At 72.3% G+C, this 226,872-nt stretch carries 210 protein-coding genes and 1 pseudogene (1 of these 211 only partly in view); 80 read left to right on the top strand and 131 right to left on the bottom strand.

Annotated elements, in window-relative coordinates:
- Both HCN51_RS18240 and HCN51_RS18235 read left to right on the top strand, forming a co-directional pair.
- Window positions 1-320, top strand: the final stretch of a protein-coding gene (locus tag HCN51_RS18240; RefSeq protein WP_080037226.1) for a PAC2 family protein. Its footprint begins 535 nt before the window's first position; the window shows 320 of its 855 coding nt (coding positions 536-855); its start codon lies beyond the left edge, outside the window; it ends in the stop codon at window positions 318-320.
- Between the two features lie 172 nt (window positions 321-492).
- Window positions 493-1,062 (top strand): hypothetical protein, encoded by a 570-nt coding sequence (locus tag HCN51_RS18235; protein ID WP_168010760.1) that lies wholly within the window; start codon window positions 493-495, stop codon window positions 1,060-1,062.
- An 87-nt stretch (window positions 1,063-1,149) separates the two neighbouring features.
- Here the strand turns inward: HCN51_RS18235 and HCN51_RS18230 are convergent, their stop codons facing one another.
- Window positions 1,150-1,866 carry a CbiX/SirB N-terminal domain-containing protein gene (locus HCN51_RS18230; protein WP_168010759.1) on the bottom strand — a complete coding sequence of 239 codons (717 nt, stop codon included), beginning with the start codon at window positions 1,864-1,866 and terminating at the stop codon, window positions 1,150-1,152.
- A gap of 74 nt (window positions 1,867-1,940) precedes the next feature.
- On the opposite strand from HCN51_RS18230, the gene HCN51_RS18225 reads away from it, so the two are divergent.
- Window positions 1,941-2,078 carry a hypothetical protein gene (locus HCN51_RS18225; protein ID WP_168010758.1) on the top strand — a complete coding sequence of 46 codons (138 nt, stop codon included), beginning with the start codon at window positions 1,941-1,943 and terminating at the stop codon, window positions 2,076-2,078.
- 20 nt (window positions 2,079-2,098) lie between these two features.
- Here the strand turns inward: HCN51_RS18225 and HCN51_RS18220 are convergent, their stop codons facing one another.
- Entirely contained in the window at window positions 2,099-3,265 is a 1,167-nt protein-coding gene (locus HCN51_RS18220) for a uroporphyrinogen-III synthase (RefSeq protein WP_080037223.1), read from the bottom strand.
- A gap of 230 nt (window positions 3,266-3,495) precedes the next feature.
- On the opposite strand from HCN51_RS18220, the gene def reads away from it, so the two are divergent.
- Window positions 3,496-3,984 (top strand): peptide deformylase, encoded by a 489-nt coding sequence (gene def / locus HCN51_RS18215; protein ID WP_080046533.1) that lies wholly within the window; start codon window positions 3,496-3,498, stop codon window positions 3,982-3,984.
- A gap of 86 nt (window positions 3,985-4,070) precedes the next feature.
- Here def and HCN51_RS18210 read toward each other — a convergent pair whose 3' ends face one another.
- Window positions 4,071-5,024, bottom strand: coding sequence for a WD40 repeat domain-containing protein (locus HCN51_RS18210; protein ID WP_168010757.1), 954 nt, complete (start codon window positions 5,022-5,024; stop codon window positions 4,071-4,073).
- The gene (locus tag HCN51_RS18205; protein ID WP_168010756.1) at window positions 5,021-7,735 is read right to left on the bottom strand and encodes an nSTAND1 domain-containing NTPase; all 2,715 of its coding nucleotides are present in this window, start codon (window positions 7,733-7,735) and stop codon (window positions 5,021-5,023) included. The genes HCN51_RS18210 and HCN51_RS18205 overlap by 4 nt, the downstream gene beginning before the upstream one ends.
- Window positions 7,736-7,896: 161 nt before the next feature.
- Here HCN51_RS18205 and HCN51_RS61380 point away from each other — a divergent pair, with 161 nt between their 5' ends.
- On the top strand, window positions 7,897-8,604 hold the full coding sequence (locus HCN51_RS61380; protein ID WP_168010755.1) for a tetratricopeptide repeat protein: 708 nt from the start codon (window positions 7,897-7,899) through the stop codon (window positions 8,602-8,604).
- A gap of 13 nt (window positions 8,605-8,617) precedes the next feature.
- Here the strand turns inward: HCN51_RS61380 and HCN51_RS18195 are convergent, their stop codons facing one another.
- The 3 genes from HCN51_RS18195 to HCN51_RS18185 are packed head-to-tail and all read right to left on the bottom strand — an operon-like array spanning window position 8,618 to window position 10,416.
- Window positions 8,618-8,875, bottom strand: a complete 258-nt coding sequence (locus HCN51_RS18195; RefSeq protein ID WP_080046532.1) for a WhiB family transcriptional regulator — start codon at window positions 8,873-8,875, stop codon at window positions 8,618-8,620.
- Window positions 8,876-8,908: 33 nt separating this feature from the next.
- Complete coding sequence (locus HCN51_RS18190; protein WP_346433696.1) at window positions 8,909-9,829, bottom strand: glycosyltransferase; 921 nt, start codon at window positions 9,827-9,829, stop codon at window positions 8,909-8,911.
- On the bottom strand, window positions 9,826-10,416 hold the full coding sequence (locus HCN51_RS18185; RefSeq protein WP_230466020.1) for a D-glycero-alpha-D-manno-heptose-1,7-bisphosphate 7-phosphatase: 591 nt from the start codon (window positions 10,414-10,416) through the stop codon (window positions 9,826-9,828). Before HCN51_RS18185 ends, HCN51_RS18190 begins: the two co-directional genes overlap by 4 nt.
- A gap of 172 nt (window positions 10,417-10,588) precedes the next feature.
- Here HCN51_RS18185 and HCN51_RS18180 point away from each other — a divergent pair, with 172 nt between their 5' ends.
- From HCN51_RS18180 to HCN51_RS18140, 9 genes are all read left to right on the top strand, one after another.
- Window positions 10,589-12,220: a carbamoyltransferase family protein gene (locus HCN51_RS18180; RefSeq protein WP_168010754.1), complete on the top strand. Its 1,632-nt coding sequence runs from the start codon at window positions 10,589-10,591 to the stop codon at window positions 12,218-12,220.
- Window positions 12,217-13,167 (top strand): glycosyltransferase, encoded by a 951-nt coding sequence (locus HCN51_RS61375; protein ID WP_168010753.1) that lies wholly within the window; start codon window positions 12,217-12,219, stop codon window positions 13,165-13,167. The genes HCN51_RS18180 and HCN51_RS61375 overlap by 4 nt, the downstream gene beginning before the upstream one ends.
- Window positions 13,168-13,325: 158 nt before the next feature.
- A complete protein-coding gene (locus tag HCN51_RS18170; RefSeq protein ID WP_346433695.1) occupies window positions 13,326-14,363 on the top strand; it encodes a glycosyltransferase family 9 protein in 1,038 nt (345 codons plus the stop codon).
- Window positions 14,360-15,553 (top strand): glycosyltransferase, encoded by a 1,194-nt coding sequence (locus HCN51_RS18165; protein ID WP_168010752.1) that lies wholly within the window; start codon window positions 14,360-14,362, stop codon window positions 15,551-15,553. Before HCN51_RS18170 ends, HCN51_RS18165 begins: the two co-directional genes overlap by 4 nt.
- Before the next feature lie 2 nt (window positions 15,554-15,555).
- The gene (locus tag HCN51_RS18160; protein ID WP_168010751.1) at window positions 15,556-16,101 is read left to right on the top strand and encodes a D-sedoheptulose-7-phosphate isomerase; all 546 of its coding nucleotides are present in this window, start codon (window positions 15,556-15,558) and stop codon (window positions 16,099-16,101) included.
- The gene (locus HCN51_RS18155) at window positions 16,098-17,435 is read left to right on the top strand and encodes a PfkB family carbohydrate kinase (RefSeq protein WP_168010750.1); all 1,338 of its coding nucleotides are present in this window, start codon (window positions 16,098-16,100) and stop codon (window positions 17,433-17,435) included. The genes HCN51_RS18160 and HCN51_RS18155 overlap by 4 nt, the downstream gene beginning before the upstream one ends.
- Window positions 17,432-18,106: an SDR family NAD(P)-dependent oxidoreductase gene (locus HCN51_RS18150; protein ID WP_168010749.1), complete on the top strand. Its 675-nt coding sequence runs from the start codon at window positions 17,432-17,434 to the stop codon at window positions 18,104-18,106. Before HCN51_RS18155 ends, HCN51_RS18150 begins: the two co-directional genes overlap by 4 nt.
- Window positions 18,097-18,984, top strand: a complete 888-nt coding sequence (locus tag HCN51_RS18145) for a glycosyltransferase family 9 protein (protein ID WP_168010748.1) — start codon at window positions 18,097-18,099, stop codon at window positions 18,982-18,984. Before HCN51_RS18150 ends, HCN51_RS18145 begins: the two co-directional genes overlap by 10 nt.
- Complete coding sequence (locus HCN51_RS18140) at window positions 18,981-19,943, top strand: UDP-glucuronic acid decarboxylase family protein (protein ID WP_080037211.1); 963 nt, start codon at window positions 18,981-18,983, stop codon at window positions 19,941-19,943. Before HCN51_RS18145 ends, HCN51_RS18140 begins: the two co-directional genes overlap by 4 nt.
- A 49-nt stretch (window positions 19,944-19,992) precedes the next feature.
- Here HCN51_RS18140 and HCN51_RS18135 read toward each other — a convergent pair whose 3' ends face one another.
- From HCN51_RS18135 to HCN51_RS18110, 6 genes are all read right to left on the bottom strand, one after another.
- Entirely contained in the window at window positions 19,993-20,958 is a 966-nt protein-coding gene (locus HCN51_RS18135; RefSeq protein WP_168010747.1) for an NAD-dependent epimerase/dehydratase family protein, read from the bottom strand.
- Window positions 20,959-21,119: 161 nt separating this feature from the next.
- Window positions 21,120-22,346: a cysteine--1-D-myo-inosityl 2-amino-2-deoxy-alpha-D-glucopyranoside ligase gene (gene mshC, locus HCN51_RS18130; protein ID WP_168010746.1), complete on the bottom strand. Its 1,227-nt coding sequence runs from the start codon at window positions 22,344-22,346 to the stop codon at window positions 21,120-21,122.
- A 10-nt stretch (window positions 22,347-22,356) separates the two neighbouring features.
- Window positions 22,357-23,010 carry an NRDE family protein gene (locus HCN51_RS18125; protein ID WP_168010745.1) on the bottom strand — a complete coding sequence of 218 codons (654 nt, stop codon included), beginning with the start codon at window positions 23,008-23,010 and terminating at the stop codon, window positions 22,357-22,359.
- Between the two features lie 32 nt (window positions 23,011-23,042).
- Window positions 23,043-23,810: an SCO1664 family protein gene (locus tag HCN51_RS18120; RefSeq protein WP_168010744.1), complete on the bottom strand. Its 768-nt coding sequence runs from the start codon at window positions 23,808-23,810 to the stop codon at window positions 23,043-23,045.
- A complete protein-coding gene (locus HCN51_RS18115) occupies window positions 23,807-24,355 on the bottom strand; it encodes a DUF3090 domain-containing protein (protein WP_080037207.1) in 549 nt (182 codons plus the stop codon). Before HCN51_RS18115 ends, HCN51_RS18120 begins: the two co-directional genes overlap by 4 nt.
- Before the next feature lie 9 nt (window positions 24,356-24,364).
- Entirely contained in the window at window positions 24,365-25,051 is a 687-nt protein-coding gene (locus tag HCN51_RS18110) for an MSMEG_4193 family putative phosphomutase (protein WP_168010743.1), read from the bottom strand.
- A 64-nt stretch (window positions 25,052-25,115) separates the two neighbouring features.
- Between HCN51_RS18110 and HCN51_RS18105 the strand changes: the two genes are divergently transcribed.
- The 4 genes from HCN51_RS18105 (at window position 25,116) to HCN51_RS18090 (ending at window position 28,038) form a co-directional block, all read left to right on the top strand.
- Window positions 25,116-26,063 (top strand): aldo/keto reductase, encoded by a 948-nt coding sequence (locus HCN51_RS18105; protein WP_080037206.1) that lies wholly within the window; start codon window positions 25,116-25,118, stop codon window positions 26,061-26,063.
- 148 nt (window positions 26,064-26,211) lie between these two features.
- On the top strand, window positions 26,212-27,066 hold the full coding sequence (locus HCN51_RS18100; RefSeq protein ID WP_168010742.1) for a hypothetical protein: 855 nt from the start codon (window positions 26,212-26,214) through the stop codon (window positions 27,064-27,066).
- A 122-nt stretch (window positions 27,067-27,188) separates the two neighbouring features.
- Complete coding sequence (locus tag HCN51_RS18095) at window positions 27,189-27,638, top strand: hypothetical protein (RefSeq protein WP_168010741.1); 450 nt, start codon at window positions 27,189-27,191, stop codon at window positions 27,636-27,638.
- A 52-nt stretch (window positions 27,639-27,690) separates the two neighbouring features.
- Window positions 27,691-28,038 (top strand): STAS domain-containing protein, encoded by a 348-nt coding sequence (locus HCN51_RS18090; protein WP_168010740.1) that lies wholly within the window; start codon window positions 27,691-27,693, stop codon window positions 28,036-28,038.
- A 3-nt stretch (window positions 28,039-28,041) separates the two neighbouring features.
- Here HCN51_RS18090 and HCN51_RS18085 read toward each other — a convergent pair whose 3' ends face one another.
- From HCN51_RS18085 to HCN51_RS18075, 3 genes are all read right to left on the bottom strand, one after another.
- On the bottom strand, window positions 28,042-29,145 hold the full coding sequence (locus HCN51_RS18085; protein ID WP_168010739.1) for a cobalamin B12-binding domain-containing protein: 1,104 nt from the start codon (window positions 29,143-29,145) through the stop codon (window positions 28,042-28,044).
- A gap of 633 nt (window positions 29,146-29,778) precedes the next feature.
- A complete protein-coding gene (fabI, locus tag HCN51_RS18080; RefSeq protein ID WP_168010738.1) occupies window positions 29,779-30,543 on the bottom strand; it encodes an enoyl-ACP reductase FabI in 765 nt (254 codons plus the stop codon).
- 1 nt (window position 30,544) lies between these two features.
- Window positions 30,545-31,240, bottom strand: coding sequence for a beta-ketoacyl-ACP reductase (locus tag HCN51_RS18075; RefSeq protein ID WP_168010737.1), 696 nt, complete (start codon window positions 31,238-31,240; stop codon window positions 30,545-30,547).
- 77 nt (window positions 31,241-31,317) lie between these two features.
- On the opposite strand from HCN51_RS18075, the gene HCN51_RS18070 reads away from it, so the two are divergent.
- Both HCN51_RS18070 and HCN51_RS18065 read left to right on the top strand, forming a co-directional pair.
- Window positions 31,318-32,811 carry a TldD/PmbA family protein gene (locus HCN51_RS18070; protein WP_080037199.1) on the top strand — a complete coding sequence of 498 codons (1,494 nt, stop codon included), beginning with the start codon at window positions 31,318-31,320 and terminating at the stop codon, window positions 32,809-32,811.
- On the top strand, window positions 32,808-34,184 hold the full coding sequence (locus HCN51_RS18065) for a metallopeptidase TldD-related protein (RefSeq protein WP_346433694.1): 1,377 nt from the start codon (window positions 32,808-32,810) through the stop codon (window positions 34,182-34,184). The genes HCN51_RS18070 and HCN51_RS18065 overlap by 4 nt, the downstream gene beginning before the upstream one ends.
- Window positions 34,185-34,372: 188 nt before the next feature.
- On the opposite strand, the gene HCN51_RS18060 is transcribed toward HCN51_RS18065, so the two are convergent.
- A complete protein-coding gene (locus HCN51_RS18060) occupies window positions 34,373-34,903 on the bottom strand; it encodes an arsenate reductase/protein-tyrosine-phosphatase family protein (RefSeq protein WP_168010736.1) in 531 nt (176 codons plus the stop codon).
- Window positions 34,904-35,193: 290 nt separating this feature from the next.
- Complete coding sequence (locus HCN51_RS18055) at window positions 35,194-35,406, bottom strand: dodecin (RefSeq protein ID WP_080046529.1); 213 nt, start codon at window positions 35,404-35,406, stop codon at window positions 35,194-35,196.
- Between the two features lie 99 nt (window positions 35,407-35,505).
- Between HCN51_RS18055 and HCN51_RS18050 the strand changes: the two genes are divergently transcribed.
- The gene (locus HCN51_RS18050; protein ID WP_080037196.1) at window positions 35,506-35,820 is read left to right on the top strand and encodes a DUF3099 domain-containing protein; all 315 of its coding nucleotides are present in this window, start codon (window positions 35,506-35,508) and stop codon (window positions 35,818-35,820) included.
- A 303-nt stretch (window positions 35,821-36,123) separates the two neighbouring features.
- Here HCN51_RS18050 and HCN51_RS18045 read toward each other — a convergent pair whose 3' ends face one another.
- The 3 genes from HCN51_RS18045 to HCN51_RS18035 form a co-directional block, all read right to left on the bottom strand.
- The gene (locus HCN51_RS18045; protein WP_080046528.1) at window positions 36,124-36,381 is read right to left on the bottom strand and encodes a DUF6457 domain-containing protein; all 258 of its coding nucleotides are present in this window, start codon (window positions 36,379-36,381) and stop codon (window positions 36,124-36,126) included.
- 443 nt (window positions 36,382-36,824) lie between these two features.
- Window positions 36,825-37,814: a GTP 3',8-cyclase MoaA gene (gene moaA / locus HCN51_RS18040; RefSeq protein WP_168010735.1), complete on the bottom strand. Its 990-nt coding sequence runs from the start codon at window positions 37,812-37,814 to the stop codon at window positions 36,825-36,827.
- Between the two features lie 130 nt (window positions 37,815-37,944).
- Window positions 37,945-38,310: a winged helix-turn-helix transcriptional regulator gene (locus tag HCN51_RS18035; protein WP_206067140.1), complete on the bottom strand. Its 366-nt coding sequence runs from the start codon at window positions 38,308-38,310 to the stop codon at window positions 37,945-37,947.
- A gap of 183 nt (window positions 38,311-38,493) precedes the next feature.
- On the opposite strand from HCN51_RS18035, the gene HCN51_RS18030 reads away from it, so the two are divergent.
- A complete protein-coding gene (locus HCN51_RS18030) occupies window positions 38,494-39,141 on the top strand; it encodes an NAD(P)-dependent oxidoreductase (protein WP_346433693.1) in 648 nt (215 codons plus the stop codon).
- Between the two features lie 65 nt (window positions 39,142-39,206).
- Here HCN51_RS18030 and HCN51_RS18025 read toward each other — a convergent pair whose 3' ends face one another.
- From HCN51_RS18025 to HCN51_RS18015, 3 genes are all read right to left on the bottom strand, one after another.
- On the bottom strand, window positions 39,207-39,695 hold the full coding sequence (locus HCN51_RS18025; RefSeq protein ID WP_168010734.1) for a hypothetical protein: 489 nt from the start codon (window positions 39,693-39,695) through the stop codon (window positions 39,207-39,209).
- A 139-nt stretch (window positions 39,696-39,834) separates the two neighbouring features.
- The gene (locus HCN51_RS18020) at window positions 39,835-41,325 is read right to left on the bottom strand and encodes a hypothetical protein (RefSeq protein WP_168010733.1); all 1,491 of its coding nucleotides are present in this window, start codon (window positions 41,323-41,325) and stop codon (window positions 39,835-39,837) included.
- A 70-nt stretch (window positions 41,326-41,395) separates the two neighbouring features.
- Window positions 41,396-43,234, bottom strand: a complete 1,839-nt coding sequence (locus HCN51_RS18015) for an AMP-dependent synthetase/ligase (protein ID WP_168010732.1) — start codon at window positions 43,232-43,234, stop codon at window positions 41,396-41,398.
- Window positions 43,235-43,372: 138 nt separating this feature from the next.
- Here HCN51_RS18015 and HCN51_RS18010 point away from each other — a divergent pair, with 138 nt between their 5' ends.
- Entirely contained in the window at window positions 43,373-44,848 is a 1,476-nt protein-coding gene (locus tag HCN51_RS18010) for a peptide MFS transporter (protein ID WP_346433692.1), read from the top strand.
- A gap of 11 nt (window positions 44,849-44,859) precedes the next feature.
- Complete coding sequence (locus HCN51_RS62285) at window positions 44,860-45,468, top strand: trimeric intracellular cation channel family protein (RefSeq protein WP_080037189.1); 609 nt, start codon at window positions 44,860-44,862, stop codon at window positions 45,466-45,468.
- Window positions 45,469-45,600: 132 nt separating this feature from the next.
- Here HCN51_RS62285 and yczR read toward each other — a convergent pair whose 3' ends face one another.
- A complete protein-coding gene (yczR, locus tag HCN51_RS18000) occupies window positions 45,601-47,022 on the bottom strand; it encodes a MocR-like transcription factor YczR (RefSeq protein WP_240972956.1) in 1,422 nt (473 codons plus the stop codon).
- A gap of 71 nt (window positions 47,023-47,093) precedes the next feature.
- Here yczR and yczE point away from each other — a divergent pair, with 71 nt between their 5' ends.
- The 4 genes from yczE (at window position 47,094) to HCN51_RS17980 (ending at window position 51,923) form a co-directional block, all read left to right on the top strand.
- Window positions 47,094-47,696, top strand: coding sequence for a membrane protein YczE (gene yczE / locus HCN51_RS17995; protein WP_168010730.1), 603 nt, complete (start codon window positions 47,094-47,096; stop codon window positions 47,694-47,696).
- Between the two features lie 79 nt (window positions 47,697-47,775).
- Complete coding sequence (locus tag HCN51_RS17990; protein WP_168010729.1) at window positions 47,776-49,530, top strand: glycoside hydrolase family 15 protein; 1,755 nt, start codon at window positions 47,776-47,778, stop codon at window positions 49,528-49,530.
- Window positions 49,531-49,647: 117 nt separating this feature from the next.
- A complete protein-coding gene (locus tag HCN51_RS17985) occupies window positions 49,648-51,360 on the top strand; it encodes a histidinol-phosphatase (protein WP_168010728.1) in 1,713 nt (570 codons plus the stop codon).
- Window positions 51,357-51,923: a hypothetical protein gene (locus HCN51_RS17980; protein ID WP_168010727.1), complete on the top strand. Its 567-nt coding sequence runs from the start codon at window positions 51,357-51,359 to the stop codon at window positions 51,921-51,923. The genes HCN51_RS17985 and HCN51_RS17980 overlap by 4 nt, the downstream gene beginning before the upstream one ends.
- 17 nt (window positions 51,924-51,940) lie before the next feature.
- Here HCN51_RS17980 and HCN51_RS17975 read toward each other — a convergent pair whose 3' ends face one another.
- The 5 genes from HCN51_RS17975 to HCN51_RS17955 form a co-directional block, all read right to left on the bottom strand.
- Window positions 51,941-52,984 (bottom strand): lytic transglycosylase domain-containing protein, encoded by a 1,044-nt coding sequence (locus HCN51_RS17975; protein WP_168010726.1) that lies wholly within the window; start codon window positions 52,982-52,984, stop codon window positions 51,941-51,943.
- A 37-nt stretch (window positions 52,985-53,021) separates the two neighbouring features.
- Window positions 53,022-54,878, bottom strand: coding sequence for a laminin G domain-containing metallophosphoesterase family protein (locus HCN51_RS17970; RefSeq protein ID WP_168010725.1), 1,857 nt, complete (start codon window positions 54,876-54,878; stop codon window positions 53,022-53,024).
- 102 nt (window positions 54,879-54,980) lie between these two features.
- The gene (locus HCN51_RS17965) at window positions 54,981-56,234 is read right to left on the bottom strand and encodes a cation:proton antiporter domain-containing protein (protein ID WP_168010724.1); all 1,254 of its coding nucleotides are present in this window, start codon (window positions 56,232-56,234) and stop codon (window positions 54,981-54,983) included.
- 116 nt (window positions 56,235-56,350) lie between these two features.
- Window positions 56,351-57,646 (bottom strand): ROK family transcriptional regulator, encoded by a 1,296-nt coding sequence (locus HCN51_RS17960; RefSeq protein WP_168010723.1) that lies wholly within the window; start codon window positions 57,644-57,646, stop codon window positions 56,351-56,353.
- A 138-nt stretch (window positions 57,647-57,784) separates the two neighbouring features.
- Window positions 57,785-59,413: a carboxylesterase/lipase family protein gene (locus tag HCN51_RS17955; protein ID WP_168010722.1), complete on the bottom strand. Its 1,629-nt coding sequence runs from the start codon at window positions 59,411-59,413 to the stop codon at window positions 57,785-57,787.
- A gap of 151 nt (window positions 59,414-59,564) precedes the next feature.
- On the opposite strand from HCN51_RS17955, the gene HCN51_RS17950 reads away from it, so the two are divergent.
- The 8 genes from HCN51_RS17950 to HCN51_RS17915 all read left to right on the top strand — a co-directional run bounded on the left by HCN51_RS17950 (window position 59,565) and on the right by HCN51_RS17915 (window position 70,428).
- Window positions 59,565-61,478: an aldehyde ferredoxin oxidoreductase C-terminal domain-containing protein gene (locus HCN51_RS17950; RefSeq protein WP_168010721.1), complete on the top strand. Its 1,914-nt coding sequence runs from the start codon at window positions 59,565-59,567 to the stop codon at window positions 61,476-61,478.
- 72 nt (window positions 61,479-61,550) lie between these two features.
- On the top strand, window positions 61,551-62,090 hold the full coding sequence (locus HCN51_RS17945; RefSeq protein ID WP_168010720.1) for a dihydrofolate reductase family protein: 540 nt from the start codon (window positions 61,551-61,553) through the stop codon (window positions 62,088-62,090).
- 283 nt (window positions 62,091-62,373) lie between these two features.
- Complete coding sequence (locus tag HCN51_RS17940; RefSeq protein WP_168010719.1) at window positions 62,374-63,333, top strand: arabinan endo-1,5-alpha-L-arabinosidase; 960 nt, start codon at window positions 62,374-62,376, stop codon at window positions 63,331-63,333.
- 124 nt (window positions 63,334-63,457) lie between these two features.
- On the top strand, window positions 63,458-63,598 hold the full coding sequence (locus tag HCN51_RS17935; protein WP_168010718.1) for a hypothetical protein: 141 nt from the start codon (window positions 63,458-63,460) through the stop codon (window positions 63,596-63,598).
- A gap of 108 nt (window positions 63,599-63,706) precedes the next feature.
- Window positions 63,707-64,750 (top strand): LacI family DNA-binding transcriptional regulator, encoded by a 1,044-nt coding sequence (locus HCN51_RS17930; RefSeq protein WP_168010717.1) that lies wholly within the window; start codon window positions 63,707-63,709, stop codon window positions 64,748-64,750.
- 8 nt (window positions 64,751-64,758) lie between these two features.
- Window positions 64,759-66,756 carry a beta-galactosidase gene (locus HCN51_RS17925; protein ID WP_240972955.1) on the top strand — a complete coding sequence of 666 codons (1,998 nt, stop codon included), beginning with the start codon at window positions 64,759-64,761 and terminating at the stop codon, window positions 66,754-66,756.
- Window positions 66,753-69,032 carry an alpha-xylosidase gene (yicI, locus tag HCN51_RS17920; RefSeq protein ID WP_168010715.1) on the top strand — a complete coding sequence of 760 codons (2,280 nt, stop codon included), beginning with the start codon at window positions 66,753-66,755 and terminating at the stop codon, window positions 69,030-69,032. Before HCN51_RS17925 ends, yicI begins: the two co-directional genes overlap by 4 nt.
- A 1-nt stretch (window position 69,033) precedes the next feature.
- Entirely contained in the window at window positions 69,034-70,428 is a 1,395-nt protein-coding gene (locus tag HCN51_RS17915) for a GH1 family beta-glucosidase (protein WP_168010714.1), read from the top strand.
- Between the two features lie 7 nt (window positions 70,429-70,435).
- Here HCN51_RS17915 and HCN51_RS17910 read toward each other — a convergent pair whose 3' ends face one another.
- The 6 genes from HCN51_RS17910 to HCN51_RS17885 form a co-directional block, all read right to left on the bottom strand.
- Entirely contained in the window at window positions 70,436-71,269 is an 834-nt protein-coding gene (locus HCN51_RS17910) for an SAM-dependent methyltransferase (protein ID WP_168010713.1), read from the bottom strand.
- Window positions 71,270-71,368: 99 nt separating this feature from the next.
- Window positions 71,369-72,004 (bottom strand): nitroreductase family protein, encoded by a 636-nt coding sequence (locus HCN51_RS17905; protein WP_168010712.1) that lies wholly within the window; start codon window positions 72,002-72,004, stop codon window positions 71,369-71,371.
- Window positions 72,005-72,020: 16 nt separating this feature from the next.
- Entirely contained in the window at window positions 72,021-73,193 is a 1,173-nt protein-coding gene (locus HCN51_RS17900) for a globin domain-containing protein (protein WP_168010711.1), read from the bottom strand.
- 70 nt (window positions 73,194-73,263) lie between these two features.
- Entirely contained in the window at window positions 73,264-73,728 is a 465-nt protein-coding gene (locus HCN51_RS17895; protein WP_168010710.1) for an RrF2 family transcriptional regulator, read from the bottom strand.
- A gap of 168 nt (window positions 73,729-73,896) precedes the next feature.
- Entirely contained in the window at window positions 73,897-75,003 is a 1,107-nt protein-coding gene (locus HCN51_RS17890; protein ID WP_168010709.1) for a glycoside hydrolase family 53 protein, read from the bottom strand.
- Between the two features lie 9 nt (window positions 75,004-75,012).
- Window positions 75,013-76,998 carry a beta-galactosidase gene (locus HCN51_RS17885; protein WP_168010708.1) on the bottom strand — a complete coding sequence of 662 codons (1,986 nt, stop codon included), beginning with the start codon at window positions 76,996-76,998 and terminating at the stop codon, window positions 75,013-75,015.
- A gap of 181 nt (window positions 76,999-77,179) precedes the next feature.
- Between HCN51_RS17885 and HCN51_RS17880 the strand changes: the two genes are divergently transcribed.
- The 5 genes from HCN51_RS17880 to HCN51_RS17860 all read left to right on the top strand — a co-directional run bounded on the left by HCN51_RS17880 (window position 77,180) and on the right by HCN51_RS17860 (window position 82,964).
- Window positions 77,180-78,502, top strand: coding sequence for an ABC transporter substrate-binding protein (locus HCN51_RS17880; RefSeq protein ID WP_168010707.1), 1,323 nt, complete (start codon window positions 77,180-77,182; stop codon window positions 78,500-78,502).
- On the top strand, window positions 78,499-79,383 hold the full coding sequence (locus HCN51_RS17875; RefSeq protein ID WP_080037160.1) for a carbohydrate ABC transporter permease: 885 nt from the start codon (window positions 78,499-78,501) through the stop codon (window positions 79,381-79,383). Before HCN51_RS17880 ends, HCN51_RS17875 begins: the two co-directional genes overlap by 4 nt.
- Entirely contained in the window at window positions 79,383-80,264 is an 882-nt protein-coding gene (locus HCN51_RS17870) for a carbohydrate ABC transporter permease (protein ID WP_080037159.1), read from the top strand. Before HCN51_RS17875 ends, HCN51_RS17870 begins: the two co-directional genes overlap by 1 nt.
- Window positions 80,261-81,256 (top strand): LacI family DNA-binding transcriptional regulator, encoded by a 996-nt coding sequence (locus HCN51_RS17865; protein ID WP_168010706.1) that lies wholly within the window; start codon window positions 80,261-80,263, stop codon window positions 81,254-81,256. Before HCN51_RS17870 ends, HCN51_RS17865 begins: the two co-directional genes overlap by 4 nt.
- 151 nt (window positions 81,257-81,407) lie before the next feature.
- Window positions 81,408-82,964 carry a DUF4082 domain-containing protein gene (locus HCN51_RS17860; protein ID WP_168010705.1) on the top strand — a complete coding sequence of 519 codons (1,557 nt, stop codon included), beginning with the start codon at window positions 81,408-81,410 and terminating at the stop codon, window positions 82,962-82,964.
- A gap of 10 nt (window positions 82,965-82,974) precedes the next feature.
- Here the strand turns inward: HCN51_RS17860 and HCN51_RS17855 are convergent, their stop codons facing one another.
- From HCN51_RS17855 to HCN51_RS17825, 7 genes are all read right to left on the bottom strand, one after another.
- Window positions 82,975-83,358: a YchJ family protein gene (locus tag HCN51_RS17855; RefSeq protein ID WP_168010704.1), complete on the bottom strand. Its 384-nt coding sequence runs from the start codon at window positions 83,356-83,358 to the stop codon at window positions 82,975-82,977.
- A gap of 67 nt (window positions 83,359-83,425) precedes the next feature.
- Window positions 83,426-84,280: an NAD-dependent protein deacetylase gene (locus HCN51_RS17850; protein ID WP_168010703.1), complete on the bottom strand. Its 855-nt coding sequence runs from the start codon at window positions 84,278-84,280 to the stop codon at window positions 83,426-83,428.
- 35 nt (window positions 84,281-84,315) lie between these two features.
- Window positions 84,316-85,041 carry an ATP-binding cassette domain-containing protein gene (locus HCN51_RS17845; protein ID WP_168010614.1) on the bottom strand — a complete coding sequence of 242 codons (726 nt, stop codon included), beginning with the start codon at window positions 85,039-85,041 and terminating at the stop codon, window positions 84,316-84,318.
- Window positions 85,020-85,961: an ABC transporter transmembrane domain-containing protein gene (locus tag HCN51_RS17840; RefSeq protein ID WP_206067138.1), complete on the bottom strand. Its 942-nt coding sequence runs from the start codon at window positions 85,959-85,961 to the stop codon at window positions 85,020-85,022. Before HCN51_RS17840 ends, HCN51_RS17845 begins: the two co-directional genes overlap by 22 nt.
- 142 nt (window positions 85,962-86,103) lie before the next feature.
- The gene (locus HCN51_RS17835) at window positions 86,104-88,083 is read right to left on the bottom strand and encodes a hypothetical protein (RefSeq protein WP_168010702.1); all 1,980 of its coding nucleotides are present in this window, start codon (window positions 88,081-88,083) and stop codon (window positions 86,104-86,106) included.
- Window positions 88,080-89,291 (bottom strand): hypothetical protein, encoded by a 1,212-nt coding sequence (locus HCN51_RS17830; protein ID WP_168010701.1) that lies wholly within the window; start codon window positions 89,289-89,291, stop codon window positions 88,080-88,082. The genes HCN51_RS17835 and HCN51_RS17830 overlap by 4 nt, the downstream gene beginning before the upstream one ends.
- Window positions 89,291-92,386: a lantibiotic dehydratase family protein gene (locus tag HCN51_RS17825; protein WP_168010700.1), complete on the bottom strand. Its 3,096-nt coding sequence runs from the start codon at window positions 92,384-92,386 to the stop codon at window positions 89,291-89,293. The genes HCN51_RS17830 and HCN51_RS17825 overlap by 1 nt, the downstream gene beginning before the upstream one ends.
- Before the next feature lie 449 nt (window positions 92,387-92,835).
- On the opposite strand from HCN51_RS17825, the gene HCN51_RS17820 reads away from it, so the two are divergent.
- Both HCN51_RS17820 and HCN51_RS17815 read left to right on the top strand, forming a co-directional pair.
- Window positions 92,836-93,972: a PP2C family protein-serine/threonine phosphatase gene (locus tag HCN51_RS17820; protein WP_346433690.1), complete on the top strand. Its 1,137-nt coding sequence runs from the start codon at window positions 92,836-92,838 to the stop codon at window positions 93,970-93,972.
- Window positions 93,973-94,065: 93 nt separating this feature from the next.
- On the top strand, window positions 94,066-95,220 hold the full coding sequence (locus HCN51_RS17815) for a pyridoxal phosphate-dependent aminotransferase (protein ID WP_206067137.1): 1,155 nt from the start codon (window positions 94,066-94,068) through the stop codon (window positions 95,218-95,220).
- 10 nt (window positions 95,221-95,230) lie between these two features.
- Here HCN51_RS17815 and HCN51_RS17810 read toward each other — a convergent pair whose 3' ends face one another.
- From HCN51_RS17810 to HCN51_RS17800, 3 genes are all read right to left on the bottom strand, one after another.
- Window positions 95,231-96,271, bottom strand: coding sequence for a glycerophosphodiester phosphodiesterase family protein (locus HCN51_RS17810; protein ID WP_168010699.1), 1,041 nt, complete (start codon window positions 96,269-96,271; stop codon window positions 95,231-95,233).
- Between the two features lie 148 nt (window positions 96,272-96,419).
- On the bottom strand, window positions 96,420-96,743 hold the full coding sequence (locus tag HCN51_RS17805) for a hypothetical protein (protein ID WP_168010698.1): 324 nt from the start codon (window positions 96,741-96,743) through the stop codon (window positions 96,420-96,422).
- Entirely contained in the window at window positions 96,733-97,536 is an 804-nt protein-coding gene (locus HCN51_RS17800; protein WP_168010697.1) for a hypothetical protein, read from the bottom strand. Before HCN51_RS17800 ends, HCN51_RS17805 begins: the two co-directional genes overlap by 11 nt.
- 155 nt (window positions 97,537-97,691) lie before the next feature.
- Here HCN51_RS17800 and HCN51_RS17795 point away from each other — a divergent pair, with 155 nt between their 5' ends.
- On the top strand, window positions 97,692-99,995 hold the full coding sequence (locus HCN51_RS17795; protein ID WP_168010696.1) for an ATP-binding cassette domain-containing protein: 2,304 nt from the start codon (window positions 97,692-97,694) through the stop codon (window positions 99,993-99,995).
- A gap of 441 nt (window positions 99,996-100,436) precedes the next feature.
- On the opposite strand, the gene HCN51_RS17790 is transcribed toward HCN51_RS17795, so the two are convergent.
- The 3 genes from HCN51_RS17790 to HCN51_RS17780 are packed head-to-tail and all read right to left on the bottom strand — an operon-like array spanning window position 100,437 to window position 102,972.
- Window positions 100,437-101,306, bottom strand: a complete 870-nt coding sequence (locus HCN51_RS17790) for a hypothetical protein (protein WP_168010695.1) — start codon at window positions 101,304-101,306, stop codon at window positions 100,437-100,439.
- Between the two features lie 33 nt (window positions 101,307-101,339).
- On the bottom strand, window positions 101,340-102,248 hold the full coding sequence (locus tag HCN51_RS17785) for a S66 peptidase family protein (RefSeq protein WP_168010694.1): 909 nt from the start codon (window positions 102,246-102,248) through the stop codon (window positions 101,340-101,342).
- Window positions 102,235-102,972, bottom strand: coding sequence for an SIR2 family NAD-dependent protein deacylase (locus tag HCN51_RS17780; RefSeq protein WP_346433689.1), 738 nt, complete (start codon window positions 102,970-102,972; stop codon window positions 102,235-102,237). Before HCN51_RS17780 ends, HCN51_RS17785 begins: the two co-directional genes overlap by 14 nt.
- 30 nt (window positions 102,973-103,002) lie before the next feature.
- Between HCN51_RS17780 and HCN51_RS17775 the strand changes: the two genes are divergently transcribed.
- Entirely contained in the window at window positions 103,003-103,887 is an 885-nt protein-coding gene (locus HCN51_RS17775; protein WP_168010692.1) for a sulfotransferase family protein, read from the top strand.
- Between the two features lie 41 nt (window positions 103,888-103,928).
- Here the strand turns inward: HCN51_RS17775 and HCN51_RS17770 are convergent, their stop codons facing one another.
- The 13 genes from HCN51_RS17770 to HCN51_RS17710 all read right to left on the bottom strand — a co-directional run bounded on the left by HCN51_RS17770 (window position 103,929) and on the right by HCN51_RS17710 (window position 119,417).
- Window positions 103,929-105,806: an ABC transporter ATP-binding protein gene (locus tag HCN51_RS17770; protein WP_168010691.1), complete on the bottom strand. Its 1,878-nt coding sequence runs from the start codon at window positions 105,804-105,806 to the stop codon at window positions 103,929-103,931.
- Between the two features lie 343 nt (window positions 105,807-106,149).
- Window positions 106,150-106,965 (bottom strand): enoyl-CoA hydratase/isomerase family protein, encoded by an 816-nt coding sequence (locus HCN51_RS17765; RefSeq protein WP_168010690.1) that lies wholly within the window; start codon window positions 106,963-106,965, stop codon window positions 106,150-106,152.
- Window positions 106,966-107,088: 123 nt separating this feature from the next.
- Entirely contained in the window at window positions 107,089-107,304 is a 216-nt protein-coding gene (locus tag HCN51_RS17760; protein WP_020547488.1) for a helix-turn-helix domain-containing protein, read from the bottom strand.
- Window positions 107,305-107,417: 113 nt separating this feature from the next.
- Complete coding sequence (locus HCN51_RS17755) at window positions 107,418-109,016, bottom strand: ABC-F family ATP-binding cassette domain-containing protein (protein ID WP_168010689.1); 1,599 nt, start codon at window positions 109,014-109,016, stop codon at window positions 107,418-107,420.
- Between the two features lie 112 nt (window positions 109,017-109,128).
- Entirely contained in the window at window positions 109,129-111,705 is a 2,577-nt protein-coding gene (locus tag HCN51_RS17750) for an exo-rhamnogalacturonan lyase family protein (protein WP_168010688.1), read from the bottom strand.
- Window positions 111,702-112,322: a GDSL-type esterase/lipase family protein gene (locus HCN51_RS17745; protein WP_168010687.1), complete on the bottom strand. Its 621-nt coding sequence runs from the start codon at window positions 112,320-112,322 to the stop codon at window positions 111,702-111,704. The genes HCN51_RS17750 and HCN51_RS17745 overlap by 4 nt, the downstream gene beginning before the upstream one ends.
- Entirely contained in the window at window positions 112,319-113,233 is a 915-nt protein-coding gene (locus HCN51_RS17740; RefSeq protein WP_168010686.1) for a carbohydrate ABC transporter permease, read from the bottom strand. Before HCN51_RS17740 ends, HCN51_RS17745 begins: the two co-directional genes overlap by 4 nt.
- A gap of 11 nt (window positions 113,234-113,244) precedes the next feature.
- Window positions 113,245-114,222 carry an ABC transporter permease subunit gene (locus HCN51_RS17735; protein ID WP_168010685.1) on the bottom strand — a complete coding sequence of 326 codons (978 nt, stop codon included), beginning with the start codon at window positions 114,220-114,222 and terminating at the stop codon, window positions 113,245-113,247.
- A gap of 63 nt (window positions 114,223-114,285) precedes the next feature.
- Complete coding sequence (locus tag HCN51_RS17730) at window positions 114,286-115,719, bottom strand: extracellular solute-binding protein (protein WP_206067136.1); 1,434 nt, start codon at window positions 115,717-115,719, stop codon at window positions 114,286-114,288.
- Window positions 115,720-115,838: 119 nt separating this feature from the next.
- Complete coding sequence (locus tag HCN51_RS17725) at window positions 115,839-116,468, bottom strand: YesL family protein (protein WP_168010683.1); 630 nt, start codon at window positions 116,466-116,468, stop codon at window positions 115,839-115,841.
- 123 nt (window positions 116,469-116,591) lie between these two features.
- Window positions 116,592-117,248, bottom strand: a complete 657-nt coding sequence (locus tag HCN51_RS17720; protein ID WP_206067135.1) for a DUF1961 family protein — start codon at window positions 117,246-117,248, stop codon at window positions 116,592-116,594.
- Window positions 117,249-117,664: 416 nt separating this feature from the next.
- The gene (locus HCN51_RS17715; RefSeq protein WP_080037130.1) at window positions 117,665-118,684 is read right to left on the bottom strand and encodes a LacI family DNA-binding transcriptional regulator; all 1,020 of its coding nucleotides are present in this window, start codon (window positions 118,682-118,684) and stop codon (window positions 117,665-117,667) included.
- 154 nt (window positions 118,685-118,838) lie between these two features.
- Window positions 118,839-119,417, bottom strand: coding sequence for a TetR family transcriptional regulator (locus HCN51_RS17710; RefSeq protein ID WP_168010681.1), 579 nt, complete (start codon window positions 119,415-119,417; stop codon window positions 118,839-118,841).
- Window positions 119,418-119,504: 87 nt separating this feature from the next.
- Here HCN51_RS17710 and HCN51_RS17705 point away from each other — a divergent pair, with 87 nt between their 5' ends.
- Complete coding sequence (locus tag HCN51_RS17705) at window positions 119,505-120,323, top strand: NAD(P)H-binding protein (RefSeq protein WP_168010680.1); 819 nt, start codon at window positions 119,505-119,507, stop codon at window positions 120,321-120,323.
- Window positions 120,324-120,392: 69 nt separating this feature from the next.
- Here the strand turns inward: HCN51_RS17705 and HCN51_RS17700 are convergent, their stop codons facing one another.
- Window positions 120,393-121,052, bottom strand: a complete 660-nt coding sequence (locus tag HCN51_RS17700; RefSeq protein WP_168010679.1) for an acVLRF1 family peptidyl-tRNA hydrolase — start codon at window positions 121,050-121,052, stop codon at window positions 120,393-120,395.
- 159 nt (window positions 121,053-121,211) lie between these two features.
- Between HCN51_RS17700 and HCN51_RS17695 the strand changes: the two genes are divergently transcribed.
- Window positions 121,212-122,237 carry an EAL domain-containing protein gene (locus HCN51_RS17695; protein ID WP_346433688.1) on the top strand — a complete coding sequence of 342 codons (1,026 nt, stop codon included), beginning with the start codon at window positions 121,212-121,214 and terminating at the stop codon, window positions 122,235-122,237.
- 40 nt (window positions 122,238-122,277) lie between these two features.
- Here the strand turns inward: HCN51_RS17695 and HCN51_RS17690 are convergent, their stop codons facing one another.
- Complete coding sequence (locus tag HCN51_RS17690) at window positions 122,278-123,240, bottom strand: WYL domain-containing protein (protein ID WP_168010678.1); 963 nt, start codon at window positions 123,238-123,240, stop codon at window positions 122,278-122,280.
- 112 nt (window positions 123,241-123,352) lie between these two features.
- Here HCN51_RS17690 and HCN51_RS17685 point away from each other — a divergent pair, with 112 nt between their 5' ends.
- From HCN51_RS17685 to HCN51_RS17670, 5 genes are all read left to right on the top strand, one after another.
- Window positions 123,353-124,012: an alpha/beta fold hydrolase gene (locus tag HCN51_RS17685; protein ID WP_168010677.1), complete on the top strand. Its 660-nt coding sequence runs from the start codon at window positions 123,353-123,355 to the stop codon at window positions 124,010-124,012.
- Window positions 124,013-124,257: 245 nt separating this feature from the next.
- Entirely contained in the window at window positions 124,258-124,530 is a 273-nt protein-coding gene (locus HCN51_RS17680) for a helix-turn-helix transcriptional regulator (RefSeq protein ID WP_168010676.1), read from the top strand.
- A gap of 4 nt (window positions 124,531-124,534) precedes the next feature.
- A complete protein-coding gene (locus HCN51_RS61365; protein WP_277350016.1) occupies window positions 124,535-124,660 on the top strand; it encodes a hypothetical protein in 126 nt (41 codons plus the stop codon).
- A 54-nt stretch (window positions 124,661-124,714) separates the two neighbouring features.
- Window positions 124,715-125,989 (top strand): aminotransferase class V-fold PLP-dependent enzyme, encoded by a 1,275-nt coding sequence (locus HCN51_RS17675; RefSeq protein ID WP_168010675.1) that lies wholly within the window; start codon window positions 124,715-124,717, stop codon window positions 125,987-125,989.
- Window positions 125,986-126,759, top strand: coding sequence for an endonuclease/exonuclease/phosphatase family protein (locus HCN51_RS17670; RefSeq protein WP_168010674.1), 774 nt, complete (start codon window positions 125,986-125,988; stop codon window positions 126,757-126,759). Before HCN51_RS17675 ends, HCN51_RS17670 begins: the two co-directional genes overlap by 4 nt.
- A 39-nt stretch (window positions 126,760-126,798) precedes the next feature.
- On the opposite strand, the gene HCN51_RS17665 is transcribed toward HCN51_RS17670, so the two are convergent.
- The 8 genes from HCN51_RS17665 to HCN51_RS17630 all read right to left on the bottom strand — a co-directional run bounded on the left by HCN51_RS17665 (window position 126,799) and on the right by HCN51_RS17630 (window position 133,080).
- Entirely contained in the window at window positions 126,799-127,404 is a 606-nt protein-coding gene (locus HCN51_RS17665) for a response regulator (protein WP_168010673.1), read from the bottom strand.
- Window positions 127,401-128,513: a sensor histidine kinase gene (locus HCN51_RS17660; RefSeq protein WP_168010672.1), complete on the bottom strand. Its 1,113-nt coding sequence runs from the start codon at window positions 128,511-128,513 to the stop codon at window positions 127,401-127,403. Before HCN51_RS17660 ends, HCN51_RS17665 begins: the two co-directional genes overlap by 4 nt.
- On the bottom strand, window positions 128,510-129,247 hold the full coding sequence (locus HCN51_RS17655) for an ABC transporter permease (RefSeq protein ID WP_168010671.1): 738 nt from the start codon (window positions 129,245-129,247) through the stop codon (window positions 128,510-128,512). Before HCN51_RS17655 ends, HCN51_RS17660 begins: the two co-directional genes overlap by 4 nt.
- Complete coding sequence (locus tag HCN51_RS17650; RefSeq protein WP_168010670.1) at window positions 129,247-130,131, bottom strand: ABC transporter ATP-binding protein; 885 nt, start codon at window positions 130,129-130,131, stop codon at window positions 129,247-129,249. The genes HCN51_RS17655 and HCN51_RS17650 overlap by 1 nt, the downstream gene beginning before the upstream one ends.
- A gap of 70 nt (window positions 130,132-130,201) precedes the next feature.
- Window positions 130,202-130,786, bottom strand: coding sequence for a carbonic anhydrase (locus tag HCN51_RS17645; protein WP_168010669.1), 585 nt, complete (start codon window positions 130,784-130,786; stop codon window positions 130,202-130,204).
- A 54-nt stretch (window positions 130,787-130,840) separates the two neighbouring features.
- A complete protein-coding gene (gene hisG, locus HCN51_RS17640) occupies window positions 130,841-131,686 on the bottom strand; it encodes an ATP phosphoribosyltransferase (RefSeq protein WP_168010668.1) in 846 nt (281 codons plus the stop codon).
- Between the two features lie 65 nt (window positions 131,687-131,751).
- Window positions 131,752-132,015 (bottom strand): phosphoribosyl-ATP diphosphatase, encoded by a 264-nt coding sequence (locus HCN51_RS17635; protein WP_080037115.1) that lies wholly within the window; start codon window positions 132,013-132,015, stop codon window positions 131,752-131,754.
- Window positions 132,016-132,114: 99 nt separating this feature from the next.
- A complete protein-coding gene (locus HCN51_RS17630; RefSeq protein ID WP_168010667.1) occupies window positions 132,115-133,080 on the bottom strand; it encodes an acetylxylan esterase in 966 nt (321 codons plus the stop codon).
- Window positions 133,081-133,328: 248 nt separating this feature from the next.
- On the opposite strand from HCN51_RS17630, the gene HCN51_RS17625 reads away from it, so the two are divergent.
- The 3 genes from HCN51_RS17625 to HCN51_RS17615 are packed head-to-tail and all read left to right on the top strand — an operon-like array spanning window position 133,329 to window position 136,391.
- Window positions 133,329-134,588 (top strand): extracellular solute-binding protein, encoded by a 1,260-nt coding sequence (locus tag HCN51_RS17625; protein ID WP_168010666.1) that lies wholly within the window; start codon window positions 133,329-133,331, stop codon window positions 134,586-134,588.
- A gap of 13 nt (window positions 134,589-134,601) precedes the next feature.
- Window positions 134,602-135,510: a carbohydrate ABC transporter permease gene (locus tag HCN51_RS17620; protein ID WP_168010665.1), complete on the top strand. Its 909-nt coding sequence runs from the start codon at window positions 134,602-134,604 to the stop codon at window positions 135,508-135,510.
- Window positions 135,510-136,391 carry a carbohydrate ABC transporter permease gene (locus HCN51_RS17615; RefSeq protein WP_168010664.1) on the top strand — a complete coding sequence of 294 codons (882 nt, stop codon included), beginning with the start codon at window positions 135,510-135,512 and terminating at the stop codon, window positions 136,389-136,391. The genes HCN51_RS17620 and HCN51_RS17615 overlap by 1 nt, the downstream gene beginning before the upstream one ends.
- A gap of 172 nt (window positions 136,392-136,563) precedes the next feature.
- Here HCN51_RS17615 and HCN51_RS17610 read toward each other — a convergent pair whose 3' ends face one another.
- From HCN51_RS17610 to HCN51_RS17565, 10 genes are all read right to left on the bottom strand, one after another.
- Window positions 136,564-138,501 (bottom strand): DEAD/DEAH box helicase, encoded by a 1,938-nt coding sequence (locus HCN51_RS17610; RefSeq protein WP_240972954.1) that lies wholly within the window; start codon window positions 138,499-138,501, stop codon window positions 136,564-136,566.
- 317 nt (window positions 138,502-138,818) lie between these two features.
- Complete coding sequence (locus HCN51_RS17605) at window positions 138,819-139,178, bottom strand: metal-sulfur cluster assembly factor (RefSeq protein ID WP_168010663.1); 360 nt, start codon at window positions 139,176-139,178, stop codon at window positions 138,819-138,821.
- On the bottom strand, window positions 139,175-139,615 hold the full coding sequence (gene sufU / locus HCN51_RS17600) for a Fe-S cluster assembly sulfur transfer protein SufU (protein WP_080037108.1): 441 nt from the start codon (window positions 139,613-139,615) through the stop codon (window positions 139,175-139,177). The genes HCN51_RS17605 and sufU overlap by 4 nt, the downstream gene beginning before the upstream one ends.
- 2 nt (window positions 139,616-139,617) lie before the next feature.
- Window positions 139,618-140,874, bottom strand: a complete 1,257-nt coding sequence (locus HCN51_RS17595) for a cysteine desulfurase (RefSeq protein WP_080037107.1) — start codon at window positions 140,872-140,874, stop codon at window positions 139,618-139,620.
- Window positions 140,871-141,617: a Fe-S cluster assembly ATPase SufC gene (gene sufC / locus HCN51_RS17590; protein ID WP_080037106.1), complete on the bottom strand. Its 747-nt coding sequence runs from the start codon at window positions 141,615-141,617 to the stop codon at window positions 140,871-140,873. The genes HCN51_RS17595 and sufC overlap by 4 nt, the downstream gene beginning before the upstream one ends.
- Before the next feature lie 5 nt (window positions 141,618-141,622).
- Window positions 141,623-141,949 (bottom strand): non-heme iron oxygenase ferredoxin subunit, encoded by a 327-nt coding sequence (locus HCN51_RS17585; RefSeq protein ID WP_080037105.1) that lies wholly within the window; start codon window positions 141,947-141,949, stop codon window positions 141,623-141,625.
- Entirely contained in the window at window positions 141,946-143,067 is a 1,122-nt protein-coding gene (sufD, locus tag HCN51_RS17580) for a Fe-S cluster assembly protein SufD (protein ID WP_080037104.1), read from the bottom strand. Before sufD ends, HCN51_RS17585 begins: the two co-directional genes overlap by 4 nt.
- Window positions 143,067-144,479: a Fe-S cluster assembly protein SufB gene (gene sufB / locus HCN51_RS17575; RefSeq protein ID WP_080037103.1), complete on the bottom strand. Its 1,413-nt coding sequence runs from the start codon at window positions 144,477-144,479 to the stop codon at window positions 143,067-143,069. The genes sufD and sufB overlap by 1 nt, the downstream gene beginning before the upstream one ends.
- Window positions 144,476-145,174, bottom strand: a complete 699-nt coding sequence (locus HCN51_RS17570; protein ID WP_080037102.1) for a helix-turn-helix transcriptional regulator — start codon at window positions 145,172-145,174, stop codon at window positions 144,476-144,478. The genes sufB and HCN51_RS17570 overlap by 4 nt, the downstream gene beginning before the upstream one ends.
- Before the next feature lie 92 nt (window positions 145,175-145,266).
- Window positions 145,267-146,505 carry a multidrug effflux MFS transporter gene (locus tag HCN51_RS17565; protein WP_168010662.1) on the bottom strand — a complete coding sequence of 413 codons (1,239 nt, stop codon included), beginning with the start codon at window positions 146,503-146,505 and terminating at the stop codon, window positions 145,267-145,269.
- A 189-nt stretch (window positions 146,506-146,694) separates the two neighbouring features.
- Here HCN51_RS17565 and HCN51_RS17560 point away from each other — a divergent pair, with 189 nt between their 5' ends.
- A complete protein-coding gene (locus tag HCN51_RS17560) occupies window positions 146,695-147,603 on the top strand; it encodes an ABC transporter ATP-binding protein (RefSeq protein WP_168010661.1) in 909 nt (302 codons plus the stop codon).
- A gap of 55 nt (window positions 147,604-147,658) precedes the next feature.
- Window positions 147,659-148,426 carry an ABC transporter permease gene (locus tag HCN51_RS17555; protein ID WP_168010660.1) on the top strand — a complete coding sequence of 256 codons (768 nt, stop codon included), beginning with the start codon at window positions 147,659-147,661 and terminating at the stop codon, window positions 148,424-148,426.
- 10 nt (window positions 148,427-148,436) lie between these two features.
- Here the strand turns inward: HCN51_RS17555 and HCN51_RS17550 are convergent, their stop codons facing one another.
- On the bottom strand, window positions 148,437-149,627 hold the full coding sequence (locus HCN51_RS17550; RefSeq protein WP_168010659.1) for an MFS transporter: 1,191 nt from the start codon (window positions 149,625-149,627) through the stop codon (window positions 148,437-148,439).
- 133 nt (window positions 149,628-149,760) lie between these two features.
- Here HCN51_RS17550 and HCN51_RS17545 point away from each other — a divergent pair, with 133 nt between their 5' ends.
- A complete protein-coding gene (locus tag HCN51_RS17545; RefSeq protein ID WP_168010658.1) occupies window positions 149,761-150,690 on the top strand; it encodes an EamA family transporter in 930 nt (309 codons plus the stop codon).
- A 373-nt stretch (window positions 150,691-151,063) separates the two neighbouring features.
- On the opposite strand, the gene HCN51_RS17540 is transcribed toward HCN51_RS17545, so the two are convergent.
- From HCN51_RS17540 to HCN51_RS17505, 8 genes are read right to left on the bottom strand one after another with little or no spacing between them, the layout of a single operon-like run.
- Window positions 151,064-151,732 carry a GntR family transcriptional regulator gene (locus HCN51_RS17540; RefSeq protein WP_168010657.1) on the bottom strand — a complete coding sequence of 223 codons (669 nt, stop codon included), beginning with the start codon at window positions 151,730-151,732 and terminating at the stop codon, window positions 151,064-151,066.
- A 26-nt stretch (window positions 151,733-151,758) separates the two neighbouring features.
- On the bottom strand, window positions 151,759-152,739 hold the full coding sequence (locus HCN51_RS17535; RefSeq protein WP_168010656.1) for an ornithine cyclodeaminase family protein: 981 nt from the start codon (window positions 152,737-152,739) through the stop codon (window positions 151,759-151,761).
- Window positions 152,736-153,701: a proline racemase family protein gene (locus tag HCN51_RS17530; RefSeq protein ID WP_168010655.1), complete on the bottom strand. Its 966-nt coding sequence runs from the start codon at window positions 153,699-153,701 to the stop codon at window positions 152,736-152,738. The genes HCN51_RS17535 and HCN51_RS17530 overlap by 4 nt, the downstream gene beginning before the upstream one ends.
- Window positions 153,701-154,702, bottom strand: coding sequence for a proline racemase family protein (locus tag HCN51_RS17525; RefSeq protein ID WP_168010654.1), 1,002 nt, complete (start codon window positions 154,700-154,702; stop codon window positions 153,701-153,703). The genes HCN51_RS17530 and HCN51_RS17525 overlap by 1 nt, the downstream gene beginning before the upstream one ends.
- Window positions 154,699-155,592, bottom strand: coding sequence for a dihydrodipicolinate synthase family protein (locus HCN51_RS17520; protein WP_168010653.1), 894 nt, complete (start codon window positions 155,590-155,592; stop codon window positions 154,699-154,701). The genes HCN51_RS17525 and HCN51_RS17520 overlap by 4 nt, the downstream gene beginning before the upstream one ends.
- 28 nt (window positions 155,593-155,620) lie before the next feature.
- The gene (locus HCN51_RS59460) at window positions 155,621-157,417 is read right to left on the bottom strand and encodes an FAD-dependent oxidoreductase (protein ID WP_168010652.1); all 1,797 of its coding nucleotides are present in this window, start codon (window positions 157,415-157,417) and stop codon (window positions 155,621-155,623) included.
- Window positions 157,414-157,656 (bottom strand): (2Fe-2S)-binding protein, encoded by a 243-nt coding sequence (locus tag HCN51_RS17510; protein WP_080037091.1) that lies wholly within the window; start codon window positions 157,654-157,656, stop codon window positions 157,414-157,416. Before HCN51_RS17510 ends, HCN51_RS59460 begins: the two co-directional genes overlap by 4 nt.
- A complete protein-coding gene (locus HCN51_RS17505; protein WP_346433700.1) occupies window positions 157,653-158,807 on the bottom strand; it encodes an NAD(P)/FAD-dependent oxidoreductase in 1,155 nt (384 codons plus the stop codon). The genes HCN51_RS17510 and HCN51_RS17505 overlap by 4 nt, the downstream gene beginning before the upstream one ends.
- Window positions 158,808-158,914: 107 nt before the next feature.
- Here HCN51_RS17505 and HCN51_RS17500 point away from each other — a divergent pair, with 107 nt between their 5' ends.
- Window positions 158,915-159,901, top strand: a complete 987-nt coding sequence (locus HCN51_RS17500) for a COX15/CtaA family protein (RefSeq protein ID WP_346433687.1) — start codon at window positions 158,915-158,917, stop codon at window positions 159,899-159,901.
- A 61-nt stretch (window positions 159,902-159,962) separates the two neighbouring features.
- Window positions 159,963-160,670 (top strand): SanA/YdcF family protein, encoded by a 708-nt coding sequence (locus HCN51_RS17495; RefSeq protein WP_240972952.1) that lies wholly within the window; start codon window positions 159,963-159,965, stop codon window positions 160,668-160,670.
- On the opposite strand, the gene HCN51_RS17490 is transcribed toward HCN51_RS17495, so the two are convergent.
- Complete coding sequence (locus tag HCN51_RS17490; protein WP_080037088.1) at window positions 160,646-161,836, bottom strand: PrsW family intramembrane metalloprotease; 1,191 nt, start codon at window positions 161,834-161,836, stop codon at window positions 160,646-160,648. The two genes, HCN51_RS17495 and HCN51_RS17490, sit on opposite strands and share 25 nt — an antisense overlap.
- 121 nt (window positions 161,837-161,957) lie before the next feature.
- Window positions 161,958-162,902 carry a heme o synthase gene (locus tag HCN51_RS17485; protein WP_168010650.1) on the bottom strand — a complete coding sequence of 315 codons (945 nt, stop codon included), beginning with the start codon at window positions 162,900-162,902 and terminating at the stop codon, window positions 161,958-161,960.
- 379 nt (window positions 162,903-163,281) lie between these two features.
- On the opposite strand from HCN51_RS17485, the gene tkt reads away from it, so the two are divergent.
- From tkt to pgl, 6 genes are read left to right on the top strand one after another with little or no spacing between them, the layout of a single operon-like run.
- Window positions 163,282-165,312, top strand: coding sequence for a transketolase (tkt, locus tag HCN51_RS17480; RefSeq protein ID WP_240972964.1), 2,031 nt, complete (start codon window positions 163,282-163,284; stop codon window positions 165,310-165,312).
- A gap of 7 nt (window positions 165,313-165,319) precedes the next feature.
- Entirely contained in the window at window positions 165,320-166,411 is a 1,092-nt protein-coding gene (tal, locus tag HCN51_RS17475) for a transaldolase (protein WP_168010648.1), read from the top strand.
- Complete coding sequence (locus HCN51_RS58105) at window positions 166,411-168,027, top strand: glucose-6-phosphate isomerase (RefSeq protein WP_206067155.1); 1,617 nt, start codon at window positions 166,411-166,413, stop codon at window positions 168,025-168,027. The genes tal and HCN51_RS58105 overlap by 1 nt, the downstream gene beginning before the upstream one ends.
- Window position 168,028: 1 nt before the next feature.
- Window positions 168,029-169,630: a glucose-6-phosphate dehydrogenase gene (gene zwf / locus HCN51_RS17470; RefSeq protein ID WP_080037083.1), complete on the top strand. Its 1,602-nt coding sequence runs from the start codon at window positions 168,029-168,031 to the stop codon at window positions 169,628-169,630.
- Complete coding sequence (locus tag HCN51_RS17465; protein ID WP_168010647.1) at window positions 169,630-170,544, top strand: glucose-6-phosphate dehydrogenase assembly protein OpcA; 915 nt, start codon at window positions 169,630-169,632, stop codon at window positions 170,542-170,544. Before zwf ends, HCN51_RS17465 begins: the two co-directional genes overlap by 1 nt.
- A 23-nt stretch (window positions 170,545-170,567) precedes the next feature.
- Entirely contained in the window at window positions 170,568-171,341 is a 774-nt protein-coding gene (gene pgl, locus HCN51_RS17460) for a 6-phosphogluconolactonase (protein WP_168010646.1), read from the top strand.
- Between the two features lie 5 nt (window positions 171,342-171,346).
- Here pgl and HCN51_RS17455 read toward each other — a convergent pair whose 3' ends face one another.
- The 4 genes from HCN51_RS17455 to add all read right to left on the bottom strand — a co-directional run bounded on the left by HCN51_RS17455 (window position 171,347) and on the right by add (window position 175,450).
- Window positions 171,347-171,904 carry a hypothetical protein gene (locus HCN51_RS17455; RefSeq protein WP_168010645.1) on the bottom strand — a complete coding sequence of 186 codons (558 nt, stop codon included), beginning with the start codon at window positions 171,902-171,904 and terminating at the stop codon, window positions 171,347-171,349.
- A gap of 22 nt (window positions 171,905-171,926) precedes the next feature.
- The gene (locus HCN51_RS17450) at window positions 171,927-173,933 is read right to left on the bottom strand and encodes a hypothetical protein (protein WP_168010644.1); all 2,007 of its coding nucleotides are present in this window, start codon (window positions 173,931-173,933) and stop codon (window positions 171,927-171,929) included.
- Between the two features lie 86 nt (window positions 173,934-174,019).
- Window positions 174,020-174,268, bottom strand: a complete 249-nt coding sequence (locus HCN51_RS17445) for a hypothetical protein (protein WP_168010643.1) — start codon at window positions 174,266-174,268, stop codon at window positions 174,020-174,022.
- A gap of 126 nt (window positions 174,269-174,394) precedes the next feature.
- Window positions 174,395-175,450, bottom strand: a complete 1,056-nt coding sequence (gene add / locus HCN51_RS17440) for an adenosine deaminase (protein WP_168010642.1) — start codon at window positions 175,448-175,450, stop codon at window positions 174,395-174,397.
- Window positions 175,451-175,572: 122 nt separating this feature from the next.
- Here add and HCN51_RS17435 point away from each other — a divergent pair, with 122 nt between their 5' ends.
- Window positions 175,573-176,319 (top strand): methyltransferase domain-containing protein, encoded by a 747-nt coding sequence (locus HCN51_RS17435; protein WP_168010641.1) that lies wholly within the window; start codon window positions 175,573-175,575, stop codon window positions 176,317-176,319.
- Window positions 176,320-176,361: 42 nt separating this feature from the next.
- On the opposite strand, the gene HCN51_RS17430 is transcribed toward HCN51_RS17435, so the two are convergent.
- From HCN51_RS17430 to HCN51_RS17420, 3 genes are read right to left on the bottom strand one after another with little or no spacing between them, the layout of a single operon-like run.
- On the bottom strand, window positions 176,362-177,231 hold the full coding sequence (locus tag HCN51_RS17430) for an oxidoreductase (RefSeq protein ID WP_206067132.1): 870 nt from the start codon (window positions 177,229-177,231) through the stop codon (window positions 176,362-176,364).
- Window positions 177,232-177,274: 43 nt separating this feature from the next.
- A complete protein-coding gene (locus HCN51_RS17425; RefSeq protein ID WP_168010639.1) occupies window positions 177,275-178,744 on the bottom strand; it encodes a glycosyltransferase in 1,470 nt (489 codons plus the stop codon).
- Window positions 178,744-181,026 (bottom strand): family 2 glycosyl transferase, encoded by a 2,283-nt coding sequence (locus HCN51_RS17420; protein ID WP_168010638.1) that lies wholly within the window; start codon window positions 181,024-181,026, stop codon window positions 178,744-178,746. Before HCN51_RS17420 ends, HCN51_RS17425 begins: the two co-directional genes overlap by 1 nt.
- Before the next feature lie 460 nt (window positions 181,027-181,486).
- Here HCN51_RS17420 and HCN51_RS17415 point away from each other — a divergent pair, with 460 nt between their 5' ends.
- The gene (locus HCN51_RS17415; RefSeq protein ID WP_168010637.1) at window positions 181,487-182,056 is read left to right on the top strand and encodes an RICIN domain-containing protein; all 570 of its coding nucleotides are present in this window, start codon (window positions 181,487-181,489) and stop codon (window positions 182,054-182,056) included.
- A gap of 65 nt (window positions 182,057-182,121) precedes the next feature.
- Window positions 182,122-183,336, top strand: a complete 1,215-nt coding sequence (locus tag HCN51_RS17410) for a glycosyltransferase (RefSeq protein WP_346433685.1) — start codon at window positions 182,122-182,124, stop codon at window positions 183,334-183,336.
- A 34-nt stretch (window positions 183,337-183,370) separates the two neighbouring features.
- Here HCN51_RS17410 and HCN51_RS17405 read toward each other — a convergent pair whose 3' ends face one another.
- Window positions 183,371-184,144, bottom strand: a complete 774-nt coding sequence (locus tag HCN51_RS17405; RefSeq protein WP_168010636.1) for a hypothetical protein — start codon at window positions 184,142-184,144, stop codon at window positions 183,371-183,373.
- Window positions 184,145-184,217: 73 nt separating this feature from the next.
- Here HCN51_RS17405 and HCN51_RS59455 point away from each other — a divergent pair.
- A pseudogene (locus HCN51_RS59455) lies at window positions 184,218-184,754 on the top strand (Clp protease N-terminal domain-containing protein); the annotation flags it as partial.
- A gap of 63 nt (window positions 184,755-184,817) precedes the next feature.
- Here HCN51_RS59455 and HCN51_RS17395 read toward each other — a convergent pair.
- Entirely contained in the window at window positions 184,818-185,843 is a 1,026-nt protein-coding gene (locus HCN51_RS17395; protein ID WP_080046517.1) for a GNAT family N-acetyltransferase, read from the bottom strand.
- A gap of 108 nt (window positions 185,844-185,951) precedes the next feature.
- On the opposite strand from HCN51_RS17395, the gene HCN51_RS17390 reads away from it, so the two are divergent.
- Both HCN51_RS17390 and HCN51_RS17385 read left to right on the top strand, forming a co-directional pair.
- The gene (locus HCN51_RS17390; protein ID WP_168010634.1) at window positions 185,952-187,328 is read left to right on the top strand and encodes an NAD(P)/FAD-dependent oxidoreductase; all 1,377 of its coding nucleotides are present in this window, start codon (window positions 185,952-185,954) and stop codon (window positions 187,326-187,328) included.
- 16 nt (window positions 187,329-187,344) lie between these two features.
- Window positions 187,345-188,952 (top strand): amidohydrolase, encoded by a 1,608-nt coding sequence (locus HCN51_RS17385; protein ID WP_168010633.1) that lies wholly within the window; start codon window positions 187,345-187,347, stop codon window positions 188,950-188,952.
- A 58-nt stretch (window positions 188,953-189,010) separates the two neighbouring features.
- Here HCN51_RS17385 and HCN51_RS17380 read toward each other — a convergent pair whose 3' ends face one another.
- The 5 genes from HCN51_RS17380 to gap form a co-directional block, all read right to left on the bottom strand.
- Window positions 189,011-189,355, bottom strand: coding sequence for an RNA polymerase-binding protein RbpA (locus HCN51_RS17380; RefSeq protein WP_080037068.1), 345 nt, complete (start codon window positions 189,353-189,355; stop codon window positions 189,011-189,013).
- A gap of 73 nt (window positions 189,356-189,428) precedes the next feature.
- The gene (gene secG / locus HCN51_RS17375) at window positions 189,429-189,659 is read right to left on the bottom strand and encodes a preprotein translocase subunit SecG (protein ID WP_080037067.1); all 231 of its coding nucleotides are present in this window, start codon (window positions 189,657-189,659) and stop codon (window positions 189,429-189,431) included.
- 99 nt (window positions 189,660-189,758) lie between these two features.
- Window positions 189,759-190,541, bottom strand: a complete 783-nt coding sequence (gene tpiA / locus HCN51_RS17370) for a triose-phosphate isomerase (protein WP_080037066.1) — start codon at window positions 190,539-190,541, stop codon at window positions 189,759-189,761.
- A gap of 2 nt (window positions 190,542-190,543) precedes the next feature.
- Complete coding sequence (locus HCN51_RS17365) at window positions 190,544-191,731, bottom strand: phosphoglycerate kinase (protein WP_277350014.1); 1,188 nt, start codon at window positions 191,729-191,731, stop codon at window positions 190,544-190,546.
- A gap of 26 nt (window positions 191,732-191,757) precedes the next feature.
- Window positions 191,758-192,762, bottom strand: a complete 1,005-nt coding sequence (gene gap / locus HCN51_RS17360; RefSeq protein ID WP_080037064.1) for a type I glyceraldehyde-3-phosphate dehydrogenase — start codon at window positions 192,760-192,762, stop codon at window positions 191,758-191,760.
- 184 nt (window positions 192,763-192,946) lie between these two features.
- Between gap and HCN51_RS17355 the strand changes: the two genes are divergently transcribed.
- Window positions 192,947-193,582, top strand: coding sequence for a hypothetical protein (locus HCN51_RS17355; protein ID WP_168010631.1), 636 nt, complete (start codon window positions 192,947-192,949; stop codon window positions 193,580-193,582).
- A gap of 411 nt (window positions 193,583-193,993) precedes the next feature.
- On the opposite strand, the gene whiA is transcribed toward HCN51_RS17355, so the two are convergent.
- From whiA to HCN51_RS17320, 7 genes are all read right to left on the bottom strand, one after another.
- Window positions 193,994-194,974, bottom strand: a complete 981-nt coding sequence (whiA, locus tag HCN51_RS17350; RefSeq protein ID WP_026214667.1) for a DNA-binding protein WhiA — start codon at window positions 194,972-194,974, stop codon at window positions 193,994-193,996.
- Window positions 194,975-195,045: 71 nt separating this feature from the next.
- On the bottom strand, window positions 195,046-195,909 hold the full coding sequence (locus HCN51_RS17345) for a gluconeogenesis factor YvcK family protein (RefSeq protein WP_230466449.1): 864 nt from the start codon (window positions 195,907-195,909) through the stop codon (window positions 195,046-195,048).
- 233 nt (window positions 195,910-196,142) lie between these two features.
- Window positions 196,143-197,009 (bottom strand): RNase adapter RapZ, encoded by an 867-nt coding sequence (rapZ, locus tag HCN51_RS17340; protein WP_080037062.1) that lies wholly within the window; start codon window positions 197,007-197,009, stop codon window positions 196,143-196,145.
- Window positions 197,010-197,064: 55 nt separating this feature from the next.
- On the bottom strand, window positions 197,065-199,011 hold the full coding sequence (gene uvrC, locus HCN51_RS17335) for an excinuclease ABC subunit UvrC (RefSeq protein WP_168010779.1): 1,947 nt from the start codon (window positions 199,009-199,011) through the stop codon (window positions 197,065-197,067).
- A gap of 99 nt (window positions 199,012-199,110) precedes the next feature.
- The gene (locus HCN51_RS17330; protein WP_080037060.1) at window positions 199,111-199,590 is read right to left on the bottom strand and encodes a Rieske (2Fe-2S) protein; all 480 of its coding nucleotides are present in this window, start codon (window positions 199,588-199,590) and stop codon (window positions 199,111-199,113) included.
- Window positions 199,591-199,720: 130 nt separating this feature from the next.
- Window positions 199,721-200,182, bottom strand: coding sequence for a Rieske (2Fe-2S) protein (locus HCN51_RS17325; RefSeq protein ID WP_080037059.1), 462 nt, complete (start codon window positions 200,180-200,182; stop codon window positions 199,721-199,723).
- 103 nt (window positions 200,183-200,285) lie between these two features.
- Entirely contained in the window at window positions 200,286-200,690 is a 405-nt protein-coding gene (locus tag HCN51_RS17320; protein ID WP_206067130.1) for a Rieske (2Fe-2S) protein, read from the bottom strand.
- A 157-nt stretch (window positions 200,691-200,847) separates the two neighbouring features.
- On the opposite strand from HCN51_RS17320, the gene HCN51_RS17315 reads away from it, so the two are divergent.
- Window positions 200,848-201,570 (top strand): DUF2306 domain-containing protein, encoded by a 723-nt coding sequence (locus HCN51_RS17315; RefSeq protein WP_168010630.1) that lies wholly within the window; start codon window positions 200,848-200,850, stop codon window positions 201,568-201,570.
- 114 nt (window positions 201,571-201,684) lie between these two features.
- On the opposite strand, the gene uvrA is transcribed toward HCN51_RS17315, so the two are convergent.
- The gene (uvrA, locus tag HCN51_RS17310; protein ID WP_080037056.1) at window positions 201,685-204,525 is read right to left on the bottom strand and encodes an excinuclease ABC subunit UvrA; all 2,841 of its coding nucleotides are present in this window, start codon (window positions 204,523-204,525) and stop codon (window positions 201,685-201,687) included.
- 217 nt (window positions 204,526-204,742) lie between these two features.
- Here uvrA and HCN51_RS17305 point away from each other — a divergent pair, with 217 nt between their 5' ends.
- Both HCN51_RS17305 and HCN51_RS17300 read left to right on the top strand, forming a co-directional pair.
- Entirely contained in the window at window positions 204,743-205,552 is an 810-nt protein-coding gene (locus HCN51_RS17305; protein WP_168010629.1) for a maleylpyruvate isomerase family mycothiol-dependent enzyme, read from the top strand.
- The gene (locus HCN51_RS17300) at window positions 205,549-206,208 is read left to right on the top strand and encodes an MBL fold metallo-hydrolase (RefSeq protein ID WP_168010628.1); all 660 of its coding nucleotides are present in this window, start codon (window positions 205,549-205,551) and stop codon (window positions 206,206-206,208) included. The genes HCN51_RS17305 and HCN51_RS17300 overlap by 4 nt, the downstream gene beginning before the upstream one ends.
- Window positions 206,209-206,764: 556 nt before the next feature.
- Here HCN51_RS17300 and HCN51_RS17295 read toward each other — a convergent pair.
- From HCN51_RS17295 to HCN51_RS17235, 13 genes are all read right to left on the bottom strand, one after another.
- Complete coding sequence (locus tag HCN51_RS17295; protein ID WP_168010627.1) at window positions 206,765-207,040, bottom strand: hypothetical protein; 276 nt, start codon at window positions 207,038-207,040, stop codon at window positions 206,765-206,767.
- Window positions 207,041-207,091: 51 nt separating this feature from the next.
- The gene (gene pssA / locus HCN51_RS17290; protein WP_080037052.1) at window positions 207,092-207,925 is read right to left on the bottom strand and encodes a CDP-diacylglycerol--serine O-phosphatidyltransferase; all 834 of its coding nucleotides are present in this window, start codon (window positions 207,923-207,925) and stop codon (window positions 207,092-207,094) included.
- A complete protein-coding gene (locus HCN51_RS17285; RefSeq protein ID WP_080037051.1) occupies window positions 207,912-208,523 on the bottom strand; it encodes a phosphatidylserine decarboxylase in 612 nt (203 codons plus the stop codon). Before HCN51_RS17285 ends, pssA begins: the two co-directional genes overlap by 14 nt.
- A gap of 139 nt (window positions 208,524-208,662) precedes the next feature.
- Entirely contained in the window at window positions 208,663-209,646 is a 984-nt protein-coding gene (locus HCN51_RS17280) for a TerC family protein (protein ID WP_080037050.1), read from the bottom strand.
- Between the two features lie 193 nt (window positions 209,647-209,839).
- Window positions 209,840-210,991, bottom strand: a complete 1,152-nt coding sequence (locus tag HCN51_RS17275) for a glycosyltransferase (protein ID WP_168010626.1) — start codon at window positions 210,989-210,991, stop codon at window positions 209,840-209,842.
- A 381-nt stretch (window positions 210,992-211,372) separates the two neighbouring features.
- The gene (gene murJ, locus HCN51_RS17270) at window positions 211,373-212,971 is read right to left on the bottom strand and encodes a lipid II flippase MurJ (protein WP_168010625.1); all 1,599 of its coding nucleotides are present in this window, start codon (window positions 212,969-212,971) and stop codon (window positions 211,373-211,375) included.
- A gap of 78 nt (window positions 212,972-213,049) precedes the next feature.
- Window positions 213,050-213,913 carry a hypothetical protein gene (locus HCN51_RS17265; protein ID WP_168010624.1) on the bottom strand — a complete coding sequence of 288 codons (864 nt, stop codon included), beginning with the start codon at window positions 213,911-213,913 and terminating at the stop codon, window positions 213,050-213,052.
- A gap of 1 nt (window position 213,914) precedes the next feature.
- The gene (locus HCN51_RS17260) at window positions 213,915-214,892 is read right to left on the bottom strand and encodes a copper transporter (RefSeq protein ID WP_168010623.1); all 978 of its coding nucleotides are present in this window, start codon (window positions 214,890-214,892) and stop codon (window positions 213,915-213,917) included.
- A complete protein-coding gene (steA, locus tag HCN51_RS17255) occupies window positions 214,889-216,085 on the bottom strand; it encodes a putative cytokinetic ring protein SteA (RefSeq protein WP_080037047.1) in 1,197 nt (398 codons plus the stop codon). Before steA ends, HCN51_RS17260 begins: the two co-directional genes overlap by 4 nt.
- A gap of 73 nt (window positions 216,086-216,158) precedes the next feature.
- Window positions 216,159-217,868, bottom strand: a complete 1,710-nt coding sequence (gene recN / locus HCN51_RS17250; RefSeq protein WP_168010622.1) for a DNA repair protein RecN — start codon at window positions 217,866-217,868, stop codon at window positions 216,159-216,161.
- Between the two features lie 107 nt (window positions 217,869-217,975).
- Window positions 217,976-218,875: an NAD kinase gene (locus HCN51_RS17245; protein ID WP_080037045.1), complete on the bottom strand. Its 900-nt coding sequence runs from the start codon at window positions 218,873-218,875 to the stop codon at window positions 217,976-217,978.
- Window positions 218,872-219,684 carry a TlyA family rRNA (cytidine-2'-O)-methyltransferase gene (locus HCN51_RS17240; protein WP_168010621.1) on the bottom strand — a complete coding sequence of 271 codons (813 nt, stop codon included), beginning with the start codon at window positions 219,682-219,684 and terminating at the stop codon, window positions 218,872-218,874. Before HCN51_RS17240 ends, HCN51_RS17245 begins: the two co-directional genes overlap by 4 nt.
- Window positions 219,681-219,878, bottom strand: coding sequence for a hypothetical protein (locus HCN51_RS17235; RefSeq protein ID WP_168010620.1), 198 nt, complete (start codon window positions 219,876-219,878; stop codon window positions 219,681-219,683). The genes HCN51_RS17240 and HCN51_RS17235 overlap by 4 nt, the downstream gene beginning before the upstream one ends.
- 127 nt (window positions 219,879-220,005) lie before the next feature.
- Between HCN51_RS17235 and HCN51_RS17230 the strand changes: the two genes are divergently transcribed.
- On the top strand, window positions 220,006-220,353 hold the full coding sequence (locus HCN51_RS17230) for an SCP2 sterol-binding domain-containing protein (protein ID WP_168010619.1): 348 nt from the start codon (window positions 220,006-220,008) through the stop codon (window positions 220,351-220,353).
- Between the two features lie 392 nt (window positions 220,354-220,745).
- Here HCN51_RS17230 and HCN51_RS17225 read toward each other — a convergent pair whose 3' ends face one another.
- Window positions 220,746-221,717 (bottom strand): HAD-IIA family hydrolase, encoded by a 972-nt coding sequence (locus tag HCN51_RS17225; RefSeq protein ID WP_168010618.1) that lies wholly within the window; start codon window positions 221,715-221,717, stop codon window positions 220,746-220,748.
- Between the two features lie 78 nt (window positions 221,718-221,795).
- Between HCN51_RS17225 and HCN51_RS17220 the strand changes: the two genes are divergently transcribed.
- The gene (locus tag HCN51_RS17220; RefSeq protein WP_168010617.1) at window positions 221,796-222,236 is read left to right on the top strand and encodes a TipAS antibiotic-recognition domain-containing protein; all 441 of its coding nucleotides are present in this window, start codon (window positions 221,796-221,798) and stop codon (window positions 222,234-222,236) included.
- A 169-nt stretch (window positions 222,237-222,405) separates the two neighbouring features.
- Here the strand turns inward: HCN51_RS17220 and HCN51_RS17215 are convergent, their stop codons facing one another.
- Complete coding sequence (locus HCN51_RS17215) at window positions 222,406-222,846, bottom strand: tetratricopeptide repeat protein (RefSeq protein ID WP_240972950.1); 441 nt, start codon at window positions 222,844-222,846, stop codon at window positions 222,406-222,408.
- Between the two features lie 93 nt (window positions 222,847-222,939).
- Here HCN51_RS17215 and HCN51_RS17205 point away from each other — a divergent pair, with 93 nt between their 5' ends.
- Window positions 222,940-224,835 (top strand): DUF1015 family protein, encoded by a 1,896-nt coding sequence (locus tag HCN51_RS17205; protein WP_346433683.1) that lies wholly within the window; start codon window positions 222,940-222,942, stop codon window positions 224,833-224,835.
- Window positions 224,836-225,690: 855 nt separating this feature from the next.
- Here the strand turns inward: HCN51_RS17205 and HCN51_RS17200 are convergent.
- Window positions 225,691-226,101 carry a single-stranded DNA-binding protein gene (locus HCN51_RS17200; protein WP_168010616.1) on the bottom strand — a complete coding sequence of 137 codons (411 nt, stop codon included), beginning with the start codon at window positions 226,099-226,101 and terminating at the stop codon, window positions 225,691-225,693.
- A 109-nt stretch (window positions 226,102-226,210) separates the two neighbouring features.
- Here HCN51_RS17200 and HCN51_RS17195 point away from each other — a divergent pair.
- Window positions 226,211-226,872, top strand: a 662-nt coding sequence (locus HCN51_RS17195; RefSeq protein ID WP_346433682.1) for an MBL fold metallo-hydrolase, incomplete at its 3' end; no start/stop codon positions are given.

Below are 226,872 nucleotides of genomic sequence, written 5' to 3'. Positions count from 1 at the left end.
GGCTCGACGCGATCTCCTTGTGGGCGTCGGTGCCGCACTACGTGGCGCAGCCGCCGAACCCGAAGGCCACGCTGGCGCTGCTGCGCCGGCTGGAGGACGTCCTGGAGATCCCGATGCCGCTGGGCGACCTCGACGAGGAGGCCAGGGCGTGGGAGCGGGGCGTGGACGAGCTGGCCTCGCAGGACAGCGAGGTGGCCGAATACGTCAAGGAGCTGGAGGAGCGCAAGGACGCGGCCGAGCTGCCGGAGGCCAGCGGCGATGCGATCGCGGCGGAGTTCGAGCGTTACCTGCGGCGTAGAGACCGCGACACTGACAGCTGATCCTCAGGGGCGAGGGCCGACTTTTTTCCGCACCTTCGGGTAATAATCGGAGACTCGTATAGGTTTGCACCAAGCACCGCCCCTGGATTCGAGCATTCACAAACCCGGTACCACCGGCATATCGGCTTCGCACGTGATGCCTGCACAACTGACCGCGCACGTTAGGCATGCCATGGCGACACCACCGCACGTAGACCCGCACCAGAGAAGCCAGGACACCCGGCAGCGGGTGCTCCAGATGGCCGTCTCGCTCAGGGAAGACCGCACCGGCGGCTCGGTGGACTACTTCCTCGCCCTGCTGCAGGACCGGCTCCCCCTCTGGCTGAGCATCCTGCACGATCTGTCGCACCACGCCGGGAAGGGGTCCGTCTCCGGCAACCTTCTCCCGGTGGCCCGGGCGGGGATCGATCACTACATAGACGTGCAGAGCGCGGCGCTGCCCGCGTTCACCTCCCCGAACGTGACCGTCCGTTTCCGCCAGGCCCTGCGTGACACGGGCCTCGGGCCGCAGACCGAGATCGCGCCGCTGGCCGCGTACCTGGCCGCCGAGCAGCGGCTCGGGCGGGTGCGGGCCGACGCCGACCCGGAGGCGAGCGCGCGGCTGCTGGTCGCGGGCTGCTTCCATCGGGCCTACATCGAGATGTTCGTCGGCGCGGACGCCTGCCCGGCCCGGGACGTCAGCGCCCGCGAGATCGTACGGGAGCTGCGCCTGGAGCCGGCCCCTCAGCCCGCCGGCCGCTGATCGCGGCCAGGTGAAGGCGGACGGCGGCCGCATCGCGCGGCCGCCGGTTCGCCGGCCCCGTCGCGGAGCCGCCGGTTGCCGGGAGGGTCAGGCGCGGCGCAGCGGCTGGGGTTCGGCTGTGCTGCGGTGGCGGTGGAGCGCCTGGTCGTAGCGGTGCCAGATCAGGGCCGCCACGTCCGGGTCGGCGCCCAGCGGGTCGCTGACCAGGCCGGCTCCGGCCGCGGTGAGGCGGTCGTGGAAGAAGCCGGGGGCCAGGACGTACGAGGCGATGGCGACGCGGGCGGCCGGGGTCGAGCGCAGCCGTTCCATGGCCTCCTCCAGCGACGGGGTGCCCGCCGAGGCGAAGGCGGCGGTGACCGGGCGGGCCAGCCGGACGGCGAGCTGGTGGGCGGCGGCGCGCACGTCGGCCAGCGCCGACGGGTCGGAGGAGCCGGCGGCGCCGAGCAGGACGGCGTCCGTGGCGCGCAGGCCCGCTCTGGCCAGCTTGCGGGTCAGCGCCGAGGTGAGGAGCCGGTGCGGGCCGAGCCAGCCGGCCACGATCGCGTCCGGGCGGTGCTCGGCGATGACCTCGGGCAGGTCGATGTGCACGTGGTAGCCGCCCGCCAGCAGCAGCGGCACCACGACCACCGGGCCGGGGATCGTGGGCAGGACGTCCGCCAGGAGGGGTGCGCTGATCTCCAGGTAGCTGAGCTCGACGCGCTGACCGGGGCGGGCCCGGCCGACCGTTTCCGCCAGGGAGGACAGGGTGCGCTCGCCCTCGGCGCTGCGGGTCCCGTGTGCGGCCAGGACGAGTGCGGGCCTCACCGGCTCCTCCCGGCACGCCTGTCGCGGCCGGTGGGGGTGGTGGTGCCCCAAGGCATGGCGATCTCCTCCTGGTGGTGCGGGTGGGCATGGTGACGGTGCGGGTGGGGGCGATGGTGCGGATGGGGGCGATGGTGCGGGGGCCGAAGGTGCTGGTCCCCGTGCGGGTGCCGATGGTGCCGGTCCCCGTGCGGGTGCCTGTGGGGCTGGGGTGAGGGACGGGGTGGCGGCTGGGTCACGGGCCTGCCTCGTACTGGCAGGCGAGGCGGTAGCCGCGCTTGACGACCGTCTCGACGATCCCGCTGGGCCCGAGGGCGCGGCGGAGCCGGGTGATGGCCATCTCGACGGCGTGCTCGGCCGATTCGCGGGCCACGCTGCCCGGCAGCACCGTGCGGAGGTCGGCGCGCGACACCACGTGCCCCGGCTTGTCGGCCAGGCGTTTGAGCACCGCCATGGGGGCGGGCGGCAGGGGCCGCAGCTCGCCGTTCACGACGACGGCGTGGCCGCGGATCTCGAGCCGGTGGTCGCCGGCCGTGAGGCGGGTGACGCCGTGCTCGGGCAGGTGGCGCGCAAGGGCGCGGGCGAGGGCGCCGAGGCGGGAGCGGTCCGGCTGGAGGGTGGGGACGCCGCGCGAGGTGAGCGGCTCGGCGGTGACGGGCCCGACGCAGGCGGCCACGACGGCCCCGCCGAACGCGGCCAGCAGCGCTTCTTCCAGCCCTTCCGCCCTGGCGGCGCCGAGCATGGCGTGCACGGCGGGCGCGCTGGTGAAGGCGACGGCGTCCACGGAGCCGGAGATGGTCTGGCTGATCAGGCGGCGCAGCGGCGAGATGTCGCGGTACGGCAGCCACCGGTAGACGGGGATCTCGATCACCTCGGCCCCGGCCTCGCGCAGGGCGGCCACGAAGTCGCTGAGCGGCTCGCCGTGCTGCTGCACCGCGATGCGCCGCCCGCGCAGGTCCTGGGCGAGGAGGTAGTCCTTGACCTCGTTGCAGGATTCGGAGGAGGGCGTCCAGTGGTCGTTGAGGCCGGCGGCGCGCACCGCTCCCCTGGCTTTGGGGCCGCGGGTGAGCAGGCGGGCCTTGGACAGGTGCTCGCCCAGGTCGGCCGACAGCCCCCAGCCTTCGGCGGCGGCCATCCAGCCGCGGAAGCCGACGCCGGTGGTGACCACGACGTCGTCGAGCGGCGCCTCCAGGCTCTGGCGGGTGGCGGCGAGCAGGTCGGCGTCCTCGGCGAGCGGGACGAGCCGGATGGCGGGGGCGCTGACCACGCGCGCGCCGCGGCGCTCCAGGAGCGCCCCGAACTCCTCGCGCCGTCGCGTCGCGGTGACGCCGATGGTGAAGCCCGCCAGGGCGTCGGGCGCCGTCTCCGGGGAAGAGCCGCCCTCTTCGGGAAGCGCGCTCATGACTGCACCTCCAGGTAGTCGAAGATGCCTGGCCGGGCCCCGAGCACCCGGCCAGGCATCACACGCGCGTGTGACGCAAGTGAGATCACCCTCCGATACTGCTTTCGGGTGGTTTCGCCACTGGGTCTCTTCTGTTACCGCTGTGCTACAAGGCATGACCTTCGCGATTGGCGGGGCGCACCGCTGGGAAACGTTCTTGGTGACGATCGCGGCCTATCGGGGAGTTGCGGGTGACGGTCCGGCCTATTCGCATGTTCGATGATCCGGTGCTCCGCTCGGTCGCGGCGCCGATCCAGGATTTCGATCGGGAGCTGAGACGGCTGGTCAAGGCGCTGACGGCGACGATGCGGGCGGCGTCGGGGCGGGCCGGGCTGGCGGCTCCGCAGATCGGGGAGCCGGTGCGGGTGGTGGTCTATTCCTACGACGGCAGGTCGGGGCACCTGGTGAATCCGCGGCTGGAGCTGTCGGAGCGCAAGGTGACCGCCGACGAGGCGTGCCTGTCGGCGCCGGGCGTGTGGTGGCCGCTGGAACGCTCCTACATGGTCACGGCGCGCGGGCGCGACATGTTCGGCAAGCCCGTCACGGTGCGGGCGCTCGGCGTGCTAGCCCGGGTGCTGCAGCACGAGGTCGATCATCTCGACGGGGTGCTGTTCAGCGACCATCTCGAGGCGGCCGAGCGCGAGCGCTTCCTGGCGGAGGCGCTGCCCGCCGCACCCTGAGCCGGCACCCGCCGCGCCCTGAGCCGGCGGTTCCCGGCGCCGCCTGAGCCGGCGGTTCCGGCGCTTCTCGAGGCGGGTGAAACGCGTCAGGGGCAGGTTCGGCGGTAGGGGAGCTCCGGGATGTGCCGGCGCCACTCGGCCGGCGACAGGCCGCCGTCCTGGCGGCAGATCGCGGTGGCGGCCGCGCCCGGATCGACGATGATCCTGCGCAGGGCGCCGTCCGAGGAGGAGATGAGCAGCGCCGTCCGGTCGAACGCCACGGCCGGCACGGAGTCGGTGTAGTAGCTCATCGGCGTCCCGATCCGCTGGTGTCCTCGCCAGTCCCACAGCTGGATGCCGGTGTCGCCCTCGCTGCCGACGGTGGCGAGCAGTTCCCCTCGCGGGTAGGGGACGAGCGCGGCGACCGAGCCGGTGTAGAGGGCCTGGGGCGGGGCGAGGAGCGTGCGCAGGTCGCGGTCCCAGAACGTCAGGCGCCCGTCCGGGTCGCCGATCGCGGCCTTGTCCCCCATGAAGAGGATCCGCCCCTGGGCGCGGCCGTCGCTGTGGTGGGGGCGTAACGCGCCGGTGGCCAGGTCGACCAGGACGCGTCCTTTGGTGGATTTGTCCACGAGCAGGCGGCGCCCGTCCGGCTCGAAGATCAAGGTCTGGGCGCCCGCGTGGGCGACGGTCCGCAGCCACCTGCCGGTCCGGACGTCCCACAGCTCCAGGTCCCCGATGTACGGGCCGCCGGCCCCGCCGCCGAGGGGTGCGATCGCGAGCGTGCGCCCGTCGGGAGAGAAGGCCACGGACAGGACACCGACGGCGGCGGGCTCGCGCACCCGCAACGCGCCGGTGGCGCGGCCGGTCGTGGCGTCCCACAACGTGACCACGGGCGAGGCGGTGTGGGTGAGCGCGAGCGTGCGCCCGTCGGGGCTGAACACCGGGAAGTAACGGCTCTTGCCCGGGAGGTCGGCGACGGGGAGGGGGCCGCCGACGGGTGCGCGCGCGGCGACGTCCCACACGCGCACCTCCGGCCTGCCGTCCCGGTGCCCGGACGTCACGAGGAAGCGCCGTCCGGGCTGAACAGCCGCTCACCGCCGCCCGGCGCGAGCAGCGCGGGCCGGGTGTAGGGGGAGATGTCCAGGACGTGCACCGTCCCGTACGGGCCGGCCACCCGGAGCAGCATGCCGTCCGGCGAGAACCGGGGCTCGGCCTTCGCGTCCGCGGTCACGGAGGTGTTCAGCACGAGCGTCTCGCCGTCCACCCGCCGCAGGAGCACCCACCCGTCACGCCAGACCCCCGCCAGGAACCGCCCGTCGGGGCTGAACGCCACCCGGTCCGCGGGCGGGACCATCGGGCTCCCGAGTTCCTTGCCCGAGGGCAGGTCCCACAGCCGGACGCCGTAGGGTGTCGTGACGGCCAGGCGCCGCCCGTCCGGGCTGAACACGCCGCCCTTCACACCGGCCGGCAGCGAGGGGGCGCGCAGCGGCGCACGCTTGGAGAGGTCCCAGAGCGCGGCCCGCTTCCCGCCGCTCGCGGAGGCCGGCGGGACGACCAGGGCGAGCCGGCCGTCCGGGCTGATGGCGGCGACCGGCTCGTCGAGGACGGGGGTACGGTCGGCGAGGTCCACGGCGACGTTCGCCCCGTCGCGCACGCCGATGAGCCGGCGCCCGTCGGGGCTGAACCGTACGGGGTCGAAGCGGGGCAAGGCCGCGCCGAGGTCGGTGAGGCCGCCGGCGCCGACGGCCCACAGCTGGGCGTTGGCGCCGTCGTGGACGGCCAGGGTGCGGCCGTCGGGGCTCCACACCAGCTTGTGGACCCGCGGGCCGGTCCACCGGGCGCTCGCGACCTCCTTCCTCGTGGTCACGTCGAGCACGCGCAGCGCGCCCGGCGCGGGCGCCGTGCCGGGCGTGAAGAGGGCGAGCCTGCCGCCGTCCGCGCTGAGGCCCTGCACCAGGTCCGCCGGATCGTACGGGGCGGTGACGACGTCCACCAGCGGCAGCGCCATGGAGTCGATCAGCTCGCTCCTGGCCTCCGGGACGTGCGCGATCCGCCAGGCGGCGGCGCTCAGCCGGCGGGCCAGCCGCGGGTCGCTCGGCCGCAGGATGGCCGCGCGCCTGGCGGCCAGCCGGGCCGTCGCCTCCTCCAGGCGGCCGTCGGCCAGGCCCGCCTGCCGGATGGCGACCCCCGCCGCGACCAGGGAGGCGACCAGCAGGACCGCCAGCACGGCCGAGACCGCCACCCGCGTGCGCGAGGTGCGGCGGGCCAGCGCCAGGCTCGCGTCGGCGAAGCTCCGCTCGGACGGCGTGAGCTCGTCCCGGTCCCCCGGCTCGGCCAGCAGCTTCCCGGCGGCGGCCAGGCGGGCGCCCCGGTAGAGGAGCCCGGCGTCGCGGCCGTGCGCCTCCCACGCCCTGGCCGCGTCCGTGAGCTGCCGGTGCGCGCGCAGGCGGTCGCGCCCGTCGTCCACCCAGCCGCGCAGGCGCGGCCACGACTCGATCAGCGCCTCGTGCGCCAGCTCCACGGTGTCCTGGTGGAGCGTCAGCAGCCGGGCCCCGGCCAGCCGCTCGATGACCAGCGCCGTGTCCGGGTCGCCGCTCGGGTCCAGCTCCGCCCGCGCGGCCGGGCGGCGGGTCGCCTGAGCCTGCTCGCCCGGATCGATCAGCCGCAGCAGGATCCGCCGGGCGATCCGCGCCTGCGCCGGGGACAGGCCCGCGTAGACCTCCTCCGCCGTGTGGCTGATCGCCCCGTGGACCCGGCCGACGCTCTCGTAGGCGTCCAGGGTCAGCGTCTTTCCCGTACGGCGGCGCCACACCTCCCGCAGAGCGTGCGACATCAGCGGCAGCGCCTGGGGCTCGCCGGCGACGTCCTCGATGATCGCGGACGTCAGCGCCCGCTCCACGGTCAGCCCCTCGGCCATGGCCGGCCGGACGATGGCCTCCCGCAGCTCGTCCTGGTGCATCGGCCCGACCAGCAGGCCGGCCGCGCGCAGGGCCTCGGTGAGGCCGCGGTGCTCGGCGCAGCGGCCGTAGAAGTCGGCGCGCACCGCGATGACGACGCCTGCCCCATCGACCGGCCCGCCCGGCCCGCCCGATCCGCCCGACCCTCCTGGCCCGCCGTCAGGGCGGCGCGCGGTGAGCAGCAGGTCGATGAACTCCTCGCGCTCGCGCGGGTCGTGACAGAGCGTGAACACCTCCTCGAACTGGTCCACGACGACCAGCGCGCCACCGGCGGGGCGGAAGGCGCCGGCGTGCCGCATCGGGTGCTCCCCCGGCGTGATCACCACGGCCCGCGCGTTGACAGCGGGCACGAGCCCGGCCCGCAACAGGGACGACTTGCCGCTGCCCGACGAGCCGAACACCGCCGCGAACCCGTGCCGCCCCAGCAGCTCCCGCAGCTCCGCCACCAGCCCGTCACGGCCGAAGAAGCGGCCGGCGTCGCGGGTGTCGTAGGAGGCCAGCCCCGGGTACGGCCCGGCGGCGCCGTCGTCGTCCGCCCGCTCGCGGGCCAGCTCGGCGGCGGCCCGCCGCCAGCGCCGCTCCCACTCGGCGGGGTCCCCGCCGCAGGCGCGCACGAAGGCGAGGACGACGGGCAGCGACGCCAGCTTCTCCCCCGCCGCCGCCTGCGACAGCGTGGTGACCGAGTAGCCGGCCCGCCCGGCCATGGCCCGGTAGGTGAGCCCGCCCGCCTCCTGGCGCAGCTTGCGCAGCTCGTACGCGAAGCGCTGCACCGGCCCCGCCGCCGGGTCCACCGGGCTCTCGCGACGGCCCGCCACCGCTACGGGGCTCCCGGGGCGGAGCCGTACGCCGTGAAGTGCATTGTTTTCCTGCCTGATGAGGGGTGCCGAACAATCCTGCCGCCCCGATCCTGGTGCCGGGGAAGCCTCAGTGGCAACCGGCCGGGCCGCTGCCCGCGTCCGGCGGACGAAGGAGATGTGTGCGTGGGAGTGTCCCCGCCGAGGGGGAGGACGGCAGGCGGGCCCGGCGCCTCATGGAGCGGGTGCACCTCGGGGAGTGCGGCAGCGCGGCCGAGGCGCTGGGCGCCGCAAGGGAGGCTCTGGCCGTCTACCGGCGGCTGGCCGACGCCGGTCCAGAGCGCTACCTGCCGGAGCTGGCCGGCTGCCTGAGCAGTCTCGGGGTGACGCTGGGCGAGCTCGGGCGGCACGGGGAGGCGCTGGACGCCGAGCGGGAGGCGGTGGCCGTCCTGCGCCGGCTGGCCGCGGCCGATCCCGGCCGGCACCTGGCCGATCTCGCCGACGCCCTCATCGGCCTGGGGGCGACGCTCGCCGAGCTGGACCGGCCGGACGAGGCGCTGCGGGCCGAGCAGGAGGCCGTCTCGGCGTACCGGCGGCTGGCGGCGGACGATCCCGGACGGTACCTCGCCGATCTGGCGGAGGTGCTGGCCGAGGTCGGGATGACCCTGCACGAGCGCGGGCTGCCCGTCGAGGCGCTGCCGCTGGTCGTGGAGGCGGTCACGCTTCTGAAGGGGCCGGTTCTGAAGGAGGCGGGCTTGCAGGAGGCGGGCTTGAAGGAGGCGGGCTTGAAGGAGGCAGGCGCCGCCGGGCGGCATCAGGCGCGGCTCGACCGCGCCCGGGCGTACCTGGGCACCGTCCTGTCGGCGCTCGGCCGTCCGGCGAGCACCTGAACCAATGGGGCAGTCAGTGGCGGGCGGCGGCTTCCGCGCGCAGGCTGAGCTCCTCGCGCCGCTGTTCCGGGTCGGTGCCGCCCCAGACGCCGTACGCCTGCCCCGTGCTCAGCGCGTACTCCAGGCACGGCCGGCGCACGGGACAGCCGTCACACACGTGTTTGGCCCGCTCGACCTGCGACTGGCTCGGACCTTCCATGGAGATCGGGAAGAACAGTTCCGGGTCCAGGTCGAGGCAGGCGGCCCTGCGGGTCCAGTCGAGCATCATCATCATGCTCTTCGCGCCTACCCATCGCCCCGCGGGTCATACCTCGCTGAGCAGGGCATCCCAATCGGAGAGGAATCTTCCGAGCCCGTACCGTGACAGGGCGGCGGCTCTGGCGGCCTTGCCGGCCTGGCTCGCGACCTCGGGGTCCTCGGCGTAGGCGTGCAGGGCGTCGGCCAGCACGTGCACCTTGGTCGACAGGACTCCCGCCTCGGGCGGCACCGCCTCGATCGCCTCGGTGGCGGCCAGCGCGACGACGGGCATGCCGAGCGTCATGGCCTCGATGAGGGCCAGGCCGAGCGAGGTCCACCGGTAGGGGTGCAGGTAGACGCGCCTGCGGGCCAGCTCGGCGTGCATGACGTGCTGGGGCAGGTCCTCGTACGTGCCGTACGGGAGCCCGTTCACCTTCATGCCGAACACGTCGAGCGGCACCCGCTCGGCGAAGCGGGGCAGCAGGTCGGTGCCGGCGACCCTGGTGCGGCGCACGGGCTCGTTGACGACGACGCCGGCCCTGGGCAGCTCGCCGGTGTAGAGGTGGCCGGGGTCGGGGATGCCGTGCTCGATGACGCGGGTGGGGGCGCGGCCGTTGTCCCAGTACAGCTCGTTGAAGTAGGTGACGTGCACGATCGGGATGTCGGTGCGGTCGGCGAGGGGGTGGCGGGTGCGGGGCACGTCGCCGGCGGGCGTGTTGTGCTCGACGTACACGCCGGGCACGTCGCGGCCGAGCCATTCGCGGGCCAGGTCGATCTCGTGGGGGCGCTGGTAGACGACGACGTCCACGGGCTCGTCGCGCAGCCGTTCCCAGGGCACCTCGCGGGCGCTGTCCGGCCAGTCGTAGGTGGCCGCCCGCCCCCGGCCGTCGGGACCACGGCCGGGAACGAGCGGCAGCAGGTACTCGTGGGACCCGCGGATGAACGCGCTGGTCCACGAGCCGTGCACGTGCCAGATGAGGATCTTCACCAGCGGCTCCAGCCCATGGCGCGGGCCCAGGGCGCCGCTGCGGCGGGCACGGGGCTCTCGGCGTCGCTCAGGACGCGGTCCACGACGTCGATCAGGTCGTCGGCGACCTCGGCGGCCTGCGTGATCTCCTCGCGCAGCGTCTCCTGGGTCGGGACGAGGATGCCCCTGGCCCCGGCGGCGCGGGCGGCCTCCATGTCGCGGCCGATGTCGCCGACGACGACGCAGTCGCGGGGGCTGACGTCGAGCACGGCGGCGGCTCTGATGACGAGGCCGGGCGCGGGTTTGCGGCAGGTGCAGCCGTCGGCGTCGTCGTGCACGCAGATCGCCCACGCGTCGAACGGGCCGAGCAGCTCCTCAACCTTGGCGTTCACCTGGTCCATCTCGTCGGGCGTCAGCAGGCCCTTGGCGACGCCCGACTGGTTGGTGACCACGGCCACCGGGACGTCGGCGTGCCTGAGCCTGTGCAGGGCCTCGATCGCGCCCGGCATGGGCTCGACGAGGTCCGGATCGCCGTTGTACGGCACGTCCCTGATCAAGGTCCCGTCCCGGTCGAAGAGCACGGCGCCGGGACGTCGCTTTTCGAACACCTTTCACCTCCGTCGCGTGTCCGGCAGCTACCCGGCGCCTGTCCTGGCAAACAACTACTTAAAGTGACCAAGTGCAGGAGCTTCCGCCTGTTTTCGCATCTCCCGACGTCGCTCGATGTTTGAGAACCGCTTCTCTCGGTAGCGGTTCTCGACATCCTTAGGGGGAGGAAGCATGAAGTTTCTCGGCATCAACGCGATCTTCCACGACCCGGCCGCCGCCCTGGTGGTCGACGGGAGGATCGTCGCCGCGGCTGAGGAGGAGCGCTTCAGCCGCCGCAAGCACGGCAAGAGGCCGCTGGCGTTCTCAGCGTGGGAGCTGCCGGAGCTGGCCGCCGCGTGGTGCCTGCGCGAGGCGGGCCTGTCCCCTGAGGACATCGACGCGGTGGCCTACTCCTACGACCCGTCGCTGGTCGTGCAGAAGCCGGAGGGCGACTGGGAGGACCTGCGCACCAAGTACGCGGTGCGCGCCCCGGCCTTCCTCGCCACGGCGCTGCCCGGCCTGGACCCCGGCCAGGTGAGCTACGTGCCGCACCACGTGGCGCACGCCGCCTCGGCGGGCCTGGCGGCGCCGTGGCGCGACTGCGCGGTGCTGGTGGCCGACGGGCGCGGCGAGAACGTCTCGCACCTGGCGGGCCGCTATCGCGGCGGCGAGCTGGAGGTGCTGGCGGCGCAGGAGCTGCCGCACTCCCTGGGCCTCATGTACGAGGACGTCACCGAGCATCTGGGTTTCCTGCGCTCCAGCGACGAGTACAAGGTGATGGCGATGGCCTCCTACGGCCGGCCCCGCCACCTGGAGGCGCTGCGCGAGGTGATCTACACGACCGGCGACGGCGGATTCCGCGTCGAGCCGGTCGACTGGAGCGGGTACGCCAAGGCGCTGAAGAAGGGCGCCCCGTGGACCTCCGACCACGCCGATCTGGCCGCCAGCGTGCAGGCCAGGCTGGAGGAGGTGCTGCTGGAGCTGGTGCGCTGGCTGCACGAGCGCACCGGTGAGCGGCGGCTGGCGCTGGCCGGCGGGGTCGCGCTGAACTGCGTGGCCAACACGCGGCTGCTGGACGAGGGCCCGTTCGAGGAGATCTGGGTCCAGCCGGCGGCGGGCGACTCGGGCACCGCGCTGGGCGGGGCGCTGCACCTGGCGCAGTCGTACGGCGAGCCGGCGGGCCCCATGCCGGACGCGGCGCTCGGGCGCGGCTTCACCGACGAGGAGCTCGGGGCGTGGCTGGACGTCGCCCGCGTCCCGCACACCCGCCCCGCCGACCTGGCGGCCGCGGTGGCCGCGGAGCTGGCGGCCGACCGGATCGTGGCCTGGTTCCAGGGGCGGGCCGAGTACGGGCCGCGCGCGCTGGGGCAGCGCTCGCTGCTGGCCCATCCGGGGCACGCCCGCAACACCGAGCGGCTGAACGACGTCAAGGGGCGCGAGCAGTTCCGGCCGATCGCGCCGATGGTGCTGGAGTCGCGGGCCCGCGAGATCTTCGGGCGGGGCCCGGTGCCGTCGCCGTACATGCTGTTCGTCCACGACGTGCACCCGGACTGGGCGGCGCGGATCCCGGCGGTCGTGCACGTGGACGGGACGGCGCGGATCCAGACGATCTCGCCGCGCGAGCAGCCGCTGATGGCGCGGGTGCTGAGCGAGTTCGAGGCGCGCACGGGGCTGCCGGTGGTGGTCAACACGAGCCTGAACACGGCCGGGCGGCCCATGGTGGACGACCCGCGTGACGCGCTGGAGTGCTTCGGGTCCTCGCCGGTGGACGTGCTGGTCCTCGGTCCGTACGTGGTGCGGCGAGGGGAGGTGTTCGCCTCGTGATCACCGTGGTGATCCCCACCATCGGACGGCCCACCCTGTGCGACACGCTGGCGGCCGTGGGGCCGGGCGTGCCGGTGATCGTGGTGGACGACAGAGCCGATCCGACCCCGGCATTGGAGCCTTTGCCGTCGAACGTCCGGGTCGTCCGGTCGGGCGGGCGGGGCCCCGCGGCGGCGCGGAACGTCGGATGGCGGGCCGCGGACACGCCGTGGGTGGTGTTCCTCGACGACGACGTGATCCCCGCGCCGGGGTGGGCCGAGGCCGTCTGGAAGGACCTGGTGGACCTGCCCGACGACGTGGCCGGCAGCCAGGGGCGCATCGTGGTGCCGCTGCCGTCCGGCCGCAGGCCCACCGACGGCGAGCGGCACACGGCCGGGCTGTCGGGCGCGCTGTGGGTGACGGCCGACATGGCCTACCGGCGGGCGGCGCTGGAGGGCGCCGGCGGGTTCGACGAGCGGTTCCCGCGGGCCTACCGGGAGGACGCGGATCTGGCGCTGCGGGTGATGGAGGCCGGGCACCGGCTGGTCATGGGCGAGCGGGTGACCGAGCATCCGGTGCGGGACGACGGGTTCTGGGCGAGCGTGCGGTTCCAGCGGGGGAACGCCGACGACGCGCTCATGCGGCGCCTGCACGGGCCGTCCTGGCGTTCCAGGATCGGCGGCGGGCCGGGGCGGCTGCGCCTGCACGCGGCCACGACCGCCGCGGGCCTGTCGGCCCTGCTCCTGGGAGCGGCGGCGGGACGGCCCGGGGCGGGGCGCGGGCCGGCCCTGGCGGCTTGGGGTGCGGCGGCGGTGTGGGCGGCGCTGACCGCCGAGTTCGCCTGGCGGCGGATCGCGCCGGGCCCGCGCAACCCCGAGGAGGTGCTGCGGATGGCCGTCACCAGCGTGCTGATCCCGCCGGTCGCCTGCGTGCACCGGCTTCGGGGGGAATGGAGGGTCCGGCGATGAGCAGGAGTGCGCAGGAACGTTCCAGCAAGGGCCGTGCCACGAGGAACAGGACCGCTGAAGACAGGACCGCTCAAGACAGGGCCGCTCAAGACAGGGCCGCTCAAAACAGGGCCGCTCAAGACAGGACCACCCCAGACAGGGCCGCCAGGAGCGAGAGCGTGCGGGACAGGGGGCGCGTGCTCGTGGCGCGCCTCGACGACGCCGGGGACGTGCTGCTGGCCGGGCCGGCCGTGCGGGCCGTCCGGACCAGGGCCCGCGAGGTGGTCTTCCTGGCCGGCCCGAACGGCAGGGCGGCGGCCGAGCTGCTGCCCGGCGTCGACCGCGTGATCGGCTGGCGGGCCCCGTGGATCGACCACACGCCGCCGCCCGTGACGGTGCAGGGCGTGCAGGAGCTGGTCGGGCAGGCCGGCGGGATCGATGAGGCGGTGCTGCTGACGTCGTTCCACCAGTCGGCGCTGCCGCTGGCGTTGCTGCTGAGGCTGGCGGGGGTGAAGCGGATCACCGCGATCAGCAACGACTACCCGGGCTCGTTGCTCGACGTGCGGCACGTGGTGGACGAGAGCGTGGACGTGCCGGAGGCGGAGCGCATGCTGGCGGTCGCGCGGGCGGCCGGCTTCGAGCTGCCGGAGGGTGATGACGGGAAACTCGCTGTTCAGCGCCCGTTGCCGGATATAGCGAAATTTACGGGGCAATGGGTAGGCGTCGGCGGCGTAGCCGACAAAGGCGCGTATGTCGTGGTGCACCCAGGGACCTCGGCCCCCGCCCGTACCTGGCCTGCGGAAAGGCACCGGCAGGCGGTGCGGGAGCTGGTCGAGGACGGGCACCAGGTCGTCGTGACCGGCACGGAACGTGACCTCACCGCCTACGTGGCCAGCGACGTCGCGGTCGATCTGGGCGGCGTGACCACATTCGCAGAACTGGCTGCCGTGATCGAGCGTGCCGGCGTGCTCGTGGCGGGCAACACCGGCCCCGCGCACCTGGCCGCGGCGGTCGGAACACCGGTCGTGAGCCTGTTCGCCCCCGTCGTCCCGGCGGTGCGGTGGGCCCCGTACGGCGTGCCGGTGGTGCTGCTGGGCGACCAGGAAGCGCCCTGCCGTGGAAGCAGGGCGCGGACCTGCCCGGTGGCCGGGCACCCGTGCCTGTCCCAAGTGACGAGTGAGCAGGTGGTCAAGGCAGTGAGGGAGCTGACGCAGTGAAGGTCGATCTCATCTCGGAGCACGCGGACCCGCTGGCGGCGGTCGGCGGCGTCGACTCCGGCGGCCAGAACGTTCACGTCGCCGCGCTGGCCGTGGCCCTGGCCGAGCGCGGGCACAGCGTCGTCGTCCACACCCGTCGCTCCTCCGAGGCGCAACCGGACTCGGTGAGCCTCGCGCCGGGCGTCACGGTCGAGTACGTCCCCGCCGGGCCCGCGGCTCCCGTTCCGAAGGACGAGCTGCCGCCGTTCATGCCGGAATTCACCGAATGGCTGGCCGCGCGCTGGTCCGCCGGCCCGCCGGACGTCGCGCACGCGCACTTCTGGATGAGCGGGCAGGCGGCGCTGCGGGCGGCGGCGCCCCTGGGGGTGCCCGTGGTGCAGACGTTCCACGCGCTGGGCACCGTCAAGCGGCGCTGGCAGGGCGCGGCCGACACCAGCCCCGCGCACCGCATCGAGACCGAGCGCGAGATCGGCCTGCGGGCCGACATGGTGCTGGCGACGTGCAGCGACGAGGTGAACGAGCTGTGCGCGATGGGCATCCCCGAGCACCGCATCGGGGTCGTGCCGTGCGGGGTGGACCTGTCGAGGTTCTGCCCGGAGGGGCCGGTGGCCCCGCGTACGGACGGGCCGCTCGTGCTCAGCATCGGCCGGATGGTGCCGCGCAAGGGCGTGGACACCGTGATCGCGGCGCTGCGCCAGCTCCCGGACGCCAACCTGGTGATCGCCGGCGGCACCCCGGACGACGAGGAGGCGGTCCGGCTGCGCGAGCTGGCCGAGGGGTACGGGATCGGCGATCGCGTGCACGTCATCGGCTCGGTGCCGCGCCCGCACGTGCCGGCGCTGATGCGCTCGGCCGACGTCGTGGTGACGGTGCCCTGGTACGAGCCGTTCGGCATGGTGCCCGTGGAGGCCATGGCGTGCGGCGTGCCGGTCGTCGCCTCGGCGGTCGGCGGCCACCTCGACTCGGTCGCGGGCTGCGGCGTGCTCGTGCCGCCGCGCCGCCCGCGCGCCCTGGCCAGGGCGCTCAAGGACGTGCTCGGCGACGACGAGCGGCGGGCCGCCCTCGGCGCCGCCGGCGCGGCCCGGGCCAGGGAGCGGTACGGCTGGCCGCGCGTGGCCGAGCTGACCGAGGCCGTGTACACGCAGGTCATCGACGGAAAGGTCTGCCGGCTGGCGGCCCTGGGGGGTTGATCATGGATGCCCATCTGGAGAAGCTCTGGAACACCCTGGAGAAGGTCGATGACCACGCGGTCACCGTCCGGGGCTGGGGAGGCCGGCTGGCCGCCGTGCTGGCCGCCGGGGGCAGGCTGCTGGCCTGCGGCAACGGCGGCTCCGCGGCGGAGGCGCAGCATCTGACGGCCGAGCTGGTGGGCCGGTTCAGGGACGACCGGCAGCCGTACGCGGCGATCCCGCTGCACGCCGACGGCTCGTCGCTGACGGCGATCGCCAACGACTTCGGCGCCGAGCAGGTCTACGCCCGCCAGGTGCGCGCGCACGGCCGTACCGGGGACGTGCTGCTGTGCCTGTCCACCAGCGGCGGCAGCCCGAACGTGCTGGCCGCCGCCAGGGCGGCGCAGGAGGCCGGGCTCTCGGCGTGGGCCATGACGGGCCCGGCCCCGAACCCGCTCGCCGACCTGTGCGACGAGGCCGTCACCATCCCGGGCGAGACCGCCACCGTGCAAGAGGTGCACCTGGCGCTCATCCACCTGCTGTGCGACGCCGTAGAGGAGGCGCTGTGACGGACGGACCGCTGGTCGTCATCGGGGACACGCTGCTCGACGTGGACGTCGAGGGCGAGGCCGACCGGCTCTGCCCGGACGCGCCCGTGCCGGTGGTGGACGTCGCCACCGAGCAGGCCCGTCCCGGCGGGGCCGGGCTGGCGGCGCTGCTGGCCGCCCGCGACGGCGCCGACGTCGTGCTGATCACCGCCGTGGGCGACGACCCCGACGGGCACCGCCTGTGCGGGCTGCTGTCGGAGGAGCTCGACCTGGTACGGCTGCCGCTGCGTGGCGGCACCGTGCGCAAGACCAGGGTCAGGGCGCGCGGCCAGACGCTGGTCAGGCTGGACAGCGGCGACGGCACGGCCAGGTACTCCCCCACCACGGAGGCGGTCGAGGCGATCAGGCGGGCCGGCGCGGTGCTGGTCTCCGACTACGGCAGGGGCGTGGCCAGGATGGCCCGCGAGCTGCTGCGCGACCTCGACGTGCCGGTGGTGTGGGACCCGCATCCGCGGGGCGAGCAGCCGATGCCCGGCTGCGCGCTGCTGACGCCCAGCGAGGCGGAGGCGCGGATGCTCTGCCCGTCCGGCTACCACGGCCCCGACCAGGCGGCCCGCCGCCTGGTGCGGGCGCTGCGGGCCGGGGCGGTGGCCGTCACGACCGGCGAGCGCGGGGCCGCGCTCGCCGTGGCGGGCGGCCCGCTGACCACGGTGCCGCCGCCGGTGCGGGCGGGCGGCCAGGACGCGTGCGGCGCGGGCGACCGGCTCGCCGGCGCCGCGGCGCTGGCGCTGCGCGACGGCGCGGACGCCGAGGAGGCGGTCACGATCGGCGTGGGCGAGGCGTCCCGCTTCGTCGAGCGCGGCGGGGCCGCCTCCGTGAAGGTGCAGGAGCAGCGGCTCGGCGACCGGCCGCGCACGGCGCTGGAGGTGGCCCGGCTCACCCGCGCGAACGGCGGCCGGCTGATCGCCACCGGCGGCTGCTTCGACCTGCTGCACGCGGGCCACGTGAGCCTGCTGCGGCGGGCCAGGGCGCTCGGCGACGCGCTGGTCGTCTGCGTCAACTCCGACGACTCGGTACGCCGGCTGAAGGGCCCGTCCAGGCCCATCGTGGACGTGCGCGACCGGGTCGAGGTGCTGCGGGCGCTGGGCTGCGTGGACGCGGTGCTGGTGTTCGACGAGGACACCCCGGCCGCCGCCATCGAGCAGCTACGCCCCGACGTGTGGGTGAAGGGCGGCGACTACGAGGGGGAAGTGCTGCCCGAATCCGAGGTCCTCGGCAGGCTCGGCGCGGAGATCGTCGTGCTGAGCACGCTGCCGGGGCGTTCGACAACCAATCTGATCAGGGAGATCCAGTGAATGTATTGATCACCGGGGGCGCGTCCGGGCTCGGCCTGGCCACGGCCGAGGCCGTGGAGAAGGAGGGCTGGAAGGCGCTCGTCGTGGACGTGCGCGAGCCCGACCAGCGCTTCGAGCACGTGACCGCGGATCTGGCCGACCGCGGCGAGGCCGAGCGGGCGGTGCGCGAGCTGGCCGAGCGGGCCGGCGGCCTGGACGCCGTCGTGACGGCCGCCGGCATCGACGCGTGCGGCCGGCTGGAGGACGTGCCGGCCGACGACTGGGAGCGGGTCATCCGGGTGAACCTGCTCGGCACGGCCTCGGTCGTGCGGGCGGCACTGCCGTACCTGAAGCACACCCGCGGCAAGGTCGTCACCTGCGCCTCGACGCTGGGGCTGCGGCCGCTCAGCGACGCGTCGGCGTACTCGGCGTCGAAGTTCGGCGTCGTCGGCTTCACCAGGGGCCTGGCGATCGAGACGCGCGGGGAGATCGGCGTGACGCTGCTGATCCCCGGCGGCATGCGGACGGGCTTCTTCGACGGACGCCCCGACCAGTACAAGCCGGGCCCCGAGGCCGGGCTGAACGATCCGGCCGACGTGGCGCAGGCCATCGTCTTCGCACTGAGGCAGCCGGCCGGATGTGAGGTGAGAGAGCTCGTCGTCTGCCCGTCCACGGAGACGTCATGGCCCTAGAACTTCTCGCCCTGCGCGGGCTCGGCCTGGGCGACCTGCTCACGGCCGTGCCCGCCCTGCGGTCCCTGCGCCAGGCGTTTCCGGCGCACCGGATCACCCTGGCCGCGCCGCGCTCCCTGGAGGCCCTGCTGCCGCTGATCGGCGCGGTGGACGACCAGGTGGACGTGGCCGGGCCGGGTCCCATCCCGATGGAGGCGCTGCCGTTCGAGCGCCCCGACGTCGCGGTCAACCTGCACGGCCGGGGGCCGCAGTCCATCGAGGCGCTGCGCGCCACGGATCCGGGGCGGCTGATCAGCTTCGGCACCGGCCCGCAGTGGCAGGACGGCGTGCACGAGGTGCGGCGGTGGTGCGACCTGCTGGAGTGGCACGGCATCCCCGCCGATCCCGGCGACCTGACGCTCGGGATCTCCGACCGGACGGGGCCGGCGATCGTGCATCCGGGCGCCGCCTACCCCGCGCGCCGCTGGCCGCCCGAGCGGTTCGCCGAGGTGGCCGCCGCGCTGGACGACGTGGTCGTCACGGGCAACGCGGAGGAGGTGCCCATCGCCTCCCGGGTCGCCGAGCTGGCGGGGCTGCCTCCGGAGCGGATGCTGGCCGGGCGCACCCGCCTGGCCGACCTGATCGATCTGGTCAGCAAGGCGAAGCTGGTGGTGTGCGGCGACACCGGCGTGGCCCACCTGGCGACGGCGTTCTGCGTGCCGTCGGTGGTGCTGTTCGGGCCGGTCTCGCCCAAGCTGTGGGGCCCGCCGCCCGGCTGGCGGCACGTGGCGTTGTGGGCCGGGCAGAACGGCGACCCGCACGGCCAGCGGCCCGACCCGGGCCTGCTGAAGATCGAGGTATCCGAAGTCGTCGACGCCGCCATGGAGGTCATCTCATGAGGGCTCTGGTCACCGGAGGCGCCGGGTTCCTCGGCTCCTACCTCTGCGAGCGGCTGCTGGAGGAGGGTGCGGAGGTCGTCTGCATGGACAGCTTCCTCACCGGCGGCCCGCGCAACGTCGAGCACCTTCTCGAACGCCCCGAGTTCCGGCTCATCGAGTGCGACCTGACCGGGTACGTGCACGTCCCGGACCGGCTGGACCTGGTGCTGCACTTCGCCTCGGCCGCCTCTCCGGCCGACTACCTGCGCTACCCGATCGAGACGCTGCGGGTGGGCAGCGTCGGCACGCTGCACGCGCTGGGGCTGGCCAGGGAGAAGGGCGCCCGGTTCGTGCTGGCCTCGACGAGCGAGGTGTACGGCGACCCGCTGGAGCACCCGCAGAAGGAGACGTACTGGGGCAACGTCAACCCGGTCGGGCCGCGCAGCGTGTACGACGAGGCCAAGCGCTTCGCCGAGTCGCTGACCACCGCGTACCGGCACTCGCGCGGCACCGACACCGGGATCGTGCGGATCTTCAACACCTACGGCCCGCGGATGCGGCCGTTCGACGGCCGCGCGATCCCGACGTTCATCCGCCAGGCGCTGACCGGCGAGCCGATCACGATCACCGGCGACGGCTCGCAGACCCGCTCCATCTGCTACGTCGACGACACCGTGTCGGGCATCCTGGCCATGGCCCGCAGCGACTTCGCCGGGCCCGTCAACATCGGCAACCCCGACGAGCTGACCATGCTGGAGCTGGCCACGCTCGTGAAGAAGCTGACCGGGTCGTCGTCGGAGATCCGCTTCATCGACCGGCCGGCCGACGACCCGAAGGTGCGCCGCCCGGACACCTCGCTGGCCGCCGAGCGGCTGGGCTGGCGGGCTCAGGTGCCCGCCGAGGAGGGGCTGCGCCGCACGATCGAGTGGTTCTCGGCGGAGCTGGCCGCGATCGAGCAGCTCGAACGCCTCCAGGTCTGACGGCCCGAGTGCTGCCCCCGCCGGAGTTCCGGCGGGGGCAGGCTGTCGTTCAGCGCTCGTTGCCCGCGCGCAGCCACTCCAGGTACTCGCCGACCGCCCGCACGGTGTCGTAGGCGGGCTCGAACCCGGTGTCCTCGCGCAGCCGCGTGATGTCGAGGGGGTTGTCGACGCTGCCGGCGGCGCGGCCCGGTTCGACGCCGTCGAGGCGGGCGTCGGGGACGTGCTTCCTGATCGCCTCGATCAGCTCCCCGTTGGTGGTGACGCGCCCCGAGGCCACGTTGTACGTGCGGTGCCGCAGCGCGCCGGCCGTCTGCAGCAGCGCGAGCGCCCGCGCGCAGTCCTTGACGTAGCACACGTCGATGCCGTTCTCCAGCCGCGGCTCCCCCATCATCCCGGACAGGTCGGGCTCGGTGCCGCGGGCGGCGGCGTGCACGAGCTGCGGCGCCGGGAAGAACGGGTCGGGGTTGTGCCCGAGCGGCCCCCAGATGCCGCCGATGCGGTAATTGACCGTCTCGATGCCGAGAACGCCTTCCAGGTGGCCGGCCAGCAGCTCGCCGATCTTCTTGAAGCGCGGGATGACGTGCGGGGCGCTCATCGTCAGCGGCAGGTCCTCGTGGAGCGGCCCGTCGACGGTGACGCCGGCGTACACGCCGATGGTGCTGGCCAGGCCGAGCCGCCGCACCCGCCAGTCGCGGGCCGCGCGGAACAGGGTGAGCAGGCTGCCCAGCGCCCGCTCGGTGTGCTCGATCGGCTCGTACGCGCCGACCGGCCAGGGCATGGAGCCGGCCAGGTGCAGGATGCCCGTGATGTCGTGCCGCTCGCCGATCGCGAGCACGGCCCGCTCGTCGGCGAGGTCGGCCTGCTCGACGAAGAGCCGCTCGCCGGCCTCGGCGGCGAAGGCGGCGGGCACCTCGGCGGGCCGGCGCTGCACGAGCACGCAGGACTCGCCCAGGTCGAGCAGGGCGCGGGTGGTGTGCGTGCCGATGAAGCCCAGCCCGCCGGTGATCAGAATCATCGTGAATGCTCCCTGATAATCAGTGCTGCTGATTATCAGCCTAGCCCAGCTTGCTCGGGAGCGGTAGTGCGGGACGCGATCCCCTCTTTCCGGGCGCACAAGTCACCGGAAAGCAAAAAGCGGCCGCCCAGGCAGGGCGGCCGCTCGGCGAGCAGGCGGGGTCAGCGGAGGGAGACCCCCATGAGGGCGTCGGTGAGGTCGCGGACGAGGCCGGGGGCCGAGGCGTCGTGGCCGCCGCCGGCCAGGGCCTGCTCGGCCCAGGCGTCCACGGCGGCCAGCGCGCCCGGCGAGTCGAGGTCGTCGGCCAGCCGCTCGCGCACCCGCGCCAGCAGCTCCTCCGCCGGCGGGGCCTCGGCCAGCGCGGTGGCCGAGCGCCACAGCTCCAGCCTGCGCTCGGCCGCGGCCAGCATCTCCGGCACGTACTCCCAGTCGGCGCGGTAGTGGTGGGCGAGCAGCACGAGCCTGATCGCCATCGGGTCGTGCTCCTGGCGCAGCTTGGAGACGAAGACCAGGTTGCCCTTCGACTTCGACATCTTCTCGCCGTCGAGCGCCACCATGCCGGCGTGCGTGTAGAACTTCGCGAACGGCCACTCGCCGGTCGCGGCGTGCCCCTCGGAGGCGCCGCACTCGTGGTGCGGGAAGATCAGGTCGGAGCCGCCGCCCGCCACGTCGTAGCCGGCCCCCAGGTGGTCGAGGGCGATCGCGGTGCACTCGATGTGCCAGCCCGGACGGCCCCGGCCCAGCGGGGAGTCCCACGCCGGCTCGCCGGGCCGCTCGGCCCGCCACAGCAGCCAGTCGAGCGGGTGGCGCTTGCCCGGCCGCTCGGGGTCTCCGCCGCGCTCGGCGAACAGCGCCAGCATCTCCTGCTCGCCGTAGCCGGACACCTGGCCGAACTTGGGCGCGTCGGCCACGCTGAAGTAGACGTCGCCGTCGAGCTCGTAGGTGACGCCCTTGGCGCCCAGCCTGGCGATCAGCTCGGCCACGCCGCCGACGACCTCGGTCACGCCGACGTACTCGCGGGGCGGCAGGATGCGCAGCGCCTCCATGTCGCCCCGGAACAGCTCGATCTCCCGCTCGGCGAGCCGCTGCCAGTCGACGCCGGTCTGGGCGGCCCGCTCCAGCAGCGGATCGTCCACGTCGGTGGCGTTCTGGGTGTAGTGCACCTCGTGGCCCGCGTCGCGCCACATCCGGCCGACGAGGTCGAAGGCGTGGTAGGTGTTGGCGTGGCCGAGGTGGGTGGCGTCGTAAGGGGTGATACCGCAGACGTACATGCGGGCGGTGGGACCGGGATCGGTCTGCCGCACCTGCTTGGCCGAGGTGTCGTAGAGACTGAGCGGGACGCTCTCACCTGGGAGTCCGGGAACGTTCGGGGCAGACCACGATCTCATGCCTTTGAGCCTATCCGTCCCGTTCAGCGGTCAGGTCGGTGAAATCGTAGGTCACGTCGTCCTGACTGATCGTGACCTCCATCACCGACAGGGAGGCGAAGACGCGGCCGTCCGGCAGCTCGTGCCGGACGATGAGCGCCCCGGGGTCGCCGGACGGCTCGGCGGTGATCAGCTCGTGCCACCGTTCGGAGTCCCTGAAGCGCGGCAGGTGCGTGATCACGCGGGGACTGGCGGCGTCCAGGCCGGTGTTGACGACCATGCTGGTGCCCTGGGGCAGGTCCTGGACGGTCGCGCGCGCGCCGTCCCAGCTCAGCACCTGGATCCGGGTGAGGCCGGCCAGCACGAGGTGGAAGGGGTCGTAGACGGTCAGGCCCGTCTCGGCGGGAAGCTCGCCGGTGAAGGCCGCCCGCAGCGCGAGGTCGCCCCGCGAGACCTTCGTGCGCTCGTCGGCGGGCTTGCCGGGGCCGTTGAGCAGCGCCGCGGCGCGGCGGGCCGCCGGGTGGACGGCCAGCCAGGTGCCGCCCGCCTTGAGGTCGCGCCCGCCGATCACGCCCGGGTACTCCGGCCAGTGCTCCGCCGGCCCTTCCCAGGGCCGGTCGGCGTACTCGTCGCGGACGCCCATGAGGCTCAGCCGCCGCCCGGTTCTCACGATCAGCGTGCACATGGGCAAAGGGTATTAAACGGGCCCTCGATCGTTCAGATGGGGGGCCAGGGTATGGCCGGCCAGCCCTCCGACGGGTACGGATGCACGCCGGTGTCGAGCAGCCGCCTGACCCGCTGCCAGGTGGCCTCCACCTCCGCGGCCGTCAGCAGCTCGCGCAGCCGCCGCCCGAGCGAGCCCGACTCGATGTCGCGCTCGAGCTTGGCCAGCACCGCCACCGCCTCGCGGGCCAGGGGCTTGCCGCGCCACTGCCACAGGACCGTGCGGAGTTTGTCCTCCACCGAGAAGCAGACGCCGTGGTCGACGCCGTACACGTGGCCCGTGGGCAGCGGCAGCAGGTGGCCGCCCTTGCGGTCGGCGTTGTTGACCACCGCGTCGAACACCGCCATCCGCCGCACGACCGGGTTGCGGCTCTTGACCAGCCGCATGAGGTCGATCTCGCGCTCGGTGTCGATCCACAGCTGGCACATGCCGGGGCCGAACGGCCCGTCGCGGTAGACCGTGGGCGGGACGATGCGCCAGCCGGTGGCCTGGGAGACCTCGAACGCCGCCACCTCGCGGGCCGCGAGGGTGCCGTCGGGGAAGTCCCACAGGGGGCGCTCGCCGCGTACGGGCTTGTAGACGCAGGCGGCCGACCTGTCGCCCAGCTTGACCGAGCAGTACAGCGTCATGTTGGTCGCCTCGACGAGGCGGCCGGCGACCTCGAGCGTGCCGTCGCGCAGCAGCGCGAGCGCCTCCTCGTCATGCATGGACGGCGGTGGGGAGGGAGGCTTGATGGCCGGTTCGCTCTCGGGAGCGGTCATGAAGCCGCCTCACCCCCGCGGTAGCCGTTGAGACGGACACAGACGTGACCGGCGGCGTCGAGGGGCTGCCCGCACAGGGGGCACGGCGGTCGGCCCGCCGCGACGATCTGGAGGGCTCGCTGGGTGAAGGCGCGCGCGGCCCCGGCGCTGATGCGCACGCGCAGCACCGCCGGATCGGGCCTGTCGAGATCGTCCTCGTCGATGACCTCCTGCGCCTCTATCACCACCTGCGACTTCTCGGCATCCCAGGTCAGCGCCATGGTGCCGACGCGGAAGTCCTCCGCGACCGGCGCGTCGAGCGGAGCGTCGTCGGCCAGGTCGGCCGGGGCCAGTGCGGGCACCTGCGCGGTGCCCCCGCTGAGCCGCAGCACCTCGTCGAGCAGCTCGTCGAGCCTGCCCGCGAGTGCGGCGACCTGCAATTTCTCCAGCGCCACCGTGGTCAGTCTGCCCTCGGCCCTGGCCTGCAGAAAAAAGACCCGTGCGCCTGGCTGCCCCAAGGCACCGGCGACGAACCTCTCTGGTGGGTCGTAGTCGAAGACCGGCATAGCCTGACCTTACGTGGTTCCGGACCCGCCGCCGACGGCGGCATCGCTCCCGGTGAGGTTTTCTCCCCCGTCTTTCTCCTCCGAATCCTCAGGAAGCCGCAATTCCCCCATATCGTTGAGCCTGAGAACAAAGGGGCGCAAGGGGGCATAGCGAATGACGGTGACAGCCGCCGGATCAGCCGTTATCCGCTGAAACTGATCGAGATGCAGGCCCAGAGCGTCCGCGACGATCGCCTTGATCACGTCGCCGTGGCTGCACGCCAGGTAGACACCCTTACTACCGAGAGTACGGTTCCATGCACGGATCGCCGCGACCGCCCGGTGCTGCATGTCGGCCAGCGACTCCCCGTCCGGAAACGCCGCCGCGCTCGGGTGCGCCTGCACGACCTGCCACAGCGGGTCCTTGGCGAGCTCCTTGAGCGGCCGGCCCGTCCACTCGCCGTAGCCGCACTCGATCAGCCGGTCGTCGACCTGGACGTCCAGCCCCCGTCCTCGCGCGACCGCTTGTGCCGTTTCCCGGCAGCGCTCCAGCGGACTGGAGACAATGGCGTCGAGCCTGACGCCCGCGACGCGCCCGGCGAGCGCGGCGGCCTGCGCCCTTCCCGCCTCGCTCAGATGCACCCCTGGGGTGCGGCCGGCCAGCACCGGCCCGGTGAGGTCCGTCAGCCCGTGCCGGACCAGAAGCAGCGTGGTCATCCAGCAAGTGTCGCAGGCGTCGATCACCACGTTTCATCGGCCTGGACGGTAACCTGGCAGGATCATGGAGCAGCGCTATGTCGGCCACAGCGGCCTGTCGGTGTCCCGCCTGGGGCTCGGCACGATGACCTGGGGTCGTGACACCGACGCGGACGAGGCCGCCGCCCAGCTCCGCACGTTCATGGACGCGGGCGGCACCCTGGTCGACACCGCCGACGTCTACACCGGCGGCGACGCCGAGCGGCTGCTGGGGCGGATGCTGCGCGACGCGGTGCCGCGCTCCGAGCTGGTCATCTCCACCAAGGCCGTGGTGACACCGGCTGGCCGCCGCCCCCGCGACGCCTCCAGGCGCCACCTGATCGCCGCCGTCGACGACTCGCTCAACCGCCTCGGCCTCGACTACGTCGACCTGTGGCAGCTGCACACCTACGACGCCGAGGTGCCGCTGGAGGAGACCCTGGCCGCGCTCGACGCCATCGTCTCCTCCGGCCGCGCCGTCTACGCCGGAGTCTGCGACTACACCGGCTGGCAGCTCGCCGCCGCCGCCGTGACCCAGAAGATGATCCCCGGCCGCATCCCGATCACCTCCGCCCAGGCCGAATACTCCCTGCTGGCCCGCGAGCCGGAGCGGGAGCTGCTGCCCGCCGCGGCGCACCTGGGGGTGGGCGTGCTGGCCTGGTCGCCGCTGGGGCGCGGGGTGCTGACCGGCAAGTACCGCACCGGCATCCCGGCCGACTCGCGCGCCGCCACGCCGCACTTCGCCGACTTCGTCCGCCCCTACCTCGACGAGCGCAGCCGCCGGGTGGTGGAGTCGGTCATGACCGCGGCCGACGGGCTCGGTGTCTCGCCCCTGGCCGTGGCCCTGTCGTGGGTGCGCGACCAGCCGTGCGTGGCCTCCGCCATCGTCGGGGCGCGCACGCACGCGCAGCTCAAGGGAGTGCTGCCCGCCGAGGACGTCGTGCTGCCCATAGAGATCCGCGAGGCCCTCGATGACGTCTCCTCGCTCGACTGACCGGCCGCCCGGGCGGCACGCGAGCGAACGAGAGACGTTCTCGCGTATCACTACTCGATACCGAATCGCAACTTTACCCGGCAAACGCCTGCGTCTGACGCGCGATGTCCATAAAGATTTCCCCCGGAAGCGACGCAGGAGGGGACGGATGGGGAGCAGGACCGCGATCTCGGCTGGAGTTCTCGCGGTGGCGCTGGCGGCCGTCCCGGTGGGGGCCCCTGCCGCCTCGGCCGCCGTCCAGGACTGCACGCGCGACGGGGGCCTGCTCTCCGGGGTGACCAACACGTTGTGCGACGTCGTCGACGCCGTCACCGGCACCGTCGACACCCTGACCGGCGGCGCCACCGACCCCGTGACCGACGGCGTCGACAAGGCCACCGACGAGGTGCTCGGCCGGGTCGGCGAGGCCGTGCCCACCACCAAGGCGACCCCCTCCACCGCCGCTCCCAGCACCTCCTCCCCCAGGCCGTCCGCTACCTCCTCCCCCAGGCCCACCCGCACCGGCCTGGTGCCGGAGACGCTCGGCAACGTGTGCCTGCCGGTGCTCGCCTGCGAGGACCAGGGCGTCGTCGGCAAGATCACCCCCCGGCCCACGCCGCCGTCGGCCACGCCGGGCGCCGTCCGCACCGGACGGGGCTGGGAGAGCACCGCCACGGTCCCCGCCGCGCCCCGCACCACGCAGCCGGACAGCCGCCCGCAGAGCGTCGACACCGGCGCGCCCGTCGAGGAGAAGAAGACCGCCCACGCCGAGGAGCCGCGGGTCGACCTGCTGTGGCCCAACCCGTTCGCGCACGAGCTCGCCGTCCCCATGCAGGACCAACGCGTCGTGCGGCCCACCCCGCCCGCCTCCGACGTGCTCGGCACCGTGCTGACGATCGCGCTGCTCGGCTCGGCGGTGCTGGCCACCCGCATCGTCCAGCAGCGCCGGCAGCGCCACGAGCCCGCCGACTCGATCCCCTTCGAGCCCGCCAGGGCGGGCAACGGCCGGCACCGCCTCGCGTGACACGGTGTGTTGCAACGGACACGAAGCGGCTTATCTTGGTAGGTGAGCCCACCTCCAATGCCGGGGGCGGATGATGGGGCCGCCGCAGTGGCGGGGTGACGCTCGCGCTTCGAGGAGCCGCCATGTCCGCACTGGAGCGTTCTCCCCTGGAAGTCCCCGGCCCGTTCGGGGTGGATCCCCGGCTGAACGACGGGTTCCGGCGGCTGGCCAAGGCCGCCGGCGAACGCGCCGCCCGCGCCGCCGAACGCGCCCGCAGGGCTCGCGTGCGATTAGAGGCCCTGCGCCAGGGCGGCCCGCCCGCCGGCCCCGACGCCTCCCGCCCCGTTCCCGTGCCGCTGCGCGCCACCCTCGACCAGGCCCTCGCCTACCAGGTCCTCATCGGCGTCCACGAGCAGGCCGCCCACCACTTCCGCGCCCGCGCAGAGCGCGGCCACGGGGACACCGCCAGCCACCTCGAACGCGCCGCCTGGCACGATCGCGCCGCCGAACAGGCCCGCCTCGCCAAGATCGCCTGGGTCACCTCCTCCCGGCCCGGATCCGCTCCCACCGCCCCGGATGGATCGCCGCCGTGAGGGCAGGTGAAGTCCGCCCAACCATGCCGAACCGGTGGGACGATCAGGGATCGTGGCGGAACGCAGGGAAGTTCCGGACTTCCAGCGCACATGGGCGGTCATCGCCCTCAGTGGCAGTCTCGACGATGCCACCGTGGACCAGGTCGAGCGGGAGATCGCCCAGCTCTGCGGCGAAGGGGCCCGGCTCATCGTCGACGTCAGCGAGCTGCACTTCCTCGACGACTACGGCGTGGACGTCCTCGTGCTCCTGGCCCACCACATGCGGCGGCAGGGCGGCCTGATGGCGCTGACCGACCGCCGCGGCTCCATCCACGAGGCCCTGGGCCGCGGCGGCCTTGCGGACCTGCTGCCGCTGTTCACCTCCGTCGCCGAGGCCATGGCCGCGCTGGACCTCGGCTGAACCTCAGAACGGGTGCCTGGGCTTCTGCTTGCCGCGCTCCCCGCGCAGCACCTCCCGCCCGTGCTCCACCGTCTCCCGCGCTCCCGGGCAGCCCTCAAGCCCTGCCGCCACCAGCTCCAGTGCCGGGAGCAGGGTCTCCTCCGGGACGTCGCGGGCCGTCAGGACGCCGGCCGTCCAGAGGAGGAAGCGGGAGAACAGGGTCCGGTCGGTCACGTAGAGGGACATGGCCAGGAAGTCGATGATGTGGCCGATGTCGTCGCGCGTGTGCTTTCTCTGGCGGGCGGTGTAGGCGGCCATTTCGGGGAGGTGCTCGCTGAGGTCTTGGACGACCGAGTCGGCGAGGTCCTGGGCGATCCCGGCCACGTAGGCGTACTCGGGGCCGGGCGGAGCGTCCTGGCCGGCTCGCTCCGGCGCGGCCATCTCCGGCGCCGGGCTCGTGGTGGGGTCCGGCACGCTGCCGCGCACCGGGCGGCCGGCCAAGTGGTACGCGGCGCCGCGGCCGTCCGGGGCCCAGCCGTCGGCGCCCAGCATGCGGGCGTAGCGGCCGTCGGCGCCGAACGCGGCACCGCCCGCCAGCACCGGCCTGCCCGTCTCCCGGCACGCCCTGATCGCCTCGTGCGCGGCGGGCAACCGGGTGGGCAGCGACGCCGACAGCAGCACCACGTCCGCCTCCGAGCCCCGCACGTGAATCGGCAGGTACGGGGTGGGCACGTGCGGGCCCAGGTAGTCGACCCGCCAGCCGTTCAGACGCAGCACCTCGGCCAGCAGCCGCGCGGGAAAGGCATGCCACTCACCGTCCACGCACGCCACCGCGGCCCGCCCGTTGACGCCCACGTGCCGCGCGCGGGCCGCCCGGTGACGCGCCGCGGCGGCCAGCACCCGCTCGCCGACGGCGGTGGCGATGTGCTCCTGGGCGACGGTCACCTCGTTGGCCGCCCACGCGTCCCCGACCCGCAACTGGACGGGGGCCACCACGTCGAGCAGCAGGTCCTCCACGGGCAGGCCGTCGTCGAGCGCCGCCACCGCGGCGTCGACCGCGCCGTGGTCGTCCCCGTCGAGCGCCGACGCCCAGATCTTCCCGATGAGGCTCTCGATGCCGTCGCCCATGGGGCCGCCTCCCTCGTCGTGGACGATTCCCGGCCAACATCGCGCGCCGCGGGCAAGCGGTCAAGCACCCGCCCACCGCCCCTGACGGCTCAGGCGCCCGACCGCTCGCTTGGGCGCCGCCCGCGTTGCGCCGGGCTTCACCGCACACCTGCTCGCGACGCGGCGCCGGGAGCGGGTGTGGCCTGCTTGCAGGGCGTCGGGCGTCTCCAGCACCGAGCGCCGTCCGCGTTGCGTCCTGCTCCGCACAGCCGCCGACCCGGCGCCAGGAGCCGTCGCGCCGGAGCCGGGGTGCGGGCGCCGAGGAGCGAACCCCAGAGTGCGGGCCCGGCGCGCGGGGCCCGATGGGCGAGGCCCGCAGTGCGGCCCAAGGTGCGAGGCGCCGGAGTCGGAGCCCTGGCGTACGGGTCTCAGCGCACGAGACCCCGGAGCGCGAGCCCTGGCCGGGGCCCGTTCGTGTGGTGCATGGGATGGGGGTGCCACGCGGATGGCCCACGATGCGCGCGTTGCGGTGGCCGGCCCGGGAGCCGGAGGAGCGTGCCCCTGGACAGGGGCCGGCCACGTGCGGCGGGTGGCGCGCCGTGGGCTTTGCCGTAAAAGATGGGTGTTTGCCCGAAAGCCCGCAAAAAGATGCGGTCAGGTGCCGATGGCGTGGACGCCGCCGTCCACGTGGACGATCTCGCCCGTGGTGGCCGGGAACCAGTCGGACATCAAAGCCACGCACGCCCGGGCCGTCGGCAGCGTGTCGGCGAGGTCCCAGCCCAGCGGGGCCTTTTCGGGCCAGCTGTCCTCGAACTCCTTGAAGCCGGGGATCGACTTGGCCGCCATCGTGCGCAGCGGGCCGGCCGCCACCAGGTTGACGCGGATGTTGTGCTTGCCGAGGTCGCGGGCCAGGTAGCGGTTGCAGGACTCGAGGCCGGCCTTGGCGACGCCCATCCAGTCATAGACGGGCCACGCCTTGGAGGCGTCGAAGTCGAGGCCGACGACGGCGCCGCCCTCCTTCATGAGGGGCAGGCAGGCCACGGCGAGCGACTTGTACGAGTACGTGGAGACCTGCAGCGCCGTGGCGACGTCCTCCCAGGAGGTGTTGAGGAAGTTGCCGCCCATCGCGGTCTGCGGGGCGAAGCCGATGGAGTGGACGACGCCGTCGAGGCCGTCGACGTGCTCGCCGACGCGGGCGGCGAGGGTGTCGAGGTGCTCGGTGTTCTGGACGTCGAGCTCCAGCACCGGCGCCGGCGTGGGCAGGCGCTTGGCGATGCGTTCGACGAGGCTGAGCCGGCCGAACCCGGTCAGGACGACCGTGGCGCCCTCTTCCTGGGCCAGCTTGGCCACCGCGAACGCGATGGAGGCGTCGGTGAGCACGCCGGTGACGAGGATCCGCTTGCCTTCGAGAATGCCCATGTCAGTGCCCCATTCCGAGTCCGCCGTCGACCGGGATCACGGCTCCGGTGATGTAGGAGGCGTCGTCGCTCGACAGGAAGCGGACGACGCGCGCGATCTCCTCGGGGGCGGCCTGCCGTCCGAGGGGGATGTTGGCCACGATCGCCTCGTGGTCGAGGTCTGCGGTCATGTCGGTGGCGACGAAGCCGGGCGAGACGACGTTGACGGTGATGTTGCGGGAGCCGTACTCGCGGGCCAGGGAGCGGGCGAAGCCGACGAGGCCGGCCTTGGAGGCGGCGTAGTTGGCCTGGCCGGCCTGGCCGGACAGGCCGACGACGGAGGAGATGAGGATGATGCGGCCGCGCTTGAGCCGCATCATGGGCCTGATGGCCCGCTTGGCGACGCGGTAGGCGCCGGTGAGGTTGGCGTCGATGACGTCGGTGAAGGTCTCTTCCTTCATCATGGCCAGCAGCGTGTCTTTGGTGATGCCGGCGTTGGAGACCACGACCTCGACGGGGCCGTGCTCGGCCTCCACCTTGTCGAAGGCGGCCTCGACGTCGGCGGTGCTGGTGACGTCGCAGCGCACGCCGAACAGGCCCTCGGGCGGCTCCCCCGATCGGTAGGTGACCGCGACGGCGTCGCCGGCCGCGGCGAGTTCACGGGCGATCGCGAGGCCTATGCCGCGATTGCCCCCGGTGACGAGTACAGAGCGTGCCATGAGACCTGACGCTATCTCGTACGGGCGAGTTTCGGCTTGTCCGGGTGGCACAAGATCACAGGGTTAGGATCGTGGACATGCGCCAGATCGACCCCGATTTCCTGGAGCTGCCGCTGCGGCAGCTGGCGGACGCCGCCCTGCAACGCGCTCGCGAGCTCGGCGCGCAGCATGCCGACTTCCGGCTCGAACGCGTCAGAGCCGAGACGCTGAGCCTCTACGACACCCGGCTCGAAGGCGCCATGGACGCCGACGATCTGGGCTACGCCGTCCGCGTCGTCAAGGACGGCACCTGGGGGTTCGCCGCCGGCATCCACCTGACGCCCGAGGCCGCCGCCGTGGTGGCGGAGCAGGCGGTGCGGGTGGCGGAGGTGAGCGCCCCCATCAACAGGGAGCCCATCGAGCTGGCCGCCGAGCCGGTGCACGCCGACGCCGTGTGGGTGTCGGCGTACGACGTGGACCCGTTCGAGGTGCCGGCGGCCGACAAGGTCGGCCTGCTGGCGGAGTGGTCGGCGGGCCTGCTGAAGGGCGCCGACCACGTGTCGGCGCGGCTGCTGCAGGTCAAGGAGCAGAAGTTCTACGCCGACACGGCCGGCACGGTGACCACGCAGCAGCGGGTGCGGGTGCATCCGAAGCTCAACGCGATGAAGGCGACCGAGAGCGGCTTCGACGACATGTCGACGATCGCGCCGCCGGTGGGCCGCGGCTACGAGTACCTGACCGGCACGGGCTGGGACTGGCAGGGCGAGCTGGCCCGGCTGCCGGAGCTGCTGGCGGAGAAGCTGGCGGCGCCGTCGGTCGAGGCGGGCGACTACGACCTGGTGATCGACCCGTCCAACCTGTGGCTGACGATCCACGAGTCGATCGGCCACGCCACCGAGCTCGACCGGGCGCTGGGCTACGAGGCGGCGTACGCGGGCACCAGCTTCGCCACGTTCGACCAGCTCGGCGAGCTGGTCTACGGCTCGCCGGTGATGAACGTGACCGGTGACCGCACGGTCGAGCACGGCCTGGCCACGGTCGGCTTCGACGACGAGGGCGTGCAGGGCCAGAGCTTCGACATCGTCAAGGACGGCATCCTGGTGGGCTACCAGCTCGACCGGCGGATGGCGCTGATGAAGGGGCTCGGCCGCTCCAACGGGTGCGCGTTCGCCGACTCGCCCGGCCACATGCCGATCCAGCGCATGGCGAACGTGTCGCTGGCGGCGGCGCCCGGCGGCCCCTCCACGGAGGAGCTGATCGCGGGCGTGGAGCGGGGCATCTACATCGTCGGCGACAAGAGCTGGTCGATCGACATGCAGCGCTACAACTTCCAGTTCACCGGCCAGCGGGCGTACAAGATCTCCCACGGGAAGCTGGACGGCCAGGTCAGGGACTTCGCCTACCAGGCGACCACGACGGACTTCTGGCAGTCGATGGAGGCGGTCGGCGGGCCACAGACGTACGTGCTGGGCGGCGCCTTCAACTGCGGCAAGGGCCAGCCGGGCCAGGTCGCGCCGGTCAGCCACGGCTGCCCGGCGGCGCTGTTCAGGGGCGTGCGGATCCTCAACACCGTGCAGGAGGGTGGGAAGTGACTCCTCAGGAGATGGTGGAGAGGGCTCTGGAGCTCTCCCGCAACGACGGCTGCGTGGTGCTCGTGGACGAGGGCTCCACGGCCAACCTGCGCTTCGCGGGCAACACCTTGACCACGAACGGCGTCGCCCGCTCCGCCCGCCTGACCGTGATCTCGATCGCGGGGCAGGGCGTGGGCGTGGTGTCGCGGGCGGCCGTACGCGACGAGCAGCTGGCCGACGTGGTGGCGGCGGCCGACGCGGCGGCGCGTGACGCGCAGCCCGCCGAGGACGCCCGCCCGCTCGTCGAGGCCGGCCCCGCCTCGCCGCACTGGGGCGAGGACGTGCGGCCGACCGACATCGGCGTGTTCGAGGGGTTCGCGCCGGCGCTCGGCGAGGCGTTCTCGGCCGCGGAGGCGGGCGGCAGGAGGCTGTACGGGTTCGCGGAGCACTCGCTGACCTCGACGTTCCTCGGCACGTCCACCGGCGTGCGGCTGCGGCACGACCAGCCGACCGGGCGGCTGGAGCTGAACGCCAAGTCCGGCGACCTGAAGCGCTCGGCGTGGACGGGCGTGTCCACGCAGGACTTCACGGACGTCGACGTGGCGGCGCTCGGCAACTCGCTCGCGCAGCGGCTGGAGTGGGCCAAGACGCGGGTCGACCTGCCCGCCGGCCGCTACGAGACGCTGCTGCCGCCCAGCGCGGTGGCCGACCTGATGATCTACATGTTCTGGTCGTCGGGGGCGCGCGACGCGCTCGACGGGCGCTCGGTGTTCGCCAAGCCCGGCGGAGGCACTCGCGTGGGCGAGCAGCTCGCCACCCTGCCCGTGTCGCTGTCGAGCGACCCGGGGGCGGCGGGCATCGCGTGCGCGCCGTTCGTGACGGCCCACGCCTCCGGGCGGGAGAGCTCCGTGTTCGACAACGGGCTGCCGCTGGGGCGTACCGACTGGATCAAGGACGGGCGGCTGGAGGCGCTGCTGCAGACCCGCTACTCGGCCGAGCTGAGCGGCCTGCCGGTGACGCCCGGCATCGACAACCTCATCATGTCGGGTCCGGCCGGCGGGCCCTCGCCGTCCCTGGAGGAGATGATCGCCTCCACCCGGCGCGGGCTCCTCGTCACCTGCCTGTGGTACATCCGCGAGGTCGACCCGCAGACGCTGCTGCTTACCGGGCTCACCCGCGACGGGGTCTACCTGATCGAGCACGGCGAGGTCGTCGGCGAGGTGAACAACTTCCGGTTCAACGAGAGCCCCGTCGACCTGCTGGGGCGGCTGACCGAGGTGGGGGGCAGCGCGCAGACGCTGCCGCGCGAGTGGAACGACTACTTCCAGCGGACGATCATGCCGCCGGTGCGGGTGCCGGACTTCAACATGTCGACGGTCAGCCAGGCCAGCTGACCCCGGCAGGGTCTCCTGCTTGACCGACGGGCCTCGGGCGCGCGACGTGCGCGGCCGGGGCCTGTCCGTGTGTGGCGGCCTCGGGACGCACGGCCGGCTCGGGACGCACGGCCGGACTCGGCGCGGCGGGCTCGGGGCGCGGCGGGCTCGGGGCGCGGCGGGCTCGGGGCGCGGCGGGCTCGGTGGGGTCAGCGGGGGCCGAGGAGGGCGGCGAGGGCGTGGCTGAGCGAGGCGCCGAGCGTCTTGGCGCACGCCTCGTAGCCTTCCGGCGGCCCGCCGTACGGGTCGTGCACCTCGGCCGGACGCCGCCGCGCGCGCCGCTCCGCCGCCGACTGGACGATCGCCCGCGCCCGCTCGACCGTGTCGGAGCGGTAGCGGCGCTGCCCGGCGCCCGCCGCCAGCTCGGCGAACTCGGGCAGCGTGAACGTCCGGCCCGCCGCCCGCGGATCCAGGGCGACGGCGACGGCGCGGTGCGCGTCCTCCATCGTGAGCAGCAGGTCGGCGGAGGCGATCAGGTCGCGGTCGAGGAGGCGGGCGCGGTGGGCCCTGCCGTTCAGGCCCAGCCGGTCGAGGGCGGTGATCGCGTGCGGGGCCATGGGGTGGCCGACCAGCGCCCGCACCCCCGCGCTGCCCGTGACCACGGGCAGGGCCGCGGAGTGGAGCATCGCCTGGGCGATCACCTCGGCCATGGCGGAGCGGCAGATGTTGGCGGTGCACACCAGCAGGATGCGGAACTCGCCCCGCCCGGAGCCCGCACCGCTCGCCCCGCCACTGACTGAGCCACTTACCGGGCCACTGACTGGGCCACTGACTGGGCCACTTGCTGGGCCGCTTGCCGCACCGCTCCCTGGGCCGCTCGCGGCGGGAGGAATGGCCATCGTCTGCCCTCCCGTGGGTCACAGCCAATCTAGCCGCTCGGCGCCGCCCCGGGACGGCCGTTCACGGGACCCGGGGCGTCCTCATGCGGCCTCAGGCGTCTTCAGCCGGCCCCGGCCGGCCTCGGCCGGACTCAGGCGTCCTCCAGGCGGAAGCCCACCTTCATGCCGACCTGGAAGTGCGCGACCTCCCCCGCGTCGATGTGCCCGCGGATCTCCGTCACCTCGAACCAGTCGAGGTGCCGGAGGGTTTCGGAGGCCCTCCTGATGCCGTTGCGGATGGCCTGGTCGACGCTCTCCCCCGAGGTGCCGACGATCTCCGTGACCCGGTACGTGCGATCCGTCATCTCCACATCCTCCTTACTCGAAGGCCATGATCGCATGACCTCCGTGCCGGTGCCGGGCTGCCGTCGCCACCGTGTCCCCCTGGAGCTACCGTGGAAGGCATGAAGGGGTGGCGCAGGAAGCCAGATGTTCACCAGGTCACCGACGCCCGGCCGTCACTGACCGCGGACATCCGTAAGCGTGAGGTCAGCTACCTCATCAAGATGGGGATCCGGACGATCTGCCTGATCCTGGCGGTCGTGGTGCCGGTGCCGTGGCCGTACCGGCTGCTGTTCATCGCCGCCGCAGTCTTTTTGCCATACATAGCGGTAATCGGGGCCAATGAGAGGGACAAGGGTGCCCCGCCACCTACCTTTCAGTCCCCTGAAGCTAACCAAACCGAGATACCGCTGCATCGACGCGAGATCGGGTCGTGACTAAGTCTTGACGCATCCCACGGGTTGTAGGTGTACGCTTTAGCCAAGCGCTCCGGTCCCCCGTCGGAGTGCTGGTGCCGGCGTTCCGGGCCCCCGTCGGAACGCCGATGAAGCGACGCCGGGTGGTTTGCCCCCGTAACCACCCGGCGTCGCCCTTTTCCCGGCCACGTTTCGATCAGTGTGCGCCGTCCCCACGGTTGGATAGGACGGCTTTCCCGAAATCGTTTACATCCGCCCCCGCCTCGTTATTCACAGGAAATCTTCAGGCGGGGGCGGGCTTGACTTCAAGAGTTCGTTCGAGTGTCAGCCGTCTGTCAGCGTCTCAGTAGTCGCTTCGCTCCAGTTCTTCGCCAATGTGGTCAAACGCGCCACGGCGTCCTCGGGCGCGGTCCCCGCCCCCTGGGCCAGGCCCAGCAGGTACGCCGTCAGCGGCGCGGCCGGCCTGGCCACCCCGTGGGCGACCTCCTTGGTCAGGTCGAGTATCTGGTCGCGGTCCACCGTGGCCGGGTCGATGCCCAGCTCCTTGCAGGCCAGGGCGGTCCATTCGTTGAGCACGTGCATGTGAGCCTCCTCCTGGGTGTTCATTGTGGCGCAGCCCGGTCACGGGTGCTCGGGCGGCGCTGGGGCGGGCGTGTCCGGGGGTGACGCTACGCCGCGCCACGCCGCGCCGTGCTTGGCCGCCCACTCCGCTCGCTGAGGCCGCGCTGCCGCACCTCGCCCCGCTGTGCGGAGCGGGTCGGTGTGGCGGACGTAAGCACCGAGCGTGTAGCGCATCGGGTGCCGGACGTGCAGGCGAGAGCGGGCGCTGGGCGCACAGGCGCGTTCGGGTTTGGCCCTTGAGCGTGCGGGCGCAGCGCGTGCTGGCACAGCGTGTACGGGTGCAGCGTGTACGGGCGCCAGCGGGTGTGGGGTTGTCAGGAGTGGGACTTGGGAGGAGTAGGGCGGAGTCTGCGCGGCCGGGTTCGGGCGGGGGGCCGGCGTGGCGGGGAGGCCCGTGACTGCGGTCAGCCGCCGATGGCGGACATGGGGCGGGAGGGCTGGAGGAAAGACGGGTCGTCGATGCCGTGGCCGGCGCGCTTGCGGGAGACGGCGGCCATCCAGCGCTCCGCCAGCTCCTCGTCGGAGGCGCCGTCGCGCATCGGCGTCTTCAGGTCGGACTCCTCGGTGGCGAACAGGCAGTTGCGGATCTGGCCGTCGGCGGTGAGGCGGACGCGGTCGCACGCCCCGCAGAACGGCCGGGTCACCGAGCCGATCACGCCGACCCGGGCGGGGCCGCCGTCCACGAGGAAGCGTTCGGCGGGGGCGCTGCCGCGCTCCTCGGCGTCGTCGGGGGTCAGGTCGAAGGAGGCGGACAGGAGCTGGAGGATCTCGTCGGCGGTGACCATGCCCTCGCGGCTCCAGCCGTGCTGGGCGTCGAGCGGCATCTGCTCGATGAAGCGCAGCTCGTAGCCCTGGTCGAGGCACCAGCGCAGCAGCGGGACGGCCTCGTGGTCGTTCACGCCGCGCATCAGGACGGCGTTCACCTTGACGGGGCGCAGGCCGGCGGCGTCGGCGGCGGCGAGGCCGGCGATCACGTCGGCGTGCCTGTCGCGGTGCGCGAGCCGCTTGAACGTGGCGGGGTCGAGGGTGTCGAGGGAGACGTTCACCCGGTGCAGGCCGGCGGCGGCCAGCGGCTCGGCGAGGCGCGCCAGGCCGATGCCGTTGGTGGTCAGGGAGATCTGCGGCTCGGGGGTGAGGGTGGTGGTGCGGCCGACGATGTCGACCAGCTCGCGCCGCAGCAGCGGCTCGCCGCCGGTGTAGCGGACCTCCTTGATGCCCAGCCGTTCGACGCCGATCGTCACCAGGCGGACGATCTCGTCGGCCGTCAGGAGCTGCACGCTCGGGAGCCAGTCGAGACCTTCGGGTGGCATGCAGTACGTACAGCGCAGGTTGCACTTGTCCGTGAGGGACACCCGTAGATCCGTCGCCACCCGCCCGAACGAGTCTCGCAACACGGGGCGTCACCTCCTGCTCGTACACCAGAGGGCCCAGACTACGACGGGTGCCGGTCCGCCCCCAAAATCCGCCACTTCAGGCAGGACAACACATTGTCGCCTAGATCGATTCCGGGAGGGTGTGGTGGGGTCAGGAGGCGGCGTGCCAGGCGTCGCGGGCGGCGATCAGCTCGGGCAGGTGCCGGCGGGACCACTCGCAGCCGGCGTTCATCGGCTCCAGGAGGCTGCGGCCGAGGTCGGTGAGCTCGTACTCGACGCGCGGCGGGATCTCCTGGTACGCGGTGCGGGTGAGCAGGCCGTCGCGTTCCATGGCGCGCAGGGACTCGGTGAGCACCTTGGGGGTGATGCCGCGCAGCGGGGTCTGGAGCTCGGTGAAGCGGCGGGGCCCCTGCTCCAGGCAGCGGATGATCTTGGCGGTCCATTTGTCGCCGATGCGGATCGGGGCGGCGACCGGCGGGCAGCCGGTGAACAGGTCCGGATCGAGTGGCTCGGGCATCCCGCCATCGTAGTTCGCCTCCCGCCGGCCGGGCGGGCCGTGCCTTCGTCCTGCTCGCCGGGGCTCCTTCGTCCTGCTCACCGGTGACTATCGTTGCGGGAAGTGACAGGTCGCCCTCTACCGTCTGCGCGGGGCGGCCGGAAGCGCCGGCCGCCGGTTCATCGAACGTGGTGGAGGCAGGCAGTGAGCAGGATCGTGGTGTTCGGGGCCGGGGGACGCGCCGGGGCGAACGTGGTCGCGGAGGCGGCCGGGCGCGGGCACGAGGTGACGGCCGTGGTGCGGGACCCGGCGCGGTATCCGGAGCTGGGCGGGCCCGGGGTGCGGGTGGTCGCCGGGGACGTGACCGACGGCGGCAGCGTGCGCGAGGCGGCGGCGGGGCACGACGTGGCGGTGCAGGTGGCGGCGCGGCTCGACATGTCGTCGGAGGAGTTCTACACCTCCGCGACGCGGGCGCTCGTGGACGGGCTGGGGCGGGCGGGGGTGTCCAGGCTGGTGGCGCTGGGGATCGGGACCCTGCTGGAGGTCTCCCCCGGCGTGCGGCTCATCGACACGCCCGGCTTCCCGGCCGACGCGCGGGCGTTCTCGCTGGGGCACGCGGCCGAGCTGGAGCTGCTGGAGGCGTCGGAGCTCGACTGGGTGGTGATCGCGCCGCCGCCCGTGCTGCTGGACGAGAAGGCGTCCAGGACGGGGCGGTACCGGTTCGGGGACGGGCGGGTGCCGCAGGCCCGGGAGGGGGATCCGGTCTTCTCGTTCGCCGATCTGGCGGTGGCGGTGGTGGACGAGGCGGAGAGCCCGGCGCACCACCGGGTGCAGGTGGCCGTGTCCTCCTGAGTGCCACCCCCTGACATGGCGGACGCCCGGCCGAGACCGGCCGGGCGTCCGAGGTTACCGGTGCGTCAGTGACGGCCGATGACCTTCACCCAGTCCGTGCCCTCCGAGGGCTCGAGGTGCCTGCTGCCCTCGAAGACCGCGCGCCACGTGCCCGACTCCCGAGCCGGCACCCGCAGGCCGAAGTAGCCCTTGCCGCTGGTGCGGACGGTCTCCACGTGCTCCCAGCGGCCGCTGCCGTCGGCCCGGAAGAGGATGACGACCCGCTTGTACGCCAGGCGGTGCCAGGTCTCCTGCTTCTTGCAGTAGTCGGCGTGGTGCACCGAGACGAAGCCGCTGATGTAGTCCTCGTCGCACTCCACGGAGAGCTTGCCCTCGACCGTGAGGGGCTTGCCCCGCCAGGCGGGCTCGGGGTTCACGTCGAGCTTGAGGCTGGTGTGGCCGCCGGCGACATCCGGGTCGAGGCCCGGGTCGTCCGCGAGCGCGGGCGAGGCGGCGGTGGCCACCACGGTCGCGCCCAGGGCCGCAGCCGCCAGGCCGGCGGCTAGACGTCGCATCTTCAAAACAGAAATCCTTCCCCGTCCGAATGACCGCACCCAACCGGGTGCGTCAAATGCCAATGACGCGTAAGGGTAAGGAAAAGTTGCGACAAAGTTGATCACAGTTCGGCAACGGCGGACGAGGCGCAACCTCGCACTATTGGGCTATTTGTCGGGCTTTGGAGAGATCTGCCGCGTAGTGTCCTGTTCCGGGGAAGCGGACGCGCCAGAAGCCGTCCGTCCGCCCCTGGACCGTTCCGACGAACGCGCCGGCCGCGTCCGTCGTCGCCTCCCCCACCGCCTGCCAGGGCGAGCTCTCGTCCGGACGCCACAGCACCTCCAGGCGCTGCTTGGCGAACGGCCCGTAGTCCGTCAGGCCGCGCGGGTCCACGCGGGTCAGCGAGCCGCGCAGCCGCACGCCGCCGGCGCGCGCCGACTTTTCCGCCCGTACGGCGGTGAGCCTGCTCTCGCGCTTCAGCTCGAACGAGGCGTACTGCGTGACCGTCGCCCCGTTGGCGCCCTTGGCGGTGGCGGTGACCGTCCAGGTGCCGGCCGGGTAGAAGCGGTTCAGCTTCTTGTCCGGCAGGAAGCGCCAGGTCTGCCAGTCGTCCGTCAGCCTGGCCGCGCCGCGGCCGTGATCGAGGACGGGCTTGTGCGCGGCCAGGCGCCACACCAGGCGGGGCGGCAGCAGCGGGCGGTTCGCGCCCGGGACGCCGTCCTTCGGCGCGGCCGGCTCCATCGCCGGGACCGGGTGGTGGCCGGTCAGGGCCGGCTGCCCGTGCCCGGGAATCGCCATGCCGGGCCGCAGGGCCTGCTCGGCGCCGCCCAGAGGGGCCGTGCCGGCGGCGGGGCTGGGCACCGGGGCCCGCGCGGCGGCCAACGCGGGCGAGGCCGCCGACTGGGCGGGCGCCAGGGCAGGCGATGAAGGGCCGGGCTGCTGGGCAACCCCCTGGGCCGGCTGCTGGGCGGCCTGCTGAGGGGCCGGCGGGGCCTGCTGGTACGGCTGCTGGGCCGGCGCCTGACCATAACCCTGTCCGGAGCCCTGGGCGGGCTGCTGCGCCGATCCTTGGCCAGGGCTCTGCGCGGACCCGGAGCCCTGTGCGGGGCCCTGAGCCGGGGGTTGAACCGGCGCCTGGACGGGCGGCTGCACCGCCCCTTGCGCGGGCGTTCCCGGCGAGGCGTGCGCGGGCTCCTGCGGCGACGACTGGCCCGGCCCCTGGGCGGGCGGCCGCACGGGGGCTTGCGCGGGCGGCCGGGCAGGGGTCTGGGCGGGCGGCTCCACCGCCCCATGGCCGGGCGGCTGGACGGAGCCGGGACCGGGCGGCTGGACGGCCCCGTGGCCCGGCGGGCGGGCGGGCTCGTGAGCGGGCGGGCGCCCCGGCGGGTTCAGGACGGGGCGGGGTACGGGGGCCGCCTGGGCGGGCGGGGCGCCGGGTTCGACCTTGACGGTCACGCCGTCCTTACCGCGTACCACCCCTTTGGCGATCACATCGATCACCAGGCGGACGGACCCCTGCGCCCCCACCACGGGGCTGGCCGGGCGGACGGTGATGGCGCGGATGGCGGGCTCGGTCGCGGCGGAGGCAGCAGGTGCGGGCACCGTGAGCGACCCCGCCGCGAGCGAGACGAGAAGCAGACTTCTGGTCATGATCGAGACGGTAGGAACCATCCGGTAATGGACAGGACCACAACACACGCCCCGAATGGCAAAAGCCTCACTAAGGTCGCCCGTAGAGCCCTTCGATGATGTCGGCGTACTTGGTGTGGATGATGCGCCGCTTGAGCTTGAGGCTGGGGGTGAGCTCCTCGGTCTCGGCCGTCCACTCGACGCCGAGCAGCGCCCACTTCTTCACCTGCTGCACCCTGGCCAGCTTGGCGTTGGCGGCCTGCACGGCCGCCTCGACCTCGGCCAGCACCGCGGGGTGCTCGGCCAGCTCGGCGAGCGAGCCGAACGTGATGCCGCGCGCCTGTGCCCAGCCCGGCGCCACCTCGGCGTCGAGGGTGAGCACGGCGACGGGGTGGGGGCGGTTGTCGCCGTAGGCGAGGGCCTGGCCGATGAGGCTGTGCTGCTTGAGGTGGTTCTCGATCTCGGCCGGGGAGATGTTCTCGCCGCCGGCGGTGATGATCAGCTCCTTCTTGCGGTCGACGACGCGGTAGAAGCCGTCGTCGTCGACGGTGCCGATGTCGCCGGTGTGCAGCCAGCCCTCGGCGTCGATGAGCTCGGCGGTGGCCTGGGGGCGGTTGAGGTAGCCGGCGGTGTTGAGGGGGCTGCGGGTGAGCAGCTCGCCGTCCTCGGCGATGCGGACCTCGACGCCGGGCTCGGCCCTGCCGACGGTGCCCAGGCGGTAGCAGGCGGGGCTGTTGCCGGTGAAGGCGCCGGTCGTCTCCGTCATGCCGTACACGTCGATGACCTTGAGCCCGAGCCCGGCGTAGAAGCGCTGCACCTCGTCGGGCAGGGGTGCGGCGCCGGTGGCGGTCCATTCGGCGCGGTCGAAGCCGATCATGCCGCGGATGATCGACAGGAGCGAGGCGTCGGCCTCGTCGTAGGCGGCCTGGATCTCGGGGGTGATCGTGCGGCCGTACTGGCCGGCCTCGACGTAGGCGACGCCGGCGGCCATGGCCTCGCGTACGGCGGCCTGCTGCTCCTCGGGCTGGGTGGCGAGCACGGCGAGCAGGCGCGCCATCATCTTCTCCCACACGCGCGGCACCCCGAAGAACATCATCGGCCTGACCTGGCCAAGCGTGGCGCCGAGGTTGGCCAGGTCGGTGCAGAAGTGCACGTGGGAGACCTTGACGAGGGGCAGGTAGAGGCTGAGAATGCGCTCGGCGATGTGGGCGTAGGTGAGGTAGGAGATCTGGGTGCCGCGCATGGGCAGCGCGGTGAGGCGGTCGGTGGCGGCGACCTCGTAGAAGATGTTGGTGTGGGTGAGCGGCACGCCCTTGGGGGTGCCGGTGGTGCCGGAGGTGTAGAGGACGGTCGCGACGTCGCCGGGCGCGACGGCGCGCAGGCGGGTCTCGACCTGGGCGGGGTCGGCGGCGAGGCGTTCGCGGCCGAGGGCGAGGAAGTCGTCCCAGGCCATGAACCGCTCGCCGGCCGGGGCTCCGTCCAGCATGATGATCCGGCGCAGGCCGTCCAGGCGGTCGAGCACGGGCTCCCAGCGGGCCAGGTCGGCGGGCCCGCCGAGCACCGCGTAGCGGGCGCCGACGTCGCCGGCCACGAAGGCGATCTGGTCGGGGGCGAACGTCGAGTAGACCGTGCAGCCGACCCCGCCCGCGTGCACCGCGCCGAGGTCGGCCAGCACGTGCTCGCTGCGGTTGACCATCATGAGGGCGACGGCCTCGCCGGGCTCCAGCCCGAGCGCGACGAACGCGGCGGCGATCTCAAGGACCCGCTCGCGGGCCTGCCCGTAGGTGAGCGTGCGCCAGCCGTCCCCTTCGGGGTCGGAGTAGGCGGGTGCGTCGTGGTGTTCCTCGGCCGCCCGCGCGAGCTGCTCGCACACGGTACGGCCGGCGATCTGCCGCTCGATCTCGGCCCGGACTTCGAGGACTTCGCCCATCGCAACGGCCTCCGGTCAGTAATCACTTGCATGATTTCGATGCATCGCACCACACCCCCGGGGTAGCGGCAAGAGCCTGCGGAGAAACACCGGCGTCCGTCACGTAAGGTGATCGTGTGGATGCGGAGGGTGTGAGCTGTGGTGACTGACAGGACGTTCTTCGGGCATCCGCGGGGGCTGGCGACGCTGTTCGGCACCGAGATGTGGGAGCGGTTCTCCTGGTACGGGCTGCGGGCGATCCTGGCCACGTTCATGGCGGCCTCGCCGGCGCACGCGGGGCTCGGGCTGTCGCAGGAGACGTCGCAGGCGGTGGTGGGGGTCTACGGGGCGCTCATCTACCTGGTGGCGCTGCCGGGCGGGTGGATCGCCGACCGCATCCTCGGGGCGCGCAGGTCGGTGTTCTGGGGCGGGTTCGTCATCATGCTGGGGCACATCAGCATGGCGATCCCGGTGGCGTCGTCGTTGTTCGTCTGGCTGGGGCTGCTGCTCATCATCGCCGGCACGGGCCTGCTCAAGCCGAACATCTCGGTCATGGTGGGCCGCCTCTACCCCGAGGAGGACGACGGGCGCAGGGACGCCGGGTTCTCCCTGTTCTACCTGGGCATCAACCTCGGCGCCTTCTTCGCCCCGCTCGTGGTGGGCTGGCTGGCCGAGGGCGACCGCTGGCACCTCGGGTTCAGCGCGGCGGCGGTCGGCATGGCGCTCGGCCTGGTCCAGTACGTCCTGGGCGGCCGGAGCCTGCGCGGCGTCGGCGAGCGCCCCGGCCTGCGGCTGACCCCGCGCGAGCGCCGCCGCTTCGGCCGCCTGGTGGCACTCGGTGTGGTGCTGACGCTGGTCGTGCTGGGCGCGTGGGCGGCGACGGGCACGCTGACGGTCGACCGGTTCACGGTGGCGCTCACGCTGGTCATCCTGATCGTGCCGGTGGCGTACTTCGGCTACATCATGTTCGGCAGCCACGACCTGACCGAGGACGAGCGGATCCGGATGAAGGCGTACATCTGGTTGTTCGTGGCGGCGGCCATCTTCTGGATGATCTACGACCTGGCGCCGAGCAAGCTGCTGTTCTTCGCCCAGGATCACACCGACCTGTCGCTGTTCGGCATCAGGATCAACCAGGCCGCCACACAGTCGTTCAACCCGCTGTTCATCATGATCTTCGTGCCGGTGTTCGCCGCCCTGTGGGTGCGGCTGGGCACCCGGGTGAGCACGCCGCAGAAGTTCGGGTTCGCGCTGGTCATGGTGGGGCTGAGCTTCGTGGTGATGGCCGTGGCGGCGGGGCTGGCCGGCGCCGGGCGGGTGTCGGTGTGGTGGCTGGTGCTGGTCTACCTGATCCAGGTGTTCGGCGAGCTGTCGCTGAGCCCCGTCGGGCTGTCGGTCACGACCAAGCTGGCGCCCGAGGCGTTCAAGGGGCAGATGCTGGGCATCTGGTTCATCGCCGTGTCGGTGGGCGACGCGGTCGGCGGCCAGACCGGGCGGCTCGGCCGGGTCCTGTCCGAGCCGATGTACTACCTGGTGCTGGCGGCGATGGCGATCGTGGCGGGGCTGGCGCTGTTCCTGTTCACGCGGAGCCTGCGGGTCATGATGGCCGAACACCACGAACCCGCCATGCGGTAAACATTCCGAACGTGTCTGAACTTCTCGACCTCGCCGGCATTTTCGTCTTCGCGCTGTCCGGCGCCCTCATGGGGGTCCGCAAGCGGCTCGACGTGGTCGGGATGGGGGTGCTGGCCGAGATCACCGCGCTCGGCGGCGGCGTCGTCCGCGACCTCATACTCAACGTGCGGCCGATCGCCTTCCAGAGCCTCGGCTACGTGCTGGTGCCCGTCGCCGCGACGGTGATCGTCTTCTTCTGGCACCCGCACGTGGCCCGCGTCATGCCCGCCATCCTCGTGCTGGACGCGGCGGGGCTCGGGCTGTTCTGCGCGGTCGGCACGGAGAAGGCCATGGAGTACGGCCTCAGCCCCCTGCACGCGACCCTCCTGGGCGTCACGACGGCCGTCGGCGGTGGCATGCTGCGCGACGTGCTGGCCGGGGAGATCCCCACGTTGCTGTACGACCGCCAGCTCTACGCGGTGCCCGCCCTGCTGGGGTCGGGCGTGATGGCGGGGCTGTCGTCGTACGGGCTGCACGGCTGGCCCGCCACGCTCGCGGCGGCCCTGCTGGCGTTCGGCCTCCGCATCGCCGCGATGCGCCGCAAGTGGCGCGCCCCGCTCGCCAAGGGCATCGGCGAATGACGGGCGGGCATTGCGGGAAAGCAGACGACATCCTGGCCGCGATCCACGAGAGCCGCGGTGAGCGGGTGATCTGAGCGCGCGCCACGGGCTCGTGCCGGGCGGCGGCATGGGCGGACGTCGAGGTGCATCCCCTCACACCATCGCGATGAGCTGGTCCGGCGGGCGGGGGGCGCCGGTGGGGCCGTGGTCGCGGGCGGCGCGCAGGCATTGGACGGCGTCCGCCAGCAGGGTGGGCGGCTGGGTGTACGGGAGGCGGAGGTGGCCCTCCAGGGTGCCTTCGAGGCCGAACCAGGGGCCGGGCGCCAGGCGTACCCCGTGGGAGAGGGCGGCTTCCGCGAGCGGGGTGGAGCCGGCGCCGTCGAGGCGGACCCACAGGGCGCCGCCGCCGGAGGGCAGCGCGAAGGTCCACTCGGGCAGGTGGGCGCGCAGGTGGGCGGCGAGGGCGTCGCGGGAGGCGCGCAGGGTGCGGCGGCGCTCGGCGCGGGTCTCCTCCAGCCGGTCGAACAGCCGCGCCACGACGAGCTGCTCCAGCACGGGGCTGGCGATGTCGACCGACGAGCGGAGCGTGGTGAGGCGGCGGGCGAGGGCGGCGGTGGCGCGGATCCAGCCGATGCGCAGCCCGCCCCACCACAGCTTGGAGGCGGAGCCGATGCTGATGACGTGGCTGTCGGTGTCGAAGGCGGCCATCGGGGAGGTGCGGGGCACGTCGTCGAGGGCCAGCTCGGACCAGGTCTCGTCGATCAGCAGGAGGGTGCCGGCGCGGCGGGCGGCGCCGGCGACGGCGGCGCGGACGGGGTCCGGCATGAGGGCGCCGGTCGGGTTCTGGAAGTCGGGCATGAGGTAGGCGAGGCGGGCGCCCGACTGGAGCATGGCGCCGGCGAGGAGGTCGGGCCGCCAGCCGTCGTGGGAGACGCCGACGGGGACGATGCGGGCGCCGCGCTGCCGGGCGGCGTCGATGGCGTGCGGGTACGTCGGCGACTCGACGATGACCGCGTCGCCCGGCCCGGCGAGCAGGCCCATGACGAGGTGGAGGGCGTGCTGGGCGCCGGTGGTGACGACGATCTGCTCGGGTCTGGTGGCCACGCCCCTGGCGGTGTAGCGGGCGGCGATGCGGTCCCTGAGCGAGGGCAGGCCCATGGGGTCGTAGCCGTTGCCCATGCCGTACCGGGGCAGGTCCTCGACCGCGGCCGTCATGGCGGCGAGCAGGGCCGTGGGGGCGGCGGGGGCGGCGGTGTGGAGCTGGATGAGGCCGTCGCGGTCGGTGCCGAGCCACGGGTTGTCGGGCCAGACGGCGGGGTCGGGCAGCGCGGTCCAGCTTCCCGAGCCCTGCCGGCTCTCCAGGTAGCCGCCTTCGCGCAGCAGGTCGTAGGCGGCGGTGACGGTGGTGCGGCTGACCTTGAGCGTCTCGGCGAGGTGGCGCTCGGCGGGCATGCGGACGCGTACGGGGAGCTGGCCGTCCATGATCAGCGCGCGGACGCCGTCGGCGAGGGCGCGGTAGTACGGGCGCGCCGCGGGGTCGACGTCGATGAGCCGGGCCACCTGCGTGGCTGACATGTGCCGCATAAGGCCACTTTTCGTGATTGGCCCTGTATTAGCAAATCGGAAGATGCCACTCTGGGGCCATCATGAGCGAAACAACCGTCCCGCTGCCGAGTTCCCTGCCCGCCCGCCTCGTCCGCCTCTATGGCGGTCTGGCCCTGTACGGCCTCGGCATCGCCCTCCAGGTGAAGTCGGGACTCGGCAACGGCCCCTGGAACGTCTTCCACGAGGGCGCCGCCCTGCGTACCGGCCTGACCATCGGCACCGTCATCCTCGTGGTCGGCGCGCTGGTGATGCTGCTGTGGATCCCCATGCGGCAGAAGCCGGGGCTCGGCACGATCAGCAACGTGCTGCTCGTCGGCCCGTTCGCGGACGCCGCCGTCTTCCTGCTGCCCACCCCGCAGCATCTGGCGTTCCAGACCTTCTACCTGGTCATGGGCGTCGTCACCATCGCCCTGTCGACCCTGCTCTACATCGGCGCCGGCATGGGCCCCGGCCCCCGCGACGGCATCATGACGGGGCTGGTGCGGCTCGGCCTGTCGGTGCGGGTGGCCCGCCTGTCCATCGAGGTCGCCGTGCTGATCGCGGGCTGGCTGCTGGGCGGCACGGTGGGCCTGGGGACCGTGGTGTTCGCGCTGGCGATCGGGCCGTTGACGCAGCTGTTCACCCGCTGGTTCCCTCTGACGTGATCCCGTGGCCGGGGCCGGGCATGACGCGACATGATCGGCCCGGCCACGGGATCACCCGTTCTCCGAGTAGCGTCTAGGCATGCGGATCGAGGATTACGCGCTGATCGGAGACATGCAGTCCGCCGCCCTCGTGGCACGGGACGGCTCGATCGACTGGCTCTGCCTGCCCAGGTTCGACTCGCCGGCGTGCTTCGCGGCCCTGCTCGGCAGCGAGCGCAACGGCCACTGGTGGCTGGGTCCCACGGGCAGGAAACCCGCCACCAGACGGCGCTACCGCCCCGACACCCTCATCCTGGAGAGCGAGTGGGACACCCCCACGGGCACCGTCCGCGTCGTCGACTTCATGCCGCCGCGCGACCGCAACCCCGACGTGGTGCGCATCGTCGAGGGCGTGTCCGGCTCGGTGCAGGTCTCCACGCAGCTGCGCGTGCGCTTCGACTACGGCCGCATCGTGCCGTGGGTACGCCGCACCAACGGCCATCTGCAGGCCATCGGCGGGCCCGACTCGGTGTGGCTGCACTCCCCCGTGCCGCTCAAGGGCGGCGACTACGCCCACCGGGCCACGTTCACCGTCAACGAGGGCGACCGGCTGCCGTTCGTGTTCACCTGGCACCCCTCGCACGAGCCGATGCCGCCGCAGATCCACTGCGACGCGCAGCTCGGCGAGACCGAGGCGTTCTGGGCCGAATGGGTGGGCCGCTGCACCTACTCGGGCCCGTACCGCGACGCGGTCGTCCGGTCGCTGATCACGCTGAAGGCGCTGACGTACGCGCCGACGGGCGGCATCGTGGCCGCGCCCACCACGTCCCTGCCCGAGGACCTCGGCGGGGTGCGCAACTGGGACTACCGCTTCTGCTGGCTGCGCGACGCCACGCTGACGCTCGACGCGCTGATCAGCTCCGGCTACCTGGAGGAGGCCGGCGACTGGCGGGCCTGGCTGCTGCGCGCCATCGCCGGGCGCCCTCAGGACCTCCAGATCATGTACGGCGTCGCCGGCGAGCGCCGCCTGCCCGAGCTGCGCCTCGACTGGCTCGACGGCTACGAGGACTCCCGCCCCGTCCGCATCGGCAACGAGGCCGTCAAGCAGCTCCAGCTCGACGTCTACGGCGAGGTGATGAACTCCCTGTACGTCTCCCGCACCCGCGGCCTGTCCGCCGACGACCGGGCGTGGACCATCCAGCGGCAGCTGCTCGACTACGTGGAGGACCACTGGCACGAGCCCGACGAGGGCCTGTGGGAGGTGCGCGGCCCGCGCCGGCACTTCGTGCACTCCAAGGTGATGTGCTGGGCGGCCCTCGACCGGGCCGTCAAGTACGTCGAGCACTTCGGCCGCACCGGCCCCGTCGACCGGTGGCGCGCGCTGCGCGACGTCATCCACGCCGAGATCTGCGACAAGGGCTTCGACCCGCAGCGCAACACCTTCACCCAGTCGTACGGCTCCTCCGAGCTGGACGCGGCGCTGCTGATGATCCCCATGGTCGGCTTCCTGCCGGCCGACGACCCCCGCGTGGTCGGCACGGTCGCGGCGATCGAGAAGGAGCTGATGTCCGACGGCTTCGTGCTGCGTTACCCGATCGCCGAGGACAACGACGTCGACGGGCTGCAGGGCGGCGAGGGCGCGTTCCTGGCGTGCAGCTTCTGGCTGGTGGAGGTCATGGCGATGCAGGGGCGCAAGGAGGAGGCCAAGGACCTGTTCGAGCGGCTGCTGGCGCTGCGCAACGACGTGGGGCTGCTGGCGGAGGAGTACGACCCGCGCTACGGGCGGCTGGTGGGGAACTTCCCGCAGGCGTTCAGCCACGTGCCCCTGGTGCACGCGGCCCGGGCGCTGTCGTGAGGCGTTGAGACCTGGGCCGTGTGGCGCTTCCTCGGCGTTCATGTCCGATTCATCCGGTTCCGCCACGCTCCCGCCGTAGCCGGCGCACCCTTTCCGGCGGGACGGAGAAAGCAGCCCATGAGCCACGGGCATCACCACCATGATCACGACCACGCGCACGAGCCCGTCGGGGACACCGAGGCCGCCGTCGCGCGGGACCTGTCCGTACCGGACGGCGAGCTGTCGCCCGGCCAGCTCTCCCGGCGGCGCATGTTCCGCCGGGCAGGGCTGCTGGGCGCCGGGCTGACCGCCGCCGGCGTGCTGGGCGGGGAGGGGCAGGCCGCGGTCGCGGCCACCGGCAGGGACGAGGGGCGCGGGCGCGAGCCCAGGGACGGCTACCAGTGGCTGGCCGGCGACCACCACATCCACACCCAGCACAGCTCCGACGGCATCTACCGGGTCATCGACCACGTGCGGCACGCCAACGCGTACGGGCTGGGCTGGATGGTGATCACCGACCACGGCGGCGCCACGCACGCCAAGATCGGCGTCGAGAAGGTCAACCCGGACATCGTGGCCGCCCGCGCGGCCGTCAAGGACACGCTGGTCTTCCAGGGCCTGGAGTGGAACATCCCGGCCGCCGAGCACGGCACCGTGTTCGTCGCGCCCGGCAGGAACGAGGTGGCGACGCTCAAGGAGTTCGAGAGCTCCTTCGACGGGTCCGTCAAGGGCGCGAGCTCCAACACGCCGCAGAACGAGGCGCTGGCCATCGCCGGCCTGAACTTCCTCGCCGACGCCGTCAGGAAGCGGCGCGTGCCGGACGCGCTGTTCTTCGCCAACCACCCCTCCAGGAAGGGCATCGACTCGCCGCACGAGATCCGCGGCTGGCGCGACGCCCAGCCGACGATCGCGGTCGGCATGGAGGGCGCGCCCGGCCACCAGGCGGCCGGCATCGCCAAGCCGAACGGCCCCGGCGGCGGGCGCGGCTACTACGACAGCAACCCCGGCGCCGACTCCTTCCCCGGCTACCCGGCCGAGAGCTACAAGACCTTCGGCGGGTTCGACTGGATGACCGCGACCGTGGGCGGCCTGTGGGACAGCCTGCTCGCCGAGGGCAAGCCGTGGTGGATCACCGCGAACTCCGACTCCCACTGGGTGCACGGCGACACCAGCGACCGCGGCCCCGGCGGCGACTTCAACGCCAACGGCCGCTACGAGGACCCCGTCTACAAGGGGGTGCCGAACTTCGGCTCCGGCGACTTCTGGCCCGGCTTCTACAGCCGCACCCACGCCGGCGCCGAGGACTTCTCCTACCGCGCCGTCATGGACGCCCTGCGCGCCGGCCGCGTCTGGGTGGACCACGGCGGCCTGATCAGCGGCCTGGTGGTGCGGGCCCGCCCGGCGGGCACCGGCCAGCGCGGCGTGACGCTCGGCGGCACCCTCCAGGTGCGTCAGGGCGCCCGCGTCGAGCTGGCCATCGAGGTCACCCTGGCCGGGCGGCCGAACTGGGCGCAGTTCGTGCCCACGCTGGCCCGGGTGGACGTCATCCAGGGCGACGTCACCGGCCCCGTCTCCGACAAGGACGCCTTCACCACGCCGAACACCAAGGTCGTGCAGTCGTACGAGGTGAACGGGAGCACCGGCACCGTCACCTTCACCTACCAGCTCGGCGCCGTCGACCGCCCCGTGTACGTGCGGCTGCGCGGCACCGACGGCAAGCGCAGCGCACCCGGGCTGCTGGGCGCGGCCGTGGACCCGAACGGGCCGCGGATCGACGTGTACGGCGACGCCGACCCGTGGAACGACCTGTGGTTCTACAGCAACCCGATCTGGGTGCTGCCGCGCCGATGATCGTCGCATTCGACGCGGGCAGCCGGACGGTGCCCGAGGCCGAGCACCTGCTCCACACGGTGGTGCGGGGGTTCGGCCTGCCGGGGGACACGATCGGGTGCACCCACTTCGTGCCGGCGGGGCCGGCGGGCGACGAGCCGCACGTCGCCTGCTCGCTGGCCGTCCCGGACTCGGTGACGCCCGCGGTCCTGTCGGAGCTCGTGCCCGGCGGGTCGTGGGTGCTGGGCGGGCACCGGGACGGGCCTCTGGCGGAGGGGGCGGCGCTGGCGGCGGCCGAGCACGAGGCCCGGCGCGGCGGCCGGGTCGTCACCTTCCCGGGCCGCGACCGCCTCACCGGCGTCCTCCCGCTGGGCGAGCTGCGCGACGCCTCGGCCATCGACCGGGTGCTGCTGCTCGCCTCCCCCGGCCCGCCGCCCGACGACGTGCTCGTCGTCACGAACGACCACGTCAGGCCCGTCTGGCGGGACGGCCTCATGACCCTGCTCACCATGCCGGCCGCCGGCGGCCGGATCACCCCCGCCGAGGTGCCGAACCCCACTCCCTGCTGCGCCGACCACGCCTGACCCTCCCGGGGACGCCGCTACGGGCCGGTCAGGCGGCGCTCCCCCTCGGTGGTGATCACGTACACCTGCCAGGTGTAGTACGCGTAGTAGGCGCGCGGGTCGCGCTTGATCCGGCGGGCGTGCAGGAGGATGGCGTTCACGTACGCCTGGGACGGGTTGTAGGCGTGCAGCGCCCGCCGGTAGTCGCGGGGGGCGCCGCTCGCCTTGAGGTAGTTGGCCGCGCCCATGATCGCGTCGTGCGGGTCGCGCACGTCCCCGCCCATCCCGTACGCCTTCCACGTGGCGGGCATGAACTGCATGGGGCCCTGGGCGCCGGCGTGGCTGTCGGCCCGTACGCGGCCGAACTTCGTCTCCGCGAACATCACCGCCGCCAGCACCTCCCACTCCACCCCGAATCGGCGCTCGGCCTTCTTGAAATAGCCGAGCAGCTCGCCCGCCGGCCGGGCCGGCTGGGTCTTGAAGACGGCGTCCGGCTTGATGGGGCGGGCCAGGGCGAGCAGCTCGCGGATGGCGGCGGTGTCGTCCCTGGCCTGGGCGGCGAGGGCGGCGGGCAGCCGGGCGAAGGTCTTGGCGGCGAGGTCGGGGTGGCGGGCGGCGTGGCGGTAGATGCGCTGCTGGTGCAGGGCCAGCAGCTCGACGTCCTCGGGCGGCTCGCCGGTCGCGGGCGAGCCGTGCTTCGTCCAGGCGTCGATGGACGCGTTCAGCGCGTCGGTGGTCTCCCGCAGCGCGGCGGCCAGCTTCGCGGGGCCGTCGGGGAGCTTCTCGGTGGGGTCCGGGAGCGGCTTCTCGGAAGGTTTCGGCGTGCTGGGCGCGGGCGTGGACGGGGCGGGCGCGGACGGAGCGGGCGCGGACGGAGCGGGCGCCGGAGGGGCGGCGGCGGGAGCGGGGCCGCACGCCGCCGCGCCGAGGAGCACCACCGCGCCCAGGACGAGCGCCGCCGCCTTCCGGGCGGGCGCGGCGGCGGCGCCGCGGGCGGCACTGCGGGCGGCACTGCGGGCGGCGCCGCGGGCGGCACTGCGGGCGGGCCGTGGTGGGTGCGGGTGCTTCTGGCGTGCCTCCATGGGGCGCCAACCTACCCGGTACGGGCGGCTGCGATCATCACGCGTACGGGCGGAGGAACTCCTTCGGCCGCAGGGCCCTGGAGACGATCCGCACGTCGCCGATCCACCCGTAGAAGCCCTGACCGTACGTCAGCGCGAACTGGGTCCCGCCGATCGCGAACGGCCGGCCGAGTGTCGAGATGCCCTTGGACGGCTGGCTCGGGTTGCGGGCGATCTTGGAGCCGTCGACGTACATGATGGTCCGGCGGGAGTCGTTGACGACGGCCACGTGCGTCCAGCGGCCGACCGGCAGGGCGTGGCTCCACGAGGTGGGGTCGGCGTCGCGGTCGGCGGGGTAGACGACGAACTGCAGGAAGCGCTCGGGCGACAGGTTGAGGCTGCACGTCGGCTCGTCGGGCGACCAGCCGCTGCTCTTGCCCGCGTCGCCGCTGCGGCCCTCCCAGCTCAGGATGCCCATCCAGGCGTGGTCGCCCTCGAACGGCTCGGGCAGCTTGATGAACGCCTCGATGGTGTACCCGGAGGTGAAGGTCATGCTGTTGACGGGGGCGTTCGGGCCGGACCTGAGCACGGCGCCCCGGTCGGGGGACTTGCCGCCGTCGAAGCGGAGGCTGGCGTGGGCGGGCTGGCCCTCGTGGTGCTCGGCCGACCACGTCAGCGTCTCGGGGGCGCTGGCGTGCAGCAGCTCCATGGTCAGGTCGTTGCCGCCGCCGGTCAGGTCGCGGGCGACGGTGCCGGCGGGCACGACCGCGCCGTCCGTGCCCGCCGCGCCCGCGAGCCCTTCGGCGTCGAACCTCCAGTACGCGACCGTGCCGCGCGGCATGACGGCCCTGGCCGGACGGGCCGGCGGCGGGGTGCGCGGGGCGAACCCGGCGAAGCGCTCGTCGAAGTCGATCTCGATGCTGAAGCGGTCCACGGGGCCGGTCAGCTCCAGGTGCTCGGCCTCCAGCGGGGTGCGCTCGTCCGGGTCGCGCTCCAGCAGCCACGGCGAGATCGTCTCCACGTCGATCACGTTGCGGACGAGGTCGAAGGCGTAGAGCCGGACCATGCCCGCGCCGCCGTAGTAGCGGTCCTGGTAGTTGGTGATGTGCACGTGCACGTCGTGGCCGGCGTCGTTCTTGAGCACGGTACGGCCGCAGGGCCAGTAGTGGCCGTTGAGCGTCAGGAAGATCTGGTCGTTGCGCTTGATGAAGGCGTCCCAGAGGCGCTGCCCGTGCTGCGACAGCGCCGCGGCGCCGGTGTCGTCCGCCCAGGCCAGGTCGTGGGTGGTGAGGATGGCGGGCAGCGTCCTGTTCGCGTCGATGACGCTCTGCGCCCAGCGCAGGCCCTGGTCGGAGACGCGCCAGTCGAGCGCCAGCACGAGCCACCGCCGGCCGCCCGCCTCGATCACGTGGTGGCTGTTGTAGCCGTCGGGCGACGCGCCGCGGAAGGTGGACATCCTGGCATACCGGGAGGGGCCGAACGCCTTCAGGTACGCGCTGTCGCCGCGCTGGTCGTCGGCGCCGCTCACGTCGTGGTTGCCGGCCAGGACGCTGTACGGCAGGCGGCCGTCGAGCTGCCGGAACGTGTCGGAGGCGAGCGCCAGCTCCTCTTCGGTGCCGTGCTCGGTGACGTCCCCTAAGTGCGTCATGAACGCGATGTTCCTGCTCTCGCGCTCGCCGCCGGTCAGGAAGCGGAACGTCTGGCGCACGGGGGCGGGGTCGGAGCGGTCCTCGTCGAAGAGGTACTGCGTGTCGGGCAGGACGCCGATCGTGAAGCGGGGGCTCTCGCGGTCGAACCGGCCGCCGTGTCCGGACGCGTGCGCCGGGGAGGCGGCGGGGCCGGCGAGGGTGCCGGCGGCGGGCGCGGCGAGGGCCGCCGTGAGCAGCGCGCGACGGCCGAGGGTGGGGTGTGCCATGGGGTCGTACTCCGTTTCAGGGTGCCGCGCAGCACCTTGATCGTCGTACGTGGCCCGGCGGTTCCCGCAGCGATAACTCCCGCCTTCGGCCGGAAGAACTTCTCACCGGCCGCCGCGGCCCAGGTGCGCCTTGCGCAGAGCGTCCACGTGGTTCATGACCGGGGTGGCGGTGACGCCGTGCAGGACGACCGAGGCGAGGACGGTGAACCCGGTGACCGCCCACAACTCCTCCGCCGGCACGCCGAAGTCGGCCTGCCCCAGCGCGTACGCCAGGTAGAACAGCGACCCGATCCCCCGGATGCCGAAGAACGAGATCGCCAGCCGTTCCCTCGGCCCCGCCCGCCCGCGCCACTGCACCAGCCAGCCGGCCAGCGGGCGGATGACGAGCAGCAGCAGGAGGCCGACGGCGGCGCCGCGCCAGGTGAGCGCCGCCAGGCCGCCGGTCGCGACGAAGCCGCCGAGCAGGAGCAGCAGCCAGGCCGTGAGCAGCCGCTCGATCTGCTCGACGAAGCCGTGCAGCACGTTGTTGTAGCCGTGGCCGTGCTCGGCGCTCCTGATGGCGCACGCGGTGACGAACACGGCGACGAAGCCGTACCCGTGGGCCAGCTCCGTCACCCCGTACGCGAGGAACGTGCAGGCCAGGGCGACGAAGCCGTCACGGCGCTCGGCCAGGCGCAGGCCGTCGGACCTGGCGCGGAAGAACAGGCGGCCGAGCAGGCCGCCGATGAACAGGCCGAGCAGGGCGCCGGCGGCGGTGCGGTAGAGGACGTCCGTCAGCGCCCACTCCCCCGCCCAGCCGGCGGTTCCGGCCGCCACGGCGATGGCGGCGTACACGATGGGGAAGGCCAGCCCGTCGTTGAGGCCCGCCTCCGAGGTCAGGGCGAAGCGGACCTCGTCGTCGGCGTTCTGGGCGTCCACGGGCTCGCCCACGTGCACGTCGGAGGCGAGCACCGGGTCGGTGGGGGCGAGCACGGCGCCGAGCAGCAGCGCGGCGGCGATCGGCCAGCCCGGCAGGGCGACGGCCGCGGCGGCCACCCCGGCCACGGTGAGCGGCATGGCCAGGGCGAGCAGCCGCCACGTGGTGGACCAGCCGCGCGGGCCGATGCGGCGGTTGATCGCCAGGCCGGCGCCCATGAGGGAGATGACGACGCACAGCTCGGTGATGTGCTCCAGCGCGACCCGGTGGGCGATGGGGTCGGGGTCGGGCAGCCCCAGGGGGAGGGTGAACAGGAGGATGCCGGCGAGCAGGTAGACGAGGGGCAGGGAGAGGGCTCGGCGGGCGAGGAACTCCGGGAGGATCGCGGCCAGCAACGCGGCGGCGCCGCCGAGGGCCAGGATGAGGTCGAGGGTGGACATCGCGAGCCTCCTGCCCGGAAGATCGCTATATATCCCCTTTGTGGCTGATCGGCCGCGATGGACCAGGCGGACGCTGGTCGTGGTGGACGTCGCGATCGTGGCCGTCCAGCGGCGCATCAGGGCCGCGCGGCGACGTAGGCCGCCCGCTCCGCGGTGACCTCGTCGATGGTGGCCGGATCGAGGACGTGCTCGACGACCATGACGGCGGCGCCCACGACGCCGGCCCGGTCGCCCAGCTCGCCGGTCCTGATGCCGAGGTGCTGCGTGGCCAGCGGCAGCGACCTGCTGTAGATGGTCTCCCGCACGCCGGCCAGCAGCTGCTCGCCGGCCTCGGCGACGTCGCCGCCGAGCACGATGACGGACGGGTTGAAGAAGTTCACGATCGCGGCCATCACTGTGCCCACCTCGCGGCCCGCCTGCCGGACCAGGCGGGTGGCCAGGGGGTCGCCGGCGCGCATGAGGGCGACCACGTCCTTGCTGCCGCGCGCGTCGGCGCCGGCCTCGCGCAGGGTGGCGGCCATCGAGGCGCCGCCCGCGACCGCCTCCAGGCAGCCGGTGTTGCCGCACCGGCACGGGGCGCCGGAGGCCGGCACCCGGATGTGGCCGACGTCCCCGGCGGCGCCGCGCGCGCCCCGGTGCAGCCGGCCGCCGGAGATGATGCCGCAGCCGATGCCGGTGCCGATCTTGATGTAGATGAGGTGGTCGACGGCGGGGCGGGCGGCCCAGTGCTCGCCCAGCGCCATCACGTTCACGTCGTTGTCCACCAGGACAGGCGCGCCCGGCCACTCCCCCGGCCGATCGCGGGGCCGATCGCCTGGGCGTTCCTCCGGCAGCTCCCCCAGTCCATCGCCCGGCCGCTCCGCCAGCCGTTCCGCCAGGAGTTCGCGCAGGCGCTCAGGCACCGGGGAGCCGTCCCAGCCGGGCATGATCGGCGGGTTCACCGGGCGGCCGGTGCGGTGCTCGACCGGGCCGGGCAGGCCGATCCCCACCCCGCACACCTGCGCGGGGTCGCGCCCGGCCGTGGCCAGGAGGTCGCGCAGGGACGCGGCGACGGCGGCGAGCACCGGCTCGGGGCCGAGGTCGACGGGAAGGCCGGCGACCTGCTCGGCCAGCACGTTCAGGCCGAGGTCGAGGACGGCCAGGCGGGCGCGGGTGGCGCCCAGGTCGGCGGCGAGCACGACCCGGGCGCCGCCGTTGAACGTGAACATCGAGGCGGGCCTGCCCCCTGAGGAGATCACGCCTTCGTCCTCGACGACCCAGCCGGAGCCGATCAGCGCGTCCAGCCGCTGGGAGACGGTGGACCTGGACAGGCCGGTGAGCCGGGCCAGCTCGCCCCTGGTGCGGGGCTGCCCGTCGCGCAGGATCGCCAACAGTGCCCCCGCCCCCACCGCGTGCCGGCCGTTGGTTGGCATGGATCCACCTTACTTCGAACATCGGCCGACTTATGGTGATGAGAAGTGAAAGTAGGCGCCGTCGTCCGCGAATGTCCGGGGACATATGCGGCGCTTCACGAGCCGACATATCGGCGCTTTCCGAGGACGTGCGGCCTCTCACGAGCTGCCCGCGCTGCCGGGCTGCCACAGGTCGCACTGGTGCTCGGCCGCCATCGTCGCCTCCGGGACCGGCGTGGAGCGGCCGGCCGCGCGCAGCGACATGACCGCGTCGCCGAGCCGCGGCCAGCGGGCCGACCCCCTGGCGTACGGCTGCCCGGTGCGGGTGAACCCGCCCCAGTAGTGCACCATGTCCCGGGCCAGCCGGCGCTCGCCCGCGTCGAACGTGGGCGCGATCGGGGTGCCGTTGTCGAAGCTCGGCCACAGGTACGCCAGCTCCGCCGCGTGCCCGGCACCCCAGACGTACCCGGCGGGCTCGGGGGTGAGGCCGGGGCCGGTGCGGTGGTCGAAGCGGTAGCCGTAGACGGTGGTGTACGCCGACAGGTCACGTGCGAGGCGCAGGGCGGGGCAGCCGCCGATGCCCGCGAAGAGGCCGGCGTCGGTGGCGATCGCGCCCGTCAGGTAGGCCGGGGTGAACGCGTCGGAGCGGGCCGGCCACGGGTAGCGCTCCAGGACGGCGGCGGCGCGGTCGCCGAACACGGTGCGCACCCACTCCTCGTACCGCTCCCGCGTCCAGCCCCGGTTGCCCTGGAAGAACGTGCGGCCCTCGTCGCGGTTGTAGCCGATCATCAGCGGCACCCGCTGGAAGCGGCCCGCCCGCACGGCCGTGTCGGGGCTCTCCGGCAGGGCGGGCGTGCCGTGCGTGAAGGAGGTGTACTGCGGGCCGTCGATGAGCCGGCCGGGCGGGAGCGCCCGCAGGCAGGCGGCGGCGGTGGCCGGGTCGGGGCAGCCGAGCGTGGCGGCGATCTGGGTGCCGGTGCGCTCGCCGTCCTCGATGGGGCGGCTGACGCAGGATCCGCTCTGCATGATGCCGCGCGCGAACAGCCCGGCCGAGCCGGGGGCGGTGAGGTGGGCGCAGACGGAGAAGCCGCCCGCCGACTCGCCGTCGATGGTGACGCGCCGGGGGTCGCCGCCGAATGCGGCGATGTTGCGCCGCACCCAGCGCAGCGCGGCCTGCTGGTCGAGCAGGCCGTAGTTGCCCGCCTGGCCGGACTCGGCGGCCAGAGCGGGGTGAACGAGGTAGCCGAGCACGCCGAGGCGGTAGTTGACGCTCACCACGACGACGTTCTCGAGCTGGGCGATGAGGGTGCCGTCGTGCTGGTTGGCCGAGCCGTTGACCAGGCCGCCGCCGTGGATCCAGAACAGCACCGGCAGCCGCTGCCCGGCCCGGGTGCCCTCGGGGCGGAACACGTTGAGGTACAGGCAGTCCTCGGTCTCGGAGCGGGGGCCGTTGCTGCCGGCGGCGGCCGGGCAGCGGTTGCCCCAGGCGTCCGCCGCGCGCACCCCCTGCCACGTCGGCGGGGGTTGCGGGGCGCGCCAGCGCAGGTCGCCGACGGGCGGGGCGGCGTACGGGAGGGCGAGGAAGCGCTCCACCCCGTCGGCGCGCGCCCCGCGCACCAGGCCGGACTCCGTGCGGGCGACGAGCCGATCACCGGTCGTGGAGGCGGCGGGTCGCTCACCGGACACCGAGATGGCGGGTCGCTCACCGGACGCCGAGGGGGCAGGCGGGATCGCGGGTGTGGTGGCGAGTAACAGGGCGGCGGTGGCGAGTGCGATGACGGTGGCCATGGCGGACAGCTCCTCCTGACTGATCCGTTAACCCCCCGTCTCATGATGTTGTGAGGGGAGCCGCCCGTCCAGGGGTGAGAGTTGCGGGTGCGGGATGATGTGTGATGGTGTGCCGCTCCTGGTCCCCTTCCTGGCTCTAGGAGGCTCTTTCATGCCGTTCGTTGTGAATCTGGCCAGCGGAAACGTGACGAAGGAAGACCGGTTCGCGGAGAAGGGGCACTACGGCGGCTCCATCCTGGGGCTGCGGCTGTTGGCCGAGCGGACGGCGGCGGGGCTGGATCCGTACGATCCGGAGGCGCTGCTGTACGTCGCGGCCGGGATGCTGGGCGGGACGGCGGCCCCGGGGCTGGCCAAGGCGGTGTTCCTGGCGAAGTCGCCGCTGACGGGGGTGGCCGGGGAGGCGCACGCGCTGGGCCCGTTCGCGGCGGGCATGCGCGGGGCGGGGGCGAAGGCGCTGGCCGTGGTGGGGCGGGCGGAGCGGCTGTCGTACCTGCTGGTGGCGGGCGGGGAGGTGAGCGTGCACGACGCGGAGGACCTGCGCGGGCTGGGCACGGCCGCGACAACCGACGCGTTGCGCGCCCGGCACGGCGCGGGGGCGCACGTCGCGGCGATCGGGCCGGCCGGGGAGCATCTGGTGCGGTACGCGAGCGTGGTGACCGATCACGCGTTCGCCGCCGGCCGGTACGGGCTCGGCGCGGTCTTCGGCGCCAAGAACCTCAAGGCGATCGTCTGCGCCGGCCCCGCGCCCGCCGAGGCGGCCGAGCAGGCGGCGCGCGCCGGCCGGGCCGACCCGGCGCCGGTGCCCGACCTGGCGGCGCTCGGCGAACTGGCTGGCCAGATGGCGGCGCGCGCCGAACGGGCCGACCCGGTGGCGGTGGCCGACCCGGAGGCGATCGCCGCGCTGGTCGCCTACTACCGGGAGGCGATGGCCACGAACAAGCTGGCCGCCTGGCAGGCGGGTCTGCCGGGTTTCGCGGCCTGGGCGGGCGACCCCATCGACCCGGGTTACGCCTCGGTGCGCAACTTCTCCGTGACGGGAGCGCCCCGCCTGCGGGTGCCGTCGGCGGGCGATTACGACGGCCGCGCGGTCGCGACGACCGGCTCGTGCCCCGGCTGCCCGAACGACTGCCTCAAGGTGTACGCGCCGCCCGGCGTGGAGCGGCGTACGGGCGGGCTCGGGCAGGAGGCGTTCGTGTCGCTGGGGTGGAATCTCGGCATCGACGACCTCGACGTGATCCTGGCCGCCAACGCCCGCTGCAACGACCTTGGCCTCGACGTGGTGTCGCTGGGCGGCACGCTCGCGTTCGCGATGGAGTGCGCGGAGCGCGGCCTGCTGCCGGCCGGCCCGGCGTTCGGGGACGCGGCGGCGCTGCCGGGCCTGATCGAGGACGTGGCCGCGCGGTCGGGCGCCCTGGGCGACCTGCTGGCGGAGGGTTCGGCGCGGGCGGCGCGGCGGATCGGGCGGGGCGCGGCGGCGTACGCGATGACGGTGAAGGACGCGGAGGTGCCGTGCATCGACCCGCGCCCGCAGCCGGGCATCGGTCTCGGCTACGCGCTGGCCCCGGGCGGCCCGCGTTACGACGCGCTGGAGCACGACCTCGACTTCGACCCGGTGGTGGGGCTGGCCTACTGCTTTCCCGAGGCCGCGCGCGTCGGCGCGCGGCCGGCTCCGGCGGGCGAGCTGGACGAGGAGCGGGGCCGGCGCACGGCCCGGCTGCTGCGGTTGTGGAGCGGCCTGGACGCGCTGAACGTGTGCCTGTTCGCCTCCAGCCCGACCCGTCCTCTCACGATCGACCATCTGACGGCGCTGGTCACGGCCGTGCTGGGCGTGGAGTTCACGCTGGAGGACCTGCTGGTGGCAGGGCAGGAGCGCCTGGACGCGATGCGGGCGTACGCGCTGCGCGAGAGCGGCGGGCGCCTCGACGAGGCGTTGCCGGCGCGCCTGCCCGAGGAGGCGATCACGGAGGGGCCGCACCGGGGCGCCGTCCTCGACCGGGCCGCGTTCGAGCGGGCACGCGCCGCCTTCTACGACGAGCTCGGCTGGGACCCGCGCGTCGAGGCGTGATCCGACATCCCCGCGCCGCTCCACCGCTCCCCCGGGCCGATGACTTCGCAGGGGCCTGGCGGTCTACCGGTCATGAGCAAACTGCTGTACTCGGTGACCATGTCGGCGGACGGCTTCCTCGCGGGCCCGGGCGGAGACATGTCCTGGCTGACCCCCCACCTCGGCCCCAACCCGCTGGTCGACGACCTCGTCGGCGAGATCGGCGCGCTGCTGGTGGGCAGGCGCACCTACGCCGGCGACGACCCGAACAAGGGCACGGACAAGGAGGGCGCGTTCGAGGGCGCCTGGCAGGGCCCGCAGGTCGTCCTCACCCACCACGTCCCCGGCGACCCGGTCCCGGGCGTCACGTTCGCCGGCGACCTGGCGTCCGCCGTGGCCGCCGCCAAGCAGGCCGCGGGCGGCAGGTACGTCAACGTGCTCGGCGCGGACGTCGCCCGCCAGTGCCTGGAGGCGGGCGTGCTGGACGAGGTGCTGACGATCGTGGCGCCGGTGCTGCTCGGGGACGGGGTGCGCCTGTTCGAGCACCCGGGCGGCACGAACGTCAGGCTCGAACGCCTCCGCGCCGGCCACGTGCCGCACGCCGTGAACATCTGGTATCGCGTCGTGTCCTGAACCTCCTCCGCCGGGGAATCGGCCGGGCCCCGAACGGCCCGGCCGGAAAGGGTGACGCGGCGCAGCCTCCGATTTGTTAGCGTTAACACCGCTGATCGAAAGCGGCCCGACCGTACGAACCCTGACCGGCCCTGTCAAGACCCGGACCGCCGGCCCTCCGCATCCCCGCAGGTCACCCCACCACCCCCGTGTAAGTTTCACGACCGGGTTGACGATCTCCGAAAACCGCACCTACATTGCCTGCGACGCACCGGCGCAGCGTCCCACCCCTCAAGGAGGACCCTTGCGCCGCCTGCCCCGCATCGTCGCCGCCGCAGCGAGCGTGCTCGCGCTCACGGCCGCCGCGCTCGCCTACCCCAACCCCGGCCGGGTCACCGGCGACGTCGTCGTGCACGACCCCACGATGATCCGCACCTCGTCCAGCTACGTGCTCTACTCCACCCACGGCTACCTGGAGGCCCGCACCTCCACCGACCGCATCACCTTCACCCGCGCCGGCTCCGCCTTCCGCACGCCGCCGTCGTGGTGGCGGACGTACTCCTCCGCCAACGACCCCTGGGCGCCCGACATCTCCCAGCAGGGCGGCAGATACCTCATGTACTACGCCGTCTCCAGCTTCGGCTCCAACAACTCCGCCATCGGCCTGGCCACCAGCTCCACCGGCCAGCCCGGCACCTGGTCCGACCAGGGCGTCGTCTACGCCACCACGACGAGCAACGACCACAACGCCATCGACCCCAACCTCCTGGTCGACGCCTCGGGCCGGTGGTGGCTGAGCTTCGGCTCGTACTGGACGGGCATCCGCATGATCCGCCTCGACCCCGCGACCGGCAAGCGCCACTCCTCCGACCGCACCCTCTACCACCTGGCCACCCGCCCCGACGCCCCCTACGCGGTCGAGGCCCCCGACATCATCCGCCACGGCGACTACTACTACCTGTTCGCCTCCTACGACCGGTGCTGCGCCGGCACGTCCAGCACGTACAAGATCAAGGTCGGCCGCTCGACCAGCCCGACCGGCCCGTACGTGGACCGCGCGGGCACCCCGATGCTGAACGGCGGCGGCACGATGGTCCTGGAGACCCACGGCAACGTCATCGGCCCCGGCGGGCAGAGCGTCATGTCGGACGTGGACGGCGACCTGCTCGTCTACCACTACTACGACGGCAACGCGGGCGGCACGCCGAAGCTCGGCGTCAACCTCATCGGCTGGGACTCGGCCGGCTGGCCGTACGTGTACTAGAGAACGACCCTCCCTAGGGGCCGGATCGGGCCAACAGGCGCCGGCACCATTGTCGGCGCCCCGGGATTCTCGTACATTCCGGCCGCCGCGCCGTTTCGAGTGGCTGCGCCGGCTCTCGGAGGGGATGACGGTGGGCCTGCTCGCCGACGGGGTCGGTTACTCGGAGCGGGCGATGTTCCGGCAGCTCAGCGACCTGTACGCGAAGCTGCACGTGAGGAACCGCATGGAAGCTCTGATGTACGGCCGCGAGCGCGGCCGGCTGTGACGGTGTCCCCTATTCCGGTCACCCGAATTCACCCCATTGACATCCCCACAAACCGGACTTTAGCGTGGTGCGAAACGTTTCGACCGCCATAACGGCCCCCGGAGCCTCATGACCTCTCTGCGTGACGTGGCCGAGCGCGCCCGGGTGGCCGTCAGTACCGCGTCCGCCGCGCTCAACGGCACCCGCCCCGTGGCGGCGGCCACCCGGCGGCGGGTCGAGCGGGCCGCGGCCGAGCTGGGGTATCGGCCCAATCTGCTGGCCCGGGGGTTGCAGAGCAAGCGGACGCGGATCCTGGCGCTGCTGTTCCCCGCTCCGCGCAGCGGTTTCGGGCTGACCGAGATGCAGTTCGCGACCGGGGCGGCCGAGGCGGCCAGGGAGCGGGGTTATCACCTGCTCCTGTCGCCCGAGAGCGCCGACCCCCTCGAGGAGTTGCGGCACATCACCGGCCTGGGGCTGGTGGACGGGGTGCTGCTGATGGAGGTGGGGCTGGACGACGAGCGGCCGGCGGTGCTGGCGGCGGCGGGGGTGCCGTTCGCGATGATCGGGCGGACCCGCGAGCCGGGCGGGATCGACCACGTGGACATCGACTTCGCCGCCACCGCTGAGGAGGCGGTGGCGCACGTCGCCGGGCTGGGGCATCGCAAGCTGGCCTTCTTCAACCGGGCCGTGGACGCGCACGCCGCCGGGTACGGGCCCGCGGTGCGCGCCGGGCGGGAGTTCGAGCGGGCGGCGCGCGAGGCGGGCCTGGCGTACGTCGGCGGGTACCGGCCGAGGTCGGCCGAGGCGGGCGGGAAGGCGTTCGAGGAGCTGCTCGGCACGCATCCGGACGTGACGGCGCTGGCCGTGATGGACGACCACGCGGCGGCCGGGGTGATCGCGGCCGTGGCGCGGCTCGGGCGCCGCATCCCGGAGGATCTGACGCTGCTGCTGGTGCTGTCGTCGGCGCGGGTGGCCGGGATGTTCCATCCCCGGCTGACGACGCTGGAGCCGCCCAGCGCCGAGCTGGGCCGGATCGGCGCCCGGATGCTGATCAATAGGGTGCAGGGCGGAACAAAGGGCGAGACACAGGGCGGGCCGCAGCGGCGGCTGCTGCCCTGCCGGCTGGTGGTGGGGGACAGCTCCGCGCCACCTCGTGAAGGGGGAAGATGGTGAGGCCGGGGATGCGTGCGCTGACCGGGCGCCGCGGGCTGCTGTTCGGCGGAGACTACAACCCGGAGCAGTGGCCGGAGGAGGTGTGGCGGGAGGATGCCGAGCTGATGCGGGCCGCCGGGGTCAACCTGGTCACGGTGGGCGTCTTCAGCTGGGCGCGGCTGGAGCCGGAGCCGGGCAAGCACGACTTCGGCTGGCTCGACCGGGTGCTCGACCTGATGGCCGGGCACGACGTCGCGGTGGACCTGGCGGTCCCGACGGCGTCGCCGCCGCCGTGGCTGGGGCACCGCCGGCCGGAGACGCTGCCGGTGGACGAGGGCGGGCACCGGCTCTGGTACGGCTCCCGCAACCAGTTCTGCCCTTCTTCGGGCCCATATCGGGAGCGCTCCCAGTCGATCACGACGGCGCTGGCCGAGCGGTACGCGGACCATCCGGCGCTGGCCATGTGGCACGTCGGCAACGAGTACGGCGAGGTCTGCCACTGCGACGTGTCAGCGGAGGCGTTCCGCGGCTGGCTGCGCGCCCGCTACGGCGACCTGGCCACGCTCAACGAGGCGTGGGGCACCACGTTCTGGAGCCAGGGGTACGGCGACTGGGCCGAGGTGGTGCCGCCGCGCCGCGCCCCGTACCTCATCAACCCCACCCAGCGGCTCGACTGGTGGCGCTTCTGCTCCGACGAGCTGCGCGCGCACTTCCGCGAGCAGCGCGACATCCTGCGCGCCCACACCCCGGGCATCCCGGTGACCACGAACTTCATGGGCTTCTTCAAGCGCGTGGACTACTGGTCGTGGGCCGCCGACCAGGACGTGATCTCCAACGACTGCTACCCGGAGCCGGGCGATCCGCTCACCCCCGCGAGGACGGCGCTCACCCACGACCTCATGCGCGGCCTGGCCGGCGGGCGGCCGTGGCTGCTGATGGAGCAGGCGACGAGCGCGGTCAACTGGCGCGCGCACAACCTGCCCAAGCCGCCCGGCCAGCTCCGCCTGGAGTCGCTGCAGGCGGTGGCGCGCGGCGCGGACGGGCTGTGCTACTTCCAGTGGCGGGCCTCCCGCTTCGGCGCCGAGCGCTTCCACGCCGCGATGGTGCCGCACGCGGGCCCGGACACGCGGCTGCACGCCGAGGTGCGCGCGCACGGGCAGGAGCTGCGCGGGCTGGCCGAGGTGGCGGGCGAGCCGGTGCCGGCGCGGGTGGCGATGGTGTTCGGCTGGGAGAGCTGGTGGGCGCTGGAGGACCGCGGCCGGCCCAGCGACCGGCTCAACGCCGTCGACCAGCTCCTGGACTACTACGTGCCGTTCTTCGAGCGCGGCGTGAGCGTGGACGTGGTGCCGCCGGGCGCCGACCTGTCGGCGTACGCGTTGGTCGTGGTGCCGAACCTGTTCCTGCTCGGCGACGGGGACGCGGCCGGGCTGACCGCGTACGTGGCGGGCGGCGGCGTGCTGGTGGTCGGGCCGTTCTCCGGCGTGGTGGACGAGAACTCCCACGTGCGGACCGGGCGGTTCCCGGTGCCGCTGCGCGAGGTGCTGGGCGCCTCCGGCGAGGAGTGGCTGCCCGCGCCGGAGGGGCAGCCGGTGCGCTGCCGGTGGAGCGGCGGCCTGGACTTCGAGGCGCGCACCTGGACCGAGCTGCTGCGGGCCGACGGCGCCGAGGTGGTGGCCGAGTTCGCCGAGGGCGACCTGGCGGGCCGGCCGGCGATCCTGCGGCACCGCTCGGGCGCGGGCGTCGCCTGGTACGTCGGCACGATGCCGGAGCCGGCCGCGCTGGCGAGCCTGGCCGGGCGGGCGCTGGCCGACGCGGGCGTGCGCGGCGTGCTGCCCGACCTGCCGGCGGGCGTGGAGGCGGTGCGCCGCGGCGCGGTGCTGTTCCTGCTCAACCACGGCGCCACGACGGTCCGCGTGCCGATCCCCGAGCCGGGCGTCGACCTGCTGACCGGCGCGCGCGCCGAGGGTCACGTGACGCTGACGCCCCGCGCGGTCGCCGCGCTGCGCCAGGAGGTTCCCGCGGCATGAAGTTCAAGGACGGCTACTGGCGCCTGCGCCCCGGCGTGCGCGCCGGCTACGCGACCGCGGCCTTCGACGTCACCGTACGGGACGGCACGCTGCGCGTCCTGGCCCCGACGCGGGAGATCGCCCGCCGCGGCGACACCATCGACGGGCCGGTCCTGCGGGTGGACCTGTCCTCGCCGATGCCGGACGTGATCCGCGTCCGCACGGTGCACTTCGCCGGGTCCGTGCCCGCCTCCCCCGCCTTCGACGTACGGGACGACCGGCCCGACGTGAAGATCGCCGTGGACGGCGAGGAGGCGGCGCTGACCAGCGGCGACCTCACGGTCCGGGTGCGCAGGGACGCGCCCTGGGAGATGACGTTCAGCGCGGGCGGGCGGGAGCTGACCCGCAGCGCGGGCAAGAGCCTGGGCCTCATGCGCGACCCGGACGAGCGGCACTTCATGGTCGAGCAGCTCCGCCTGAGCGCCGGCGAGCTGGTGTACGGGCTCGGCGAGCGCTTCGGCCCCCTCGTCCGCAACGGCCAGTCGGTCGACATCTGGAACGAGGACGGCGGCACCAGCAGCGAGATCGCCTACAAGAACGTCCCCTTCTACCTCACCAACCGGGGCTACGGGGTGTTCGTGAACCATCCGGGCCGGGTGTCGTTCGAGGTCGGCTCGGAGACGGTGTCGCGGGTGCAGTTCAGCGCCGAGGGCCACGACCTGGAGTACCTGATCATCCACGGGCCGACGCCGGCGGACATCCTGCGCCGCTACACGGCGCTGACCGGCCGTCCGGCGCTGCCGCCCGCGTGGTCGTTCGGGCTGTGGCTGTCCACGTCGTTCACCACGGACTACGACGAGGCCACGGTGACGGCGTTCGTGGACGGGATGGCGGAGCGGGACCTGCCGCTGAGCGTCTTCCACTTCGACTGCTTCTGGATGCGGCGCTTCCGCTGGTGCGACTTCGTGTGGGACCCGGAGGTGTTCCCCGACCCGGAGGGCATGCTGCGCCGGCTGAAGGAGCGCGGCCTGCGGGTGTGCCTGTGGATCAACCCGTACATCGGGCAGGCGTCGGAGCTGTTCGAGGAGGGGGCCGCGGCCGGGCACCTGCTGCGCCGGCCGGACGGGACGGTCTGGCAGGATGACCACTGGCAGGCCGGGCGCGCGCTGGTGGACTTCACCTCGCCCGCCGCCCGCGAGTGGTACGCGGGCAAGCTGCGGGGGCTGCTCGACATGGGGGTGGACGCGTTCAAGACCGACTTCGGCGAGCGCATCCCCACCGACGTCGTCCACGCCGACGGCTCCGACCCGGAGCGGATGCACAACTACTACAGCCTGCTCTACAACCAGACGGTCCACGACGTGCTGGCGCAGCGGCGCGGGCCGGGCGAGGCGGTGCTGTTCGCGCGCTCGGCCACGGTCGGCGGGCAGCGGCTGCCGGTGCACTGGGGCGGCGACTGCGAGTCGACGTTCGAGGCCATGGCCGAGTCGCTGCGCGGCGGGCTGTCGCTGGGGCTGGGCGGGTTCGGGTTCTGGAGCCACGACATCGGCGGCTTCGAGGGGCGCCCCGACCCGGCCGTGTTCAAGCGGTGGGTGGCGTTCGGGCTGCTGTCGTCGCACAGCCGGCTGCACGGCAGCGGCTCCTACCGGGTGCCGTGGCTGTTCGACGAGGAGTCGGTGGACGTGCTGCGCGCGTTCACGCGGCTCAAGGCGCGGCTGATGCCCTATCTGTACGGGGCCGCCGTGCAGGCCGCGGCCGAGGGGCTGCCGATGATGCGGGCCATGCACCTGGAGTTCCCGCACGACCGGGGCTGCGACCACCTGGACGCCCAGTACCTGCTGGGCCCCGATCTGCTGGTGGCTCCCGTGCTGTCAGCCGATGGGGACATTTCGTACTACGTGCCTGAGGGCGTGTGGACCCGGCTGCTCGATGGCACGACCGTGACCGGGCCCGGGTGGCGCGGCGAGCGGCACGGGTTCGACAGCCTGCCGCTGCTCGTCCGGCCGGGCGCGGTGATCGCGACCGGCGCCCGCGACGACCGGCCCGACTACGACTACGCCGACGGCGTCACCCTCCACGCCTACCAATTCGCCGACGGCGCCACCCGTACCGTCACCGTCCCCGCCCTCGACGGCACGCCCGCGGCCGTCTTCGAGGTGTCCCGCCACGGCGACCGGCTGCGCGCCCGCCGCCTGAGCGGCGCGCCCGCCCCCTGGAACCTCCGACACGCCGCGGCGCACGCCGCCGCGGCTCCCGAGATCGACCACATCGAGATCACGCTCAGTGCCAAGGAGTGACATGCCTGCCTTCCCCGAGAACTTCCTGTGGGGCACCGCCACCGCCGCCTACCAGGTCGAAGGGGCCTGGAACGAGGACGGCCGCGGCCCGTCGATCTGGGACACCTTCTCCCACACGCCCGGCCTGGTGGCCAACGGCGACACCGGAGACGTGGCCTGCGACCACTACCACCGCCTGGAGCAGGACCTCGACCTCCTGCGCGACCTGGGCGTCGGCGCCTACCGCTTCTCCATCTCCTGGCCGCGCGTGCAGCCGGGCGGGCGCGGCGAGCTCAACCGGCCGGGCGTCGACTTCTACAACCGGCTCGTGGACGGGCTGCTGGCCAGGGACATCGCCCCGGTCGCCACGCTCTACCACTGGGACCTGCCGCAGGAGCTGGAGGACGCGGGCGGCTGGCCGGCACGGGAGACGGCGCTGCGTTTCGCCGAGTACGCCCGGCTCATGGGCGAGACCCTGGGCGACCGCGTCCGCACCTGGATCACCCTGAACGAGCCGTGGTGCTCGGCCTACCTGGGCTACGCCTCCGGCGTGCATGCGCCCGCCCGTACCGACGCCGCCGCCGCGCTGGCCGCCCTGCACCACCTCAACCTGGGCCACGGCCTGGCCGTGCAGGCGCTGCGCTCGACCGCCGCCAAGGACGCGCAGATGTCGGTCACGCTCAACCTGCACCACGTGCGCGGCGTGTCCGAGCGCGACGCGGACGCGGTGCGGCGCGCGGACGCGCTGGCCAACCGGGCCTTCCTCGGCCCGATGCTGGAGGCCGCCTACCCGCAGGACCTCATCGCCGACACCGCGTCGGTGACCGACTGGTCGTTCGTGCGCGACGGCGACGAGGCCGCCGCCTGCCAGCCACTGGACGTGCTCGGCGTCAACTACTACAACCCGACCCTGGTCCGCCAGTGGGACGGCGCCTCGGCGAAGGAGACGGCCGACGGGCACCAGGACGGCGCCGCCTCGCCGTGGATCGCCTGCGAGGACATCGAGTTCGTCAGGCAGCCGGGCCCGTACACGGAGATGGGCTGGAACATCGACGAGACCGGCCTGACCGAGCTGCTGCTGCGCCTGCACCGCGACTACCCGGACCTGCCGCTGATGATCACGGAGAACGGCGCCGCGTTCCCCGACCCGGTCGGCGAGGACGGCGTCGTGCACGACGCCGACCGCATCGACTACCTGCACCGCCACCTGACCGCGGTCAGCGAGGCCATCGCGGGCGGCGCGGACGTGCGCGGGTACTTCGTGTGGTCGCTGATGGACAACTTCGAGTGGGCGCACGGCTACGCCAAGCGGTTCGGCATCGTCCGGGTGGACCGCGAGACGATGGAGCGCACCTGGAAGGACAGCGCCCACTGGTACCGCGAGGTGGTCGCCACCGGCAAGCTGCCGGCGGCCTGACCGGCGGCTAGGGTTTGCGCCCCACACCCCCGACGAAGGTGTGGTACGTGATGCCGGGCATGGCCTGGTGGTCCCCCGTCTCCGGACGCCATTCCGGGAGCGGCACCAGGCCTGGCTCCAGCAGTTCGAGCCCGTCGAAGTAGGCGAGGATCTCCTCGCGGGTGCGCCACCGGCCGGTGCCGAGGTGCTCGTTGAACAGCTGCTCCGCCGTGAAGGCCTGCTCCGAGACCTCGGGGTGGGCCTCCATGGGGTTGTGGAAGTGGGAGATCACCACGTGGCTGCCCGAGGGCAGCGGGCGGATCAGCCGGGCCGCGATGCCCGCCGGGTCCTCCTCGTCCTTCAGGTGGTGCAGGATGCCGAACAGCAGCAGCCCGACCGGCTCGCCGAAGTCGATGAGGGCGCGGGTGCGCGGGTCGTCGAGGATCTTCTCGGGCTCGCGGGCGTCGGCGTCGACGATCGTGGTGGTCTCGTCCACGGCCAGCAGGGCCCGGCCGTGGGCGAGCACGATCGGATCGTGGTCGACGTAGACGACGTGCGCGCCGGGGATGACGGCCTGGGCGATCTCGTGCACGTTGCCCTGCGTGGGCAGGCCCGAGCCGATGTCCAGGAACTGCCGGATGCCCGCCTCGGCGGCCAGGTGGCGGACCGTGCGCCGCAGGAACTCCCGGTTGGCCTGCGCGGCCTGCGGCGCGTCCGGCGCGATCTTCAGCGCGGCCTGCGCCACGTGCCGGTCGATCTCGTAGTTGTCCTTGCCGCCGAGCATGTAGTCGTAGACGCGGGCGACGCTCGGCTTGGAGGTGTCGATCCCGCTGGGCGCGCTTTCCTGCTCGCTACCTGGCACTCCGGGCTCCTCAAAGGATCAGGGGTCAGCGCGATGATCCTAAGGCTGGGCACCAGGTGCGGGCGGGGTATTCATGAGGTTTTTTCGTGATCTGTCGGCTTACCAGCCGTCCACGTGCAGCACCTCGTCCAGCGGCTGCCGGCGGGCGGGCCTGAACGTCTCCCCCGTGTAGTACGCGGTCGGCAGCAGCACCCCCTGCCGGACGTCGCCGGGGATGCCGAGCAGCTCGGCCACCTCGCTCTCGTACGCCAGGTGCAGCGTCGTCCACGCCGTGCCCAGGCCACGGGCCCGGGCGGCCAGCATGTAGCTCCACGCGGCCGGCAGCAGCGAGCCCCACAGCCCGGCCTGGTTGCCCTCGGGCAGCCGGGGCGCGGCCATGCAGCCGATCACGTGCACCGGCACCTCGCCCATTCGCTCGGCCAGGTAGGCGGCGCTGCCGGACACGCGCTCCTGCGCCGCCGCCCGCTCCGGGTCGTCCTTGAACAGCGCCCTGGCCGAGGAGCCGGAGGCGTAGTAGGTGTCCCAGGCCCGCTTGTAGTAGCCGCCGATGGCCGCGCGCTTGGCGGGGTCGGTCACCACGATCCAGCGCCAGAGCTGCGCGTTGCCCCCGGTGGGCGCCTGGAGGGCGATCTCCAGGCACTCCCGGACCAGCTCCATCGGGACGGGTCGGGTGAGGTCGAGCCGCTTGCGTACGCTGCGGGTCGTGGTGAGCAGTTCGTCCGCTGAGATCGTCATGCGGCCATCATGCCCGTCAGGCGGCGGCCAGCCACAGATCAGGGCCGAACACCTCGTAGTGGATGTCACGCGGTGCGACCCCGGCCTCGATGAGCGCGGTGCGGGCGGCCCGCATGAACGCCACCGGCCCGCACATGTAGACGACGGCGCCCTCGGGGATCGCGACGCCCTCCAGGTCCATGAGCCCGGCCCGGTCGCCGTCGCTCGGGGTCTCGTACCAGAAGACGCGCTCGCCGGCGGGCAGCGCGTCGGTGTGCCGCTCCATGTCGGCACGCAGCGCGTGGTCGGCCCTGGAGCGGTCGGCGTGCAGCACCAGCACCCTGCGCCGGGAGCCGGTGTCGGCGAGGTGGCGCAGCATCGCGGTCATGGGGGTGCAGCCGATGCCGGCCGAGACCAGGACGAGTGGCGCGTCGCCGTCCTCCAGCGCCACATCGCCGAACGGGGCGGAGAGGGTGAGCTCGTCGCCCTCCTTGACGGTGGCGTGCAGCAGCGAGGAGACCTCGCCGTCGCGCACCCGCTTGACCGTGATGCTGCGGTGGCCGTCGTGGCCGTGCCCCGACAGCGTGTACTGGCGCAGCTGGCGGACGCCGTCGGGCATGGTCACGCGCACGCTGACGTACTGGCCGGGGCGGGCCGGCGGCACGGGTTCGTCGCCCAGAGGGCTCAGCACGAGCGACACCGTGTCGGGGGTCTCCTCGCGCCGCTCGACCACCCGCCAGGTGCGCCACGTCTTGCCGTCGCGGGCCCCGGCCTCGGCGTAGATGCGGGATTCCATCGCGATCAGCGCGCCGGCCATCAGCCAGTAGACCTCGTCCCAGGCGGCCGCGACGTCGGGGGTCAGGGCGTCGCCGAGCACTTCGGCGATGGCGCCGAACAGGTACTTGTGCACGATGACGTACTGGTCGTCGGTCACGCCCACGGCGGTGTGCTTGTGGGCGATGCGCGCCAGCAGCTCGTCGGGACGCCGCCCCGGGTCGGCCAGCAGGGCGGCGGCGAAGGCCGCGAAGGCGCCCGCCAGCGCCTTGCGCTGCTCGCCGTTGCGCTGGTTGCCGCGGTTGAACAGGCCGTCGAGGAGCTCGGGACGCTCGGCGAACATGGTGTCGTAGAACCGCGCCGTGATCGTCTCCAGCTCGGCGCCGACGACGGGGAGCGTGGCGCGCACGAGATCGGCGGCTTTGGCGGACAGCATGGGGGAACCTCCAGACGTGAACGGGTGCCGCGCGATCGGGGCACCCGGCGCTTAAATCAGCATCTGAGATTCATATTAAATGGGCGGGGCTTCGGTCCTGACTCCGGGGGGTGAGTGCCAGCAGCACGGGCCCCGTCGGCGCGTCCACCAGCGACGCGACGGTGACCTCGTCGAGCGAGGCGAAGAACGCCTCCTGCGCCTGCCGCAGCGCCGAGCGCAGCCGGCAGGCCGCCCGCAGCGGGCACGGAGTGTCATCCTCGCAGCCCACGACGTCGCCGGCGCCCTCCAGCTCGCGGACGAGGGCGCCGACGGTCGTGCCACGACCGGCCGGAGTGAGCTGCATGCCGCCACCCCGGCCGCGCCTGGCCTCCACCACGCCCATCTCGCTCAGCCGGGCCACCGCCTTGGCCGCGTGCGTGTACGGGACGGCGAGCAGGTCGGCCGCCGCGCGGGTGGTGAGCAGGTCGTCCGGCTGCGCCACGGCCAGGCGCATGACGATGCGCAGCGCGATGTCGGTGAAGGCGGTCAGGCGCATACCTCTACGGTAGGGGGTGGCCCCGGGTCGGCAGGTCGCGTCGGCAGGTCGGAGCCGGCCGGGCGCCCGGACGCCGGGCCGGCCTTCGTCAGAGCCGGCCGGACGCCTGGACGCCGGGCCGCCCTTCGTCAGAGCCGGCCGGACGCCTGGACGCCGGGCCGCCCTTCGTCAGAGCCGGCCGAGCACCGCCATCGCGGGCAGCGCCCGGTCGTCGTAGCCGAACAGGGCCTGGTTCTCCCAGCCGTTGCCCGAGGACGGGTCCGCCGGGTCCCAGCCGTTGCCCTTGACGCCCGTCCACGTGGCCTCCCAGGTGAACAGGCCGAGGCCCAGGCCGTTCGGGACGGCGCGGACGATGTCGGCCACCCGCGCCAGCATCGCCGACTGGCCCTGCGGCGTGGCGCGGTAGCCGGGGTACGGCTCGGCGGCGGTGATGATATTGGCCCAGCCGTCGTCGTCGGCGGTGGTGAACGGGTAGGCGGTCTCCACCACGACGACGGGCTTGCCGTAGCGGGTGGCGACGTCGTTGATGTTGGCCTGGAAGGCGTCGAGCGTGCCGTGCCAGTAGGAGTAGTACGACAGGCCGATCACGTCGTAGCGGATGCCGCTGGCCTGCGCGTTGTCGAACCACCACCGGTACAGGCCGTTGTCGCCGCCGTTGGCCAGGTGCAGCACGACCTTGGTCGAGCCGGAGACGGCCTTGACCGCGTCATAGCCGGCGTTCAGCAGCGCCGCCGTGTTCGCCCAGTCGGCGTTGGAGCCGTCCGGCCAGAGCAGGCCGCCGTTGATCTCGTTGCCGACCTGCACCATGTCGGCCGTGCTGCCCTGGTCGCGCAGGGCGCGCAGCACATCGTAGGTGTGGTCGTACAGGGCCTGCCTGAGCTGCGCGAACGGCAGCGACGCCCACGCGGCGGGCTTGGTCTGCTTGCCGGGGTCGGCCCAGGTGTCGGAGTAGTGGAAGTCGATGAGCAGGCCCATGCCGAGCGCCTTGACCCGCTTGGCCACGGCGAGCACGCGGGCCTTGGTGTTGTAGCCGTCGGCCGGGTTCACCCAGACCTTGAGCCTGATGAAGTTGAGCCCGGACCGGGACAGGATGCGCAGCGCGTCGCCCCTGCGCCCGGTGGCGTCGCGGTAGACGCCGCCGAGCGCCTCCGACTTGGCCAGGCTGGAGACGTCCGCACCCCTGATCGGCAGGCGGCCCGGCCCGGTGTGGGCGTGCGCGGGGGCGGCGAGGGCCGTGAGTAACAGCAGCAGCGCGGCGAGGATGACGCGTTTCATCGGGTCTCCCTAGGGGTGGGGGGTTTCCAGCAGGACGGTCACCGCTCCGGCCGGGACGGTGACCGGCCCGTCGTGCCGCACGCCGTCGAACACGCTCACGCCGCTCACCCCCTCGGCCGTCACGGGCCGGTCGCCATGGTTGATCAGGAAGACGTGGCCGCCCCTGCGCACCAGTTCGAGGGTGTCGGGCAGGCCGCGCGGGCGGGACACGCCCGCGTGGTCGAGCACCCGCGCGAGCAGGTCGCGCAGGCCGGTGACGGGCGCGGTGGCCAGGTACCAGGCGCTGCCCGCGCCGAGGTCGTGGCGGGTCAGGGCGGGGTGGCCGGCGTCGGGGCCGTCGGCGAAGCCCTCGACGGTGACCGCGCCCGCCGGGCGGACGCGTTCGGACCAGACGCGGGCCGGATCGCCGGAGGTGAGGGTCACCGTCTCGTGCTCGCGCAGCGGGTGGAACTCCTCGATCGACAGGCCGAGCAGCTCGCGCAGCGCGCCCGGGTGGGCGCCGGGGTGGATGGTGTCGTGCTCGTCCACGATGCCGGAGAAGTACGACACGAGCAGGTGGCCGCCCGCTTCCACGTACCGGTGCAGGTTCTTGGCGGACGCCTCGGTCAGCAGGTACGAGCTGGGCGCCACCACCACCCGATACCCCGAAATATCGGCGGAAGGGTGGACGAAGTCCACCGTGACGTGCTCGCGCCACAACGCCTCGTAGAAGGCGTCCATCCGCTCCCTGAACGTCAGGTCCACCGACGGCCGCCAGTCCAGCTCCAGCGCCCAGTACGACTCCCAGTCCCACACGAGCGCCACCTCGGCCCGCACCCGGCTCCCCCGCAGCCCGGCGAGCTTGCGCAGGTCGGCGCCGAGCCGCACGATCTCGCGCCACTGCTCGGAGCCGGTGCCGGCGTGCGGCACCATCCCGGAGTGGAACTTCTCGGCCCCGAACCGCGAGGCCCTGAACTGGAAGAACAGCACGCTGTCGGAGCCGCGGGCGACGTGCGCGAGGCTGTTGCGGCGCATCTCGCCGGGCCGCTTGGCGAGGTTGCGCGGCTGCCAGTTGACCGCGCCGGCCGAGTGCTCCATGAGCATCCAGGGCCGCCCGCCCGCCACCGACCGCGCGAGGTCGGCGGACATGGCCAGGTCGATGTGGTTGTCGGGCCGCTCGGCCTGGAGGTAGTGGTCGTTGGCGATCACGTCCAGCTCGCGGGCCCACTGCCACAGGTCGGTGGACTTGCAGTTCACGGTGCCGGCGAAGTTCGTGGTCACCGGGAGGCCGGGGGTCAGCTCGCGCAGGATGTCGCGCTGCAGCGCGTAGTGCTCGCGGTGCTGGCCGTCGCTGAAGCGGGCGTAGTCGAGGCGCTGGGCGGGGTTGACGGTCGTGTGGTTGGCGCGCGGGGCGTCGATCTCGGCCCAGTCGGTGTAGGTCTGGCCCCAGAACGTGGCGCCCCAGGCGTCGTTCAATGCGGAAATTTCGCGATATTTCCGGCGGAGCCACGCGCGCCAGGCCGCCACGCTGTGCTCGCAGTAGCACTCGCCGAGCGGCGCCCCGTACTCGTTGTGCACGTGCCACATGACCACGGCCGGATGGCCGCGGTAGTGCTCGCCCAGCGCCCGCACCAGCCGCGCGGTCGCCTCGCGGAAGGCCGGGGCGCTGGAGCAGGCGCTCTGCCGGCCGCCGAACCCGATCCGCACGCCCTCCCTGGTCACCGGCAGCACGTCGGGGTGCCGGGCGACGAACCAGGCGGGCGGGGCGGCGGTGGGCGTGCCGAGGTCGACGGCGACGCCGTTCGCGTGCAGCCGGTCGATGATCTCATCGAGCCAGCCGAACGCGAACCGCCCCTCCTCGGGCTCCATCAGCGCCCACGAGAACAGGCCCAGCGTGACCAGGTTGACCCCGGCCTCCCGCATGAGGACGACGTCCTCCTCCAGGACCTCGCGCGGCCACTGCTCCGGGTTGTAGTCGCCGCCATAGGCGATCCCGGCAGGACGCTCCGGATACATCCATCCCCCTTGAAAAGCTTCTGTGAACGTGCACAGTAAGACTCCACCGGCCCGAAAGGGAACAGCAATCCACAAATTTCATGCTCTTGCAGGACATTAACGAGAACGTAACGCCCCTTGACGACCGTTTCGGCGCTGCTCCACTCTGTGCACGTTCACAGAACCCCCCTGGAGGTACGCAATGCGCGCCAACCGCCTTGGAGCAGCCCTGGCCGTCGCCCTCACGGCCACCCTCGCGAGCTGCGGCTCCGGCGAGCCCGCCCAGAGCCCCGAGGCGGCGACCGGCCGGCCCGCCTCCTCCGCCGCCCAGGGCCCGGTCAAGCTCACGTACTGGACCTGGGCCCCCAACATGGACAAGATCGTCAAGGTCTGGAACGAGGCCCACCCCGACATCCAGGTCACGGTCAGCAAGCAAGCCGGCGGGGACGACGCGGCCGCCAAGTTCCTCACCGCGGCCAAGGCCGGCAACCCCCCCGACCTGGTGCAGGCCGAGTACCAGCACCTGCCGTCGTTCATCGCCGCCGACGCCGTCGCCGACCTCAAGGCCGAGACCGCCGCCATCCAGGGCGAGTTCTCCGACGGCCTGTGGCGCCTGGTCACGCTCGGCACCGACGCTGTCTACGGCGTCCCCCAGGACAGCGGCCCGATGATGCTCTTCTACCGCAAGGACCTGTTCGACAAGTACGGCATCGCCGTCCCCAAGACCTGGCAGGAGTACGGCGACGCGGCCCGCGCGGTCAGGAAGAAGGATCCGAAGGTCTACCTCGGCACGTTCTCCAGCAAGGACCCGGGAGCGTTCACAGGGCTGGCCCAGCAGGCGGGCGCGCAGTGGTGGTCGATCAGCGGCGAGTCGTGGAAGGTGGACATCGCCGATGAGCCCACCAGGAAGGTCGCCGACTACTGGGGCGCGCTGGTCAAGGAGGGCGCCATCGACGACATGCCGTACTTCACGCCCGAGTGGAACAAGGCGCTCAACGACGGCAAGCTGCTCACCTGGCCGTCCGCCGTGTGGGCGCCCGGCGTCCTGTCCAGCAACGCGCCCAAGGCCAAGGGCAAGTGGGCCGTCGCGCCGCTGCCCCAGTGGAACGCCGGCGAGAGCTACAGCGGCTTCTGGGGCGGCTCGTCCACCGCCGTGTCGGCCAAGACGCCGAACAAGGCCGCCGCCGCCCGGTTCGCCACCTGGCTCAACACCGACCCCGCCGCCATCGACCTGCTCGTCAAGGAGGCCGCCATCTACCCGGCCGCCACCAAGGCGCAGTCGGCGCTCGGCCAGGCGCCCGACTACTTCTCCAACCAGCCCGACTTCTGGCAGCAGGCCGCCGCCGTCTCCGCCGGCGCGCGCGGCTTCACCTTCGGCCCGAACGTCGGCGTCACCTACAACGCCTTCAAGGACGGCTTCGACAAGGCGCTGCAGAACGGCACCCCGTTCGCCGACGCCGTGCGGGGCATGCAGGACGCCACCGTCGCCGACATGCGCAAGTCCGGCTTCACGATCGCCTCATGAAGCGCTCCGGAAGGGGGCCGTGGCCGTACCTGTTCCTGACTCCCGCGATGGTGCTGTTCACGCTGTTCCTCGCGGTCCCCATCGGCTACACCGTCTACCTGGCGACGCGCCGTACCAAGGTGTCGGGGCTCGGCCTGGGCAAGGGTGCGCGGCGGGAGGTGTTCGTCGGGTTCGACAACTTCGCCGCCGCCCTGGCCGACACCGAGCTGTGGCGCGGCTGGCTGCGCGTGCTCGGCTACGGCGCGCTGGTGCTGGTCGTGATGCTGGGGCTGGCGCTGCTGTTCGCGCTGCTGCTGGACTCGGCGCGGGTGCGGCTGGCCCGCTTCTCGCGGATCGCGATCTTCCTGCCGTACGCGGTGCCTGGCGTGGCCGCCACCCTGCTGTGGGGCTTCCTCTACCTGCCCTCGCTCAGCCCCATCAGGGACGTCCTGGACGTCGACTTCCTCGGCGCCACCACCGTCACCTACTCCATGGCGAACGTGGCCGTGTGGGGCGGCGTCGGCTTCAACATGCTCGTGCTCTACACGACGCTGCGCGCCATCCCCCGCGACCTGTACGAGGCGGCGCGCCTCGACGGCGCCTCCGAGCTGCAGATCGCCCTGCGCGTCAAGATCCCGATCCTGGCCCCGGCGATCGTCCTGACCACCGTGTTCTCGATCATCGCGACGATCCAGGTGTTCACCGAGCCGACCACGCTGCGCCCGCTGACCAACACGATCAGCTCCACGTGGAGCCCGCTCATGAAGGTCTACCGCGACGCGTTCGTCACCGGCGACCTGTACTCGGCCGCCGCCACCTCGATCGTCATCGCCGCGATCTCGCTCGTCCTGTCGTTCGGATTCCTGCGCGTGGTGCGCCACCACGCCTTCAGGGAGGGCTGATGGCCGCGACCGTCTCGCACCGCCGTTCCCGGGCCGGCTCGGGCCGTCTGATCGGCCGGCCGGTCGGCGCCGTGCCCACCGCGCTGCTGCTCATCGGCGCGATCTACTGCCTGTTCCCCGTCGTCTGGGTGCTGATCGCGGCCACCAAGTCGCCGGGCGAGCTGTTCAGCACCGCCACCCTCTCCTTCGGCACGGGCTTCCTCGACAACGTCGCCGAGCTGTTCGCCTACCGCGACGGCGTGTTCTGGCTGTGGGCCGGCAACACGCTCCTCTACGCCGGCGGCGGCGCGCTGCTGTCCACCGCCGTCTCCGCGGTCTCCGGCTACGCCCTGGCGAAGTACCGCTTCCGCGGCCGCGACGCCATCTTCAACCTGCTCATCGGCGGCATCCTCGTGCCGGCCGTGGTGCTGGCGATCCCGCAGTACCTGCTGTTCTCCAAGATCGGCCTGGCCGACAGCTACTGGGCCGTGCTGCTGCCGCAGATCCTGCACCCGTACAGCATCTACCTGGCCCGCATCTACGCCGCCGCGGCCATCCCCGACTCGCTGCTGGAGGCGGGCCGCATCGACGGCGCCGGCGAGTGGCGGCTCATGTCACGGGTGGCGATGCCGCTCATGGTGCCCGGCATGGTGACGATCTTCCTGTTCCAGTTCGTGGCGATCTGGAACAACTTCCTGCTGCCGTTCATCATGCTCGGCGACGACGGCAAGTTCCCCCTGACGGTCGGCCTCTACACGCTGCTGGCCGCCGGCGCGAACCAGCCCGCCCTCTACAACCTGATCCTGACCGGCGCCTTCCTGTCGATCGTGCCCTTGATCGCGCTCTTCCTCACGATGCAGCGATACTGGAGGACCGACCTGTCCTCGGGAGCAGTGAAATGAAACGCCCTACGATCCACGACGTCGCCGCCGCCGCGGGGGTCTCCCGCGGCACGGTCTCCCGCCTGCTCAACGGGGACAAGTACGTGAGCCCGGCGGCGCGCGTGGCCATCGAGCGGGCCATCTCCGAGACCGGCTACGTCGTCAACCGCGCCGCCCGCAGCCTGGTCACCCAGCGCACCGGGTCGGTCGTCATGGTCCTGTCGGAGCCGCACGAGAAGCTGTTCGAGGACCCCAACTACAGCACGCTCATCCGCGTCGCCATCAGGATGCTCGCCGAGCGCGACCTGTCACTGGTGATGATGATGGCCGGCGACGAGGGCGACCGCGAGCGCGTCGTGCGCTACGTGCGCGGCGGCCACGCCGACGGGGTGCTGCTGGTCTCCACGCACGCGGGCGACCCGCTGCTCGACGCCCTGCCCAGCGGCCCGCCCGCCGTCTCCTGCGGGCCGGTCATCGGGCGCGAGAGCGTCATCCCGTACGCCGCCGCCGACGACCGGCTCGGCGCCCGCCAGATGACCGAGTACTTCGTCGGCCTCGGCCGCAAACGCATCGCCATGATCACCGGCCCGATGGACACGCCCGGCGGCATCCAGCGCCTGGAGGGCTTCGCCGACGTCCTCGGCCGCAAGGCCACCAAACGCCTGATCGCCCACGGCGACTGGACCCAGGCCAGCGGCGAGCGGGCCATGAAGGAGCTGCTGGAGCGCGCCCCCGACATCGACGCCGTCTTCGTCGCCTCCGACCTCATGGCCGCCGGCGCCCTCGCGGCCCTGCGCGCGGCGGGCCGGCGCGTCCCCGACGACGTGGCGGTGGGCGGGTTCGACGACTCGTCCGTGGCCGTCTCCACGCACCCGCCGCTGACCACCATCCGCCAGCCGCTGGCCCAGATGGCGCAGGAGACGCTGCGGCTGCTGCTGGCGCTCATCGACGGGGCGGAGCACGTGGAGCCGGTGATCCTGCCCACCGAGCTGGTGATCCGCGAGTCCGCCTGATTTCACGGTCGATAAATAACCGGGGTTTAAGCGCCAGCCGATTACGACCCATTTTTAGCGGCGAATGGCGATAACCCCGGCGAGCGTCTTCACGGCCATGGCACTATGGGCGCGATTCTTGATCGGGGTAATCCTGCCATGGAGGCCGCTCGTGAACGGGTCACACCACGTCGACAGGGAAACGGCGCGGCGCGCACGGCTCCGCCGGTGGCGGCCCTGCCTGGCCGCGCTGGTGGCGGGCGTCCTCGCGGCGGGCCTCGTGACGGCAGAGCCGGCCGCGGCGCTGCCCGGGGCGGCCGAGGAGAGCTTCTGGTCCCCCACCGCCACCCCATCACCCCGGATGACGAACGGGCGGCGGCCCGTCGAGCTGGGCATGCGCTTCACCGCCTCCCGCGCGGGCACCGTGACCGCGCTGCGCTTCTACAAGAACCCCGGCAGCACCGCCGAGCACACCGCCGCCCTCTGGGACGACCGGGGCGACCGGCTGGCCCGGGCGACCGTCACGGCCGAGACGCGGCAGGGGTGGCAGGAAGTGCGCCTCGCCAAGGGGGTCGCGCTGGTGCCCGGCCGGACGTACACGGTGTCGTATTTCAGCGCCGACGGGCGCTACGCCGTCGTGCCGCGTTACTTCACGCGCAATTCACCGCGCACCGATTCGTTGCGCGCGCAGGCGCGTAATGGCGTGTACAGCTACGATTCCAGCGCGTTTCCGCGGAGAACGAGCGCGGGGCACAACTATCTGGTGGACGTGGTCTTCCAACCGGCCACGACCTCACCCTCGCCGTCACCGTCGCCGTCACCGACACCCACGCGGACGCCGACGCCGACGCATACGCCGACGGTCACCCCGACTCCGACCGTGACCCCCACCGCCACGCCGACCGTGACACACACGGTGACGCCCACTGTCACTCCCACGAGCAGAACCGACTGTGACCTGCCCAGGCACCCGCGCCCGTCCTGCGTCGGCGTGCCGCCCGGCGCCCGCCTCACCACCGTCAAGGGGAACGTCACCGCCGCCAAGAACGGCCAGGTCATCGACGGGCAGCACATCACCGGCGACCTCATCATCACCGCCGGCGACGTGGTCATCAGGAACAGCCAGATCGACGGCCTGGTCACCAACTGGGAGACGGGCGGCTCGTTCACCATCACCGACTCCACGGTCGGCCCGCCCAGCGGCTGCAGCATCAACCCGGCCGTCGGCGAGAAGAACTTCAAGGCCGAGCGCATCAGCGTGCGCGGCTTCGACGACGGCTTCCGCATGTCGGGCAGGAACGTCGTCGTCCGCGACTCCTACGTGAAGCTGTGCGGCCCGCCCACCAGCCATTCGGACGGCGTCCAGGCGTACTGCCCCGGCAAGATCGTGTGCAGTGGCCTGGTGTTCGACCACAACACGATCGACCAGCGGCAGGCCCCGGAGCACTCCGACCCGATCAACCTGGTGGACAAGAACCTCAGCGCGGTCACCGTCTCCGACAACCTGGTGGCCGGCGGCAACTACAGCCTGCTGCTGAAGTGGCACTCCGGGCCGAAGTGGCAGGTGGCGGGGAACAAGATCGTCCATGAGGCGTGGGACTTCGGCGCCGTCAGCTCCGAGGATACCTGCGAGAACATCGACTGGGGCGCCGGCAACGCCGTCGTCACCATCGACCAGGACTACCGCATCACCAAGACGGTGAAGACGCTGCCCCACTGCGTCGAGTGACCGGCCGGCGTCAGCCGTTCAGGGCGCCCGCGTAGACCCAGCGGCCGTCCAGGCGGACGAACCTGCTGTGCTCCTCCATCTCGCCCGGCTTGCCGCGCTCCACGTAGTGGGCGCGGAAGCGGACGGTGCCCTCGGTGTGCACGACGCTGCCGCCGGTGCTCTCCAGCACCTCCAGCCTCACCCACGTGACCCGCCGGTCCAGGTCGAGCCGGGCCGGGCGGTCGGCGGGGTGCCAGGTGCGCAGCAGGTACGCGCTGTCCGCCGTCGCGAAGGCGCTGAACCGGGAGCGCATGAGCTGCTCAGCGGTGGTGGCGGCGGCTTCGCCCCGGTGGAGGCGGCCGCAGCAGTCCTGGTAGGGGGCGGGCAGGCCGCACGGGCACGTACGAGGAGGCATGCGCCCTATTCTGCCGCCCGCGCACCCGTGCGGCGCCCGCCACTCACCAGGGTCGGTCGGGGATCGGTCAGCAGGCGGCGCCGAGGCGGTCGGCCAGGTCGGTCAGGGTGGGCCCGAGCGGGGCGTCCAAAGTTAGCGTGGCGTCGGCGTCGCCGCCCGTCGGGCCCTGGTTGACGATCGCGATGGGCAGGCCGAGCGCGGCGGCCTTCGTCACGAACCGCAGCCCCGACCTGATCGCCAGCGACGACCCGAGCACCAGCAGCGCCCGCGCCCCACCGACGACGGCGAAGCACTCGTCCACGCGCGGCTTGGGGACGTTCTCGCCGAAGAACACCACGTCGGGCTTGAGCACGCCGCCGCAGCCCGTGCAGTCGACCACGCGGAACCCGGCGACCTGCTCGTCGGTCAGCACGGCGTCGCCGTCGGGGTTGATCTGCGCGCTGGTGGCTTCCCAGCCGGGGTTGGCCTCGCGCAGGCGGCGCTCCAGCTCGGCGCGCGGGGTGCGCTCGCGGCAGGACAGGCACACGACGCGGTCGAGCCCGCCGTGCAGCTCGATCACCCGCCGGGCGCCGGCCGCCTGGTGCAGGCCGTCGACGTTCTGGGTGACGATGCCGGCCAGCAGGCCGCGCCGCTCCAGCTCGGCCACCGCCCGGTGCCCGGCGTTGGGGCGGGCGCCGCCGATCTGCCGCCAGCCGACGTGGCTGCGCGCCCAGTAACGCTGCCGGGCCTCGGCGCTGCCGACGAAGCGCTGGTACGTCATCGGCTCGGCCCGCCTGGCCCGCCCTGTCGGCCCCCGGTAGTCGGGGATGCCCGACTCGGTCGACAGCCCGGCCCCGCTGAGCACGGCCACCCGTCCGCCGGCGACCAGCTCGGCCAGCTCCGTCACCTTCGTGGTGCTTGGTGTCACCCCTCCATGGTGCATCAGTCCCTGGTCTGCTCCTCCGCGACCGGCGCGCATCAGTCCGCCGCCTGCTCCTCCGCCTCCGCGATCAGCTCGGCGTGCCAGAGCCGCCGCATCTCGGGGCAGCTCTCCAGCAGCTCCGGCAGCCGCCCGCGACCGGCGACGCGCCCCCGGTCCAGGACGATCACCTGGTCGGCGCGTTCGAGCGCGGCCTGCCGGTGCGAGACGACCAGGACGGTCGCGGGGCCGCGCCCGGCGATCCGCTCCCACAGGAGCCGCTCGGTCTCGACGTCCAGCGCCGACGACAGGTCGTCCACCACCAGCAGGTCCGGCTCGCGGACGAGGGCGCGGGCGGCGGTGACGCGCTGCACCTGCCCGCCGGACAGCCGCACCCCGCGCGGCCCGACCACCGTGCCGAGCCCGTCGGGCATCGCGGCCAGGTCCCGCTCGAACACCGCCAGCTCCAGCGCCCGGCGAGCGTCGTCGTCGCTCGCGGGCAGGCCGAGCAGCAGGTTCTCCCGCAACGTCGCCGAGAACAGGCGGGGCACCTGGCCCGCGTACGCCGTCCGTCCCGGCACGAGGAACGTGCCCGGGTCCGCGACGGGCACGCCGTTCCACGAGATCGTGCCGCCGTCCAGCGGCAGGAGGCCGAGCAGGGCCCGCACCAGCGTGCTCTTGCCCGCCCCCACGGCCCCCGTGACCACCGTGAACGAGCCGCGCTCGATCCGCAGATCGACGCCGTGCAGCCGGCCGCCCACGGTCAGCCCGCGCGCTTCGAGCACGCGCAGCGGGTCGCCGTGCCGGGGCTGGGGCGGGGCGGGCGGTGCGTGCCGGGGCTGGGGCGGAGCGGGCGGCCGGCCGTGAGCGCGCCGGTCTCCATGATCCACGCCGCCAGGCTCAGCATGATGGCCGTGCCCGCGGCGAACGCCACGGACGTGCCGGCCAGCAGCATGGTGCCGATGCGGGCGTCGCGGTGCTCGGCGCGGAAGAGGGCGGCGCTGACCTGGTGGAAGCGGCGCACGGTGTGCTCGCCGGCGCCGATGGCGCGCAGGTCCTCGGCGCCGGCCAGGCGCTCTTCCAGGGTGCCGAACAGGGTGGCGCCGGCCGCCCGCGAGCGGGCCGCCGACGGCACGGCCAGCCGCTGGGCGCGCGCCATGCCGTACCCGACGAGCAGGCAGTACGCGAGCAGCACCGCGCCGATGCGCCAGTCCACGGCGAGCACGACGACGACCACGCCGGACAGCAGCAGCACACTGGCCACCACGTCCAGCAGGAACGCCACCACGAAGTCGGCGACCGCGGCGACGTCGCCGTCCACCCGCTCGATCAGCTCGCCGGGGGTGTGCCGACCGTGGAAGGACAGGTCGAGGCCGAGCGCGTGCCCGGCCAGGCGCTCGCGCAGGCGGTTGGTGCCGTCCCAGGCGAGCCTGCCCGCCAGCCACGCGGTCGCCATCCTGGCGGCCTGGCCGGCCACGGCGAGCGCGAGGTAGCCGAGGGCGACCAGCGTCAGGTGCCGGAGCCCGGCGCCGCCGGCGGCGTCGTCGACGAAGCGCCGGGTCAGCTGCGGCATGGCCAGCGGGAGCGCGGTCGCGGCGGCTATGGCGGCGGCCAGCGCGGCGGTGGCGCCCGGTCCGGGGCGGAGCAGGCGGAGGACGGAAGGTTCAGTTGATGATGAGGGGACCTCGGGATCGACCGATCTCAAGAAGCGTCATGCCCTTTGCGTTGGAGGAGTCACTGAGCTGAGGGATCACGAACGCTTCAGCCATCGCGGGCCTCCTCCTGATCATGGGCTGCGCTTCCGCCCGGGAGTACACCAGGCCCCGCCGACGCTCCGCAACCGGTTTTCAGCGGGGCCGTAGCACACATCCCAGCCGCAGCTCGGCGCACTGCTCCCGGCCGTCCACCCGCCACCAGAGCCGGCCGGGGGCGGGCAGCAGCTCGGTGACCAGCACCTCCGCCGGGTCGCGCCTGGCCAGATCCTCTACGGCGAAGGGGTCGCAGAAGTCGACGTAGAAGGGGCGGGGGTCGGCGGGGTGGCGGGCGAAGACGTGGCGGGGCAGGGCGTGCCGGCGGCGCAGGCGGTGGATGCCGAGCCACCGGTCGAACGCGTCCGCGCCCCGCTCCTGCGGGAGGGGGACCCGCCAGCGGGCCCGCTGGTAGATCAGGTCGTCGATGAGGACGCGCGGGGTGTGGTCTCCGAGGTCGATCACCGGCGGCCCGGCGCGGGTGGCGCACGCGGGCCCGGGCGGGAGGCCGTCGGTGAGCGTGCGGGGCGCGGAGTGCAGATTGGCGGGCAGCCCCTCGTACAGGGAGCGGCAGTCGTCACGCACGCCGCACAGCACCCAGGTCGCCTCGTCCAGCCGGGGGCCGACGGCCATCAGCTCGGGGCCGGGCAGGCTCGGGCCGGGGTCTTCGGGAGCCAGGTCCCACAGCCCGGCGGTGGCGCCGGCCACGTCCCGCGCGGTCAGCCTGATGACCTCCCGCCCGTCGCACGTCACGCCGGGGCGGCGCAGTGCCTGCGCGGCAAGCGCGTTCAGGGCGGTGGTGAGCGCGCCCGCGTGCGCGGGCTCGGCGGCGAGCAGCGCGGCCAGCCGCCACAGCGGCAGCACCACCGTGAGCGCGCGCCGCAGCCCGGCCAGCGCACCGCCGCCGATCGTGACCCGCTCGCTGTACGGGCTGGAGCGCTCCTCGCGGAAGATCTCGTGCCGCCCGCGACCTCCACCGTGCCGCGCCCGCCCCGCCCACCCGTGCGGATGAGGCCGGCCGGCCACCCGGGCACCCGTCCGATCGCCGGCCGCGTCGAAGGCTCCGGTGCCGTCACGACGGCCCGCTTGGAGCCGGTCGGCTTCGAACCGGGCGGCTTCCAGGCAGTCGGCTTCCAGGCGGGCGGCTTCGAGGTGCTGGGCGCGGCGGGGCCAGGGCGCGGCGGCGTACCGGGCGCGCAGCTCCTCCACCCGGGCCGCGTCCGCGACCTGCCTGATCAGCCGGTCGCCCGCCGCGACGATCATCCGCTCGGGCCCCGGCTCCCCCACCCGCGACGCCTCTCCGGCGTCGAAGCGCGCCCACAACACGGGCCCGCCCTCGCCCCCCATCGCTAACCGCCGCAGGTGCCGGTGGGCGGCCGCGCTGAGCAGGCGGGAGCGCCTGGCGGTGCCGCCTCCGGGCGTGCGGGCCAGGGGATGCTTCACGATCGCCTGGTAGAAGGCGGGGTCGGCGAGGAAGGCGGCCTGGCGTACGACTTCGTCGTCGAACGCCTCGGCGACGCGGCGCCGGGTGGCGAGCCGGGCGGCGGCGTACGCGCTCCTGGCCGCCGCCCGCGCCGCGCCCGCCCGTACGACGGCGGACTGCCAGCGCCGCGCCCACTCCCCCAGCCCGAGCGAGCCCAGCCCGAGCGAGCCCAGCCCGAGCGAGCGCAGCAGCTCCAGCTCCGCCCCGCTCAGCGGCAGCCCGGCGCGTACGCTCCTGACGCACTGCCCGGCCAGCGCCCGCCGCTCGGGGCCGAGCCGCAGGACGTCGCCACGCAGGGGCGCGGCCAGCCGCTCGAAGCAGCGGCGTTCGGCGGCCAGGCGGCGCTCGGCGGCGAGCAGCCGCTCGCTGAGCCGCCCCAGGTCCGGATGCCCGAGCCCGTCGAGCAGCGACACCGGCAGGCCGGTGGTCCGCAGCAGGAGCCACGGCCGCAACTCCACGACCAGCCCTCCCCGCCCGGCGGGAACCACCCAAGCCGGCCCTGCCGAACTCGGCTCGCGTTCAGGGCCCGCACGCCCGCCCGGCTCGGGCTCGTGGAGCTCCCCTAACGCCCGCTCGGCCCGCCACGGGCCGCTCACGCGCGCCTCCTCAGCACCCCGGCCGCGCACGGCGCCCAGGTGGGTGCGGGGGCGTCGCCGGCGACGGTGCAGGCGGCGAGGCGGCCGGGCGGGAGGTTGTGCAGGCGGCCACGCCAGGTCCTGATGGTGTTCGCCACCTCCCAGGCCCGCATGGTCTCGGGCGCGTCGAACTCGACCCACCGGGTCAGGTCGTGCCCCACGGGCGGCGGGAAGCGCACGCTGTGCCCGGCCCAGACGGTGCGGATGCCCATCCGGTACGGCCGCAGCCCGCCGAGCCGCACCCCGCCGGGCCCGTCCGCCAGCAGCTCCAGCGACTCCCCCACGACGCCCGCCCCGAAGCCGGGCGCGCCCACGGCCAGCTCGCACGTGACCGGCGCCGCCATGGGGATCGCGGCCAGGAGGCGGCGCAGGTTGACGGTCATGCCGTCGAGGCCGGTCACGGCGGCCAGGAAGTCGATGCGGGTGACGATGATGGTCAGCCCGCGGCAGCGGGCCAGCGTGCCGAGGGGGAAGGCGGCCACCCTCGTGGCGTCCAGCCGCCCCGCCCACGGCCCGGCGGCGGGCGGGGTGCCGAGCCCGGTCACCCACCGGACGGGGGCGCCGTCGCCGTGCCAGTACGGCCGGATCACCCGTTCGGGCGCCCAGTCCAGCCACTCGGCCCCGGCCAGCTCGGGGACCCGGCGCAGCGCGGCGACCTGCTCGGTCACGAGCCGCCCGCACAGCGTCACCCGCTCCGCCCCCAGCGCCCGCACCAGCGCGAACGCGGCGGGAAGCTGCCGCTCGCCGTCCACCACGACGTGCGCCCGCCGCTCCTTGGCGGCCTCCACGGCCTGCTCCACCTCGGGCCTGAACAGCTCGCACCTGGCGGCGGCGGCCAGCACGTCGCGGCTGCTCTGGGTGCTGCCCTCGGCCAGCTCGAGCCCGTCGATGCTGAGCCGGAGCGCGGGGTCGCCCGCCAGGCGCAGCGCCGTGCCGACGGCCCGCAGGTGGGCGGTGTCGTAGGCGGCCTGCTCGATGACGGCCGCCGCCGACCGTCCGATCAGCGCGGTGTGCGGCCCGTCGCGGCGGTGCGCGGTGACGGTGCGCAGGCGGGCGGGGTCGGCGAGGCGTTCGACGATGCGGGCCCCAAGGTCGAGCACCTCGGCGCCGGGCGGCGGGACGATCTCGGTGGTGAAGTCGGTGAACGGGGGAACGACAAGGAGCTCCATCAACCGCCCTCTCCGGGCCAGGGGTAGGGGTGCGAGTGCTGTGCGCGGTGCGCGGGTCCGTGCGCCTGCCCGATCGGGCCGGGAGCCTGCCGGACGAACCACTGCGGGTGCGGCCCGGCCCCATGAGCCGGGCCATGGGGGTGAAGCTGCTGAAGGGGCCCGGCAGAACCGTGCGACCGGCCCGGGGGCACCACCGGTTGCGGCACGCCCGCACCCGACTGCTGCACGACGGCGCCCGGCTGCGGTGCTGCTCCGCCCGACTGCGGTGCTGCTCCGCCCGGCTGCTGCGCGGCCCCGCTCGGTCGCGGCGCGGGATCGCCCGGTTGCGGGCCGGGGCCATCCGGCTGCGGGGCGGCCCCGGCCGGTTGCCGTACCGCCGACCGGGCCGGCTGCTGCGCGCGGCCGGAGCGCGTCCCCGCACCCGCCTGCCGTGACCCGCCCTCCTCGGACGTCGCGCGCTCGGCCGGCGCGGCCCGTTCGGCGGGCGCGGCGCCTCGGCCGGCCGGCCGCAGGTAGACGCACCGCAGCTCGGCCGCGTAGCGCCGCTCCCCTTCCCGCAGCCAGCACGCCTCAGGCCCCGGCAGCACCTCGGTCAGCGTGACCCGCTCGGCGGAGGCGGCCAGGCGGGCGAGCCCTTCGAGCAGGGCGGGCGAGCGGGTGTCCACGTAGAAGGAGCGCCGCTCGCGGGGGGTGGCGGCGTAGAACGCCTCGGGCAGCTCGTGCACCTCCCGCAGCCGGGCCATCGCCACCAGCAGCTCGCGATCGTCGCCGGCCTGCGCCAGCGCCTCGAACGAGGCCCGCCCGAGCCGCCACCGCCGCCGCGAGATCACCACGTTGTCCCAGGTGAGCCGGGGCACCCGGGACAGCTCGGCCAGCCGCGGCACCCGGATCCTGGGCAGCGCGAACGCCGTGTGCAGCGCCGTGTCATGGTCGCCGTTGTGCAGCAGCAGCGGCTCCTCCATGCCCTTGGCGTGCAGGACGGCGCGCCGGCCGTCGCTGTGCACGTACAGCTCGTCGAGCCCGATGCGCCGCCGGCGCGGGTCGGCCGCCACGCCGCCGAGCTCCAGCACCGGCCCGGGCAGCTCCAGCGGCGGCACGCCGTTGGTGCGGCGGGAGATGACGTTCAGGACGGTAAACCCGGACAGCGCCCGTCTGATGGCGGCGTCCCGCTCGGCCAGGCACGCGGCGCCTTCCTCGTGGAACTGCAGCGCCCATGGCGTGAGCAGCACCGCGTCGTGGAGGCGGCTGAGGACGAGCCGGGTGATCCCCGGTTCGTACGCCTCCAGCGCGGGCGCGGCCACCATGACGTCGGCCGAGCACAGGACGGGGGCGGCCGGCGGGGCGGGGTCGTCGAGCAGGCCGGCGAGGTTCAGCTCGGCGGCGCCGGCGGGCGCCTCGCGGACGAGGGCGGCGATGCGCGCGGCCAGCCGGTCGCCGTGCTCGATCTCCAGGTCTCCGGTGGAGCGCAGGACCTCGGCCAGCTCGTACGTGCCCGGCCCGAGCCGCCCGGCCAGCAGCCGGTTGGTGCGCTGCCGGGTGAGCTCGGCCTCCTCGGCGAGCAGGTCGAGCACCTTGGGCACGCGGCCACGCAGGTCGGCGGCCAGGGTGTCGCCGACGGTGACGCGCAGCGTGCCGGCGGCGGCCTCGTGCACCACGGCCCGGTCGTCCTGGCGCCCGCCTCCGGCCAGCGCTTCGATGCGCCGCTGCACGGCGAGCTTCACGTCGGGGGAGGCCGCCGGGTATTGGGCGAGCAGCTCGCTGATCTCGCCGACGCGCCGGCCCAGCGGCAGGTGCGCGTCCTGGACGGACCGCGCCCCGATGGTGGCGCGGACGCGCTGCGCCGGCACGCCGCCGCGGGCCACGAACGCCCGCTTGGGCACCCCGGACGCCAGCAGCCTGCGTACCCGCGGCTCCCACGCCCCACCGCCCTCGCGGCCTCGCCCGTCACTGTCCTCACCGCCGGCGCGGCCTCGCCCGGTGCTCTCCTCGCGCCCGGCGCGGCCTCGTCCGGTCGCCTCGGCGCAGCCGCACTCGCAACGCCCGGAGAACGCGCCCCGCCCGTGCCCGGGAGCGGGACGGCCGCCACCCTCCTCAGCGGGCGGGTCTCCCGCGGCGACGCGGACCCCTCTGGCGATCAGCCGTTCGCGCAGCCAGCCCAGGGGGTCGCAGATGGTGGCGGGCGGGCACAGGTCGTGGGTGAGCAGCCCGCGCCGCACGGCCACGGCCAGCGCCGCCGAGGCCCGCTCGACGCCCGCCCCCGTGCGGGCCGCGATGTCGGCCAGCGTGCGCCCGCCGTCGCAGTGGCCGACGAAGGCGGCCCCGTCGAGCACCTCGCCGGTCCAGGTCTTGCGTCGCGGCACCAGCCCGGCGAGGAGCCCGGGCTCGGCGAGCACGCGTTGCTGCAGCGCCTCGCTCACCCGGGCGGCCGGGTACGCCACCCGGCGCGCGCACGCGGCGGCGCCCTCCCAGGTGTAGCCGCCGGGGTGCCCGGCCGTGACGGCCCCGTAGTTGACGGGCCCGTAGCAGCCGGCCGTCTCGCACGACGCCGACAGCCGCTGCACCTGCTCGGCGAGCTCGCGGCGGGTCCGGCCGCCCTTGGCTCCGCGCCGCAGGTCGCGGTAGAGGCCGGGCGCGTCGGAGACGAGCGCGTCGAGGAAACGTTCGTCGGCGACGATCTCGGCCACGGCGGCCCTGGCGCGGGCGGCGTCGCCGGCGACCAGGCCGGACAGCGTGAGCCTGGCCTCCTCCAGCCGGGCGGTCACGTCGTTCCAGGCCGTCAGCCAGTCTTCGGGCCCGGGGGTGCCGTCGGGCAGCGGGCGGAGGCCGCGCAGGCGGCCGCGCAGTCCGCGCGGCAGCCGACCGCCGCCGATGCGTTCCGTGCCCGCCCGCCCGTTGGGTGCGCCGGGCGGGCGGGCGTCGGGGTCGCGGCCGGGCGCCTCGGTGAGCAGGTCGAGTGCCTGCCGCTCCAGGCGGACGACCGCGGCGGCCGTCTCGGCCGCCCTGGGGTGGACGAGGGACAGGACGAGCTCCCAGGGAAATCCGGCGCTCCGGACGACCACGGCCGGCAGCAGGGTCCAGTCGTGCTCGGTGTCCATATGCGCCTCTCCCTTTCCAGTGAATTCGTCGGTCCGCGTCGTCGTTAACTCAGATATTTACAAGATCATTTTCTTGTGTCAATGAGTTCGGCGATTAAAAGAAAATGAGAGCCCACTACCCCACCCTTAAACCCCCAAGGAAAATTACCCGCCAACGCCAGCAAATCCCGCCATACAGGGCACCACTGTTTACTTTCCGTAGCCAACACCCCTATCCTTGCAGCACACAGCGTCAGCGCCGGTCTTGCGGCGCCTGCTGGAAACGACCTCGATCCGCATTAACACGGCCGCATTTAAAACGCGTCCATGGCCGTTCGGATAATCATGTCGGCACGCCCCGAGGCGTTCCCTTTCGTATGGCAGGGCAAGGTGCGGTCAAGGCCGCGCGCCAGCGCGCCATGGAGGGGAAACGGGTTGATAGAAGGTGACATGGGGGGTGACGGGGACCAGTGACGGACGACGCGCGGTCGCGGCGCCGCGACGGGCCGAGGCTGCGGACGCCGGTGATGGCGGTGGCGGGCATCCTCGTCACGGCCGTGGTGGTCACGCTGGACATGGTCACGGGGACGGCGGTGCGGCTGTTCCCGCTGCTGATCTTCCTGCCGGCGATCGTCTCGGCGCTCGGCGAGGTGTGGCAGACGGCGCTCGCCACCTTCTGGGTGATCGTCGTGGAGATCCTCACCGGTGTCTACATCCGCGCGCAGACCGACGACATCCTGCTGGCCGCCGGGTTCATGGCGGTGTTCGGGGTGCTGAGCGTGCTCGGCTGCCGCTACCGGGTGCGGCGCGAGGAGGAGGTGCACCGGCTGCGCTCGGCCGCGGCGGCGCTGCAACGGCTGATCGTGCGCCCGCTCCCGCTGCGCACGGCCGACGTCGTCGTCAACGGCCTCTACCAGCCGGTGGAGGAGGACGCGATGGTGGGCGGCGACATGTACGAGGTGGCCGCCTCCCGCCACGGCACCCGCGTGCTCATCGCCGACGTGCAGGGCAAGGGGCTGCCCGCCATCGGCACGGCGCTGGCGGTGCTGGGCTCGTTCAGGGAGGCCGCCTACCGCGAGCACACGCTCACCGGCGTCGTGGCCGCCCTGGAGAACTCCGTGGTCAGGCAGAACGCCTTCGCCGCCCAGACCGGCGAGCCCGAGCGGCTGGTCACCGCCCTCGTCCTCGACATCGGCAGCGAGCCCGTCGTCGAGGCCGTCAACTGCGGCCACATCGCCCCGTTCGTCATCCACGACGGCGAGGCGGCCCAGGTGGACCTCGGCGAGCCCGCCGTGCCCCTCGGCCTGGCGGCGCTGTCGTCGGCGCCCAGGAAGGGGGCCAGGTTCACGTTCCCGCGCGGCGCGACGATGCTGCTGTGCACGGACGGGGTCACCGAGGCCCGCGACCCCGGCGGCGCGTTCTACCCGCTGGAGGCGCGGCTGCGCGCCTACGCCCGCGCGCCGACCGGGGGCCTCGCCGCCGCGCTCGGAGCGGACCTGCGGGCGTTCACCGGCACGGTCCCGCGCGACGACGTCGCGATCCTCACCCTCCGCAGAGCCGACCCGGCCGCGAAGTCCGCCCTCCGCAGAGCCGACCCGGCTCTCTAGATCACGCCCCACGGAGCAGCCACCGGCTCCATGAACCACTCACCACACCCGCGCGTACCTACACACATCGGACACGTGGTCCATGGAGGTGTCGTGGAGCTCAGTCTCTTGCGGGCGCAGGCGCACAGCCCGTCGTACTTCTCACTCCTGCGCGGCTCGTCGGGAGAGCGCGCCCCGGTGGACTTCTGCATCCCTTGCAACCCGTACTTCCCCACACCGGAGATCTTCGAGCACCTCGGGAGAAATCTGGAGACGATCCTCAAGTTCTACCCCAGCGACGCCGGCACGATCACCGAGGAGCTCTGCTCCACGCTCGGGCTCCACCCCAAGACGGTCGCGATGGGCAACGGCTCCACGGAGCTGATCACGTGGATCGACCACCTGCTGGTGCGCGAGAGTCTCGCGGTGCCGATCCCGACCTTCGGCCGCTGGACCGACCAGCCGCTGGAGACCGGCAAGCGGGTGGACATGTACCCGCTGCTGGAGAGCCGCAACTTCACGCTCGACGTGCACGACTACGTCTCGTTCATCCGTACGCGCGGCTCGCGGGTCGCGGTGATCTGCAACCCGAACAACCCCGACGGCGGCTACCTGCCCAAGCACGAGGTCCTGCACCTGCTCGACCAGCTCATCGACCTCGACCTGGTGATCGTGGACGAGTCGTTCGGCGACTTCGTGGACGCCGAGCCCTACCCCGGGGTGGCCCTGGAGGCGGCGGTGCGGCCGAACGTGATCGTGCTGCGCAGCCTCGGCAAGAACTTCGGCCTGCACGGCATCCGCTTCGGCTACATGGTGGCCAACCCCGCCCTGGCCGGCCGGGTGCGGGACGCGCTGCCGAAGTGGAACCTCAACTCCTTCGCCGAGGTCGTGGTGTTCATGATGCGGCAGTTCATGCCCGAGTACCAGGACAGCCTCAGGCGGCTGGGCAACGACAGGAGAGCGATGTTCCAGCAGCTCAGCACGATGCCGGGGCTGTCGGTGTTCGCCTCGCAGGGCAACTTCCTGCTGGTGAAGCTGCCGCCGGGGCACGACGGGGTGCCGCTGCGCGACCACCTGCTCACCGAGCACGGCGTGTACGTGCGCGAGTGCGGCAACAAGCTCGGCACGACGAGCCAGTTCCTGCGCCTCGTCGTCCGCCCTCAGGAGGACGTACGACGGCTGCTCATCGGCATGACGCAGTTCCTGTACTCGGGCAGCCTGCACGAGATCCCCGTGATCGGCCTGCACCACCGGGCCGTCTCCGCGTAGCGGCGGCGCGTCACAGGTGGTAGCGCCTGGGCAGCTTGAGCCCGCGCGCGTCCATGACCTGCCGCAGCCGGTCCGGGTAGTCGGTGATGAGGCCGTCCACGCCGTCGTCGATGAGCTTGTTCATGGTCGCCTCGTCGTCCACCGTCCACGGGATCACCTTGATCCCGAGGGCGTGGGCCCGCTCCACCATGTCCCTGGTGACGTACGGCCGGTAGTCGGCGTCCGTGACCTTGCCGTTCTGCGGGAACCCGTGGACCGGTGAGAACGCCCGCGCCCCGAACGACGCGATCGCGGTGAGCGGGTCGCCGCCGAAGTCGTCGATGTCGACGCCGCCCAGCCACGGCGAGGCGCCCGGCTGCCCGGTCTGCAGGAAGTCGCGGTTGGTGAGGGCGACGAGCGGCAGGCGCGGCTCCAGCTCGCGCATCCGCATGAGCGCGCCCCAGTCGAAGCTCTGGATCGTCACCTGCCGCAGCAGCCCGGCCCGGCGGATCTCCCGCAGCGTCACCTGGACGAACTGCTCCCTGGGCGCCGTCTCGGCCGGCGCGCCCGCCTCCACCTTGGTCTCGACGTTGAGCTTGACGCCGTGCGCCCGGTAGCGCCGGACCAGGTCGAACACCTCGCGCAGCGTGGCCATCGGCGCGCCCGGCACGGCCCGCTGCCCGGGGAACTCCGCGAGCGTCAGCGACCCGCAGTCCATGGTCCTGACCTGCCGCAGGGTGAGCGTGTTGACGTACTTGCCGACGTACGGGAACTCCGGGTCCCCCTCGACGGCCGGCGCGGTGTCGCGGCACTTCCTGTCGCTGATCCTGCGGTCGTGGGTCACGACGGCCTGGCCGTCCTCGGTGATCTGCACGTCCAGCTCCAGCGTGGTCACGCCGAGCTCCAGCGCGTTCGCGAACGCGGGCAGCGAGCTCTCCACCACCAGCCCGATGCCGCCCCGGTGCGCCTGGAGGTCGAAGTCCCGGCCCCGGTGCCCGTCGGCGGCGGCCGTCCCGGGCAGGGCCGCGAGCGCCAGGGCCGCCGACGCCGCGAGCGCGTGCCATCTCTTCATCGTTCTTCCGTCCGTCCGCGTCGAGATGCTGGTCACGCGACAAGATCGGGCATACGGGGTACGGGACGGCGTACGCGGGGTGAGCGGCGGGCGAAGGCTGCGCGATCACCTGACGCACCCCTCAGGCGGGGAGGTAGTCACGCAGCCGTCAGGCCGGGAGGTCGTCGGCCGTGACGGCGTCGAGCGCCCGCTGCCCGGCCAGCCGCACCATCGTCCCCGGGGTGCCGCCCGCCGCGAACGTCTCGGCCAGCGCGGCGGCGACCAGCCCGTACTGCAGCAGGATGATCCCCTTGCGGGCGAGCAGCGCACCGGCGCGCGCCTTCAGCTCCAGGCCCGCGACCCTGGCGTCCGGGCCAGGCAGCTCGTCGTGGCCGTCGCCCAGCCGCACCAGGGCGTCCTCGTCGTCGCCGGGGAACGGCCGCCCGAGGAAGGCCTCGACGGCCGCCAGCGCGGCGGGCAGCTCAAGGCTCACGCCCCACCACCCGCTCCCCGCGCCCGCGGCCTCCTGAGGGGCCGCCGGTCACGGGCCCGACCGCGCCGGCGGCCCCGACCTCGTCCATCATCGCCGCCATCGCCCGCGCGTACGCCCGCATCCGCCGCACCCCCAGCCCCCGCAGCTCCTCCACCCTGGCCATGATCTCCTCGGTGCCCGCCCCGGCCTCCGCGCGCCGCCGCAGCAGCCCGTACCGGAGGTCGTCCAGGGCGGCGTTGACGCCGTCCACCACGCGCTCCCCCAGCGCCCGCGGCCCGCCGTACAGGGCGCGGGCCGTCACGCTCAGCGCGACCAGCCGCGGCCCCGGCGCGCACACGGCGCTCACCGGCCCCTCGGAGGTGCCGCGCACGTCGCCGTCCGGCACGCCGCCGATGGTCTCCAGCATCTCGATCAGCCGGTCGAACAGCTCCCCGAAGTCCAGCAGCGGCACCCCCGCCCGCGCGCGCAGCGCCGCCGCGCTCACCTCGATGGACGCGGTCACGCGCGCCATCCTGGCGTCCAGGTCGGCCCGCACGGCCCGCAGCTCCCGCGCCAGGGCCAGCGGCTCGACGAACGGCACGGCCGCGTCGACCGGCGACTCCCTGGCGAAGGCGGCGTCCACCGCCTCGGCCACCAGGGCGGCCACGGTCTCGGGCGGCTCGCGCGTCAGCCAGGGCTCGACCCCGACCGAGACGAGCCTTCCCCCCGCAAGGACGGCGCGTACGCCGGGCTCCCGATGATTCCTGCGCAACTCGACGCACTCCGACGGATCTCTACTGCTGGCGACTGTCACGCTAACCCCGCCGGGCAGGCCCTGAGCAGGGCGTCGCGACGAGTTCACGACATGTTCGCCCGCCCGCAGAGGTGCCCGGCCCGCCCCAGTCCGGGGTAAGCTGTCCCGGCCAACTCTTTACACCATAAATAATCAGCCGACGATGGAAGGGTCCCGTGCTCTCCAGCCACCAGGCCAGCACCGTCCAGACGCGTGATCACACCGCCGCCGACAGCCACGACAACATCCAGGTCCGCGGCGCCAGGGAGAACAACCTCAAGGGCGTCTCCGTCGACCTGCCCAAGCGCCGCCTCACCGTCTTCACCGGCGTCTCCGGCTCCGGCAAGTCCTCGCTCGTCTTCGACACGATCGCCGCCGAGTCGCGGCGGCTCATCGACGAGACCTACACCGCGTTCGTGCAGGCGTTCATGCCGAGCCGCGCCCGCCCCGACGTGGACGCCCTGCACAACCTGAGCGCCGCCATCATCGTCGACCAGGAGCGGATGGGCGCCAACGCCCGCTCCACCGTCGGCACCGCCACCGACGCGCACACCATGCTGCGGATCATCTTCAGCCGCATCGCCGAGCCGCACGTCGGCTCCGCCTCCGCCTTCAGCTTCAACATGGCCGAAGGCATGTGCCCCGCGTGCGAGGGGCTGGGCAAGGCGACCGACATCGACGTCAACGAAGTGGTCGACAGGGAGCTGTCGCTGAACGAAGGGGCGATCAAGGCCCCCGGCTACGCGGTCGACACCTGGCCCTGGCAGATCGTGGCCGGCTCCGGCCTGTTCGACCCCGACGTCAAGCTGAAGGACTTCACCGAGCAGCAGTGGGCCGACCTGCTGCACAAGCCCGCCACCAAGCTCAAGTACGGCACCGGCAACTTCACCTACGAGGGCCTGCTCGTCCGCGTCCGGCGCGGCTACCTCGGCAAGGACCGCGAGTCGATGCAACCGGCCGCGCGGGCGTTCGCCGACCGCGCCATCAGGCTCGCCCCCTGCCCCGCCTGCGACGGCACCCGGCTCAACGAGGCCGCCCGCGCCGCCAGGATCGACGGCCTCACCATCGCCGACTGCTCCGCCATGCAGGTCAACGACCTGGCCGACTTCATCCGCGGCATCGACGACCCGCGCGTCGGGCCCGTACTGGAAGGGCTGCGCTCCACGCTCGACTCGCTCGTCGAGATCGGCCTCGGCTACCTGAGCCTCGACCGCGAGTCCGCCACCCTGTCCGGCGGCGAGGCGCAGCGCGTCAAGATGGTGCGCCACCTCAACTCCAGCCTCACCGACGTCACCTACGTCTTCGACGAGCCCACCGCCGGCCTGCACCCGCACGACATCCAGCGGATGAACCGCCTGCTCCTCGCCCTGTGCGACAAGGGCAACACCGTGCTCGTCGTCGAGCACAAGCCGGAGACCATCGCCATCGCCGACCACGTCGTCGACCTCGGCCCCGGCGCCGGCACCGCCGGCGGGCAGATCTGCTACTCCGGCAACCTGCTCGGGCTGCGCTCCTCAGGCACCCTGACCGGCCGCTACCTCGACCATCGGGTACGCCTGCGCGCCACCCTCCGCCGACCCACCGGGCACCTGCCCATCAGGAACGCCACCCTGCACAACCTGCGCGACGTCAGCGTGGACATCCCGCTCGGCGTGCTCACCGTCGTCACCGGCGTCGCCGGCTCCGGCAAGAGCTCCCTCATCCACGGCCACGTCGCCGGACGGGACGGCGTCGTCGTGGCCGACCAGTCCCCCATCCGTGGCTCACGCAGGAGCAACCCGGCCACCTACACCGGCGTGCTCGACCCCATCCGCACCGCCTTCGCCAAGGCCAACGGCGTCAAGCCCGGCCTGTTCAGCGCCAACTCTGAAGGCGCCTGCCCCGCCTGCAAGGGCATCGGCCTCATCTACACCGACCTCGCCATGATGGCCGAGGTGGCATCGGTGTGCGAAACCTGCGAGGGCAAGCGCTTCACCCCCGAAGTGCTCACCTACCGGCTGCGCGGCAAGAACATCAGCGAGGTCCTGGAGATGCCCATCTCCGAGGCCCGCGACTTCTTCCCCACCGGCCAGGCCGGCACCATCCTCGACCGCCTCGTCGCCGTCGGCCTCGGCTACCTCGGCCTCGGCCAGCCCCTCACCACCCTGTCGGGCGGCGAACGCCAGCGGCTCAAGCTCGCGATCAACATGGCGCGGAACGGGAACACGTACGTGCTGGACGAACCCACGACGGGCCTCCACCTCGCGGACGTCGACCAGCTCCTCGCCCTCCTCGACCGCCTCGTGGACGCCGGCAACACGGTCATCGTCATCGAGCACCACCAGGCCGTCATGGCCCACGCCGACTGGATCCTCGACCTCGGCCCGGGCGCCGGCCACGACGGCGGCCAGATCGTCTTCTCCGGCACCCCGGCGGACCTGGTCGCCAACGGCACCTCGCTGACGGCCATCCACCTCCGCGACTACATCAACCGCCCCTGACCCCCGCCCTCTCCTCCCGGATCCGGGAGGAGAGGCCCCACCCCACGCGGCAGGCGGGCCCGGCACGGCCGCCGACACGAGCGGTCCGCCGCGAGCGCACCCCTCCCCCAAGGGACCTGCGCCGAAGTGCGGCGGTGGAAGGGCAAGAGGCCCGCGACAAGGAACGGCCCAGACCGCCGCACACACCATGACGCAGGCGAGCGGGCAGCGCGAGCGGCGAACGCGGCGCCACACAGCACGGCACGGGGCGAGCACGCGGAGCGCCACGAGCCAACGGACGCAGCGCAGGCAGGCTCAGCACAGGCGACGCAAGCGGCGAGCGCGACGCGACACAGGGCGGACACAGGGCGGACACAGGGCGGACACAGCGCGGCGCGGGCAGGCGACCGATGTGAGCGCATCCCCGAAGGGACTCGCGCCGAAGTGCGGCGGGGAGCGGGGTCAGACGGCCAGGCGGGCGAGGACGCGGGCGAAGTCCGGGGGTGGGGCGACCACGAGGCGGGTCTGGCCGTCCCTGGCCACGATGTCGGCGCGGATCCAGGTGAGCCGCCCCGATTGCCACCAGTACACCTGCGAGCTGAGCCCGTCCGTCCGGGCGGCGTGGACGCGTAGCCGTTCGATGGCCCGGACCACGCCGATGCCGTCCACGGGGTGCAGGAGCAGCGTGTAGGGGTCGGGCAGGACCACGAGGACGCCGTCGGCGGGGACGGTGAGGTGGTCGGGGAGCCAGCGCAGGTGGGTGGCGGCCGAGGGGCTGGAGGCGGTGAGGCGGGTGACGGGGGTGCCGGCGAGGTCGAGGTGTTCGGCGCGCAGCCGCTCGGCGGCCCGGACGTTGGCGACGGCGAGGTCGAGGGCTTGGCCGGTGGGGACGGGCCAGCAGCCGGACTCTTCGGGGCGTACGGGGCGGGAGCCGACGGTGAGGAGTTCGACGAGGTCGGCGTTGAGGTGGCGGCCGACGACGCGGGTGAGGTCGGGGATCTCGTCGACGGCTTCGACGCGGGTGCGCAGGAGGGGCCGGACCTGGGTGAGGTCGCACACGTCGAGCTGGTCGCCGGCGGTGGCGACGGCGTGGGCGAGGTGTTCGGAGACGAGCATGGGCCAGTCTTCCCTGGCTCTGCGCCCGGCTTCGCGCCGCAGGCCGGTGAGGCGGACGGCGAGCGGCGGTGCGTCGCCGGCCGCCAGGGTGACGGCGGTGCCGTCGGGGGCGAAGGCGAAGGTGTATCCGAGGGATTCGGCGACGAGCGCGAGCAGCGAGTCGAGATCGACGTCCTCGACGCGTCGGCGAGAGGGCTCACGCCTGAACAAGCTCACGCGCTGTGTCCCTTTCTGTCGGATTCGTCCCTCCTACCTTGCCTGCTCCCCGTTCCGCATCGCGCCAGTTAGGGAGCACGATTCGGTATCGATAGCACCAAGTGCCCCCAGCCAGACACTGTACTGCGGCGACCCGTGCCCCACCGGCAAACCGGCCACGATGGGCACTCCGAGTGACCGCAGCCGGTCCGCCAGCACCGGGTACGGATCACCACACTTCACCCAGGACCCGAGGGCGATCCCGCGCACCCCGTCGAACACGCCCGCCTGCAGAAGCTGGGTGAGCATCCGGTCGATCCGGTACGGCTCCTCGCCGATGTCCTCCAGGAACGCGATCGCCCCGTCGAAGGACGGCTGCCACCGCGTGCCGCACATGGAGGCGATCAGCGACAGGTTCCCGCCGCGCAGCACCCCCTCGGCCCGTCCCGGAGCCAGCACACGATCACCGGTGACGGTGACGGGCGGGCCGAAGAGCGCGGCGCGCAGGCTCTCCCACGTGACCGGCTCTGGCCCGCTCTCGTCACCGGCGATGACGTCGCAGGCGGCCATCGGCCCGTGCAGGGTGGGCACGCCCAGCTCGATCGCGAACGCGTTGTGCAGCGCCGTGATGTCGCTCGACCCGAGCAGCACCTTGGGCCCCGACAGGCGGACGGCCTCACGCATGACGTCCCAGTCGAGCAGGCCGAGCAGCCGCCCGGCGCCGTAGCCGCCCCGGCAGCAGAACACGCCGGAGACGGCGGGGTCGCACCAGGCCGCCTGGAGGTCGGCGGTCCTGGCGGCGTCGGCGCCGGCCAGGTAGTCGAGCTCCTGGCGGTCGAGGACGTGCTCGCCCACGACCACCTTCAGCCCGAGTGACTCCAGGCGCCGCACGCCGCGCCTGAGCAGCACGGCGTTGGGCGGGCCTGACGGGCAGACGACGGCGACGGTGTCACCTGGCCGCATCGATCAGCTCCTTGACGAGCGCGGGTAGTGCCTGGCCGATCGGCTCGTTGATGACCTGATCGGCGAACGGATCATACGGGGTCGGCTCGCCGTTCACGATGACGAGGCGGGCGCCGGCGTCGAGCGCCTCGCCGCACAGCCCGGCGGCGGGACGCACGGTCAGGGAGGTGCCCACCGCCAGGAACAGCTCGCACGAGCGGGCCGCGTCGAGCGCCGCCTGGATCACCTCGGGCTTGAGATGCTGCCCGAACGAGATCGTGTTCGACTTCTGGATGCCGCCGCAGCGCGGGCAGGGCGGGTCGGCCTCCCCGGCGGCCACCCTGGCGAGCACCTCTTCCATGGGCGTGATGAGGTCGCAGGACAGGCACTCGGCGCGGCGCATGGTGCCGTGCAGCTCGATGACCTTCTCCGGCGACGATCCGGCGCGCTGGTGCAGCTCGTCGATGTTCTGGGTGATGAGCGCGCGCAGCAGGCCGGCGTGCTCCAGGTCGACCAGGGCGCGGTGGGCGACGTTCGGCTCGGCCTGCCAGGCCGGGGACTCGAGCCTGGCCTGCCAGGTGGCCCGCCTGACGTCGGGGTCGGCCAGGTAGCGGTCGATGGACGCGTTGGCCTCTGCCTGCGGATTCTTCGTCCAGACCCCTTGCGGCCCCCGGAAGTCGGGGATGCCGGAGTCGGTGGAGATGCCCGCTCCGGTGAGCACCGACACTGACGTTGGCTCGTTCACCTGGCAAACGGTGTCACACTTGCTTTCCGTATGCGACTTCCGCCCCACATCCTCGTGGTCAACGGCATCAAGGTCCGCCGGCCGGTCTTCCTGCTCGGAGCTCCGCATTCCGGCGTGGACCTGCTGGCCCGCGCCCTGAAACGGTCGCCGGGCTTCCACGTGACGATGGGCCGCGCGAGCGTGGCGCACGTGGTGTACGCCTTCGCCCGCAAGCCGTCCATCGCCCGTACGTCCGGAGCCGTGCGCGTGCTGCGTGACGCGCTCGCCGAGTCGTGGCAGGTGCTGCCGCGCTCCTGCGGCGAGTGCGCGCAGCCGTGCCGCGAGGCGGGCGGCGTCACGGGCACCGGCCCCTGCGTGTCGGCGGCCGACGTCACCCGGTTCGGCGACGGGAGCCCCGACCTGATCTACAGCGCGCCGGTGCTGCTGCAGGCGTTCCCGGACGCCCGGTTCGTGCAGCTCATCCGCGACGGCCGCGACGTCGTGGCGGGGATGCTGGGCGATCCGGCGTGCCTGGCCTGGTTCAAGCCGGCGATGCTGAGCGAGCACACCGAGTTCCCCAACGCGTTCCTGGGCGTCAACAAGGACGAGCACCTGGAGCGGTGGAAGACGATGCCGGCGGCGGGCAAGAGCGCGCTGCGCTGGCGCAGCGCGGTGCGGCTGAGCGCGGAGCTGCGCCGCGCGCTGCCGGAGCCGCAGCTTCTCACGCTGCGCTACGAGGACCTGGTGGAGCGGCCGCCGCAGTCGGTGGCAACGTTGTCGGAGTTCCTGGAGACGCGGGTGTCGAAGGTCGTGCTGTACGACACGGCGGTGCCGAAGGTCGGCGCGTGGCGTACCCGGCTGCGGCGCGACGACCTGGAGCTGGTGGAGAAGGTGGCCAGGGAGGAGCTCAAGCGGCTGGGCTACCAGGGGGTCTGACGGCGCTCAAGCGGCTGGGCTACCAGGGGGCGTGACGGCGCTCAGGCCGCCGAGCTGAACTGGGTGCGGTAGAGCTCGGCGTACAGGCCGCCGCGGGCCAGCAGCTCCTCGTGCCGGCCGCGCTCGGCGATCCGGCCGTCGTGGACGACGAGGATCTCGTCGGCCTCCCTGATCGTGGACAGGCGGTGCGCGATGACCAGCGACGTACGGCCCTTCAGCGCGGTCTTCAGCGCCACCTGCACCGCGGCCTCCGACTCGGAGTCGAGGTGGGCGGTGGCCTCGTCGAGCACGACCACGCGCGGCGCCTTGAGCAGCAGCCGGGCCAGCGCCAGCCGCTGCTTCTCGCCGCCGGACAGCCGGTAGCCGCGGTCGCCCACGACGGTGTCGAGCCCGTCGGGCAGGCTCTCGACCAGGTCGCCGATCTGCGCGGCCCGCAGCGCCTCCCAGATCTCCTCGTCGCTCGCGCCGGGCCTGGCGTAGCGGAGGTTGGCGCCGATCGTGTCGTGGAACAGGTGCGGGTCCTGCATGACCACGCCGACGGTGTCGCGCAGCGAGTCGAGGGTGGCGTCGCGGACGTCGAGCCCGTTGACGCGCACCGCGCCCTCGTTGACGTCGTAGAGCCGGGACACCAGCGAGGTCATCGTGGTCTTGCCCGCGCCGCTGTGGCCGACGAGCGCGATGAGCTGCCCCGGCTCGGCGGTGAAGGAGACGCCCTTGAGCACCGGGTACGAGGGGCCGCCGCTGTCCTGCCTGGCCACGGACTCCAGCGAGGCCAGCGAGACCTCCTCGGCCGCCGGGTAGCGGAAGTGCACGTCGTCGAACTCGATGGTCACCGGGCCCTCCGGCACCGGCACCGCGCCCGGCTTCTGTGCCACCATCGGCTTGAGGTCGAGGATCTCGAAGACCCGGTCGAAGCTGACGAGCGCGGTCATGACGTCCACGTGCACGTTCGACAGGGACGTGAGCGGGCCGTACAGGCGCATCAGCAGGGCCGCCAGGGCGACCAGCGTGCCCAGCTCGAACGCGCCGGAGACGGACAGGACGCCGCCGATGCCGTAGACGAGGGCGGTGGCCAGCGCGGCGATCAGGCCGAGCGCGACGCGGAACACGGTGCCGTACATGGCGACGGTCACGCCGACGTCGCGCACCCTGGCCGCCCGCGCGCCGAACATCTCGGCGTCGTCCTCGGGCCTGCCGTACAGCTTGGCGACCATGGCGCCGGCGACGTTGAAGCGCTCGGTGGTGACGGAGCTCATCTCGGCGTCGAGCTGCATCTGCTCGCGGGTCAGCGCCGACATGCGGCGGCCGACGTACTTGGCGGGCACGATGAAGATGGGCAGCAGCACGAGCGCGACGAGCGTCACCTGCCACGACAGCACCAGCATCGCGCCCAGCACGAGCACCAGGCTGACCACGTTGGCCAGCACGGAGGACAGCGTGCTGGTCAGGGCGCGCTGGGCGCCGATCACGTCGGTGTTGAGCCTGCTGACCAGGGCGCCGGTCTGGGCGCGCATGAAGAACGCGACCGGCATGCGCTGCACGTGGTCGAACACCTCGGTGCGCAGGTCGTAGATCAGGCCCTCGCCGATGCGGGCGGAGAACCACCGCTGCGCCAGCGTCAGCCCGGCGTCGACGAGCGCGAGCGCGGCGATGGCCACGGCGAGCCCGATCACCACGCCCGTGCGCCCGGGCAGGACGCCGTCGTCGATGATCGCCTTCATCAGCAGCGGGTTGGCGATCACGATCACCGCGCCGGCCACGACGAGCAGCAGGAACGCAGTGATCTGCCGGGTGTACGGGCGGGCGTAGCCCGCGATGCGCCGCACCGTGCCGGGGCGCAGCCGCTGCTTGGTGACCGAGCCGTCGCGCCGCAGGGACATCATCATGCTGGGGCCGAAGCCCCCACCCATCATCGCCATCCGGGGGATCCTTCCTCCTCCGCCGGGGACAGCGCCGCGGGAGCGTCCCGGGATTCCCGGCTCCGCTCACCGCGAAATCCCCGGCCTTGTGGCGCCGCCCGTGACGCCGGCGCCGGCACCCGGCGTGGCGCCCGCCGTCGTTGCCCTCTGGGCGCGTCCTGAAGCCCCTCTGAGCGCCGACCAGGCGCACCCGCGGATATCGGGCCAACCCCTCAATTCAACGGCAGCACGACCCCTCAGAGCCCGGCGGCGGGCGGAAAGCGCTCACCGCCGGCGCACGTCAGCCCGTTTTTCCTTGAGCATTCAATCAGCCAACCGCGTTCACTCAGCCGACCGCGTTCACTCAGCCGAACAACGCCTTGATGCGCGCCGCCTGCTCGATCCCTTCGGCCACACTCTGCTCCTCCAGGGTGCGTGCCCGCGCCCCCTGGAGGAGCCGCTTGGTCGCCACGGCCGCGTCCCGGTTGGTGGACAGCAGTTGTGTGACCTTCTCGCGTACCGCTTGATCCAGGTCGCCCCCGGCGACCACTCTCTCGGCGAGGCCGATGCGCATGGCCTCGTCGGCGTGCACGGTCCTGGCGGTCAGGCAGATGTCGATCGCCTTGGCCAGGCCCACCAGCTCGACCAGGGGCTTGGTGCCTGTCAGATCCGGCACCAGGCCCAGTGCGGGCTCTTTCATGCAGAACGAGACGTCGTCGGCCACGATCCGCAGGTCACAGGCGAGCGCGAGCTGGAACCCCGCGCCGATCGCATGCCCCTGCACTGCGGCGATGGAGACGATCTCGGGGCGGCGCAGCCACAGGAACCCCGCTTGGGCCTGCCTGATGCGCTGCTCGAAATCGGCGCCGTCGCTCTTGGCCGCCGAGCTGAACGAGCCCTGTCCGGGCACCCCCTCAGGTGTGAACATTCGCAGGTCGATCCCTGCCGAGAAGGACGGTCCCTCACCTTTCACGACGACGACGCGTACCTGCTCGGGCAGGCTCTCGCCGATGCGAGCCAGTGCCGACCATGTCGCGAACGTCTGTGCGTTGCGCTTGTCCGGCCGGGCCAGCGTGATCGTCGCTATCTCACCGTCCACCTCGAGGCGAACTCCGCCCTCTGCCGAGGCAGGGCCGTCGTCCGCATACCCCCCGCGCTGTTGCGCCTGCGCTTCCGCCATCGCCCGCTCCTTCGTCCGGAGTGCTGACCGTCGCGCCCGAGCCTACAGAATATCGTTCTGGCACGGGCGCGACGGAGGCTGACTAGGGACGGGCGGCTGCGGTCGCACGTTCCGAGGCGGCCGTCAGCGCTTGGACTTGCCTCGGGTCGCCCCGCCGCGCCCGCGCAGAGTCACACCGGACTCGCTGAGGATGCGGTGGATGAACCCGTAAGACCGACCGGTCGAAGCGGCCAGGGCGCGGATGCTTTCGCCCGCGGCGTAGCGCTTCTTGAGATCGCCGGCCAGTTTTTCCCGGTCGGCCCCGGTGACCCGGGTGCCCTTCTTCAGTGTCTCGGCCACGAGTACCTCCTGTAGTGCCGGACTTCCGCAGCGTTACTCCGCCATGATCAGTCATTTCAGCGGGATCGGCTACCTACTCCACGGGAAAAGATCCGTACCCACTCAAATTAAGATCAGGCAAGTGCCACAAGATCGGAAAATTCGTCGCTCCACGCGTCTTCAGTTCCGTCAGGTAGCAAGATCACCCTATCCGGTGACAGGGCGTCAACGGCACCCTCGTCATGTGTGACTAGGACGATTGCTCCTGAATACGACCTCAGAGCGTTGAGAACCTGCTCGCGGCTGACCGGATCGAGGTTGTTGGTGGGCTCGTCGAGAAGGAGGACATTGGCGCTCGACAGTACCAAGATCGCCAGTGCGAGACGGGTCTTCTCGCCGCCGGACAGAACGCCCGCGGGCTTGTCGACGTCGTCGCCGGTGAACAGGAACGAGCCGAGCACCTTGCGCAACTCGGTGTCGGTGAATTCGCCGCCCGCCGAGCGCATGTTCTCCAGCAGCGTACGGTCGGCGTCGAGGGTCTCGTGCTCCTGCGCGTAATAACCGATCTTGAGACCGTGGCCCGGCTTGATCTCTCCGGTGTCGGGTTTCTCCAGGCCGCCGAGTATGCGCAGCAGCGTCGTCTTGCCCGCGCCGTTGAGGCCGAGGATGACCACCCGGTGACCTCGGTCGATGGCGACGTTGACGTCGGTGAAGACCTCGAGCGACCCGTAGGACTTGGACAGCCCCTCGGCCATGAGCGGGGTGCGCCCGCACGGCTGCGGCTCGGGGAAGCGCAGCCGCGCCACCTTGTCGCTCTGCCGCTCCTCCTCGGTGCCGGCCAGCAGCCGGTGCGCGCGGCGCATCATGTCTTGGGCCGCCTTGGCCTTGGTCGCCTTGGCGCGCATCTTGTCGGCCTGCGCCAGCAGCGCCCCGGCCTGTTTCTCGGCGTTGACCCGCTCGCGCTTCCTGCGCTTCTCGTCGGTCTCGCGCTGGGCCAGGTACGCCTTCCAGCCGACGTTGTAGTGATCGATCACGGCCCGGTTGGCGTCGAGGTGCAGGACCTTGTTGACCGTCGCTTCAAGAAGCCCGACGTCGTGGCTGATGATCACCAAGCCACCTTGATGACTGCGCAAAAAATCACGAAGCCACCCGATTGAGTCCGCATCTAGGTGGTTTGTGGGCTCGTCGAGAAGGAGAGTTTCCGCCCCGCTGAAAAGAATTCGCGCCAATTCCACGCGCCTGCGCTGACCGCCGGAAAGCGTTTGCAACGGCTGCCCCAGCACCCGGTCGGGCAGGCCCAGGCTGGAGGCGATCGAGGCGGCCTCGGACTCGGCGGCGTAGCCGCCGAGCACGTGCATCTGATCCTCCAGCCGGCCGTAGCGGCGCACGGCCTTCTCCCTGGTGCGCTCGTCGGCGGAGGACATGCCGAGCTCGGCCTCGCGCAGCTTGCGGATGACCTCGTCGAGGCCGCGCGCCGACAGGATGCGGTCGCGGGCCAGCACCTGGAGGTCGCCGGTGCGCGGATCCTGGGGCAGGTAGCCGACGCTGCCGGTGGTGGTGACCGTGCCGGCGGCGGGGATGCCCTCACCCGCCAGCACCTTGGTCAGCGTCGTCTTGCCCGCGCCGTTGCGGCCGACGAGGCCGATCTTGTCGCCGGGATTGACCCGGAACGAGGCTTTCTCGATGAGCAGGCGCGCGCCCGCGCGCAGCTCGATATCATTAGCGATGATCATGGTGACCGGAAACACTCCCGAGCTAGGAAACAGGATTGGGCGTGCACCGCCGGTCAATCGGGAGTATGCATACCGATCAGTGTAGGGCTCCCAGTGGGAGCCCCACGTCTGGTTAATCCTTCCTCAGATGCTCCCCGATCAGCACCAGGTTGTGAATGGCGGCCAGGCCGTACTGCGCGGCGCTGTTGGTGCTGACGAAGGGCGCCTCGCGCACCGGGTGCGGCACCTGCGGCCCGTCGACCAGGGTCAGCTCCCAGTTCTCCTGGTGCTGCAACGGGTTGCGGTTGAGCTGGTCGCCCTCCCCGAGCCGGAACTTGCGCCACGCCCACGCCGCCAGCTGCGCGTCGCCGGTGCGCGCCGCCGCGTACGCCGTGAGCCGGCTGTGCGCCTGGATCAGCGAGATCCCGCTCAGCCGCCGCCCCACCTCGGCCTCCTGCTGCTCCGGCGGCGCCAGGTAGAGCCGGCAGTACTCCAGCCACGCCTCCTCGAACCCCGGCACGCCCAGGTCCAGCGCGATCAGCTCCGCGCACATCTCCGGCAGCCCGAACAGCGACGACAGGTGCGAGACGGAGATCTGGTCCCGGGTCGTGTCGAACCGCCCGCTCTCCAGGTCCAGCCGCCCCTCCCCCGTCAGGAAGCGGCGCGGCATCGCCCCGATGTCGGCCATCGTGCCGAGCAGCCGGTCCCTGGCCCGCTCGTCCCCGTGCCGCTCCCACCGGGTCAGCCAGGCCGCCGCCAGCGAGCCCCAGTCGGTGCCGAGCCCGACCGACAGCGCGGCCGGGTCCGGCGTGTAGACGTCCTCGCGCACCTTGCGCAGCGGGTCGATCGCCAGGAACGTCTCCTCGGGGACACTGAGCTCGTCCATGAGGTCGCCGGTGCGCTCGTCGGCCGTCAGGTAGTAGTAGAAGCGCCGGTAGGCGGCGTTGGAGATGCGCAGCTGCTTGCAGCTGCAGCCCCAGTGCTGCACGTTGTGCCGGCTGCCCAGGCCCTTCCACGTGCCGAGATGGTAGACGTCCACCTCGCCCGTGTGGCGGGTCATGGCCTCGGCGAAGCGGAAGACGTCGGCCCGGCCGGTGCGCAGGAACTGCAGCCACAACCACAGGTCGGGTGACAGCTCCGAGTTGTCCCAGGCGTAGCCGCCGACGTCGTAACGCCAGGTGTGGCGGTCCTCGTCGTAGGTGTGCATGACGTCGCCGTAGTCCCAGAACCCGTACCAGCGGCGCTGCTCGCGCTCGCGGACGTACAGGTCGAACAGGAAGTCGAGGCGGTCCTCGATCTCGGCGTGCGCGGGCGTGGAGCGGTCGGGCAGCCCCCACACGCCGAACACGCCCGCCTCGCGCACCCGCTCGGGGCTCGCGACCAGCAGCCCCGGCTCCTCCATCGCGGCGGCGTGCGCGGCCAGCTCGTGCGCGGCGGGCGTCGCGTCGTGGACGCGCAGGCTCAGCTCGTGCGTACGGGCGATGCCGCGCGGATCGCCGAACCCCGGCTCGTAGTCCTCATAGGTGATCTCCAGCCCTTCGAGCTGCTCCTCGAACGTGTCCTGGCCCATGCCGTCGTGGTAGAAGCGCAGGTCCATCGCCGGGGCGGACGGCGACCACAGCCACACGGTGACGGTGGCCAGGTCGGTGGCCGCGTTCCTGACGTCGAGGCGGGTGGGGTGCAGCCGCCAGAAGTCGCGCAGCCCGAACCCGAGCCCGCCGCTGACCCCGCCGACATAGCCGTAACCCTTGGAGCGGGCGCCGGCCGGGATCGTCACCCAGGCGTGGCCGTCCTTGGTGCGCTTGCGCAGCGTGTAGCCGTCGGCGGAGGTCTGGTCGAGGGTGTAGTCGTTCCAGGCGGGGATGAGGTGCAGCCGGGTCGCGACGCCGGGGGCGAGCTCGCCGGCCGGGCGGCCCTCGACCTGGGCGCGGCGGGCGGCCTCGCCGGGGTCGATGCGCAGGCCGGTCAGCCCGCGTACCGCCTCGGTCAGGAAGCCCTCGCCGCCGGCCAGCCGCACGTGCCGGTCGTGCGGGGCGTCCCGCATGACCACGCCGGCGCGCAGCCCGAGGCCGGCCAGGAAGTCGCGCTCGGGATCGCCGTCCCAGACGAAGGTGTGCAGGACGCGCACGTGCTCGGCACCCGCGTAGAAGTACAGGCGCACGGTGAACGGCAGCCAGTCGCCGTGCCTGCCCTCCAGCCGGACGACGGCCCGCACCGGCCCCTCCTGCTCGACGGTGACGCTCTCGACCAGGCCCTCGGCCTGCTCGCGGGCGACGTGCCCGCCCTCGTCCGGGGTCGGCTCGGACTGGCGCAGGCTGACCAGGCGCACGTCCCTGACGATCTCGCGGCTCCCGCGCGAGATCGACCTGGCCACCGCGCCGCCACCGATCCGCCACGTGACGACGCCGGTGCTCACCACCAGGTCGCCGCCCTCGCGCGTCACGGCGACGGCCGTGGAGGGGGCGGCCGGCTCGCCGCCGGGTTCGAGCCGGTACTCACGAGCGGGCGGGTGCGCGGCGGCCGCGTGGGCCGTCCACTTGACCGAGCCGTCCGGCCACGTCGCGGTCACCCAGCTCTGCACCGGCACCGGGGCGCCGCCGTCGCCGGTCAGCGCGAACGGCGTGCCCGGCTCGACCGAGCCGCGCGGCCACGGAACCCCCCAGGTCACCCCCTGCTCTCCCGGCCGGTCCAGCCAGCGCAGTGCGGTCATGCGATCTCCTTCAGTCGCTCGGCGACGATGGCGGCCACCTCGTCGGCGCCGCGGAAGCAGAAGTGGGTGTCGTCGGCCACGCCGTCCGGGTACAGGGGGTGCGTGCCCGGCGGGAAGTGGGTGAACAGGGCCTTCGAGCCGTCGGGGCCGAGGCGCTCGTACAGCTCGGTCGTGGCCCGCGTCAGGTCGATCAGCGGTACGCCCTCCGCGGCGGCCAGGTCGCGCACCCGGTCGGGGTAGTCGCCGTGCGTGGGCACCAGCCGCCCGCCCTCGAACCGGCGCCGCTGCACCGGCGTGCACAGCACCGCGACCGCACCCGCCCCGCGCGCCTCCCCGACGAAGACGCGCAGGTTGTCCTGGTACGGCAGCCCCGGCTCCTTCTGGTCGTTGTGCCCGAACTGGAGCACCACGACGTCACCGGGCACGACCTCGCGCAACAGCGCCGCCCACAACCCCTCCGCGCGGTGGCTGGCCGTGGTGGCGCCGCCCTTGGCGAAGTTGCGCACCGGGCCGCCGACGTACGGCCCGAGCTGCGCCCCCCAGCCGGACATCGGCGCCTCGAAGGCCGGGCAGGAGGCGACCGTCGAGTCTCCCGCCAGCAGGACCGTCCGCGTCACTCCTTGACGCCCCCGATCAGCACGCCCTTGGCGAAGTGCTTTTGCAGGAACGGGTAGAACAGCAGGATCGGCAGCGTCGCGATGACGATGACCGCGAACTTCAGCCCCTGCTCCGGCGGCACCCACGTCCGGTCCATCTGGGCCAGGGCCGCCGCGGCGTCGGTGTTGGTGAGCTGGCGGACGAGGATCTGCAGCGTCCACTTGTTCGGGTCACTGAGGTACAGCAGCGGCGACATGTAGTCGTTCCAGATCGCCACCGCGTAGAACAGCGAGAACGTCGCGATGATCGGCTTCGACAGCGGCAGGACGATCTTGAAGAAGACGCCCATCTCGTTGCAGCCGTCGATCCTGGCCGCCTCCTCCAGCGCCTGCGGCAGCTCCTGGAAGAAGCTCTTGACGATGATCAGGTAGAACGGGTTGATCGCCAGGGGCAGGATCAGCGCCCAATAGCTGTCGAGCAGCCCCAGGTCGCGCACCACCAGGTAGGTGGGGATCATGCCGCCGGAGAAGACCATCGTGAAGATGACCAGGTTCAGCACCAGCGTGCGGCCCGGCAGGTACCGCTTGGCCAGCGGGTAGGCCATGGTGAACGTCAGCAGCACCTGCACCACCATGCCCACCGCCGTCACGACCACGGTCGTGATCAGCGAGCGCACGAAGGTGGGGGTGGCGAAGATGTATTCGTACGCCTCGGTGACGATCTTCTGCGGCCACAGGAAGAACGGCCGCGAGGAGATCTCCGCCTCGCTGGCGAATGACGCGGCCAGCACGTACATCAGCGGCAGCACCGTGATCAGCGCCAGGCCGAGGAGCACGATGATGTTGAGCGCGTCGAAGACACGGCTGCCGATCGAGGCGTTGTTGTCGACCGCGAGCGGCTTGGTGGGCTTGGACTCAGTCATGGTCGTCATGGCCGGGCTCCTTAGAACAGTCCCCGCTGGCCCAGGCGCTTGGCCAGCCAGTTGGAGCCGAAGATCAGGATGACGCCGGCCACGCCCTTGAACAGGCCGACGGCGGTGGAGTAGCTGAGATTGCCGTTCTGGATGCCGGCGTAGTAGACGTAGGTGTCGAACACCTCGGCCACCTCGCGGTTCAGTGACGTGGTCATCAGCCAGATCTGCTCGAAGCCCGAGTCCAGCAGGTTGCCGGAGGCGAGGATCGCCATGACGACGACCGTCGGGCGGATCGCCGGCAGCGTGACGTGCCAGAGCTGGCGGAAACGGCCGGCGCCGTCCATGCGGGCGGCCTCGTACAGGTTGGGGTCCACGCCGGCCAGCGCGGCCAGGTAGATGATGGTGCCCCAGCCTGTCATCTTCCAGAGCTGCTGCAGGATGATGAGCTGCCGGAACCACTGCTCCTGCGCCATGTAGTCGATCTTCGCGGTGTCGCCCAGGATGTCCCGCATCCAGCCGGCCAGCACGCCGAAGTCCGCCGCGAACAGCACGTACGTCAGCGATGCGATGATCGTCCACGACAGGAAGTGCGGGATGTAGATGAGCGACTGGATCGAGCGCTTGAGGATGTTGACCCGCAGCTCGTTCAGCATCAGCGCGACGATCACCGGCGCGGTGAAGACGAAGATGATGTGCAGGACGGCCAGGATCAGCGTGTTGGCCATCAGCCGGCCGAAGTCGGGGCCGGAGAAGAGCTGCTCGAAATGCTTGAAGCCGACCCACGGGCTGCCCGAGTAGCCGAGGAACGGCAGGAAGTCCTGGAACGCGATCGTCACGCCGTACATCGGCAGGTACTTGAAGATCACGAAGTAGGCGACGCCCGGCAGGAGCATCAGGTAGAGCCAGCGGTAGCGCAGCGCCGCCGTGCCGAGCGGGACCTTGTCTGCCCGCTTCGGCTTCTTCGCCTTGGGCGCCGCCTTCGGAGGCGCCGCCAGGTCGGTGGCCACAGCGGCCTCCTTTCTAAGAGGGGCCCGGGAGCGTGCCCGGGCCCCTCAGGCGGGGGTCGTGGACTACTTGGGCAGCTTGGCCAGCAGGTCGTTGGTCTCGGCGACGATCTGCGTGCCACCGCCGTCGTGCCAGCGCTGGATCTCCGCCTTCAGCCCCGCCTCGTCGATCGCGCCGGACAGGAACTTGATCCGGGCGTCCGGGATGATCTTCGAGATCTGCGGGCCCTTCTCGATCTGGCTGGGCGCCACCACGGGCAGCGCCTCGTTGTGCACGGCCGTCTTCAGGTCCTCCTCGACCAGCTCCTTCTGCTTGGCGAGGATGTCCCGGTACGGCTGCCCGGACGGCACGCGCTGGTAGGCGATGCCGCCGATGTCCATCGTGCCCTTGGTGCTGAGCTGGGTGAACGCGTCGTCCACGTTGTCCTGGACGGTCTTGACGGCGGGGTCGTCCTCGTTGATCAGCGCGGCGGTGTCGCCGTTCTCGACCTTGAAGTTGCGGCCCTCGATGCCGTTCTGCAGCAGGACCTGGCCCTCCTTGGTGGCCAGCTTGTCCAGCGTCTTCAGCACGTTGTCCAGCTCTGCCTCGGTGCGCACGCTCTGCTTGGAGATGGCCAGGGAGTCGGCGTAGCCGGTGAACGCGTAGGAGAACTTCTTGCCGTCGGAGCGGGCGAGGTTGCCGACCAGGGCCACCTTGTCGCCGTAGTTCTTGTCGCCCTCCTCCCTGAACAGGTCGAGGAGCTGCCGCGAGCGGATGTTGACGTCGATGATCATGCCGCCCTTGCCCTGGTGGAACGGCTCGTTCCACTTGGCCGAGTCGAGCGTGGCGTAGTCGGGGTTGACCAGGCCCTCGTCGATCATCTTCTTCAGCCACTTGTTGGCCTCGATGAACTCCGGCGTGTCGAATCCGGGCACGACCTTGCCGTCACGCGCGCCCCAACCGTTGGGGGCGCCGAACCACGTCTCGATCACGTCGTACGGACTGGCGCTGGCGTAGTCACCGGGCCACTTCGGGATGATGAGGCCGTAGGTGTCCTTCTTGCCGTTGCCGTCCGGGTCCTTCTCCGTGAACGCCTTGGCGATCTCGTAGAAGTCGTCGATCGTCTTCGGCTCCTCCAGGCCGACCTTCTCCAGCCAGTCCTTGCGGATGACGATCGCCGAGCGCAGCAGGGGCCGCATGCGGTACAGGCCGTAGATCTTGCCGTTGACGGAGGCGTTGAGCGCCGTGCGCGCGTCCGCCGGCTTGAGGTTCGGGTACTTGTCCAGCTTGTCGGTCAGGTCCCAGAACGCCCCGGCCTGCGCGGCCTTCACGAACGCCGGCATCTTCGGGTCCACGACCACGACCTGCGGGATGCTGTCCGAGGCCAGCGTGACGTTCATCTTCTCGGTGTACTCGGCGTTCGGGACCCAGGTGACCTTGATCTTCTTGCCGAGGAACTTCTCGATCGCCTGCTGCAGCTCGCCGGTCGGCTCGGGCGCCGTACCGAACAGCTTCGCCATGAACGTGATCGTGTTCGGGTCGGACTGAGCCGCGTCGCCGCCACCAGAGCAGGCCGAAGCGGTGAGAGCAGCCGTTAGCGTTAACACACCAGCGAGAAACCGCCGGCGACGGGATGCGCTCATGAGTTCCCTTTCGAAAGCAGGCGCGCCTCGTTCTCCTGGAAGAAGCGCTGGCAGAGCCACGTGTTGAGGTAGATCCACGCGCCGAAGCTGAACAGCGGCGCCAGGAGAGGCAGCGCCGTGGTGGCGTAGGCGATGGCGGAGAGCGCTAGCAGCAGGATCACGGTCGAGGCCGGACGCAGCAGCGCTAGCTGCGCCGCCTTGGGCCAGTAGGCCCAGGGCGGCAGGTCGTAGTGCGCGTAGAGCGGCCCTACGTGAGCCCCCACCCCCGCCAGCAGGATGAGCGCCACGAAGCTCGCGATCCGCGGCACCCCGTAGCCAGGCCCCAGGGCGGAGAAGTAGAGGTAGTTGCCGACCAGCACGATGGCGACGAGCACCGCCGGCAGGACCAGCAACGAGGCCCGGACGAACTCCCGTCGGTAGACGGTCCAGAATTCGCGCCAAACCTGAAACGTTTCATTCCGGGCATGCCTCCGAGCCAGGGTGTAGGCGGCCACGGTAGCGGGCCCGAGCCCGAGAATCACGCCTCCCGCGAGGGTGAACACGAGCCAGACCAGGTTCAGGCGAACCGCCCAGATGACCTCTGAGCAGGCAGCTTGAATCCTGAACGACATGGCGGGATGGTTCATCCGGCACCACCTTCTCGTGGCATGTGCACGGATACGGGGGTGGAGTATTGCACCGTGGTTCCTGCCCAGTTACAAGCGAGTGAACGGCGGTTGGTGCGAAATTAGTGTTGAATCGACTCAAAGTCAATGACGAGATACCCGCAGATTTGCGTACTCTCCGATCAGCGGAGCCATCTGCCGGAACCCGATCTTGCCTCCTGCCAGGGCAGGACCGCCGATCACCCCCTCATCCCGCCAGCGGAACGAGACCAAATCGTTGATTGAGAACGTCACCACGCCCCCCTTGACGTCGATCCGCATCGCGTAGGGCCCGTCGGCGTCCATCACCCCAGGCAACGGATCCGGCCCCTGCGCCACCAGGTGGAAGCCGTGACTCTTGCGCAGGTTGCACGTGTGCAGGGCCCGCTCCTGGGGCCACATGCGGCGAAAATAGGAGACGTGGTAGGCGTCGATGTCGCCGTGGTGATACTGCTCGTAGGGGCCGCTACGCGGGGCCAGGGCAGGATCGAACAGGTCCTCCCCCGATCGTCCCCGCGCATGGAAGAACATGATCGCCAGCCCCGGCTCCCTGAGCGGCCAGAAGTCCCACTCCACCCGCACGTCCTCCGGAAAGTCCTCCGGACACCAGAGCACGACGTTGGCCGCCTGCCCATCGGACGGAGGCCGCAGACTCTCCAACCTGAGCCTGCCCTGCGGGAACGACATCACCCCATCCCCTTCCATCCGGAAGGCGGCCAGGTCTTGGGAGGTGGCGAGGGGGTTGGTGTAGAGGGTGTCCATAGAGGCCCTTCTCGAGCGGTCGGGAGCGGTACGGAATGCTTGATGTGCTGGTGGCAAGGCGTGAGCGCCACGTGCATCAGCGCCGCGCATGCCAGCACCGCGCACGCTGGCACGGCGAAGCCGCGCGCAAAGCGAGCATCGCGAAGGCGGGCGTCGACCTGCGGCTTCGCGCTCTGGCGCGCCGCGTCGGCGAGCAGCCGCACGGCGGGGCCCGGCGCGCTCGTACGGCGGCAAGCGCGCACATGCAAGCGCGCACAGCCGAACGCACCAAGCCGAGCGTTGCGCAGGCGAACGCGCCAAGCCGACGTGCACCGGCGAGGGTGCGGAGCCGAGCGCACACAACCCCCACCGCGCAAAAGCCACCGCACAAAACCACCCCTCGCAAAGGGGGGCAGACCAAAGAAGAAAGGCCAGGTTCAGGAGTCGCGTCGCAGCGCGCTGGATTCCCGGATCACCAGGTCAGGCTGGAAGATGACCTGCCGGTGCCGATGCTGTTCAGGCTCGGCCACCTCCTCCAGCAAGAGCTCGATGGCCGTCCGCCCCAGCAGTTCCCGAGGCTGCCGTACGGACGACAGGGGCACGGCCGCGGCGGCGGCGAAGTCGATGTCGTCGTACCCGATGATGGCGAGGTCTTCGGGCACGCGCAGCCCGTGGGAGGCCATGGCTTGTAAGAAGCCGAGCGCCATCATGTCGTTGGCGCAGAAGGCGGCGGTGGGCCGTTCGTCGGGGGGCTGGGCGGCGACGCGTTCACCGATGGCCCGGCCTTCGGCGACGGTGAGGGTGGGTGCGCTGCTGGTGAGCAGTTCGACGGCGCCGTCGGCGGCGGCGACGGCGCTGGTGACGCCGGCGTGCCGGTCGGCGACTTGTTTGATGGACATGGGCCCGCCGACGAACATGATGCGCCGGTGGCCGCGTTCGATGAGGTGGGCGCCGGCGATCTGGCCGCCGAGCCGGTCGTCGACGGCGACGGAGCACTGCAGGCCGGTGGCGGGGCTGTCGACGAGCACGACGGGGGTGCCGCGGGCGATGAGTTCCTCCACCCAGGGGCTTTCTGTCTCGACGGGGGTGATCAGTATGCCCATGACGCGCTGCTGTTCGAGCTGGTCGAGGTGGCGGCGTTCGCGGCCGGTGTCGCCGGCGCTGTTGCAGAGCACCACCATGGAGTCGTGGTCGTCGGCGACGGATTCGGCGCCCTGGGCGACGTCCACGAAGAACGGGTTGGAGACGTCGAGCACGACGAGCCCGACGGTTCTGCTGCGGCCCACCCGCAGGTGGCGGGCCACCTCGTTGCGGACGAAGCCTAGTTTTTTGATCGCTTCGAAGACGCGTTCGCGTGTGGCGGGGGACACGATCTCCGGGCGGTTGAGTACATTGCTCACCGTCCCCACCGAGACGCGCGCCAGCTGCGCGACCTCCTTGATGTTCCTGGTCGCCATCGATCCTCACGAGGCCGTGCCGCTGAAAGTACGGAAGCCAGACTGATAGAGCGCAGGAACCCCCTGCGTACGACGAACCGCCAACTGCGGTTCACCGCGGCTCATCATAGCGGCAATCAAGATTGTTTTGAATCGTCTCAAAGACTCGGGGTGGTCACGCTCCGGCAGGTGTGGCGGCGCCGGCCTTCATGCCGTCGAGCATCAGGCGCAGGTACCGCCCCGGGTCGGCGGCCACCGGGGCCGGGAGCTTGTCGGGGTGACAGGTGAAGACGCTCAGCAAGTGGAGCAGGTCGTCCACGCCGACGTCGGGCCGCATGGAGCCTTCGGCCTGCGCGCGCCGTACGAGCTCGGTGAGCTGCGCCGTCCACCCGTTCCGGATCCGCGCGAACTCGGCCCGCTCCACGATCACCTCCTGCGGCAGCACGGCCAGCGCGGTGGACAGCGCGGCGCGGCCCGGCGCGGCGGCCCAGGAGACGAAGTCCCAGATGGCGCTCCAGGCGTCGGCGGAGGTGCGGGAGGCGGTGTCGAGCGCCTGCGCCATCGTGTGGATGTAGTGGTCGCCGACGGCGGCGATCAGCGCGTCGCGGTCGGGGAAGCGGCGGTAGAGCGTGCCGACGCCGACGCCGGCGCGCTTGGCGATGGCCTCCATGGGGGCGTTGACGCCGCGCTCGGCGACGACCTCCGCGGCCGCCGTGACGATCTTGCCGAGGTTCCGTCTGGCATCAGCGCGCACGTACGACTCCAAGTGGACGATCCAATTCCGGTTAGGATACCGTGCCAGCAACCGGAATCCGAGATTCCACTTATCGGGAGGGCCTCCATGATCGTGATCACCGGCGCCACCGGGAACATCGGCCGCGCGCTCGCCGGCCGGCTGCACGGCCACGACCCGCTCGCCGTCGTCCGCCGCCCCGCCGACGACCTCCGGAGCCGGTATGCGATCGCCGACTTCGATCGCCCCCAGACCATCGGCGACCTGCTCTCCCCCGGCGACCGCCTCTTCCTCAACAGCGGCATCTGGCCCGGATTCGTGGCCGCGCACCGCGCCGTCATCGACCTCGCCGCCAAGGCCGGGGTCGCGCAGATCGTCGCGGTGTCGGTACGCGGCGCCGCCCCCGGCCGCCGGCTCGGCCTGGGTTTGCACGGCCTGGTCGACGCCCACCTGAAGGAGTCCGGCGTCCCGTACGCGATCCTGCGGCCCAGCGGTTTCATGCAGACCCTGCCGCGCGACTTCCGCGACGGCACCATGTACGGCGCGTACGGCTCCGCCTGCGTCAACTACATCGACACCCGCGACATCGCCGACGTGGCCGCCGCCCTCCTGACCGCCCCGGTCGGGCCGGGACGGGTGTACGAGCTCACCGGCCCGCAGTCCCTGTCGCACGACGGCATCGCCGCCGAGATCGGCAAGGCCCTCGGCCGCGAGGCCCGGTACGTCAACCTGTCCGTCCCCGAGATGGCCGCCCATCTGGAGCGCCAGGGCATCCCGCAGCCGTTCGCGGGCGAGCTGGCCGCGCTCCAGGCGGAGACCGGCGACGGGAGCTGGGAGGCGACCACGACGGTGGTGGCGGAGCTGACCGGCCACACGCCCCGTTCCTGGCAGGAGTTCCTGACCGACCACCGCCACCTGTTCGCCTGAACGTGGAGACGGCTGCCTGAGCGCGGGACCGCTCCTGAGCGCGGAACGGCCGCCTGAACGCGGACCGGCTCAGCCGGAGGGGTCGATCACGCGCACGCGTACCGCTCTGAACAGCGCGGGCGTGTCACGCAGCACCGCCAGCCGCGGGTCCGGCACCACCAGGAACGGCTCCGCCTCCAGCGCCAGCAGCGGCGCCAGCCGACGATCCGGCCGCAGCGCGTCCATGGCCCGGCGGTCGCCGCCGAGCACGACCGCGTCCAGCTCCCCCAGGTACGGCGTCAGCACCCGCACCGCCGTCCCCACCGCGTCGTCGAACACCTGCGCCGCCTGGTTCCTGCGCCGCCTGGCGAAGCGCTGCTGCGACCATCCGCCCGCCGCCGTGCGCCCCTGCACCAGCCGCGACCCCACCTTGGACGCCACCAGCGCGCCACCGTGGAAGACCCCCGCCGCGTACCCGCCGAGCCGCACCAGGAACACCCCGACCCGCCGCTCGCGCCCGGCGTGCGCGACGAGCCGGGTCACGTGCGGCGGCCCGGGCGGCGTCATGGGCGGGAACGGCACGTGCAGCTCGGCCACCGCGCCATCGCCGGCCAGCAGCCGCACGACCCGCTCGTCGCCGCTCGCCGAGAACGGCCCGTGCCGCGCGGCGAACCCGTCGATCCACGGGTGCAGGCGCTCCGGCGGCACGGTGACCCACCGCCCACCGCCCCTCGCCGGACGCGCGCTCATGCCCCGCAGGCTAGCGGACGCCCGCCCGCCCCTCTCACGCGGCAACCGGAGCACCCTCGCCCGCCGCCACCCCACCCCCGTCGGAACCAAAGCGGAAATGTCGGTTAATTCTGTTTCGCGGCCCTTCTGGTGCGCCTGTGACTGGAGCACGATCTGTACGTGTCCTCCCTGCTCACGAGTCCCCTGGTGGATCTCGACACCGGGGCCGTCATCGCGCACCCCGCCATCGTGGACGCCACCGGCGTCCTGCGGGCAGCGCCGTTGCCCATGGTGCTCGAACTGCCGGTGCGGGTGGTGCTGTCGGGCGCGGGCGCTCTGGCGCCGCTGCACGAGGCGCTGAGAAGGGCGGGCAGGCATCCGCGCGAGGCGATCCTGCTGCTCACTGGACCGTGCCAGGAGCAGGACAGGCCGCTGCTCAAGGTCGGGCTCGACGGCCTGCGCACGATCGGGTACCTGCTCGGGTTCGCGGACGTGGGCGCCGGGGGCGCGGCCCTGGACCTGATCACCGACTCCTCGCCGTACCTGCTGGCCCTCGGCGCGGACGTGGTGGCGCGCATCCCCGGCGACCACCGGGCGACGGCGGTGGCGCGGGCGGTGGTGACGCTGGCGCGCGGCATCGGCGCGCACGTCATGGCGCCGGGTGTGGAGCGCGAGGCGCAGGCGGCGACGGCGCGCGGGCTGGGCGTGCGGCTCGCGCACGGCCCGCTGCTCGCGCCGGGCCCCGACGGCAAGGTACGGGTGCCGCTGCCGATCGCCGACGAGTCCCCCGGCACGGTCATGCTCGGCCCCCGCGTGCAGGAGCTGCTGCTGCCGGCCGTGACGCTGCCGGCGGAGGCGAAGGCGGAGGAGGCGGTGGCGGCGTTCGGGCACGAGCCGACGATCACCAGCGTGATCCTCGTGGACGAGTACCAGCGCCCCAAGGGCAGCCTGGACCGCAGCCGGTTCCTGCTGTCGTTCGCGGCCCGCTACGGGCACGCGCTGCACGGGTCGAAGCCGGCGCAGCGGCTGGCCGACCCGCCCCGTACGGTGCCGCGCACGACCCCGGCCATCGCCGCCATGCAGGCCGCCGGCCGGGACGCGGCCCGCGTCTACGACGACCTGGTGGTCACCGACGAGCTGAACCGCTGCCTCGGCATCGTCCGCGTCTCGGACCTGATCAGGCAGGTCGCCGCGATCAGGGGCTGAGCCGGAGCAGGCCGTCTTTACGTTGTAGATCCGTTCCGGCTCATGAACGGGCATCGGACGGGCCGGACAAGGCGGCCGAGAGGCGGGCCGTGAGCTTCGCGAGCGCGGCACGCAGTTCCGGGCCGCCCTCGACCCGGAACGGGAACGGTATGGTCGGCAGCCACTCCTGCGCGTACATCGCGGGATTGCTCGTGCTGCCGACCAGCACGCAACCGTCACCCGACGGTTCGAGCCGCCCCATGGGCGGCCGGATCCAGGGCGCCACCTCCGCCAGGGGCGCGTCGAACACGACCCGCGTGGCGTACTCCCACCCCGTGCCCAGGTTCTCCTCCAGCGCCGCCACCGGGTCGAGGCCGGCGGGCGGCCGGAAGGAGCGGGCGCCGCGCCGGACCTCGCGGACGCGGTCGATCCGGTACGTACGGGCGGCCTGCGCGCGGTGGGAGAAGCACAACAGGTACCAGCGCCCGTGGCGGACGACGACCGCCCACGGGTCCACCTCGGCCTCCCACTCGTTGCCGGACTCGCTGCGGTAGGCGACCACCACGCGCCGCCGCTCCGCGACGGCGGCCACGAGCGTGCTGGTGGTGGCGGGATCCGGGCGGGCCGACAACCGGTCGGGCGTCGCCGCGGCGTGCTCGCGCAGCACCGCCGCCTGCCGTCCGACGCTCTCGGGCAGGGCCCGGATGACCTTGTCCAGGGCGGCGGCGACGTCGGCGTCCGCCGGCCGGCCGGCGAGGACCGCCATGGCCAGGCCGAGCGCCTCGGGCTCCGTGAAGGCCACCGGCGGCAGCCGCGTCCCGCGCCCGAGCCGGTACCCGCCGTAGGGGCCGCGCACCGACTCGACGGGGATGCCCGCCTCGCGCAGGATCGCGACGTACCGGCGGGCGGCCCGCTCCGTGACGCCCAGACCGGCGGACAGCTCGCCGGCCGTCACGCCGGGGCGGGTGCGGAGGATCTCCATGGCGCGCAGGGCCCGTGCGGTGGGGCTGAGGTCGGTCGGCACATGAGCACGTTAGAGGCTCGCGGGCTGAACAGGAAGCAGAACGTCCGGAATGGGGCCTAGGGTCCGTGGCCAGGACCTCACCCGAACGTCGCGAAAGAAGAGACATCTGCTCATGGACATCCTGCTCATCCCCGGCCTGTGGCTCGACGCCTCCGCGTGGGACGACGTCGTCCCGGCGGTCGAGGCGCTCGGCCACCGCCCGGTGCCGGTCGGCCTGCCGCTGCACGCCTCGGCCACCCTCGACGACCAGGTGGCGGCCGTGCTCGCCGCCGTGGACGCGGCCTCGGGCCGGCCCATGGTGGTGGGGCACTCCGCCGCCGCCACCCTGGCCTGGCTGGCCGCCGACGCGCGCCCGGAGCGGATCGCCAGGGTCGCCTTCGTCGGCGGCTTCCCGGCCACGGACGGGCGCGCCTACGCCGACTTCTTCGAGGTGCGCGACGGCGTCATGCCGTTCCCCGGCTGGGAGCCGTTCGAGGGGCCGGACTCCGCCGACCTCGACGAGCGGGCCCGCCACGACTTCGCCGCCGCGGCGATCCCCGCCCCCGGGGGGGTGGCGCAGGGCGTGGTTCGCCTGACGGACGAGCGCCGCTTCGACGTTCCCGTCCTCGTCGTGTGTCCCGAGTTCACCCCGGCCGAGGCTCAGGAGTGGATCGCCGCCGGTGACGTGCCCGAGCTGGCGAAGGTCAAGCACCTTGACCTCGTGGACCTCGACTCGGGCCACTGGCCGATGCTCACCCGGCCGGCCGAGCTCGCCCGCCTCCTGGCCCCGTGATCCGCCACTTCCCGGCGCCGCTTCGCCCTGTCATGGTGCTCAACACTGTTCGACTCACCAGTGTTCAACCAGGAAGAAGCGATGGACCCAGCCAGAAAGACCGTGCGCTCGCCGGGGCAGGAAGCGGCAGGGCGGTCGCACGCTCAGGCCACGGCGATCGACGGTCCGGCCGTGGAGACGACGCGGGCCGCCATCGCCCGCGTCGCCGCCCGGCAGTTCCTGGAGGCCGGCTACGGGAGACCACCATGCGCGGCATCGCCGCCGGGCTCGGCATCGACCCGTCACTGGTGATCCATCACTTCACGTCGAAGGAGAACCTGCCGCTGTCGATCCCGGGGCCGACACCGACGGTCCTGGACGCGCTGGACGGGCCGCGCGAGACCCTCGGCAGGCGGATCCTGGAGGCGCTCCCGGCGAGCGCCCGCTCTGCCTCGACTTCCACTGCGGGGCGCTGCTGTTCGGAGGCGGCGAGGCGGCCCGCGCCAACACCGCCGTCACCGCGACGACGGCCGGGATGACCACGTGGGGCGTGGACTACCGCATGCCCCGCTGCACCCCTACCCCGCCGCGCTGGACGACGCCGTCGCCGAGGACCGCGAGCTGCTCGCCGAGCAGCGCCGCTTCCTCGACGAGCACGCCGGACGCTGACAGCGGGTCGTCCACGAGGACGCCGAACACCCCCAGGCGGGGTAGGAAGCAGGCATGCTGAACAGACGGGCCCTGCTCGGCGCCGGGCTGCTGGCCGGAGTGACCGGGTGCACCGCCGGATCTCCCGCGCCCCGGAGCTTCGACCCAGCCGACTGGGCGTCGGTGCGCGCCCAGTTCGCGCTCGATCCCGCGTACGCGCAGTTCGCCGCGTTCGTGCTGGCACCGGCGCCGGCGCCGGTGCGGGAGGCGATCAGGAGGCACCGCGACGCGCTGGACGCCGACCCCGAGTACACCCCGCCCGGCGGCGCCGAGCCCGACCGGCAGGTACGCGAGGCCGCCGCCCGCTACCTGGGCGCCGAGCCGGGCCAGGTCGCGCTGACCGACAGCACCACGATGGGCCTGGCGCTGCTCTACTCCGGCCTCGTCCTGCGCCCCGGCCAGGACGTGCTGACCACCGAGCACGACTTCCTGGCCACCCATGAGGGACTGCGGCTGCTGGCCGCGCGCACGGGCGCGAAGGTGCGCAGGGTCAAGCTGTACGACGACCCGGCCGCGGCCTCCGCCGATCGCATGGTGGAGGCGGTCAAGGCCGGTCTCGGCCCCCGCACCCGCGTGGTGGCGCTGACGTGGGTGCACTCCAGCACCGGGGTACGGGTGCCGGTCCGCGCCATCGCCGGCGTGCTGGCCGAGGCGAACCGGGGTCGCGCCGAGCACGACCGGGCGCTGCTGTGCGTGGACGGCGTGCACGGGTTCGGCGCGATGGGCGGCACCATGGCGGACCTGGGCTGCGACTTCCTGGCCAGCGGCACCCACAAGTGGCTGTTCGGCCCGCGCGGCACCGGCATCGTGTGGGGCCGTTCCTGGGACGCGCTGGCCCCGATCGTGCCCAGCTTCAGCCAGGCCGCCTTCGCCGCCTGGCAGGACGGCGGCTCCCCGGGCGCGACGACGGCCGAGCTGGTCACGCCGGGCGGCTACAAGGCGTTCGAGCACCGGTGGGCGATGCCGCAGGCGTTCGCGTTCATGACGGCGATCGGCGCGGGCCGGGTGCGGGCCCGCACGCAGGAGCTGGCCGGCCGCCTCAAGGCGGGCCTGGCCGAGCTCCCGCACGTCACGCTCGCCACCCCGCGCTCCCCCGACCTGTCGGCGGGGCTGGTGTGCTGCTCGGTGGCCGGCATGGAGCCGTTCGAGGCGGTGCGGCGGCTGCGGGAGCGCAAGGTGGTCGCGAGCGTGACCCCGTACCGGCCGTCGCTGCTGCGCTTCGGCACGAGCATCGTGACGGGCCCCGAGCAGGTGGATCAGGCGATCAAGGCGATGGAGGGGCTGAGGTGACGGACTGGGAGCAGCCGTACGGGCCGCTGATCGGCACCAGCGTGCGCGTGCTGACCTGGAACGTGTGGGGCGAGCACGGCCCGTACGCCGAGCGGGCCGGGCGCATCGAGAAGGTGGTGCGGGACTTGTCGCCCGACGTGGTGGCGTTACAGGAGTGGGCCGGCCGGCGGCTCGGTTACGAGCACGTGGCGGCGCTGCCCGCCGAGGCGCCGGTCACCGTGTTGTCCCGCTGGCCGATCGTGCGGCAGGAGGACCGGCTGCTGCCGGCGGAGCGGGGCGGGGTGTTGCCCGGGCGCGCGCTGTTCTGCGAGCTGGACGGGCCGCGCGGGCCGTTGCAGGTGTTCAGCGTGATGATCGGCGCCTACCGGCTGGGCGACTCGCAGGCCCGGCAGGAGCAGGTGCGGGCGCTGGCCGCGTTCGTGGCGGAGGTGGCCTCGCGGCGGCATCCGGCGCTGGTGTGCGGCGACTTCAACGCGCCGCCCGACAGCGACGAGCTGCGCATGCTGACCGGGCGCAGCGCGGTGCCGGTGCCGGGGCTGGTCTTCTACGACGCGTGGGAGGTGGCGGGCGGCGGCGGGCCCGGCCACACGTGGAGCAACGCCAACCCGTGGGCGCGGCCGGGCCTGTATCCGGACCGGCGCTTCGACTACGTGCTCAGCGCCTGGCCGAGAGCGGGCGGCGCGGGGCATCCGGTGCGCTGCGAGGTGGTGGGCGACGGCCCCGAGCCCGGCTCCGACCACTACGGCGTGCTGGCCGAGCTGCGCTACTGAGCTGCGCCCTGGCACGGTGCGCGATACCGGGTTGCCGAGCTACACCCAGCCCTGCGCCTTCGCGCGGCGCACCGCCTCGATGCGGTTGCGGGCGTGCGTCTTCTGGATGGCCGAGGACAGGTAGTTGCGGACCGTGCCCTCCGACAGGTGCAGCGCCGCCGCGATGTCGCCGATCGTGGCGCCGTCGGCCGCGGCGGCCAGCACGTCGCGTTCGCGGCCCGACAGCGGGTTGGGGCCCGCGCTCAGCGCCGCCGCGGCCAGGGTCGGGTCGATGACCCGCTCCCCCGCGTGCACCCGCCGGATGGCCGCCGCCAGCTCTCTCGCCGGGCTGTCCTTGACGAGGAACGCCACCGCCCCCGCCTCCATCGCCGTGCGCAGGTAGCCGGGCCGGCCGAACGTCGTCAGGATCATCACCCGGCACCGCGGCACCCGGGCGGTGATGCTCGCGCAGGCGGCGAGCCCGTCGGTGCCGGGCATCTCGATGTCGAGCAGCGCCACGTCGGGGCGGGTCGCGGTCGCCACGGTGAGCGCCTCGTCGCCGTTCGCGGCCTCGCCGACGACCTCGATGTCGGGTTCGAGGCCCAGCAGGGAGGCCAGCGCGCCGCGGACCATGCCCTGGTCCTCCGCCAGGATGACCCTGATCACGCGGGCACCCGCACGCTCAGCCGGTGGCCGCCGGTGGTGGGGCCGGCCGTGACCGTGCCGCCCGCGCCCGTCACCCGCTCGGTGAGCCCGCGCAGCCCGCTGCCCTGCTCGTACGGCCCCGCGCCGCCGCTCCCGTCGTCCACGATCTCAAGGATGGCGGTGCCGTCCTCGTACGTCATCCTGATCTCGCACCGCGTGGCGCGCGCGTGGCGGACGACGTTGGTGGTGCCCTCGCGCACGCCCCAGCCGAGCAGGCCGTCGAGCGGCTCGGGCAGCGGCGTGCCGGCCAGCCGCACCTCGGCGTGCACGCCGGCGGCCCGCAGCACCGCCCTGGCGTTGTCGAGCTCCTCCTCCAGGCTGCGCCGCCGGTAGCCGGTGACGGCCTCGCGCACCTCGACCAGGGCCTTCCTGGCGACGGTCTCGATGTCGCCGATCTCCTTGCGCAGCTGCGGCGACTGCTCGGCCAGCCGCCCGGCCAGCTCGCTCTTGAGCACGATCAGCGACAGGCTGTGGCCGAGCAGGTCGTGCAGGTCGCGGGCGATGCGCAGCCGCTCTTCCGTGGCCGCCAGCCGGGCCACCTCGTCTTGCGCCAGGCGCAGCCGGATGCTCATCGCCCTGCCGTTGCGGATGCTGATGAACAGCACGCCGAGCGTCACGACCTGCAGCGCCAGCACGATGAGGCCGGCGGCGTCGTTGCCGTGGGCCACGCCGGCGGCGATGACGACGATCAGGGTGAGGACGATGGCCCACAGCGCCCCCAGGGCAGGGAGCGTGAACCCGTACAGCACGACGGTGTAGACCGGCAGCGACAGCCAGGCGCCGCCGAACACCGCCGCGGCGGCCACCCCTAGCGCGGTGGTGAGCGCGAGCAGCGGGTAGGTCCGGCTGCTGTGCTCGGTCATGCTCTTGGGGCTGAGCACCGTGGCCAGGAAGGAGGCGATGTACGCGGCCAGCGTCGCCCCCGCCCAGACGGCCCGGGCCCCGGTGATCTCGCCGGTCACGATCTCCGCGACGGGGAAGACCAGGTAGACCAGCCCGACCGAGATGCCGGCCAGCCGCCGCCGGGGAGAGCCGGTCTCGTTGAAGCTGATCCGGTCGGCGAAGCTCATACCCGTACGGTAGCCCGCCGGTACAGCACCGCCGCCGCCCCGCCCAGCACGACCGCCCAGGCGAGCACGACGAGCACGTCCGGCATGGCCGGGCCGTGGCCGCCCGCCAGGCTCCAGCCGATGCTCGCGTAGTGGTAGGACGGGGTCAGCTCGGCGACGGCCTTCATGCCGGAGCCGAACAGCTCGGGCGGGAACCACAGGCCGCCCGCGATGGTGAGGGCGAACATGCAGATCATCGCGGCCGGCTGGGCGGCCTCGGCGGACAGCGCCGAGCCGAGCGCGAGCCCGAGCGCGACGAACGGCACGACGCCCAGCCACAGGGCCACCAGGAGCTCCGCCCACCGCTCCGGCGGCAGCGACACGCCCTGCTGCACGATCGCGACCAGGCCCACCAGCAGCAGCGAGGGCAGCACGAGCGCCATCGAGCTGCCGAGCTTGGCGGCGACGACGGCCCACGAGGGCAGCGGGGTGATCTGGATCTGGCGCAGCCAGCCGGTCTGCCGCTCGGTGGCCAGCGGCACGGCCGAGCTCATCATGGACGCGGCCAGCGCGCCGTAGGCGGCCATCGACACCATGAGCACGACGTTGTAGCCGACGCCGGACCCGTCGCTCCGGCTGCCGTAGATGTTGGCGTTGATGAGGTAGAGCAGGACGGGGAAGGCGACGACGAAGATGAGGTAGCGCCGGTTGCGCAGCGTGCGCAGGGCCTCGGCCCTGGCGAAGGTGAGCAGCATCAGGACTCCCGGGTCAGCCGCAGGAAGGCGGCCTCGAGGTCGGCGGAGGAAAGGCGCAGGCCGCGCACGTCGAGCGTGGTGCCGCGGTAGAGGCCGGCGAGGGTGGCGTCGGCGTCGGTGGTGTGCAGGACGGCGGCGCCGTCGGTGATCTCCACGGCGGTGACGCCGGGCAGCCGGTCGAGCCCGGCGGCGGGCTGGGCGCCGAGGGAGAAGCTGACGGTCTGGCCGCCCGCGTCGGCCTTGATCTGCTCGGCGCTGCCGTCGGCGGCCAGCCGGCCCCTGGCGATGACGATCACCCGGTCGGAGTGCTCGTCGGCCTCCTCCAGGTAGTGGGTGGCGAACAGGACGGTCCGGCCGCCGGCCGCGTAGTCGTGCATGGCGGCCCAGAAGCGCAGCCTGGACTCGACGTCCATGGCGGCGGTCGGCTCGTCGAGCAGCAGGACGCGCGGGGCGCCGGCGACGGCGAGGGCGAACCTGACCCGCTGGGCCTGCCCGCCGGACAGCCTGCTCGCCCGCCGGCCGGCGATGGCGGTCAGGTCGGCCATGGCGAGGATGTCGTCGAGGGCGAGGGGGCGCGGGTAGAGGCCGCGTACGAGGTCGACGGTCTCTTTGACGGTCAGCTCGGGGATGAGCGCGCCGTCCTGGAGCATGGCGCCCATCTCGCCGGCCGCGACCGCCTGCGCCGGGGCCCGCCCGTGGACGGTGATCGTGCCCTGGCTGGGCTTGAGCAGGCCGAGCAGCAGGTTGATGGAGGTGGATTTGCCCGCCCCGTTGGGGCCGAGCAGGGCCACGGTCGTGCCGGGCTCGATGGTGAGGGAGAGGTCGTCGACGGCGAGCACGTCCCCGTAGTGCTTGCTGACGTGGTCGAACACGATGCCGTTCATGTGCGGAACGCTACGGGCCGGCTCCGGCGCGGCGGCAGTGCGTTCCCTCCGGTCTTGGCGGTGACATTTGTCAGATGACGCGGCTCACCCGTCCGGTGTCGAGGCTGTAGCAGGCGCCGATGACGGTGGCGCTGCCGCGCAGGAGGGGGTCGGCTCGCAGGTGGGCGACGGTACGGCGGATGTGGGCGCGCACCATGGGCGCGACCCGGCCGCCGGAGGTGGCGTAGGCGGGCTCCAGGGCGGCGACGACGGCGGGCAGCTCGCCGGGCAGGGTGACCTGCCCGCGTAAGGCGCGGGCCGCCGCCGTGACGGCGCCGCAGCGCTGGTGGCCCAGGACGACGACGAGGCCGGCCCGCAGGTCCAGCGGGCCGAACTGGACGGCGGCCGTGACGAGCGGGTCGAGGGTGTGGGCGGCGGTGCGGACCACGAGCAGGTCGCCGAGGCCGACGTCGAAGACGACCTCGGGCGGCACCCGGGAGTCGATGCACGACAGCACCACCGCCCTGGGCCGCTGGCCGGCGGCGACCTGCCTGCGGCGGCGCGGGTCCTGGCGCGGGCGGAAGGACTCGCCCGCCGCCCAGCGCCGGTTGCCCTGCTCCAGTAAGAACCACGTCTGCCTGGCCGAACCACGCCAGGCGACCGCTTCGTCACGCACGGTACGGGTATGCCCGCCGGCCCGGTGGAGCACCGGTGGCCTGGCGGGCAGACCTCACAGGCGGCAGGCGTAGATGTCGGTGACCAGGATGGCCCTTGCGCCGATGTCCCAGAGCTGATCCATCACCTGCTGGTGGCCCTTGCGCCGGACCATGGCCCGCACGGCGACCCAGCCCTCGCGATGCAGCGGCGAGACCGTGGGGCCCTCCATGCCGGGCGTCAGCGCGATGGCCTCCTCGATGCGCTCGGCGCGGATGTCGTAGTCCATCATGACGAAGTCGCGGGCCTGCACGACGCCCTGGAAGCGGCGGACGAGCTGGTCGACGCCGGGGGTGTCGGGCGCGCTCTGCCGCTTGATCAGCACGGCCTCCGACTTCATGATCGGGTCGCCGAACACCTCGAGGCCGACGTTGCGCAGCGTGGTGCCGGTCTCGACGACGTCGGCCACGGCGTCGGCCACGCCGAGCCTGATGGCCGTCTCCACGGCCCCGTCGAGCTTGATCACGCGGGCGTCGACGCCCTGGTCGGACAGGTATTTGTCGAGCAGGCCCGCGTAGGAGGTGGCGATGCGCCGGCCGTCGAGGTCGTGCACCGACGACATCGTGCCGGCCGCGGCGGCCAGCCGGAAGGTGGAGGCGCCGAAGCCGAGCGGCATGATCTCCTCGACCGCCGCGCCGGAGTCGATCAGCATGTCTCTGCCGGTGATGCCCACGTCGAGGGTGCCCTCCCCGACGTAGACCGCGATGTCGCGGGGCCGCAGGAAGAACAGCTCCCAGCCGTTGGCGTCGTCGACGACGACGAGCTCCTTGCTGTCTCTGCGGGACCGGTAGCCGGCCTCCTTGAGCATCGCTTGGGCGGCCTCGCTGAGCGAGCCCTTGTTGGGTACTGCCAGACGCAGCATGTCTTCAGGTCCTTACGTGTGGTCTGCCTTCCGCTGTCTCCTGGTGGCGGGCGCCTCGCAGCGCCCTAGAGATGCTTGTAGACCTGGTCGAGGCCGATGCCCTTGGCGATCATCAGCACCTGCACGTGGTAGAGGAGCTGCGAGATCTCCTCGGCGGCCCTGTCGTCTGACTCGTACTCGGCGGCCATCCAGCTCTCGGCGGCCTCCTCGACGACCTTCTTGCCGATGGCATGGACGCCGGCGTCGAGCGCGGCCACGGTGCCCGAGCCCGCGGGCCGGGTGGTGGCCTTCTCTGACAGCTCGGCGAACAGCTCTTCGAAGGTCTTCATGGTCTCTCTCGTCGGTCGGATGACGTGCCTGTTAAGCCTAGTCTGCGTCACGGGGTGGCGCCGCCCCGCGTCCGCCACGCGAGACGGCGCACCCTCGCTTCAGGATCCCAGTGCCTTCTTCGCCCTGGCCACCCGCTCCATGGCGTGCGCGGACTCCCCGCCCTCGTGCCCGTTGTACGGATAGACCCGGATGTCCTTCTCCCCCGCGTAGTGGTTGTAGGCGGCGAACACCGTGGACGGGGGCGTGATGCCGTCCTGCAGCCCCACGGAGAACAGCGCGGGCGTGCGCGCCCGTGCGGCGAAGTTCACCCCGTCGAAGTAGGCCAGCGTCTCGAAGACCCGCTCCACCTGGTCCTTGAACGCCCGGCAGTAGGCGGCGAGCTCCGCGTACGGATGCTCCGGCGTGATCTGCGTGGCGTGCCTGATATGGCACATGAACGGCACGTCCAGCAGCGCGCACGCCAGGTCGGGCACCAGCGCCGACACCGCCAGCGCGATCGCGCCGCCCTGGCTCGCGCCGCCGACCGCGACCGGGCCGATCCCCGGATGCGCCCTGGCGGCGTCGACCGCGCGCACGGCGTCGGTGTAGAGCCGCCGGTAGTAGTACGCGTGCGGGTCGTGGATGCCGCTGGTCATGACGCCGGGCGTCTGCGGCCCCGTGCCGGGGTACGGGTCGGCGGTGTCGCCGCGCCGCCATCCGCCGGCGCCCTGGCCCCGGCTGTCCATGGCGAGCACGGCGTACCCGACGCTCGGCCACAGCAGCCAGTCGATCGGCAGTCCGCGCCCGCCGCCGTACCCCTGGTACTCGATCACGCACGGCACGGGCCCGCTCGCCTGGCGCGGCAGCAGCAGCCAGCCCTTGATCGGATGCCCGCCGAACCCGGCGAAGGTCACGTCGAACACGTCGGCCACGGTGAGGTCGGTCGGGACGGGGGTGAGCTCGAGCGCCAGGTCGTGGGCGCGGGCCTCGGCGAGCGTGCGCTGCCAGAAGGCGTCGAAGTCGGCGGGCTCGACCCGGTCGGGGAGGTATTCGCGCAGGTGCGGCAGGGGCAGGTCGACGAACATGAGGGCTCCTTACGGGGGGCGCGGTGCTCGTCCACGGTACGCGGGCCGGGGCCCCGCAGCGGGAGCGAGGGTCGCTGAACCGGGAAAGCCGACCACTCGGATGCGCTGAATCGTGCCAAAACCGCATCTCCACACCTCACAGCGGTGCCGGTCAGAACGCCGTGAAACTTACATGACTTGGAGTTGTCACTTACCCGTTTAAGTGATGAGATCCGCAGAAATGGCGGCGACAGATCGGATGGCTCTCCATGCGACGTACGACGGCGGCATGCGGCACGGTCCTGCTCGCACTCCTGGCCGCGGCCTGCGCCACGAGCGGCCAGGCCCCCACCCGGCAGGCGGACCGTGACGCCCCCGCGACCCTGTCCTTCTGGTCCACCGGCGGCGACGACGAGACCGCGATCTTCCAGAAGGCGGCCGACCTCTACCACCGCGAGCACCCCAACGTCACGATCAAGGTGCAGACCCTGTCGTGGGACGACGCGTACGCCAAGCTCCTGGCGGCGGCCACCAGCCGCAGCGGCCCCGACGTCATCTCCGGCGGCATGACCTGGACCATCCAGTTCGGCGCCAGGGGCGCCATGGTCGACCTGCGCGAGCACGGCCTCGATGCGCTCAAGGCGCAGGCGCAGCCCGCGCAGTGGGAGTCGGCGACCTCGCCCGACGGCTCGGTGTACGGCGTGCCGCTCGACATGTCCACGCTCGCCCTCTACTACCGCACCGACCTGCTGGCCAAGGCCGGGCTCGACGCCCCGCCCAAGACGTGGGACGAGCTGACCGCGGCCATCGGCAGGCTCAAGGCGGCCGGCGTCGACAAGCCCTACAGCCAGGACTGGGGCAACCTCGACTGGATCGGCTACTTCAACTACCTCTACCAGGCCGGCGGCACGTTCTACACGCCCGACTGCAAGCCCTCGCTCGACACCCCGCAGGCCGAGCGGGCGCTGACGTACTGGGTCAAGCTCTACCGCGAGCACGGCGCGCCGACGGCCAGCGTCGAGGCGTCCGACGCGCTCGACACCGGCACCGCGCTGGTGGTGGGCGGCAACTGGATCGCCAAGGGCATCGACGTCAACAAGCCGAAGCTGAAGGGCAAGTGGGCGATGACCACGCTGCCCGCCGGCCCCGCCGGGCCGACCACGTTCATCGGCGGCCGGGCGATCGGCGTGACCTCCTTCAGCGAGCACGCCGCCACGGGCACCGACTTCGTCAGGTTCATGTACAGCGACCAGGCCATCGCCGCGATCGTGGAGGAGGCCAGGAAGCGCAACCTGCCCTACATCCCGCCGCGCCCCGACAAGGTGGTGGACTCCTCGTCGTTCACGCCCGACCAGGCCAAGGTGTTCGAGCGGGCGTTCCGCACCGGCAAGGCCGCGCCCGGCTGCCCCGGCTGGGACGAGAGCGCGCCCGACGTCTCCAAGCACCTGCAGTCGGCCATCCTCGGCAAGGCGGACGTCAAGACGGCGCTGGCCGAGGCCGCCAAGGTGATGGCGCGCAACGCCGGCTGACAGGAGCCCCCACATGGCGAACCCCGCGCCGCTGCGCAGCCGGCTGCGCCGCTACGGCACCTCGTACACGATGCTGCTGCCCTTCCTGGGGCTGTTCGCGGCGTTCCTGATCTGGCCGCTGGCCAACTCGCTCTACCTGAGCTTCACCACGTTCGACGGGATCAACCCGGCCGCCTTCACCGGCCTGGACAACTTCCGCGACCTCGCGCAGGACGCCAGGTTCCGGCACGCCCTGCGCAACACCAGCGTGTACGTCGTCGCGTCCGTCCTGCTCGGCACCCTGCTGTCGCTGGGCCTCGCCCTGGCCTTCAACGGCTCCGGATGGGCGCACCGCGTCATGCGCACCGTGTTCTTCCTGCCCTCCGTCACCTCCTCCATCGCACTCATGCTCATGTGGAAGTGGGTGCTGTTCCCCAGCGACGTCGGCCTGGCCAACACCATCGTCAGCCGGCTCGGCGGCACCGCCGTCGCCTGGCTGGCCACGCCGGGGCTGACGATCCCCATCCTCGTGCTGATGTCAGTGTGGGGCGGCATGGGATACGGCATGGTGCTGTACGTCGCCGGGCTCGGCTCGATCCCCCAGGAGTACTACGAGGCCGCCGAGATCGACGGCGCCTCGGCCTGGCGGCGCTTCCGGCACATCACGCTGCCGCTGCTGCGGCCCGTCACCACGTACGTGGTCGTGACCGGGCTGATCGGCGCGTTCCAGGTGTTCGAGGCGGTCTACATCGTCTTCCGCGGCACCAACAACATCGGCGGCGTGCTCGACTCCGGGCTGATGATCGTCCCCTACCTCTACGACCAGGGGTTCACCCACTTCAAGCTCGGCTACGCCGCGGCCATCGCCTGGGTGCTCTTCCTGATCATCTTCGTGCTCAGCCTCGTCAACCTGCGCCTGGGCCGCGCGATGAAGGAGCTGTGATGGCCCGGCTCAACGGGCACCTGCTGCGGCTGCCGTTCTACCTGCTGTCGGTGACCATGGTCGTGCCGTTCTACTGGCTGCTCATCACCGTCTTCAAGCCGCCCGCCGAGCTGGCCAGGACTCCGCCGTCGTTCGTGCCGAACTCGCCCACCGTCGCCAACTTCTACGACGCCGAGTGGTCGCCCGAGCGGGTCAACCCCGGCCACCTCCAGGGCATCTTCCAGCGCTTCCAGGTGGACTTCGGGTTCTGGAGGTTCCTGTTCAACAGTCTGTTCATCACCGCCGCCATCACCGCGGGGGCGCTGCTGATCTGCTCGCTGGCCGCGTACGTGATCGCCAAGCACGACATCAAGGGCCGCCGGGCCATCTTCCTGCTGATCGTCGCCTCGATGATGGTGCCCTGGCAGACCACGCTCATCCCCAACTACGTGATCATGCGGAACCTCGGCTGGCTCGACAGCTACGCCGGCTACATCGTGCCCGCGCTGGCCAAGGCGTTCGTGCTGTTCTTCCTCGTGCAGTTCCTGCAATCGGTGCCGGACGAGCTGATCCAGGCCGCGCGGGTGGACGGCGCCGGGGAGTGGCGGATCTGGTGGCGCATCGTGCTGCCGCTGCTGCGGCCCGCGCTCGCCGCGATGTCGATCTTCATCGTGCTCGCCGAGTGGAACAACTTCCTGTGGCCGCTCATCATCGTGCAGAGCGACGAGATGGCCAACCTGCCGGTCGCGCTGGCGCGGCTCAACTCGTACTACGCGGGGCCGGACCATCAGGGGGCGATCATGGCGGGCGGGCTGCTGGCGTCGGTGCCGACGATCGTCTTCTTCCTGATCTTCCAGCGGTACTTCGTCCGCGGCATCGCCCTCAGCGGCCTCAAGGGCTGAAACGCCGCTGCCCGCCGCACCTCGGAAGGTGCGGCGGGCAGCGGGAAATGGCCGGTCAGCCCGCACACAGGCGGGCGGTGTGCGCCGGACGTCCGGTCAGCCCGCCCATCGGCGGGCAGTGTGCCGGGCGTCCGGCCGGCCCGCGCGGGGGCGGGCTGTCACCGGTGGGCGGTCAGCGCTCGAAGCGGCGGCCGGAGTTGCGGCGGTAGCCGCCGCCGGTGCCGCGCTCGTCGGGGCGGCCGGCGCCGGAGCGGTAGCCGTCGCGCGCCGGCGCCGCCGGGCGGTCGTCGGAGCGGAAGCCGCGGTCGCGGTCACGGTCGCCCGAGAACGGGCGGCCACGGTCGGAGCTGTAACGCGGGCCTCTGTCGTCCTGGCGGAAGGCGCCGTCCTGGCGGAAGGAACCCTCCTGGCGGTAGGGGCCGTCCTGGCGGAACGGGCGGTCGTCGGAGCGGAAGCCGCCGCGACCCCGTCCGCCGTCACGGCGGCGGTCGTCGCCGAACGTGCGCGGCTCCTGCGAGCGCCCGAACGGCCGCTCGCCCTCGCCGTGCCGGCGCGGCCGCCGGTCGTCGCCATTGAAGGGACGCTCGCCGCCGTTGAAGGGACGCTCGCCACCGCTGAACGGCCGGTCGCCGTCCTCGTGGCGGCGCGGGCGCCGGTCGTCACCGCCGGCGAACGGGCGGCCGCCGTCGTCGTGGCGCCGCGGGCGGCGGTCCTCGAACGGGCGGTCACCGTCGTCGTGGCGGCGCGGGCGGCGCTCGCCGTCGAAGTCGCGGCGGCCACGGCGACCGCGACGCTCGGAGACGCCGCCATCACGGCGGGGACGCAGCGGCTTGCGGACGTCCGGCTCCCACACGGGGATGGACTCGCCGCTCGGCGTGCGGGCCCCGGTCACCTCGGCGACCCGGGGGTGGCCGGGCGTGGCCTTGAGGCGGAACGGGTGGATGCCGGCGCGGCGGGTGAGCGCGTCGGTGGAGCGGCGCTCGTTGGGCAGCACCAGCGTGACGACGGTGCCCTTCTCGCCGGCGCGGGCCGTGCGGCCACCGCGGTGCAGGTAGCTCTTGTGGTCCTGCGGCGGGTCGACGTGCAGCACGAGGCTGATGTTGTCGACGTGGATGCCGCGCGCGGCGACGTCGGTGCAGACCAGCACGTTGATGGAGCCCTCGCGGAACTCCGACAGGATGCGGGTGCGCTGGTTCTGGCGCTTGCCGCCGTGCAGGCCGCCGGCCTTGACGCCGACGCGGGCGAGCTGCTTGCACAGCCGGTCGACGCCGTGCTGGGTGCGCACGAAGATGATCGTGCGGCCCTCACGGTTGGCGATCTCGGCGATCACGTCGAACTTGTCGTCGCGGGTGACCTGCATCACGTGGTGCTCCATGGTGTCGACCGGCGAGGTCGCCGGGGCCACGGAGTGCGTGATCGGGTCCTTGAGGAAGCGCTGCACCAGCTTGTCGACGTCGCCGTCGAGCGTGGCGGAGAACAGCAGCCGCTGCCCGTCGGACGGGGTCTGCGCGAGCAGGTCCGTGACGACGGGGAAGAAGCCGAGGTCGCACATGTGGTCGGCCTCGTCGAGCACGCTGACCTCGATGTCCGACAGCGAGCACTCGCCCTGCCGGATGAGGTCGCCGAGGCGGCCGGGGGTGGCGATGACGACGTCGACGCCGCGCCGCAGGGCCTCGATCTGCTTGCCCATGGACATGCCGCCGACGACGACCTTCATGCGCAGGCCGAGGCCGCGCCCGAGGGGCTCGAGGGCGTCGTGCACCTGGAGGGCGAGCTCGCGGGTGGGCACGAGGATCATCGCGCGCGGCCGGCCGGGAGCCGGCCGCACCCCGGCGATGCGCGCCATGGTGGGCAGGCCGAACGCGAGCGTCTTGCCGGAGCCGGTCTGGCCGCGGCCGAGCACGTCGTTGCCGGCGAGCACGTCGGGGATCGTCGCGCTCTGGATGGGGAACGGGCTGTCGAAGCCCAGCTTGGCCAGCCCGTTGACGAGCGGCTTGGGCAGGCCAAGCAGCTCGAACTCGGACGGGCCCGGCTCGGCGGCGGGGATCTCCGCGGCGGTCTCGGCCGCAGCGGAGGTGTCGCCGAGCGTGGGCATGACAGCGTCAAGCATGGTCACGAAAGTCGTGCCTTTCCGTCGAAGTGGCACGTCACTTCTGCGAAAGGACGAGCCAAGGTGTACGGCCCCGAGGGCCGCACGAGGTTCAAGGGCACCCGCCGCCATCGGGGGGCGGGGTCAAGATGAGGGGGGACACACCCGGGGCACCGGCCGCAGGCGATGCGAAACGCGTGATGAGACGTCAGGTGTTCCTGTCACTCAACGCCGGGGATGTTATCGGATATTCCCCGGCTATGGGTCCGGACTTTCCGAAACCCGCAAGGCATGCTTAAACCCCTGACGTTTTACCGCCAGGGGTGACAGCAGAAAGATCAGACGTTGAAGCCTAGCATACGGAGCTGCTCGCGCCCCTCGTCGGTGATCTTGTCAGGGCCCCATGGCGGCAGCCAGACCCAGTTGATCTTCACGTCGGAGACCATGCCGTCGAGGGCCGAGTGCGCCTGGTCCTCGATCACGTCGGTCAGCGGGCAGGCCGCGCTGGTCAGCGTCATGTCGATGGTCGCCACCGGCTGGCCGCCGTCGGCGGGGTCGAGGTTGAGCCCGTACACCAGGCCCAGATCCACGACGTTGATGCCGAGCTCGGGGTCCACGACGTCCTTGAGCGCCTCCATGACCTCCTCGACGGTGGTGTCACCGTCATAGCCGGTCGGCGTCTCAGTGGGCTTGCTCATTGCCCAGCACTCCTCACAACAGCGTCCTTGTAGGCCATCCAGGAAAGCAACGCGCATTTAACGCGCGCCGGGAATTTGGCCACGCCCGCGAACGCGACCGCGTCGCCGAGGACCTCCTCGTCGGCCTCCACCTGCCCCCTGCCCTGCATCAGCCGGGTGAACTCGTCGACGACCGAGAGCGTCTCGTCCACCGTGGATCCGGTGGCCAGCTCGTGCAGCACCGAGGCGGCGGCCTGGCTGATCGAGCAGCCCTGCCCCTCGTAGGACACGTCCAGGATCTTGCCGGCGTCGCCCACCTTGACCCTGAGCGTGATCTCGTCGCCGCACGTCGGGTTCACGTGGTGAACCTCGGCGTCGTACGGCTCGCGCAGCCCCCGCCCCTGCGGGTGCTTGTAGTGCTCCAGGATCAGCTCCTGGTACATCGACTCGCCGATCATGGCTATGCGAACACCTTCTGAACGTGATGCAGGCCGCGCACCAGGGCATCGATCTCGCCCGTGGTGTTGTACAGGTAGAACGACGCCCGCGTGGTCGCGGGTATTCCGAAGCGCAGGTGCAGCGGGCGCGCGCAGTGGTGCCCGACGCGGACGGCCACGCCGAACTGGTCGTCGAGGATCTGCCCGACGTCGTGCGGGTGGATGCCCTCCAGGGTGAAGGACACCGTGGCCCCGCGCCCCTCCAGCGTCTCGGGGCCGATGACGCGCAGCGTCGGCACCTCGCGCAGGGCCTCCAGCGCGTACGCCGTCAGCTCCCGCTCGTGCGCCTCGATGGCGTCGAGCCCGACCTCGGTGAGGTAGTCGACGGCCGCGCCGAGCCCGATGGCCTCGACGATCGGCGGCGTGCCCGCCTCGAACTTGTGCGGGATCGGCGCGTACGTCGAGTGGTCCATCCAGACCGCCTCGATCATCTCGCCGCCGCCCAGGAACGGGGGCATGGACTCCAGCAGCTCGGCCCGCCCCCACAGCACGCCGATGCCGGAGGGGCCGACCATCTTGTGACCGGTGAAGGCCACGAAGTCGGCGCCCAGCTCCGTCATGTCGACCGGGTGGTGCGGCACGGACTGGGAGGCGTCGAGCGCGATGAGCGCGCCCACCTCGTGCGCCCGCGCGGCCACCTCGGCCACCGGGTTGACGGTGCCCAGGACGTTCGACTGGTGCGCGATCGAGACGATCTTCGTCCGCTCGGTGATCAGGGCGGGGTCGTAGTCGAGCCGCCCCTCGTCGGTGACGCCGAACCACTTCAGCGTCGCCCCGGTGCGCTGCGCGAGCAGCTGCCACGGCACGATGTTGGAGTGGTGCTCCATCTCGGAGATGACGATCTCGTCACCGGGGCCGAGGGTGAAGCGCGGGTCGGTGTTCGCCGGGTTGCCGAAGCTGTAGGCGAGCAGGTTGAGGGCCTCGGAGGCGTTCTTGGTGAAGATCACCTCGTCGCGCGACGGCGCCCCGACGAAGCCCGCGATCTTGTCGCGGGCGCCCTCGTAGGCGTCGGTCGACTCGGCGCCGAGCACGTGCATGGCGCGCCCGACGTTGCTGTAGTGCAGCGCCAGGTGCTCCCGCATGGTCTCGATGACCTGGTTGGGCTTCTGTGAGGAGTTGCCCGAGTCGAGATAGACGAGCGGACGCCCGTCGGGCAGCTCGCGGGAGAAGACCGGGAAGTCTTTCCTGATCTTCTCCACATCGAAGCTGGTGGAAGTCATGCAGATGCCTTCGTGTACTGCTCGTAGCCCTCGGCCTCGAGCTTCTCGGCCAGTTCTGGCCCGCCCTCCTCGACGATCCGGCCGGCCGCGAACACGTGCACGAAGTCCGGCTTCACGTAGCGCAGGATGCGGGTGTAGTGGGTGATGAGCAGCACGCCGGTCTCGCCCGAGGCGCGGAAGCGGTTGATGCCCTCCGACACCACGCGCAGGGCGTCGACGTCGAGGCCGGAGTCGGTCTCGTCGAGCACCGCGATCTTCGGCTTGAGCAGCTCCATCTGGAGGATCTCGTGGCGCTTCTTCTCGCCGCCGGAGAAACCCTCGTTGAGGTTGCGCTGGGCGAAGGCGGGGTCGATGGACAGCGCGTCCATGCCGGCCTTCAGGTCTTTGGCGAACTCGCGCAGCTTCGGCGCCTCGCCGCGCACGGCGGTGACGGCCGAGCGCAGGAAGTTCGACACCGACACGCCGGGCACCTCGACCGGGTACTGCATGGCCAGGAACAGGCCGGCGCGGGCGCGCTCGTCGACCGACAGCTCCAGCAGGTCCACGCCGTCGAGCAGCACCTGGCCGCCGGTGATCGTGTACTTGGGGTGGCCGGCGATGGCGTAGGCGAGCGTCGACTTGCCCGAGCCGTTCGGGCCCATGATGGCGTGGGTCTGCCCGGCCTTCACGGTCAGGTTGACGCCGCGCAGGATTTCCTTGTCCTCGACGGCGACCTGGAGGTCACGGATCTCAAGGGTGGACATGTTGCTCAGGACTCCTTCGAGAGCGAGACGAGGACGTCATCGCCGTCGATCTTGACTGTGTAGACGTTCACGGGTTGGGTGGCGGGCGGCCCGGTGGGCTTGCCGGTGTGGATGTCGAAGCACGAGCCGTGCAGCCAGCACTCCAGGGTGCCGTCGTAGACCTCGCCCTCGCTGAGCTTGACCTCGGCGTGGGAGCACACGTCGTGCAGGGCGAAGACGTCTTCGCCCTTGCGGACCAGCGCCACCGGGGTCTCGTCGGCGCCGACCTCGACGCCGATGACTCCCCCGTCGGGAATGTCCGCGACCTTGCACACCTTCTCGAACGCGCTCACCGGGACAGCTCCGCCTCCAGCGCGTTCATGACGCGCTCGCGGATCTCCTCGATCTGGATCTTCTCGACGAGCTGGCCGAGGAAGCCCCGCACGACCAGGCGGCGCGCCTCGTCGTAGGGGATGCCGCGGGCCTGGAGGTAGAAGATGTGCTCGTCGTCGAGGCGGCCGGAGGCGGAGGCGTGCCCCGCGCCGGCGACCTCGCCGGTGAGGATCTCCAGATTCGGGACCGAGTCGGCGCGGGCGCCGTCGGTGAGGATGAGGTTGCGGTTGAGCTCGTAGGTGTCGGTGCCCTCGGCCTCGACCCTGATGATCACATCGCCGATCCAGACGGCGTGCGCGGCCTCGCCCTGCAGCGCGCCGCGGTAGTCGACGTTGCTCTTGCAGTTGGGCTGCGAGTGGTCGACCAGCAGGCGGTGCTCCAGGTGCTGCCCGGCGTCGACGAAGTAGACGCCCGACATGTCGGCGTCGCCGCCCGGCGCGGTGTAGGTGACGCTGGGCGACAGGCGGACGAGGTCGCCGCCGAGCGTCACCACGAAGCTGCGGAACGTCGCGTCCTTGGCGAGCTGCGCGTGATGGTGGGAGACGTGGACCGCGTCGTCGTCCCAGTCTTGGAGGCTGACGACCTTGAGGTTGGCGCCGTCGCCGACGACGAACTCGATGTTGTCGGCGTAGACGGCGCTGCCCTTGTGGTCGAGCACGAGCACGGCCTCGGCCATCGGCTCCACCTTGACCACGATGTGGCCGTAGGTGGCGCCGTCGCCCTCGCCGGTCAGCGTCAGCACGGTCGGCTTGGAGGTGACGGCCTCGCGCGGCACCGTGATCACGGTGGCCTTCTCGAAGGTGTTCCACGCCTGGGCGCTGACCCGGTCGGTCGGCATGAACGACTTGCCCACGCGGGCGTCGTCGCGGCCGACCGTCTCGACGGTGACCTCGGGGGCGGCGTCGACATCGACGCGGACGTGGCCCACGGGCTCGGCCTTGCCGTTGTGCAGGCCCTTCAGGCGCGACAGCGGCGTGAAGCGCCACGCCTCCTCGCGCCCGGTCGGGACGTCGAAGTCGCCCAGGTCGTAGGACGCCTTCTCGTGCAGGGTCGACAGGGGCTTCTCGTTCAGGCCCATCAGCCGACGGCTCCTTCCATCTGCAGCTCGATCAGCCGGTTGAGCTCGAGCGCGTACTCCATGGGCAGCTCACGCGCGATCGGCTCGACGAAGCCGCGCACGATCATCGCCATCGCCTCGTCCTCGTCGAGGCCGCGGCTCATGAGGTAGAACAGCTGGTCCTCGCTGACCTTGGAGACCGTGGCCTCGTGGCCCATCGAGACGTCGTCCTCGCGGACGTCGACGTAGGGGTAGGTGTCGGAGCGGCTGATCTGGTCGACGAGCAGGGCGTCGCACTTGACGGTGCTGGCGCTGCCGTGGGCGCCCTCCTCGATCTGCACGAGACCGCGGTAGGAGGTGCGGCCGCCGCCGCGCGCCACCGACTTGGAGATGACGCTGGAGCTGGTGTTGGGTGCCAGGTGCACCATCTTGGAGCCGGCGTCCTGGTGCTGGCCCTCGCCGGCGAACGCGACGCTCAGCGTCTCGCCCTTGGCGTGCTCACCCATGAGGTAGACGGCCGGGTACTTCATCGTGACCTTGGAGCCGATGTTGCCGTCGATCCACTCCATGGTCGCGCCCTCGTAGGCGACGGCGCGCTTGGTGACCAGGTTGTAGACGTTGTTCGACCAGTTCTGGATGGTCGTGTAACGGCAGCGGGCGTTCTTCTTCACGATGATCTCGACGACCGCGCTGTGCAGCGAGTCGGAGGAGTAGATCGGCGCGGTGCAGCCCTCGACGTAATGAACGTAGCTGTTCTCGTCGACGATGATCAGGGTGCGCTCGAACTGGCCCATGTTCTCGGTGTTGATCCGGAAGTAGGCCTGCAGCGGGATCTCGACCTCGACGTTCGGCGGCACGTAGATGAACGAGCCACCGGACCACACGGCGGTGTTGAGGGCGGCGAACTTGTTGTCGCCCACCGGGATCACCGAGCCGAAGTACTCCTTGAAGAGCTCCTCGTGCTCCTTGAGGCCCGTGTCGGTGTCGACGAAGATGACACCCTTCTCCTCGAGGTCCTCACGGATCTTGTGGTAGACGACCTCGGACTCGTATTGTGCCGCGACGCCGGCGATGAGGCGCTGCTTCTCCGCCTCGGGGATGCCGAGCTTGTCGTAGGTGTTCTTGATGTCGGCGGGCAGTTCGTCCCAGGAGGCGGCCTGCTTCTCCGTCGAGCGCACGAAGTACTTGATGTTGTCGAAGTCGATGCCGGTGAGGTCGGAGCCCCACGTGGGCAGCGGCTTCTTGTCGAACAGGCGGAGGCCCTTCAGGCGAAGGTCGAGCATCCACTCCGGCTCGTTCTTGAGCGCGGAGATGTTGCGGACGACCTCCTCGGACAGGCCTCGCTTGGCCGCCGCACCCGCGGCATCCGGGTCGGCCCAGCCGAACTTGTAATTCCCGAGGCCTTCCAGCTCCGGGCGGTCGGTGACAGTCACCTTCCGGTCTCCTTGCTCTTGTCTCTATGTGCGGAATCGGCCAAAGACTGCGGGGTCACGTGCGTCGTGCACACCCCGTCGCCGTGGGCGATCGTGGCCAGGCGCTGCACCGGGGTGCCGAGAAGCTGCGCGAACGCCTCCGTCTCGGCCTCACACAGCTGCGGGAACTCCGCGGCCGCGTGCGCCACCGGGCAGTGGTGCTGGCAGAGCTGGTCGCCGCCCGACTTGGCCTTGGTGGCCGAGGCGGCATACCCCTCTGCCGACAGCGCCTGCGCCAGCACCTGCACGCGCTGGTCCGCGGGCACCGTCGCCATGACCGGCTGCAGTCGCTCCAGCAGGCTGGAGACCTGCTCGCGGGCGAAGTCGGACACGGCTTCTCGCCCCAGACGCTCGGCCAGGAAGCGCAGCGCGCGCCCGGCCAGGTCGTCGTAGGCGTGCTCGAAAGCACTGCGCCCCGCGTCGGTGATCGCGAACAGCTTGGCCGGCCGTCCGCGCCCGCGCTGACCGCGCGGGCGCACGGTGCGAGGCTCGATCATCCCGTCGGCCAGCAGCGCGTCGAGGTGACGCCGGACGGCGGCGGGCGTGAGCCCGAGCCGCTCGCCGAGTGCCGCGGCCGCGACGGGACCATGCTCAAGAATCAGCCTGGCCACGCGGGCGCGGGTGCCGCGCTCACCACCGGGCTCCATCGTGGGCATGTTTTTCACAACATCAGTGTGCCGTAATTCCTTCCCGCATCACAAACGGATCCGAGCAGGGGCGGGAATGGAATTTGTCACGCAGGGTAGCCTTACCTAACCTTTGCCCGGCCCAGAATCGTGAACGCCAGGGCCGAGCAGAGGAAGAGCCCGAGCATGACACACGCCATGGGCAGCGCGGACCCCGTTCCGGCAAGTCCGACCAGCGGGGCCGCGGCGGCGCCGAGCGCGAACTGCAGCACGCCCGTCAGCGCCGAGGCGCTGCCGGCGACCTGCGCGGGCTGGGAGCCGAGCGCCAGCGCGCCCGTGCCCGGCAGGACGAGACCCTGGCCCAGCATGATGACGACCAGGCCGCTCACGATGCCCCACAGGCCGAGGTCCGCCAGCGCGGCGGTCATCAGCAGGGCCGCGCCCAGCAGGCCGATGCCGAGCCCGACGCGCACCAGCAGCACGGGCCGCACCCGCCCCGACAGCCGGCCGCCGATCTGGGAGGTGGCGATGAGGGCGAAGGCGTTCATGGCGAAGATGAGCGAGTACTGCTGGGGCGTGGCGCCGTACACCTCCTGGAGCACGAACGGCGAGCCCGAGATGTAGCCGAACATGGCCGCGAACGCCAGGCCGCCGGTCAGCGCGAAGCCCATGAACGTGCGGTCGCGCAGGAGCTGCCAGAACGTGCTGACGGTGTGCTTGAGTCCGCCGCTCTCGCGTTCCTCGGCGGGCAGCGTCTCGCGTACGCCCGCCACGACGGCCAGCAGCAGCAGGACCCCCGCGATGCTGAGCGCCACGAACACGCCCCGCCAGGAGGTGAACGCGAGCAGCTGCGCCCCGGCGATCGGGGCCAGGATCGGCGCGAGGCCGCTGACGAGCATCAGCGTGGCGAAGATGCGGGCGATGGCGGCGCCGTCATAGAGGTCGCGCACCACGGCCCGCACGATGACCAGCGCGGCGCCGCCCAGCATGCCCTGCAGCAGGCGGAAGACGATGAGCATCGGCACCGAGGGCGCGAACGCGCACAGCAGCGAGGCCACCATGAACCCGGCCACGCCGATCATCAGCGGCACCCGCCGGCCGCGCACGTCGCTGGTCGGGCCGGCGATCACCTGCCCGAGCGACACGCCGATGAGGCAGGCGGTGAGGGTGAGCTGGACCTGCGCCTCGCCGCTGAGCATCTCGGCGGTGATGGCGGGCAGCGCGGGGAGGTACATGTCGATGGACAGTGGCCCGATCGCCGACAGCGCGCCGAGGATCAGCAGCAGCAGTCCCCCGCGGCTCTTCTGGCTCTGCCTGCTCTGCTGGACGACGGCGGACGTGGCGACTTCTGCCACGGACATGCGCGAACCCCTCTCCCTCGTAGACCGGCGGCCCACGAGGGCCGAGGGATCAAACCAGGTTTCGGTCCTCCGAATTCCCAATCATCAGATATTTCCCGAAACTTCGGTGAACGGGCTCCCGAACCGGACGAACGCCGTCATCCTGGCCTGCGGCCCGGACCGCCTGGCGGAGTCCCTACACTCGTGGCCATGGATTCCCCAGCCGTCGAGATCGTCGACCTGGTCAAACGCTACGGCGCCGGCACCGCCGTCGACGGCCTCACCTTCCGCGCCGAGCGCGGCGCGGTCACCGCGGTCCTCGGGCCCAACGGCGCGGGCAAGACGTCCACGGTGGAGATCTGCGAGGGGTTCCGCAAGGCCGACGGCGGCACCGTCAAGGTCCTGGGCCTGGCGCCCGCGCGGCCCGAGCTGCGCGCCCGGGTCGGGGTCATGCTGCAGGCGGGCGGCGTGCCGCCGGCGATGCGCTGCGCCGAGTGGCTGCGGCTGGTCTCGCGCTTCTACGCGCACCCGCTCGACCCCGGCGCCCTGCTGGAGCGGCTGGGGCTGACCGGCCACGTCCGCACCCCGTACCGGCGGCTGTCGGGCGGGCAGCAGCAGCGGCTGTCGCTGGCGGCGGCCGTCGTCGGGCGGCCCGAGCTGGTCTTCCTCGACGAGCCCACGGCCGGCCTCGACCCGCAGGCCAGGCACGCCTGCTGGGAGCTGGTGGGCGAGCTGCGCGCGGCCGGGGTGTCGGTGATGCTGACCACCCACCACATGGACGAGGCCGAGCGGCTGGCCGACCATGTCGTGATCATCGACAGGGGCCGCGTGGTCGCCGAGGGCACGCCCGCCTCGCTGACCGGGGCCGAGCGGCAGCTCAGGTTCAGGGCCCGGCCGGGGCTGGCGCTGGAGGAGCTGCTGAACGCGCTCCCGGCGGGCAGCGCGGCCAAGGAGTCGCCGGCCGGCCACTACATCATCGAGGGCCTGGTGGGGCCGGAGCTGCTGGCCACGGTGACGGCCTGGTGCGCGGCCGAGGGCGTCACAGCCGACGACCTGCGCATCGAGCGCCGCACCCTCGAAGACGTCTTCCTCGAGCTGACCGGCAGGGAGCTGCGATGACCGCGCCCGACTTCGGCAGGGAGCCGCGAGCGCTCGACCTCGTCAGGGGGCTGCGATGACCGCGCTCGACTTCAGCCCCGCCCCCGGGGCGGCGCCGTTCCCGCGCATGGTGCTGGCGCAGGCGGGCGCGGAGGTGCGCGCCATGCTGCGCAACGGCGAGCAGCTCCTGCTCACCCTGATCATCCCGGTGCTGCTGCTGACCGGCTTCTCGCTGGCGCCGCTCATCGACGTCGGCACGGAGCGGCGGGTCGACTTCCTGGCCCCCGGCGTGCTGGCGCTGGCCGTGATGTCCACCGCGTTCACCGGGCAGGCCATCGCCACCGGCTTCGAGCGCCGCTACGGCGTGCTCAAGCGGCTCGGCGCGACCCCGCTGTCCAGGAGCGGCCTCATGCTGGCCAAGACGGCGGCCGTCGTCGCCGTGGAGGTCGTGCAGGCCGTGGTCATCGTGGCCGTGGGGCTGGCGCTGGGGTGGCGGCCGCACGGGTCGTTCCTGAGCGCGGCGCTGCTCGTGGTGCTGGGCACCGCGGCGTTCAGCGGCCTGGGCCTGCTCATGGCGGGCACGCTGCGCGCCGAGGCCACCCTGGCGGCGGCCAACCTGGTCTACCTGGTGCTGCTGGGGGTGGGCGGGGTCATGTTCCCCCTGACCAAGTTCCCGGCCGGGGTGCGGCCCGTGCTGGAGGCGCTGCCCATCTCGGCGCTGACCGGCGGCCTGCGCGCGGTCCTCGCCCAGGGCGCGGCGCTCCCGCTGGTGCCGGTGGCCGTGCTCGCGGCCTGGGCGGTGGTGTCGTTGGGGCTGGTCTCGCGTACGTTCCGGTGGGAGTGAGGCGGCACCCCTAGCGGGCCTTGTCTGCGTGCGCGGCGGTGTAGCGGCGGCGGGTGAGGGCGGCCGCCGCCGTCAGCGGGACGGCCGCGGCCGCCGCCAGGCCGAACAGCAGCCCGTAGCGGCCGTCCTGGGCGAGCGGCCCGCCCGCCCACGACGCCACCGCGCTGCCCACGAACAGGGCGCAGGCGAAGAAGGCGATCGTGGTGCCCCTGGCCTCGGGCACGACGGAGGTGGCCCAGGTCTGCAGCGAGGAGTGCAGGAACGACCAGCCGCCCCCGAGCAGCAGCGCCGTGACGGCGACGGCGGGCACGCTCACGTGCACGGCCACGATCGCGAACCCGGCGCAGAGCTGCGCGCCGCCCACGACCATCAGCAGCGGCGCGGGCCAGCGGCCCGACAGGCGCTTGACCAGCTTGGCGAAGCCCCACAGCCCCAGCCCGTACGCGGTGATCGACAGCCCCGCCACGGCGGCGGCCAGCCCGGTGTGCTGCAGCGCCGGCGCGAGGAACGGCATGGCGCCCAGCATGATCGCCCCTTCGGTGAAGGCCAGCGCGAACACCAGCAGCGCCCACCGCTGCCCGAGCACCGCCCGCAGGTGGCCGAGCATGCCGTCGCCCGCGTTCTCGTGCCGGGGCGGCTCGGGCAGGGAGCGCAGCGACAGCGCGCAGGCCAGGGCGCAGGCGGCGGGCACGGTGAAGGCCACCCGCCAGTCCACGAGGCCCGCGACGATGCCGCCCAGCCCCGTGGCCAGCGCGGTGCCCAGGGCCGCGGCGGCCATGAGGTCGGTGAGGGCGCGCTGGCGCACGGACGGCGCGACGGTGTCGCCCACGTACGTCAGCCCCGTGGGGATCACCGCGCCGAAGCAGGCGCCCGTGACGACCCTGGCCACGACGAGCGACCACAGGACGGGCATCAGCGCCGAGGCCGCGCCCGCCAGCGCCGCGCCGAACAGCGCCCAGCGCATCACCCGAACCCGGCCGAAGCGGTCGGACAGCAGGCCCCACAGCGGCTGGGTCAGCCCGTACGCCAGGTAGTAGCCGCTGGCGGCGGCGACCGAGGCCGACAGCGGGACGCCCAGGTCGGCGGCGATGAGCACGAGCATGGGGCTGACGGCGAAGCGGTCGAAGCTGCTGACGAAACCGGAGACGGACAGGGCCAGTGGAGGACGGGCGAGACTCACGGGAAGTGCGGGGGCTGTCATACCTCCATGGTGGATATGTCCGGATAAATGATCCAGTCAGCAGGAGTACCACCTTGGGCGCGGCGGTGTCGGAGCCGTTGAGTAGGCTCTGACGATTGCTTTCGTCCCCTGATCTTCCTGTACGAGGAGTTTCGTGACCGCCTTCGCACTCGACGACCCCATCGGCCGGGAGCCCATCGGCCGCTGGGGGTTGTCCCGGCAGGGGAGCCTGCTCCGCGCCGCCGCCGACTCGATCCCGCCCTCCGGGCTCGTGCTGCTGGGCATCTTCTCGGTGCAGCTCGGCGCCGCGTTCGCCAAGGAGCTGTTCGCGTCGCTGCCGCCGAGCGCGGTGGTGTTCCTGCGCATCGCGGCCGGGGCGCTCATCATGGGGGCGATCGCGCGGCCCAAGCTCAAGGGGCTGGGCTGGCGTGACTGGGCCGTCGGCGTCGGCTTCGGCCTGACGCTCGCCGTGATGAACCTCACCTTCTACGAGGCCCTCGCCCGCCTGCCGATGGGCATCGCGGTGGCCGTCGAGTTCCTCGGGCCCCTCGGCGTGGCCGTGGCCGCCTCCCGGCGGCGGATCGACCTGCTGTGGGTCGGGCTGGCCGGGCTGGGCGTGGTGCTGCTGGCCCCGTGGGGCGAGTCGGCGTCGGTGAGCTGGATCGGCATCGGGTTCGCGCTGGTGGCCGGGGCCTGCTGGGCGGCCTACATCCTGCTGTCGGCGGCGGCCGGGCGGCGCTTCCCCGGCACGAGCGGCCTGTCGTTCGCGATGATCGTCTCAGCGGTGGCGATCGCGCCGATCGGCGTCACGACCGGCGGCGCCGACCTGCTCCAGCCGGAGCTGCTGCTCATCGGCCTCGGTGTGGGGCTGCTGTCGTCGGTGATCCCGTACTCGCTGGAGCTGCAGGCGCTGCGGCGCATGCCCAAGCACGTGTTCGGCATCCTGATGAGCATGGAGCCCGCGGCGGCGGCGCTGATCGGGGTGCTGCTGCTCGGCGAGATCCTGCACGCCCAGCAGTGGGCGGCCGTCATCTGCATCGTGGCCGCCAGCCTCGGCTCCACCCGCGTGCGCAAGCGGTCATGAGGGCCGCCGCGCGCCCGTGGGATGGGGTCTCGGGCGCGCGGCGGTGGGCTCGGCTCGATGGGCGGGGTGAGCCGAGCCCATGGAGGTCAGCGGAGTGCGGGTGTCCGCTTGACCAGGCATGTCGCCGCATGATCCGCCGGTGGCGGACCGGGATGGCAGGGCCGCCGGCGCTCGCCTCCAGGCGTCGCTCGGCAGGTCCGCATCGAGATTACCGCCATCCGGGAGTGCCCGATCCCCGAATGTCGGAACTTGCGCTCAGTGTTCGGAGCAGAGACGTTCGGGCCAGAAACGTTCGGGCCAGAAACGTTCGGGCCAGAAACGTTCGGGCCAGAAACGTTGGGACCAGAAACGTTGGGACCAGAAACGCGGAAGGTCAGTGCTCGGCCCAGATGCCGCGCACGTGGCCGATGTGCTCGGCCATCAGGTGCCCGACGGCGGCTCCGTCGCCGCTCTTGAGCGCGTCCAGCAGCTGCAGGTGCTCCCTGGCCGAGTCGCCCAGCGTGCCGCGCTCCGACAGCTGCGACAGGCCGTAGAGCCTGGCCCTGTTGCGCAGGTCGCGCACCACCGAGACCAGGTGGGCGTTGCCGCACAGCGACAGCAGCTCCACGTGGAAGCGCAGGTCGGCGTCCACGTACGCGAGCAGGTCGCCCCGCTCGCTGGCCGAGACGATCTCCTCCGCGACGGGCCGCAGCCGCTCGAACTCCTCCGCCCGCGCGCTGTCGGCGAGCCTGGCCACCGTCGGCACCTCGATGAGCTGGCGGATCTCCGTCAGCTCGTCGAGGTCGCGGTCGGACAGCTCCGTGACGCGGAAGCCCTTGTTGCGCACGGCCTCGACCAGGCCCTCCTTGGCCAGGTCGAGCATCGCCTCGCGCACGGGCGTGGCCGAGACGCCGAACTGGGCGGCCAGCACCGGCGCGGAGTAGACCACCCCCGGCCGCATCTCGCCGGTGATCAGCGCGGCCCGCAACGCGTGCGCGACCTGCTCGCGCAGGCTCTGCCGCTCCCCCACCATCGGCAGGTCGAGCCGGTCCTCGGCAGCCATCGGCCCATCCCCTTCTCTGTCCGCTCTCATGTGCGCGCCTCGTAAGCGGCGGCCGCGACCACGAGGTCTTCCCACGCCATACCCGTGCTCTTGAACACGCGCGGTCCCGGACCGGCCCCTACCCTTCCGGCTATCAGGTCGGCGAGGTTACCGGCGAGATGATGAGAAGTGATCGTACCCTGGCGGATCGGGACGATGACGTCACCGGCCTCCTCCAGGGCGGACGCCCTCGACTCGACGACCACGGTGGCGCGGGCGACCAGGTCGCCGTCCAGCTCACGGGCGTCGGGCTCGTGCGAGCCGACCGCGACGACGGTGACGCCGTCGCGGGCGAGCTTACCGGGGAACAGGGGGTGCCTGGCGGTGGTGCAGCACGCGATCAGATCGGCCGCCGCCACGGCCTCCGCGACAGCTGCCGACTGCTCGGCCGTTCCCGCCTCCGGCTGCCCGGCCGGCAGGGCGCGAGCCGTCAGGCCCAGATCGCGGCAGCGGGCGGCCAGCGCCTCGGCGCGGCCCGGGTCGCGGGCGACGACCGTGACGTCCCGCACCGGCCGCACCTCCCGAAGCGCCAGCACGTGCCCGTACGCCTGCGGCCCGCTCCCGAACACCACCAGCCGCCGCGCATCCGGCTCGGCCAGGTGCCGGACGGCGAGCGCGGAGACGGCGGGCGTGCGCAGCGAGGTGAGCGCGATCCCGTCCATGGCCGCCAGCGGCGCCAGCGTCTCGCCGTCGAACAGCAGGTACGTGCCCTGGATCCGGGGCAGCCCCCGCGTCGCGTTCCCCGGCGCGATGGTGACCGCCTTGACCCCCGCGTACGAGCGCGTCGCGGCGGGCATGAGCAGCAGCTGCCCGGCGGGCAGGTCGACGATCGGCCGCCGCGGCGTCGCCTCCGGGTCGAGCCCGGCCCGCAGCGCCTCCTCCAGCACGGTCACGGCCCGGCCCATGGGAACCAGCCGCTCCACCGTGGCGGCGTCGAAGTAGGCGAGCCCGCTCGTCGCCCCGCTCATCGCAGCGTGAACCCGGCCGGGAACGGGTCGCCGGGGTCGAGCTCGAAGACGTGCCTCCCGGTCCGGTACGCCATGCCGTCGACCTCCACGATCACGCCCGCACCCGTCTCCTCCCGCACGCGGGCGGTGAACACGCCGCCCACGATGCCCTCGTGGACCAGCTCGGCGAGCCCGTCCTCGTCGTGCAGCAGCGCCATCCGCGCGGCGGTGCCCGAGCCGCACGGCGAGCGGTCCACCTCGCCGTCGGCGAACACCGTGACGTTGCGCTGCCGCCTGACCCCGCCCACGTCCGGCAGGTCGTCGTGGAAGATCACCCCGTACACGCCGGACAGCCGCTCGTCGGACGGGTGCCGGGCCGCCGGGTGCCCGGCCAGCTCCGCCTTGATCCGCCGGGCGTGCCCGACGAACGCGTTCACGTGCGCGGGCTCGACCGCCAGGCCGAGGTCCGCCGCGCGTACGGACGCGTAGACGGCGCCGCCGTAGGAGAGGTCGGCGCGCACGCCCGCGACCGGCACGTCCCTGGCCAGCACGAACGAGGGCACGTTGACGAACGTGACACCCTCGATCCGGCCTCCGGCCAGCCGCACCCGGGCCGTGACGCGTCCCGACGGCACGTCGATCACGACGTCCGTCACGCCGTCCGGGGCGGCCTCGACCAGCCCCTCGCGGACCGCGTGCACGCCCAGCGCGATCGTGCCGTGCCCGCAGGCGGTGGAGAAGCCGTCCTTGTGCCAGAACAGCGCGCCGAAGCGCGCCCCCGGGTCGTCCGGGGGCACGAGGAAGCAGCCGTACATGTCGGCGTGCCCGCGCGGCTCGTTGCACAGCAGCCGCCGCACGCCGTCGAGCTCGGCCATCGCGGTGGTGCGCCGGTCGAGCACGGTGGCGCCGGGGATGTCGGGCACGCCGCCCGTCACGACCCGGAACGGCTCCCCCGCCGTGTGGTAGTCGACGGTCGTCAGCATCAGAGCTCGAACCCGGCCGGGAACGGGTCGCGCGGGTCGAGGAAGTACTGGGCGGTCCCGGTGATCCAGGCGCGCCCGGTGATCGACGGCAGCACCGCCGGCCGCCCGCCCACCGTGCTCTCCTCCAGCAGCCGGCCGACGAAGTGGGTGCCGATGAACGACTCGTTCGTGAAGTCCTGGCCGAGCGGCAGCTCGCCCCTGGCGTGCAGCTGTGCCATGCGGGCGCTGGTGCCGGTGCCGCACGGCGAGCGGTCGAACCAGCCCGGATGGATGGCCATCGCGTGCCGCGAATGGCGGGCGTCGGAGCCGGGGGCCGCGAAGTAGACGTGGTGGCAGCCGCGGATGCGGGAGTCCTCCCGGTGCACGGGCTCGTCGGCGGCGTTGATGGCCTCCATGGTGGCCAGGCCGGCCGCGATGATCTCGTTCTTGGCCTTGCGGTCGAACGGCAGGCCGTAATGGTCGAGGTGCACGATGGCGTAGAAGTTGCCGCCGTACGCGAGGTCGTACGGGATCTCCCCGAACCCCGGCACGCTCACCTTCGCGTCCAGCCGGTCACAGTACGAGGGCACGTTGCGCAGCGTCACCGACATGGCCATGCCGTCCTCGACGGCCACGTCCACCTCGACGAGCCCGGCCGGCACCTCCAGCCGCACGGTCGTGACCGGCTCGACCACCTCCACCATGCCGGTCTCGACCAGCACCGTCGCCACGCCGATCGTGCCGTGCCCGCACATCGGCAGCAGCCCCGACACCTCGATGAACAGCACCCCGAAGTCGGCGTCCGGCCTCGTCGGCGGCTGCAGGATGGCGCCGCTCATGGCCGAGTGGCCGCGCGGCTCCGTCATGAGCAACGTGCGGATGTGGTCGAGGTGGTCGCGGAAGTAGACGCGCCGCTCCGCCATGCTCGCGCCGGGGATCACGCCGATGCCGCCCGTGATGACCCGGGTGGGCATGCCCTCGGTGTGGGAATCGACGGCGTGGAAAACGCGCTTGGTCCTCATCGCAGCCCTTCCGCCAGTGCCTTCTCGGTCGCCGCACGCACAATAGCCGCCTGCTCGCCGGTCAAGGGCTGCCTGGGCGGCCTGCACGCGCCTCCGTGGCGTCCCGCCACGTCCATGGACAGCTTGATCGCCTGAACGAACTCCGTCTTGGAGTCCCAGCGCAGCAGCGGATGCAGGGTCCGGTACAGCGGCAGCGCCGTCTCCAGGTCACCCGCCACCGCCGCCCGGTAGAGGGCCGCGTTGGAGGCCGGCAGCGCGTTCGGGTAGCCGGCGATCCAGCCCACCGCGCCGGCCACGGCCAGCTCCAGCAGCACGTCGTCGGAGCCGACCAGCAGGTCCAGCCCCGGTGCCAGCTCCGCCAGCTCGTACGCCCTGCGCACGTCGCCGCTGAACTCCTTGACCGCCACGATCAGCCCCTCCTCGTGCAGCATGGCCAGCAGCGCGGGAGTCAGGTCCACCTTCGTGTCATAGGGGTTGTTGTAGGCCACCACCGGCAGGCCCGCCTTGGCCACCTCGCGGTAGTGCTCCACGACGGCCCGCTCGTCGGCCCGGTAGGAGTTCGGCGGCAGCAGCAGCACCGAGCCGCAGCCCGCCTCGCGCGCCTGCTCCGCCCAGCGGCGCGACTCCGCGGCGCCGTACGCGCCCGCCCCCGCCATCACGTTCGCGCCGCCCACGGCCGCCACGGCCGTCTCGATCACCCTGGTGCGCTCCTGCGGGGTGAGCGTCTGGTACTCGCCGAGCGAGCCGTTCGGCACGACGCCGTCACAGCCGTTCGCGACCAGCCAGCGGCAGTGCTCCGCGTAGCCGTCGTAGTCGACCGACAGGTCCTCGCGCAGGGGCAGCGCGGTGGCGACCATGACGCCCTGCCAGGGCTTGCTGCGGTGATCCATGGGGATGTCCTCCAGGTGTGCGGGGGGTTCAGTGAGCGGGATGGTCGTCGGGGGCGCCGCCGCCGGCACCCCCTGAGGCGGGGGCACTGCCTGGGCCGCTGTCCGATGTCGGGGCGCTGTCGGGAACGGGTGCGCTGCCGGGAATGAGTGCGCCGTCGGGGGCCAGCGAGGCCAGGGCGCCGAGGGTGACGGGCTGGGCGATCGGGCGGCGAGGCGGCTGGGGGCGCTCCCCTGCCAGGCAGGACACGGCGTAACCGCAGATGCGGCCCTGGCACCAGCCCATGCCGGGGCGGGCCAGCAGCTTGACCGAGCGCGCGTCGGTGGCGCCGAGCGCCTGCGCCTCGCGTACCCGGGCCAGCGGCACCTCCTCGCACCTGCACACGAGCGTGTCGTCCCGCAGCCACCCCTGCCAGCCGGGCTTGACGGGGTACGCGCGCTGCAGCGCCTCCCCGAACGCCCGCCACCGCTCCCGCCTGCGCGCGAACACCGGCGGTACGACCGCCACCGCCTCTCCCCCGCCCACGTCGACACGGGCCGCACGCGCACCGCCCACGTCGGCGCCGGTCGAGGGTGCGTCACCCACGTCAGGGCTCGTCGCCGGCGCCCCATTCGCGTTGGCGCCGGCCGCGGGCGCGCCGCTCGGCTGGGCACCGGCGGTGGGGAGGGCGCCGGTGCTTCCGGAGGTGCCGGCGGTGCTTGAGGCGCCGGTAGTGCCGGGGGCGCTAGCAGTGCCGGCGATTCCGAAGGTGCCCGCGATTCCGGAGGTGCCGGCGGTGCGGGAGGTGCGGGCGTCGGCGATGATGGCGCGGCCGGCGAGGCGGCCCTCCAGTTCGGCCAGGCGCCAGCCGCCGACGCCGACGGGCTCGCCCGCCGCCCACACCCCCGGCACGGTGGTGCGCAGGGTGGTGTCCACGGTCAGCACGGGGCTGCCGTCCACGTCGTGGCGGGTCTGGCAGCCGAGCTGGGTGCCCAGCTCGATCTGCGGCACGAAGCCGTACCCCACGGCCAGGGTGTCGCACTCGACGACATGCGTGGCCGTCACGTTCCAGTCCCGGTCGAGGCGGGCGACGGTGACGGCCTCCACCTCGTGTTCCCCGTGGGCGGCGACCACCGCCTGGCGCGTCCGGTACGGGACCCGGTGCCGGGCCAGCGCCGCCGCGTACCCTGCCGCCTCTCCGGCCTTGCCCAGGGCCAGCAGCGGATGCCGGGCCAGCCCGAGGCCGCCGTTCGCCTCGTACACGCCGAGCACCCGCGCCCCCGCCCCGGCCAGCCCAGAGGCGACGGGCAGCAGGAACGGCCCGGTGCCGGACACGACGATCCGCCGCCCGGCGACGACCCCGCCGCCCTTGAGCAGCGCCTGCGCGCCGCCGGCGGTGAGCACCCCGGGCAGGTCCCACCCGGGGAACGGCAGCGGCCGGTCGTGCGCGCCGGTCGCGATCAGCAACCGCCGCGCCCGCAGCACCACCGCCCGCTCCTCCCGGGACGTCCCGGCCGCGTTCCGGGTGGTGCAGTGGACCAGGAGGTCGCCGTCCGGCTCGCGGGACGCGGCCCACACCTGGTGCCGCAGCAGCACGTCGGCGCGCGCGCCGAGGGCCCGCGCCTGCCGCAGGAACCGGTCGAGCCCCGCCGCCCGCCCGGGTACGGCGGGGTGGCGGAAGTACTGGCCGCCGAGCCGCGGCCCGGAGTCCACGCGGGCCACCCGCAGCCCGGCCAGCGCCGCCGTGAGCGCGCCCGCCACGCCGGCGGGCCCGCCGCCCACCACCACAAGATCGTAAGGCGCGGTGTCGTGGGGCCCGCTGTCGCGAGGCATGGCTCCGGACGTCATGCCGTGCTCACCTCGTCCCCAGGCTCGGCCTCCAGGAGGCACGCCCGCTCGGGCGGCCGCCCGTTGACGGAGATCAGGCAGTCGAAGCAGACCCCGATGCCGCAGAACAGCCCGCGCGGCCGCCCGCCGAAGCGGGTGGTGCGCCACGACCGGACCCCGGCGGCGTGCAGGGCCGCGCCGATCGTCTGGCCGGGCACGACCGGCACGGGCCGGCCGTCGACGGTGATGTGGAAGGTCATGCGGCCTCCTCGGCGGCGGGGAAGCGGTCGGGGCGGAAGGGGTGCAGGTCGAGGTCGGGCCGCTCGCCGGCGAGGAGCTGGGCGAGCAGGTGCCCGGTGGCGGGGGCGAGCCCGATGCCGGCCCCTTCGTGGCCGCACGCGTGGTAGAGGCCCGGCACGCGCGGGTCGGCGCCGATGACGGGCAGGTGGTCGGGGCAGTACGGCCGGAACCCGCAGTAGGACCGGATGGCCCGCACCTCGCGCAGAGCGGGGAAGAGCGCGACCGCCTGCTCGGCCAGCCGTGCCAGCACCGGCACGGACGTCGTCCGGTCGAACCCGACACGTTCCCTGCTGGCCCCGATGAGCACGGTCCCGGCGGGGGTGCCCTCGACGACGGCGGAGGTCTCCAGGCCGGCGGAGTCGCTGGCCACGTTGGTGACGTAGGCGGCGGTGTAGACCTTGTGCCGGATGAGCGGCTCGCGCAGGGGCTCGGTGACGAGGATGAAGCCGCGTCTGGGCAGCACCGGCAGGTGGGCGCCGGCCAGGGCGGCGACCTCGCCGCCCCAGGTGCCGGCCGCGTTGACGACGGCGTCGCCGAGCACGTCGCCTTGCGTGGTGCGCACGCCCGTCACCCGGTCCCCTGAGCGCAGGAAGCCGGTGACGGTGGCGCCGAGCCGCAGCCGCAGCGTGCCGTGGCCGAAGCTGTCGGCGCCGTGCCGCAGCAGGGTGGCGGCGGCGAGCATGGGCTGCACCTGGGCGTCCTGCGGGTAGTACACGCCGCCGGCCAGGCCCTCGGCGAGGTGCGGCTCGAAGGAGCGCAGCTCCTGGGCCGGGACGAGGGTGTGCTCGACGCCCTGCTTGCCGGCCAGCTCGGTGAGCTGCCGCTGCACCTCTTCGGTCTCGGCTACGACGAGCCCGCCCTTGGGCTCGAACTCGAACCCGCCGAGCCCGGCCAGCGAGCGCCACAGCCGGTTGGACAGCACGGCCAGCTCCAGCTCGGGCCCCGGCTCCTTGTCGGAGACCAGGACGTTGCCCTCGCCCGAGCCCGTCGTGCCGCCGGCCACGGGCCCCTGGTCGATCACGGTCACGTCGAGGCCGGCCCGCGCGGCGTAGTAGGCGCAGGCCGCCCCCACCACTCCCGCGCCGACGACGATCACGTCGGACATCACCACCTCCCGCCAGTAATATGTCACATACCTTGCGGGCTTGAGAAGCCCGGGGCAGGACAAGCCGGTTCCCGGTGGCGGGACCGGCCACAGCGGCCCCTACCATCGATGACGTGAAGCTACCCACCGACACCTCCAACCCCGCCGTGCGGTTCATCCGGTCCTTCTGGGCGCCGACCACGCGCTCGATGCGCGGCTGGGCGTTGGCGTCCGTGGTGGTCAACGCGGGCATCACGGTCACCGGCGCGGGCGTGCGCGTCACCGCGTCCGGGCTGGGCTGCCCGACCTGGCCGAGGTGCACGCCCGACAGCTTCATCCCGGTCGCGCACCCCGAGGTCTCGCCGCTCAACATGGCGGTCGAGTTCGGCAACCGGCTGCTGACGTTCCTGGTGCTGGCGGTGGGCATCGCCTGCTGGCTGGCCGCCGTGCGGACGCGGCCGCGCCGCGCCTCGCTGGTGCGCCTGGCCTGGCTGCAGCCGATCGGCATCATCGCGCAGGCCCTGTGGGGCGGGCTGGTGGTCAACACCATGCTCAACCCGTTCACCGTCGGCATGCACTACCTGATCTCCAGCGGCCTGATCGCGGCCTGCTGGATGTTGTACGCCCGCGCCGGCGAGGGCGACGGCCCGGCCCGGCTGATCACGCACCGCGACGTCCGCAGGCTCGGGCACGCGCTGCTGGCGGCCGTGTTCGCGCTGCTGGTGATCGGTGTCGGCGTCAGCGGCACCGGGCCGCACTCGGGCGACGAGATGGCCTCGCGCTTCGACCTCGACATCGAGGCGGTGGCCCGGCTGCACGCCGACATCGCCTACGTCGTGGTCGGGCTGACGTTCGCGCTGCTGTTCGCCCTGCACGTGACCAGGGCGCCGGGCGCGGCCAGGCGGGCGGCGCTGGCCCTGCTCGGCGTGGAGCTGCTGCAGGGCGCGATCGGCTACACGCAGTGGTTCCTGGCCGTGCCGGCGGCGCTGGTGCTGCTGCACGTGCTCGGCTCGACGCTGGTGTGGATCGCCGCGCTGCGCGTCACCACCTCGCTGCGGTCCCGCGACCCCGAGCCTTCTTCCGTCAGCCCCTCCCCCACCGAAGCGGCCGCCGTCGTCTGAGCGGATATGCCAGGGTATGTGGTGTCGTGTCCGCCACTCCCCGGCCCGGAAGGGGTGTGCTTTGTGGGGAAAAGTCCACCTCTCGCGTAAGACGCTGCGCCGCACGTACCAAGGGCTGGTGCTGACCAGCGTGCTCGCGCTGGCGCCCATGACGTGGGCCTGGCTCGGCAGCTCGGGGCACCGGGCGCTCGCCGAGGACGCGGGCTGGGTGCGGCGGATGCCGCAGACCGAGGCCGCGCTCGTGCTCGGCGCCGGCCTGTACGCCGGGCGCCCCTCCCCGATGCTGGCCCGCAGGCTCGACATCGCCGCCGAGCTGTACCGGGCGGGCAAGGTGAAGGCGCTGCTGCTGTCGGGCGACAACAGCCGCCGCGAGTACGACGAGCCCACCGCCATGCGCGACTACCTGCGCGCCAAGGGCGTGCCCGACGCCGTAATGGTGCTCGACTACGCCGGCTTCGACACGTGGGACTCGTGCGTGCGGGCCCGCCAGGTGTTCGGGGCGCGGCGGGTGACGGTGGTCACCCAGGACTTCCACATCCCCAGGGCCGTCACGCTGTGCAGGACGGCGGGGCTGGAGGCGTTCGGGGCGGGCGACGACTCGGCCAGGCGCTGGGCCGTGACCACGTACGCGAGCGCCGCCCGCGAGCTGCTCGCCACCGCCAAGGCCTTCGCCGACGCGATGATCCTGCACTCCGAGCCGGTCTTCCCCGGCCCGCGCGAGGTCTCCCTGCAACGCGTGCTGAATCAGCCGGGAGCGCCGGGCGCGTAACCCGGCGGCGGCGAGCCCCTGGCCACCGAGCGGGCGTGCACCTCCGGCACCGGGAAGTCGGCGCGGGCGGTGCTCATGCACTCCAGCAGCGCCCGCTGCTCCTCGTGGAAGGTGTGCTCGTCGACCATGTGCCGGGCCGCCCGCTCGTGCAGCAGGCCCAGCTCGGTGGCGGCGAGCTGGTAGTCGCGCATGGCCCGCAGCCCCGGCTTGCCGCCGTGGGCGCGGGCCCACTGCCGGGCCTGCCGCCGCCGGGAGAAGGCCGAGAGCATGTAGATGTCGGCCTGGGTGACCAGCTTGGTCGGCTCGTACGCCGGCAGGTAGCGCTGGATGAGCGCCACGATCCGGCGCCGGTCGCGGAACACCACGCCGATCAGCACCACCAGCACGACCAGCAGCGCCAGGTAGGCGACCACGAGCCCGGGGAACCCGCCGTAGGAGGCCAGGCCGTTCCACAGCCCGTGCAGGATCATCGCGGCCGTCCAGCCGGCCAGCACGTACGTGCTGCGCTCGGGCCCCTGGCGCTGCGCCGCGTACGCGACGGCGACCCCGATCATGGAGCTGAACAGGGGGTGCGCCAGCGGCGACAGGATGCCGCGCAGCACCACCGTGACGGCCAGGCCTTTGACGCCGGAGGTGGACAGGGCGCCGAGGTAGTAGCTGACGTTCTCGCTCATGGCGAAGCCGAGGCCGACCATGCTGGCGTAGATGACGCCGTCGGTGGGCCCGTCGAGCTCGGCCCGGCGGAACCTGAGCAGGCCCAGCAGCACCAGGCCCTTCATCGTCTCCTCCACCACGGGCGCGCCGAAGGTGGCCGCGAGGTTGCGGGCGCTGGCCTCCGACAGCTTGGCGGTGTCGATGATGTAGTGCAGGTTGAGGGAGTTGATCACGCCGGCCACGAGCACCGCGATGCCGGCGCCCCAGGCGAAGGCGAAGATGAGGTTGCTGCGCGGCTCGGGCTCCATGCGGTCGAGCGCCAGCACGGCCGCCAGCAGCAGCGGCACCGGGGCCAGCGCCAGCATGAGGGCGATGAAGAACTGCACCGGCGCGCCGTTGAAGACGTCGAAGGAGAACGAGACCAGGGCGCAGATGCCGGTGAGGACCAGCCCGATGATCAACGCGAACGACGGGCGGTCCTTCAACACCCAGCGTGGATCACGGGTCGCCATAGGGTGACTTTAACGGATCAGAGTGCCGGGGGCCGTGCGGACCTGCGGCGTCGGATAGCCACTCGTCAACGTCCAGACATGAGGCCGGGGGCGGGGAGCCCGGCCGGGCCCCCACCGTGGGTCAGGCGAGCAGCGGGTCGATCGCCACCGCGAGGAACAGCAGCGCCAGGTAGGCGTTGGACCAGTGGAAGAACCGCATCGGCCGCAGGTCGACGCCGCTCTTGCCGGAGTTCAGCCGCCCGAGCAGGCGGTGCGCCTCGACCAGGCACATCACGCCCAGCACGGCCGCCACGATCGGGTAGAACAGCGTGGTGCCGGCCACCGGCCACAGCGCCAGCGAGCACAGCACGGTGGCCCACGTGTAGATGATCGACTCGACGATGACCCGCCGCTCGGTGGCGACCACGGGCAGCATCGGCACCTTGGCCACCGCGTAGTCCTCCTTGTAGCGCATGGCCAGCGTCCAGGTGTGCGGCGGCGTCCAGAAGAACACCACCCCGAACAGCACCAGCGGCGCCCAGTCGAGCCGCTCGGTGATGCCGGCCCACCCGATCATGACCGGCATGCAGCCCGCGATGCCGCCCCACACGATGTTCTGGGCGGTGCGCCGCTTGAGCACCAGCGAGTAGACCAGGACGTAGAACAGGATGGCGCCGAGCGACAGCATCGAGGCCAGCCAGTTGGTGGTCACCCACAGGCCCACCGTGGAGACGACGCCCAGCACGAGCCCGAAGACGAGCGCGGCGCGCGGCGAGACCTGGTGCCGGGCCAAAGGCCGGCGGCGGGTGCGGCGCATCTTCTGGTCGATGTCGCGGTCTATGTAGCAGTTGAGCGCGTTGGCGCTTCCTGCCGATAGGGTGCCGAACACCATGACCCAGATCGACTCCCACAGCGGCGGCAGGCCGCCCGCTGCGAGGAACATCACCGGCAGTGTCGTGATCAGCAGCAGCTCGATGACCCGCGGCTTGGTGAGCGCGATGTAGGCCTTGACGATCATGCCGATCGAGCGCGGCGCCTTCACCTGCTGTGATGGGGCCGTCGCCTGCCTGTTGGTCAGCACCGTCAAGGCGCTTCCAGCCTGTCGGAAGTCAACGCGTAACCTCTGATAAGAGCGGATCCATGGGCGGGCGCCGGTGACGCCCCTGCGAACAAACAAACTGTAGTCGCAGGGGAGGCCGGTCCGGCCAATGGGGGGCTTTGCGCCGTGCATGGACACACGAGGGTGTAATGGGAATCGATCACCGGCACCCCTCGGTTATGGTCCGGTGTATGGCGCGGGCAGCGCAACCTGCGGCAGGCCGCCGCCCGCGGCCGGCCCGGGCGGGACAGCCGTATCCAATGACAACTAGATTCCGGAGATCGAGCACTTGAGCACCGAACTCGTGCCAGCCCTTGAATGGACCGACCTCGACAAGAAGGCGGTCGACGTCGTTCGAGCCCTGGCCATGGACGCCGTGGAGAAGGCGGGCTCGGGTCACCCCGGCACCGCCATGAGTCTGGCCCCCGCCGCATACCTGCTGTTCCAGCGTGTGATGCGCCATGACCCGACCGACCCCAACTGGCTCGGACGCGACCGTTTCGTGCTGTCGTGCGGCCACAGCAGCCTGACGCTCTACATCCAGCTCTACCTGTCGGGCTACGGCCTGACGCTGGACGACCTGAAGCGGCTGCGCCAGTGGGACAGCCTGACGCCGGGCCACCCCGAGCACGGCCACACCGCGGGCGTGGAGACCACCACCGGCCCGCTGGGCCAGGGCATCGCCAACGCGGTCGGCATGGCCATGGCCGCCCGCCGCGAGCGCGGCCTGTTCGACCCCGAGGCCGAGCCGGGCACCTCGCCGTTCGACCACAACATCTGGTGCTTCGTCAGCGACGGCGACATCGAGGAGGGCATCAGCCACGAGGCCAGCTCCCTCGCCGGCCACCAGAAGCTGGGCAACCTCGTCGTCGTCTACGACGACAACCACATCTCCATCGAGGACGACACGCAGATCGCCCTGTCGGAGGACGTCGTCAAGCGCTACGAGGCCTACGGCTGGCACACGCAGAGCGTCGACTGGACCGCCTCCGGCGAGTACGTCGAGGACGTCCAGGCCCTCTACGACGCCCTCCAGGCCGCCAGGGCGGAGACCGACCGGCCGTCGTTCATCCGGCTGCGCACGATCATCGGCTACCCCGCCCCCAACAAGCAGAACACCGGCAAGATCCACGGCTCCGCCCTGGGCGAGGCCGAGGTGGCCGCCACCAAGGAAGTGCTGGGCATGGACCCGGCCAAGTCGTTCGACGTGCCGGCCGAGGTGCTGGAGCACGCCCGGGGCGTCGCCCAGCGCGGCCGCGCCGAGCACGCCGAGTGGGAGAAGACCTACGCCGAGTGGCGGCTGGCCAACGCCGAGCGCGCCGCCGAGCTCGACCGCATCTCCCGCCGCGAGCTGCCGGCCGGCTGGGCCACCGCGCTGCCGTCGTTCGAGAAGGGCGCCTCCGTCGCCACCCGCAAGGCGTCCGGCGAGGTGCTCAACGCACTGGCGCCGGTGCTGCCCGAGCTGTGGGGCGGCTCGGCCGACCTGGCCGAGTCCAACCTCACCACGATGAAGGGCGAGCCGTCCTTCATCCCCGAGGAGTTCCAGACGAAGGACTTCAAGGGCAACCGCTACGGCCGCACGCTGCACTTCGGCATCCGCGAGCACGCCATGGGCGCCATTCTCAACGGCATCGCGCTGCACGGCGGCACCCGCCCCTACGGCGGCACGTTCCTGGTCTTCTCCGACTACATGCGCCCCGCCGTGCGCCTGGCCGCGCTGATGAAGCTGCCGGTCACGTACGTGTGGACGCACGACTCCATCGGCCTCGGCGAGGACGGCCCCACCCACCAGCCGATCGAGCACCTGTGGGCGCTGCGCGCGATCCCCGGCCTCGACGTGGTGCGCCCGGCCGACGCCAACGAGACGGCGTACGCGTGGAAGGCCGTGCTGGAGCACACCGACCGCCCCGCCGCGCTCGCGCTGACCAGGCAGAACCTGCCGGTCGTCGAGGGCACCAGCGCCGAGGGCGTGGCCCGCGGCGGCTACGTGCTGCGCGAGGCGTCCGACGGCCAGCCGAGGGTCATCCTCATCGCCACCGGCAGCGAGGTCGAGATCGCGCTGAACGGGCAGGAGCTGCTGGAGGCGCAGGGCATCCCCACGCGAGTGGTGTCGATGCCGTGTGTCGAGTGGTTCAACGGGCAGGACTCCGCATACAGGCAGACGGTTCTGCCTTCGTCGATCCGGGCTCGGGTGGCGGTCGAGGCGGGCATCGCGCTCGGCTGGCACGAGTACGTCGGCGAGTGCGGCGAGGTGGTCAGCCTCGAACACTTCGGTGCTTCTGCCCCGTACAAGACTTTGTACGAGCAGTTCGGGCTGACGGCTGAGCGCGTCGCGGCGGCGGCCAAGGCGAGCCTGGCCAAGCTGGGTCAGGACAAGGGCGAGACGACGGGAAACTGAAGAAGAGATGAGCGAGATCCTCAACAAGCTGTCCGGCCAGGGCGTTGCCATCTGGCTCGACGACATCAGCCGTGAGCGCCTGCGCACCGGCAACCTCGAGCAGCTGATCCGCGAGAAGAACGTCGTCGGGGTGACCTCCAACCCGACGATCTTCGCCAACGCCCTCAGCAAGGGCGACGCCTACGACAGCCAGCTCCACGACCTGGCCGTGCGCGGCGTCGAGGTGGGCGAGGCGGTACGCGCGATCACCACGTACGACATCCGCTGGGCCGCCGACGTGCTGCGCCCGGTCTACGACGCCAGCGGCGGCGTGGACGGCCGCGTGTCGCTGGAGGTGGACCCGCGCCTGGCCCGCGACAGCGAGAAGACGATCGCCGAGGCCCGCGCGCTGTGGTGGCTGGTCGACCGGCCCAACCTGATGATCAAGATCCCGGCCACGGTCGAGGGCCTGCCCGCGATCACGCAGGCGCTGTCGGAGGGCATCAGCGTCAACGTCACGCTGATCTTCTCCCTGGAGCGCTACCGCGCGGTCATGGACGCCTGGCTGGCCGGCCTGGAGGCCGCGCAGGCCAAGGGCCTCAACCTCGCCACGATCGAGTCGGTGGCCTCGTTCTTCGTCAGCCGCGTCGACACCGAGATCGACAAGCGCCTCGACAAGCTCGGCAAGCCGGAGCTGAAGGGCAAGGCGGGCATCGCCAACGCGCGCCTGGCGTACGCGGCGTTCGAGGAGGTCATGAACTCCGAGCGCTGGCAGCGCCTGCGCGGCGCCGGCGCCCGCCCGCAGCGCCCGCTGTGGGCCTCGACCGGCGTCAAGAACCCCGAGTACTCCGACACCATGTACGTCGACCAGCTCGTCGCCCCCGGCACCGTCAACACGATGCCGGAGAAGACGCTCGACGCCACGGCCGACCACGCCAACGTCACCGGCGACACCGTCCGCCCGTTCTACGAGCAGGCCTGGAACACCATGGCCGCGCTCAAGGACGCCGGCGTCGACTACGACGACGTGGTGAAGGTCCTTGAGGACGAGGGCGTGGAGAAGTTCGAGGCGTCCTGGAACGAGCTGCTCGAGAGCGTCACCAAGAACCTGGTTCCGTGATGGAGATCTCCTACCGCGAGGAGGGGGTGGCTTCGGCCGCCTCCTCCGTCGCGGGGCGCCTCGTCGCCGACGGCGTGCCCGCGCGGCTCGCCGCCGGCGACCCCACGGTGTGGGGTGAGGACGCCGAAGCGGAGGCGGCGCCCGGCCGGCCCGGCCGGCTGACGTCGCTCCGCTCCTCCCGCGAGCTGCTGCCCGCCCTGGGCGAGCTCGCGGCGAGGGCCCGTGCCGAGGGCCGCACGAACGTGGTCCTGGCCGGGACGGGCGGCTCGTCGGCGGCGGCGGAGGTCATCTGCGCCACCGGCGACGTGCCGCTCACCGTGCTCGACACGACCGACCCCGGGCAGGTCCGCCGCGCGCTGACCGAGAGCCTGGAGTCCACGGTCGTGGTCGTGGCCGACCAGGGCGGTCCGGCCGTGGAGACCGACGCCCAGCTGCGCGTCTACGAGCGGCTGTTCGCCGACGCGGGCCTCGACCCCGCGGGGCGCGTCGTGGTCGTCACCGAACCGGGCTCGCCGCTGGCGCGGCGGGCCGCCGACGGCGGCTTCGCGCTGGTGCCCGCGCCCGCCGGCGCCGGCCTGCCCCACTCGGGGCTGTCGGCGTTCGCGCTGGTGCCGGCCGCGCTGGCGGGCGCCGACGTGGCGCGGCTGCTCGACGACGCCGGCGAAGTGCTGCCGCTGCTGTCGCTCGACAGCGGCAACCCGGGCCTCGACCTGGGTGCGGCGCTCGGCGGCGCGGCGCTGGCCGGCCGCGACAAGCTGGTCCTGGAGGACCAGCTCTCACCCATCTTCGGGCTGCCCGACTGGATCGAGCAGCTCGTCGCCGAGTCGACCGGCAAGCAGGGCAGGGGCATCCTGCCGGTCGTCGGCGCCGACCCCAACAGGACCGGTGACGAGCTCGTCGTCGCCATCGAGTCCGACGTCTGCGACGTGCGCGTGGACGGGCCGCTGGGCGCGCAGTTCCTGGTGTGGGAGTACGCCGCCGCCGTCGCCGCGCTGCTGCTCGAGGTCGACCCGCTCGACCGGCCGAACGCGGCCGAGCCGGGCGACGACACCGCCGCCCTGCTGGCCCTGCCCGACCTGCCGGCCGGCGCGCCCGCCTTCGTGGACGGCCCGGTCGAGGTCTACGGCGCGCCGACGGCCAAGGACCTGCCGGGGCTGTTCGCCGAGCTGCTGCACGCGATCCCCGGCGACGGCTACCTGGCGATCATGGCTTATCTCGACCGGCTGGCCGCCTTCGACGCCCCGGTCCCCGACGGGGCCGACTTCGAGCAGATGACCGACGCGTGGATGATGGCCGATCCGCTGACGTTGCGGACGCTGCTCGCGCTGCGCACCGACCGGCCGGTGACGTTCGGATGGGGGCCGCGCTTCCTGCACCGCACCGGGCAGTACCACAAGGGCGGGCCACAAAACGGCGTGTTCCTGCAGATCACGGGGGCGGTGACGGAAGACGTCGCCGTGCCCGGCAGGCCGTACACTCTGGGCCGGCTCCAGCTCGCCCAGGCGCTGGGGGACCTGGGGGCGCTGGAGACCCGCGGGCGACCGGCCGTACGCCTGCATTTGACCGACCGCGCGGCGGGTGTCGCGCGCTTGCTCGAGGCCGCACAGGAGGCTTGAGATGACAGACCCGGCAGCACCCGCGGAGGAGGCCGCCACCGTGGCGGCGGCCGTCGCGGGCACCGCCACCACTGAGGAAGTGGCGGCCGCCAACCCGCTGCGCGACCCGCGCGACAAGCGGCTGCCGCGGGTGGCGGGACCATGTGTGATGGTGTTGTTCGGCGTGACGGGTGACCTGGCCAAGCGCAAGCTGCTACCGGCGATTTACGACCTGGGGAACCGGGGGCTGCTGCCGCCCGGCTTCTCGCTGGTCGGGTTCGCCCGGCGCGATTGGAAAGACCAGGATTTCGCCCAGTTGACGCACGACGCCGTCAAGGCGCATGCCCGGACGCCGTTCCGCGAGGAGGTCTGGAAGCAGATCCGCGAGGGCATCCATTTCGTTCCCGGCGAGTTCTCGGACGACGGGGCGTTCGACGCGCTGGCCATGGCCTTGGCCGAGATCGACGAGACCCGCGGCACGGGCGGCAACTACGCCTTCTACCTGTCGGTGCCGCCGAAGTTCTTCCCCGTGGTGGTGGAGCAGCTCAAGCGCACCGGCCTGTCCGACGCGCCCGAGGGCTCGTGGCGGCGCGTCGTCATCGAGAAGCCGTTCGGCCACGACCTGAAGTCGGCCCACGAGCTGAACGAGATCACCACCTCCGCCTTCCCGGAGAGCTCGATCTTCCGGATCGACCACTACCTGGGCAAGGAGACCGTCCAGAACATCATGGCCCTGCGGTTCGCCAACAACCTCTACGAGCCGATCTGGAACCGCAGCTTCGTCGACCACGTACAGATCACGATGGCCGAGGACATCGGCATCGGCGGCCGGGCCGGCTACTACGACGGCATCGGCGCCGCCCGCGACGTGATCCAGAACCACCTGCTGCAGCTCCTCGCGCTCGTCGCCATGGAGGACCCGACCTCCTTCGAGGCCAACTCGCTGCGCCGTGAGAAGGAGAAGGTGCTCAAGGCCGTGCGGCTGCCCGCCAACCTCGGCCTCAACACCGCGCGCGGCCAGTACTCCGCCGGCTGGCAGGGCGGCGAGAAGGTCGTCGGCTACCTCCAGGAGGAGGGCATCTCGCCGGAGTCGATCACCGAGACCTACGCCGCCATCAAGCTGGAGATCGCCAACCGGCGCTGGGCCGGGGTGCCGTTCTACCTGCGCACCGGCAAGCGCCTCGGCCGCCGCGTCACCGAGGTGGCCGTGGTGTTCCAGCGGGCGCCGCACCTGCCGTTCAGCAAGGACGACACCGAGATCCTCGGCCAGAACGCGCTGGTCATCCGCGTCCAGCCGGACGAGGGCATCACCGTGCGGTTCGGCTCCAAGGTGCCGGGCACGGCGATGGAGGTGCGCGACGTGTCCATGGACTTCGCCTACGGCGAGTCGTTCCTGGAGTCGTCGCCGGAGGCGTACGAGCGGCTGCTGCTCGACGTCATGATCGGTGATCCGCCGCTGTTCCCGCACCAGCGGGAGGTGGAGCTGTCGTGGAACATCCTCGACCCGATCGAGGAGTTCTGGGCCACGCAGGGCCAGCCGGAGCCGTACGAGTCCGGCTCGTGGGGGCCCGAGTCGGCCGACGCGATGATGGCCCGCGACGGCCGCGTGTGGAGGAGGCTCTGATGACGACCTTCATGCTCACCGACACCACGGCCGGCAAGATCGCCGCCCAGCTCACCCACCTGCGCCACCAGATGGGCGCGCCCGCCATCGGCATGGTGCTCACGCTCGTCGTCGTCTGCGAGGAGCGCCACCAGTACGACGCGCTGCGCGCCGCCACCGAGGCGGCCCGCGAGCACCCGTCGCGCATCATCATCGTGATCAAGCGGGAGCCGGAGGAGGCCATCAGGCTCGACGCCGAGCTGCGCATCGGCGAGAACACGCCCGGCGAGGTCGTCGTGCTGCGCCTGTACGGCGAGCTGACCGACCACGCCGACTCCGTGGTCAGCCCCCTGCTGCTGCCCGACACGCCGGTCGTGGCGTGGTGGCCGGGCGCCGCCCCCGACGTGCCGTCCAAGGACGCGATCGGGGCGCTGGCGCAGCGCCGCATCACAGACGCCAAGGGCTTCGACGACGGCGGCGTCAAGTCGCTCGTCACCCGCGCCCGCGGCTACGCCCGCGGCGACACCGACCTGGCCTGGGCCCGGCTCACCCCGTGGCGCAGCCTCCTGGCCGCCGCCTTCGACCAGCCGGTCGGGCGCGTCCGCAAGGGCGTCGTCGAGGCCGCCGCCGGCCACCCGAGCGCGCCGCTGCTGGCCGCCTGGCTGTCGGAGCGGCTCGGCGCCACCATCAAGGTCGTCGACTCCCCCGGCCCCGGCCTGACCGCCGTGCGCCTGCAGCTCGGCGAGGGCGAGCTCGCGGTCGTCCGCACCGACGCCCGCCTGGCCACGCTCTCCCGCCCCGGCCAGCCCGACAGGAACGTCGCCCTCGCCCGGCGGCAGACCTCCGAGCTGATGGCCGAGGAGCTGCGCAGGCTCGACACCGACGAGATCTACGAGGCCGCGGTCAAGCGGTTCGCGAGGACGTACAAGGGATGACGGCACTTCAAGGGGAGACGACCATGAGCGTTCCCGGCATCGTCGTGCACCGCGACGCCGACGTCCTGGCCAAGGCCGTCGCCGCGCGGATCATCACCCGGCTCGTCGACGTCCAGTCGGCCAAGGGCTCGGCCTCGATCGTCCTGACGGGCGGCACCGTCGGCATCGCCACCCTCGCCGCCATCGCCGCCACCCCCGCGCGAGACGCCGTCGACTGGCGCCGCCTCGACATCTGGTGGGGCGACGAACGCTTCCTGCCCGACGGCGACAAGGAACGCAACGAGACCGGCGCCCGCGCCGCCCTGCTCGACCACGTGGACGTGGACCCCGCCCGGGTACACGTCATGCGCGGCCCCGACTCGGGCATGACGGCCGAGGAGTCGGCCGACGCGTACGCCGCCGAGCTGCGCGCCGCCGCCCGTCCCGAGGACCACGGGCCGGTGCCGAGCTTCGACGTCATGCTGCTCGGCATGGGCCCCGACTCCCACGTGGCCTCCCTGTTCCCGGGCATGCCCGCCCTCTACGACACCCGCCCCGTGGTGGCGGTCCACGGCTCCCCCAAGCCGCCCCCCACCCGCATCTCCCTCACCCTGCCCGCCATCCAGGCCTCCCGCGAGGTGTGGGTGGTGGCGGCCGGCGAGGAGAAGTCCGGCGCCGTCCGCCTCGCCCTGTCGGAGTCCGGCCCCGTCCAGGTGCCGGCCGCCGGCGCCCGCGGCCGCGGCCGCACCCTGTTCCTCCTGGACCGGGCGGCGGCCGGGAAGATCCCGCCGGAACTCGGCCGGATCGCCTCACCCTGACCTTGTCAGCGAGGTGGTGGTTCGCCGAGGTCGCATCCGAACATCTCGGCGAACCGCCGCTGGGCTATCTTCATGAGCTGCACCAGGTCGTGGTCCTGGTCGCGGGCGGGGTTGCGTTTGACGGTGATGCCGATGAGCGCGTTCTTGGATCCGCAGCGGAACCACGCCTCGACCGTCCGGTACGGGTAGAGGCGGATGTCGAAGTCACTGATCAGCCCCGTGCCCAGCTCCTTGGGCAGATCGGCCGGATTGTGCTTCTTCCCGAACGTCATGTAGCGCTCGATGGCCCCGCGCGTGGCCGACACGTCGTAGCTGGTGATGAACAGGCTCTGTTCGTCGTTGGAGATGACGCAAGAGTAGCTGTCGGGATTTCGCTTGTCGTCACCCGCGTGGTAGGTCCCGGCGTAGCCGGTGAGCTCGGTCACGGCGGCCTGCGGGACGAAATAGCAGAGATAGGGCGGGCGATCGGCGACGGGCGCGCGCACCGGCGCCGGGAACGATCCCGTCACCTGCGGGGGTTTGTCCGGAATGCATCCCGTGACCTGCACGAACGCGCCGACCACGCACAGCCACCCGGCCCGGCGCCTAATCCTCACGTTTGATCCCGGCCTTGATGTTGTCCTGGAAGGTGTCGGCTCCGACGGAGACGGACTGCTGCGCCTCCCCGAAGTCGGTCGGCACCGTGCTGTTGTCCGTCAGCCAGCGCGAGAAGCCGTCGTATTCGTCCCTGCTCATGAGAATCGGGTCCTTCACCCTCGGCGGGTCGCCGGTCACGAACCGTTGGTTGAGATCCTCGCGCTTGTAGGCGCCGTGAGCGACGGCGGACGATGCGAGCATCTGTTTCACCAGCTCTTGAGCGGCCGCGCGGTTCGATGCGGCCTCGCTGAAAGCCTCCGCGGTCCTCCTGCCCGCGTGCCCGCTCTGCTCCACCAGCCATTCACCGGCCTTCGCGTAGCCGTTCCTGACAAAGCTCTCGTAGAGGCCGTCGGCCGCATTGATCCCGAGCTTGCCGACCTGCTGCGCGAAGGGGATCGGCACCAGCCCGGCACCTGCCTCGACCAGCTTGCGCAGTGCCTCGTCGGCCGCGTCGGCCTCCTTGCCCCAGCTCACCAGTGCCGTCCTGCGCGCCTCCGTCAGGTGGCCGAGCGCCCCGGAGTCGAGCACGATCATGTTGTCGGTCATGTCCCGGTCGCGCGTCGCCAGCCCGTAGTCGATCTTGCCGCGCAGGTGCGCGACCTGCGCGTGCAGGAGTGCCTGGTACGCCTGGTCGTCCACGGCCACGTCGAGCAGCACCCGATCGAGGTCCGTCGCGTTGAACCGGGCGGTGGCCCGGCCGTCCACCTCGCCCGTGAGCTGGTCGTCGGCCAGCCGCGGGGGCCGCTGGAAGTGTGCGAACACGATGTCGTCGGTGTGCTCGGCGAGGATGCGGCCCATGGCGAGGCGGGCGCCGGAGAGGCAGTCGAGCTCGGACGGGTCCTCGATCTCGACGTCGCCGGCGTCGTTCAGCGTCATGTGCGGGGCGACGAGGTCGGACCAGATCTGCGTCGCCATGACGGCCAGCCGCTTGGACGGGGCGTCCGGCCCCTTCATCGCCGCCTCCATGGCCGCTCCCAGCGACGCGCCGTGGTCGCCCATCGCCCACTGCGGGCGCCGTTCCTTCATCAGGTACGTCAGGAGGTCCCTGCTGCCGATGAGCGCCTGCGCGCTTTCCCTGGTCGTGCCGGCGGCCGTCAGCAGCGCGGCGACCGGGTCGGCGACGCCGATGTCGCCGGCGCCGGGGAACGGCCGCGTGTCCGTGGGCGCGGGCAGGTCGTAGACGTCGGTGTCGCGGGCCAGGGGCCACTCGCCGTTGGCCTTGAGGAAGTCGCGGTCCCAGCGGATCAGGTCGTGGCCGATCGTGGTCATGAACGATGTGCTGTAGGGCGCCTTGGGCGCCGCCGCGAGGATCTGGCCGATCGCCCAGTAGCCGTGGACGGTCAGCTGCCCGCCCGTGCCGGGCACCGGCACCTCGGCGCGGCCCTGCTTCTTCAGCTGCTCCAGGAAGCGCCTGGTGACGTGCGCGCTCTTGCTCAGGTCGGTCGCGGTGGCCAGGGCTGTGCTGAGCATGGCGAGCACGTCGCCATTGTGCCGCCGGACCGCTTCCGCCGAGCCGTCTGCGGCGTCGAGGGCCCGGCGTACTCGCGAGCCCATGGCGGCGGGCAGGATGGCCAGGCCCTGCGGCCCGAGCTTCTCGATGAGGGCGGTGGCGAACCGCGGGTCGGACATCCGCTCCGCGAAGGCCGCGAGCCGGTCCGCGGCGCCCGCGTCGCCGCGCGCGGCGGCCTCCATCAGCGCGGCCGCCTGGGCCGCCTGGGCGCGGACCTGGGCCGGGATGATCCGCGCCTCGTCGACGCGCACCGCGCCGGGCGGCACGATGGCGCCCGGCAGCGGGTTGCCGAACACGTCCACGTCGACCTTCTCGGCCTCGTACGCCAGGTCGCGCCGCCGATAGAGGTCGGGCGCCTGCTCAATGAGCCACTGCCCGACCCGGCCGATCGCGGCGACACCGGGATGGTCGAGTTCGACCTCGTTCAGAATGGCCCGGAGCCGCACCGCGCATTCCGCGAGCCCTTTTCCCGAATTTTGTACGGCCTGCCCGAGTTGATGAATTTCGCGCGGGTCTATGGAGGAAAAGGGCATCAGTCGGCCGGCCTCATCACGGTGACGTGCGCGAGCGTTTCATGGAGATGGTCGATGACCCCGCGCAGCCCCCTCCGCAGCTCCGCGCGGTGATGGGCGAGGTCACCGGCGAACACGTCGGCGGCCGGCCCCGTCCACGTGCGCTCGCCCGACATCTGCAGCAGCGGCCGGTCGAGGCAATGCCAGTGCTGATCCGACAATTCCTGAGCGCGGCGCAACGCGTCCGCCAACTCGGCCCGCGTAGCCATGAGAAAACCTCCCAGCCAAGTCGTACGCGCAATTCCGCGCCTCATTTTCGGTCCGATTCACTGTGCCACGCCGTCACCGCCACGTCATGCGGCTCACAGAAACCGGTCCGTCGATTGAGCTCGCCCTCAGCCGGCGGCCACCAGCGCGTCGATCTCGGCCAAAAGCTCCCGCTTGCGCGCCTCCCCCAAGTAGGAGGCCCGCACCCCGTTCCGGGCGAACCCCGCCAGCTCCTCCACCCCGAATCCGAACACCCGGTGCGCCACCCGGTACTCCTCGGCCAGGGTGGTGGCGAACATGGGCGGGTCGTCGCTGTTGAGGGTCACGTACAGGCCCTCCTCCAGCAGACGGGGCAGCGGGTGGTCCTCGATGCGGGCGATCTGGCCGGTGCGGACGTTCGAGGTGGGGCAGACGTCCAGGGGGAGCTGGGTGTCGCGGAGGTGGGCGACCAGGCGGGGGTCGGTGAGGCAGTTGATGCCGTGGCCGATGCGTTCGGCGCCGTAGCCGTCGATGACCTCCCAGATCGTCTCGGGGCCGGTCATCTCGCCGCCGTGCGGGACGCTGTGCAGGCCGGCGGCGCGGGCGGCGGTGAAGGCGGAGCGGTAGGCGTCGCGGAACTTGACGCGTTCCTGTTCGATGCCGCCGATGCCGAAACCTACCAGGGCGGCGGGAGGTTCCTGGAGGGCGTGGTCGAGGGTGATCCTGGCGGCCTCCTCGCCGTACTCGCCGGGGATGTCGAAGATGTAGGCCATCTCGACGCCGTGCTCGGTCAGTGAGCGGCGGGCGGCCAGGTCGAGGGCCTCGGTGACCTCGGGCATCGGCATGCCGACCATGTGGTGGGCGTACGGGGTGACCTGCAGCTCCACGTAGCGGGCGCCCTGCGGGGCGAGGTCGCGGGCCAGGCCGAGGACGAGGGTGGCGACGTCCTCCGGCTCGCGGACGAGTGCGTTGACGGCCCGGTAGACGCGGGCGAAGTGCGGGAAGTCGACGAAGCGGTAGAACGCGCGCAGCTCCTCCTCCGTGGTGGGCACGGCGCTGCCGGGGTGGCGGCGCGACAGCTCCAGCACGGTCGCGACCGAGGCGGAGCCGACCAGGTGAACGTGCAGCTCGACCTTGGGGAGGGCGTTGATGAAGGCGTCGATGGAGGCGTCGATGGAGGCGTCGACGCGGGTCTCGGTGGTCATGCGGACGACATTAAGGCTGGGATTTCGGGGAAAAACAGGGTTTGAGGGGGAATCTCACGTCAGAATGTCAAGTTTCGGCGGCGGGCTAGGCCGGGCGGGGCCGCAACGCCTAGGCTGGGCCGGTGACCAACGCCGAAGCGTACGATCGCGGCTTCGCCCACCTCAGCTCCCACACCGTCGGCCCCCTCCTGGCCGCGGCGCGCGACGGCCGCGCGCGGCGGCTGCTCGACGTGGGCTGCGGCACCGGCGTGGTGACGGCGGCGGCGCTCGCGCTGGGGGCCGAGGTCACGGCCGTCGATCGCGACCCGGCCATGCTGGAGCTGATCGCCCGGCGGCACCCGTACGCGACCATCCGCGAGGCGGCGCTGCCCGAGCTGCCGTTCGAGGACGACCGGTTCGACTGCGTGGCGGGGAACTTCGTCATCAACCACGTGCCCGACGCCCCGGCGGCGCTGCGGGAGCTGCGGCGCGTGCTGCGACCGGGCGGGGCGCTCGCGCTGAGCTGGTGGAAGTCCGACGAGATGACGGCCACGAGCGTCTTCACCGAGGCCATCGCCGCGGCGGGCGTCCCGTACGAGCCGCCGGCCCGCCCGTTCAGCGCCCACGACACGCCGCCGCTGTTCCTCGCGCTGCTGGAGGGGGCGGGGTTCAGGGAGGCGGAGGTGGAGGCCGTGCGGTGGCGGCACCAGGTGGATCCGGCGGCCTGGTGGACGGACGTGATCGGGGCGGGCGGGCCGAGGTTCGGGATGCTGGGTGAGCTGCCGCCCGAGGTGGCGGAGCGTGTCCGGGCCGAGTATCTGCGGCTCGCGGCCCCGTACGAACGGGAAGGGTTTCCGGTCTGCGCCTACCTGGCGCGCGCCGTCAAATGACCTACCTGGCGGGCGCCACCAAGTGACGCCACCCCCATACGGTCAGCGGCTGGCCAGGTGCTCGAAGTGGACGCCGGTCAGCTCGGCCGACACCTCCCACAGCCGCGCCGCCAGTTCCTCCGACCGCGCCGTAGCCGAGGGCCGCATCGGCTTGGCCCCCGGCCCGAAGTACTCGCCGCCGCGCACGTCCGGCGAAGTGGCGGCGTACAGCGAGGGTACGGCGCCGGTGGCAGGCGACTTCAGGAGGAGTCTCACGAGCGGCTGGAGCGGCCCGACCCGCATGAAGTTCGTGGCGACCGTGCCGGGGTGCACGGCGGTGCTCTTGAGGTCGACGCCGGCGCGGTCGGCCCGCCGTTGCAGCTCCAGGGCGAACAGCAGGTTGGCGAGCTTGGAGCGCGCGTACGCGGACATGCGCCCGTAGCCGCGCTCCAGGCCGAGGTCGTCGAAGTCGATGCGGCCGGCGGCGTGGGCGTCGCTGGACACGGTCACCACCCGGGCGCCGGGGCTCGCGGCGAGCCGGGGCAGGAGCAGCCCGGTGAGCGCGAAGTGCCCCAGGTGGTTGGTGCCGAACTGCAGCTCGAAGCCGTCCTTGGTCTGCCGCCTGGGGACGAGGCCGATGCCGGCGTTGTTGACGAGCAGGTCCAGGGCGCTCACGCCGGCCGCGAACCGCCGGACGGAGCCGAGGTCGGCCAGGTCGAGCATCCCGAGCTCGACCTGCGCGCCGGGCACCTCGCGCAGGATCTGCCGGACCGCCTCCTCGCCCTTGCCAGGGTTGCGGGCCGCGACGATCACGTGGGCGCCGTGGCGGGCCAGCTCGAGCGCGGTGGGCAGGCCGATGCCGCTGTTGGCGCCGGTCACGACCGCCCTTTTGCCGGTCAGGTCGGGCATGGATGAGGGGGTCCACGTCGCCATCGCCACTCCAGAGGGGTACCGGACCGTTTCGCCGACCCTAGCATCACCGCAGCGCGGGCTGAAGATCGTCGTCGTCGTCCACGGCGGTGCCGCCGTCCACGAGGCCGTGCTCGGTCAGCTCCCAGAAGTGCCGCCGGTCGGGCCGGGCCAGCTGGTACAGCGCCCTGTAGGCGGCCACGCTCATCAAGGCCCAGTACAGCGGGATGGTCAGCATGGCCCGTACCGCGGGGAACAGGCCGCGTTCGAGGCAGCCGGCCATCATGCAGTAGACCATCAGGGAGTTGCCGATCACCATGGCGGCGGCGCCGCAGTAGAGCGAGAGCGGGGGGAACAGCGCCTGCACGTACCGGGTGCCGGTGCACAGGTAGAGCAGGGTCAGCCCCCAGAAGAACGGGTTGGCCAGCGTGGTGATCGTGGACAGGCCCATGGTGAGGTGGAAGGCGAGCGTCTGCTTCGTGCCGAGCTGGCGCCACAGCCGCAGCGGGTGCCTGGTGTGGACGAGCCACGTCTGCAGGTACCCCTTGATCCAGCGGCTGCGCTGCCGGATCCAGTTGCCGAGGCGGCTGTTGGCCTCCTCCTCGGTGACGGAGACCATCATGCGCACGTCCCAGCCGCGCCGGGCGATGCGGATGCCGAGGTCGGCGTCCTCGGTGACGTTGTACGGGTCCCAGCCGCCCAGGGCGAGCAGCGCGTCGGTGCGGAAGTGGTTGGAGGTGCCGCCCAGCGGGATCGGCAGCCGGTAGCGGTCGAGCCCGCGCAGCATGAGGCTGAAGTGGCCGGCGTACTCGGCGGCGAAGCAGCGGGTCAGCCAGTTGGTCCAGGGGTTCCAGTACTGCAGCTCGGCCTGGACGCACACGACCCGGCCCGGCAGCGCCCTGAAGGCGAGCACGGCCTTGCGGAGCTGGCGCGGCTCGGGCCGGTCCTCGGCGTCGTAGACGACGACGAACTCGCCGCGCGCCCGCGCGAGCCCGATGTTGCACGCCTTCGGCTTGGTACGCGGCGTGGACGGCGGGATGAGCACCACCTCGAACGGGGCGTCCAGCTCGGGCAGCGCCGCGCGGGTCTCCTCGTCGTCCTCCTCGACGAGCAGCAGGATCTGCAGGGACGCGGCCGGGTAGTCGAGGCCCGCCAGGCGTTCCAGCAGGGCCGGCAGCACCGCCGCCTCGCGGTGGAGCGGCACCAGGACGGTGTAGGCGGGCAGCGCCTCCTGCGGCAGGCGGTGCAGGTCGGCCTCGTCCAGGTCGATGACCGCGGCCTCCCAGGCGCCCAGGACGACGGCGGTCTTGAAGACGAGCACGACGAGGTAGACGGCGGTGGCCAGCGCGACGGCGGCCTGGCACCACCACAGCGGCGACGGTCCCCATCCGAACGCCAGGTGCGCGGCCAGGGCGAGGACGATCACGGCGGGCACCAGGACGGCGCAGACGGCCTGCCCCCGGCTGAGCAGCCGCCGGGCGCTCAGCTCCTCATCAAGGACGCCGGGGGTGCGATGGGCGCGTTGAGGTGTGCTCATCACACTCGCCTCCGATAGATGTGCTGCACGGCGTCGCGGTAGACGAGCGTGAAGTCATGTGTCAGCTCGGGCCGGTCGTGAAGCGCCCGCCAGATCTTGTCCTCCCGCCCGGGCAGGGTACGCGCGTAGATCCACCCGATCCCCCGGCCGGCGGGATCGCGCAGCGCCCGGTCCCAGAGGCGGAAGCTGCCCTCGTAGACGATGCGGTCGAGCGGGATGCGGGAGTCGAACACGGCGATCTCGTTGCCGTGGTTCTCCATGAGCACGAGCCCGCCGTCGTAGTGCTGCCGCCACCAGGCGACGGCCTTGGCGACGGCGCGTTCGTCGCGGCCGGCGTGCCAGTTCATCGGCTCGGCGAGGGTCGCGGTGCCGGGCACCGCCACGACGGTGGCGACCATGGCGGCGGTCGCGGCGGTCCAGGCCCAGCGGGCGCGCAGCGGGGCCAGCGACACCAGGTATCCGGCGAAGACGGCCGCGCCCAGGGCCATCACCAGGGCGAAGCGCACGTTGTAGAAGCTGCCGTGCACCTCGGGCACGTGCAGGGGGCGCTGCCCCAGGTACAGGGCGAGGACGAAGAACGGCACGAAGATCAGCAGCGTGTACGGGGCGACGGCCTCGACCTGGAGCCGGCGCCGCCAGCCGTACACGAGCGCGCCCGCCGCGCCCGCGAGGAGGGTGACGAGGCCGAGGCCGTGCACCAGGGCGTGGGCGTAGGTGCTCCAGGCGACGCCCAGCGCGCCGATGTTCGGGTCGTCGGGCGAGACCCACAGGGCCGGCTTGGCGTACTCGCCGGAGTGCCAGTACAGCCAGTCGCCGAAGATCACCCAGCTCCAGGCGACCCAGCCGATGATCCCGGCGAAGGCCACGAACCCGAAGAAGATCAGGTGCGCCTCCAGCCGGGCGAGCCCCCGCCAGCGCCGCAGGGACACGTACGCCACCACGACCGTCATGGCCACCGCCAGCACCCAGCCCTCGTAGCGGGTCAGCGTGGCCAGCAGCGTGGCCGCCGAGGCGAGCGAGAGCTGCGTGTAGCGCCCGGTGCGGCACCACTGCGCCAGGTGGTGCACCGCCGCGGCGATGCAGGCGAACAGCAGCAGCTCGGTCATCGGGGTGCTCTGCAGGTAGAGCACGTTGGGGTTGAGCGCGAACAGCCCGGCCGCGGCGAGCCCGGCCGCCACGCGGCGCGCGCGATCGGTGCCCGCCATGCCGGCGGCGATCAGGTACGCGTACCGCACGGTCACCACGTACGAGACCATGGAGATCAGCGAGCCGGCCAGCCCCGAGTAGAACAACGCGTCGTGCCAGATGACGGGCAGGGCCAGCAGGTGCGGCAGGGGCGGCCACACGCCTCCGAGCTGGGCCAGGCCCGGGGTCGGGCTGTCGATCACCCGGCGGGCGATGAGCAGGTGCGAGCCGCTGTCGTTGTAGGCGAGCACGGAGCCCAGGCCGACGTGGTACAGGCAGGCGAGGATCGACAGCACCACGCTCGCCACGGTCACCAGGGCGAGCACCCGGTCGCGCGGCATCCGCCAGGCCGGGCGTCCCGGGCCGAGCCCGAGGCCGGCCCGGGAGCGCGAGACGGCCCGCGGCACCGGGGGGCGGCCGTGCCCGCCGCGGTGCGAGAGCGGCAGCTCGACGATCCGGACGTCCCTGCGCCCGGCCACGTCCAGCGCTCCTTCCAAGAGCCCGCCCATCGCCAGGGACCGGGCCGCCCCGCCGCGTCCGCACGCCTCCTCCAGCAGCCACCGGTCGAGCAGCCGGTAGGAGCAGGCGGAGCCGCGGGCGCGCCCGCGCGGCAGCAGGCGGTCCCACGCGGCCCAGGACAGGACGGTGGTGCGGCGCGAGCGTGAGCGGTCCCGCTCGGGCGTGCCGACGACCGCGTCGGCCCGTTCCTCGCGCTGGACGCGCAGCAGCACCGGCAGGTCGGCGGCGTCGATGCGGTCGCCGGGGCCGACCAGCACGAGCTTGCGCATGTCGGTCCACTCCAGCGCGGCCAGGACGCCGGCCCGCTCGGCCTCCGCCGAGCCCGGCCGGCCCGCGTGCCGCACGGTGAGCACCCGGTCGGGGTAGCGTGAGGCGAGCACGTCGAGGGCGCCGGGGGCGCCGCGCGGCTCGCCGACGATGACGATGCGGTGCTCCAGGCCCGCCTCCGCGAGGGTGGCGAGCAGGGCCTCCACTTCATGTTCGAGGTCGTCGGGACGGGGACGCGCGGGGAAGACGACGGCGACCGAGTCGTCCTTGCCCGCGGGGTTCAGGCCGGGCGGATGTTCCTGGGACGGCATGGGTCGCTCACCGCCTCCGCCGACCCGGCGGCACCGCGCCGGCGCCGAACACCGTACGGAAATATCGGAGATCAACGCACACGTTCGCCGCCTCACCGAATCGCAGAACGCGCACACCCGTACAAGTCATGTCTCTCCACCATTGCGATGCGATAAGGCCACGGGTCGCCGGATTGCACGGGTCAGGAGATTTTCCCGTCGCGTCCGGCCCGACACCGATTATCACTGTTGCCGCAGCTCAGGCCCTCGACATGGCTCCCCAAAGCCTGGCAAAGAGTCATATCGACCGCACACGTCGATAAATGTCCGCTTTATACGGAACGCCGCCAGACACACCCACGAATACAACGCGTGCGCATCCGGCGTTTTCGCGAGGAGCGCAGTTAGCATGACTGCGCGATATTCGCGATGTTCACGTCGCCGGGCGTCAACCGGCATTCCTCACAAAAAAGGACCCACTATGAGGTTGTGCACCACTGCTCGAACCGCCCGCGGCGCTCGCGCCCTCGCGGGCGCCGCGAGTTGCGCCATCACGGCGATCGCCCTCACCACGCTCTCCGCCCCGCCCGCCGGCGCGGACACGGGCCCGTGGTACGGCGGCGACGTCGTGGAGATCCAGACCCACGCCGACAAGTGCTTCGACGTCTCCGGCGCCAGCACCGACGACCGCGCCCCGATCGTCCAGTACGGCTGCGACAACAAGGCGCACCAGCGCTTCAGGCTGCGCCACCTGCCCGACGGCTCCGTGGCGATCCAGACGTTCAGCGGCAAGTGCCTCGACGTCATGAACGCCAGCACCGAGGACCGCGCGCCGCTCATCCAGTTCCGCTGCCACGGCAACCCGAACCAGCGCTTCCACCTCGAGCCGACCAGCCGGGGCCGGGTCGTCATCCACACCGCCGCCGGCAAGTGCCTCGACGTGCGCGAGGGCCACCTGAACGACGGCGTGCCCATCGTCCAGTGGAGCTGCCACGGCGTCGCCAACCAGCGCTTCTACGTCGTGCCCGCCCGGCCGTGGCCCGGCATGTGAGCAACGCGCCGGCCCGCCGGCGGCCGCAGGCGCGAGACGCGGCGCCTGCGGCCGCCCTGGCCAGCGTGGACATCGTCATCCCCGTCCTCAACGAGGAGCGCGCGCTGCCCGGCTGCGTCCGGACGCTGGCCGCCTACCTCGGCGGCTTCCCGCTGCCGTGGCGCATCACCATCGTCGACAACGGCAGCACCGACGCCACCTGGCGGGTCGCCGCCGCGCTGTCCGGGGAGCTGGAGCGGGTGCACGCGCGCCGGCTGGAGATCCGCGGCCGGGGCGCGGCGCTGCGGGCCGCCTGGCAGGACAGCACGGCCGACATCGTCGCCTACATGGACGTGGACCTGTCCACCGACCTCGACGCCCTGTTCCCGCTGGTCGCCTCGGTCGCCAGCGGCCACTCCGAGATCGCCATCGGCACCCGCCTGGCGCCCGGCGCGCGCACCCGCCGCTCGCTGCGCCGCGAGGTCGTCTCGCGCGGATACAACGCGCTGCTGCGGCACGGCTTCGGCGTCCGGTTCAGCGACGCGCAGTGCGGCTTCAAGGCGGCCAGGACGGACGTGGTCCGGCCGCTGCTGGGCAAGGTCGAGGACGACTCGTGGTTCTTCGACACCGAGCTGCTGCTGCTCGCCGAGCACAACGGCCTGCGCGTGCACGAGGTGCCCGTCGACTGGATCGAGGACACCGACTCGCGCGTCCGCGTCGTCAGGACCGCCGTGGACGACCTGAAGGGCCTGGCCAGGGTCGCCTGGTCGATCTGCAGGGGGCGGGCGGCCGTGGAGGTGGCGCGGCCCGAGCCGGCGCCCCGCCATCCCGACGCGGTCGTGGCGCGGCCCCGCGAGGCCACGTTCCTGTCGTTCGCCACCGTCAACGTGGCCTCCTGCGCGCTGTACGCGCTGGTCTACCTGAGCCTGCGCGAGACCTGGTCCCCCGCCGCCACGAACCTCGGCGCCGTCGCCCTGACCTTCCTGGTGAGCGGCGCGGTCCCGCGCCGGTGGACGGTCGCCCGGCTCCGGCGCGCCGCCGTGCGCGTCCGCTCCGCCGCCCGCTTCTCCATGGTGTACGCCCTCACGACGGCCGCCGCCCTGGCCGTGCCTTCGGCCGCGGGGCGGGCGGCCGAGGTGGGCGCGGTGCTGGCCGCGTACGGGCCGCTCGCGCTGTCACGCTGGATCGCGGGCAGCAAGAGGACCCGGGCCCGGTCATGGACGCGCCGCCGCCGTCTCGCGCTGCGCCGCCGCACCCTCCCGCACCGCCGCATGACCGTCCGCCACCGCCCGCCCTTCTGACACCCGCCACGCGCCCGCCCTCCTGCCCCCCGGGTCAGCGCTCCAGCCGTTGCCGGGCGCGGCGCTCCTCCCGCTGGGTCACCTCCAGCCGCTGGCGGGCGTCGTTCAGCTTCCTGCGGGCCTTGCCGAGCTTCTTCTCCAGCCGCACGACCTTCTCCGCCCGCTCCTCGTGCTCCCGCCGCGCCGCCTCCAGCGCCTGCGCCCACTCCTGGTGCGCGGCCTGCGCTTCCTGCCGCTCGCGTGCCTTCCTGGCCTCGGCCTCCTCGCGGGCCCGCGCCCGCTCCGCCTCCTCCCCGGCCCGCTCCTCGGCACTCTTGCCCTTCCGTACGGCGGGCGCGCGCGTCACGGGGGCGGGCGCGAAGCCGCTGTAGCGCAGCGGCTTGACCAGCCGCCCCTGACGCACCTCCGCGGCCGCCCCGTCGTCCACGAGCGCGGCGTCCAGCGTCTGGTCCACCTCCGTGCCGGCCGCCGGCGACAGCTCGGCGTCCTGCCGGGCGAGCCGCCCCATCTTCTCGGTCACCTCGCCCCGCCGCTGGGTCAGCCCGGCCAGCGCCTCGGGGTCCTGCTCCTGCCACGCGGCGCGCAGCCGTTCGCCCACGTCGAGCAGCTCGGCCAGCTCGGCGGGATGCTCGCGGGCGAGCCGGTTGACCGCCCAGGCGGACACGGTCGGCTTGCGCAGGCGCGCGATCTCGCGCGAGAGCCGCGCGTCGCCCGCCTCCTTGGCGGCGCGGGCCTCGGCGGTGCGCGCGGCGGTGAAGTCGGACGGCGGCAGGGCGTAGAGCCGGTCCGCCACCTCGTCAAGATCCACACAGGACAAATACCCCACATGCGCGCTTTCCTAGCGCATAGTGGAGGCAGCCCCAGCCGAACGGAGGCCCCCGGTGTTCGAACGCTTCACCGACCGTGCGCGCAGGGTCATCGTCCTCGCCCAGGAGGAGGCGCGGACGATGAGCCACAACTACATCGGCACGGAGCACATATTGCTCGGTCTCATCCACGAGGGCGAAGGTCTGGCCGCGCTGGTGCTCGACAGTTGCGGCGTGGAGCACGACCACGTACGCGCGTTCGTCGAGCGGGAGATCGGCCACGGCGCGAAGCCTCCCGGCGGGCACATCCCGTTCACGCCGCGCGCCAAGAAGGTCCTGGAGCTGTCGCTGCGCGAGGCGCTGCAGCTGCGGCACAACTACATCGGCACCGAGCACATCCTGCTCGGCCTGATCAGGGAGGGCGAGGGCCTGGCCGCCCAGGCGCTCGTGGACGCCGGAGCCGACCTGCCGGACCTGCGCCAGCGCGTGCTGGACCGGGTGGGCCGCGGCTCCAAGGAGCGCCCGGCCGAGATGTTCTTCGCGGGCGGCTCCATGCTGAGCGAGCGGCTCACCCAGATCCAGGAGAGCCTCGACCGCATCGAACGCCACCTGGGCATCCAGCGGGACGAGGCCCCCACGGCCCGGGCGGAGGACGAAGGCGGCGAGGACGAGGCCCTAGGCTGAGACCATCGCGCCGACCGGCAGCCGGGCCTCGATGACGCCCGGGTCCTCGGTGTAGCCGAGCGTGGCGCCCAGCGAGAGCAGCAGCCGCCGCATGCGCACGTTGTCGGCCAGCATCGTCGCTCTGACCTCGGCGTACCCGAGGTCGCGGGCGGCCCGCACGAGCATTCTGGCCATCGCCGTGCCCAGACCGCGCCCCTGCCAGCGGTCCTCGACCAGGAAGGCCATCTCGGCGGTGCCGGGATCGTTCGTGAACATGAGGTTGGCCATGCCGACGACCTGCCCGTCGTGCCCGGCGACCAGCGACTGCCCCCTGTTCCTGTCGCAGAGCTGGTCGAACACGCGCGGCGGCAGCGCCGGCATCGAGGTGAAGTAGCGGAACCTGCGCGACTCCGGCGAGCACCGGTCGTGCAGGTCGCGCACGGCCTCGCGGTAGATCGAGGTGAGCGGCCGCACGGTGACCTCGACGCCGTCGGCGAGCTTGACCGCCCGGTCGGCGGCGCCGCTCTCCTCCGGGGCGGGCTGGGCGAGCCGGGCGAAGGAGGCCGCTCTGGCCGCCTCGGTCAGCGTGAACGGCAGCTCGGCGCGGCGCAGCCGGACCGCCCGGCGCGGCGCGACCGGCACGACGAGCAGCGTCGGGTCGGGAAGATCACTCACGGCCTCACCATAGACCCAGCGGGCGTCGTCCGCGCGCAGCAGCTCGGCCAGCAGCTCGGGCAGGCGCCAGGGCATCGTGCGCAGCCGGGAGGCCAGCAGCAGGACCCTGGTGGGCTCGTCGGTCAGCTCGTGCGCGGTGGCGGGCACCACCGTGACGTTGCGGCCCCCGGCCGCTTCGAGTGCCTCCCGTACGGTGTCGGGGGTCGCGGGGATGTCGGCGACGAACTCGTCGACGGTCCCTTCGGTGTCGGTCTGCACGCTCAGGCCGAGGATGTTGCCGCCCCTGTGGGCCAGGGCCGCGGCCAGGGAGGCCAGCCGGCCGGGTCGTTCGTCCACCGTGGTCCGGATGCGCAAGAATCCCATGCGTCCGAGCATGCCCGGCGGCTGTTACGCGGCCGCTAACGACGTGTTTCATTGCGTATTTCGTCGCATGATGCGCCGACTTATCCCGATATAGGAGGATATGTCGCCATGAGCGTGCGTGTTCCTTTGTCGTCCGGGTACGTGAACGGCGACGTCTCCTTCTGGTACCGGTCCGCCGGCCTGCCCGCCCCCGGCCCCCGCCTCGACGGCGACCTCCAGGCGGACGTGGCCGTCGTCGGCGCCGGCTACACGGGCCTGTGGACCGCGTACTACCTCAAGCGCGCCCGCCCGTCCCTGAGCGTGGTGGTGCTGGAGCAGGAGTTCGCCGGGTTCGGCGCGTCCGGCCGCAACGGCGGGTGGCTGACCGGCGACCTGGCCGGCTCGCACGAGCGTTACGGCGCGGGAGCGCGGCGGCTGCAGCGCGAGATGTACGCCAGCATCGACGAGGTCATCGCGGTCTGCGAGCGGGAGTCCATCGACTGCGACCTGGTCAAGGGCGGCGTGCTCAACGTGGCCCGCACCCCCGCCCAGGCCGCCCGGCTGCGCGACAGCGTGTCCTCCGCCCGCTCCTGGGGCATCGAGGAGGCCGATCTGCGCCTGGTGGACCCCGCGGACCACGTACGCGTCGCCGGGGCCCTGGAGGCGTCCTGGAGCCCCCACTGTGCGCGCATCCAGCCGGCCAAGCTGGCCCAAGGCCTGGCCAGGGCCGTACGCGACCTGGGCGTGCCCATCTACGAGCGCACCCCCGTCACCGAGATCGCCCCGCACCGCGCCGTCACGCCGTACGGGACGGTGACGGCCGGGCACGTGATCCGCGCGACGGAGGGCTTCACGGCCCGCCTGCCGCACCTGCGCCGGCAGTGGCTCCCGATGAACAGCTCCATGATCGTCACCGAGCCCCTGCCCGCCGCGTTCTGGGACGAGGTCGGCTGGCAGGGCGCCGAGCTGCTCGGCGACATGGCCCACTACTACATGTACGCCCAGCGCACCGCCGACGACCGCATCGCCTTCGGCGGGCGCGGCCGCCCCTACCTGTACGGCTCGCGCGTGGACGCCCGCGGCCACACCCACGAGTGGACCGTCGAGGCACTGTGGCGGCTGCTGACCGAGTTCTTCCCCGCCGCCCGCTCCTCCTCGATCGCGCACGCGTGGTCCGGCGTGCTGGGCGTGCCGCGCGACTGGTGCTCGACCGTGCACGTGGACCGGGCCACCGGCCTCGGCTGGGCGGGCGGCTACACGGGGCACGGCGTGACCACCACGAACCTGGCCGGCCGTACGCTGCGTGACCTGATACTGGGCGAGGAGACGGAGCTGACGTCGCTGCCGTGGGTGGGCCGCCGGGTGCGCTCGTGGGAGCCGGAGCCGCTGCGGTGGCTGGGCGTGCACACGATGTACCGCCTGTACCGCGCGGCCGACCACCGGGAGCGGACGATGCCGCGCACCTCGGTGCTGGCCCGCTTCGCCGACCTGATCACGGGACACTAGAAGGGATACACCCCCCATGGACCTGCTTTTCCGCGGCGGGGGCGTCTTCACGCCGCAGGGCGTGCGCGACGCCGCCGTGCTGGTGCGCGACGGCGTGATCGCCGCCGTCGGGCCCGAGAAGGAGCTGGCGCGGGAGCCGCACGAGACGGTGGATCTCGCCGGCGGCCTGCTGACGCCCGGTTACACGGACGCTCACATCCATCCGGTCCAGGCCGGGCTCGAACGCGCCAAGTGCGATTTGTCGGAGGTATTCGGCCTTGACGCGTACATAGAAAAGATCAACGACTATGCCGCGAGAAATCCCGATAAAGAGTGGATTGATGGCGGCGGCTGGGACATGTCGGCATTCCCGGGTGGGCTGCCCCACCGCGACCAGCTCGCCTTCCTCGACCGTCCCGTCTACCTGATCCAGCGCGACCACCACGCCGCCTGGGTCAACGCCGCCGCGCTCGCCCGCGCCGGCATCACCCGCGACACGCCCGACCCGGCCGACGGCCGCATCGAGCGCGACGCCGGCGGCGAGCCCACCGGCGTCCTGCACGAGGGCGCCATGGACCTCGTCGGCCTCCTCACCCCCCGCCCGACCGCCCAGGACATGGAGGAGGCGCTGGCGGACGCGCAGCGGCACCTGTTCTCGCTGGGCATCACGGGCTGGCAGGACGCCATCGTGGGCTCGTACGCGGGCTCCGACGACCAGCTCCCCACCTACCTGGCCGCGGCCCGCTCAGGCCGGCTGCGGGCCCGCGTGGTGGGCGCCCTGTGGTGGGACCGCACGCGGGGCGCCGAGCAGATCGAGGACCTGGTGGCGCGCCGGGCCGCAGCCGAAGGGCTCGACCGGTTCAGGGCCACCTCCGTGAAGATCATGCAGGACGGCATCACGGAGAACTTCACCGCCGCGACGCTGGAGCCGTACTGCCTGTGCGGGGGCACGGGCCTGTCGTACGTCGATCCCGCCAAGCTCAGGGAGTACGTCGCCGAGCTGGACCGGCACGGCTTCCAGGTGCACTTCCACGCCATCGGCGAACGCGCGGTGCGCGAGGCGCTCGACAGCCTGGAGGGCACGGACCCGGCCAACCGGCACCACATCGCCCACCTGCAGATCATCGAGCCGTCCGACGTGCCGCGCTTCGCCGCGCTGGGCGTGACGGCCAACCTGCAGCCGCTGTGGGCCACGCACCACGCCCAGATGGACGAGCTGACCCTGCCCTACCTCGGCGAGCCGCGCTCGTCCTGGCAGTACCCGTTCGCGGACCTGCTGGCGCACGGCACCCGGTTCTGCGCGGGCAGCGACTGGCCGGTCTCGAACGCCGACCCGCTGCAGGGCATGCACGTGGCCGTCAACCGCACGGAGCCGGGCGGCTCGGTGCACGCCGGCTACCCGACGGCGCAGACGCCGTTCCTGCCCGGCCAGCGCATCGACCTGGCCACGGCGATGACCGCGTACACGGCGGGGTCGGCCTGGATCAACCGCTCCCCCGCCGGCGTGATCGAGCCGGGCCGCCCGGCCGACCTCGTGGTGCTGGACCGCGACCCGTTCGAGCTGCCGCCGGGCGACATCTGGGCCACGCAGGTCAGGATGACGTTCGTGGACGGCGAGCCGGTCCACGAACGGGCCCGGGCATGAGAAAAGGGGCCCCGGGGACGAACCCCGGGGCCCCTTCCTCGTCTCTACCGCCTGAGAGCTACCAGGGGGACTTGTTGTTGCGCAGGCGCTCCAGTGCCTCCTCCAGGATCGCCTTGCCGTCCTTGTCGCTCCGGCGCTCCTTCACGTAGGCCAGGTGCGTCTTGTACGGCTCGTTCTTCGGCGGGGCAGGCGGCGCCGACTCGTCCTGTCCGGCAGGGAGGCCACAACGCGGGCAGTCCCACAGCTCGGGGACCGCTGCGTCACTGGCGAAGCTGGGGCGCGTCTCGTGCATGTTGGCGCACCAGAACGAGACCCGCACTCTCGGAGCCGCCTCGCCGCGCTCGGCCTCCCCCATCGGGCCGGCGCCGACTCGGCTGCCACGGATCGCGTTGCCACTACCCACGGATGAACTCCTCGCTCGATCGCCCCGCGTACGGACACGGGGGGAGAATCACTGTCACGCGTTAACTTGTTGCTCAGGGCCTCATGAGCAGGCCGAGAGCGATGATGCAGACGAACCAGATCGTGCCCGTGATGACGGTCAGCCGGTCGAGGTTGCGCTCCACCACCGAGGAACCACCGAAGTTCGACGAGAAACCGCCGCCGAACATGTCAGACAGGCCACCACCCTTGCCCTTGTGAAGCAGGACGAGCAGGATCATGAGAAGGCTCGCCAGGATGAGGGCGATGGAGATTCCGATTTCCACGGTATGCCTGTTCCTTCAATGCTCTGTTACGCGTGACGATTCAGACTTGCCTCTTGAGGGTACGACCTGATGTCAAGTCGCACCCCCAGAACGGCTCAGTTAGCCCGGCATATCGGAGAATCGGCAGATCTTCGCGAACTCGTCGGCGTCGATGCTGGCACCGCCCACGAGAGCGCCGTCGACATCCGCCTGAGCCATGATCCCCTTGATATTGCCTGACTTGACCGAGCCACCGTAAAGGATACGGATCCCGGAGGCCACTTCGGTGTCGTAGAGCTCAGCGAGTCTCATTCGCAACGCTCCGCACGCCTCCTGGGCGTCCTCCGGGGTGGCCACCTCGCCGGTGCCGATCGCCCACACCGGCTCGTAGGCCACCACTATCGATTTTGCCTGCTCGGCGGCGATTTTGCGCAGCGCGCCGTCGAGTTGGGCGAGACAGTACGCGATGTGGCCGCCCTCTTGACGCACCGACAGCGGCTCACCCACGCACAGGATGGGGGTCAGCGAGTGCCGGTAGGCCGCCTGCACCTTGGCGTTGACGATGTCCTCGTCCTCGCCGTGGTACTGGCGGCGCTCGGAGTGCCCGATCGTCACGTACGTGCATCCGAGCTTGGCCAGCATGGCGCCCGACACCTCACCGGTGTAGGCGCCCGCGTCGTACTGGGACAGGTCCTGGGCGCCGTAGACGATCCTGAGCTTGTCGCCGTCGACCAGGGTCTGGACGCTGCGCAGGTCGGTGAACGGGGGCAGGACGGCGACCTCGACCTTGTCGAAGTCCTTGTCGTTGAGTGCGAAGGCCAGCTTCTGGACCAGCTTGATGGCCTCGAAGTGGTTGAGGTTCATCTTCCAGTTGCCGGCGATGAGCGGCTTTCGCTGCACCAACGTCAGTCCTCCAAAGCGGCGAGTCCGGGAAGGGTCTTGCCCTCAAGGTATTCGAGGCTGGCCCCGCCACCGGTGGAGATGTGCGAGAAGCCGTCCTCGGGCAGGCCGAGCTTGCGCACGGCGGCCGCCGAGTCGCCGCCGCCCACCACGGTGAACGCGTCGGCGTCGATCAGCGCCTGGGCCACGGCCTTGGTGCCGCCGGAGAACGCGTCGAACTCGAACACGCCCATGGGCCCGTTCCAGAAGACGGTCTTGGCGTCGGCCAGCTTGGCGGCGAACAGCTCGCGCGTCTTCGGGCCGATGTCCAGGCCCTCCCGCTCGGCCGGGATGGCCGTGGCCTCGACCACGTCGTGCTCGGCGTCGGGGGCGTAGGTGACCGCCGCGAGCACGTCCACGGGCAGCACCAGCTCCACGCCGCGCCGCTTCGCCTCGTCGAGGAAGCCGCGCACCTGGTCGAGCTGGTCCTCCTGCAGCAGCGACTTTCCGACCTCGTGGCCCTGGGCCTTGAGGAAGGTGTAGGCCATGCCGCCGCCGATGAGCAGCCGGTCGACCTTGGTCAGCAGGTTGGCGATGACGCCGAGCTTGTCGGAGACCTTGGCGCCGCCCAGCACGACCACGTAGGGGCGCTCGGTGTCCTCGGTCAGCTTCCGCAGCACCTCGACCTCGGCCACGACGAGCCCGCCCGCCGCGTGCGGCAGCAGCCTGGGCACGTCGTAGACGCTGGCGTGCTTGCGGTGCACGGCGCCGAAGCCGTCGCCGACGTACAGCTCGGCCAGCCCGGCCAGCTTCGCGGCGAACTCGCCGCGCACGGCGTCGTCCTTCGACTCCTCGCCCGGCTCGTACCGCAGGTTCTCCAGCAGGGCCACCTGGCCGTCCTGGAGGGCCTCGACCGTGCTCACCGCGCTGTCGCCGACCACGTCGGTGGCGAAGGCGACGTCCTGGCCGAGCAACTCGCCCAGGCGCGTGGCGACGGGCTTGAGCGAGTACTTCGGGTTGACCTGGCCCTTGGGCCGGCCCAGGTGGGCGCAGACGACGACCTTCGCGCCGCGCTCCACCAGGGTCTTGATGGTCGGCACCGACGCGCGGATGCGGCCGTCGTCGGTGATCGTCTCCCCGTCGAGGGGGACGTTGAGGTCGGCGCGCACGAGCACGCGCCGCCCCTTCACGTCGAGATCGTCGAGCGTGCGCATGCTCATGCTCCCGTTCAGCCGTGCGCTCAGAGGCCGCGGCCCACGAGCTCGATCAGGTCGGCGATCCGGTTGGAGTAGCCCCACTCGTTGTCGTACCAGCCGACGACCTTGACCTGGTTGCCGATGACCTTGGTGAGCCCGGCGTCGAAGATGCAGGACGCGGGGTCGGTCACGATGTCGGAGGAGACGATCTCGTCCTCGGTGTAGGTGAGGATGCCCTTGAGCGGGCCCTCGGCGGCCGCCTTGTACGCGGCGTTGACCTCTTCGACGGTGACCTCGCGGCCGACCTCGACGGTGAGGTCGGTGGCCGAGCCGGTGGGGATCGGCACGCGCATGGCGAAGCCGTCGAGCTTGCCCTTGAGCTCGGGCAGGACCAGGCCGATGGCCTTGGCGGCGCCGGTGGAGGTGGGCACCACGTTGAGCGCGGCGGCGCGGGCGCGGCGCAGGTCCTTGTGCGGGCCGTCCTGGAGGTTCTGGTCCTGCGTGTACGCGTGGATCGTGGTCATCAGGCCCTTCTCGACGGTGAAGGTGTCGTGAAGAACCTTGGCCAGGGGCGCCAGGCAGTTGGTGGTGCAGGACGCGTTGGAGATGATCGTGTGCTTGGCCGGGTCGTAGGTGTTCTCGTTGACGCCGATGACGACGGTGACGTCCTCGTTCTTCGCCGGGGCGGAGATGATGACCTTCTTCGCGCCGTTGTCGGCGTGCACCTTGGCCTTGGCGGCGTCGGTGAACAGGCCCGTGGACTCCAGCACGATGTCGACGCCGAGGTCGCCCCAGGGCAGCTTGCCCGGGTCGCGCTCCGCGAAGACCTTGATCGCCTTGCCGTCGACGGTGATCTCGTCGCTCGACGCCTTCACCTCGTACGGCAGGCGGCCCAGAATGCTGTCGTACTTCAGCAGGTGCGCGAGCGTCGCGGTGTCGGTCAGGTCGTTGACCGCGACGATCTCGATGTCCTTGCCGCTGGCGGCGACAGCGCGCCAGAAGTTGCGACCGATGCGGCCGAAGCCGTTGACGCCTACGCGGATGCTCACGGGAACCGATCTCCTCGAACAGATGGCGGGCTGAAACCTCAACCACGAACCTTATCGGACCCAAATTGGTTTAGACCACTGCAGGTCCCGCCGTACGAATCACCGTTCTGGCGACACGTTTTGCGAGGTTCGAGTAAAGTGCCCGACTCGTCGGAGTAAATTCGTGCATTCTCTGGGGGCTGAGATGTCACATAAGCGGTCCGGCCTACTCTCCGGGCTCGTCACGGGCCTGCTCGCCGCACTCCTCTGCGCGGCCGGCCTGGGGGCGGCCATCCTCTTCCAGCAGCGCCTGCCGAGCGCCGTCATGTCCTTCGGGGGCGGGCTGCCCGTCTCGCTCGCGCTGTCGCTGCTGATCGCCGTCGTGGTGGCGCTCGCCATCGGCGCCGTCCGCCCGCGCAGCCTCGCCCTGCTCCCCATCGCCGCCCTGTACGCGGGCGGCGCGGTGGCGGCCGGCCAGGTCACCGGCAAGGCCGTCATGGACGGCGCCGCCCTGCGCGCCCCCGGCCGCCCCGCCGGCCTCGGGGACGTCACCCTGGACAACCTCAACGCCGGCCTCGGGGACGCGCTGTCGCTGTACCGGGGCACGCTGACGCAGACGTGGGCGGCCTGGCTGTGCATCGCCGTGGCGGCCGTGGCCGCCTTCGCCCTGGTCACCCTCCGGGTGGTCCGCGTACGCCGCGCCCAGCGCGCCCAGGAGGCCGCACAGGAGCCGGGGCAGGAGGCGGAGCCGGAGTACCGGGCCCCGTTCGAGCCCGCCCAGCAGCCGACCCCCAAGCCGACCGCCGACCTCTTCACCCCCCGCAACCCGGCCCGCGACTGACCCCTTCGCCCGATCACGGCGACCTCACCACCGCACCGCGCCGAGCGCACCCCACCCGCGCACGCGGCGCACGCCGCCCACGCGGCCAGCACACATTGTCCGCGCAGGCGGCCCACGCCGTCCGCGCCCTTCGCGCCGGCGGGCCGCTCAGCTCAGCACACTTGCGCCTGCTCGACGTGCCCAGGCATGCTCGGCCCTGCTCCACCCACGTGAGGGCCGCGCCACGCGATCGGCCGCCGCCTCGGCTCAGCGCCGCACGGGGCCGGGTGACCACGACCACGGCCCACGTTGCGCGCGTCACGGCGGCCCGCCACCTCCACCGGAGGAGCGTCTCCCTGGACAGGCCCCGGCCACGTGCGGCGGGCGGGTCTTGGGTGGCCTTGCCGTAAAAGAGACAAGGCCATCAACCACCTACGGGGCGAGCATGTCGACGGTGAGGTTGGCCTCGGTGTTGGGGATGCCCAGGTCGGAGGCCCGCTTGTCGGCCATCGCGAGCAGCCGCCGGATGCGCCCCGCGATGGCGTCCTTGGTCAGCGGCGGGTCGGCGATCTGCCCCAGCTCCTCCAGCGACGCCTGCTTGTGCTCCACCCGCAGCCGCCCCGCGACCACCAGGTGCTCCGGCGCCTCGTCGCCCAGGATCTCCAGCGCCCGCTGCACCCGCGCCCCCGCCGCCACCGCGGCACGGGCCGAGCGGCGCAGGTTCGCGTCGTCGAAGTTGGCCAGCCGGTTGGCGGTGGCGCGCACCTCGCGGCGCATCCGCCGCTCCTCCCAGGCCAGCACGCTGTCGTGCGCGCCGAGCCGGGTGAGCAGCGCGCTGATCGCGTCGCCGTCGCGCACGACGACGCGGTCGACGCCGCGCACCTCGCGCGCCTTGGCGTGGATCTTCAGCCGCCGCGCGGAGCCCACCAGCGCCAGCGCCGCCTCCGGCCCCGGGCAGGTGACCTCCAGCGACATGGAGCGGCCCGGCTCGGTGAGCGAGCCGTGCGCCAGGAAGGCGCCGCGCCAGGCCGCCTCGGCGTCGCAGGCGGCCCCCGCGACCACCTGACGGGGCAGGCCGCGCACCGGGCGGCCGTGGTTGTCGATCAGGCCCGTCTGGCGGGCCAGCGCCTCACCGTCGCGGTAGACGCGCACCACGTAGCGGGAGCCCTTGCGCAGCCCGGCGGGCGCGAGCACGAGCACCTCCGCCTTGTGGCCGAACACCTCTCCGATGTCCTTGATCAGCCGCCGTGCGGTGGCGTTGGTGTCGAGCTCCGCCTCGATCACGATGCGCCCGCCCACCAGGTGCAGGCCGCTGGCGAACCGCAGCAACGTCGAGACCTCCGCCTTCCGGCAGCACGGCTTGAGCACCGGCAGACGGCTCAGCTCGTCTTTCACCACACCTGTCATCGCCATGCGTTAGTCCTCTCCCCCATTCAGACCGGCTCCTTCGAGTCTCTCGCACCTTCGCGCCACGCCGACCAGGATCAACGCTTCGAGAGGAAAATCTCGTCCAGGACGGAGGCAAGACGTCGTGGGTCATGCCTCGGCGAGCCGTCCGCGGCCGCGACGTCGGCCATGACGAGCCGGGCGCCGAGCGCGGCGGCCGCCTTGTCCAGCGCGTCGGGGTCGTCCACGACCCCGGTGTCGGCGAGCACGACGTCGATCGACATGTCCGGGGCGTGCTGCCGGAGCACTTCCAGGTGCTGCTGGGGGGAGAAGTCGTCGGTCTCGCCCGGCTGCGGGGCGAGGTTGAGCGTGACGAGCCGCCTGGCCCTGGTCGTGTGCAGCGCCCTGGCCAGCTCGGGCACCTTCAGGTGCGGCAGCACGCTGGTGAACCACGATCCGGGCCCGAACACGAGCCAGTCGGCCTCCAGCACCGCCGCGACCGCCTCGGGCCGCGCGGGCGGGTCTTCGGGCACCAGCGAGATCGCCTGCACCCGGCCGGGCGTCAGCGCGCAGGCCACCTGCCCGCGGATGGTCGAGATGACGCCGTCGAGCTCCACCTCGGCGACGATGTCGAGCGGCACCGACGCCATCGGCAGCACGCGGCCGTGCGCGCCCAGCAGCCGGCCGACCCAGTCGAGCCCGGCCACGGGATCGCCGAGCAGCTCCCACAGGGCGACGATGAGGAGGTTTCCCACGGCGTGGCCGTGCAGGTCTCCCTCGCTGCGGAAGCGGTGCTGGACGACCTCGCTCCAGGTGCTGCCCCACTCGTCGTCGCCGCACAGCGCGGCCAGCGCCATGCGCAGGTCGCCGGGCGGCAGCACGCCGAGCTCCCGGCGCAGGCGGCCGCTGGAGCCGCCATCGTCGGCGACGGTCACCACGGCGGTCAACCGGTCGGTGACCATCCGTAATGCCGACAGGGACGCGTAGAGCCCGTGCCCGCCGCCCAGCGCCACGACCGACGGCCCGGGCCCGGCCCCGGCACGCCGCGCCTGCCCGGCGACCGTCCCCGCCGCTGGGCTCTCCTCGCCGCGCCCCGCGGCGGCATCCAGTGCGTCGCCGCCCCCTACGGGAGGCGGCACGTCTTCCGAACGGCTCTCCACCGGACGCGGCGGAGCAGCTTCGAGGCTTTCATCGGTCACTCCCGCCCCACATCCCGGTGGCTCACCTGTACTTCCATGCCGCGGTCGCGCAGCCGGGCGGCCACCTGCTCGGCCATGGCCACGCTGCGGTGCTTGCCGCCCGTGCAGCCGACCGCCAGCGTCGCGTAGCTCTTGCCCTCGCGCGCGTATCCGGCGGCGACCACCTGCAGCACCTCCTCGTACGCGTCGAGGAACTCCTTGGCCCCCGGCTGCCCGAGCACGTAGTCGCTGACGGCCGGGTCGAGCCCGTTCATCGGCCGCAGCTCGGGCACCCAGTGCGGGTTGGGCAGGAACCGGCAGTCGACCACGAGGTCGGCGTCGACCGGCAGGCCGTACTTGAACCCGAAGGACACGACGTTGAGCCGCAGCCCGGGCCGGTCTTCCCCGCCGAAGTAGGCGACGATCTTGTTGCGCAGGTCGTGGACGTTGTGGGTGGAGGTGTCGATGACGAGGTCGGCGTTGGCGCGCACCTCGCGCAGGATGCCCCGCTCCCGGGTGATCCCGTCGACGAGCCGGCCCTCGCCCTGCAGCGGGTGGGGCCTGCGCACGTTCTCGAACCTGCGCACCAGCTCCTCGTCACTGGCCTCCAGGAACACCACGCGCACGCGCACGCCGCGCCCTTCGAGCTCCTCGATGGCCGCGTTGAGGTCGGTGGTGAAGGCGAGGCTGCGCACGTCGACGACGGCGGCGACCTTGTCGGCGGCCAGCTTGACCTTGCCCGCCTCCTCCGCCATCGCGAACAGCAGCCCGGGCGGCAGGTTGTCGATGACGAACCAGCCCAGGTCTTCAAGCGCCTTGGCGGCGGTGCTGCGCCCCGCCCCGGACATGCCGGTGACGATGACGAACGCCGGCTCGGTGCTCATCGCCCCACCCCGGTACTTCCACTCGGACTTTGACCACCTTGGCATCCTGACGAGATCAAGGTGACTCTCCCTTCAGCGTCGACACGATGACCTCGGCGATGGACGGGCCGATGCCGGGAACCTCGCAGATTTCGGCGGCAGTGGCCTCGCGTAGCTTCTTCACGGAGCCGAAGTGCTTGAGCAGCGCCTGCCTGCGCGCCGGCCCGAGGCCGGGCACGCCGTCGAGCGCGCTCTCCTTCACCGTCTTGGACCTCTTGGAACGATGGTAGGTGATGGCGAACCTGTGTGCTTCGTCTCGGACCCGTTGCAGGAGGTAGAGACCCTCACTTGAACGAGGCATGATCACCGGCTGATCGTCGCCGGGCAGCCACACCTCCTCCAGCCGCTTGGCCAGCCCGCACACCGACACGTCGTCGATGCCGAGCTCGTCGAGGGCCCGCTGCGCGGCGGCGGCCTGCGGGCCGGCGCCGTCGACGACGAGCAGGTTGGGCGGGTAGGCGAACTTGCGCGGCCGGCCCGTCTCGGGGTCGATCGGGCCGTGCGCGCCCTCGCCTTCCACGGCGCCCTCCGCGGCGTCCTCGGCGGTGCCGCCCTGGTCGGCGGCCAGCTCGCCGGTCGCGGAGCGTTCCTCCAGGTAGCGGCGGAACCGGCGCATGATCACCTCGTGGATCGAGGCGACGTCGCCCTCCTTGGTCTTGACGGCGAAGCGGCGGTATTCGCTCTTGCGCGCCAGGCCGTCCTCGAAGACCACCATGGAGGCCACGACGTTCTCGCCCTGGAGGTGGGAGACGTCGTAGCACTCGATGCGCAGCGGCGCCTGGTCGAGGCCGAGCGCGTCGGCGATCTCCTGCAGCGCCTTGCTGCGGGTGGTCAGGTCGCTGGCCCGGCGGATCTTGTGCTGGGCCAGCGACTCCTTGGCGTTGCGCTCGACGGTCTCCATGAGGGAGCGCTTGTCGCCGCGCTGCGGCACGCGTACCTCGACGCGGGCGCGCCGCTGCTCGGTGAGCAGTTCGGCGACCGCCTCGTGGTCGGGCGGCAGGGCGGGCACCAGCACCTCGCGCGGCATCGCGTCGGGGCTGGCCTCGGCGTACATCTGCAGCAGGAACTGCTCGACCAGCTCGCCGGGCGAGCTCTCCTCGACCTTGTCGACCACCCAGCCGCGCTGGCCGCGGATGCGGCCGCCGCGCACGTAGAAGACCTGGACGGCGGCTTCGAGCGGGTCTTCGGCCAGCGCGATCACGTCGGCGTCGGTGCCCTCGCCGAGCACCACGGCCTGCTTCTCCAGCGCCCGCTGCAACGCCTGGATGTCGTCGCGCAGCCGGGCCGCCCGCTCGTACTCCTGCTCGGCGGCGGCCTCACGCATCTCCTTCTCCAGCCGCTTGATGAAGCGGCCGGTGTTGCCCGCCATGAAGTCGCAGAAGTCCTCGGCCAGCGCGCGGTGCTCGTCGGGGGTGACCCGGCCGACGCAGGGGGCCGAGCACTTGTCGATGTAGCCGAGCAGGCACGGCCGACCGATCTGCCCGGCCCGCTTGAACACCCCGCTGCTGCACGTGCGCACCGGGAAGACCCGCAGCAGCAGGTCGACGGTCTCGCGGATGGCCCAGGCGTGGGAGTAGGGCCCGAAGTAGCGGGTGCCCTTGCGCTTGGCGCCGCGCATGACCTGCACGCGCGGGAAGTCATCGCCCATCGTGACCGCGAGGTAGGGGTAGGACTTGTCGTCGCGGTACTTGACGTTGAAGCGGGGGTCGAACTCCTTGATCCAGGAGTATTCGAGCTGCAGCGCCTCCACCTCGGTGCCGACGACCGTCCAGTCGACGTCGGCGGCGGTGGTCAGCATCGTCTGGGTGCGCGGGTGCAGGGCGGAGAAGTCGGCGAAGTAGGAATTGAGCCGCTGACGCAGGCTCTTGGCCTTGCCGACGTAGATCACCCTGCCGTGCGCGTCCCTGAACCGGTAGACCCCGGGGGACTCGGGGATGGAGCCCGGCTTCGGCCGGAAGCTCAAGGTGCTAGCCGCTGATCTCGCCACGCAATCAGCCTAGTAGCCCCTACCGACAAGGTCGCCCGCCGTACTCTTCGCGACCGTACGGCGGGCGCACCCCGGCTAGGCCAGCATGATCTGGTCGTTCTCCACCTTGATCTGCTGGGCGGCCAGCGGCTTCTCGGCCGGTCCGGCCGTGACGGAGCCGTCGGTGATGGCGAACTTGCTGTTGTGGCACGGGCACACGATCGCGTCGCCCTCGACGCTGCCGACGGGGCAGCCCTTGTGCGTGCAGATCGCGCTGAACGCCTTGAACTCCCCGGCCGTCGGCTGCGTCACCACGACCTTCTGGTCCTTGAAGACCGTGCCTCCGCCGACGGGGATGTCGGCGGTCTTGGCCAGCGCGCCGCCTGCCTGCGGTGCGCTGGACGCTGACGTGCTCGCGCCCGACTGCGGCGCGCTGGATTCCGCGCCGGATCCGGCGGTGGGTGCCGCGGTCGTCGCGGTGTCGGTGCCGCCGCTGCACGCGGTGAGCGCAAGCGCCAGGCCACCCGCTCCGACGCTTGCGAACACCGCCCTGCGGCTCTGAAGGTCATCTGCCATGCAGCTCACCCAAGCGAACCAAGGTGAGAAAATCATGAGACCTTTCTCAGTCGATTCTGATCTTCTCGTCCCCGCTCAGGCGCATCAGACCTGCTCGCCGCCTCTCGGCCGCGTCCGATCCGGTCGCCGCTCAGGCGAGCCTGATCTTCTCGCCGTCCACCTCGATCTGCTTCTCCTCAAGAGGAGAGCCCGCGGGGCCGTCCTGCACCGAGCCGTCGCTGATGCTGAACTTGCTGCCGTGGCAGGGGCAGTTGATCGTCTTGTTCGACACCGTGGCGACCGTGCAGCCCTGGTGCGTGCAGACCGCGCTGAACGCCTTGAACTCCCCGGCCGTCGGCTGCGTCACCACGACCTTCTGGCTCTTGAAGATCTTCCCGCCGCCCTCGGGGATGTCGCTGGTGTCGGCCAGCGCCTTGGCGCCCTTGGCCTCGCCCTTCTTCTTGGGCGCGTCAGACGACGGCTCCTCGGCCGCGGGTGCGTCGACCTCCGCGTCCGTGGTCGGCGAGCCGTAACTCGCGCAGGCCGTCAGAACCGCCGCGAGCCCGGCGCTCCCGGCACCGAACACCACTGTCCGGCGCGTCGTTTCCGTCATGGTGCGTCCTCCCAGATTGGCTTTCACTTCAGGTACGGCCAGCGCCCTCGCGCCGGTTCAGCGTGCCCGAGGCCAATCCGGTTCACTACGCACTATTACCTGTTCAGGCCACCACGATCCCGTCGCCCTCCACCTTGACCTGGAACGAGGCCAGCGGCGCGGACGCCGGGCCCTTGGTGGCCTGCCCGCTGTCGGCGGCGAACTCGCTGCCGTGGCAGGCGCACCTGATGACGTTGTCCTTCGGAGTGGAGACCGTGCAGCCCTTGTGCGTGCACGACGCGCTGAACGCCTTGAAGACGCCCTGCGTGGGCTGCGTCACCACGACCTTCAGGTCCTCGATCAGCTTGCCGCCGCCCACGGGCACCTCGGCGGTCTTCGCCAGCACCTTGCCCTTGAGGCTCGGCTTGGCCTGCGCCCCGCCCGCGCCGCAGGCCGTCAGCGCCAGCCCGCATGCGGTCACTCCGGCCGTGCCCAGCAGCTCCCGACGTCCCAGCCCGGTTTCCGACATGGCTCCGCCCCCGATCGTGCGTGTTCATCCGTGCTCGCACCCCGTGTCGCCTTTTGCCCCCCGTGGGTGCTGCCGTTACCAGCGTATTGACGCGACCCCCCGGTCCGGTCAGCGGGTGGTAGGCCGGTGGTCAGCGGCGGGATCCAGGCTTCCGGTCATGACTCTTTCGACCGAACGGCCGCCCGCCGCCCCCGCCTCCAAGCCCGCTCGCCCGCGCTGGTGGCGGCGGCCCTGGGTGGCGCCGCTGATGGTGGTGGCGGCCGCGTTCCTGGCGTTCTCGCTGCCGCCGTACCTGTCGCTGGACCCCGCGCAGTCGCGCGTGCCCGCCCCGGACTTCTTCCCGCCGCACTTCGTGGTGCTGTCCCTGCACGTGGTGTTCGGGTCGATCGCGATGATCACGTGCTGCCTGCAGATCTGGCCGTGGTTCCGCGCCCGCTTCCCGCGCGCGCACCGCAGGATCGGCCGCGTGTACGTGTTCGGCGGCTGCCTGCCGAGCGGGCTGCTGGGCCTGACGGTGGGGCTGGCGACGCCGTACGGGCCGGTCACCATGGCCAGCGACGTCATGCTGGCGCTGCTGTGGCTCGGCTGCACGCTGGCGGGATGGCGGATGGCCAGGCGGCGCCGGTTCGCCGATCACCGCCGGTGGATGGTGCGCAGCTTCGCCCTGACGATGTCCATCATCACCAACCGGCTCTACAGCGTGCTGTTCGCGATCCTGCTGGAGCCGCAGCTCGCGACCACGTTCCACGGCGACGTGTCCTTGTACGTGAGCACGGTGGCCGCGCTGGCCGCCTGGCTCGGCTGGACGCTGCCGCTGCTCGCCGCCGAGTGGTGGCTGGAGCGCACCGCCGCTGCCCAGCGTCGCCGGCGCACGTCCTGACGCCCGCCCGCCCCTTGGGGGACGGGCGGGCGCCGCACGACGAGCCCGCTCAGCCCGCTCAGCCCGCTCAGTGCACGCTCGCTGCGCTCAGTGCGCTCGCTGCGCTCAGTGCGGTCAGTGCGCGAGGATCTTGCGCAGGAACCGCCCCGTGTGGCTCTCGTCCACCAGCGCGACCTCCTCCGGCGTGCCGCTGGCCACGAGCGTGCCGCCACGGGAGCCGCCCTCGGGCCCCATGTCGATGAGCCAGTCGGCGGTCTTGATGACGTCGAGGTTGTGCTCGATGACGATCACCGTGTTGCCGCCGTCGACCAGCCGCCCGAGCACGCCGAGCAGCCGCCGGATGTCCTCGAAGTGCAGCCCGGTGGTGGGCTCGTCGAGGACGTAGATCGTCCGGCCGGTCTGGCGCCGCTGCAGCTCGGAGGCGAGCTTGACGCGCTGCGCCTCACCGCCGGACAGGGTGGTGGCCGGCTGGCCGAGCCGCACGTAGCCCAGGCCGACGTCGTTGAGGGTCTGCAGGTGCCGCTTGATCGCGGGGATCGCGTCGAAGAAGCCCAGGGCCTCCTCGATCGGCATGTCGAGCACCTCGGCGATCGTCTTGCCCTTGTAGTGGACCTCCAGCGTCTCCCGGTTGTAGCGGGCGCCGTGGCAGACCTCGCAGGGGACGTAGACGTCAGGCAGGAAGTTCATCTCGATCTTGATGGTGCCGTCGCCCGCGCACGCCTCGCAGCGCCCGCCCTTGACGTTGAAGCTGAAGCGCCCGGGCTGGTAGCCGCGCACCTTCGCCTCGGTCGTGGCCGCGAACAGCTTGCGCACGTGGTCGAAGACCCCCGTGTAGGTGGCGGGGTTGGAGCGCGGCGTGCGGCCGATCGGTGACTGGTCGACGTGGACGACCTTGTCCACCTGGTCCATGCCGTTGATCCGCGAGTGCCGCCCCGGCACCGTGCGGGCGCCGTTGAGCTCCTTGGCCAGCGCGTTGTAGAGGATGTCGTTGACCAGCGTCGACTTGCCGGACCCCGACACGCCCGTCACGGCCGTGAACAGGCCCAGCGGGAACTCGATGTCGACGCCCTTGAGGTTGTGCTCGCGCGCGCCCTTGACGGTGATCTGCCGCTTCTTGTCGCGCTTGCGGCGCTTGGCGGGGATCGGGATGCTCCTGCGCCCCGACAGGTACGCCCCGGTCAGCGACTCCTCGCTGGACAGCAGGTCCTGGACGGTGCCGGAGACCACGACCTGGCCGCCGTGCTCGCCCGCGCCCGGCCCGATGTCGACGACCCAGTCGGCCGCCGCGATCGTGTCCTCGTCGTGCTCGACGACGATCAGCGTGTTGCCCATGTCGCGCAGCCTGATCAGGGTGTCGAGCAGCCGCATGTTGTCGCGCTGGTGCAGGCCGATGGACGGCTCGTCCAGCACGTACAGGACGCCGACCAGGCCGGAGCCGATCTGCGTGGCCAGCCGGATGCGCTGCGCCTCGCCGCCCGCCAGGGTGGCGGCGGCGCGGTCCATCGTCAGGTAGTCGAGGCCGACGTCGAGCAGGAAGCCCATGCGGGCGTTGATCTCCTTGACCACCCGCTCGGCGATCTGCATGTCGCGGTCGGACAGCTTGAGCGCGGCCAGGAACTTGGCGCACTCGCCGATCGACATCGACGACACCTCGGCGATCGACTTGCCCGCCACCGTCACCGCGAGGCTGACCGGCTTGAGCCTGGCCCCCTTGCAGGCCGGGCACGGGATCTCGCGCATGTAGCCCTCGAAGCGCTCGCGCGCCGCGTCGCTCTCGGCCTCGGCGTGCCGGCGCTGCACCCACGGGATCACGCCGTCGTAGGTCGTGTAGTAGGAGCGCTGGCGGCCGTAGCGGTTGCTGTAGCGGACGTGCACCTGCTCGTCGTGGCCGTACAGCAGCGACTTCTGCGCCTTCTTCGACAGCCGGTCCCACGGCGTGTCGAGGGTGAACCCGACCGCGTGGCCGAGCGCCTCGATCAGCCGGGAGAAGTATTCGCTGGTGTGGCCGCCGGACCACGGGTGCAGGGCGCCGTCGCCGAGCGTGCGCTCGGGGTCGGGCACCACCAGGTCGGGGTCCACCTCCATCTTGGTGCCCAGGCCCGTGCACTCGGGGCAGGCGCCGAAGGGGGAGTTGAAGGAGAACGAGCGCGGCTCCATCTCCTCGAACGACAGGTCGTCGTAGGGGCAGTAGAGGTGCTCGGAGTAGAAGCGCTCACGGCCCGGGTCGTCTTCCGGCAGGTCGACGAACTCGAGCGTGATCGTGCCGCCCGACAGCTGCAACGCGGTCTCGACCGAGTCGGTGAGCCGGCGCCGCGCCGACTCCTTCACCGACAGGCGGTCGACGATGACCTCGATGTCGTGCTTCTCGTACTTCTTCAGCGTCGGCGGCTCCTCCAGCCGCACGACGGTGCCGTCGACCCTGGCCCTGGCGAAGCCCTTGGTCTGCAGCTCGCGGAACAGCTCGGCGTACTCGCCCTTGCGCTGCCTGATGACCGGCGCGAGCACCTGGAAGCGGGTGCCCTCCTCCAGCTCCATCACGCGGTCGACGATCTGCTGCGGCGACTGGCGGGCGATCGGCCGCGCGCACACCGGGCAGTGCGGCTTTCCGATGCGCGCCCACAGCAGCCGCAGGTAGTCGTAGACCTCGGTGATGGTGCCGACGGTCGAGCGCGGGTTCTTGCTGGTGGCCTTCTGGTCGATCGAGACGGCCGGCGAGAGCCCCTCGATGAAGTCGACGTCGGGCTTGTCCATCTGCCCGAGGAACTGGCGGGCGTACGCCGACAACGACTCGACGTAGCGCCGCTGGCCCTCAGCGAAGATCGTGTCGAAGGCCAGGCTCGACTTGCCCGAGCCGGACAGGCCGGTGAAGACGATCAGCGAGTCTCGCGGCAGGTCGAGCGAGACGTCCTTGAGGTTGTGTTCTCGTGCACCACGCACGATGAGGCGGTCTGCCACGGCGATCCCGGAAGTCGAAAGGCGGATAGGTCCACGGGGGATGGTAGACGGCGGCTCCGACAATTTCGGCGGCCCGCATGGCGGGCCGGCGAAAATCCGTCCCTCACAGGTTACGGCCAACTCCCCACAGGACGGAGCCCTTCAACATTCAACCTCGTGACCTGCGGTTTTATGCCCGCCCTGCCCCCAGCCACCCTAGGTGAGAAAATCCGCAGGCATGACCGTCCTCCCTGCGTTGCAGGCCGAGCTCGCCGCGGCCACCAACCAGCTCCTGGCCACGGCCGCGTCCCTCTCCGACGCCGACGTCACCGCCCCCTCCCTCCTGCCCGGCTGGACGAGGGGCCACGTCCTGGCCCACCTCGCCAGGAACGCCGACTCCTACATCAACCTCCTGACCTGGGCCAGAACCAGGGTCCGCACCCCCCAGTACCCCTCGTACGAGGCCAGGACCGCCGGGATCGAGGCCGCTCACCGCCGTTCCGCGGCCCAGCTGCTCGCCGACGTCGAGGACGGGGCCGCCCGCTTCGCCGCCGCCGTCCGCGACCTGCCCGACCACGCGTGGTCCGTCCTGGTGGAGGGCATGCGCCCGCCACCCCACCCCGCCTGGTACGTGCTCGTCCGCCGCCTGCGCGAGGTCGGCTTCCACCACGTGGACCTGGCCGCCGGATACGGGCCCGCGGACTGGCCCGCCTCGTTCGTCCGCAGGGAGCTGACCGACTGCCGCCGCACCTGGCCCGCGCAGCGCGGCACCATCGGCCAGATCGTGCTCAGGGAGCGCGACGCCGGCGGCGGCGAGCGGGCCGAGGTGTGGCCCGGCCTCGGCCGCGGCCCGGCCGTGACCGGCACGCCACGCGACATGCTGGCCTGGCTCACCGGCAGGTCCGAGGGACAGGGGGTTAGTCTGTTGCCCGCGGGGCAGTCGCATGTGCCAGGTCCCGGGGGCGTCGATCTTCCAGTGCCGCCACCGTGGCTGTCGATGCCGGCCCCCGCTGATCTACCCGCGACGCCCCCGAAGGACTACCCATGACCTACACAGGTGACGTCCAGGTCGGCGGCCCCGCCGACGTGCGCGAGCTGCCCGCGCTGACGATCTGCAAGCTCGCCGTCGGCCCGTACGACAACAACGCCTATCTGCTGCGCTGCACCGAGACCGGCGAGAGCCTGCTCATCGACGCGGCGGCCGACGCCGACCGGCTGCTCGCCCTCATGGGCGACCAGCCCGTCTCCACGATCGTCACCACCCACCAGCACGGCGACCACTGGCAGGCCCTGGAGCAGGTGGCCAAGGTGACGGGCGCGCAGGTGGTCGCCCACCCGCTCGACGCCCCCGCTCTGCCCGTCCCTGTGGACCGCACGGTCGAGCACGGCGACACGATCACGGTCGGCGCGGTCACCCTGGAGGTCATCCACCTGCGTGGCCACACGCCCGGCTCGGTCGCCCTGCTGTACGACGGCGGCCCGGAAGCCGGCACCCACCTGTTCACCGGCGACTCCCTCTTCCCGGGCGGCGTCGGCAACACCCAGCAGGACCCCGAACGCTTCACCCGCCTCTACACCGACGTGGTGGAACGCATCTTCGACCGCCTCCCGGACGAGACGTGGGTGTACCCGGGCCACGGCAAGGACACCACCCTCGGCGTGGAACGCCCCGCCCTGCCCGAATGGAAGGCCAGGGGCTGGTAGCCCGTCCGCTGACGTGCGGCGCACCTCTCAGTGGGAGGCGCCGCACCCACGGATGCGGCTTCCGGTTGAACGTCACCACCCCCTTAGTGCGCTTCGCGAACGGAACGCCTCGCGGCCGACCCGCTGCGCGAGCCGAGACGCCTCCCGGCCGCACTTCGGCGAGGAGCGCCCTTCCCAGCGGAACGCCTCGCATGGCAACGAGCTTCGCCGGCAGGACGCCTCCCAGGCGAGACACCTCACAGGCGACGCGCTCCGCGAACAGCGCGCCTCGCGGACGGCGTGCCTTACGGACGGCGTGCCTTACGGACGGACGCCTTCTCGGCAATGCGCGCCGCCCGCGGACACCTTGCTGGCAGGCGTGATGCCGGGGAACAGCGGCATGTTCGCCTCAGCCACCAGCCTGCCGCTTGGCGGGCAGACTGCTTGGCGGGCAGACCGCTTAACGATGGCCGACGCCGCTGAATGCGTACGCCCTGACCGGCGAGCCCGCTGACCAGCGAGCCCGCTGATCGGCGAGGTCCGTGACCAGCGAGGTCGCGTACCGACATGGTCCCGATCACTGGCGGGCGGCCAGCACCCGCACGATCCGATCGGCCGCGAGGGCGGGATCGTCGGTCAGGCCGACGATCTCACCCCATGACCACCGGTAGAACCACCCCTCCGACAGGGGCACGCAGTCGACGGTCTCGGCCAGCATGTGCGTGTCGGGGTGGCTGATGCGCAACGCGGGCGGATGGGCCCGCAGGAAGGCGGTGAGCCCGCGTTGCTCAAGCTCGGTGGCCAGCTTGCCCAGATGGTACGTGCGCGTGTGCTCGCGCGGCGTGGCCGACATGGCTCCATCAAAGCCGAAGTATGACGAAAAATCCCGTCACTTACGGATCGGTTAGCCTTTGTAGTGCCCGATGCGCTCGGCTTCCCTGCGCTGCTCGCGCTTGTAGAACAGCACCCGCAACGGAATGGCCGCCACGAGCGCGATCTGCATGGTCGCCCCGATCTTGATGGGCAGGTCGCCCCCTTCGGGCCAGGCCACCCAGAACATCAGGAACGCCACGTTCACCATGATCCAGCCGAGGACGACGGCGGCGAGCTGCCCCTTCGGCTTCGGGTACTCGATGCGGCTGACCATCAGCCACGCCACGCCGAGCACGGCCAGCAGCGACCAGATGCTCGGCTGGAACAGCAGCACGATGGAGATCACGGTCATGGCGCCCATCGGGATGGGCAGGCCCATGAAGTCGCCGCTCTTGGTCTTGACGCAGGCGAACCTGGCCAGGCGTACGACACCGGCGACGAGCACCGCCGCCGCCGCGGCCAGCACCGCCGTGAACGGCACCTGCTGCGTGAACCCGCCCCAGATCACGACCATGAACGCGGGCGCGAACCCGAAGCTGATGACGTCGGCGAGGTTGTCGAGCTCGGCGCCCATCGCGGAGGCGCGGAAGCGCCGCGCGACGAGCCCGTCGAACAGGTCGCAGGTCGCGCCGATGAGCAGCAGCACGATCGCGGTCGCGAAGTAGCTCGGCGCCGGCGTGAACCGCCCGCCGTCGACCTGGAGCTGCTGGATGGCTGAGTAGGCCAGCACGCACACCGCGAGGAAGCCGCAGACGGCGTTGCCGAGGGAGAGCGAGTCGGCGGCGGACAGGCGGAACGCCTTGCCCACGGGGCCGCGAGGCTCTTCCTCTTCCGCCTGCCAGCTACCGGCGTCAGCCGCGGTCAATTCTGGTCACCCCCGCAACCGTCTTCTGCCCCACGGACACCGCGGGAGAGATCCCTTCGGGCAGGTAGATGTCGACTCGCGAGCCGAACCGGATGAGCCCGATCCGCTCGGCCTGCTCGACCTTGGCCCCGGCGCTCAGGTACGGCACGATCCGGCGCGCCACCGCGCCCGCGATCTGCACCATCTCGATGTCGCCCAGCGTGGTCTCGAAATGCCACACCACACGCTCGTTCTGGTCGCTGTCCTTGTTGAACGCCGGCAGGAACCCACCTGCCACATGCTGCACGGAGGTGACATTTCCCGCAAGAGGGGCACGGTTGACGTGCACGTTCAGCGGGCTCATGAAGATCGCGACCCGGGTGCGGCCGTCGGGCCACGGGTCGATGCTCTGCACCACGCCGTCGGCGGGCGACAGGATGCGGCCCTCTCCCGGCGTACGGTCGGGGTCGCGGAAGAACCAGAGCATGCCCCCGGTGAGCGCGCTCAGCGGCGCCGCCGCGAACGCCCAACGCCGGTCTCGGCGCGTCAGCAGAGCGGTGGCGGCCGCCGCGGCCGCCGTCGGGAGGAGCCACGGGGAGACCCCGCGCGCGAGCCTCATGCGGCTCGGCTTAGCAGAATCGTCTGACACGAACAACCTTTGGTGGTGACTGGACTGGGCGCTTTGCCGTGATGTTACAGAACCCGCAACTATGACACGGCACAACTACACAAAGCAAAGCGCCTCGAAGCCCATTTCGCTAGACCTGCTCCGGGTGCGGCTCCTCGCCCTTGCGCGCGTCGATGCGGGCCTTGAGCAGGCTCGCCACTGTGGTGATGACCATGGTGGCGCCGATGACCGAGAGCGACACCCAGATGGGAATTTCGGGCGCCCAGGAGACATGGCTGGAGTGCAACGCCTCCAATACGAGCTTAACCCCGATGAACCCCAGGATGAACGCCAAACCGTAGCTGATGTAGACGAGCCGCTGCAGCAGACCGCCCAGCAGGAAGTAGAGCTGACGCAGCCCCATCAGGGCGAACGCGTTGGCCGTGAAGACGATGAAGGGGTCTTTGGTGAGCCCGAAGATCGCCGGAATCGAGTCGAGCGCGAAGAGCAGGTCGGTGCTGCCGATGGCGACCATCACGATGAGCATCGGCGTCACCATGCGCCGGCCGTCGATCTTGACGGTGACCTTGGAGCCGACGTAGCCCTCGGTGGTCGGGAACGCCCGGCGCACCCACCGCAGCACGATGTTCTCGTTGAACTCCTCTTCCTCGCCCTTGAGGTGCTGGCGGACGATGTTGATCGCCGTGTAGACGAGGAAGGCGCCGAAGACGTAGAACAGCCAGCTGAACCGCTCGAGCGCCGCGGCGCCGAGCGCGATGAACAGGCCGCGCATGACGAGCGCGAGCAGGATGCCGACGAGCAGCACCTTGTGCTGGTACGCCTTCGGCACCGCGAACCGGCTCATGATGATGAAGAAGATGAACAGGTTGTCGACGCTGAGGCTGTACTCGGTGATGTAACCGGCGAAGAACTCCCCGGCTCGGTCGCCTCCGGACGTGCCCCACAACAACAAACCGAACGCCACCGCGAGGATGACGTAAAAAGTCACCCAGTATCCGGCCTGCCGCATGGAGAATTCACGTGCTTCTCCGCGGTCGACGATCCACAGGTCAACGGCGAGGACGACGAGGAGACCGCCGATGACGGCGATCCAGGCCCACAGGGGTTCAGTCACAAAGACCCTCCGGCATGCATGCTTCAGCGCCGGAGGTCTCTCCCGCCCGCGGATCTCCGCGGACCGGCAGCCCCGGGGGCCCCATGGAGCGGGGCGGCACCGTGATGACGAGGCTGTCGCGAAGGGATACTCCCCTCCCTAACCCAGGCAGTATATGAGAACGCATCCAGGCCGCGTAATCATCCTCGGGGCCTTACGCTCGGTACACCCCGAGCACGTTCGTCACGGCCTCGTCACTTCCGGGCATCTCCCGGCCGCGCCGCGTGGCCGCCTCAGCCAGCTTTTCCGCAGCTCCAGGGCTCTCCAGCACCTCCCGTACCGCCTCACGGAACCTTCTCACGTCCCCGTACGGCACGAGGATCCCGGCGTCCCCCAGGATCTCAGGAATCCCTCCCACCTCGGAGGCGATGGCGGGCGTGCCGGTCATGAGCGCCTCCCTGAGCGTGAGCGGCTGCCCCTCCCACCGGCTCGGCATCACCAACGCGACGGCCGCGCCGAGCAGGTCCGGCACGTCGTCCCGATTCCCCAGCAGCACGACCGGCAGCCCTTCGGCATCGATCCTGCGCTGCAACTCCCCCCGCAACGGCCCCTCACCGGCCACCACGAACAACGGCTCCCCCTCACGCCCCCGGCGCCCCCCGCCCCGCGAGGTCTCACGTCCGCCGCCCGGGAACGCTCCCACCGCACCTGGAGCTCCCGCGGAAGCGTTCCCGTCGATCGGCCACGGCCCGGCCGCGACGTCGAGGAGCGTCTCCAGCCCCTTCTGCTGGGCCAGCCTGGCGACCGTGAGCAAGATCGGCCGATCCCCGGCCCCCAGCTCGTCCCTGACCTCCTGGGGCGTCCGACGGGCCGGCCGGGGTGCGGGCGCCGCCACCAGGGCCGCCCGCACGTCACGGGCCCCGAGCCGCCGCATCCGCTCGGCCAGGTCCGGCGAGACGGTCAGCACCTGCCCGGCCCGCCGCGCCACGATGCGCTCCAGCACGCCGTACACGAGCCCCACGAACCCGCCCGCGGTCAGCGCGTTGTGCAGGGTCACGACCGGCCCGCGCCGCCCGAGCGCCGCCAGCGCCCCGGCCCGCAGCCCGTGGGCGTGCACGACGTCGGCGCCCCGGGTCAGCCGCCGGATGGCGAGCACCGCCCGCAGGTCGTTCACGGGATGCGGCCGGTCGGAGACGGCCACCTCCGCGAACCTGGCCCCGGCGCCGCCGAACGAGAACTGCTCCTCGACGCTGCGCGGCCCGACCACGAGCACCTGGTGCCCCCGCCGTACGAGCCCCTCCACGAGCATCAGCACATGCCGCCCGGTGCCGCCGGACGTCGTGCCCAGCACGAAAGCCACCCGCACGCCCCGCTCCCTCCTCGTCCCGTCACCCACGATCCTGCCTCACCCACCGGCGAGCACCCCGCCGATGAGCCGCCCGCCATTCCCCCGGACGCCGCTAAAGCCACAGCCGACCGAACAACCCCGCCGCTCGGCCCCTGCGCACGAACCACTCGGCGCCTGAATGACCCCGCCCCCGAACCACTCGGGCGCCCGAACAACCCCGCCCCCCGAACCACTCGGGCGCCCGAACGACCTCGCGCCTGACCCACTCGGCGCCTGAACAGCCCCGCGCCCTAATCACTCGGGCGCCTGAACAACCCCGCGCCTGAACAACCTGGCGCCCCGACAACTGGGCCCCTCTCTGATGCCACCGAAGAAGACCTCAGCCCCGCCCGAGGAACCTCAGCCACCTCTCCGCAACAACCCGGTCACCACCTCGGCGTCCCCCCGATCCACCAGGACCACGACGGCCCCGCCCACGAGCAGCGCGACCACCGCGCCCAGCACCGCGGCCCCCACGTTCCCCCACACCCCACTCACATCGAGCATCGCCACCGCCCCGGCCCCCGCCACAAACCCGAGCCCCCCTCCGCCGACCGCCGCTCCCCCGGCCTTGACGAGCCCGGCCACCGCCGCCCGGCCGCGTGCCCGCGCCACCGACCACAGCAGCATGCCGCCGCCCACGCTCATGCCCACGCTCATCCCGAGCGCCATCCCGCCGATCTTCCATGCGGCGGGCAGCATCAGCACGAAGGCGACCTGGGCGACGATCACGACGCCCCATCCGGTCACGGTGCCCACGGCGGCCGCGCGGCCCCGCCCCGCCGCGTACAGCACCCGGCTGAGGTGCGCGATGAGGCCGTAGCCGACCAGCCCGGGCGTGAACAGCGCGATCGCCGCCGCCAGCTCTCCCGGCGGCACCTCGCTCTTGCCGGCCAGGAACACCACGGCGCCGGGCCCCGACGCGGCGGCCAGCACCCCGGCGGCCAGCCCCGACACCAGCACCACGGCCCGGGTGGTGCGCGCCGCCAGCGCCGCGAACGCCTCGGGATCGCCCGCCTGGGCGGACAGCCGGGGGAACGCGCTGGTGGCGATGGGCACGGCGAGCACCGCGTACGGCACCACATAGATCGCCCACGCGTAGTTGTAGACGGTGATGGCGCCGTTGCCGATCGCGTGGTTGGACAGCACCAGCACCACGATCATGGCGGCCTGCTGGGCGAGCAGCCCCGCGATGCCCGCCAGGGCGAGCCTGCGCACCTGCCCGGCCACCCCGTCGGGGAAGCGTAACGTGGGCCGCCACCGCAGCCCCAGCCGCGCCACGGGCCCGAGCACGGCCAGCACCAGCGACAGCACGCCCAGGCTGGTGCCCACCGACAGTGCCAGCTCTGCGGGCCGCGGCACCGCCCCCGGGTCGGTCCTGCCCGCGCTGAGCGGCACGAACAGCAGGTAGGCGACGATGACCACGATGCTGGACACCAGGGGCGCGACCGCGGGCCCGGTGAAGCGCTGGTGCGACTGCAGCACGCCGTAGAGCACGACGGCCACGCCGTACAGGGGGATCTGGGGGGCGAAGACGACCAGCATGCGGGTGGCGACCGCGCTCACGTCGGCGACCTCGCACCCTTTGACGGCCTCGCCGAAGAACAGCCCGACGATCGGCCCGGCGAACAGCGCGAGCAGCACGCCCAGCGGCACGAGCACGACCAGCACCCACGTGAGCAGCGCCGAGCCGATCCGCCCGGCCCGCTCGCGCGCGCCCTGGTCGGCCGCGCCGGCCAGGATGGGGACGACCATGCCCGCCAGCGCGCCGCCGGCCACCACCTCGAAGATGATGTTGGGGATCTGGTTGGCGGTCATGTAGGCCGTGGACAGGCAGTTGGTGCCGACGGTGCCGGCGAAGGCGTACTGCTTGGCGAAGCCGATGACGCGCGCCAGCACGGTGATCGCCCCGATGAGCATCGCGCCGCCCGCGACGCCCCGCGCCGTCACCACTTTCACCCGGCCTCCCCGCCTCCGGCCCGCGTCACGCTCACGCAGACATCCTGGCAGGCCGGACCGACAATCGCGGAACGCGGATCACACGGGGTCGACCGGGCGGCGGCCGAGCATGTCGATGGCGTTGAGCACGCGGTTGCCGGCGATGACCTTGGTGAAGCTGACCTTCTCCGCCGCCGCCGTCAGCGCCGCGACGGTGCCCAGGAGGGCGTACCGGCCGGGCCTGCCGAGCTGGGTGACGGCGGCGAGGCCGAGCAGGGCGCCCAGGGCGTTGGCGCCGGCGTCGCCGAGCATCGCGCGCTCGCCGAGGTCTTCGGGCAGCAGCGCGGCGGCGGCGCCCAGCGGGGCGGCGGCCAGCGCGGCCGTGGCGGGCGAGCCGCGCAGCAGCGTGGCGGCCAGCAGCGGCCCGCCGGTCAGCAGGCCGACCTTGATGGCGCGGCCGGGGCGCAGGTCGAAGAGGTTGGCGAGGTTCGCGGCGCCGGCGATGGTGACGCCGTTGGCCAGGGTGTCGAGGGGGCCCTGGGAGACGAGGGCGGCGGCGGCCAGACCGCTCGCGCCGATGCCGAGGATCTTGACGGCGCCGCTGGTGACCTCGCCGCGGGCCAGCGCGCTCAGGTGCCCCTTGAAGCCCTTGGAGGAGGTGGTGCCGTAGAGGTCGTCGTAGGCGCCGACCGTGGCGCTGCCGGCGCCCGCGAGCAGCGCGGCCGCGCGTACCCGCGGGGTCAGGCCGGGGGTGAGCGCGGCGGCGGCGCTCGCGCCGGCCGCGAACGCGGGGCCTTCGAGCAGGGTGATGGGCTCGCCGCGGTGGTTCTTGCGCGTCCACCGGCCGCTCAGGTCGGCGGGCCGGTCGCGGGTGAACGCCGTGTAGGCGGCGCGGGCGGCCACGGCGCCGATCGCGGCTCCGGCGATGGCGTAGAGCAGGCCACGGGTCCGGCTGGCAGGCATGTCAGCTCCCTGACGTGGTGGTGGGTGACGGGGTCGCGGACGTCATCACGGGAATGGGGGCCGAGGCTCCCTTGCCGATGCCGTACTGGCCGGCCCGCCCGGACATCTGCTCCCGCAGAGAGTAGACGATCGCGACGCGCCCCACCGGCATGTCGGCGGTATCCACCGTGGAGACGCGCTTGGAGACCTCGCCCTCGTCGCGTACGGCGCTGATCGCGTCGCCGGGCGGGGCGGCGGAGTCGGCGGTGCCGGCCAGCACCGTGCCCTGGCTGCCGACGTCGAGCCCGTCGGCGACGGAGACGATCGCGCCCGCCTGCGTCTCGGCGTTCTCCCCTTCGTACGCCTTCTCCGGCGCGAACACGACCGCCAGCGTGGCCCGCTTGACCGGGTCGCCCTCGGTGCTCAGCAGCCCGCCCGCCTCGAACGTGCTGATGACGTCGGCGGTGGCGGGGTTGGGCGTGCCGCCCTGGGCCTGGTCGGTGGTGACGAAGGTGGCGGCGAGCAGCGCGGCGGCCCTGTCCCAGCTCGTGGCGGTGGCGGGGAAGACCATGTTGACCGGTTTGAGTTGGTTGACCAGGCCGTCGAGCACGCCCTTGTTCTTGGGGTCGAAGAACTTCTCGCTCAGCGCGACCCGGCCGGAGATCTCCGCGCCCGCCTGGTCGAGCACCTGCTCCGACGCCTCGCGTACGGCGTTGCTGGAGCCCGGCGTCTCCACCAGCAGCACCCGCTGGCCGGTCAGGTCGCCAGCCACCAGGTCGCCGGTGGCGGAGATGATGAACTGGTCGTTGCCCGCCTCACGCCCGCGCAGCGAGTCGATCTGCGCGCGCAGCTCGTCGTTGGACGCGGTGAGCCCGGCCGTCACCTCCTCGATGGACTTGACCGCCGGCCCCTGCAGCAGCGTGGTGCCCAGCACGATCCCCACCGCGAGGGCCAGGAAGATCGCGACGATGGAGACGAGGTGGTAGCGAAAATCGATCACGAGAAGAGTCCGACCAGCCAGAAGATGAATGCGTTCCAGAGGTCTTGCAGGCCGTTCAGCCAGGTGCGGCCGAGGGGCGAGAGGCCGAGCGCGACCCCCATGGTGATCAGCGCCGTGATCACGAGCAGGAGGAGTTGGGAGGTGGTGATGCGGCTGCGGTAGAGCCTGCTGACGCCCTTGGCGTCGATGAGCTTGCTGCCGATGATCAGCCGGGTGAGGAAGGTGCTGGCCATGCCGGAGCGGCCCTTGTCGAGGAACTCCTCCAGGGTGCCGTGCGTGCCGACCGCGACGATCAGCTCGGCGCCCTTGTCGTCGGCCAGCAGCATCGCGATGTCTTCGCTGGTGCCGGTGGCGGGGAAGATGACGGCCTCGCGGCCGAGCTGGTGCACCCGCTCCAGGCCGGGTGCCCTGCCGTCGCGGTAGGCGTGCACGACGAGCTCGGCACCGCAGGTCAGGGCCTTGGTGGAGACGGAGTCGAAGTCGCCGACGATCACGTCGGGCAGGTAGCCGGCCTCCAGCAGCGCGTCGGCCCCGCCGTCGACCCCGACGAGGACGGGACGGTATTCGCGGATGTAGGGCCGCAGCGTGGCGATGTCTTCCTTGTAGTGGTATCCGCGCACCACGATGAGGACGTGTCTGCCCTCCATGGGGGTGCGGATCTCAGGCACGCCGACTCCGTCGATGAGAAGCTTGCCCTCACCGCGAACGTACTCCATCGTGTTGACGGCGAACGCCTCGATCTGCACGGCCAGACCGGCGCGCGCCTCGGCCATGGCGGCCTCGACGGTCTCCATGGTCTGCGGCTCGCCCTTGCCGACCACGTCGTCGTCGAGGTAGACGACCCCGTCGCAGACGCGGACGACGTCGCCGTCCTTGACGCGTTCGAACAGCTCCTGGTTGGCGTTGTCGATGAACGGCACGCCGTTGTCGAGCAGGATCTGCGGCCCCAGGTTGGGGTAACGGCCGCTGATGCCGCTGGCGACGTTCACCACGGCCGCGGCGCCGCACGCGACGAGCGCCTCCGCGCTGACCCGGTCGACGTCGACGTGGTCGATGATCGCTATTTCTCCGGGCTGGAGGCGTTTGGTGAGCCTCTTGGTACGCCGGTCGATCCTCGCCACTGCCGTTACACCGGGAAGGCCCTCGACCTTCCTGCCGCGGAGGCCCGGCATTCTGCTTCCCGGAACCTTCATCAAGACCATCCTGCCAGAGCGAAACAGCGCGGAGGCCACGCATAGCGCGGCGTGTCCGCTATGTCACCCAGGATCACCTGTCGGCGGCGGCGAGCCCCAGGAGTTCTTCGGCGTGCGCCCGGCCCAGCTCGGAGTCCTCCAGACCGGCCAGCATCCGGGACAGCTCGCGGACGCGGCCCTCGTGGTCGAGCGCCGTGACCCCGCTGCGCACGACGCTGCCGTCGCTCGCCTTCTCCACCACCAGGTGCTGGTCGGCGAAGGCCGCCACCTGCGGCAGGTGTGTGACGACGATCACCTGCGCGGTGCGGGCCAGCCTGGCCAGCCGGCGCCCGATCTCGACCGCCGCCTTACCCCCGACCCCCGCGTCGACCTCGTCGAACACGAACGTCGGCACCGGATCGGCCCCGGCGAAGACCACCTCGATCGCGAGCATGACGCGGCTCAGCTCGCCGCCGGAGGCGCCCTTGTTGAGCGGCAGCGGCGGCGCGGCGGGGTGGGCCGCCATGCGCAGCTCGACCTCGTCGCGCCCCTCGGGGCCGAACTCCTCGGTCTGGGTGAGCTGGACCACGACCCTGGCGTGCGGCATGGCCAGCGCCGTCAGCTCCTCGGTCACCGCCTGGCCGAACCGCTCGGCGGCGGCCTGGCGAACGTTGGTGAGCTCGGCGGCCAGCTCGGTCAGGCGGGCGGTCAGCTCGTCGTACTCGCGGGTCAGCTCGTCGATGCGCTCGTCGTCGCCCTCCAGCTCGGCCAGCCGGGCGGCGGCCTGCTGCGCCCACGACAGCACGCCCGCGCTGTCCTCGGCGTACTTCCTGATCAGGCTGGACAGCACCGACCTGCGCTCCTGCACGGCGGCCAGCCGGGCGGGGTCGGCCTCGACGGACTCCGCATAGGCCGCCAGGTCGGTGGCCACGTCGGAGATCAGGTATCCGGCCTCGGCCAGCCGGTCGGCCATCTGTGCGAGCTGGGGGTCGAAGTCGCGCACCGCCTCGACGGCCGCCCGCGCCTCGCCCAGGAGCGAGATCACGTCGTGCGGGCCGCCCGCGGCCTCCATCGGGTCGCCGAGCAGCGCCGTGTGCGCGGTCGTGGCCGCGCTGCGCAGCGCGTCGGCGTGCGAGAGCCGCTCCTCCTCGCCGCGCAGCTCGTCGTCCTCGCCGGGCTTGGGGTCGACCTTCTCGACCTCCTCCAGCCCGAACCGCAGCAGGTCGGCCTCCTGCGCCCGCTCCCTGGCCCGGGTCGTCAGCTCTTCGAGCTGCGCGGCCACCTTCTTGTGCCGTTTGTACGCCTGCGAGTACGCCCGCAGCGGTTTGACCAGGTCGTTACCGGCATACCGGTCGAGCGCGGCCCGCTGCCTGGCCGGCTGCAGCAGCCGCTGCTGGTCCATCTGGCCGTGGACGGCCACCAGGTCGTCGGCGAGGTAGGTGAGCGTGCCCACGGGCACCGTGCGCCCGCCCAGCCACGCCCGGGACCTGCCCTCGGCCGAGACCGTGCGGGAGATGATCAGCTCGCCGTCCTCGGCCTCGCCGCCGATGTCCTCCACCTGCTGGGCCACGCGCCCGCCCGGCTCGATGACCAGCGTGCCCTCCACGCTCGCCCGCTCGGCCCCGGGCCGCACGCGCGAGGGATCGGCCCGGCCGCCGAACAGCAGCCCGAGCCCGGTCACGACCATCGTCTTGCCCGCACCCGTCTCGCCGGTGACCACGTTGAAGCCGGGCGAAAGCTCGAGGACGGCCTCGTCGATGACGCCGAGCCCCTGGATGCGGACCTCCTCGACCCTTGGTCGCACTGCCCACTCCCGTTCACTGCCGTGTCTGACGCCGCTGCCTGCGACGGGCCGCTCTCACGCGGCCTGTCGTCGCCCACGTGATCCTACGCGCTCCGCCCTCCATTCACTCAGGGTCGAGCCCTTCCGCGCCAGCCCTGGACGGGAAGCTCGAACTTGGCCACCAACCTGTCGGTGAAGGGCGCGCCCGTGCTCTCCACACCGTGCAGGCGCGCCAGGCGGACGGGCTCGGCGCCCCTGCGGACCTCCACCCGGGTTCCGGACGGGAGTTCGAATCTACGCCTTCCATCACACCACAGAACACCGCCGGGTGTGTCCGGCAGGATCTCGACGGCCAGGGTGGAGCGGGGCGAGACGACCAGCGGCTTGGCGAACAGCGCGTGCGCGCTGATGGGCACCATGAGCAGCGCCTCGACCTCGGGCCAGACGACGGGGCCGCCGGCGGAGAAGGCGTACGCGGTGGAGCCGGTGGGCGTGGCGCAGATCACGCCGTCGCAGCCCCACCTGGACAGCGGCCTGCCGTCGATCTCGGCGACCACCTCCAGCATGCGCTCCTGCTTCTCGACGGTGGCCTCGTTCAGCGCCCAGGTGTCGGCCAGGACCCGGCCGTTCTGCCGGGCGAGAACATCGACCGTCATGCGCTCCTCGACGTCATAGCGGCCGGCCACGACGCTGTCGACCGCCGCCGCCAGGTCGGCGACCTCGGCCTCGGCCAGGAACCCGACGTGCCCCAGGTTGACGCCCAGCAGCGGCGTGCCCGCGGGCCTGGCCATCTCGGCGGCGCGCAGCAGCGACCCGTCGCCGCCGAGCACGATCATGACCTCGGCGTCCTTGGCGGCGCTCGGGTCGGCGGGCACCGCGTCGGCCTTCTCACAGCCGATCTCGGCGCACTCCGTGTCGAGCACCCGGACGGTGATGCCGGCGTCGACCAGCCGGTTGATGACCAGCCGGGCACTGTCGACGGCGGCGCCGCGCCCGGTGTGCACGGCGACCAGCACGGTGCGATTCATTGCGGCCCTTCCGCGACGGCACGCTGGATCTCGGCGTCGAGGTCGGCGACCTGCGGCGCGCCCTCCCCCTTGCCCAGCCACAGCAGATATTCCACATTTCCCGACGGCCCGGGCAGCGGGCTGGCGGTCACCCCGCGCACGCTCAGCCCCAGCTCCAGCGCCTTCGCCGCGGCGTCACGCACCGAGCGGGCGCGCAGCTCCGGATCGCGGACGACGCCGCCCGCGCCGACCAGGTCCTTGCCCACCTCGAACTGCGGCTTCACCAGCATCACGAAGTCGGCCCGCGGCGCGGCCACCGCCGCCAGCGCGGGCAGCACCAGCCGCAGCGAGATGAACGACAGGTCGCCCACGATCAGCGTGGGCGGCTCGCCGACCATCTCGGGCGTCAGGTCGCGCACGTTGACGCGCTCCATGACGGTCACCCGCTCGTCGTTGCGCAACGACCAGGCGAGCTGGCCGTAACCGACGTCCACGGCCAGCACGTGACCGGCGCCGCGGCGCAGCAGCACGTCCGTGAACCCGCCCGTGGACGCGCCCGCGTCGAGGCAGCGGCGGCCCGCCACCTCCAGCCCGCCGAACGCGTCGAGCGCGCCGAGCAGCTTGTGCGCGCCGCGCGAGACGTAGTCGGGGCCGTCTCCGGATGCGGCCACGACGATCGCGGAGGCGGTGTCGACCTGCGTGGCGGGCTTGCGCGCCCGCTGACCGCCGACGCTCACCCGGCCGGCCTCGATGAGCTGCGCGGCCTGCTCGCGCGAGCGCGCCATGCCACGGCGTACGAGCTCGCTGTCGAGACGGATCCTGCGGCTCACCGGCGGCCCACGGCCCCGTCGGGAGCGCCCTCGCGGACCGGCTCCTCCACTGCGGCCAGCACGCCCTCCAGCCCGGAGAACGTCTCGTCGAAGACCGCGACGTGCTCGCTCACGGGCAGCTCGCCCAGCCGGGCGAGGCCGGCCACGATGGCGTCGACCCGCTCGTCACCGGTCTCCTGGGGCACCACACTCATGACTCGACCGTAACGCCTCCCGCGAGCACCCGGGACCTTGGCAGGCGTGTCACGCGTTGAAGCTCATACGGGGGTGCTACTGATGTGGAACGCTACCGTCCGCAAAAGGAAAGAAAGGATGCGCATCATGGCAAGCGTCGAGGAGTGCCGGGCGGCACTGGCCAAGCTCGTCGCGCAGTTCGACGAGATCGACGAGGCCGACCGTGCCAAGCACGTGGTCGAGCGTACGGTCAGCTGCCGGGTCTCCGACCTCGACGTGACCTTCTACGGCCGGCTGCACCACGGGGGGCTGGACCCGTTCACGGAGCAGCCGCCGGCGGACGGCAAGGCCGCCGACGTCAAGCTCACGATCGTGAGCGACGACCTGGTCGCGCTGGTCGACGGGGAGCTGGACCTGGCACGAGCACTGCTCGGAGGGCGGGTGAAGATCGACGCGAGCTTCGGCGACCTGCTGCGCCTGCGCAGACTCATCTGAACGCCCGGCCGCTCGCCGACAACCGGGCGGCCGGCCGCTCCTCCACGCGCGCACCGGCGCGGCCCTGACGCGTGCAGGCAGGCGCTCACATCGCCTTGACGCATGCACGTCCCCGCAGCGTCCTGACACGTACAAGCACGCCCCCGCAGCGCCCTGACGCGTGCAGGCACGCCCCCGCAGCGTCCCGACGCGTGCAGGCACGCCCCCGCAGCGTCCCGACGCGTGCACGCACACTTCCACATCGCCCTGACGCGTGCAGGCACGCGCCCCCGCGTCGTCCTGACCAGCTCAGGCAGACGCCAGAGCCATCCACCCCGAGCAGGCGGATGCCCGCACGCCCAACCGCTCGCCCCTCACGCGACTTATCCCGACTTATCCCGATATGACGCGACTTACCCCACCCGCTCCAGCACCGGCTTGACCGCGTCCTCCTCCACCCGTCCCTCACCGGCCGCCGCCCAGGCGGCGGCGCAGGCGGCGCGCAACCCGTCGATCCGGCTGCCCTCACCGTCGAGCCGCAGCACCCCGTCCCGCCACTCGGCCCGCCATCCCCCGCAGGCGCCGTCGCGCACCTCCGGATAGGGCTGGAGCAACGCCCCAAGGTCCTCCCCGACGTACGTGGGCCGGTGCCGGGGTTCCGCTGTCAGCACATCCGCCACCGTCGCCACCCCGGTCAGCACCAGCAGGCTCTCCACCCCCGCGTTCGAGGCGCCCTCGATGTCGGTGTCGAGCCGGTCCCCCACGACCAGCGGCCGCCGAGCCCCCGTACGGATCATCGACTCCCGGTGCAACGGCGGATCCGGCTTGCCCGCATAGATCGGCTCGACCCCGGTGGCGTGCGCGATCACCCGCACCATGGCCCCGTTCCCCGGCAGCTCCCCCCGCCCGGTCGGCATCGTGCTGTCGGCGTTGGACGCCACGAACAACGCCCCCTGCCGCACCGCCAGCGCCCCTTCCGACAGCAGCCCGTACGACAGCCCCGGCGCGATCCCCTGCACCACGGCGACGGGCGACTCGGCGGCCGTGGAGACCGGGCGCAGCCCCTGGCGGCGTACCGCCATCCGCAGCCCGGACCCGCCGACCACGAGCACCTTGGAGCCGGGCGGCACCCGCTCCGCGATCAACCGGGCGGCGGCCTGCGCCGAGGTCACCACGTCCTCGGCCGTTGCGGGCGCGCCCAGCTCGCGCAGGTGAGCGGCGATGGCCGCCGGCGTCCGGGAGGCGTTGTTGGTGACGTACGCCAGCCGCACACCGTGCCGCCGCGCCTCCTCCAGCGCCTCCAGCGCCCCTGGCACGGCGTGGCTGCCCAGGTAGACCACGCCGTCGAGGTCGAGCAGCAGGGTGTCATAGCCGTCGATCAGCACAACGCCTCTTCCCGTTTGACTCTCACGTTGCGTGAGACTTTAGCGTCGCCCTCGTACCCACCCAGAGAAGGGACGACCATGCCAGAGAACCTCACCCTCATCCCCGAGACCCGCACGGAGCCCTCCGGCGACTTCGACCCCGACGCGCACGCGGCGGAGGCGGAGCAGCGCTGGGGCGGCACGGACCCGTGGGCCGAGGCGAAGCGCCGCACGTCCTCCTACACCAAGGAGGACTGGAAGCGGTTCAAGGCGGAGGCGGCCGACATCACCGACCGCCTGGCGGACGCGCTCCGCTCCGGCGCCCCCTCCGACGGCGACCTGGCCATGGACCTGGCGGAGGAGCACCGGGCGCACATCTCCCGCTGGTTCTACGAGTGCACGTACAAGATCCACCGCGGCCTCGGCGAGACGTACGTCACGGACCCCCGCTTCACGGCCTCCTTCGACGCGACCGTGCCGGGCCTGGCGGCCTACCTCAAATCCGCCATCGCCGCCAACGCCGCACGCCACAACGCCTGACTCCCTTCAAGCCCGGCGACCCCTGCCCGCTCCGGGGTCGCCCAGCTCGGGGATGCACGAACAGGAGTTCCCCACTACCCACGCCTCTCGAAACCCACAGAAACAGAGAACCGGGCGAAAGGGCGAGGAAACCCAACTCTCGCCCCACCATCCCCCAGCCCAAAAGCGCTTACATTTCCCTCCGGGCCCGCAAAGTCGCCCGCACACTCTTCAAGGCCGTCACGTAATTCCGCTCGTCCGGCCGCATGGCGACAGCGATGGCCAGCGGCTCCTGAGCCCCTTCCACGTCGCCGGTCCGCCACAACGCCAAGCCCAGCCCGAAGTAGGCATAATCCTCGGCCGGATTGGCATCGACGATCTGCCGGAAACTGGCCGCCGCCTCCGCGTACTGCCGCGAATTGAACTGCGCCCGCGCCAGCGCCTCCAAAATGCTGCGCGATTCAGGCTCCGCCGCCGCGGCCCGTTCGAGCAACGCCGCAGCCGCAGCCGGACTGCCCTCCTTCAGCAGTTTCACCCCACGCTGATACCAGTCGTAAACACCGCCCTGGGGAGCACCCGTACCCTCATCATGAACATTGCCATCCTGACCCATGCGTGAGGACTCCTTCATCGCTGTACGGTGACCTGGCCCGCGACCTGCCTCGGAACGGACACGACTGCAACCGTGGGGCGACTTCTGGAGGGCGCAGGCATTTGTGAAAGCATGCCCGGTATGGGGACTCCTGAACTGCCCGTACCCACTGGACTGGTGCTACGGCCTTTCCGAGGCGTGCGTTTCGCTGTCGAAGATCCCGCCAAGGTGACCTCCCCACCGTACGACCTCATCTCCGACGCCGACGTAGAGGTCCTCCTGGACTCTCACCCGAACAACGTCGTCCGCCTCATCCTTCCCTGCTCCTCCCGCAGCAACTCCTCCCCCACCGCCGCCACGCACGACCTGCCCGAATCCCCCGCCGCACAGGACCGGAGCGCGCCACCCGCCACCGCCACGCACGGCCCCACGGCGTCACCCTCCTCCACCCAGCAGGACCCGGCTCTTCACAACCCGACCACGCCGCCCACCCCCACCACGCCCAGCCCAGCCGCGCCGCCCTTCTCCACCCCGCAGGACCCGACCGGCTCACCCTCCACCACCCCACGGAACCCGAGCGCCCCGCCTTCCCCCATGACCCTCACCTGGGCAGGCCCGACAAGCCCCTCCGCGGCCCGCTCCCCGGACGAGGCGACCGCTCCAGGCCCGCAGCCGACGCAGCAGTCGGGACAACCGCACTTCCGCCCTGACCCGACCTCCCCCACCGGGGAAACCCCGATGGACCCCCGCTACGCCGTGGCCAGGGACACGCTCAGGGAATGGCTGGACTCCGGCGTGCTGGTGCCGGACGACGTGCCGGCGCTGTACGTCTACGAGCAGAGCGGCCCAGGCGTCCTGCAACGCGGCCTGATCGGCGACGTCGGCCTGGTGGACCCGGGGCAGCGCATCATCCTCCCCCACGAGGACGTCTTCCCCGGCCCCATCGCCGACCGTCTCGCTCTCATGAGCACCACCCAGGCCAACCTCGAGCCCATCTTCCTCCTGTACGACGGCGCCAACGGTACGGCCACCCGCCTGGTGGACGAGGTCGCCTCAACCCGGCACCCCCTTGTCTCGGCGAACACCGAAGACGGCCTCACCCACCGCCTCTGGGCCATCACCGCCCCGGAGGAGATCGCCGCCATCAACGCCGACCTCCACGACCGCCAGGCCCTGATCGCCGACGGCCACCACCGATACGCGACGTACCGCGTCCTCCAACGCCAGGAACGAGCCGCCCACCGCAGCACACCACAACACCCCCAACCCCCGGCCCAGTCCGCCCCACCACACCACGAGCGCCCCTCGCGTCCCGCCGCACAACACCACGGGCACTCTTCCCGCCCAGCCTCAGAACGGCCCGCGCATGGGGGTGCGAGCAGCCCATCCCCGGGGAACGGCGAGTCGGCCTCCGGCTCAGGGGGCTTCGGCCAAGCGCCCGAGTACAGCGAAGCGGCCTTCGGCCCGTGGGACTTCGGCCTGGCCCTGCTGGTCGACTCACGCGCGTACCCACCCGACCTCCAGGCCATCCACCGCGTCATCGAGGGCCTTCCGCCGGCCGAAGCGGTGTCCAGGGCCAAGAGCTCGTGGCAGGTGCACGACTACAAGGACCTGGCGACCGGCCTGGCCGCGTTGGAACAGGCCTCAGAGCCCGCGTTCTTGCTCGCCGGCGAGGACGGCGCCCACCTGCTCACCGACCCCGACCCGGTACAGCTCGCCCGAGCCATGCCCCCGGACCACTCCGACCGCTGGAACTCCCTCAACACCTCCGTCCTCTCCGAATTCGTCCTGCCCGTGGTGTGGGGCATGCGCGACAACGACCAGACCGTACGCATCGTCCACCACGACACGGAGGCCGCCGTACGCCTCGCCATCCAAACCGGCGGCACGGCCGTCATCCTCAAGCCACTGGCGGTCGATGACGTGCTGGCCATAGCCGCCGGCGGTGAACGCGTCCCACGCAAGTCCACCTCCTTCGGCCCGAAACCACGAACCGGCCTGGTCCTACGCACCTTCGCCACCGACTGAGGGCCCACCGGCTAAGGGCGCCGTCGGCTAAGGGCCCCACCAGCTAAGGGCGCTGTCGCCTGAGAGCACAACCGGCTGAAGGCACAGCCGGCTGCGACCACGGCCGACCAAGACTCGGCACCACGGCCAGGGCGTGGTGGCGAGCTGGCGGGCGACCAGCCAAGGACCAGCCGACCGGGGGCGCGATCGGCTGAGGCGCATCTGGTCGGGGGTAGGCAGGGCCGACTCCCAGCACAGCCGGCCAAGGGCGCGATCAACTGCGCGCATGACCGGTCTGAGCACGACCAGCCGCGAGCACAGCCGATCAGGGTTCGACCGGCCAAGGACGCAGCGGGCTGGCCTCTTCGGAAGGTAAGGAGCGCGAGGTGAAGGCGTGATCGGCATCGGCGTGGTGGTACGGGGGCTGGGGTTCATGGCGATGTGAGAGGGCGGGCCGACCCCTGCGGCGAGGAAGGGCCATGCGGCGAAGGGTGACCCGCTGTATTCGGAAGGTCTGGCCGGACTCCTCTGGGCCGGAGCAGGCGTAGTGGAGCAAAGGGTGGCGTCACAGGCGACTCCGCCGCAGCAGCGCGGCTGTGACGGCCCGTCGCGCTGGGCCGCTCTCAAGCGCATCTCCCCTCCTCTTGGCAACGCCTGGCAACGCATTCCGCCGGCCAGGCTGCCGTCCCCACAGCCCGGCCCCCGGAACCATCGCCGTCTCGCCGGGGTTCTGCCGGTCCCCGGCCAATGGACTGGCCGGAGACCGACCGGTGGATCGGCCCGTGGATCGGCCGGCGGATCGGCGGAGGGCCGACCGGCGGATTGGCCACAGACCGGCCGGTGGATCGGCCGGGGGTCGGGCTATGGGTGGGGAGATTAGCCGGTGGGAGCCAGGTAGGGGACCTGGCGGGGGATCAGGGCGGCGAGCATGGTGGGGTCGGCGTCGACGGCCGGGGTGGGTGGGATGGCCGGCTCCGCCTCGTACGGTTTCGCGGTGCTCACCTCCACCTCGTATCGCCAGGTCTTGCCGGTGGTCGGGCCGTAGACGCGGCAGCGGAACGAACCTGTCACCTCCAGGTAGTCGCGGGGCTTGAGGGCGCGGACGACGGCGGCCGTCTCCGGGTTGAACGTGACGCACGGGACGCTGTCACTCAGCACCGCCCCGCGTTTGTCGCGGCGGCGACGGACGATGATGCGCCACTTCGTCACCGTGTCGCCGCTGGGCATGGGGTGCTCCTCCACCGGTGCTGACAGCCTGCCCACCAGCAAGACTTCGTTTCTGTCCACGGTCGTCCTCCTATCGGTGCTCTGGTGGAGATCACTCTCTACGATGAGGAGGAGGCCGGATCGGCTGAACGCCGTTCTGGGGACAACGGCTGGAGGCTCAGGAGTGGCTGTGGACAACATCACCGCGCTCGGCGGCGACGTCTATGAGATCGACACCAGAATGGCCGGGTTCGCGGGCATCACGGCTGGTTACCTGATCCTCAGCGACCGGCCCTGCCTGGTCGAGACGGGAACCTCGACCTCGGCTCCCGTGGTACGCGACGCGCTCGCCTCGCTGGGTGTCGGCCCCGAAGACCTGGCCACGGTCGTCGTGACCCACATCCACCTCGACCATGCCGGCGGGGTCGGCGACATCGCCAAGTTCTTCCCGTCAGCGCAGGTCGTCGTACACGAGAAGGGCGCCCGCCACCTCGCGGAGCCGTCCCGGCTCATGGCCAGCGCGCGCATGGTGTGGGGCGACCGGCTCGACACGCTGTTCGGCGAGCTGTCCCCCACTGAAGCCGAGCGCATCGTCGCCCTGGGCGACACAGGCGCCATCGACCTGGGCAACGGGCGCACGCTCAACAGCCGCTACTCCCCCGGCCACGCCAAACACCACGTGGGGCTGGTCGACTCCGCCACGGGCGACCTGTACGTCGGGGACGCGGCCGGCGTCTACCTGCCCGAAACGGGCGACCTGCGCCCTGCCACCCCTCCACCGGACTTCGACCTGAACACCGCACTCGATTCGATCGCGCTGTTCGAGGCACTTCAGCCGCAACGGTTGCTGTT

The sequence above is a fragment of the Nonomuraea composti genome (assembly GCF_012034275.1).
Taxonomy (GTDB): domain Bacteria; phylum Actinomycetota; class Actinomycetes; order Streptosporangiales; family Streptosporangiaceae; genus Nonomuraea; species Nonomuraea composti.
Note: the sequence above shows the minus strand (reverse complement) of the source record. Positions and strands in the feature narration are given on the sequence as shown.

Bases quoted from the DNA above. Each gene is read 5' to 3' on its own strand.
- HCN51_RS18235 (WP_168010760.1), top strand. From the start codon at position 493: ATGGCGACACCACCGCACGTAGACCCGCACCAGAGAAGCCAGGACACC.
- HCN51_RS18220 (WP_080037223.1), bottom strand. From the start codon at position 3,265: ATGAGCGCGCTTCCCGAAGAGGGCGGCTCTTCCCCGGAGACGGCGCCC.
- HCN51_RS18195 (WP_080046532.1), bottom strand. From the start codon at position 8,875: ATGATGATGCTCGACTGGACCCGCAGGGCCGCCTGCCTCGACCTGGAC.
- HCN51_RS18180 (WP_168010754.1), top strand. From the start codon at position 10,589: ATGAAGTTTCTCGGCATCAACGCGATCTTCCACGACCCGGCCGCCGCC.
- HCN51_RS18160 (WP_168010751.1), top strand. From the start codon at position 15,556: ATGGATGCCCATCTGGAGAAGCTCTGGAACACCCTGGAGAAGGTCGAT.
- HCN51_RS18145 (WP_168010748.1), top strand. From the start codon at position 18,097: ATGGCCCTAGAACTTCTCGCCCTGCGCGGGCTCGGCCTGGGCGACCTG.
- HCN51_RS18140 (WP_080037211.1), top strand. From the start codon at position 18,981: ATGAGGGCTCTGGTCACCGGAGGCGCCGGGTTCCTCGGCTCCTACCTC.
- HCN51_RS18135 (WP_168010747.1), bottom strand. From the start codon at position 20,958: ATGATTCTGATCACCGGCGGGCTGGGCTTCATCGGCACGCACACCACC.
- mshC (WP_168010746.1), bottom strand. From the start codon at position 22,346: ATGAGATCGTGGTCTGCCCCGAACGTTCCCGGACTCCCAGGTGAGAGC.
- HCN51_RS18125 (WP_168010745.1), bottom strand. From the start codon at position 23,010: ATGTGCACGCTGATCGTGAGAACCGGGCGGCGGCTGAGCCTCATGGGC.
- HCN51_RS18120 (WP_168010744.1), bottom strand. From the start codon at position 23,810: ATGACCGCTCCCGAGAGCGAACCGGCCATCAAGCCTCCCTCCCCACCG.
- HCN51_RS18115 (WP_080037207.1), bottom strand. From the start codon at position 24,355: ATGCCGGTCTTCGACTACGACCCACCAGAGAGGTTCGTCGCCGGTGCC.
- HCN51_RS18110 (WP_168010743.1), bottom strand. From the start codon at position 25,051: ATGACCACGCTGCTTCTGGTCCGGCACGGGCTGACGGACCTCACCGGG.
- HCN51_RS18105 (WP_080037206.1), top strand. From the start codon at position 25,116: ATGGAGCAGCGCTATGTCGGCCACAGCGGCCTGTCGGTGTCCCGCCTG.
- HCN51_RS18100 (WP_168010742.1), top strand. From the start codon at position 26,212: ATGGGGAGCAGGACCGCGATCTCGGCTGGAGTTCTCGCGGTGGCGCTG.
- HCN51_RS18095 (WP_168010741.1), top strand. From the start codon at position 27,189: ATGTCCGCACTGGAGCGTTCTCCCCTGGAAGTCCCCGGCCCGTTCGGG.
- HCN51_RS18085 (WP_168010739.1), bottom strand. From the start codon at position 29,145: ATGGGCGACGGCATCGAGAGCCTCATCGGGAAGATCTGGGCGTCGGCG.
- fabI (WP_168010738.1), bottom strand. From the start codon at position 30,543: ATGGGCATTCTCGAAGGCAAGCGGATCCTCGTCACCGGCGTGCTCACC.
- HCN51_RS18075 (WP_168010737.1), bottom strand. From the start codon at position 31,240: ATGGCACGCTCTGTACTCGTCACCGGGGGCAATCGCGGCATAGGCCTC.
- HCN51_RS18070 (WP_080037199.1), top strand. From the start codon at position 31,318: ATGCGCCAGATCGACCCCGATTTCCTGGAGCTGCCGCTGCGGCAGCTG.
- HCN51_RS18055 (WP_080046529.1), bottom strand. From the start codon at position 35,406: ATGACGGATCGCACGTACCGGGTCACGGAGATCGTCGGCACCTCGGGG.
- HCN51_RS18050 (WP_080037196.1), top strand. From the start codon at position 35,506: ATGAAGGGGTGGCGCAGGAAGCCAGATGTTCACCAGGTCACCGACGCC.
- HCN51_RS18045 (WP_080046528.1), bottom strand. From the start codon at position 36,381: ATGCACGTGCTCAACGAATGGACCGCCCTGGCCTGCAAGGAGCTGGGC.
- HCN51_RS18035 (WP_206067140.1), bottom strand. From the start codon at position 38,310: ATGCCCGAGCCACTCGATCCGGACCTGTTCACCGGCTGCCCGCCGGTC.
- HCN51_RS18025 (WP_168010734.1), bottom strand. From the start codon at position 39,695: ATGCGACGTCTAGCCGCCGGCCTGGCGGCTGCGGCCCTGGGCGCGACC.
- HCN51_RS18020 (WP_168010733.1), bottom strand. From the start codon at position 41,325: ATGACCAGAAGTCTGCTTCTCGTCTCGCTCGCGGCGGGGTCGCTCACG.
- HCN51_RS18015 (WP_168010732.1), bottom strand. From the start codon at position 43,234: ATGGGCGAAGTCCTCGAAGTCCGGGCCGAGATCGAGCGGCAGATCGCC.
- yczR (WP_240972956.1), bottom strand. From the start codon at position 47,022: ATGTCAGCCACGCAGGTGGCCCGGCTCATCGACGTCGACCCCGCGGCG.
- yczE (WP_168010730.1), top strand. From the start codon at position 47,094: ATGAGCGAAACAACCGTCCCGCTGCCGAGTTCCCTGCCCGCCCGCCTC.
- HCN51_RS17990 (WP_168010729.1), top strand. From the start codon at position 47,776: ATGCGGATCGAGGATTACGCGCTGATCGGAGACATGCAGTCCGCCGCC.
- HCN51_RS17985 (WP_168010728.1), top strand. From the start codon at position 49,648: ATGAGCCACGGGCATCACCACCATGATCACGACCACGCGCACGAGCCC.
- HCN51_RS17980 (WP_168010727.1), top strand. From the start codon at position 51,357: ATGATCGTCGCATTCGACGCGGGCAGCCGGACGGTGCCCGAGGCCGAG.
- HCN51_RS17975 (WP_168010726.1), bottom strand. From the start codon at position 52,984: ATGGAGGCACGCCAGAAGCACCCGCACCCACCACGGCCCGCCCGCAGT.
- HCN51_RS17970 (WP_168010725.1), bottom strand. From the start codon at position 54,878: ATGGCACACCCCACCCTCGGCCGTCGCGCGCTGCTCACGGCGGCCCTC.
- HCN51_RS17965 (WP_168010724.1), bottom strand. From the start codon at position 56,234: ATGTCCACCCTCGACCTCATCCTGGCCCTCGGCGGCGCCGCCGCGTTG.
- HCN51_RS17960 (WP_168010723.1), bottom strand. From the start codon at position 57,646: ATGCCAACCAACGGCCGGCACGCGGTGGGGGCGGGGGCACTGTTGGCG.
- HCN51_RS17955 (WP_168010722.1), bottom strand. From the start codon at position 59,413: ATGGCCACCGTCATCGCACTCGCCACCGCCGCCCTGTTACTCGCCACC.
- HCN51_RS17950 (WP_168010721.1), top strand. From the start codon at position 59,565: ATGCCGTTCGTTGTGAATCTGGCCAGCGGAAACGTGACGAAGGAAGAC.
- HCN51_RS17945 (WP_168010720.1), top strand. From the start codon at position 61,551: ATGAGCAAACTGCTGTACTCGGTGACCATGTCGGCGGACGGCTTCCTC.
- HCN51_RS17935 (WP_168010718.1), top strand. From the start codon at position 63,458: ATGACGGTGGGCCTGCTCGCCGACGGGGTCGGTTACTCGGAGCGGGCG.
- HCN51_RS17930 (WP_168010717.1), top strand. From the start codon at position 63,707: ATGACCTCTCTGCGTGACGTGGCCGAGCGCGCCCGGGTGGCCGTCAGT.
- HCN51_RS17925 (WP_240972955.1), top strand. From the start codon at position 64,759: ATGCGTGCGCTGACCGGGCGCCGCGGGCTGCTGTTCGGCGGAGACTAC.
- yicI (WP_168010715.1), top strand. From the start codon at position 66,753: ATGAAGTTCAAGGACGGCTACTGGCGCCTGCGCCCCGGCGTGCGCGCC.
- HCN51_RS17915 (WP_168010714.1), top strand. From the start codon at position 69,034: ATGCCTGCCTTCCCCGAGAACTTCCTGTGGGGCACCGCCACCGCCGCC.
- HCN51_RS17905 (WP_168010712.1), bottom strand. From the start codon at position 72,004: ATGACGATCTCAGCGGACGAACTGCTCACCACGACCCGCAGCGTACGC.
- HCN51_RS17900 (WP_168010711.1), bottom strand. From the start codon at position 73,193: ATGCTGTCCGCCAAAGCCGCCGATCTCGTGCGCGCCACGCTCCCCGTC.
- HCN51_RS17895 (WP_168010710.1), bottom strand. From the start codon at position 73,728: ATGCGCCTGACCGCCTTCACCGACATCGCGCTGCGCATCGTCATGCGC.
- HCN51_RS17890 (WP_168010709.1), bottom strand. From the start codon at position 75,003: ATGAAACGCGTCATCCTCGCCGCGCTGCTGCTGTTACTCACGGCCCTC.
- HCN51_RS17885 (WP_168010708.1), bottom strand. From the start codon at position 76,998: ATGTATCCGGAGCGTCCTGCCGGGATCGCCTATGGCGGCGACTACAAC.
- HCN51_RS17880 (WP_168010707.1), top strand. From the start codon at position 77,180: ATGCGCGCCAACCGCCTTGGAGCAGCCCTGGCCGTCGCCCTCACGGCC.
- HCN51_RS17875 (WP_080037160.1), top strand. From the start codon at position 78,499: ATGAAGCGCTCCGGAAGGGGGCCGTGGCCGTACCTGTTCCTGACTCCC.
- HCN51_RS17870 (WP_080037159.1), top strand. From the start codon at position 79,383: ATGGCCGCGACCGTCTCGCACCGCCGTTCCCGGGCCGGCTCGGGCCGT.
- HCN51_RS17865 (WP_168010706.1), top strand. From the start codon at position 80,261: ATGAAACGCCCTACGATCCACGACGTCGCCGCCGCCGCGGGGGTCTCC.
- HCN51_RS17855 (WP_168010704.1), bottom strand. From the start codon at position 83,358: ATGCCTCCTCGTACGTGCCCGTGCGGCCTGCCCGCCCCCTACCAGGAC.
- HCN51_RS17850 (WP_168010703.1), bottom strand. From the start codon at position 84,280: ATGCACCATGGAGGGGTGACACCAAGCACCACGAAGGTGACGGAGCTG.
- HCN51_RS17830 (WP_168010701.1), bottom strand. From the start codon at position 89,291: ATGGAGCTCCTTGTCGTTCCCCCGTTCACCGACTTCACCACCGAGATC.
- HCN51_RS17825 (WP_168010700.1), bottom strand. From the start codon at position 92,386: ATGGACACCGAGCACGACTGGACCCTGCTGCCGGCCGTGGTCGTCCGG.
- HCN51_RS17810 (WP_168010699.1), bottom strand. From the start codon at position 96,271: ATGAAGAGATGGCACGCGCTCGCGGCGTCGGCGGCCCTGGCGCTCGCG.
- HCN51_RS17785 (WP_168010694.1), bottom strand. From the start codon at position 102,248: ATGCGGCCAGGTGACACCGTCGCCGTCGTCTGCCCGTCAGGCCCGCCC.
- HCN51_RS17775 (WP_168010692.1), top strand. From the start codon at position 103,003: ATGCGACTTCCGCCCCACATCCTCGTGGTCAACGGCATCAAGGTCCGC.
- HCN51_RS17770 (WP_168010691.1), bottom strand. From the start codon at position 105,806: ATGGCGATGATGGGTGGGGGCTTCGGCCCCAGCATGATGATGTCCCTG.
- HCN51_RS17765 (WP_168010690.1), bottom strand. From the start codon at position 106,965: ATGGCGGAAGCGCAGGCGCAACAGCGCGGGGGGTATGCGGACGACGGC.
- HCN51_RS17755 (WP_168010689.1), bottom strand. From the start codon at position 109,016: ATGATCATCGCTAATGATATCGAGCTGCGCGCGGGCGCGCGCCTGCTC.
- HCN51_RS17750 (WP_168010688.1), bottom strand. From the start codon at position 111,705: ATGACCGCACTGCGCTGGCTGGACCGGCCGGGAGAGCAGGGGGTGACC.
- HCN51_RS17740 (WP_168010686.1), bottom strand. From the start codon at position 113,233: ATGACGACCATGACTGAGTCCAAGCCCACCAAGCCGCTCGCGGTCGAC.
- HCN51_RS17730 (WP_206067136.1), bottom strand. From the start codon at position 115,719: ATGGCGAAGCTGTTCGGTACGGCGCCCGAGCCGACCGGCGAGCTGCAG.
- HCN51_RS17725 (WP_168010683.1), bottom strand. From the start codon at position 116,468: ATGAACCATCCCGCCATGTCGTTCAGGATTCAAGCTGCCTGCTCAGAG.
- HCN51_RS17720 (WP_206067135.1), bottom strand. From the start codon at position 117,248: ATGGACACCCTCTACACCAACCCCCTCGCCACCTCCCAAGACCTGGCC.
- HCN51_RS17715 (WP_080037130.1), bottom strand. From the start codon at position 118,684: ATGGCGACCAGGAACATCAAGGAGGTCGCGCAGCTGGCGCGCGTCTCG.
- HCN51_RS17705 (WP_168010680.1), top strand. From the start codon at position 119,505: ATGATCGTGATCACCGGCGCCACCGGGAACATCGGCCGCGCGCTCGCC.
- HCN51_RS17700 (WP_168010679.1), bottom strand. From the start codon at position 121,052: ATGAGCGCGCGTCCGGCGAGGGGCGGTGGGCGGTGGGTCACCGTGCCG.
- HCN51_RS17685 (WP_168010677.1), top strand. From the start codon at position 123,353: ATGGACATCCTGCTCATCCCCGGCCTGTGGCTCGACGCCTCCGCGTGG.
- HCN51_RS17680 (WP_168010676.1), top strand. From the start codon at position 124,258: ATGCGCGGCATCGCCGCCGGGCTCGGCATCGACCCGTCACTGGTGATC.
- HCN51_RS17675 (WP_168010675.1), top strand. From the start codon at position 124,715: ATGCTGAACAGACGGGCCCTGCTCGGCGCCGGGCTGCTGGCCGGAGTG.
- HCN51_RS17660 (WP_168010672.1), bottom strand. From the start codon at position 128,513: ATGAGCTTCGCCGACCGGATCAGCTTCAACGAGACCGGCTCTCCCCGG.
- HCN51_RS17655 (WP_168010671.1), bottom strand. From the start codon at position 129,247: ATGCTGCTCACCTTCGCCAGGGCCGAGGCCCTGCGCACGCTGCGCAAC.
- HCN51_RS17650 (WP_168010670.1), bottom strand. From the start codon at position 130,131: ATGAACGGCATCGTGTTCGACCACGTCAGCAAGCACTACGGGGACGTG.
- hisG (WP_168010668.1), bottom strand. From the start codon at position 131,686: ATGCTGCGTCTGGCAGTACCCAACAAGGGCTCGCTCAGCGAGGCCGCC.
- HCN51_RS17635 (WP_080037115.1), bottom strand. From the start codon at position 132,015: ATGAAGACCTTCGAAGAGCTGTTCGCCGAGCTGTCAGAGAAGGCCACC.
- HCN51_RS17630 (WP_168010667.1), bottom strand. From the start codon at position 133,080: ATGTTCGTCGACCTGCCCCTGCCGCACCTGCGCGAATACCTCCCCGAC.
- HCN51_RS17625 (WP_168010666.1), top strand. From the start codon at position 133,329: ATGCGACGTACGACGGCGGCATGCGGCACGGTCCTGCTCGCACTCCTG.
- HCN51_RS17620 (WP_168010665.1), top strand. From the start codon at position 134,602: ATGGCGAACCCCGCGCCGCTGCGCAGCCGGCTGCGCCGCTACGGCACC.
- HCN51_RS17615 (WP_168010664.1), top strand. From the start codon at position 135,510: ATGGCCCGGCTCAACGGGCACCTGCTGCGGCTGCCGTTCTACCTGCTG.
- HCN51_RS17610 (WP_240972954.1), bottom strand. From the start codon at position 138,501: ATGCTTGACGCTGTCATGCCCACGCTCGGCGACACCTCCGCTGCGGCC.
- HCN51_RS17605 (WP_168010663.1), bottom strand. From the start codon at position 139,178: ATGAGCAAGCCCACTGAGACGCCGACCGGCTATGACGGTGACACCACC.
- sufU (WP_080037108.1), bottom strand. From the start codon at position 139,615: ATGATCGGCGAGTCGATGTACCAGGAGCTGATCCTGGAGCACTACAAG.
- HCN51_RS17595 (WP_080037107.1), bottom strand. From the start codon at position 140,874: ATGACTTCCACCAGCTTCGATGTGGAGAAGATCAGGAAAGACTTCCCG.
- sufC (WP_080037106.1), bottom strand. From the start codon at position 141,617: ATGTCCACCCTTGAGATCCGTGACCTCCAGGTCGCCGTCGAGGACAAG.
- sufD (WP_080037104.1), bottom strand. From the start codon at position 143,067: ATGGGCCTGAACGAGAAGCCCCTGTCGACCCTGCACGAGAAGGCGTCC.
- HCN51_RS17570 (WP_080037102.1), bottom strand. From the start codon at position 145,174: ATGCCCACGATGGAGCCCGGTGGTGAGCGCGGCACCCGCGCCCGCGTG.
- HCN51_RS17565 (WP_168010662.1), bottom strand. From the start codon at position 146,505: ATGTCCGTGGCAGAAGTCGCCACGTCCGCCGTCGTCCAGCAGAGCAGG.
- HCN51_RS17560 (WP_168010661.1), top strand. From the start codon at position 146,695: ATGGATTCCCCAGCCGTCGAGATCGTCGACCTGGTCAAACGCTACGGC.
- HCN51_RS17555 (WP_168010660.1), top strand. From the start codon at position 147,659: ATGACCGCGCTCGACTTCAGCCCCGCCCCCGGGGCGGCGCCGTTCCCG.
- HCN51_RS17550 (WP_168010659.1), bottom strand. From the start codon at position 149,627: ATGACAGCCCCCGCACTTCCCGTGAGTCTCGCCCGTCCTCCACTGGCC.
- HCN51_RS17540 (WP_168010657.1), bottom strand. From the start codon at position 151,732: ATGGCTGCCGAGGACCGGCTCGACCTGCCGATGGTGGGGGAGCGGCAG.
- HCN51_RS17535 (WP_168010656.1), bottom strand. From the start codon at position 152,739: ATGAGCGGGGCGACGAGCGGGCTCGCCTACTTCGACGCCGCCACGGTG.
- HCN51_RS17530 (WP_168010655.1), bottom strand. From the start codon at position 153,701: ATGCTGACGACCGTCGACTACCACACGGCGGGGGAGCCGTTCCGGGTC.
- HCN51_RS17525 (WP_168010654.1), bottom strand. From the start codon at position 154,702: ATGAGGACCAAGCGCGTTTTCCACGCCGTCGATTCCCACACCGAGGGC.
- HCN51_RS17520 (WP_168010653.1), bottom strand. From the start codon at position 155,592: ATGGATCACCGCAGCAAGCCCTGGCAGGGCGTCATGGTCGCCACCGCG.
- HCN51_RS59460 (WP_168010652.1), bottom strand. From the start codon at position 157,417: ATGACGTCCGGAGCCATGCCTCGCGACAGCGGGCCCCACGACACCGCG.
- HCN51_RS17510 (WP_080037091.1), bottom strand. From the start codon at position 157,656: ATGACCTTCCACATCACCGTCGACGGCCGGCCCGTGCCGGTCGTGCCC.
- HCN51_RS17490 (WP_080037088.1), bottom strand. From the start codon at position 161,836: ATGGCGACCCGTGATCCACGCTGGGTGTTGAAGGACCGCCCGTCGTTC.
- tkt (WP_240972964.1), top strand. From the start codon at position 163,282: ATGGACGCCGTGGAGAAGGCGGGCTCGGGTCACCCCGGCACCGCCATG.
- tal (WP_168010648.1), top strand. From the start codon at position 165,320: ATGAGCGAGATCCTCAACAAGCTGTCCGGCCAGGGCGTTGCCATCTGG.
- HCN51_RS58105 (WP_206067155.1), top strand. From the start codon at position 166,411: ATGGAGATCTCCTACCGCGAGGAGGGGGTGGCTTCGGCCGCCTCCTCC.
- zwf (WP_080037083.1), top strand. From the start codon at position 168,029: ATGACAGACCCGGCAGCACCCGCGGAGGAGGCCGCCACCGTGGCGGCG.
- HCN51_RS17465 (WP_168010647.1), top strand. From the start codon at position 169,630: ATGACGACCTTCATGCTCACCGACACCACGGCCGGCAAGATCGCCGCC.
- pgl (WP_168010646.1), top strand. From the start codon at position 170,568: ATGAGCGTTCCCGGCATCGTCGTGCACCGCGACGCCGACGTCCTGGCC.
- HCN51_RS17445 (WP_168010643.1), bottom strand. From the start codon at position 174,268: ATGGCTACGCGGGCCGAGTTGGCGGACGCGTTGCGCCGCGCTCAGGAA.
- add (WP_168010642.1), bottom strand. From the start codon at position 175,450: ATGACCACCGAGACCCGCGTCGACGCCTCCATCGACGCCTCCATCGAC.
- HCN51_RS17430 (WP_206067132.1), bottom strand. From the start codon at position 177,231: ATGGCGACGTGGACCCCCTCATCCATGCCCGACCTGACCGGCAAAAGG.
- HCN51_RS17425 (WP_168010639.1), bottom strand. From the start codon at position 178,744: ATGAGCACACCTCAACGCGCCCATCGCACCCCCGGCGTCCTTGATGAG.
- HCN51_RS17420 (WP_168010638.1), bottom strand. From the start codon at position 181,026: ATGCCGTCCCAGGAACATCCGCCCGGCCTGAACCCCGCGGGCAAGGAC.
- HCN51_RS17415 (WP_168010637.1), top strand. From the start codon at position 181,487: ATGAGGTTGTGCACCACTGCTCGAACCGCCCGCGGCGCTCGCGCCCTC.
- HCN51_RS17395 (WP_080046517.1), bottom strand. From the start codon at position 185,843: ATGGGATTCTTGCGCATCCGGACCACGGTGGACGAACGACCCGGCCGG.
- HCN51_RS17390 (WP_168010634.1), top strand. From the start codon at position 185,952: ATGAGCGTGCGTGTTCCTTTGTCGTCCGGGTACGTGAACGGCGACGTC.
- HCN51_RS17385 (WP_168010633.1), top strand. From the start codon at position 187,345: ATGGACCTGCTTTTCCGCGGCGGGGGCGTCTTCACGCCGCAGGGCGTG.
- HCN51_RS17365 (WP_277350014.1), bottom strand. From the start codon at position 191,731: ATGCGCACGCTCGACGATCTCGACGTGAAGGGGCGGCGCGTGCTCGTG.
- HCN51_RS17355 (WP_168010631.1), top strand. From the start codon at position 192,947: ATGTCACATAAGCGGTCCGGCCTACTCTCCGGGCTCGTCACGGGCCTG.
- whiA (WP_026214667.1), bottom strand. From the start codon at position 194,974: ATGGCGATGACAGGTGTGGTGAAAGACGAGCTGAGCCGTCTGCCGGTG.
- HCN51_RS17345 (WP_230466449.1), bottom strand. From the start codon at position 195,909: ATGGTCACCGACCGGTTGACCGCCGTGGTGACCGTCGCCGACGATGGC.
- rapZ (WP_080037062.1), bottom strand. From the start codon at position 197,009: ATGAGCACCGAGCCGGCGTTCGTCATCGTCACCGGCATGTCCGGGGCG.
- HCN51_RS17330 (WP_080037060.1), bottom strand. From the start codon at position 199,590: ATGGCAGATGACCTTCAGAGCCGCAGGGCGGTGTTCGCAAGCGTCGGA.
- HCN51_RS17325 (WP_080037059.1), bottom strand. From the start codon at position 200,182: ATGACGGAAACGACGCGCCGGACAGTGGTGTTCGGTGCCGGGAGCGCC.
- HCN51_RS17320 (WP_206067130.1), bottom strand. From the start codon at position 200,690: ATGTCGGAAACCGGGCTGGGACGTCGGGAGCTGCTGGGCACGGCCGGA.
- HCN51_RS17315 (WP_168010630.1), top strand. From the start codon at position 200,848: ATGACTCTTTCGACCGAACGGCCGCCCGCCGCCCCCGCCTCCAAGCCC.
- HCN51_RS17305 (WP_168010629.1), top strand. From the start codon at position 204,743: ATGACCGTCCTCCCTGCGTTGCAGGCCGAGCTCGCCGCGGCCACCAAC.
- HCN51_RS17300 (WP_168010628.1), top strand. From the start codon at position 205,549: ATGACCTACACAGGTGACGTCCAGGTCGGCGGCCCCGCCGACGTGCGC.
- HCN51_RS17295 (WP_168010627.1), bottom strand. From the start codon at position 207,040: ATGTCGGCCACGCCGCGCGAGCACACGCGCACGTACCATCTGGGCAAG.
- HCN51_RS17285 (WP_080037051.1), bottom strand. From the start codon at position 208,523: ATGAGGCTCGCGCGCGGGGTCTCCCCGTGGCTCCTCCCGACGGCGGCC.
- HCN51_RS17265 (WP_168010624.1), bottom strand. From the start codon at position 213,913: ATGCCTGCCAGCCGGACCCGTGGCCTGCTCTACGCCATCGCCGGAGCC.
- steA (WP_080037047.1), bottom strand. From the start codon at position 216,085: ATGAAGGTTCCGGGAAGCAGAATGCCGGGCCTCCGCGGCAGGAAGGTC.
- HCN51_RS17245 (WP_080037045.1), bottom strand. From the start codon at position 218,875: ATGAATCGCACCGTGCTGGTCGCCGTGCACACCGGGCGCGGCGCCGCC.
- HCN51_RS17235 (WP_168010620.1), bottom strand. From the start codon at position 219,878: ATGAGTGTGGTGCCCCAGGAGACCGGTGACGAGCGGGTCGACGCCATC.
- HCN51_RS17230 (WP_168010619.1), top strand. From the start codon at position 220,006: ATGGCAAGCGTCGAGGAGTGCCGGGCGGCACTGGCCAAGCTCGTCGCG.
- HCN51_RS17220 (WP_168010617.1), top strand. From the start codon at position 221,796: ATGCCAGAGAACCTCACCCTCATCCCCGAGACCCGCACGGAGCCCTCC.
- HCN51_RS17215 (WP_240972950.1), bottom strand. From the start codon at position 222,846: ATGAAGGAGTCCTCACGCATGGGTCAGGATGGCAATGTTCATGATGAG.
- HCN51_RS17205 (WP_346433683.1), top strand. From the start codon at position 222,940: ATGCCCGGTATGGGGACTCCTGAACTGCCCGTACCCACTGGACTGGTG.